175 protein-coding genes, 3 tRNA genes, 4 rRNA genes and 1 pseudogene (2 of these 183 only partly in view) are annotated in these 230686 nt (G+C 60.3%); 107 read left to right on the top strand and 76 right to left on the bottom strand.

Features of this window, described 5'->3' with window-relative positions; genetic code table 11:
- Positions 1–1016 carry the 3' portion of a SulP family inorganic anion transporter gene (locus tag C4J91_RS00275; protein ID WP_124360621.1) on the top strand. The gene continues 532 nt to the left of window position 1, outside the view, so only the last 1016 of its 1548 coding nucleotides appear in the window; the start codon falls outside the window, past its left edge; it ends in the stop codon at positions 1014–1016.
- A gap of 129 nt (positions 1017–1145) precedes the next feature.
- Here the strand turns inward: C4J91_RS00275 and C4J91_RS00280 are convergent, their stop codons facing one another.
- Positions 1146–1793, bottom strand: a complete 648-nt coding sequence (locus C4J91_RS00280; protein WP_124360622.1) for a hypothetical protein — start codon at positions 1791–1793, stop codon at positions 1146–1148.
- Between the two features lie 365 nt (positions 1794–2158).
- Here C4J91_RS00280 and coxB point away from each other — a divergent pair, with 365 nt between their 5' ends.
- From coxB to C4J91_RS00300, 4 genes are all read left to right on the top strand, one after another.
- Positions 2159–3286, top strand: a complete 1128-nt coding sequence (coxB, locus tag C4J91_RS00285) for a cytochrome c oxidase subunit II (RefSeq protein WP_124360623.1) — start codon at positions 2159–2161, stop codon at positions 3284–3286.
- Between the two features lie 58 nt (positions 3287–3344).
- Positions 3345–4931, top strand: coding sequence for a cytochrome c oxidase subunit I (gene ctaD, locus C4J91_RS00290; RefSeq protein ID WP_124360624.1), 1587 nt, complete (start codon positions 3345–3347; stop codon positions 4929–4931).
- A 138-nt stretch (positions 4932–5069) separates the two neighbouring features.
- On the top strand, positions 5070–5621 hold the full coding sequence (locus C4J91_RS00295; protein ID WP_124360625.1) for a cytochrome c oxidase assembly protein: 552 nt from the start codon (positions 5070–5072) through the stop codon (positions 5619–5621).
- Between the two features lie 35 nt (positions 5622–5656).
- On the top strand, positions 5657–6544 hold the full coding sequence (locus C4J91_RS00300) for a cytochrome c oxidase subunit 3 (protein WP_124360626.1): 888 nt from the start codon (positions 5657–5659) through the stop codon (positions 6542–6544).
- Positions 6545–6550: 6 nt separating this feature from the next.
- Here C4J91_RS00300 and C4J91_RS00305 read toward each other — a convergent pair whose 3' ends face one another.
- Positions 6551–6754 (bottom strand): twin transmembrane helix small protein, encoded by a 204-nt coding sequence (locus tag C4J91_RS00305; RefSeq protein ID WP_124360627.1) that lies wholly within the window; start codon positions 6752–6754, stop codon positions 6551–6553.
- A gap of 32 nt (positions 6755–6786) precedes the next feature.
- On the opposite strand from C4J91_RS00305, the gene C4J91_RS00310 reads away from it, so the two are divergent.
- From C4J91_RS00310 to C4J91_RS00330, 5 genes are read left to right on the top strand one after another with little or no spacing between them, the layout of a single operon-like run.
- The gene (locus C4J91_RS00310) at positions 6787–7551 is read left to right on the top strand and encodes an SURF1 family protein (protein ID WP_124360628.1); all 765 of its coding nucleotides are present in this window, start codon (positions 6787–6789) and stop codon (positions 7549–7551) included.
- Complete coding sequence (locus tag C4J91_RS00315; protein ID WP_124360629.1) at positions 7517–8101, top strand: hypothetical protein; 585 nt, start codon at positions 7517–7519, stop codon at positions 8099–8101. The genes C4J91_RS00310 and C4J91_RS00315 overlap by 35 nt, the downstream gene beginning before the upstream one ends.
- Positions 8102–8111: 10 nt before the next feature.
- The gene (locus tag C4J91_RS00320) at positions 8112–9191 is read left to right on the top strand and encodes a heme A synthase (protein ID WP_124360630.1); all 1080 of its coding nucleotides are present in this window, start codon (positions 8112–8114) and stop codon (positions 9189–9191) included.
- A complete protein-coding gene (gene cyoE, locus C4J91_RS00325) occupies positions 9179–10078 on the top strand; it encodes a heme o synthase (RefSeq protein ID WP_124360631.1) in 900 nt (299 codons plus the stop codon). The genes C4J91_RS00320 and cyoE overlap by 13 nt, the downstream gene beginning before the upstream one ends.
- Positions 10075–10710 (top strand): SCO family protein, encoded by a 636-nt coding sequence (locus C4J91_RS00330; protein WP_124360632.1) that lies wholly within the window; start codon positions 10075–10077, stop codon positions 10708–10710. Before cyoE ends, C4J91_RS00330 begins: the two co-directional genes overlap by 4 nt.
- 131 nt (positions 10711–10841) lie before the next feature.
- Here the strand turns inward: C4J91_RS00330 and C4J91_RS00335 are convergent, their stop codons facing one another.
- From C4J91_RS00335 to C4J91_RS00345, 3 genes are read right to left on the bottom strand one after another with little or no spacing between them, the layout of a single operon-like run.
- Entirely contained in the window at positions 10842–11612 is a 771-nt protein-coding gene (locus tag C4J91_RS00335; protein ID WP_124360633.1) for a MetQ/NlpA family ABC transporter substrate-binding protein, read from the bottom strand.
- A 51-nt stretch (positions 11613–11663) separates the two neighbouring features.
- Positions 11664–12356, bottom strand: a complete 693-nt coding sequence (locus C4J91_RS00340; protein ID WP_124360634.1) for a methionine ABC transporter permease — start codon at positions 12354–12356, stop codon at positions 11664–11666.
- Positions 12356–13363 carry a methionine ABC transporter ATP-binding protein gene (locus C4J91_RS00345; RefSeq protein WP_124360635.1) on the bottom strand — a complete coding sequence of 336 codons (1008 nt, stop codon included), beginning with the start codon at positions 13361–13363 and terminating at the stop codon, positions 12356–12358. Before C4J91_RS00345 ends, C4J91_RS00340 begins: the two co-directional genes overlap by 1 nt.
- A gap of 265 nt (positions 13364–13628) precedes the next feature.
- Here C4J91_RS00345 and katE point away from each other — a divergent pair, with 265 nt between their 5' ends.
- A complete protein-coding gene (gene katE, locus C4J91_RS00350) occupies positions 13629–15770 on the top strand; it encodes a catalase HPII (protein ID WP_124360636.1) in 2142 nt (713 codons plus the stop codon).
- Positions 15771–15875: 105 nt separating this feature from the next.
- Here the strand turns inward: katE and C4J91_RS00355 are convergent, their stop codons facing one another.
- Genes C4J91_RS00355 through zur form a run of 4 tightly spaced genes read right to left on the bottom strand, consistent with a single transcriptional unit; the run spans position 15876 to position 18681 of the window.
- On the bottom strand, positions 15876–16595 hold the full coding sequence (locus tag C4J91_RS00355; RefSeq protein WP_124360637.1) for a PA5502 family lipoprotein: 720 nt from the start codon (positions 16593–16595) through the stop codon (positions 15876–15878).
- A gap of 37 nt (positions 16596–16632) precedes the next feature.
- The gene (znuB, locus tag C4J91_RS00360; RefSeq protein WP_124360638.1) at positions 16633–17421 is read right to left on the bottom strand and encodes a zinc ABC transporter permease subunit ZnuB; all 789 of its coding nucleotides are present in this window, start codon (positions 17419–17421) and stop codon (positions 16633–16635) included.
- On the bottom strand, positions 17414–18199 hold the full coding sequence (gene znuC, locus C4J91_RS00365; protein ID WP_124360639.1) for a zinc ABC transporter ATP-binding protein ZnuC: 786 nt from the start codon (positions 18197–18199) through the stop codon (positions 17414–17416). Before znuC ends, znuB begins: the two co-directional genes overlap by 8 nt.
- Positions 18199–18681 (bottom strand): zinc uptake transcriptional repressor Zur, encoded by a 483-nt coding sequence (gene zur / locus C4J91_RS00370; RefSeq protein ID WP_124360640.1) that lies wholly within the window; start codon positions 18679–18681, stop codon positions 18199–18201. Before zur ends, znuC begins: the two co-directional genes overlap by 1 nt.
- A 58-nt stretch (positions 18682–18739) precedes the next feature.
- On the opposite strand from zur, the gene C4J91_RS00375 reads away from it, so the two are divergent.
- A complete protein-coding gene (locus tag C4J91_RS00375) occupies positions 18740–19669 on the top strand; it encodes a zinc ABC transporter substrate-binding protein (RefSeq protein WP_124360641.1) in 930 nt (309 codons plus the stop codon).
- Between the two features lie 65 nt (positions 19670–19734).
- Here C4J91_RS00375 and C4J91_RS00380 read toward each other — a convergent pair whose 3' ends face one another.
- Positions 19735–20688 (bottom strand): homoserine kinase, encoded by a 954-nt coding sequence (locus C4J91_RS00380; protein ID WP_124360642.1) that lies wholly within the window; start codon positions 20686–20688, stop codon positions 19735–19737.
- 56 nt (positions 20689–20744) lie between these two features.
- Positions 20745–21035, bottom strand: coding sequence for a DUF2782 domain-containing protein (locus C4J91_RS00385; protein WP_124360643.1), 291 nt, complete (start codon positions 21033–21035; stop codon positions 20745–20747).
- Between the two features lie 74 nt (positions 21036–21109).
- On the opposite strand from C4J91_RS00385, the gene polA reads away from it, so the two are divergent.
- A complete protein-coding gene (gene polA, locus C4J91_RS00390; RefSeq protein WP_124360644.1) occupies positions 21110–23905 on the top strand; it encodes a DNA polymerase I in 2796 nt (931 codons plus the stop codon).
- A 268-nt stretch (positions 23906–24173) separates the two neighbouring features.
- On the opposite strand, the gene yihA is transcribed toward polA, so the two are convergent.
- Entirely contained in the window at positions 24174–24815 is a 642-nt protein-coding gene (yihA, locus tag C4J91_RS00395) for a ribosome biogenesis GTP-binding protein YihA/YsxC (protein ID WP_124360645.1), read from the bottom strand.
- Between the two features lie 266 nt (positions 24816–25081).
- Between yihA and C4J91_RS27675 the strand changes: the two genes are divergently transcribed.
- From C4J91_RS27675 to C4J91_RS00425, 6 genes are all read left to right on the top strand, one after another.
- Positions 25082–25228, top strand: coding sequence for a cytochrome C (locus tag C4J91_RS27675; protein ID WP_372237514.1), 147 nt, complete (start codon positions 25082–25084; stop codon positions 25226–25228).
- Positions 25229–25261: 33 nt separating this feature from the next.
- Positions 25262–25873, top strand: coding sequence for a cytochrome c (locus C4J91_RS00405; RefSeq protein ID WP_124360646.1), 612 nt, complete (start codon positions 25262–25264; stop codon positions 25871–25873).
- Between the two features lie 168 nt (positions 25874–26041).
- Positions 26042–26677 (top strand): thiol:disulfide interchange protein DsbA, encoded by a 636-nt coding sequence (dsbA, locus tag C4J91_RS00410; RefSeq protein ID WP_124360647.1) that lies wholly within the window; start codon positions 26042–26044, stop codon positions 26675–26677.
- A gap of 10 nt (positions 26678–26687) precedes the next feature.
- A complete protein-coding gene (locus C4J91_RS00415; protein ID WP_124360648.1) occupies positions 26688–27566 on the top strand; it encodes an endonuclease/exonuclease/phosphatase family protein in 879 nt (292 codons plus the stop codon).
- A complete protein-coding gene (locus C4J91_RS00420; protein ID WP_124360649.1) occupies positions 27563–29617 on the top strand; it encodes a GGDEF domain-containing protein in 2055 nt (684 codons plus the stop codon). Before C4J91_RS00415 ends, C4J91_RS00420 begins: the two co-directional genes overlap by 4 nt.
- Positions 29618–29704: 87 nt before the next feature.
- The gene (locus C4J91_RS00425) at positions 29705–30481 is read left to right on the top strand and encodes an N-acetylmuramoyl-L-alanine amidase (protein ID WP_124360650.1); all 777 of its coding nucleotides are present in this window, start codon (positions 29705–29707) and stop codon (positions 30479–30481) included.
- A gap of 58 nt (positions 30482–30539) precedes the next feature.
- On the opposite strand, the gene C4J91_RS00430 is transcribed toward C4J91_RS00425, so the two are convergent.
- Both C4J91_RS00430 and algB read right to left on the bottom strand, forming a co-directional pair.
- Positions 30540–32327, bottom strand: a complete 1788-nt coding sequence (locus C4J91_RS00430; protein ID WP_124360651.1) for a KinB sensor domain-containing domain — start codon at positions 32325–32327, stop codon at positions 30540–30542.
- 10 nt (positions 32328–32337) lie between these two features.
- Positions 32338–33684 (bottom strand): sigma-54-dependent response regulator transcription factor AlgB, encoded by a 1347-nt coding sequence (gene algB / locus C4J91_RS00435; RefSeq protein ID WP_124360652.1) that lies wholly within the window; start codon positions 33682–33684, stop codon positions 32338–32340.
- A gap of 400 nt (positions 33685–34084) precedes the next feature.
- Here algB and C4J91_RS00440 point away from each other — a divergent pair, with 400 nt between their 5' ends.
- The 5 genes from C4J91_RS00440 to C4J91_RS00460 all read left to right on the top strand — a co-directional run bounded on the left by C4J91_RS00440 (position 34085) and on the right by C4J91_RS00460 (position 38457).
- Positions 34085–34369 (top strand): hypothetical protein, encoded by a 285-nt coding sequence (locus C4J91_RS00440; RefSeq protein WP_124360653.1) that lies wholly within the window; start codon positions 34085–34087, stop codon positions 34367–34369.
- Positions 34370–34447: 78 nt separating this feature from the next.
- Positions 34448–34612 (top strand): DUF1328 domain-containing protein, encoded by a 165-nt coding sequence (locus C4J91_RS00445; RefSeq protein ID WP_003170804.1) that lies wholly within the window; start codon positions 34448–34450, stop codon positions 34610–34612.
- A gap of 2 nt (positions 34613–34614) precedes the next feature.
- Positions 34615–35082: an inhibitor of vertebrate lysozyme family protein gene (locus tag C4J91_RS00450; RefSeq protein ID WP_124360654.1), complete on the top strand. Its 468-nt coding sequence runs from the start codon at positions 34615–34617 to the stop codon at positions 35080–35082.
- Positions 35083–35797: 715 nt separating this feature from the next.
- A complete protein-coding gene (gene gltP / locus C4J91_RS00455; RefSeq protein WP_124360655.1) occupies positions 35798–37129 on the top strand; it encodes a glutamate/aspartate:proton symporter GltP in 1332 nt (443 codons plus the stop codon).
- A 98-nt stretch (positions 37130–37227) separates the two neighbouring features.
- A complete protein-coding gene (locus tag C4J91_RS00460; RefSeq protein WP_048721443.1) occupies positions 37228–38457 on the top strand; it encodes a nucleoside recognition domain-containing protein in 1230 nt (409 codons plus the stop codon).
- Between the two features lie 93 nt (positions 38458–38550).
- Here C4J91_RS00460 and C4J91_RS00465 read toward each other — a convergent pair whose 3' ends face one another.
- The 19 genes from C4J91_RS00465 to C4J91_RS00555 all read right to left on the bottom strand — a co-directional run bounded on the left by C4J91_RS00465 (position 38551) and on the right by C4J91_RS00555 (position 58933).
- Entirely contained in the window at positions 38551–39162 is a 612-nt protein-coding gene (locus C4J91_RS00465; RefSeq protein WP_124360656.1) for an ABC-type transport auxiliary lipoprotein family protein, read from the bottom strand.
- Positions 39159–40097 carry an MlaD family protein gene (locus tag C4J91_RS00470; protein WP_124360657.1) on the bottom strand — a complete coding sequence of 313 codons (939 nt, stop codon included), beginning with the start codon at positions 40095–40097 and terminating at the stop codon, positions 39159–39161. Before C4J91_RS00470 ends, C4J91_RS00465 begins: the two co-directional genes overlap by 4 nt.
- Before the next feature lies 1 nt (position 40098).
- On the bottom strand, positions 40099–40902 hold the full coding sequence (locus C4J91_RS00475; protein WP_124360658.1) for an ABC transporter ATP-binding protein: 804 nt from the start codon (positions 40900–40902) through the stop codon (positions 40099–40101).
- The gene (locus tag C4J91_RS00480) at positions 40899–42047 is read right to left on the bottom strand and encodes an ABC transporter permease (RefSeq protein ID WP_124360659.1); all 1149 of its coding nucleotides are present in this window, start codon (positions 42045–42047) and stop codon (positions 40899–40901) included. Before C4J91_RS00480 ends, C4J91_RS00475 begins: the two co-directional genes overlap by 4 nt.
- Positions 42048–42101: 54 nt before the next feature.
- Positions 42102–43133, bottom strand: a complete 1032-nt coding sequence (locus tag C4J91_RS00485; RefSeq protein ID WP_124360660.1) for a DUF5924 family protein — start codon at positions 43131–43133, stop codon at positions 42102–42104.
- Positions 43134–43203: 70 nt separating this feature from the next.
- Entirely contained in the window at positions 43204–44586 is a 1383-nt protein-coding gene (locus tag C4J91_RS00490; RefSeq protein WP_124360661.1) for a pitrilysin family protein, read from the bottom strand.
- A gap of 58 nt (positions 44587–44644) precedes the next feature.
- Complete coding sequence (locus C4J91_RS00495) at positions 44645–46303, bottom strand: Na/Pi cotransporter family protein (protein ID WP_124360662.1); 1659 nt, start codon at positions 46301–46303, stop codon at positions 44645–44647.
- Between the two features lie 251 nt (positions 46304–46554).
- Positions 46555–47322 (bottom strand): TerC family protein, encoded by a 768-nt coding sequence (locus C4J91_RS00500; protein WP_124360663.1) that lies wholly within the window; start codon positions 47320–47322, stop codon positions 46555–46557.
- Between the two features lie 68 nt (positions 47323–47390).
- Positions 47391–48698 (bottom strand): CitMHS family transporter, encoded by a 1308-nt coding sequence (locus C4J91_RS00505; RefSeq protein WP_049710719.1) that lies wholly within the window; start codon positions 48696–48698, stop codon positions 47391–47393.
- A 369-nt stretch (positions 48699–49067) separates the two neighbouring features.
- Positions 49068–51029 carry a DUF4105 domain-containing protein gene (locus C4J91_RS00510; protein ID WP_124360664.1) on the bottom strand — a complete coding sequence of 654 codons (1962 nt, stop codon included), beginning with the start codon at positions 51027–51029 and terminating at the stop codon, positions 49068–49070.
- Positions 51026–51346, bottom strand: a complete 321-nt coding sequence (locus C4J91_RS00515; protein ID WP_124360665.1) for a DUF2388 domain-containing protein — start codon at positions 51344–51346, stop codon at positions 51026–51028. The genes C4J91_RS00510 and C4J91_RS00515 overlap by 4 nt, the downstream gene beginning before the upstream one ends.
- Before the next feature lie 38 nt (positions 51347–51384).
- Entirely contained in the window at positions 51385–51693 is a 309-nt protein-coding gene (locus tag C4J91_RS00520) for a DUF2388 domain-containing protein (RefSeq protein WP_124360666.1), read from the bottom strand.
- Between the two features lie 81 nt (positions 51694–51774).
- Complete coding sequence (locus C4J91_RS00525) at positions 51775–52095, bottom strand: DUF2388 domain-containing protein (RefSeq protein ID WP_124360667.1); 321 nt, start codon at positions 52093–52095, stop codon at positions 51775–51777.
- Between the two features lie 330 nt (positions 52096–52425).
- Positions 52426–52641: a DUF1127 domain-containing protein gene (locus tag C4J91_RS00530; RefSeq protein WP_003187413.1), complete on the bottom strand. Its 216-nt coding sequence runs from the start codon at positions 52639–52641 to the stop codon at positions 52426–52428.
- Positions 52642–52960: 319 nt separating this feature from the next.
- A complete protein-coding gene (locus tag C4J91_RS00535) occupies positions 52961–54454 on the bottom strand; it encodes an acetyl-CoA hydrolase/transferase family protein (protein ID WP_124360668.1) in 1494 nt (497 codons plus the stop codon).
- Positions 54455–54688: 234 nt separating this feature from the next.
- Positions 54689–56125: an NAD(P)(+) transhydrogenase (Re/Si-specific) subunit beta gene (locus tag C4J91_RS00540; protein ID WP_124360669.1), complete on the bottom strand. Its 1437-nt coding sequence runs from the start codon at positions 56123–56125 to the stop codon at positions 54689–54691.
- The gene (locus C4J91_RS00545; RefSeq protein WP_003187417.1) at positions 56125–56445 is read right to left on the bottom strand and encodes an NAD(P) transhydrogenase subunit alpha; all 321 of its coding nucleotides are present in this window, start codon (positions 56443–56445) and stop codon (positions 56125–56127) included. Before C4J91_RS00545 ends, C4J91_RS00540 begins: the two co-directional genes overlap by 1 nt.
- A gap of 15 nt (positions 56446–56460) precedes the next feature.
- Positions 56461–57582, bottom strand: a complete 1122-nt coding sequence (locus C4J91_RS00550) for a Re/Si-specific NAD(P)(+) transhydrogenase subunit alpha (protein WP_124360670.1) — start codon at positions 57580–57582, stop codon at positions 56461–56463.
- Between the two features lie 451 nt (positions 57583–58033).
- Positions 58034–58933, bottom strand: a complete 900-nt coding sequence (locus C4J91_RS00555; RefSeq protein ID WP_124360671.1) for a LysR family transcriptional regulator — start codon at positions 58931–58933, stop codon at positions 58034–58036.
- A 157-nt stretch (positions 58934–59090) separates the two neighbouring features.
- Here C4J91_RS00555 and C4J91_RS00560 point away from each other — a divergent pair, with 157 nt between their 5' ends.
- The 9 genes from C4J91_RS00560 (at position 59091) to C4J91_RS00605 (ending at position 69698) form a co-directional block, all read left to right on the top strand.
- Complete coding sequence (locus C4J91_RS00560) at positions 59091–60272, top strand: acyl-CoA dehydrogenase (RefSeq protein ID WP_124360672.1); 1182 nt, start codon at positions 59091–59093, stop codon at positions 60270–60272.
- 13 nt (positions 60273–60285) lie between these two features.
- A complete protein-coding gene (locus C4J91_RS00565; RefSeq protein WP_124360673.1) occupies positions 60286–61506 on the top strand; it encodes a CaiB/BaiF CoA-transferase family protein in 1221 nt (406 codons plus the stop codon).
- Between the two features lie 573 nt (positions 61507–62079).
- A 16S ribosomal RNA gene (locus C4J91_RS00575) occupies positions 62080–63616 on the top strand.
- A gap of 122 nt (positions 63617–63738) precedes the next feature.
- Positions 63739–63815, top strand: a tRNA-Ile gene (locus C4J91_RS00580).
- Between the two features lie 10 nt (positions 63816–63825).
- Positions 63826–63901: transfer RNA gene (locus tag C4J91_RS00585), tRNA-Ala, on the top strand.
- Between the two features lie 239 nt (positions 63902–64140).
- Positions 64141–67031 (top strand): 23S ribosomal RNA (locus C4J91_RS00590).
- A gap of 171 nt (positions 67032–67202) precedes the next feature.
- Positions 67203–67318 (top strand): 5S ribosomal RNA (gene rrf / locus C4J91_RS00595).
- A 109-nt stretch (positions 67319–67427) separates the two neighbouring features.
- Positions 67428–67543 (top strand): 5S ribosomal RNA (gene rrf / locus C4J91_RS00600).
- Together the 16S, 23S and 5S rRNA genes with 2 tRNA genes alongside form the textbook arrangement of a ribosomal RNA operon.
- 274 nt (positions 67544–67817) lie before the next feature.
- Complete coding sequence (locus C4J91_RS00605; RefSeq protein ID WP_124360674.1) at positions 67818–69698, top strand: methyl-accepting chemotaxis protein; 1881 nt, start codon at positions 67818–67820, stop codon at positions 69696–69698.
- Positions 69699–69766: 68 nt separating this feature from the next.
- Here the strand turns inward: C4J91_RS00605 and C4J91_RS00610 are convergent, their stop codons facing one another.
- The 4 genes from C4J91_RS00610 to C4J91_RS00625 all read right to left on the bottom strand — a co-directional run bounded on the left by C4J91_RS00610 (position 69767) and on the right by C4J91_RS00625 (position 75928).
- On the bottom strand, positions 69767–73144 hold the full coding sequence (locus C4J91_RS00610) for an amino acid adenylation domain-containing protein (protein WP_124360675.1): 3378 nt from the start codon (positions 73142–73144) through the stop codon (positions 69767–69769).
- Positions 73141–74088: a diiron oxygenase gene (locus C4J91_RS00615; protein WP_124360676.1), complete on the bottom strand. Its 948-nt coding sequence runs from the start codon at positions 74086–74088 to the stop codon at positions 73141–73143. The genes C4J91_RS00610 and C4J91_RS00615 overlap by 4 nt, the downstream gene beginning before the upstream one ends.
- Positions 74085–74843: a DUF3050 domain-containing protein gene (locus tag C4J91_RS00620; RefSeq protein ID WP_124360677.1), complete on the bottom strand. Its 759-nt coding sequence runs from the start codon at positions 74841–74843 to the stop codon at positions 74085–74087. Before C4J91_RS00620 ends, C4J91_RS00615 begins: the two co-directional genes overlap by 4 nt.
- A gap of 374 nt (positions 74844–75217) precedes the next feature.
- Positions 75218–75928 (bottom strand): GntR family transcriptional regulator, encoded by a 711-nt coding sequence (locus C4J91_RS00625; RefSeq protein ID WP_124360678.1) that lies wholly within the window; start codon positions 75926–75928, stop codon positions 75218–75220.
- A gap of 252 nt (positions 75929–76180) precedes the next feature.
- On the opposite strand from C4J91_RS00625, the gene lapG reads away from it, so the two are divergent.
- Positions 76181–76873 carry a cysteine protease LapG gene (gene lapG, locus C4J91_RS00630; RefSeq protein WP_124360679.1) on the top strand — a complete coding sequence of 231 codons (693 nt, stop codon included), beginning with the start codon at positions 76181–76183 and terminating at the stop codon, positions 76871–76873.
- A 14-nt stretch (positions 76874–76887) separates the two neighbouring features.
- Positions 76888–78834, top strand: a complete 1947-nt coding sequence (gene lapD / locus C4J91_RS00635) for a cyclic di-GMP receptor LapD (RefSeq protein WP_124360680.1) — start codon at positions 76888–76890, stop codon at positions 78832–78834.
- Positions 78835–78954: 120 nt separating this feature from the next.
- Here lapD and C4J91_RS00640 read toward each other — a convergent pair whose 3' ends face one another.
- Positions 78955–79293 (bottom strand): hypothetical protein, encoded by a 339-nt coding sequence (locus tag C4J91_RS00640; protein ID WP_057725300.1) that lies wholly within the window; start codon positions 79291–79293, stop codon positions 78955–78957.
- 151 nt (positions 79294–79444) lie between these two features.
- The gene (locus tag C4J91_RS00645; protein ID WP_124360681.1) at positions 79445–93961 is read right to left on the bottom strand and encodes a retention module-containing protein; all 14517 of its coding nucleotides are present in this window, start codon (positions 93959–93961) and stop codon (positions 79445–79447) included.
- 338 nt (positions 93962–94299) lie between these two features.
- On the opposite strand from C4J91_RS00645, the gene C4J91_RS00650 reads away from it, so the two are divergent.
- The 8 genes from C4J91_RS00650 to C4J91_RS00685 all read left to right on the top strand — a co-directional run bounded on the left by C4J91_RS00650 (position 94300) and on the right by C4J91_RS00685 (position 105564).
- Positions 94300–95658, top strand: a complete 1359-nt coding sequence (locus C4J91_RS00650; RefSeq protein ID WP_124360682.1) for a TolC family outer membrane protein — start codon at positions 94300–94302, stop codon at positions 95656–95658.
- Positions 95659–95698: 40 nt separating this feature from the next.
- On the top strand, positions 95699–97855 hold the full coding sequence (locus C4J91_RS00655; RefSeq protein ID WP_124360683.1) for a type I secretion system permease/ATPase: 2157 nt from the start codon (positions 95699–95701) through the stop codon (positions 97853–97855).
- A complete protein-coding gene (locus C4J91_RS00660) occupies positions 97845–99209 on the top strand; it encodes an HlyD family type I secretion periplasmic adaptor subunit (protein WP_124360684.1) in 1365 nt (454 codons plus the stop codon). Before C4J91_RS00655 ends, C4J91_RS00660 begins: the two co-directional genes overlap by 11 nt.
- 214 nt (positions 99210–99423) lie before the next feature.
- Positions 99424–100290 carry a TauD/TfdA family dioxygenase gene (locus C4J91_RS00665; RefSeq protein ID WP_124360685.1) on the top strand — a complete coding sequence of 289 codons (867 nt, stop codon included), beginning with the start codon at positions 99424–99426 and terminating at the stop codon, positions 100288–100290.
- A gap of 60 nt (positions 100291–100350) precedes the next feature.
- A complete protein-coding gene (locus C4J91_RS00670) occupies positions 100351–101271 on the top strand; it encodes a LysR family transcriptional regulator (protein ID WP_124360686.1) in 921 nt (306 codons plus the stop codon).
- A 238-nt stretch (positions 101272–101509) separates the two neighbouring features.
- Entirely contained in the window at positions 101510–103045 is a 1536-nt protein-coding gene (locus tag C4J91_RS00675) for an MFS transporter (RefSeq protein ID WP_124360687.1), read from the top strand.
- Positions 103046–103060: 15 nt separating this feature from the next.
- Positions 103061–104119: an HlyD family secretion protein gene (locus tag C4J91_RS00680; protein WP_124360688.1), complete on the top strand. Its 1059-nt coding sequence runs from the start codon at positions 103061–103063 to the stop codon at positions 104117–104119.
- Positions 104116–105564 (top strand): efflux transporter outer membrane subunit, encoded by a 1449-nt coding sequence (locus C4J91_RS00685; RefSeq protein ID WP_124360689.1) that lies wholly within the window; start codon positions 104116–104118, stop codon positions 105562–105564. The genes C4J91_RS00680 and C4J91_RS00685 overlap by 4 nt, the downstream gene beginning before the upstream one ends.
- A gap of 36 nt (positions 105565–105600) precedes the next feature.
- Here C4J91_RS00685 and C4J91_RS00690 read toward each other — a convergent pair whose 3' ends face one another.
- The 4 genes from C4J91_RS00690 to C4J91_RS00705 all read right to left on the bottom strand — a co-directional run bounded on the left by C4J91_RS00690 (position 105601) and on the right by C4J91_RS00705 (position 110129).
- Complete coding sequence (locus C4J91_RS00690) at positions 105601–106824, bottom strand: type II toxin-antitoxin system HipA family toxin (protein ID WP_124360690.1); 1224 nt, start codon at positions 106822–106824, stop codon at positions 105601–105603.
- A complete protein-coding gene (locus C4J91_RS00695) occupies positions 106802–107161 on the bottom strand; it encodes a helix-turn-helix transcriptional regulator (protein ID WP_124360691.1) in 360 nt (119 codons plus the stop codon). The genes C4J91_RS00690 and C4J91_RS00695 overlap by 23 nt, the downstream gene beginning before the upstream one ends.
- Before the next feature lie 104 nt (positions 107162–107265).
- Positions 107266–107970, bottom strand: coding sequence for a DUF3142 domain-containing protein (locus tag C4J91_RS00700; protein ID WP_124360692.1), 705 nt, complete (start codon positions 107968–107970; stop codon positions 107266–107268).
- Positions 107967–110129: an outer membrane assembly lipoprotein YfiO gene (locus C4J91_RS00705; RefSeq protein ID WP_124360693.1), complete on the bottom strand. Its 2163-nt coding sequence runs from the start codon at positions 110127–110129 to the stop codon at positions 107967–107969. Before C4J91_RS00705 ends, C4J91_RS00700 begins: the two co-directional genes overlap by 4 nt.
- A gap of 159 nt (positions 110130–110288) precedes the next feature.
- Between C4J91_RS00705 and C4J91_RS00710 the strand changes: the two genes are divergently transcribed.
- From C4J91_RS00710 to C4J91_RS00725, 4 genes are read left to right on the top strand one after another with little or no spacing between them, the layout of a single operon-like run.
- Positions 110289–111059 (top strand): efflux RND transporter periplasmic adaptor subunit, encoded by a 771-nt coding sequence (locus C4J91_RS00710; protein WP_124360694.1) that lies wholly within the window; start codon positions 110289–110291, stop codon positions 111057–111059.
- The gene (locus C4J91_RS00715) at positions 111056–112375 is read left to right on the top strand and encodes an efflux RND transporter periplasmic adaptor subunit (RefSeq protein ID WP_124360695.1); all 1320 of its coding nucleotides are present in this window, start codon (positions 111056–111058) and stop codon (positions 112373–112375) included. Before C4J91_RS00710 ends, C4J91_RS00715 begins: the two co-directional genes overlap by 4 nt.
- Entirely contained in the window at positions 112375–114471 is a 2097-nt protein-coding gene (locus C4J91_RS00720; protein ID WP_124360696.1) for an HlyD family efflux transporter periplasmic adaptor subunit, read from the top strand. Before C4J91_RS00715 ends, C4J91_RS00720 begins: the two co-directional genes overlap by 1 nt.
- A 12-nt stretch (positions 114472–114483) precedes the next feature.
- Positions 114484–114999, top strand: a complete 516-nt coding sequence (locus C4J91_RS00725; protein ID WP_124360697.1) for a GNAT family N-acetyltransferase — start codon at positions 114484–114486, stop codon at positions 114997–114999.
- Here C4J91_RS00725 and C4J91_RS00730 read toward each other — a convergent pair.
- Entirely contained in the window at positions 114975–115283 is a 309-nt protein-coding gene (locus tag C4J91_RS00730) for a hypothetical protein (RefSeq protein WP_124360698.1), read from the bottom strand. The genes C4J91_RS00725 and C4J91_RS00730 overlap by 25 nt on opposite strands.
- A 49-nt stretch (positions 115284–115332) precedes the next feature.
- Positions 115333–115923: a phage tail protein gene (locus C4J91_RS00735; protein ID WP_124360699.1), complete on the bottom strand. Its 591-nt coding sequence runs from the start codon at positions 115921–115923 to the stop codon at positions 115333–115335.
- A gap of 201 nt (positions 115924–116124) precedes the next feature.
- On the opposite strand from C4J91_RS00735, the gene C4J91_RS00740 reads away from it, so the two are divergent.
- The 23 genes from C4J91_RS00740 (at position 116125) to C4J91_RS00850 (ending at position 156339) form a co-directional block, all read left to right on the top strand.
- Positions 116125–117738 carry a glycosyltransferase family 39 protein gene (locus C4J91_RS00740; protein ID WP_124360700.1) on the top strand — a complete coding sequence of 538 codons (1614 nt, stop codon included), beginning with the start codon at positions 116125–116127 and terminating at the stop codon, positions 117736–117738.
- Between the two features lie 110 nt (positions 117739–117848).
- On the top strand, positions 117849–118691 hold the full coding sequence (locus C4J91_RS00745; RefSeq protein ID WP_124365084.1) for a sulfotransferase: 843 nt from the start codon (positions 117849–117851) through the stop codon (positions 118689–118691).
- Between the two features lie 109 nt (positions 118692–118800).
- The gene (locus C4J91_RS00750) at positions 118801–126618 is read left to right on the top strand and encodes an Ig-like domain-containing protein (RefSeq protein WP_372238305.1); all 7818 of its coding nucleotides are present in this window, start codon (positions 118801–118803) and stop codon (positions 126616–126618) included.
- Positions 126619–126659: 41 nt separating this feature from the next.
- A complete protein-coding gene (locus C4J91_RS00755; RefSeq protein WP_124360702.1) occupies positions 126660–128174 on the top strand; it encodes a TolC family protein in 1515 nt (504 codons plus the stop codon).
- Entirely contained in the window at positions 128158–128769 is a 612-nt protein-coding gene (gene cysC / locus C4J91_RS00760; RefSeq protein ID WP_124360703.1) for an adenylyl-sulfate kinase, read from the top strand. Before C4J91_RS00755 ends, cysC begins: the two co-directional genes overlap by 17 nt.
- A gap of 9 nt (positions 128770–128778) precedes the next feature.
- The gene (locus C4J91_RS00765; protein WP_124360704.1) at positions 128779–129036 is read left to right on the top strand and encodes a DUF2789 domain-containing protein; all 258 of its coding nucleotides are present in this window, start codon (positions 128779–128781) and stop codon (positions 129034–129036) included.
- 256 nt (positions 129037–129292) lie between these two features.
- Entirely contained in the window at positions 129293–129703 is a 411-nt protein-coding gene (locus C4J91_RS00770) for a MarR family winged helix-turn-helix transcriptional regulator (protein WP_124360705.1), read from the top strand.
- On the top strand, positions 129700–131778 hold the full coding sequence (locus tag C4J91_RS00775) for an FUSC family protein (RefSeq protein ID WP_124360706.1): 2079 nt from the start codon (positions 129700–129702) through the stop codon (positions 131776–131778). The genes C4J91_RS00770 and C4J91_RS00775 overlap by 4 nt, the downstream gene beginning before the upstream one ends.
- Entirely contained in the window at positions 131775–131984 is a 210-nt protein-coding gene (locus tag C4J91_RS00780) for a DUF1656 domain-containing protein (protein ID WP_003187469.1), read from the top strand. The genes C4J91_RS00775 and C4J91_RS00780 overlap by 4 nt, the downstream gene beginning before the upstream one ends.
- The gene (locus C4J91_RS00785; RefSeq protein ID WP_124360707.1) at positions 131981–132871 is read left to right on the top strand and encodes an HlyD family secretion protein; all 891 of its coding nucleotides are present in this window, start codon (positions 131981–131983) and stop codon (positions 132869–132871) included. Before C4J91_RS00780 ends, C4J91_RS00785 begins: the two co-directional genes overlap by 4 nt.
- The gene (locus C4J91_RS00790; protein WP_124360708.1) at positions 132868–134310 is read left to right on the top strand and encodes an efflux transporter outer membrane subunit; all 1443 of its coding nucleotides are present in this window, start codon (positions 132868–132870) and stop codon (positions 134308–134310) included. The genes C4J91_RS00785 and C4J91_RS00790 overlap by 4 nt, the downstream gene beginning before the upstream one ends.
- A gap of 77 nt (positions 134311–134387) precedes the next feature.
- Entirely contained in the window at positions 134388–135020 is a 633-nt protein-coding gene (locus C4J91_RS00795) for an NADH:ubiquinone oxidoreductase subunit N (RefSeq protein WP_124360709.1), read from the top strand.
- A 239-nt stretch (positions 135021–135259) separates the two neighbouring features.
- On the top strand, positions 135260–136756 hold the full coding sequence (locus C4J91_RS00800; protein WP_124360710.1) for a YdgA family protein: 1497 nt from the start codon (positions 135260–135262) through the stop codon (positions 136754–136756).
- A 301-nt stretch (positions 136757–137057) separates the two neighbouring features.
- Positions 137058–139538, top strand: coding sequence for a poly-beta-1,6 N-acetyl-D-glucosamine export porin PgaA (gene pgaA, locus C4J91_RS00805; protein ID WP_124360711.1), 2481 nt, complete (start codon positions 137058–137060; stop codon positions 139536–139538).
- Positions 139539–139550: 12 nt separating this feature from the next.
- Complete coding sequence (pgaB, locus tag C4J91_RS00810; RefSeq protein WP_124360712.1) at positions 139551–141548, top strand: poly-beta-1,6-N-acetyl-D-glucosamine N-deacetylase PgaB; 1998 nt, start codon at positions 139551–139553, stop codon at positions 141546–141548.
- A gap of 2 nt (positions 141549–141550) precedes the next feature.
- Positions 141551–142891, top strand: a complete 1341-nt coding sequence (pgaC, locus tag C4J91_RS00815; protein WP_124360713.1) for a poly-beta-1,6-N-acetyl-D-glucosamine synthase — start codon at positions 141551–141553, stop codon at positions 142889–142891.
- A gap of 2 nt (positions 142892–142893) precedes the next feature.
- Positions 142894–143376, top strand: a complete 483-nt coding sequence (gene pgaD / locus C4J91_RS00820) for a poly-beta-1,6-N-acetyl-D-glucosamine biosynthesis protein PgaD (protein ID WP_124360714.1) — start codon at positions 142894–142896, stop codon at positions 143374–143376.
- A 527-nt stretch (positions 143377–143903) separates the two neighbouring features.
- A complete protein-coding gene (locus C4J91_RS00825) occupies positions 143904–145625 on the top strand; it encodes a ShlB/FhaC/HecB family hemolysin secretion/activation protein (RefSeq protein ID WP_124360715.1) in 1722 nt (573 codons plus the stop codon).
- 31 nt (positions 145626–145656) lie between these two features.
- Positions 145657–153699 carry a DUF637 domain-containing protein gene (locus C4J91_RS00830; RefSeq protein ID WP_256681639.1) on the top strand — a complete coding sequence of 2681 codons (8043 nt, stop codon included), beginning with the start codon at positions 145657–145659 and terminating at the stop codon, positions 153697–153699.
- Between the two features lie 28 nt (positions 153700–153727).
- Entirely contained in the window at positions 153728–154120 is a 393-nt protein-coding gene (locus C4J91_RS00835) for a hypothetical protein (RefSeq protein ID WP_124360716.1), read from the top strand.
- 200 nt (positions 154121–154320) lie between these two features.
- Positions 154321–154794 (top strand): competence protein ComJ, encoded by a 474-nt coding sequence (gene comJ, locus C4J91_RS00840; RefSeq protein ID WP_124360717.1) that lies wholly within the window; start codon positions 154321–154323, stop codon positions 154792–154794.
- 201 nt (positions 154795–154995) lie between these two features.
- Positions 154996–155421 carry a hypothetical protein gene (locus tag C4J91_RS00845; RefSeq protein ID WP_124360718.1) on the top strand — a complete coding sequence of 142 codons (426 nt, stop codon included), beginning with the start codon at positions 154996–154998 and terminating at the stop codon, positions 155419–155421.
- Between the two features lie 228 nt (positions 155422–155649).
- Positions 155650–156339 carry a transposase gene (locus tag C4J91_RS00850; protein ID WP_124360719.1) on the top strand — a complete coding sequence of 230 codons (690 nt, stop codon included), beginning with the start codon at positions 155650–155652 and terminating at the stop codon, positions 156337–156339.
- Between the two features lie 37 nt (positions 156340–156376).
- Here the strand turns inward: C4J91_RS00850 and C4J91_RS00855 are convergent, their stop codons facing one another.
- Positions 156377–157570 carry an IS4 family transposase gene (locus tag C4J91_RS00855; protein ID WP_124360720.1) on the bottom strand — a complete coding sequence of 398 codons (1194 nt, stop codon included), beginning with the start codon at positions 157568–157570 and terminating at the stop codon, positions 156377–156379.
- Positions 157571–157772: 202 nt separating this feature from the next.
- Between C4J91_RS00855 and C4J91_RS00860 the strand changes: the two genes are divergently transcribed.
- Complete coding sequence (locus tag C4J91_RS00860; RefSeq protein ID WP_124360721.1) at positions 157773–158315, top strand: hypothetical protein; 543 nt, start codon at positions 157773–157775, stop codon at positions 158313–158315.
- Positions 158316–158527: 212 nt separating this feature from the next.
- Here C4J91_RS00860 and C4J91_RS00865 read toward each other — a convergent pair whose 3' ends face one another.
- Complete coding sequence (locus tag C4J91_RS00865; RefSeq protein ID WP_124365085.1) at positions 158528–158785, bottom strand: hypothetical protein; 258 nt, start codon at positions 158783–158785, stop codon at positions 158528–158530.
- Positions 158786–159294: 509 nt separating this feature from the next.
- Between C4J91_RS00865 and C4J91_RS00870 the strand changes: the two genes are divergently transcribed.
- The 3 genes from C4J91_RS00870 (at position 159295) to C4J91_RS00880 (ending at position 163430) form a co-directional block, all read left to right on the top strand.
- Entirely contained in the window at positions 159295–159687 is a 393-nt protein-coding gene (locus tag C4J91_RS00870; RefSeq protein ID WP_177412840.1) for a DUF2846 domain-containing protein, read from the top strand.
- Positions 159688–159761: 74 nt separating this feature from the next.
- A complete protein-coding gene (locus tag C4J91_RS00875; RefSeq protein ID WP_124360723.1) occupies positions 159762–160454 on the top strand; it encodes a hypothetical protein in 693 nt (230 codons plus the stop codon).
- 387 nt (positions 160455–160841) lie between these two features.
- Complete coding sequence (locus tag C4J91_RS00880) at positions 160842–163430, top strand: autotransporter outer membrane beta-barrel domain-containing protein (RefSeq protein ID WP_124360724.1); 2589 nt, start codon at positions 160842–160844, stop codon at positions 163428–163430.
- Between the two features lie 460 nt (positions 163431–163890).
- Here C4J91_RS00880 and C4J91_RS00885 read toward each other — a convergent pair whose 3' ends face one another.
- Together C4J91_RS00885 and C4J91_RS00890 are read right to left on the bottom strand one after the other, a co-directional pair.
- Positions 163891–164478, bottom strand: a complete 588-nt coding sequence (locus tag C4J91_RS00885) for a hypothetical protein (RefSeq protein ID WP_124360725.1) — start codon at positions 164476–164478, stop codon at positions 163891–163893.
- A 16-nt stretch (positions 164479–164494) separates the two neighbouring features.
- The gene (locus tag C4J91_RS00890; RefSeq protein ID WP_124360726.1) at positions 164495–165106 is read right to left on the bottom strand and encodes a hypothetical protein; all 612 of its coding nucleotides are present in this window, start codon (positions 165104–165106) and stop codon (positions 164495–164497) included.
- Positions 165107–165376: 270 nt separating this feature from the next.
- Here C4J91_RS00890 and C4J91_RS00895 point away from each other — a divergent pair, with 270 nt between their 5' ends.
- The 6 genes from C4J91_RS00895 (at position 165377) to C4J91_RS00920 (ending at position 170253) form a co-directional block, all read left to right on the top strand.
- Positions 165377–166057, top strand: a complete 681-nt coding sequence (locus C4J91_RS00895) for a CsgG/HfaB family protein (protein ID WP_124360727.1) — start codon at positions 165377–165379, stop codon at positions 166055–166057.
- Between the two features lie 29 nt (positions 166058–166086).
- The gene (locus C4J91_RS00900; RefSeq protein ID WP_124360728.1) at positions 166087–166449 is read left to right on the top strand and encodes a DUF4810 domain-containing protein; all 363 of its coding nucleotides are present in this window, start codon (positions 166087–166089) and stop codon (positions 166447–166449) included.
- Positions 166446–167096, top strand: a complete 651-nt coding sequence (locus C4J91_RS00905) for a DUF799 domain-containing protein (RefSeq protein WP_124360729.1) — start codon at positions 166446–166448, stop codon at positions 167094–167096. Before C4J91_RS00900 ends, C4J91_RS00905 begins: the two co-directional genes overlap by 4 nt.
- 208 nt (positions 167097–167304) lie before the next feature.
- Positions 167305–168927 carry a VWA domain-containing protein gene (locus tag C4J91_RS00910; RefSeq protein ID WP_124360730.1) on the top strand — a complete coding sequence of 541 codons (1623 nt, stop codon included), beginning with the start codon at positions 167305–167307 and terminating at the stop codon, positions 168925–168927.
- A 154-nt stretch (positions 168928–169081) separates the two neighbouring features.
- Positions 169082–169654, top strand: a complete 573-nt coding sequence (locus C4J91_RS00915; RefSeq protein ID WP_124360731.1) for an RNA polymerase sigma factor — start codon at positions 169082–169084, stop codon at positions 169652–169654.
- Positions 169651–170253 (top strand): hypothetical protein, encoded by a 603-nt coding sequence (locus C4J91_RS00920; RefSeq protein ID WP_124360732.1) that lies wholly within the window; start codon positions 169651–169653, stop codon positions 170251–170253. Before C4J91_RS00915 ends, C4J91_RS00920 begins: the two co-directional genes overlap by 4 nt.
- A 175-nt stretch (positions 170254–170428) precedes the next feature.
- On the opposite strand, the gene C4J91_RS00925 is transcribed toward C4J91_RS00920, so the two are convergent.
- The 6 genes and pseudogenes from C4J91_RS00925 to C4J91_RS00950 form a co-directional block, all read right to left on the bottom strand.
- Positions 170429–172153 (bottom strand): DUF2326 domain-containing protein, encoded by a 1725-nt coding sequence (locus C4J91_RS00925; RefSeq protein ID WP_124360733.1) that lies wholly within the window; start codon positions 172151–172153, stop codon positions 170429–170431.
- Positions 172144–172371 carry an ABC-three component system middle component 6 gene (locus tag C4J91_RS28015; protein ID WP_124360734.1) on the bottom strand — a complete coding sequence of 76 codons (228 nt, stop codon included), beginning with the start codon at positions 172369–172371 and terminating at the stop codon, positions 172144–172146. Before C4J91_RS28015 ends, C4J91_RS00925 begins: the two co-directional genes overlap by 10 nt.
- Positions 172355–173326, bottom strand: coding sequence for an ABC-three component system protein (locus C4J91_RS00935; protein ID WP_124360735.1), 972 nt, complete (start codon positions 173324–173326; stop codon positions 172355–172357). Before C4J91_RS00935 ends, C4J91_RS28015 begins: the two co-directional genes overlap by 17 nt.
- 928 nt (positions 173327–174254) lie before the next feature.
- A complete protein-coding gene (locus C4J91_RS00940) occupies positions 174255–175343 on the bottom strand; it encodes a hypothetical protein (protein ID WP_124360736.1) in 1089 nt (362 codons plus the stop codon).
- Positions 175344–175548: 205 nt separating this feature from the next.
- Positions 175549–175947: pseudogene (locus C4J91_RS00945) on the bottom strand (DUF927 domain-containing protein); the annotation flags it as partial.
- Between the two features lie 88 nt (positions 175948–176035).
- Positions 176036–176112, bottom strand: a tRNA-Arg gene (locus tag C4J91_RS00950).
- Positions 176113–176483: 371 nt separating this feature from the next.
- On the opposite strand from C4J91_RS00950, the gene gabD reads away from it, so the two are divergent.
- Positions 176484–177926, top strand: a complete 1443-nt coding sequence (gene gabD / locus C4J91_RS00955; protein ID WP_124360737.1) for an NADP-dependent succinate-semialdehyde dehydrogenase — start codon at positions 176484–176486, stop codon at positions 177924–177926.
- Positions 177927–178105: 179 nt separating this feature from the next.
- Complete coding sequence (gabT, locus tag C4J91_RS00960) at positions 178106–179383, top strand: 4-aminobutyrate--2-oxoglutarate transaminase (protein WP_124360738.1); 1278 nt, start codon at positions 178106–178108, stop codon at positions 179381–179383.
- A gap of 204 nt (positions 179384–179587) precedes the next feature.
- Here the strand turns inward: gabT and C4J91_RS00970 are convergent, their stop codons facing one another.
- On the bottom strand, positions 179588–180589 hold the full coding sequence (locus C4J91_RS00970; protein WP_124360740.1) for a sensor domain-containing diguanylate cyclase: 1002 nt from the start codon (positions 180587–180589) through the stop codon (positions 179588–179590).
- Between the two features lie 188 nt (positions 180590–180777).
- Positions 180778–181962 (bottom strand): delta-9 fatty acid desaturase DesA, encoded by a 1185-nt coding sequence (gene desA / locus C4J91_RS00975; protein WP_124360741.1) that lies wholly within the window; start codon positions 181960–181962, stop codon positions 180778–180780.
- Between the two features lie 166 nt (positions 181963–182128).
- On the opposite strand from desA, the gene dibA reads away from it, so the two are divergent.
- The 6 genes from dibA (at position 182129) to C4J91_RS01005 (ending at position 188549) form a co-directional block, all read left to right on the top strand.
- Positions 182129–184042 carry a phosphodiesterase DibA gene (gene dibA, locus C4J91_RS00980; protein WP_124360742.1) on the top strand — a complete coding sequence of 638 codons (1914 nt, stop codon included), beginning with the start codon at positions 182129–182131 and terminating at the stop codon, positions 184040–184042.
- Positions 184043–184342: 300 nt separating this feature from the next.
- The gene (gene oscA, locus C4J91_RS00985) at positions 184343–184525 is read left to right on the top strand and encodes a sulfur starvation response protein OscA (protein WP_010565387.1); all 183 of its coding nucleotides are present in this window, start codon (positions 184343–184345) and stop codon (positions 184523–184525) included.
- A gap of 146 nt (positions 184526–184671) precedes the next feature.
- Positions 184672–185682 (top strand): sulfate ABC transporter substrate-binding protein, encoded by a 1011-nt coding sequence (locus C4J91_RS00990; protein WP_124360743.1) that lies wholly within the window; start codon positions 184672–184674, stop codon positions 185680–185682.
- A 178-nt stretch (positions 185683–185860) separates the two neighbouring features.
- The gene (gene cysT / locus C4J91_RS00995) at positions 185861–186679 is read left to right on the top strand and encodes a sulfate ABC transporter permease subunit CysT (protein WP_065949976.1); all 819 of its coding nucleotides are present in this window, start codon (positions 185861–185863) and stop codon (positions 186677–186679) included.
- 13 nt (positions 186680–186692) lie between these two features.
- The gene (gene cysW, locus C4J91_RS01000) at positions 186693–187565 is read left to right on the top strand and encodes a sulfate ABC transporter permease subunit CysW (protein ID WP_122686303.1); all 873 of its coding nucleotides are present in this window, start codon (positions 186693–186695) and stop codon (positions 187563–187565) included.
- Positions 187566–187568: 3 nt separating this feature from the next.
- Complete coding sequence (locus tag C4J91_RS01005; RefSeq protein ID WP_124360744.1) at positions 187569–188549, top strand: sulfate/molybdate ABC transporter ATP-binding protein; 981 nt, start codon at positions 187569–187571, stop codon at positions 188547–188549.
- Positions 188550–188676: 127 nt separating this feature from the next.
- On the opposite strand, the gene C4J91_RS01010 is transcribed toward C4J91_RS01005, so the two are convergent.
- The 3 genes from C4J91_RS01010 to C4J91_RS01020 form a co-directional block, all read right to left on the bottom strand.
- Entirely contained in the window at positions 188677–189204 is a 528-nt protein-coding gene (locus tag C4J91_RS01010) for a DUF962 domain-containing protein (RefSeq protein ID WP_124360745.1), read from the bottom strand.
- Positions 189205–189306: 102 nt separating this feature from the next.
- Positions 189307–189717, bottom strand: a complete 411-nt coding sequence (uraH, locus tag C4J91_RS01015; RefSeq protein WP_124360746.1) for a hydroxyisourate hydrolase — start codon at positions 189715–189717, stop codon at positions 189307–189309.
- A 28-nt stretch (positions 189718–189745) separates the two neighbouring features.
- Positions 189746–190219, bottom strand: a complete 474-nt coding sequence (locus tag C4J91_RS01020; protein WP_124360747.1) for a heme-binding protein — start codon at positions 190217–190219, stop codon at positions 189746–189748.
- A gap of 100 nt (positions 190220–190319) precedes the next feature.
- On the opposite strand from C4J91_RS01020, the gene C4J91_RS01025 reads away from it, so the two are divergent.
- Positions 190320–190685, top strand: a complete 366-nt coding sequence (locus tag C4J91_RS01025; RefSeq protein WP_124360748.1) for a response regulator — start codon at positions 190320–190322, stop codon at positions 190683–190685.
- A gap of 117 nt (positions 190686–190802) precedes the next feature.
- On the opposite strand, the gene C4J91_RS01030 is transcribed toward C4J91_RS01025, so the two are convergent.
- Positions 190803–191807 carry an AraC family transcriptional regulator gene (locus C4J91_RS01030; protein ID WP_124360749.1) on the bottom strand — a complete coding sequence of 335 codons (1005 nt, stop codon included), beginning with the start codon at positions 191805–191807 and terminating at the stop codon, positions 190803–190805.
- Positions 191808–191908: 101 nt separating this feature from the next.
- Between C4J91_RS01030 and C4J91_RS01035 the strand changes: the two genes are divergently transcribed.
- A complete protein-coding gene (locus tag C4J91_RS01035; RefSeq protein WP_124360750.1) occupies positions 191909–192979 on the top strand; it encodes a fatty acid desaturase in 1071 nt (356 codons plus the stop codon).
- Here C4J91_RS01035 and C4J91_RS01040 read toward each other — a convergent pair.
- Together C4J91_RS01040 and C4J91_RS01045 are read right to left on the bottom strand one after the other, a co-directional pair.
- The gene (locus C4J91_RS01040; protein WP_124360751.1) at positions 192966–193781 is read right to left on the bottom strand and encodes an ABC transporter ATP-binding protein; all 816 of its coding nucleotides are present in this window, start codon (positions 193779–193781) and stop codon (positions 192966–192968) included. The two genes, C4J91_RS01035 and C4J91_RS01040, sit on opposite strands and share 14 nt — an antisense overlap.
- Positions 193778–195352 carry an ABC transporter permease gene (locus C4J91_RS01045; protein WP_124360752.1) on the bottom strand — a complete coding sequence of 525 codons (1575 nt, stop codon included), beginning with the start codon at positions 195350–195352 and terminating at the stop codon, positions 193778–193780. The genes C4J91_RS01040 and C4J91_RS01045 overlap by 4 nt, the downstream gene beginning before the upstream one ends.
- Before the next feature lie 277 nt (positions 195353–195629).
- Between C4J91_RS01045 and C4J91_RS01050 the strand changes: the two genes are divergently transcribed.
- Complete coding sequence (locus C4J91_RS01050) at positions 195630–196631, top strand: ABC transporter substrate-binding protein (RefSeq protein WP_124360753.1); 1002 nt, start codon at positions 195630–195632, stop codon at positions 196629–196631.
- A 103-nt stretch (positions 196632–196734) separates the two neighbouring features.
- Here the strand turns inward: C4J91_RS01050 and C4J91_RS01055 are convergent, their stop codons facing one another.
- Positions 196735–197655 (bottom strand): LysR family transcriptional regulator, encoded by a 921-nt coding sequence (locus C4J91_RS01055; protein ID WP_124360754.1) that lies wholly within the window; start codon positions 197653–197655, stop codon positions 196735–196737.
- 181 nt (positions 197656–197836) lie between these two features.
- Here C4J91_RS01055 and C4J91_RS01060 point away from each other — a divergent pair, with 181 nt between their 5' ends.
- Positions 197837–198742, top strand: coding sequence for a TauD/TfdA family dioxygenase (locus C4J91_RS01060; protein ID WP_124360755.1), 906 nt, complete (start codon positions 197837–197839; stop codon positions 198740–198742).
- A gap of 135 nt (positions 198743–198877) precedes the next feature.
- Here the strand turns inward: C4J91_RS01060 and C4J91_RS01070 are convergent, their stop codons facing one another.
- Positions 198878–200485 (bottom strand): alkaline phosphatase family protein, encoded by a 1608-nt coding sequence (locus tag C4J91_RS01070; protein ID WP_124360756.1) that lies wholly within the window; start codon positions 200483–200485, stop codon positions 198878–198880.
- A gap of 121 nt (positions 200486–200606) precedes the next feature.
- A complete protein-coding gene (locus tag C4J91_RS01075) occupies positions 200607–201551 on the bottom strand; it encodes a LysR family transcriptional regulator (protein ID WP_124360757.1) in 945 nt (314 codons plus the stop codon).
- Between the two features lie 155 nt (positions 201552–201706).
- Between C4J91_RS01075 and C4J91_RS01080 the strand changes: the two genes are divergently transcribed.
- Positions 201707–204046: a TonB-dependent receptor gene (locus C4J91_RS01080; RefSeq protein ID WP_124360758.1), complete on the top strand. Its 2340-nt coding sequence runs from the start codon at positions 201707–201709 to the stop codon at positions 204044–204046.
- On the opposite strand, the gene C4J91_RS01085 is transcribed toward C4J91_RS01080, so the two are convergent.
- Positions 204017–205216 carry a CynX/NimT family MFS transporter gene (locus C4J91_RS01085; RefSeq protein ID WP_124360759.1) on the bottom strand — a complete coding sequence of 400 codons (1200 nt, stop codon included), beginning with the start codon at positions 205214–205216 and terminating at the stop codon, positions 204017–204019. The genes C4J91_RS01080 and C4J91_RS01085 overlap by 30 nt on opposite strands.
- A gap of 356 nt (positions 205217–205572) precedes the next feature.
- Here C4J91_RS01085 and C4J91_RS01090 point away from each other — a divergent pair, with 356 nt between their 5' ends.
- The 10 genes from C4J91_RS01090 (at position 205573) to C4J91_RS01135 (ending at position 213576) form a co-directional block, all read left to right on the top strand.
- On the top strand, positions 205573–206391 hold the full coding sequence (locus C4J91_RS01090; RefSeq protein WP_124360760.1) for an energy transducer TonB: 819 nt from the start codon (positions 205573–205575) through the stop codon (positions 206389–206391).
- 25 nt (positions 206392–206416) lie between these two features.
- Positions 206417–207139, top strand: a complete 723-nt coding sequence (locus C4J91_RS01095; RefSeq protein WP_124365087.1) for a MotA/TolQ/ExbB proton channel family protein — start codon at positions 206417–206419, stop codon at positions 207137–207139.
- Position 207140: 1 nt separating this feature from the next.
- Positions 207141–207542, top strand: a complete 402-nt coding sequence (locus C4J91_RS01100) for a biopolymer transporter ExbD (protein ID WP_124360761.1) — start codon at positions 207141–207143, stop codon at positions 207540–207542.
- A 288-nt stretch (positions 207543–207830) separates the two neighbouring features.
- Positions 207831–208412 carry an alpha/beta hydrolase gene (locus C4J91_RS01105; protein WP_124360762.1) on the top strand — a complete coding sequence of 194 codons (582 nt, stop codon included), beginning with the start codon at positions 207831–207833 and terminating at the stop codon, positions 208410–208412.
- 47 nt (positions 208413–208459) lie between these two features.
- Positions 208460–209386 (top strand): sigma 54-interacting transcriptional regulator, encoded by a 927-nt coding sequence (locus C4J91_RS01110; RefSeq protein ID WP_124360763.1) that lies wholly within the window; start codon positions 208460–208462, stop codon positions 209384–209386.
- Positions 209387–209492: 106 nt separating this feature from the next.
- A complete protein-coding gene (locus C4J91_RS01115; RefSeq protein ID WP_124360764.1) occupies positions 209493–210275 on the top strand; it encodes a MetQ/NlpA family ABC transporter substrate-binding protein in 783 nt (260 codons plus the stop codon).
- Positions 210276–210646: 371 nt separating this feature from the next.
- On the top strand, positions 210647–211312 hold the full coding sequence (locus C4J91_RS01120) for an amino acid ABC transporter permease (RefSeq protein ID WP_124360765.1): 666 nt from the start codon (positions 210647–210649) through the stop codon (positions 211310–211312).
- Entirely contained in the window at positions 211293–211952 is a 660-nt protein-coding gene (locus tag C4J91_RS01125; protein WP_124360766.1) for an amino acid ABC transporter permease, read from the top strand. Before C4J91_RS01120 ends, C4J91_RS01125 begins: the two co-directional genes overlap by 20 nt.
- Entirely contained in the window at positions 211949–212725 is a 777-nt protein-coding gene (locus tag C4J91_RS01130; RefSeq protein ID WP_124360767.1) for an amino acid ABC transporter ATP-binding protein, read from the top strand. The genes C4J91_RS01125 and C4J91_RS01130 overlap by 4 nt, the downstream gene beginning before the upstream one ends.
- Positions 212722–213576 carry a transporter substrate-binding domain-containing protein gene (locus C4J91_RS01135; RefSeq protein WP_124360768.1) on the top strand — a complete coding sequence of 285 codons (855 nt, stop codon included), beginning with the start codon at positions 212722–212724 and terminating at the stop codon, positions 213574–213576. The genes C4J91_RS01130 and C4J91_RS01135 overlap by 4 nt, the downstream gene beginning before the upstream one ends.
- A 117-nt stretch (positions 213577–213693) precedes the next feature.
- Here the strand turns inward: C4J91_RS01135 and C4J91_RS01140 are convergent, their stop codons facing one another.
- Positions 213694–214857: an AAA family ATPase gene (locus tag C4J91_RS01140; protein WP_124360769.1), complete on the bottom strand. Its 1164-nt coding sequence runs from the start codon at positions 214855–214857 to the stop codon at positions 213694–213696.
- A 121-nt stretch (positions 214858–214978) separates the two neighbouring features.
- On the opposite strand from C4J91_RS01140, the gene C4J91_RS01145 reads away from it, so the two are divergent.
- The 4 genes from C4J91_RS01145 (at position 214979) to C4J91_RS01160 (ending at position 222621) form a co-directional block, all read left to right on the top strand.
- Positions 214979–216061 (top strand): efflux RND transporter periplasmic adaptor subunit, encoded by a 1083-nt coding sequence (locus C4J91_RS01145; protein ID WP_124360770.1) that lies wholly within the window; start codon positions 214979–214981, stop codon positions 216059–216061.
- Positions 216058–217128, top strand: a complete 1071-nt coding sequence (locus C4J91_RS01150) for an efflux RND transporter periplasmic adaptor subunit (RefSeq protein ID WP_124360771.1) — start codon at positions 216058–216060, stop codon at positions 217126–217128. Before C4J91_RS01145 ends, C4J91_RS01150 begins: the two co-directional genes overlap by 4 nt.
- Positions 217125–220181, top strand: coding sequence for an efflux RND transporter permease subunit (locus tag C4J91_RS01155; protein ID WP_124360772.1), 3057 nt, complete (start codon positions 217125–217127; stop codon positions 220179–220181). Before C4J91_RS01150 ends, C4J91_RS01155 begins: the two co-directional genes overlap by 4 nt.
- A 250-nt stretch (positions 220182–220431) precedes the next feature.
- On the top strand, positions 220432–222621 hold the full coding sequence (locus C4J91_RS01160; RefSeq protein ID WP_124360773.1) for a glycoside hydrolase: 2190 nt from the start codon (positions 220432–220434) through the stop codon (positions 222619–222621).
- A 94-nt stretch (positions 222622–222715) separates the two neighbouring features.
- Here C4J91_RS01160 and C4J91_RS01165 read toward each other — a convergent pair whose 3' ends face one another.
- From C4J91_RS01165 to C4J91_RS01200, 8 genes are all read right to left on the bottom strand, one after another.
- Positions 222716–223342, bottom strand: a complete 627-nt coding sequence (locus C4J91_RS01165; RefSeq protein ID WP_124360774.1) for a bifunctional 2-polyprenyl-6-hydroxyphenol methylase/3-demethylubiquinol 3-O-methyltransferase UbiG — start codon at positions 223340–223342, stop codon at positions 222716–222718.
- A 39-nt stretch (positions 223343–223381) separates the two neighbouring features.
- Complete coding sequence (locus C4J91_RS01170; protein WP_056858169.1) at positions 223382–224026, bottom strand: methionine ABC transporter permease; 645 nt, start codon at positions 224024–224026, stop codon at positions 223382–223384.
- A complete protein-coding gene (locus C4J91_RS01175) occupies positions 224016–225131 on the bottom strand; it encodes a methionine ABC transporter ATP-binding protein (RefSeq protein WP_124360775.1) in 1116 nt (371 codons plus the stop codon). The genes C4J91_RS01170 and C4J91_RS01175 overlap by 11 nt, the downstream gene beginning before the upstream one ends.
- Positions 225128–225943, bottom strand: coding sequence for a MetQ/NlpA family ABC transporter substrate-binding protein (locus C4J91_RS01180; protein ID WP_124360776.1), 816 nt, complete (start codon positions 225941–225943; stop codon positions 225128–225130). Before C4J91_RS01180 ends, C4J91_RS01175 begins: the two co-directional genes overlap by 4 nt.
- Positions 225944–226087: 144 nt before the next feature.
- A complete protein-coding gene (locus C4J91_RS01185; protein ID WP_124360777.1) occupies positions 226088–227440 on the bottom strand; it encodes an LLM class flavin-dependent oxidoreductase in 1353 nt (450 codons plus the stop codon).
- The gene (locus tag C4J91_RS01190) at positions 227440–228633 is read right to left on the bottom strand and encodes an SfnB family sulfur acquisition oxidoreductase (RefSeq protein WP_124360778.1); all 1194 of its coding nucleotides are present in this window, start codon (positions 228631–228633) and stop codon (positions 227440–227442) included. The genes C4J91_RS01185 and C4J91_RS01190 overlap by 1 nt, the downstream gene beginning before the upstream one ends.
- Before the next feature lie 24 nt (positions 228634–228657).
- The gene (locus tag C4J91_RS01195) at positions 228658–229899 is read right to left on the bottom strand and encodes an SfnB family sulfur acquisition oxidoreductase (RefSeq protein WP_124360779.1); all 1242 of its coding nucleotides are present in this window, start codon (positions 229897–229899) and stop codon (positions 228658–228660) included.
- Between the two features lie 187 nt (positions 229900–230086).
- Positions 230087–230686, bottom strand: the 3' portion of a protein-coding gene (locus C4J91_RS01200; protein WP_124360780.1) for a hypothetical protein. It continues 177 nt past the right edge of the window; the window shows 600 of its 777 coding nt (coding positions 178–777); its start codon lies beyond the right edge, outside the window; its stop codon occupies positions 230087–230089.

A 230686-nucleotide genomic window follows, 5' to 3' on the forward strand; every position in this document is an offset into this window, starting at 1 on the left:
CGATGCTGGTGATGTACCTGTGGGACAAATTCCGTCCACAACAACTACGCTTCGTGCCAGGGGCTCTGCTGGGCGTAGGCCTGGCAACGGTGACGAGCCTGGTGCTGGCCTTGCAGGTCAAACGTGTGGAAGTGCCGGAAAACCTGGCCGACGCCATCGATTGGCTGCGCCCCAGCGACCTGCTCAACCTGGCTGACCCGCAGCTGCTGATCGCCGCATTTGCCGTCGCCTTTATCGCCAGTGCCGAAACGCTGCTGTCCGCCGCAGCGGTCGACCGCATGCACAGCGGCCAGCGTTCGGATTTCGATAAGGAATTGTCCGCTCAAGGCGTAGGCAACATGCTGTGCGGATTGGTCGGCGCCTTGCCGATGACCGGCGTGATTGTCCGCAGCTCGGCCAACGTCCAGGCAGGCGCCACCACGCGCTTGTCAGCGATGTTCCACGGCCTGTGGCTGCTGGGCTTCGTATTGTTGCTGTCGAGTGTGCTGCAGAGTATCCCGGTGGCGAGCCTGGCGGGCGTGCTGGTGTATACCGGGATCAAGCTGGTGGACGTGAAGGCGTTCAAGGCATTGGGGCGTTATGGCCGCATGCCGATGTTTACCTACGCGGCCACGGCGCTGGCGATCATCTTCACCGACCTGCTGACCGGTGTACTGGTGGGCTTCGGGCTGACGCTGGTCAAGCTGGCCTTCAAGGCCTCACGGCTGAAAATCAGCCTGATCGACTTGCCTCAGGACGGCGAGATGGAGTTGCGACTGATCGGTGCCGCGACGTTCCTGAAAGTGCCGGCGTTGACCCAGGTGCTGTCGACGGTGCCGATGGGAACCACCGTGCATGTGCCGCTCAATAACCTGAGTTATATCGACCATTCCTGCCTGGAGCTGCTGGAGGAATGGGGCCGGGCCAATGCGGCCAAGGGCTCGAAACTGGTGATCGAGGCGCGCGGGTTGAAGCGCCGGTTGGAAGGTCGGATAAGGACCACCACGGGGATAGGCTCGGCGCCCTCAATCGGCTGACGGAGCCGGTTCAAAATGTGGGAGGGGGCTTGCTCCCGATTGGGGTGTGTCAGCCAAATAGATTTTGACTGGTCCACCGCTATCGGGGGCAAGCCCCCTCCCACATTTGTGTTGTGTCCAATTTGAGATTCAGGTCGGCTGATCCAGCGCCAACTCCACCCCAAGCTGGCGCGACAGGCACGGCCAGCGCTTCCATGCCGCTTCCGTGTCCGGGCTTTTCAACTGTTCGCGGTATGTCTCGACCGACTCCAGCGCAAAGCTCTCTTCGTTAAGCATCTCATCCACAGCCATGTGCACCGCTTCATCCAGCTGGTTGGCGAAGTCTTCACCGATCAATTGGTGGGCGATCAGGTTGGCGACCGTGGTGTCCGCCGGGATCAGCGGCTGGCCGAAATGCTTGATATACAGGTCGTTGACCTCCTCTACCAGGCGATGGGCCAGGTAGGCTTCGTCCAGCAGACTGTCCAGGCCTTCGTGGCCCGCCAGAATCGCCGGCGGCTGCAGGAAGAAATGCTCGGCAATCTTCAGCACAGGCTTGATCTGGCTTTCGATCCCGGCTTCGCGCGCTACGTCGTTGGCGGCTTCGAGCAAATCCGGGACGAGGTCGATGTACGCGGTGACAAAGCGGGTCATGACAATGTTGCGATCACCGTCAACCAGGGAAATGGCCGAATGCAGGTGCGGCAATTGCTTTTCCAATTGCAGGGCAAGCTGGCCCGTGGTTGCTTCGTGTTGATGGGCACGGGAAATCTGCTCGCGCAATGCGGCGGTGTTCATGAAGGCTCCGGTCAGGCGTAGGAAAAGAGAGAGGATAAGGTAGCTCGGTTATACGAGCACCTAAGACGCATTTGTCATAATTATTTCATGGTTATACGCACACGTTATATCGAATTGCCATCGCTCGTCGGATAAACGATTCCGCCGCCCGTTTTATTGGGCCCGTCTGTCTGTTTTCACTCATTTGCCCCTACACATTGCGGGGTCGCTGCGGCTGTCTATACTCGGATTTGTAGGCAATTGGCTGATGACGCCCGACTGCATGACGCAGCAAGGCTTGGCGGTGGTAAGCAGTTTGGAAGCCGCTCCCTTCGCCGCAGGTGCAAACCGGCGGGATAACAAGAAACATAAAAGGGGAACCCGCAATGACGCGACATCCACACGTTTGGATGGGCTTAGTGTTGTCGTCGGTATTCGGCCAGGCCCACGCCGCCTGGACAACGAATATGGCGCCAGGTGCTACTGAAGTCAGTCACGCTGTGTTTGACCTGCACATGACCATTTTCTGGATTTGTGTAGTGATCGGCATCGTCGTGTTTGGCGCGATGTTCTGGTCGATGATCCTGCACCGCAGGTCCACCGGCCAGGTAGCGGCCAAGTTCCACGAAAGCACCACGGTGGAAATTCTCTGGACCGTGGTGCCGTTGCTGATCCTGGTGGCCATGGCCATTCCCGCGACCAAGACGCTGATCAACATCTACGACAGCAGTGAATCGGATATCGATATCCAGGTCACCGGCTATCAGTGGAAGTGGCACTACAAATACCTGGGCCAGGACGTGGAGTTCTTCAGCAACCTGGCCACACCGGCCGAGCAAATCCATAACCAGGCCGCCAAGGGCGAGCACTACCTTCTCGAAGTCGACCAGCCGCTGGTGTTGCCGGTGGGGGCGAAAGTGCGCTTTCTGGTGACCGCCGCCGACGTGATCCACTCCTGGTGGGTGCCGGCCTTTGCGGTCAAGCGTGACGCCATTCCAGGCTTCGTCAATGAAGCCTGGACCCGAGTCGAGAAACCCGGCATCTATCGCGGCCAGTGCGCCGAGCTATGCGGCAAGGACCACGGGTTCATGCCCATCGTGGTCGAGGTCAAGTCCAGGGCCGACTACGACACCTGGCTCGGCGAACGCAAGCAAGAGGCGGCCAAGCTCAAGGAACTGACCTCCAAGGAATGGACACTCGACGAACTGGTGGCCCGCGGCGACAAGGTCTACCACACCACCTGCGTGGCCTGTCACCAGGCTGAAGGCCAGGGCCTGCCGCCCATGTTCCCGGCGCTCAAGGGCTCGAAAATCGCCACCGGGCCTGCCGCCGATCACCTGAACCTGGTGTTTCACGGCAAGCCAGGTACCGCGATGGCCGCGTTCGGCAAACAACTCTCGGAAGTCGATATCGCTGCGGTCGTGACCTACGAACGCAATGCCTGGGGCAATAACAAAGGCGACATGGTCACGCCAAAAGACGTGCTGGCCATCAAACAGGCGGAAAGTAAATGACAGCCTCCCTTGCCACCGTCCAGACCCGCCCCGCCCACTCGCCTGCAGGAGAACGGTCATGAGCACTGTGATCGATGACCATGGTCACGCCGACCACGCCCACGGCCCCGCGAAGGGGTTGATGCGCTGGGTGTTGACCACCAACCATAAAGACATCGGCACGATGTACCTGTGGTTTGCCTTCACCATGTTCCTGCTGGGCGGTTCATTCGCCATGGTGATTCGCGCCGAACTGTTCCAGCCCGGCCTGCAGATCGTGCAGCCGGCGTTCTTCAACCAGATGACCACCATGCATGGCCTGATCATGGTGTTCGGTGCGGTGATGCCGGCCTTTGTCGGCCTGGCGAACTGGATGATCCCGTTGATGATCGGCGCACCGGACATGGCCCTGCCGCGCATGAACAACTTCAGTTTCTGGCTGCTGCCGGCGGCGTTCCTGTTGCTGGTCTCGACCCTGTTCAGCCCGGGCGGCGGGCCGAATTTCGGCTGGACGTTCTATGCCCCGCTCTCGACCACCTATGCGCCGGAAAGCGTGACCTTCTTCATCTTTGCCATCCACCTGATGGGCATCAGTTCGATCATGGGCGCGATCAACGTGGTGGCGACCATCCTCAACTTGCGCGCGCCGGGCATGACCCTGATGAAAATGCCGCTGTTCGTGTGGACCTGGCTGATCACCGCGTTCCTGCTGATTGCGGTGATGCCGGTGCTGGCCGGTTGCGTGACCATGATGCTGATGGATATCCACTTCGGCACCAGCTTTTTCAGCGCGGCGGGCGGTGGTGATCCGGTGCTGTTCCAGCACGTGTTCTGGTTTTTTGGCCACCCTGAGGTGTACATCATGATCCTGCCGGCGTTCGGGGCCGTCAGTTCGATCATCCCGACCTTCTCGCGCAAGCCGTTGTTTGGCTACACCTCGATGGTCTACGCCACGGCCAGCATTGCGTTCCTGTCGTTCATCGTGTGGGCGCACCATATGTTCGTGGTCGGTATACCGCTGGTGGGCGAACTGTTCTTCATGTACGCCACCCTGCTGATTGCGGTGCCCACCGGGGTCAAGGTGTTCAACTGGGTCAGCACCATGTGGCAAGGCTCGCTGACCTTCGAGACGCCGATGCTGTTCGCGGTGGCCTTCGTGATCCTGTTTACCATCGGCGGTTTTTCCGGGCTGATGCTGGCGATCGCGCCGGCGGACTTCCAGTACCACGACACCTACTTCGTGGTGGCGCATTTCCATTACGTGCTGGTGCCCGGCGCGATCTTCGGCATCTTCGCCTCGGCCTACTACTGGCTGCCGAAATGGACCGGCCACATGTACGACGAAACCCTGGGCAAGCTGCATTTCTGGCTGTCCTTCGTGGGCATGAACATGGCGTTCTTCCCGATGCACTTCGTGGGCCTGGCCGGCATGCCGCGCCGGGTGCCGGACTACAACCTGCAATTCGCCGACTTCAACATGGTGTCGTCCATTGGCGCGTTCATGTTCGGCGCCACGCAGATTTTCTTCCTGTTTATCGTGATCAAGTGCATCCGCGGCGGCCCGCCCGCGCCGGCTAAACCGTGGGATGGCGCCGAAGGCCTGGAGTGGAGCGTGCCCTCGCCTGCGCCGTACCACACCTTCACCACGCCGCCGGAGGTGAAATGAATAAGTCACCCTCGATCCCTTGTGGGAGGGGGCTTGCCCCCGATTGCTATCTCACAGCCAAAGGTAGTGTCGACTGGTACACCGCCATCGGGGGCAAGCCCCCTCCCACATTGATTGTGTCCGCTTTGGGTGGGCGTTATGGCTGACTCCATACCGATCAAACGCCTGGTCACGCGCCTGCTTATCCTGGTGCTGGCGATGTTCGCCTTCGGTTTTGCCCTGGTGCCGATCTATGACGTGATGTGCAAGGCATTTGGCATCAACGGCAAGACCGGCGGGCAGTACGAAGGCGAGCAGGTCGTCGACCCGTCGCGCCAGGTGCGGGTGCAGTTCCTGTCCACCAACGCCATCGATATGGTCTGGGATTTCTATGCCAAGGCCGACGAGGTAGTGGTCAACCCGGGTGCTGTGACCGAGATGCTGTTCGTCGCGTACAACCCGACTGACAAACCGATGACCGCCCAGGCGGTGCCGAGCATTTCCCCGGCCGAAGCGGCGATGTACTTCCACAAGACCGAGTGTTTTTGCTTCACCCAGCAAGTGTTGCAGCCAGGCGAACGTATCGAGATGCCAGTGCGTTTCATCGTCGATCGCGCCATGCCCAAGGATGTGAAGCATTTGACCTTGGCCTACACGCTGTTCGATATCACTGCGCGCCAGCCGCCCGTGGCGGCCCACAGCGGCGGCTAGCTACTGTTTGCCCGCTCAATCAGGAGAGCGAATACATGTCGACTCATGATACGTACTACGTACCAGCGCAAAGCAAATGGCCGATCATTGCCACGATTGGCCTGTTGGTCACCGTGTATGGGCTGGCCGTGTGGTTCAACGATCTCAAGGCGTTGCGCCCGGAATCCCACGGCCCGTGGATCTTCTTCGTCGGTGGCCTGTTGCTGGCCTACATGCTGTTCGGCTGGTTCGGTGCGGTGATCAAGGAAAGCCGCGCCGGCTTGTACAGTGCGCAAATGGACCGTTCGTTTCGCTGGGGCATGACCTGGTTCATCTTTTCCGAAGTGATGTTTTTCATCGCGTTTTTCGGCGCTTTGTTTTATGTGCGTGTCTGGGCAGGACCCTGGCTGGCAGGTGAGGGCCCCAAGGGTATCGCGCATATGTTGTGGCCGAATTTCGAATTCGCCTGGCCATTGCTGAACAACCCGGACCCCACGTTGTACCCGGCACCCAAAGGCACGATCAGCCCCTGGGGCCTGCCGTTGGTAAACACTATCCTGCTGGTGAGTTCCAGCGTGACCATCACCATCGCCCACCATGCCTTGCGCAAAGGGCATCGCGGCGCGCTGAAGATCTGGCTGGCGCTCACCGTGCTACTGGGCCTGGCGTTTCTCGGGTTCCAGGCCGAGGAGTACATCCACGCCTATAAAGAGCTGGGCCTGACGCTGGGTTCGGGCGTATACGGCGCGACGTTCTTCATGCTCACCGGGTTTCACGGTGCCCACGTGACCATCGGCACGATCATTCTGTTTGTGATGCTGATGCGCATCCTGAAGGGGCATTTCAATGCCGAACACCAGTTCGGTTTCGAGGCGGCCAGTTGGTATTGGCACTTCGTGGACGTGGTGTGGATCGGGCTGTTTTTCTTTGTGTATGTGCTGTGAACCGTTCTACCACGGCGCATGCGAGACCAACTGGCCACTGAAAAAGCCCCAGGCGATCAGCCCGACGGTGATGGCGGCGAACACGACACGCACGGTCAGGGCAGTGACGAGGCGGTTGGAACGGCCCTCGTCCTTGACCAGGAAGAACAAGCCACTGAACAGGCTCGCGACGGTCGCGATCAGCATCAGGGCAATGGCGGCTTTGAGCATGGTCTGGCTCCGGGCTTCAGGGGGAGGGGGCAATGAGATTCAGTATAGCCAGTGCCAGGCAGCGCCTGCGGCCCGGCATCGCGCCGACCTTGGTGGTGCTGTTGTTGCTGCCGTTGATGGTCGGCCTGGGGTTCTGGCAACTGTCGCGCGGTCAGGAAAAACAGCGCTTGGTCGACACTTACGCAGAGCGGCGTGCGGCCGCGCCCATGGGCAGCGAGCAGTTTGAAGCCAGTGCTGACCCAGCCTTTCGCCGGGTTCATCTGCGCGGCAACTTCGATGCCGACCACAGTGTGCTGCTCGACAACCGTATGCGCGACGGCAGGGCCGGGGTTGAGCTGTTACAACCCTTCCATGATCAGGCCAGCGGCCTGTGGGTTTTGCTCAATCGCGGTTGGCTGCCCTGGCCGGACCGGCGCACGCCCCCGCTTTTCACCACCCCGGATCAACCGGTGAGTCTTGTCGCCTGGGTGTACGTCGCTCCCGGCGAAACCTTCCAATTGCGCGTCGACCCCACAACCGCGCAGTGGCCGCGCCTGTTGACCGCGTTGCATCCCGTCGCGCTGTGGGCTGAATTGCGCCGCAGCGGGTTCGCCTACGAGCTGCGCGCCGAAGCCGGCCCCGGTACCTACGACACCACCTGGCCGGTGGTCGCCATGGGCCCGGAAAAACACCTGGGGTATGCCGTGCAGTGGTTCGCCATGTCACTGGCGCTGCTGGCGCTTTACCTCTACCTCGGATGGCACAACGCAAAGGAGAAGCACCATGGGAGCCGCCATGAATCCACTCAACATGTCTGAGGCGCCGGACCGGCGTAAAGGCCGCTTTCAGCTGATCCTGATCCTGCTGATGGTGGTGGGCCCGATGGTGCTGGCGACCTTTATGTACAAGCTGCAGTTCTGGGTGCCGGACAATCGCAGTTATCACGGTGAAATGATCGGTAACGGCCAGACCCGCGCCGACATCGGCGTGCAGGCCGATGAGCAGCGCTGGCAACTGCTGGTCACCGCCCCCACCGACTGCGCCGCCGAGTGCCAGCAACTCGTGTACCTCGCGCGCCAACTGCAGATCGGCCTCGGTCGCGATGCGTCCCGCGCCAGCCACGCGCTGGCCAGTGCGCAGCCGGTCGCTACCGACTACGACGCCAGGCTCAAGGCCGAGTACCCGCAACTGCAACGCTACTCACTGGACCTGTCGACCTTCAACCGCAATGCCGCCGCGCCGGGGGATGCGCACCTGTGGATCGTCGACCCCCACGGTAATCTGGTGCTGCGCTACGACGCCAAGGTCAACGGCAAGGATTTGCTCAACGACCTGCGCTTGCTGTTGAAACTGTCGAACATCGGATAAGGGCATCGTCATGGCCAAGCCTGGATTTCGCCTCGCGTTGTTTGCCACCTTGCTGGCGCTGATCGTCGTGTTGCTGGGCGCCTATACCCGCCTGACCCATGCCGGCCTTGGGTGCCCGGACTGGCCGGGTTGCTACGGCTTTATCAGCGTGCCGCAAAGTGCAGCCCAGTTGGCCCATGCCGAGCTGCATTATCCGGATACGCCGGTGGAGGCCGACAAAGGCTGGGCCGAGATGACTCACCGCTACTTTGCCGGCACCCTCGCCCTGCTGATCGCGCTGCTGGCGGCGCGTGCGTGGAGCCACCGCCGCGACCCCGGCCAGCCGGTGAAATTGCCGCTGTTCGTGTTGATGGTGGTGATCGCCCAGGCGGCGTTCGGCATGTGGACGGTGACGCTCAAGCTGTGGCCGCAAGTCGTGACGGGGCACCTGTTGGGCGGTTTTGCCACCTTGAGCCTGCTGTTCCTGTTGACCCTGCGCTTGTCCGGTGTGTTGCCCGCATTGATCGTGCCCAGGCGCCTGCAATATTGGGCAACGGCGGGGTTGGTGCTGGTGATCGGGCAGATTGCGTTGGGTGGTTGGGTCAGCTCCAACTATGCGGCGGTGGCCTGTGTGGACTTGCCGACGTGTCACGGGCAATGGTGGCCGGCAGCGGACTTTGCCAACGGCTTTCACCTGACCCAGCATATCGGCCCTAACTACCTCGGTGGTCAGCTGGACAGCGATGCGCGCACGGCCATTCACCTCACCCATCGCGTCGGGGCGGTGCTGGTCACGCTGGTGCTGCTGGGCCTGGCCTGGCAACTGCGCGCGGTGGGCATGACGCGCCTGGCGGGCTTGCTGTTGATCGCCCTGGCGGCGCAAATCAGCCTGGGCCTGAGCAATGTGGCGTTCGGCTTGCCGCTGCCGGTGGCGGTGGCTCACAACGCCGGGGGCGCAGCGCTATTGCTGAGCCTGGTACTGGTCAATTATCACGCGCGTACCAGCCTGGTCCGGGTGCGCGTTCCACGTCCGATTGCCTGGCGGTTTATTCCGCGCAAACAGGTATCGGGCCTGATAACCCTTAAAGGAGAGATGCCATGGCGTCCTTGATCGGCGCGGGTCACGGCCAGGCTATCTGGCGCGACTATCTGGAGCTGACCAAGCCGAAGGTGGTGGTGCTGATGCTGATCACCTCGCTGGTGGGCATGTTCCTCGCCACCCGCGCTGGAGTGCCGTGGACGGTGCTGGTTTTCGGCAACCTGGGCATCGCCTTGTGTGCGGGCGCGGCGGCTGCGGTCAACCATGTGGTGGACCGGCGCATTGATGCACTGATGGCGCGTACGCACAAACGACCATTGGCCGAGGGCCGCGTCTCGCCGGCTGCGGCACTGGCCTTTGCGTTGTTGCTGGCGGTGGCGGGCCTGGCGCTGTTGCTGGCCTTTACCAACCCACTGGCGGCATGGCTGACGTTGGCTTCGTTGCTGGGCTATGCGGTGATCTACACCGGTTTTCTAAAACGTGCGACGCCGCAGAACATCGTCATCGGTGGCCTGGCCGGCGCCGCGCCGCCGCTGTTGGGCTGGGTCGCGGTAACCGGGCATATCAGTGCCGAACCCCTGCTGCTGGTGCTGATCATCTTTGCCTGGACGCCGCCGCACTTTTGGGCGCTGGCCATTCACCGCAAGGAGGAGTACGCCAAGGCTGACATCCCGATGCTGCCGGTCACTCACGGCGAGCATTACACCAAGGTGCATATCCTGCTCTACACCTTTGCCCTGCTGGCGGTGAGCCTGATGCCCTATGTGATCCATATGAGCGGGTTGCTGTACCTGGCCTGTGCGCTGGTATTGGGCGGGCGCTTTCTGCAATGGGCCTGGGTGCTGTACCGTGGCAGCCAGCCGCACGCGGCGATCAACACCTTCAAGTACTCCATCTGGTACCTGCTGCTACTGTTTATCGCCCTGCTCGTCGACCACTACCTACTGTTGAACCTATGACTCGAACTCAGAAAACTGTCTTCATTCTCGTGGCCCTGGTGGCGTTGATCATGGGCCTGACCGTCAATAAGGTGCTATCGGGCAAAGGCCAGGGCGATCCCACCGCGCTGATCGACGCCGGCATTATCCTGCTGCCGCAAAGTCGCCAGCTGCCTGCGGTGAGCATGACCAACCAGGACGGCCAGCCGGTGCTGGTCGATGAGCTGAAAGGCAAGTGGAGCCTGCTGTTCTTCGGCTACACCTTCTGCCCGGATATCTGCCCGACCACCCTCGCCCAACTGCGCCAGATCAAGAGCGAACTGCCCAAGGACGCGGTGGATAAGTTGCAAGTGATCCTGGTCAGCGTCGACCCGAACCGCGACACCCCGGCCCAGCTCAAGCAGTATCTGGGCTATTTCGATCCGCAGTTCCAGGGGCTGACCGGTGCGAATGTGCAGGAGGTGCAGACGGTCTCGAATGCGGTGAGCATCCCGTTCATCCCGGCGGACACCAGCAAGCCCAACTACACCGTCGATCACAGCGGCAACCTGGCGCTGATCGGGCCGGACGGTACCCAGCGTGGGTTCATTCGCGCGCCGTTGAATAACCAGAAGCTGGTGGCGCAGTTGCCGGGGCTGTTGCAGCGTAAATAGCTCACGACACAAAACAAATGTGGGAGGGGGCTTGCCCCCGATAGCAGAGTGTCAGTCGATGAAGAGGTTGACTGACCTGGCGCTATCGGGGGCAAGCCCCCTCCCACATTTTTGATCTCCAGTGTGCTGGATCAGAACGCTGGCTTGATCGCGCCTTTGTACTTCTCTTCGATAAATTGCTTCACTTCAGGTGTGTGCAGGGCGGCTACCAGCTTCTTCACCGCGTCCGAATCCTTGTTGTCTTCACGAGTCACCAGGATGTTCACGTAAGGCGAGTCGCTGCCTTCGATCACCAGGGCGTCCTTGGACGGGTCCAGCTTGGCTTCCAGCGCGTAGTTGGTATTGATCAGCGCCAGGTCGACCTGGGTCAGTACGCGCGGCAGGGTGGCGGCTTCCAGCTCACGGAACTTGAGGTTTTTCGGGTTGGCGGTGATGTCCTTGATGGTCGACAGGATGTTGGTCGGGTCCTTCAGGGTAATCAGGCCGTTGTTGGCCAGCAGCAACAGGGCGCGGCCACCGTTGGTGGCGTCGTTCGGGATCACCACATTGGCGCCGTCCGGCAGCTCGTCCAGCTTCTTGTATTTGCTCGAGTACGCGCCCAGCGGTTCCAGGTGCACGCCGCCGACGCTCACCAGGTGAGTGCCCTTGGCCTTGTTGAATTCATCCAGGTACGGCTGGTGCTGGAAGAAGTTGGCGTCCAGGCGCTTTTCAGCCACCTGTACGTTCGGCTGCACATAGTCGGTGAAGACTTTGATCTGCAGGTCCACGCCTTCTTTGGCCAGCGCAGGTTTCACGAATTCCAGAATTTGCGCATGCGGCACTGGCGAGGCAGCGACCTTGAGGGTCTCGGCATGGGCGGAAAACGCGGCAACGGCGGCGAAGGCAACCAGTAGTTTTTTCATCCAGCAAGCTCCATGTTCGGGCATCTGCCGGCACCAGGCCGGCCATGGCCGTTATTTTCGAGAAAAGTGCACCACCAGCTTGTCGCCGACGGTTTGCAGAATTTGCACCAGGATCACCAGCATCACCACGGTGACCACCATCACATTGTCCTGGAAACGCTGGTAACCGAAACGGATCGCCAGGTCGCCCAGGCCACCGGCACCGACCACGCCGGCCATCGCCGTGTAGGACACCAGTGTAATCGCCGTTACGGTAATTGCCGCGAAAATGCCGGGGCGTGCTTCGGGCAGTAAGGCGTTGGTGATGATCTGGCGCGTGCTGGCACCCATCGACTGCGTGGCCTCGATGATGCCGCGGTCCACTTCACGCAGGGCGGTTTCCACCAGGCGTGCAAAGAACGGTGTGGCGCCGATAACCAGCGGCGGAATCGCGCCCGCGACGCCCAGCGAGGTGGGCTCGTCCATATAGATGCCAGTGATCAGCTTGGTTAATGGAATCATCACGATCAGCAGGATGATGAACGGCAGCGAACGCAGGATGTTCACGATCAGCGACATAAAGGCGTACAAGCCTTTCTGCTCGAACAGCTGACGTGGGCTGGTCAAGAACAGCAGCACACCCACGGGCAGGCCCAGTACGACCGTGAAGAACAGCGAACCGAACAGCATGGTCATGGTATCGCCGGTGGCGAGCCAGATTTCGGACCAGTCGATGTCGGCGAAGAAATTCAGGAACAGATCCATTAGCGCAGCACCTCCATATGAACGTCAGCGGCGGTGAAGCGCGCAAACGCGGCTTCCATGTCACCGCCAGTGACGGCGAGGGTCAATTGCCCGTAGGGGATGTCTTTGATGCGGTCGATACGACCGGCCAGGATGCTGTAGTCCACCCCCGTTTCACGGGCGACGGTACCCAGCAATGGCGCGTAGGTCGCGTCCCCTTGGAACGTCAGGCGCACGATACGGCCCGGTACGTGGGCGAAGTCATCGTGCTGTTCGCCTTCATCGACCTGTTCGGCTTCCTGGACGAAGCGCTTGGTGGTCGGATGCTTGGGATGCAGGAACACATCAGCCACCGAGCCTTGCTCGACGATCACGCCAGCGTCCATCACGGCCACCTGGTCGCACACGCGGCGAATCACATCCATTTCATGGGTGATCAACACGATGGTCAGCTTCAGCTCACGGTTGATTTCAGCCAGTAATTGCAGGACCGACGCGGTGGTTTGCGGGTCGAGGGCGCTGGTGGCTTCATCGCACAGCAGAATCTTGGGTTTGGTCGCCAGGGCGCGGGCAATGCCGACGCGCTGTTTCTGGCCGCCGGACAATTGCGCCGGATACTTGCGGGCGTGGTCCGACAGGCCAACGCGGGCGAGCAGCTCGGCCACGCGCAGCTCGATTTCCTTGCGGGACAATTCGCCGGCCAGTGTCAGCGGCAGCGCCACGTTGTCTGCAACGGTCTTGGACGCCAGCAGGTTGAAGTGCTGGAAGATCATGCCGACCTGCTGGCGGAAACGGCGCAGGCCGTTGGCGTCCAGTGCGGTGACTTCTTCGCCGTCGACACTGATCTGCCCGCCACTGGGCTCTTCAAGGCGATTGATCAGGCGCAGCAGGGTACTTTTTCCCGCACCCGAGTGGCCAATCAGGCCAAACACCTGGCCGTTTTCGACGCGCAGGCTGGTGGGGTGCAGGGCGGGAATATCCTTACCGGCGACGCGGTAGGTTTTATGGACGTTTTGAAACTCGATCACGTAGCGAACCTTGTGGGGCGCATGGAAAAGGGATCAGCGGTTAGCCGGGCGCGCATTTTAGCCTGTCCATCCAGTGATTCTTAGCATTTATTTCGTATCCATCCTGCGATTTGGCAATAACGAGACCGAAGGTCATAAAAAGGGAACGGCTCATAACGCTGTCAGTCACTACTTAAGCAATGCGATGTTCCGGGTGCCGTACCCGGGGCTTCATTCAAACGAGCCGGGGACCGCTCTGGCCACTTTGACTAAGGAGTTTTTACTGATGAGTACCAAGAAGCCAGGCACCCCGCCGAAGAGTGAGCTCGCGGGTACCGATACCCTGGACCGAGGCAATACCAACACCAAATTGCAGGCGTTGGAAGAATTCCGTTCCGATGCGACCGGCCAAGCCCTGCGCACTAACCAGGGCGTGAAGATCTCCGACAACCAGAACACCTTGAAGGTCGGTGCCCGTGGCCCTTCGCTGCTGGAAGACTTCATCATGCGTGAAAAAATCACGCACTTTGACCATGAACGCATCCCGGAGCGCATCGTGCATGCCCGCGGTACCGGCGCCCATGGTTATTTCCAGAGCTACGGCGACCATTCGGCGCTGACCAAGGCTGGTTTCCTACGTACTCCGGAGCATAAAACGCCGGTGTTCGCGCGTTTTTCCACGGTGCAAGGGCCACGCGGTTCCGGTGACACCGTACGTGACGTGCGCGGTTTTGCCGTGAAGTTTTTCACCGACGAAGGCAACTTCGACCTGGTGGGCAACAACATGCCGGTGTTCTTCATTCAGGATGCGATCAAGTTTCCTGATTTCGTGCACGCCGTTAAGCCTGAACCGCACAACGAGATTCCTACAGGCGGCTCGGCCCACGATACGTTCTGGGACTTTGTCTCGCTGGTACCGGAGTCGGCGCATATGGTGGTGTGGGCGATGTCTGACCGCGCCATTCCGAAAAGCCTGCGTGCAATGCAGGGTTTCGGCGTGCATACCTTCCGTTTGATCAACACCGAAGGCAAATCGAGCTTTGTGAAGTTTCACTGGCGGCCAAAGGTCGGTACCTGCTCGCTTGTGTGGGACGAAGCGCAAAAGCTGGCCGGTAAAGATACCGATTACCACCGACGCGACCTATGGGAATCGATTGAAAGCGGCGACTACCCCGAGTGGGAACTGGGCGTTCAGATCGTTGCAGAAGAAGACGAGCATAAGTTCGACTTCGACCTGCTCGACCCGACCAAGATCATCCCAGAGGAACTGGTACCGATCACCCCGCTGGGCAAGATGGTGCTTAACCGCAACCCGGACAATTTCTTTGCCGAGGTCGAGCAGGTTGCGTTCTGCCCAGGCCATATCGTGCCGGGCATCGATTTCACCAACGACCCGCTGTTGCAAGGTCGTCTGTTTTCCTACACAGACACCCAGATCAGCCGTCTTGGCGGGCCGAACTTCCATGAGATCCCGATCAATCGCCCGGTCGCACCGAACCACAACAACCAGCGCGATGCGCTGCATCGCAGCGTGATCGATAAGGGCCGCGCAGCCTATGAGCCGAACTCCATCGACGGCGGGTGGCCGAAGGAAACGCCGGCAGGTCCGACCGACGGCGGTTTTGAGACCTACTACGAGCGCATCGATGCGAACAAGGTCCGCGAGCGCAGTGAGTCGTTTGGCGACCATTTCTCCCAGGCCACGCTGTTTTTCAACAGCATGAGCCACCACGAGAAAGAGCACATCATCGCCGCCTACAGCTTCGAGTTGGGCAAGGTCGAGCGCGAACACATTCGTGCCCGCCAAGTGAATGAGATTCTGGCCAACATCGACCTGGAACTGGCCAAGCGCGTGGCGCAGAACCTGGGCCTGCCAGCGCCGACCAAAGGCACGGTGCCTGTACGTGAAACATCGTTGAAGCAATCGCCGGCATTGAGCCAGGTGAATTTGCTGTCCGGCGACATCAAGACGCGCAAAGTGGCGATTCTGGCGGCTAACGGCGTGGACGGTGCAGCGATTGATGCACTCAAAGCCGCACTTGAGGCTGAAGGTGCGCACGCCAAGTTGCTGGGGCCGACTTCGGCGCCTGTGACCACCGCCGATGGCAAGTCGCTGCCGGTGGATGCGTCGATGGAAGGCATGCCGTCCATTGCGTTTGACGCAGTGTTTATCCCTGGCGGTAAAGAGTCGGTCAAGGCGCTGAGCGGCGACGGTGTGGCGCTGCACTACGTGCTGGAAGCGTACAAGCACCTGAAGGCTATCGCGGTGGCCAGTGATGTGAAGCCTTTGTTGGATCTGCTGAAGCTGGAGGCGGATGCGGGGTTGATCGTGGGTGCGGATGCCAAGGCGTTCAAGGCGTTCTTTGCCGCGATTGCCCAGCATCGGGTCTGGGATCGGGAGCCTAAGGCCAAGGCGATTCCGGCTTAATTATTGGGTTGTTTGTTAGATCGTCATCGGGGGCAAGCCCCCTCCCACACTTGAACGTATTCACAGTTCAAAATGTGGGAGGGGGCTTGCCCCCGATGCTTTTTGTCAGTCTGCCTTACGCGGTATCAACACAACCTGCGCCGGAATGTGTTTCAAAATTTGCCGGTGAATCTTCAGCTCATACCCTGCATCAATGCGCTTCACCCGTTTGGTCAGCAACGTGGCCAACCACGGGTAATCCTCGGTGCGTGGCACCTGAATGCTGACGTCGCACTGGTAATTCACCACGTCGGTGGCGATGGCATCCAGCTGATGGCGCATGGCTTCGACATCCGCCAGGTTCAACGCCACGGTGGTGCTCGGCGCCGCCGGGTCGATGACCTTGGCGGCGGGCTTGGCTTCGGCGGCTTTCAAGGCGGCCTCGGCCTGATCCAGCTCGGCTTTGCGCGCATGGCTGATGGCGCTGTTGACGCCACCGGTCAGGGCCGGGGCCTTGGGCATCAGCGCGCGGGCACGGCTCAGGGCTGTGGCGGCGGCGTTGACGTCGCCCTTTTGCAGCACGATCTGGCTGCGCTGCAGGTAGGCTTCGGCCAATTGCCGCTGGTAAGCCTCCAGCGCCGGATCGTTGGGCGATTGGGCCTGCAACGTGGCGAGCTGGTCTTCGGCGGTGGCCAATTCGCTGCTGGCCAGGTTTTGCTCCAGTTGCGCGATGGCCGCAGCACGCGGATCCAGCGCTTCGGGGGCGGCGGGCGGTGTGCTTTGACAGGCGCCCAGCAGCAGGGAAAATGCGGCAAGGAGCAGATAACGGAAGGTGAACGGCTTCATTCCTGCGACTCTCTATTTGCGCAAAAAGCGAGCAAGTCTACACCCCTCGACGGGGCAGGACAAAACTCAGCAGAAACAGGGCGGCCGCCGATACTACGATCGACGGCCCGGCCGGTGTGTCCTTGAACCATGACAACGCCAGGCCTCCACACACTGCCAGCATGCCCAACAGGCTTGCGCCGATTGCCATTTGCTCCGGCGAACGAGCATGGCGCTGAGCGGCGGCTGCGGGAATGATCAACAGCGAGGTGATCAACAATACGCCGACAATCTTCATCGCGACAGCAATCACCACCGCGATCAATAACATCAGCGCCAGGCGCAGGGCCGGCACGGGCAAACCTTCCACCGTGGCGAGTTCCTCGTGCACGGTGATCGCCAGCAGCGGGCGCCACAGGCTCACCAGCAGCACCAGCACCGCCGCGCTGCCGCCTAGGATCCACATAAGATCGACAGGGCTGATCGCCAGCAGATCGCCAAACAGGTAGGCCATCAGGTCGATGCGCACTTCATGCATGAAGCTCAGCACCACCAGGCCCAGAGACAAGGTACTCGGCGCCAGGATGCCCAGCAGCGTATCGGAGGCCAGTGGCTGGCGCTGTTGCAGCGTCACCAACAACACCGCCAGCAGCAGGCAGCCGACAGTGACGGCGATGGTCGGGCTCACATCCAGCAGGAAGCCCATGGCCACGCCGAGCAGCGCGGCATGGGACAGCGTGTCGCCAAAGTACGCCATGCGCCGCCAGACCACGAACGAGCCCAACGGGCCCGCCACCAGCGCCAAAGCCAAGCCTGCCAGCAGGGCGTAGAGCAGAAAATCAGCCATGCTTGCAGCTATCTCCATGAACATGAGGGTGGGGTGCGGCGGGGTCGTCAACCACGGCGCCGTGCAGATCATGGGCGTGGTCATGGTGGTGATGGTAGATCGCCAGGCTTTGCGCGTTCTTACCGAACAGCTCGACGAACGCCGGATCGCCGCTGACCTGCTCCGGGTGGCCGGAACAGCACACGTGACGGTTGAGGCAGACCACCTGGTCGGTGGTGCTCATCACCAGGTGCAAATCGTGAGACACCATCAGCACACCGCAGCCGTGACGGTCGCGCAAGCGGGTGATCAGGCTGTATAGCTCGGCTTGCCCGGCGACGTCGACGCCTTGCACGGGCTCATCGAGCACCAGCAGCTCTGGCTCGCGCAACAGCGCGCGGGCCAGCAGCACGCGCTGCATTTCACCGCCGGAGATGCTCTGCACCGGGCTGTCGATCACCTGTTCGGCGCCGACTTCCTTGAGCGCCGCCTGCGCGCGGGCACGGTCAACTCCCGGTACCAGGCGCAGGAAGCGCAGTACGGAAAGCGGGAGTGTCGGGTCTACGTGCAGCTTCTGCGGCATATAGCCCACGCGCAGTTTGGGCCTGCGCCATACGCTGCCACGGTCGGGCTTGAGCAGGCCCAGCACGGCGCGCACCAGGGTGGTCTTGCCGGCGCCATTGGGGCCGATCAGGGTAACGATCTGCCCCGGCTCTACGCTTAATGCGATGTCATCCAGCACGTTTTGCCCGGCGAACGTGACCCCAACCTGCTCCAGGCGGATTAACGCGTTGCTCATCAAGCCCCCTGACAGCCTGAGCACAGGCCGACCACTTCGACCGTTTGCCCTTCGACGCTGAAGCCGACTTCAGCGGCGCTTTTGATGATGGCGTCACTGATGCTCTTTTGTTCAAGCTCGATGGCGGCGTGGCACTCGCGGCAAATCAGGAACTGGCCCTGATGCGCGTGTTCCGGGTGGTTGCAGCCGACAAAGGCATTGAGCGAAGCGATGCGGTGCACCAGGCCGTTTTCCAGCAGGAAATCCAGCGCGCGGTAAACCGTGGGCGGCGCAGCGCGTCGGCCGTCCTGCTCGCTGAGTACGCCGAGGATGTCGTACGCGCCGAGCGGCTTGTGGCTTTGCCACACCAGCTCAAGCACGCGACGACGCAGCGCGGTCAGGCGCAAACCCTTCTGCGCACACAGGGTGTCGGCCTCCGACAGCGCGGTGTGAACGCAGTGAGAGTGGTCGTGGGGACGGCTGGCAAGCGGTGTTATAGGCATGAGCGGCGACAGATATTTGATAGAGACGTTATTATGTTACCCGTTCCTACGCCATTGAGTGGTCATCGTGTCCCGACTTTTTCCCGTTTTTGTCGTATTTGTCACCAGTTTGTTCATGGCTGGCGCCGCTCAGGCCGAGGTCAAGGTGCTGACCAGCATTAAACCGCTGCAGCTGATTGCCGCTGCTGTGCAGGACGGTGTAGCGGTTCCGGAGGTGTTGCTGCCACCGGGCGCATCGCCGCATAACTTCGCGTTGCGCCCATCCGACGTACGGCGCGTGCAGTCGGTAGACCTGCTTTATTGGATCGGTCCGGACATGGAAACATTTTTGCCGCGCGTGCTGAAAGGCCGTACGGCGACAACGGTGGCCGTGCAGGACCTGCCGGGCATGAAACTGCGCCGGTTCGGCGAAGATAGCCACTCCCACGCCGATGAAGCCGACGAACATGATCACGATCATCGCCCCGGCAGTGTGGATGCACATCTGTGGCTGTCGACGGTGAATGCGCGGGTGATCGCGGCGCGTATGGCGGCTGACCTCAGTGCCGCCGACCCGGCCAATGCCGCGCGTTACCAGAGCAACGCAAAGGCCTTCGAGGCTCGCCTGGATGCGCTGGATGTGCGCCTGAAGCAGCGTTTGGCCGGCGTTGAGGGCAAACCTTACTTTGTATTTCACGAAGCCTTTGATTACTTCGAAGACGCTTACGGCTTGAAGCACGCCGGCGTGTTTGCCGTTGCAGCCGAAGTGCAGCCAGGCGCCCAGCATGTGGCGGCGATGCGCACGCGGTTACAGGAAGTGGGCAAGACCTGTGTGTTCAGCGAGCCACCGTTGCGACCTAGGCTGGCGGAGACGCTGGTGGCAGGTTTGCCGGTGAAGCTCGCGGAATTGGACGCGCTGGGTGGCTACACCCCGGCCACGGCCCAGGGTTACGAGCAGGTGCTGGAAAAACTGGGCAATGATCTGGCCGGATGCCTGGAATCGCTCTGACTGCCACTGCAGATCAAATGTGGGAGGGGGCAAGCCCCCTCCCACATTTTTGACCGAGCAGGTCTTTAGAGCGCAAACGGCAGGTGGACGCTGACTTGCTGGCGTTGCGCCAAGCGCTGCTCGAACTCCGCCGGGTCATGAATCAACACATCCTGCCCCGCAAACGACTCGGCTGCGATCAGCCGCGACAGCCAGAACCGCACGCACGCCACGCGCAGCATGGTCGGCCACAGCTCGGCTTCCTTCGCAGTAAACGGCCGCAGCCCCGCGTAAGCCCCAAGCAATGCACGGGCGCGCTGCCCATCGATCACGCCGTCGGCATCCGAACACCAGTCATTCAAGGCGATGGCGACGTCGTACAGCATCGGCCCCGAGCAGGCGTTGTAGAAGTCGATCAGGCCGGTCAGGTGCGTGCCTTCGAACATCGCGTTGTCGCGAAACAGGTCGGCGTGAACGTTGGCGCGCGGCAGGGCAAGGATATGCGCCTTGTGGGCCTGGATCTCGCCCAAGGCGTCCTGCAGAAGCCGCTGTTGCGCGTCGTTCAGGTGCGAAATCAACTGCGCGCCTTCAGTGAGCATCCAATCCAGCCCGCGATCGGTCTTGCGTTCCAGCACTTTGTCGCCCTGGGTCGCCAGATGCAGGTGACCGAGCAAGTCGCCGACCTGGGCGCAATGCTGGGCGTTGGCGTCCTTGATGTGTTTGCCGGCCAGGCGCGGTTGCAACAGCGCCGGCTTGCCGGCCAGCGTGCGCAGGGCGACGCCGTCGGTGGTGCGCAGGGCGTAAGGCACGGGCAGGTCGGCGTCGTGGAGCACGTCGAGCAGCTCGATGAAGAATGGCATTTCCGCAACGGGGCCACGTTCAACCAGGGTCAGGACGTACTCGCCCTGTTCCAGGCTGATAAAGAAATTGGTGTTTTCACTACCGGCGGCAATCCCCTGGAAATCAAGCAGGCGGCCGAGCCCGTAAGGGGCAAGAAAGGTTTCCAGCTCGGGCCGAGCCAGGGGGGTGAACACAGACATGGTTAAAACTGCCGTTACGGGCGCCGCTCAGGGCGGCGCCGGTTGAAGTTAGGGAATCATTTCCATTCGAAGATCTTCCATGACGGGATCAGCATATCCGGCTGGTCAGAACGGATGAAGTTCGCGTCGGTTCCGTCAGCGCGTACCAGAAAATATGGTGGAGCACCTTTTGGCGTGACCTTGATGGCGTACAGGAAGCCGTTTTGGCGGTACTCCTGGATAGTCTTGTCGCCTTCCGTGCGAATGGTCACTTCCGGATCGGCCGAAGGCGCATCGTCTGCCGCCATGGCAGCCATCGGAGCGAGTGCAATCAAGCCAGTGAACAGCAGGCGATTGAATGTACGCATGATAACCTTGTCCCTTTGTTTTCATTGGTCCGGCTATTCTAGCGCCTGACCCGCCGAAAAGGTTGATCCTGCTCATGAGCCAAGCGCCCCTCGTCCTGGTGGACGGTTCTTCTTATCTGTACCGCGCCTTCCACGCGCTGCCACCGCTGACCACCTCCAAAGGCCTGCCCACCGGCGCGGTCAAGGGCGTGTTGAACATGCTCAAGAGCCTGCGCAGGCAATACCCGAACAGCCCGTTCGCCGTGGTGTTCGACGCCAAGGGCGGGACCTTTCGCGATGAAATGTTCGCCGAATACAAGGCCAATCGCCCGAGCATGCCCGATGACATGCGCCTGCAGATCGAGCCCCTGCACCAGAGCGTGATCGCCCTGGGCTTCCCGTTGCTGTGCGTCGAAGGCGTCGAGGCCGACGACGTGATCGGCACCCTGGCCCGCAGCAGTGCGGCCGCTGACCGTCCCGTGGTGATCTCCACCGGCGACAAGGACATGGCGCAACTGGTGGACGGGCACATTACCCTGGTCAACACCATGACCGGTAGTTCGATGGACATCGAGGGCGTAAAGGAGAAATTCGGCGTCGCTCCCGAGCAGATCATCGATTACCTGGCGTTGATGGGCGATTCGTCCGACAACATCCCTGGCGTTCCCGGAATTGGCCCGAAGACCGCCTCCGGTTTGCTGGTGGGTGTGAATGGCGGCCTGAAAGAGCTGTATGAACAGCTGGATATTGTGCCAACCCTGCCGATTCGTGGCGCCAAGACGCTGCCAGCGAAGTTGGAAGAGCATAAGGAGATGGCGTTCCTGTCCTATCAGTTGGCGACGATCAAGATCGACGTGCCCCTGGATATCGGCCTGGACGACCTGCACCTGATCGAGCCGGATCGCGAAAAGCTGCTTGAGTTGTACACGCTGCTTGAATTCAAGAGCTGGTACGAAGAGATCCAGCGCGATACCAAGCGTGTCGAGCTCAAGACGGCAAACGAGGTCGCGCCCGTCGCTGAAGCGTCGGTTGAGGCGGTGATAGCGGTGCCGGTGGAGTCGGTTTACACCACCATCCTGGACCAGGCCACATTCGATCTGTGGCTGAAGAAGCTCAACGACGCGCCATTGTTTGCCTTCGATACCGAAACCACCGGGATCGACGCCCAGCAGGCCCAGTTGGTTGGGCTTTCGTTCGCGGTGCAGCCCCATGAAGCAGCCTATATTCCGCTGACGCATTCCTATACCGGCGCGCCGGATCAATTGGACCGTGACACTGTGCTGCTGGCCTTGAAGCCGTTGCTGGAAGATCCGACCAAGCTCAAGGTCGGCCAGCACGCCAAGTTCGACATGAATATCCTGGCCAACTGCGCTATCGGCGGTGACCCTGCGCAGGGCATCACCGTGCGGGGCATCGCCTTCGATACCATGCTCGAATCCTACGTACTGAACTCCACTGCGACCCGCCATGACATGGACAGCCTGGCGAAAAAATACCTGGACCACGACACCGTCAGCTTCCAGGACATCGCCGGCAGGGGCGCCAAGCAGCTGACATTCGACCAGATCGCCCTCGAGCAAGCTGGCCCGTATGCGGCCGAAGATGCCGATGTGACGTTGCGCCTGCACCAGAAGCTGCACGCGCAGCTGGCAGCGATCCCGAGCCTGGCCAGTGTGCTGACGGATATCGAGATGCCGTTGGTGCCGGTGCTGGCGCGTATCGAGCGCCAGGGCGCGCTGGTGGACAAGGCACTGCTGGGCATCCAGAGCATCGAGCTGGGCAACAAGATGGTCGAGCTGGAGCGCCAGGCATTCGAGATCGCCGGCGAGGCGTTCAACCTGGGTTCGCCCAAGCAGCTCGGGGCGATCCTCTACGAGAAACTCGGAATGCCGGTGTTGAAAAAGACCGGCAAGGGCCAGGCATCCACGGCTGAAGAAGTGCTGGCCAAGCTGGCCGAGGATGATTTTCCGCTGCCCAAGGTGCTTATGCAGTACCGCAGCATGAGCAAGCTGAAAAGCACCTATACCGACCGCCTGCCGGAACAGATCAACCCGCGTACCGGGCGTATTCATACGTCTTACCATCAGGCGGTGGCGGCGACCGGGCGTTTGTCCTCCAGCGATCCGAACCTGCAGAACATCCCGGTGCGCACCGCCGAAGGGCGGCGCATTCGCCAGGCGTTTATCGCACCCAAAGGCTACAAGCTGCTGGCAGCGGACTATTCGCAGATCGAGCTGCGGATCATGGCGCACCTGTCGAAGGACGAAGGGTTGATGAACGCCTTTCGCAACGACCTTGACGTGCACACCGCCACGGCCGCCGAGGTATTCAAGGTTGAATTGACCGAGGTCACCTCCAACCAGCGCCGCAATGCCAAGGCGATCAATTTCGGCCTGATCTACGGCATGGGCGCCCAGAAGCTCGGCAAGGACATTGGCGTCGATACCAAGACCGCCAAGGCTTATATCGATGTGTACTTCGCCCGCTATCCCGGCGTGCGCGAATACATGGAGCGCACCCGCGCCCAGGCGGCGGACCAGGGTTTTGTGGAAACCTTCTTCGGGCGGCGCCTGTACGTGCCGGATATCAACTCCAACAAGCCTCAGGAGCGCGCGGCGGCAGAGCGCACCGCGATCAACGCGCCCATGCAGGGCACGGCGGCAGACATCATCAAGAAAGCCATGGTGAAGGTGGACAACTGGCTGACCGAGTCGGGCCTGGACGCCAAGGTCATCCTCCAGGTGCATGACGAACTGGTACTGGAGGTGCGTGAGGACCTGATCCCGGAGGTCAGCCAGAGAATCCGCGAACACATGAGCGCTGCCGTGCAGTTGGACGTGCCCCTGGTGGTGGACGTGGGCGTTGGCGATAACTGGGACGAGGCCCATTGATTCTGCGGTTGCGCCACCACCGCGTGTGATGGCACGGCGCTTTAGATCGGAAACTGCCGTCAGTTATTTCCAAGAGTTTTTTGAACCCGCCGGAACTTAACCTGTGAACTGTCACTCAGAGTTACTGAATGGGTGGTGAAGCCCTTCAATGCTCCTATGTTGTGTTAAGTGTTGGCAGATATCTGGACCCCGCCCTAGCGGTCCGGAACTTGGACCCCGAACTTCCCTCCCCATACGAAGTCCGGGGTTTTTTTTGCCCGCGCAAAAGTTACTCGGCGATCTCAGCGCCTTTGTCCGCCAATTCCATCCAGCCGGCCAGTACAGTGTAGGCGTCTTCGAGGCCCATGCGCTTTGGCGCGGAGAACAGTTGGATGCTGATTGCGTCGCCCCAACCCTTACGGATCTCGGTCTGCACTTTGAGCAGGGTGTTCTTGGCTGCGCCGTAGGTCAGCTTGTCGGCCTTGGTCAGCAGGATATGCATCGGCATGCCGCTGGCGACCGCCCAGTCGAGCATCAACAGGTCGAAATCGGTCATTGGATGACGGATGTCCATCATCAGGATCAACCCCTTCAGACTCTCCCGGCCACCCAGGTAAGCCTCCAGGTGACGCTGCCAGTGCAGCTTCAACGGGATAGGGACTTTTGCATAACCGTAGCCCGGCAGGTCGACCAGACGCCGATCATCGTCTAGCTTGAAGAAGTTGAGCAGCTGCGTGCGACCTGGGGTTTTCGAGGTGCGTGCCAGGCTGGCGTGGGTCAGGGTGTTCAGTGCGCTGGACTTACCGGCGTTGGAGCGGCCGGCGAAGGCGACTTCAAAGCCTTCGTCATCGGGGCATTGGTCCACTTTGGCGGCGCTGAGCATGAAGGTGGACTGTTGGCACAGGCCGAGGATGGGATTCTTGAGTTGCATGAGATTTCCGATGTGGGCGGTGCCGAAAAAGGGTGCGGCAAGCGGTGTCGTTTCCGTTTCAGTAGCGCCAGTATATAATGCCGCAGATTTTGTGTGTGCTTTGTCCCAGCGAAGGACGAAGTTCACGGGAGCGAAAGACCTTCATTGCGCATTAGAACGCAAAACGCTCTCAAACCCTGAACAGGTCGATGTATGACCTGATGGTGACTCGCTTCGGTGTCCTGATCGCACGTTAAAGCGCCCAGGCTACACAGGAACCGCAAGCGCTGTACAACCGAGTTTGCGTGGTCATGCCAGTGCAGCGCGTGACCCGGGGTTTCAAGGCAATGCCGCCGCGTGGTTTGTGCAAGGACTGCAGTACTGAGGATTACCAGGCCATCATTGAGTTGATGGTGAGTAAACCCGGTAGATAACTCTTAAACCCTTAGCCGTAGTTGGATTAGCTGATGAACAAACTGATCGTGAGTCTGCTGTTGACCTTGGGCATCACCGGTGCTGCCCATGCTGCAGGCGACGCTGCCGCGGGGCAGGCGAAAGCCGCCGTGTGTGGTGCTTGCCATGGACCGGACGGTAACAGCCCGGCACCGAACTTCCCCAAACTCGCCGGCCAGGGTGAACGTTACCTGACCAAGCAGATGCACGACATCAAGGATGGCAAGCGCGTGGTGTTGGAAATGACCGGCTTGCTGGCCAACTCCAGCGATCAGGACATGGCTGATATCGCGGCGTATTTTGCCAGTCAGAAAGGCAGTGTGGGAGCTGCCGATCCGAAACTGGTCGCCCGTGGCGAGAAGCTGTTTCGTGGCGGCGACCTGGACAAGGGCCTGCCCGCCTGTACCGGCTGCCATTCGCCCAATGGCGCAGGCAATGCCGCCGCAGGCTTCCCGCACCTGAGTGGTCAGCACGCCACTTACATCGCCAAGCAGTTGACCGACTTCCGCAAAGAAGAAACCGGCCGCGCCAACGATGGCGACGCAATGACCATGCGCACCATCGCCCGTAAACTGAGTGATGAAGACATTGCGGCAATCTCCAGTTACATCCAAGGCTTGCACTGACAGCCTGCAACGTTAACGCTCGATTAATCCATCGATGCAAGCATAAAAAGGGTGGCTACGGCCGCCCTTTTTTGTGGCGGCTGCCGTTACACTAACGAACTCATGTCCGCGTAGACCTGTCACACCTAAAGGTCGCGTGAGGCGACCGTATTTGTCCAGGAGTAAAGCATGCGTAATCTGATCCTCAGCGCCGCCCTCGTCACTGCCAGTCTCTTCGGCATGACCGCACAAGCTGCCGACGTGCCGCTTGAAGCCGGTAAAACCTACGTTGAATTGGCTAACCCGGTGCCGGTTTCGGTACCCGGCAAGATCGAAGTGGTGGAGCTGTTCTGGTACGGTTGCCCGCATTGCTACGCCTTTGAGCCGACCATAAATCCTTGGGCCGAAAAGCTGCCCAAGGACGTGAACTTCAAGCGCATTCCGGCCATGTTCGGTGGCCCATGGGATGCCCACGGCCAACTGTTCCTGACCCTGGAAGCCATGGGTGTGGAGCATAAGGTCCATAACGCGGTATTCAACGCGATCCAGAAAGAAGGCAAGCGCCTGACCAAGCCAGACGAAATGGCTGACTTCGTTGCCACCCAAGGCGTTGATAAAGACAAGTTCCTGGCCACCTTCAACTCCTTTGCCATCCAAGGCCAGATCAAACAGGCCAAGGAGCTCGCGCAGAAGTATGGCGTGCAAGGCGTACCGACCCTGATCGTCAACGGCAAGTACCGCTTTGACCTGGGCAGTACCGGTGGCCCTGAAGAGACGCTCAATGTCGCTGACCAGCTGATCGCCAAAGAGCGCGCAGCCAAGTAAGGGGCTCGCCATGCGCCGCTGGGGTACCGAACGCGTTGTAGGCCTGCATGATCCGCGGGTCAACGAACATCATCTGGAATCCACAGGCCTGCCGGCAGACAGCCGCCTGCGCCTGCTCAGTTTCAATATCCAGGTGGGTAACAGTACCGAGAAATATCGGCACTACCTCACGCGTGGCTGGCAGCACTTGCTGCCGCACAAGGGGCGCACCGGCAATCTGCAAAAAATCGGCGACCTGCTCAGCGACTTCGACCTGGTCGCTCTACAGGAAGCCGACGGCGGGAGCCTGCGCTCCGGCTACATCAACCAGGTGGAACACCTTGCCCAGCTCGGCGCCTTCCCCTACTGGTACCAGCAACTCAATCGCAACCTCGGGCGCCTGGCACAGCACAGCAATGGCGTGCTCAGCCGCTTGAAGCCGACCGTCATCGAGGATCACCCGTTGCCGGGCCCCAAAGGGCGAGGCGCGATCCTTGTGCGTTTTGGCGAAGGTCCGGAAGCGTTGGTGGTGGTGATGATGCATCTGGCCCTCGGCGGGCGTACGCGCAATCTTCAGTTGGCCTACGTGCGCGACTTGATCGGCAACTACAAGCACCAAGTGCTGATGGGTGACATGAATACCCATGCCAACGACCTGCTGCAGAATTCCCCGCTGCGCGACCTCGGCCTGCTGGCGCCGCAAGTCGAGGCCACGTTTCCCAGCTGGCGGCCGCAGCGCTGTCTGGACCATATCCTGCTCAGCCCGAGCCTCACACTGGAAAGTGTGCAGGTGCTGGCACAGCCCATTTCCGATCACCTGCCGGTCGCGGTAGAGATTCGTCTGCCGGGTTCGCTTACGGCTGATGCATTACCCGCGTTGAGCCCAGGCCCTCGCGGACCTCTTGCATGAGCGACGACGCCCAGCGCTGGAAAGAAAAATACCTTAAAAGCATCGAGCAACAAGACAAGCTCGAACGCCGCTGGGCCGCCCGCCTCGACCTGCTACGCCGAGGGCTGGTGCGCAGCACGCTGGCGGCCGAAGGCACTGACCGCGCTGTCGATCAATGCATGAAGGAAATGCGCGATGTGGTGCGCACCGACGACATGGACGCTGCCCTCGCCGCCCTATTGCCGCGTCTGGAAAAGGCCGTGCTGGATTCCGAGCAGCGCCGCGAAACGCGGGTTGACCAGATCAGTTCCGCCCTCACCGCCCTGGTCGCGCAGTTGCAGAAACTGCCGCTGCCCCGTGAGGTGGCGCGCCCGCTGAAGACCTTCGCCAAACAGCTCGAAGCTCGGGTGGGGCAGGCGCGGGAAATTCCGCTGCTGCTCAGCGAGTTGAGCAACCTGCAAGAGCAGGCGCTGCAAAACCTGGAGCCAGAGGGTGAAACCTCACGCTCCGGGCCCGGTTTGTTGCAACGCTTGTTTGGTGCCAAAGAGGTCTCCAACGACACCTCTGCGCCTGAGCCCGAGGTGCTCCCTGCGGCAAAATCCGTTGCGCCCAAACCTGCCCCAGAGCCTGCGGAACCGGCCCAGTCCGAAGAACTGACACAAGCCTTGCGCGCGTTTGCACCGTTGGCGCAAACAGTGACGGCCGCCGAGCCTGAGGCCGTTGCACCGGTCAAAGAGACAGGGCCTGCCGGCGCAACGTTTGAGTTCGAGGCGCCTGCTCAAACATCAATTGCGGTCACGCCTGACAAAACCCCTGAACCGGTGGCGCCTGAAGCGCCGGCTGAGGAGGCCGCTCCCGAAAGCGCACTTGCTGCCTTTATCGAAGAGCCCCAAGACTCAGTCGACACGCCTGAAGAAACCCTCATCGGCAGCCTTTCCCTCCCGCCCGTATTGGATACCGCAGAGCCTGATCCCGATGCAATGCAATCGGATAGCCTCTACGCCCTGCCCGATTCGCCCGAGCCTTCCTACAGCTCGGTTGCCCAGCACATTGAAAACACCTTGCTCGGCCTGCTGGAAGACCTCTCCCTGCCCGAGCGCCACCGGCCCCAGGCCGAAGCCATGCGCGAGCGCCTTGCCCACGGCTTGAACTGGTACGAACTGCTGCCGATTCTCGATGACCTGGCGGTGCTGATGTTGGCCGTCACCGACAGCGGCCAGCATGAGTTCGAGGCTTACCTTAAACAGCTCAACGAGCGCCTTGAGGCATTCCAGGGCCATCTGCAGGTTGCCAGCGAGGGTCACGCCGACAGCCGCTCTGCTGCGCGCCAGTTGGACACGCAGATTCGCGAGCAAGTGGACGGCCTGCAAAGCAGCGTGCAGGAAGCTGCCGATCTGGACAGCCTCAAGCAACTGCTGGAGAGCCACCTTGAAGGCTTGCTCGGCACCATGGACGAACACCGCCAGCAGCGCGACCAACGCGAACAGGAAGTGGCCGCGCGCCTTCAGGGCCTGGCGGAGCGGGTGGCGAACATGGAGCAGGAAGCCCAGGGCTATCGTGAGCATTTGGAAATACAGCGCCAGAAGGCGCTGATCGATCCACTCACCGGCCTGCCCAACCGCGCAGCCTGGAGTGAGCGCCTGGATCAGGAGGTCAATGCCTGGCACCAGCGTGGCAACAGCCTGTCACTGGCCATGCTGGACCTGGACCACTTCAAGCGCATCAACGACGGCTACGGCCACTTGGCCGGCGATAGAGTGCTGAAGATCATTGCCAGTGTGCTGCGCAAGCGCCTGCGGCCGACCGATTTTATCGCGCGCTTCGGCGGCGAAGAATTTGTGTTGTTGATGCCCGACTCAGCCTTGGCGGATGCCCTGGCCGTGGGTGAAGGGCTGCGGGCGGCCATTGAGGCTTGCCCGTTTCACTTCAAGGGCGTGCCGGTAACCATCACGGTATCCATGGGGGTTGCGCAGTTTCAACCAGGCGAGCGCAGTGACCTGGCGCTCAAGCGCGCAGATGAGGCGCTTTACAGGGCGAAGGCGGCGGGACGTAACCAGGTGCAGGCGGCGTAAAACTGTTTCCTTTTTGTGATTTGGCCGCCCGGGATCTGGCGTTACGTTACACTGTTGCATTATCGTCCTCTACGTATGCCTTCTCCCATGAAATCTCTTCTTATTGCCTCTGTCGTTCTTCTGCTCGCTGGCTGCTCCAGCGGCCCGCGCTTGAACACCAGCCATCCTTCGGTCAACCACGACAACCGTGTGCAGTTCGTTGTGGTGCATTACACCTCGGCCAACCTTGAGCGCTCCCTGGCGTTGTTGACCCATGGTCAGGTCAGCAGCCATTACCTGATTGGCGATGACGCTTCAGGCACCCTCTACAAGCTGGTTGATGAAAGCCAGCGCGCCTGGCACGCGGGGGAAAGTGAATGGATGGGGCGCACCTGGCTCAATTCCAGCTCCATCGGCATCGAGATCGTCAACCCGGGCTATAGCGACACCCCGACCGGTCGGGTGTGGTACCCGTACTCCGAAGCGCAGGTGAAATCACTGGTGGTGTTGCTCAAGGACATCAGCAAACGTAACGGGATCGCCCCCAAGAACATCATTGGGCACAGCGACATCGCCCCGCTGCGCAAGTTGGACCCTGGCCCGTTGTTCCCTTGGAAGCGTCTGGCCGATGAAGGCCTGGGGATTTGGCCGGATGCCCAGGCGGTGGCTCGATTCCAGGCGCAGTACGCCACGCAACTGCCAAGCATCAGTTGGTTCCAGCAAGAACTGGCCCGTCTGGGTTACCAGACACCGCAAACCGGCGAGTTGGATGTGGCCACGCGTCATGTAATCGCCGCGTTCCAGATGCATTTCCGTCCATCGCTGTTCGACGGAACGCCGGATGCGGAAAGTGCGGCGATCCTGCATGCCTTGAACCAGCGCTGAAATGGCTGGCAAGTTTTTGTGGCAAGGCAGCAAGCACCCTCGCCACAAAAGCGCGCGCCTACAGAGGCAAGGCCATATAGAACTGGGTGCCCTGCCCGGGCCGTGAGTACACACCCATGCGGCCGCCGTGCAATTGCACGATCTCCTTGCACAGCGCCAACCCCAGGCCGGCGCCGCCTTTTTTGCGCCCCACCTGCACGAAAGGTTCGAAGATGCGTCCTTGCTGGCCGTACGCAATGCCTTCGCCGTTGTCCTCGACGCTGATGATTACCCGCTCACCATGACGCCGAGCCTGCAAGCGAATCTGCCCTCTCTCGGCCGTGTGTCGCATGGCGTTACCCAGCAGGTTGTCGAGCACGCGCTCCAGTTGTGCCTGGTCGGCATACAGGCGCGGCAGGTCAGATTGCACCTCCACCATCAGTTCAATACCTTGCGCGTTTGCCGGCTCGGCGAATCGCGCGCGGGCATGTTCGAGCAGGTCGGTGACATCGCATGGCCCGAGTGTGAGTTTCTGCAGGCCGTTCTGGTAGCGCGAGAAGTTGAGCAAATCGTTGATCAACTGCATCAACCGCTGCATTTCTTCATTAACCGTATCCAGCAGGTCCGCTTCACGTGACTCCGCCGGGAACTTGGCCCGCTCGCGGAACAGTCCGAAGGCCATATGCATGCCGGTCACCGGTGTCCGCAGCTCGTGGGAGGCGCGCAACACGAACTCGCTGCGCACCCGTTCAAAAGCCCGCTGCTCGGTGACGTCATGCAGCACCATCACCGCCCCCAGAATGTGCCCCTGTGTATGGCTGACCGGGGTCAGGCTGTACGTCAGCAGGCGCAGCTCGCCTTCGACTTCAACTTCCAGATCCTCCGGCGCCCGCTCCAGGTTGCCGCCGCGCAGCACCAAGTGCAGCTGTTCATCCATTTCCGGGCGGCCCAGCGCTTCGCCCAGGCCCTGGCCGAGGCGTTCTTCGTCCCAACCCAGCTGGCGTTGCGCCACAGGGTTGAGGTGCTCGAGATGGCCCTGGCGATCAATCATCAGCAAGCCGTCGTCAATGCTGTCGAGTACTGCCTGCAAGCGCTGCTGGCCGGCGAGCAACTCATCGACATTGGTGGCCTGATGTTGGCGCAACGCCTCGGCCATGATGCCGAAGCGACGGGTCAGCTGGTTCATTTCCGCCGCCGACGATATCGGCAATGTCACTTCGAAATCGCCTTGCCCGATTTTGTCGGCAGCCTTGGCCAGTGCTTCGATTGGCCCGCCGAATCGCCGGGCAATGCCATGCGCGGTCACAAAACCGATGATCAGCACCGCAAGGCCTACCAGCCCCAGTAAGCTGGCAATCAACAGCGCCCGTTCACGGGATCTGTGCTCGCTCGTGCTGATATTTTCCAGCGCCTGTTTGTGGTGAACGATTAGCCCATTGCGCAGAGTATTGAAGGTTTCAGTGAGCTTTTCCTTGCTGCCCGGTACATGTGGGTTCTGCTGGAATTCGTCAAATGCCTGCAGCAGGTGCTGGTAGTCGTCGCGTGCCTGACTGAAACCGTGGGTCAGTCCGTCACGTTGTTCATGGGCGATGCCCTGGTCCAGCAGGTCGAAGTATTGCTGCTTGGAAGCTTGCAGGGCAGCCGGATCAGGGCGCTTTTCGAGCATCATCATCAGTTGATCGCCCAGGCTCTGGCGCAACTTGAGACCCAGCTCCAGAGTGACGAAGTTGCTGCGAATCAACGATTCCTGGGTCTTGGCCATCTGCATCACGCTGACCAGGCCCAGGACCAGCCCCAGCAGGGCCACGGTGATCAGCGCTGAGATGCTCAGAAATAGCCGAGTACGCAGTTTCATCGCGAGCTTCATGAGGTACAGCTCATAGGTTGTACTGTTTACGTTTGCGATACAGCGTCGACGCATCGATGCCAAGGGTGCGCGCGGCCTGGTCCAGCGTATCGCTGGTGGCGAGGACGGCGCCGATATGGGCTTTCTCCAGCTCGTCCAGGCTCAGTGCCGCACCAATGCGCGGCGCGTTGTTGGTCGGTTGCTCGGCCATGCCAAGGTGGCTGATCTCGACCTTTTCCTGAGGGCAGATGATGCTGGCGCGTTCCACCACGTTGCGCAGTTCCCGGATGTTACCGGGCCAACGGTAGTTGAGCAGCGCTTCGCGTGCCTGATCGCTGAAGCCACGAGCCGGGCGGGCATACTCCTTGACGAAGCGCGCCAGGAACCGGTCGGCCAGGGCGAGGATGTCTTCACTGCGTTCGCGTAGCGGCGGCAGGTGCAGGGTGATGACGTTGAGGCGATACAGCAGGTCTTCACGGAAGCGGCCGTCGCGCACCATGTCTTCCAGGTTCAGGTTGGTGGCGGCGAGGATGCGCACGTCAGCGCGACGGGTAACCGGGTCGCCGACACGCTCGTATTCCTTGTCCTGAATGAAACGCAGCAGTTTTGGCTGCAAGGTGAGCGGAAAATCGCCGATCTCGTCAAGAAACAAGGTGCCGCCGTCCGCCTGGTTAACGCGGCCCAATGTGCTTTCGCTGGCACCGGTAAAGGCGCCGCGGCTGTGGCCGAACAATTCGCTTTCCATCAGTTCTGCGGTCAACGAGGGGCAGTTGATGGTCACGCAGGATTTCTTCGAGCGTTTGCTCCAGCCATGAATGGCCCGCGCCAACTCGCCTTTACCGGTGCCCGACTCGCCGAGAATCAAAATATTGGCATCGGTCCCGGCCACCTGGCGTGCGGTTTCCAATACCACCATCATGGCCGGGCTGTGGGAGTCGAGACCGTCCTTGGATTGGCGTACCGCGCCTTCCAGGGCTTCCAGGCGTGCCGAGAGCTGGCGTACTTCCAGTTGCTTGGCGGTGGCCAGGCGCAACTGGTCCGGGCTGCAGGGTTTGACCAGGTAATCGGCGGCGCCGGCTTGAATGGCGTCTACCGCAGTGTCCACGGCGGAGTGGGCCGTCACGATCACGACCCGCATCCATGGCGCCTGGACACGCATCTGGGCCAATACATCCAGGCCATTGTCCTCGCCCAGGCGCAAGTCGAGGAAGCACAGGTCGAACACTTGGCGTTGCATCAAGGCATCGGCTTGGGCCGCGCTGTTGGCGGTGGCAACGGTGTAGCCTTCATCTTCCAGGCAATAACGGAAGGTACGGAGGATCGCGGACTCGTCATCCACTAAAAGAATGCGGCCTTGAAGTTCCTTGGCTGATTCCATCTGTCCCGCGCTCCTTAAATATGAATGTTGGTATTTAGTCCCGGAATAATCGGGCAAGTTGCATGGTTTATTCTGATCGATAAAAGGCAACGTCGCGCAGCTATCTGCATACCTTCCTACACGCCCTGCTAAAGCCCCGCGCTAGTGGCGTTTTCATATCTTCTCGCCGCTTCGGCAATCCTGCAGCTACTTTCGCTCCGTCGACCCGACCACTGGCCATCGTGCATTTCGCACGGCCCTAGGGAGGGCATCGTGCAGGATGCTGGGCGGCGTGCTTTTAAATAATCTATATCTTATTGATTTTAAAGAGTTTTATTTTGTAATAAACCTGGCATGCGCTCTGCAATAGGTAATGCATAGAGCATCATGAACGAATAATCAGAATGCGGGAGAAAGCAGTATGACTCGCCAAAGCCTCAGCCAATTGCGTGTATCGCCTCTGCATCTGCAGCAAGGCCTGTTCGCCAGCCTGGCGTTGATGGTCACGCTGATTGCCGGCCAGCAGATGCAGCATTGGCAGCAGAGTCAGCAGCCGACTGCGCAGTTCGAACGTCCCGTCATGACCCAGACCCACTTTCGTTCCGTCGCCAGCACGGCTGTCGATGTAACCGCCCCGCAACTGAGAGTGGCAGACCAGGATTCCACCCTGAGCGAACTGCCGGTCCAGGAACGCTGGGTGTTCTAAGCAACAAAACGTCGCTCATGCCGAGCGGTCGCATGGCATCACTGCTGTTACCTCTATGAAAGCTTAAGGAGAATCACCATGTTGAGTTGGGCAATCACATTTCTGATCATCGCCATTGTGGCTGCAGTCCTGGGCTTCGGTGGTATCGCGGGCACCGCCACGGGTATCGCCAAGATTCTGTTCGTGGTGTTCCTGGTGATGTTCATCGCTTCGTTCTTCTTTGGTCGTCGCGGCCGAGGCTGAATATGACCACTTTGTCCCTCAAAGCCATCGCCGCTGCCGTGCTGTTGAGCGGCAGTGGCTTGGTGATGGCTGCCAATGACGGCCAATCCCGGGCCAACGAATTGCTCAGCACGGATGCGCAGTACCGTAAAACCTGGCAAGGCGTGGTGAAGAAAGAAGAGCGCCTGCCGGAATGGGTGATGAACCTGTCGGGTACGGCTGAGCAGATGAACGCGGTCGAAGAGGATGGCGACAAGTATCTGGTGGGGCCGCTGTGTGAAACGGCAGATACCTGCCTGAACAAGCGCCTGATTGTCGCCTTCAGCCTCGATAAGGAAGATGCCTACGCGATGTTGGTGGAAGTCCCGGCCGGCCTGCCGGCGGACAAGTCCCCAACACGCCACGCCGATTACCGTTTTCTCGGTAAGCCGGACGAAGGCATGAAGAAGCTGCTGATGGAGCAGCTGAAGAAAGATCCGAATTGGTACTAGGTTCCGTCTCACGGAGCCGGCGTCCATAGAAAGAAGCCAGTTCGCTTCTTTCTGTTTGTATCGCTCGCCAAGGGCGATGCATGACCAGGGGGCCGGGTTGTTCTGATCGATCAGGATCGGCGCGACCTACGGGTACAGGGAGTGCCTGCGCAAGGGCCGGGTCAGGTGAAAAGCTGCGACGCAAGTTCACAAGTCCTCAAGCTTGCTGAACTTGCGGCGGGCTTATGCTGTTCATCGCTAGTCCTTCATGCCACCCATAGCTGACATTCATCGTTTTTCCTCCTGCCAATCATTACCTTGTGTGTCGGCGCGACCATCTATCGAGAAAACTTTGCTGACGCTATAGGCTGTTTCTTACGCCAGGCTGCGGATTTTCCAAGCATTTTCAGCAAACCCCTCTAGCCATGCGGTATCTCTGTGCATACCGGAATTGGCAGCTTCACGGCAGGTTCACCCGCTTTAATGGCGCATTCGAACTGACCGTTCAGACAATTATTTTCAATAATGTCCATGCCGATTCGGCATAGGGTAGGCGTTTACGGCATTAGACGTCGCTCCCTTGCATGGGAATAGTTGCGGCTTTTTTCGCCTGCCAGTAAGCCATTTCGGCCACGCTGCGGTGACCTTCCATGGAGGCAGATGCACACACTTTTTCGCTTTCGAGCGGTCCAGCTGGCGCATTTGCCTTAAGTTCACTTGAAGTAAGGGTAATGACATGAAGAAGGCAAAGCTAAGCCTCGCCTGGCAGATCCTCATCGGTTTGGTACTGGGGATCGCGATCGGCGCAGTGCTCAACCATTTCAGTGCTGAAAAGGCCTGGTGGATCAGCAACGTGCTGCAGCCGGCGGGCGATATCTTTATCCGCCTGATCAAGATGATTGTCATCCCAATCGTGATTTCCTCGCTGATCGTGGGCATTGCTGGCGTTGGTGACGCGAAAAAGCTCGGTCGCATCGGCGTCAAAACCATCCTCTACTTTGAAGTCGTCACCACCATCGCCATTGTGGTCGGCCTGTTGCTCGCCAACCTGTTCCATCCGGGCGCGGGCATCGACATGAGTACCCTGGGTACCGTCGACATCTCCAAGTACCAGGCGACCGCCGCCGAGGTGCAGCATGAGCATGCGTTCATCGAGACCATTCTCAACCTGATCCCGTCGAACATCTTCGCTGCCGTTGCGCGCGGCGAGATGCTGCCGATCATTTTCTTCTCCGTGCTGTTCGGCCTGGGCTTGTCGAGCCTCAAGCCGGAACTGCGCGAGCCCTTGGTGACCATGTTCCAAGGCGTGTCCGAGAGCATGTTCAAAGTCACTCACATGATCATGAAGTACGCCCCTATCGGTGTATTTGCCCTGATCGCGGTAACGGTCGCCAACTTCGGCTTCGCCTCGCTGCTGCCGTTGGCCAAGCTGGTCATTCTGGTGTACGTCGCGATTCTGTTCTTCGCGTTTGCGGTGCTGGGCATGATCGCCCGCCTGTTTGGTTTTTCGATCCTCAAGCTGATGCGCATCTTCAAGGATGAGCTGGTGCTGGCCTACTCCACCGCCAGCTCTGAAACCGTGCTGCCGCGCGTGATCGAGAAGATGGAAGCCTACGGCGCGCCGAAGGCGATCTGCAGCTTCGTGGTGCCGACGGGTTACTCGTTCAACCTCGACGGTTCGACCTTGTATCAGAGCATTGCCGCGATCTTCATCGCGCAGCTGTACGGCATCGACCTGTCGATCGGCCAGCAACTGATGCTGGTCCTGACCCTGATGGTCACCTCCAAAGGTATTGCCGGTGTGCCGGGTGTGTCCTTCGTTGTGTTGCTGGCGACCCTGGGCAGTGTGGGCATCCCATTGGAAGGCCTGGCGTTTATCGCGGGCGTCGACCGTGTGATGGACATGGCGCGTACCGCGCTGAACGTGATCGGCAACGCTTTGGCCGTGCTGGTTATCTCGCGCTGGGAAGGCATGTACGACGATGCCAAGGGCGAGCGCTACTGGAATTCGCTGCCGCACTGGCGCAGCAAAGAGGCCCTGCCGGCCGGCGAGATCACGCGCGGCTGATCGCGCGAATGCGCTGACACAAACCCCGGATAATTCCGGGGTTTGTCGTTTCTGCCAGCCCCGCTATCATTCGCCCCAACTTTCGGGGGATTTAACTGATGCTCAATGGCCTGTGGCTTGGCTTCTTTGTCGTGGCAATGGTGTCAGCACTTGCGCAATGGCTGGTGGGCGGTAACGCCGGGATTTTCGCGGCGATGGTGGAAAGTATTTTCGCCATGGCCAAATTGTCGGTAGAGGTCATGGTGCTGCTGTTCGGCACCCTGACGCTGTGGCTGGGCTTTCTGCGTATCGCCGAAAAAGCCGGGATCGTCGATTGGCTGGCCAAGGCCCTGGGCCCGCTGTTTCGCCGCCTGATGCCGGAAGTGCCCGCCGGCCACCCGGCCATCGGCCTGATCACCCTCAACTTCGCCGCCAACGGCCTGGGCCTGGACAACGCCGCCACACCCATCGGCCTGAAAGCCATGAAGGCGCTGCAGGAACTCAACCCTATCCCCAACACGGCAAGCAATGCACAGATCCTGTTTCTGGTGCTCAATGCGTCCTCGCTGACCCTGTTGCCGGTGACCATCTTCATGTACCGCGCCCAGCAAGGCGCTGCCGACCCGACGCTGGTGTTCCTGCCAATCCTGCTGGCCACCAGCGCGTCGACCCTGGTCGGCCTGCTGTCGGTAGCGGTGATGCAGCGCCTGCGCTTGTGGGACCCGGTCGTGCTGGCCTATCTGATTCCCGGCGCGTTGGTCTTGGGTGGCTTCATGGCGCTGCTGGCGACCTTGTCCGCTACCGCACTGGCCGGCTTGTCGTCGATCCTTGGCAACCTCACGCTGTTTGGCCTGATCATGCTGTTCCTGGTGATCGGCGCGTTACGCAAGGTCAAGGTGTATGAGGCCTTCGTCGAAGGCGCCAAGGAAGGCTTCGACGTCGCCAAGAACCTGTTGCCCTATCTGGTGGCGATGCTCTGTGCGGTGGGTGTGTTACGTGCGTCCGGCGCGCTGGACTTCGGCCTGGAAGGGATTCGCCACCTGGTGGCCTGGACCGGCATGGACACCCGCTTTGTCGACGCGCTGCCGACCGCGATGGTCAAGCCGTTCTCCGGCAGCGCGGCGCGGGCGATGCTGATCGAGACCATGCAGACCCAGGGTGTAGACAGCTTCCCGGCGTTGGTGGCCGCGACGATCCAGGGCAGTACCGAGACCACGTTTTATGTGTTGGCGGTGTACTTTGGTTCGGTGGGCATCCAGCGTGCACGGCATGCGGTGGGGTGTGCGTTGTTGGCGGAGTTTGCCGGGGTGGTGGCAGCTATTGCGGTGTGCTACTGGTTCTTTGGTTGAGGCTCGGATTGCTTTCGGGAGCAAGCCCCCTCCCACACTTTAACTGCATTCACAGGTCAAAATGTGGGAGGGGGCTTGCCCCCGATGAGGCCTTCAGCGTTTCACAGCACCGTTGCCCTGCTGCACAACCCAATCCACTACCTGCTTATTCAGTTGATCCCCGGCTTGCCCAAAAGCAGCCACCACCGCCGGGACCTTGGTATCCCCTACCTTCTGCCTCACCTCAAACCGGCGACTGGCAATGATGCGCTGATCACTGCCGCGCACCAGTCGAGCATCCAGGCGAATCACCACCTCCACGGCCTTGCCGTGATATTCACTCTGAAACGCCTGTAACTGCCCGCCCAGCTCATAGTCCGCCTGCAGGTTGGTCTCGTCGGTACTCAACAGCGTCACCCGGCCGTCACGCTGGAAGCCATCCAGCAGGCGATTACGCAACAGCACCGGCGCCGGATCGCTCCAGCGTGAGTTGGCATAGCTGCTGATCAAATCGCCATTGGGCACCACCGCAATGCGCGGGCTGTCGAGAAATTCGCTGGTTTGTGGCTTGGTCACGCGCAATGACCAGCTTACTGGCGCGCCTTGGCTGACGGGCTGGGCCGAAGCCAGGCGGTACACGTCGGACGGGTCCGGCTTGGGCAGGATCGAGCACGCGCTCATCAGCGCGAAGGCTGCCAGGGTGATCATTCGGTAAGCAGGCTTCATGGCGTGAACTCCTTGTTCTTGTCACTGCCCAGCAGGTAACCGCTGGGGTTGGCTTCGAGGCGGCGCGAGATGGCGCGCAGCGAACCAAGGGTTTCGCGCAGTTCGCGCACGGCCGGTGCCAGCTCATTGAGGCCCTGCAGGCCGCTGTTCACCGAGTCCTTGTTGTTGGCCAGCAACGTGTTGAGGGTGGCAGTGCTTTGCTCAAGAGACTTCATCGCCTGCTCCGCGCTGCCAAAGGCTTGCTTGCCTTGGTCATTGAGCAAGCCGTTGGCGTTGCGCATCAATACGGTGGTCTGCTCCAACGCACCGCCGGCCTGTTTGCTCACTTGCAGCAATTGCTGCATCACCACTTTGATGTCGCCGCGCTGGTCGGCGATGGCGCCGGTGGTTTGTTGCAGATTGTCCAGGGTTGCGCTCAAGCGTTCGACGTTTTCCCGGGAGAACAGCTGGTTGGCGTTATGCAGCAGCAGGTTGATGCTGGTCATCAGGTCGTTGCTATTATTGAGCAGGCGTGCGATGGGCGATGGCGACGCGATGATTTCCGGCAGGTTGCCATCCTTGCCCTTGAGTTCCGGGCTTTGCGGGGTGCCGCCGCTGAGCTGGATGATCGAGGTGCCGGTGATGCCGGTCAGGGCCAGCTTGGCTTGGGTGTCTTCCTTGATCGGCGTTTGCCCGGCCAGGCGGATGCGCGCCAGCACTCGGCGTGGGTCCTTGGGGTCCAGGCGCAGGCTGGTGACATCGCCCACCTTGATCCCGCTGTACTGCACCGAACTGCCTTGGGACAGGCCGCTGACCGCTTCGTTGAACACCACCTCGTAATCGCGAAAGGCACTGTCGACGCTGGATTTGGCCAGCCACAGGCCGAACAGCATCGCGCCGACCACCACAATTACGCTGAACAATCCGATCATCACATGATGGGCTCGGGTTTCCATGTCATACCTCGTTGAGCGATTGAGCGGCATCCAATGCCGCGCGGCCTCGGGGGCCGTGGAAATATTCGTGAATCCAGGCGTCGTCGGTTTCCGAGACAACATCGATGGCATCGGCCACCAGCACTTTCTTCTGCGCCAGCACCGCCACGCGGTCGGTGATGGTGTACAGCGTGTCGAGGTCGTGGGTCACCAGGAACACACTCAAGCCCAGCGCATCGCGCAGGGTCAGGATCAGTTGGTCGAATTGCGCCGCGCCAATCGGGTCGAGGCCGGCGGTGGGTTCGTCGAGAAACAGGATGTCCGGATCCAGGGCCAGCGCGCGCGCCAGGGCGGCGCGCTTGATCATGCCGCCGGACAGCGACGCCGGGTATTTGTCGGCCGCCGACAACGGCAGCCCGGCCAGGGCCAGCTTGACCGCCGCCAAATGCTCGGCATCCGCACGGCTGAGCCCGGCGTGCTCGATCAACGGCAAGGCAACGTTCTCAGTGACGGTCAGCGAGGAAAACAACGCGCCCTTCTGGAACAGCACGCCGAAGCGCCGTTCCACCAATGAGCGTTCACGCTCGGGCAAGCTCGGCAGGTTCTTGCCGAACACCCGCACTTGCCCCTCGCTGGGCCGGCGCAGGCCGACGATGCTGCGCAGCAACACCGACTTGCCGCTGCCGGAGCCGCCGACCACCGCCAGGATTTCACCCTTGTACAAATCCAGGTCGAGGTCTTCGTGCACGCTCTGGCTGCCAAAGCGATTGCACAGGCCGCGTACCTCAATCACCGCCTCAGTGGGCGCTCGATGTAGACGACTCACCAGCCCATCTCCATGAAAAACATGGCAGCGACCGCGTCCAGCACGATCACCACGAAAATCGATTGCACCACGCTGGAGGTGGTATGCGCGCCGACTGACTCGGCACTGCCGCTGACCTTGAACCCTTCCAGGCAACCAATCGCGGCGATCAGGAACGCGAAAATCGGCGCTTTCACCATGCCCACCAGGAAATGCTGCACGCCGATGTCCGATTGCAGCAGCGACAGAAACATCGCTGGCGAAATATCCAGGGCCACCGCACACACCACGCCGCCGCCGATGATCCCTGAAAGCATCGCCAGGAACGTCAGCATCGGCAGCGCCACCAGCAGCGCCAACACCCGTGGCAGCACCAGCAGCTCCATGGGGTCCAGGCCCAGGGTGCGGATCGCGTCGATCTCTTCGTTGGCCTTCATCGAGCCGATCTGTGCGGTAAAGGCACTGGCCGTGCGGCCGGCGATCAGGATGGCGGTGAGCAATACACCGAATTCGCGTAGGAAAGAGAACGCCACCAGGTCCACGGTGAATACCGTCGCGCCAAAGCTCTTGAGCACGGTGGCGCCGAGGAAGGCCACGACGGCGCCGACCAAGAAGGTCAGCAGCGCGACGATCGGCGCGGCGTCGAGACCGGTCTGTTCGATATGCGCCACCATCGGCGTCAGGCGCCAGCGCTTGGGCCGCAAGATGCCGCGCACGAAGGTTTCGAGGATCAGGCCGATGAAGCCCAACAGCTTCATCCCGTCTTGCCACACGGTGTCCACGGCGCGGCCGATGCGCGCCAGCACTTGGATGCCAGTGCTCTCTTCCGGCTCTTTGAGCGGGACGCAAAAATCATTCAGCGAGCGGTAGACGGTCTTGAGCAGTGCGCGGTCGGCGGCGGACAGGCTGCAATCAGTCTGCTCGGCGGAGTGTTCGATGCGGTCGGGGCCCAGCAGCTCCACCAGCAGCGAAGCACCGGCGGTATCCAGGGCGCCGAGGCCGTTAAGGTCGATGCGCGCGCCAGCGTCGTATCGGCCGTCGAGGGTGGCCGATAGCTTCTTCAGGTTTGCGTAGTGGGCAAGCGTCCAGTCGCCGGTAATCCGCAGCAGCGGCGGTGTGCTGGACGTATCGAGTTGGGCCGCGCCGGCTGTCGTGCGAGTGGTCATAAGCTCCGAGCTTGTTTGGCTATCCACAATTCCTACGTAATAGCATGATCGGGCCTACTCTGGGTTGTCCGTTTGTGCTGAGTCGGTGACGTTGAAGCGCAGCACGCCAATGACTTGGCCGTCTTCGGTCAGCACCCGCACCTGCCAGCGGCCTACGGAATCAGGCGGGAAGTTCTGCTTGTGGGTCCAGGCGCGGTAGCCCTCCTTGCGGCCGCCATGGATATCCAGGGCAATACGGTCGACTTCCTTGCCGTTAAGTTTCCACACATGGTAGATCCGCTCATCCAGGCCGCGCGGGGCGTTGATGGCGGTGTAGGCGTACAGCCCGCCGCTGCGCAGTTGGGCGGCGCTGACCTGCTTGAGGTCGTCGCCCGGTGTGCGGTCCTGGAGCTGGGTGCTGATGGCCACTTCGGTCATCCACAGGGTGGCAGGTGGCACCCAGCTTCGCAGCAGCCAGCCGGCGCAGCCGATCGCGGCCGTGACCCCCAGCAGCATCGCCCAGCCCTTGATGCTGCGCAGCGGCAGGCTGACGGCCAGGCTCGGAATCGACAGGGCCATGGCGACGCCCAAGGCCAGCTTGTAACTCTCGGCGGTGGTCAGGTGCAGGATGATCGGCAGTGCGGTCAGCAGTGCGGCGAATAACGTCAGCGTATGCAAGGCGAGGAACAGCGAACGCTTGGGCGCCAGCCACTTGTAGTACAGCGGGTCGATGATCGACACCAGCGCCGCCGCGCCGAGCAGGCCGGTGAACACCGACTGGCCGCTGTTCCAGGCCGTGGTGACGAAAAAGAACGGCAGCACGAAAAACAGACTTTCCTGGTGGATCATCTGGGTGGCATAGCGCAGCAGCGGTTCGGGTATTTCTCGGTTGAACAGCTTGGTGAACAGTTGCGTGAAGCTGTTTTCCAGCATCAGCCACAACCAGCTCACCAGCATGATCACGGCGATCCAGCTGGCCATGCCTTGCTGGCGGTCCACCAGGATGAAGCTGCCCACACCCGATATGAAACCGCCGAGTGCGATCACCCCAGGGTAGCGTTTGATCAGTTCTATAACGCGCTGGATAAGGGGCGGTAAGTTCGGCATGGACGATTCACAATGTGTGTGGGAAAAATCCGAGACAGAATAACGTCTTAGTCCGTTGTTCGGTGCCTCATTACGTGATCCGTTTGCGATAAAACCGTAGCGCCGCCCCAGCCAGGATGATCACTCCCAGCACACCCGCGCTGATCCAGCTCAGGGCGTTATAGCTCAACAGCGGCTTTTCGACGCGCCAGTAGCCCGGCTGCTCCAACACCTGGCGCATGGCCTGATTGGTCTGCGCCAGGGTCACGGCCTTGATGCGTTTGGCCGGGTCGCCGAAGCGGCCATCGGCATATTCGCCGGCCGCGCTCCAATAATAGTCGGCCAACGCGCTGTTGCCCTGCACTGCCCAGGCCTGGCGGGCGATGGCGGCTTGCTGCAGGCGAGCGAACACCGCCGGGTCGAGACCGTCCTTGAGCAGCTGCGCCTTGAGGTCTTGCAATACCTGTTCGGCTTGCTCGAGGTTGTCCCGTTCGAGGTCGGCGTTCAGGCTGAGGAAACCGACGCCGCCGAGCACTTCGCGTTCGGTCCACGGGCCGTAGGACAAGCCGTGCCTGAGCCGCAGCTGGCGGTACAACGCCCAGTCGAGGTAGTCCTTGAGCAGGTCGTAGGTTTCATCATGCTGGTCGTCCAGCACCGGTTCCGGGAACAGCCAGTGCAGCTTGGCGTTGTCGCCGACCCAGCCGTGGATCAGGTCACGCTGGCTGGCAGCGGCATGCTGGATTTGCGGCAGCGGCCGGTGTTCGCTCGGCTCTACCGGGTCGAGTTGGCCATAGGTGCGTTCCAGGTAGGCCGGCAGCAGTTTGTCCAGATCGCCGACGACGATCAGGGTCATATTGTTCGGCGCGTACCAATTTTTGCGCAGCGCCTCCAACTGATCACGCGTGAGGTGGCTGACCTCGGCGCGTTCGGCGCACTTGAGGCCCAGCTCGACGGCTAACTGGTTGCTGGCGTTGTGGCCGAGGTCCTGGCGGTCGAGCAAGCGTTGCAAGTGTGAGTAATGACCGCCGTCCTCGCGCTCGACTACCTGCTTGGCAGCGTTGATATGGGCGTCGGTCAGTTGAGTGCGGGTGATGATTGCCAGCAGCAGGTCCAGCACCTTGCGCTGATTCTGCGCGGGCGCCTCGATGACGAACGTGGTGTCGGCGTTGCTGGTGTAGGCGTTCCATTCGCCGCCCAGGGCTTGCATGCGGTCTTCGAGGTTGCCTTCGCCACCGCCATCGATGCCGCTGAACAACAGGTGTTCGAACAGATGCGGCAGTTCTTTCTGGTCGCAACTGAAATCGTCCAGGCCTACGCCAACCACCAGGCGGATGGCCACATGCCCGCGTTCGGTGCCCGGTTTGAGCAGCAGTTGCAGGCCGTTGGGCAAGGTGTAGCCCTCGACTTGCAGGCGGTCAAAGGCAAAGGTGTGTGCCGAGCCCAGCAGCAGGCAGGCGAGTAACAGGCGACGCATAACAAGCTTCCTGGCGAACGAGGTCCATTGTTAACTGACTTCGCTCGCTGGCGTACGTTCAGGGCGAATGGGTGATGTCGGCAATATCTTCAGCAGAGAGTGCGCCGGTGTCGGACGTTTCCAACACGACATAGGCGCTGCTGCAGAACAACGAGTTCAAGCGCTTCATGTCGGCAATCAGCTCCAGGTGCAGGGAACTGGTTTCCAGGCTCTGCACGATTTTACGCTGCAGGCGGCTGACGTGGGCGTGGGCCAGGCGACGTTCCTGGGCGCGAAAGCGGCGTTTCTCACGCAGTAATTGACGGGCGCTTTCCGGATCGCCGCTGAGGAAGACCGACAGGCCCAGGCGCAGGTTGGCGATCAACTGGCTGTGCAGGCCGCTGAGTTCTTCCAGGCCGACCTCGGAAAATTGCCGACGTTGCGAAGTCTTCTGCTGCTGGACTTTGCGCAGCATGCGCTCGATCAAGTCGCCCGCCAGCTTCAGGTTGATGGACAGCTCAATGATTTCTGCCCAGCGTCGGTTGTCCTGTTCACTCAGGTCTTCACGGGGCATTTGCGCCAGGTAAAGTTTGATCGCGCTGTAAAGCGCCTCGACGTCATCGCTGAGACGGCGCATTTCCTGGGTGATGGCGGTTTGATTGCCGCGCAGCACTTCCTGCATCGAGGTGAGCATGTTGTCGATCAGGTCGCCGAGCCGCAGGGTTTCGCGGGCGGCGTTGGCCAGCGCCAGGCTCGGCGTATTCAGTGAGGCCAGGTCCAGATGGCGCGGCTTGGCTTTGCCATCGGTCTCGGGACGCTCCGGCAGCAGCCATTCGCACAGCCGTGCCATCGGGCCGATGGTGGGCAATAGAATCAGGCAGCGGCTGACGTTATAGAGCAGGTGGAACGTGATGACCATGGCCTGAGTGCTGTAGTCCAGGCCGTCCATCCAGCGTACGAGTGGGTCGAGTACCGGAATGATCAACAGCAGGCCGATCAACTTGTACAACAGGCTGCCCAGGGCGACTTGCCGCCCGGCGGTGTTCTGCATGCTGGTGCTGAGAAAGGCCAGGATGCCGCTGCCGATGTTGGCGCCGATCACCAGGCCGATGGCCACGTGCAAACCGATCACGCCGGCACCGGCCAGGGTTGCCGTCAGCAGCACGGCGGCGAGGCTGGAGTAGGAAATCATCGCGAACAGCGCACCGACCAAGGCATCGAGCAGGATGTCACCGGTCAGCGAAGCGAAGATGACTTTGACACCTTGGGCATGGGTAATCGGCCCGGCGGCTTCGACGATCAGTTGCAAGGCGAGAATGATCAGCCCGAGGCCGATCCCGACCCGGCCGAGTTGCCCGGCCCGCGTCTGTTTGCGCGACAGGAAAAAAATCACCCCGAGAAAGATCAGCAGCGGCGACAACCAGGACAGATCCAGGGTGAGTACCCGCGCCATCAACGCGGTACCGACGTCGGCGCCGAGCATGGTGGCCAAGGCGGGCGTCAGGCTCATCAAGCCTTGGCCGACAAAGGACGTCACCAGCATCGCCGTGGCATTGCTGCTCTGCACCATGGCCGTTACCAGGATACCGGCGACAAACGCCAGCCAGCGCTTGGACATGTTCTGCCCGATGACTTGGCGCAGGTTGGAGCCGTAGACCCGCAGGATGCCGGTACGGACGATGTGCGTGCCCCAGATAAGCAGGGTCACGGCGGAAAGCAGATTGAGCAGGGTCAGCATGCTCGGCCCCCCGTGTGGGTGCGCTCCAACAGGAGCGAAGGAAAGTTGCCGCGTGCCGTTCTACGTCTTGTACTTAAGCTGTAGTTGGCGAATGGGCTCTGCGCCAGCATCGCATAGCTAAACTCCGGATTGAAACAAAACTGTCATATGTAGGAGCGAGCTTGCTCGCGAAGAACGTCAACGATTACGCGTACTGCCTGGTTTAACGCGTTGTCCTTGGGTTCTTCGCGAGCAAGCTCGCTCCTACAGGTTTATTGACCCGGAACGTCCTTGCGCAGTTTCACCGGGTCCTGCTGTTTCTTCTTTTTCGCGATGGCAGTGCGCATCTTGATGTTCACGGCTTCCACTGCCAGCGAGAACGCCATGGCGAAGTAGACGTAGCCTTTTGGCACGTGCACGTCGAAGGATTCAGCGATCAGCACGGTACCCACTACCAGCAGGAACGACAGCGCCAGCATCTTCAGCGACGGGTGCTTGTCGATGAATTCGCTGATGGTGCCAGCGGCCAGCATCATCACCAGTACGGCAACCACGATAGCGGCAATCATTACCGGCACATGGGAAACCATGCCGACGGCGGTGATGACCGAATCCAGGGAGAACACAATGTCGATGATCGCAATCTGGATGATGGTGTAGATGAATTTGCCGCCGGCGCCTTTAGGCTCGTCGTTGGTTTCATCTTCACCTTCCAAGGCGTGGTACATCTCCTGGGAGCTTTTCCACAACAGGAACAGGCCACCGAAGAACAGGATCAGGTCGCGACCGGAAATGCCCTCGCCGAACACTACGAACAGGTCGGCGGTCAGTTGCATGACCCAGGTGATCGACAGCAGCAACAGGATGCGCGTGACCATCGCCAGGGCGAGGCCGAAGATCCGGGTGCGCGCCTGCATGTGCTTGGGCATGCGGCTGACCAGGATCGAAATCATGATGATGTTATCGATGCCCAGGACGATCTCGAGGGCCGTCAGGGTGAAGAAGGCAATCCAGATTTCCGGATTGGTCAGCCATTCCATGTGTATTCCTTTGAGCAAGTGTTAGACCGCGCAAGCTGTAGCGCCGCGCGGTAGGTGAGTCGGTACGATTATAGAGTGCTGAACAGCGGAAAAATCCCCATCAGCAACGCGGCGAACATTATGCACAGGCATACCAGTACTGCCCACTTGAGGGTGAAGCGCTGGTGATCGCCAAACTCGATACCCGCCAGGGCGACCAGCAGGTAGGTCGAGGGTACCAGTGGGCTCAGCAGATGCACCGGTTGCCCGACGATCGAGGCGCGGGCCATTTCCACGGCGGTTATGCCGTAGTGGCTGGCGGCTTCGGCCAGTACCGGCAGCACGCCATAGTAGAACGCATCGTTGGACATGAAGAAGGTAAACGGCATGCTCACCAGCGCCGTGATCACCGCCAGGTACGGGCCCATGGCTTCAGGGATGACCGCCAGCAGGCTCTTGGACATGGCGTCGACCATGCCAGTGCCCGACAGGATGCCGGTGAAGATGCCGGCGGCGAAGATCAACCCGACCACTGCCAATACGCTGCCGGCGTGGGCCGCGACGCGGTCTTTCTGTTGTTGCAGGCACGGGTAGTTGACGATCATCGCGATACTGAACGCCACCATGAACAGCACCGGCAGCGGCAACAGGCCGGCGATCAGCGTGCACATCAGGGCAAGGGTCAGCGCGCCGTTGAACCAGATCAGCTTCGGACGGCGGGCATCGGGGAATTGCGACACGCTGATGTCGCTGTGGTCGATCTCGTCGCCCTGCAGGTGCAGTTCACCCAGGCGGGCGCGCTCGCGCTTGCCGTACATATAGGCAATCACCAGGATCGCCACCACGCCTGCGGCCATGGCGGGGATCATCGGCACGAAGATGTCCGAAGGGTCCACATGCAGCGCACTGGCGGCGCGGGCCGTCGGGCCACCCCAGGGGGTCATGTTCATTACGCCACCGGCAAGAATGATCAGGCCGGCCATGATCCGCGGGCTCATGCCGATGCGCTGGTACAGCGGCAACATGGCGGCGACGCAGATCATGTAAGTGGTGGCGCCGTCACCGTCGAGGGACACCACCAGGGCCAGCACGGCGGTGCCGACCGAGACTTTCAACGGGTCGCCCTTGACCATCTTGAGGATCTTGCGCACGGCCGGGTCGAACAGGCCGGAGTCGATCATCAGGGCAAAGTAGAGGATGGCGAACATCAGCATCACGCCGGTCGGCGCGAGCTTGGTGATGCCTTCGAGCATCATCGGGCCGATCTTCGGCGCGAAGCCGCCGAACAGCGCGAACAGGATAGGCACGATGATCAAGGCGATCAGCGCAGACAGGCGCTTGGTCATGATCAGGAACATGAACGTGATGACCATGGCGAAGCCAAGGAAAGTCAGCATAGGAATACTCCAGGCGTAGCGCGGCTAGGGAATGGCGAACCGGATGGGGTCAGCGCAGAACGAAAGACACGTGGCGTACGGGGGGAGTTGGGGCAAACAGGCGGGTACGGGCGGACATCGGGAATCACCATTGTTGTTGTTAACAGTCGGTCTGTTGCCGACAGTGGGGGTGATCCTAGACGGGTAAGCTTTCAGCCAGCTTTCGCTGAGAAAACAGGAGATATACGGTCGTGAGGCTTATTCAGATAAAAAGTGTGGGAGGGGGCTTGCTCCCGATTGCGGTGGATCAGCCGGCACATGTATCAGCTGACCCAATGCCATCGGGAGCAAGCCCCCTCCCACAATTGGGTTTTGCGTACCGCTGAATCTTCAGGGCAGTTCGAGGCCACCGGCCGCCTTGTGCAACGCCCGCAGATGTTCGCCCATCTGCTTGAGATTGGCTTCGCAAGCGGCAATCTCGGCAGCACGGGCAGGCTCGAGCAGCGCCCTTACCTCTTTATCCAGTTCGCCGGTCAGCGATTGCAATTGCTTCTGGCGCTCGGCACTTTCCGATTCCAGCCGCTTGGCTTCTGAAGGTTGCGGCAGGCCGTAGCCGCCACTGTCGAGCAGTTCGGCCGGACGGCTGAGGAAGCCGCTGTTGGCGAGAATTTGCTGCAGCGTGTTATTGGCTTTCTCCATGCCGCCGTTTTTCAGCTCCCGGGCATTGAGGTAGCGTTGTTTGACTTCGTCCTGGGCGAGCATCAGTTGTTTGCGATAGCTGGCTTGTTCCAGCAACAGCAACGCGGCGCTGGTGCGCAAGTCGGCCTGGCTGAACCATTGGCGGCGCTCTTGCGCATTCAGCGACAGCCACTCCTCGACTTGGGTCTGCTTGATCGGCAGACGCTTGCGCAGTACATCGAACATCGCCTGGTAGCGCTCGCGGAACGAGTCGAAGTGGTAACCCAGGCGCAACGCCTCGCGCTTGTCGTTCAGCACGCTGGTATCGGCCAACCCACGGGCGCTGAGGACTTCCAGCAAACCGTTGGGGGTGATGTTGTCCAGGCCGGTCAATTGCGGGTTGGCGCTGCCGCTGCGCAACAGCTTCAGGCTTTCTACCGCGCAGTTGTTGGAAATAAAGAAGTAGTTGCCGTCGTAGCTCCAGTGCATCTCGGCGGCATGTTCGACCGTGTCGTTGATTTCCTGGCGGTTGAGCTTCAGCGGCACGGATGCCAAGCCGCGCAGCTCGGTCTTGGTGTATTCGTCGATGACTTGGGCCAACGGCAGCACAAACAGGCGCGACGGGTATTTGCCCACCAGGCCGTCCCAGCTCGACAGCTGTACGTCACCGACGAAGGCGCGGTAGGACAACACCAGATGCTGATCCAGGTCCAGCCGGCAATCCGGCCCGCGCGGACGGCCCGGCGCGCAGATCACCAGGCGTAGCATGCTGTGGCCCCAGCGGCTTACCAGATTCTGGTTGGCTTCGGCGAGCAGGTAGTCGATTTCGTACACGCGCTCCGGGTCGATATGGCCCAGCGGGGTCTTGGCGAAGTCATTGCCGGCGTTCAAAAACGCGTAGGTATTGCCACAGGTGTCCTGCCCCGGCGGTGCCCAGCCGAAGTGTTCCTTGTAATAGCGCGCCAGCGCGGGACGGCGGCAGGCGTAGCTGGGGTCGAGGAGGAAGTACTCCATGTTGACCGCGACGAACTCCAGCGGGCTGGTGGTTTCGTAGATGTCCGGGCTGCGCACCACCTGGTTATTGTGCTGTTCACGTTCGCCGCGACGGCCGACGTATTGCGGCCAACCGGCGAGGTCCAGCAAGCGTGGGTCGTCACTGAGCGTGAAGCGCCGGTCGTTCTGGCCACGGCATTGATCGGGCAGGCCAATCAAACCGGTGATGCTGTTCTGGCGGCTGCAGCGCTGGATCAGGGCGCGCTCGTCTTTGGACCACAGGCGCGCACGGTCATAGATGTGGGTAAGTTCATGCAGCACGGTGGCGAGCATTTCCTTGCGCACGGTGCCGTGGGGGCGGTTGGTTTTCTGCGTGGCGGCGCTGCCGTCAGTCAGGCTGGCAAGCAGGTTCTGGTTGAGGTCCAGTTCGGACACCAGGGAGGCCTGGCCATAAGCGTTTTCAGGCATCTTATCGGTCCAGCCGACGTCGATACGGCGGTCCAACTGCTCGATGAAACGCGGCGGCAAGGCGCCCATCGCTTCATCGAGCAGCGCCTGGCTGGCCTGCTGTTCCGCCGGGCTCAAGCCATCGGTCTTGAGCCGCAGCTGCAGGCTGGCCTGGGCTGTACCGGCACACAGCAGCACGGCCCCGGCCAGGAGCCAGGCATTGATTCGCCTCACAGAGCGAGAATAGCTTCGGCGAGCGTCTGGTCACTGGCATCACGGGCTTCTGGCACGCGGGTGCGCAAAGTGTCGAAGGCCGCTTCGAGCTGCGCACCACGGATCTCGCCGTTGGTGGCGACGAAACTGGCGGCATCATCGTGGGCTTCACGCACGATCTTGGAGTCGCGGATGGAGGTGGTGGTGTCCGAGGTGAAATCAATAGTGCGCGCCGAAGCACGGACGATGATGTTACTGGTGGCCTTCAGGGTTTGCGCCTGGGCGACATCGGTCAAAAACAGCAGGCCGAGGGCGGCGATGATCAACGGGCTACGCATGGGGTGACTCCAATACAAAGATGGACATACAAAGATGATTATTGGACGAGAATTGCCTGCGCCAGTTCAAGGTCGCTCGCATGAAGTTTTGGCTGGGTACGGCGCAGGTAATCCAGCGCGGACTCCAAGCGTGCGCCCCGCCATTGGCCGTCAGTGGCAATGAAAGCAGCAGCATCATCCTTGGCAACCCGTACCAACTTGTTGTCGAACGGCGCAGAGGTCACCTTGCTGGTGGCGTACGCGCTGACAACGGTGCTCTGGATGGACACGTCAAAGGCCGAAGCCGGCGGTGCCCAGCAGGCGCAGAACATCACAGGAACAATCAATAGGCGGTATGAAAAAGCCATGGGACTCGACAACTGAAAACGAGCGCCAAGGCTAGCGCAATGACCGGATGAGGGCCAGTGCGACTGGCCCTTCCCCTGGCTTTAGATCGCCAGGATGGCCTGGGCCAATTGAGCGTCGGTGGCGGTGCTCAACTGCGGTGCCTGCTGGCGGATCTGGGCCAGGGCGCTTTCCAGTTTCACACCTCGGATGGCGCCTTCGCTGGCGACAAAACTGGCCGCGTCGTCACGGGCGGCTCGCACCACTTTGTTGTCGCGCAGTGAGGATGTGGCATCAGAGGTGGCGTCGGAGGTGGCTTTCAGTGCGCCAACGATCGAATCGGTGGTGACGATAAAGCTGCTCGCGTTGGCATTGGCAGCAACGGCCAACAGGGCGGCGGTGCACAGCAGGCGAAGACGGGACATGGAGTAACTCCTGTAGATGGCAAATAAAGTGGCACAGAACGGCCACAATGAAACGGACGTTGGCAATTGGGCATCTGACGCCCGCTCTACAAGGTTCGCCACGTAGTGATTGGATATTAGGCCACCGCATGTCCATTCGGAAGTCGTCGTTTAACTGTTATGGTTATATTTTAAAATATAAAAACTGTATTGGTTCGGCAGATCGTCGCTGTATCAATTGCATCGCATCAGAAACAGCAAAGCCCGCCTCCGGTTTCCCGGGGCGGGCTTTGCTTTGACAAATCAGAGTGCTGGCAGTGGACCCGACAGGTCAGGGCCAGCGAGCGCCAATCAGCGCCAGAACGGCTTGCTCAGCTCTTCGTAGCGTTGAGCTTCGCTGATACCGGCATCAGCCAGCAGACGCGAATCCAGGCGAGCCAGTTGGTGGCGGCTGGAGATGCGGCGCTGCCACAACATCAGGTTGGCGAGAACGCGCAGAGGCAGGGAAGCCTGGGTGTTAACAGCTTTTTCTTCGAAGAACAGTTCGGAACTGAGTGTACGTTCCATGATGACATCCTTCCGCTTGTGGCGGGATTAGGTAGTGGTTTAACTGATGCCAATCATCCTCCTCCCGCGCAAGACTCTCTAGATACAGTTCACTTGTATTGTGAGGGGCCAGTTAACTGTTTATAGAGGCTGTACGGTACGAAATGAGGGAAACTGTACCTGCTCGCACTGAAACAGTGCGAAATAGGCATTTCAGAGGAGGAGCGTAGGATATTTCGGTAGGAAATGACCGGTACAGCAGTACAGTTTTTTACGTAACCACCGTTTAAGCGACCGGGTCGATGAAACTGTCTAGGCATCAACCCGGTTGTGTACCCCCTCAAGCCTTGAGCATGTGTCCGGTTTCTTCCAGGTTAATGTGCCAACTCAGTGCATCACGCAGGATGTGCGGGGTATGCCCGCCAAGCGCGCAGGCGGCCTCGAAGTAACTGTTCAGCGCATCGCGATACGCCGGGTGCACACAGTTGTCGATGATCACCCGGGCCCGCTCCCGTGGCGCCAGGCCACGCAAGTCGGCCAGGCCCACTTCGGTCACCAGGATGTCTACGTCATGTTCGGTGTGGTCCACGTGGCTCACCATCGGTACCACGCTGGAAATCGCGCCGCCTTTGGCAATCGACTTGGTCACGAAGATCGCCAGGTGCGCATTGCGCGCAAAGTCGCCGGAGCCGCCAATGCCGTTCATCATTCGCGTGCCGCAAACGTGGGTGGAATTGACGTTGCCGTAGATATCGAACTCCAACGCGGTGTTGATACCAATAATGCCCAGGCGACGCACCACTTCAGGATGGTTGGAAATTTCCTGCGGGCGCAGCACCAATTTGTCCTTGTAGTGCTCAAGATTGCCGAACACGTCGGCATTGCGCCGCTCTGACAGGGTAATCGAGCTGCCGGAGGCGAAGCTCAGCTTGCCGGCGTCGATCAAGTCGAACGTCGAGTCCTGCAGCACTTCCGAATACATGGTCAAGTCTTCGAACGGCGAGTCAATCAGGCCACACATCACCGCGTTAGCGATATTGCCGATACCGGCCTGCAGCGGGCCGAGCTTGTTGGTCATGCGGCCGGCGTCTACTTCCTGTTTCAGAAAGTTGATCAGGTGATTGGCGATGCCTTGGGTATCACTGTCGGGTGGCGTTACGGTGGACGCCGAATCGGCCTGGTTGGTGATCACGATGGCGACGATCTTCTCGGGCGGGATAGGAATCGCCGGGCTGCCAATGCGATCGTCGACTTTAACCAGTGGAATCGGCGTGCGGGTGGGCCGGTAGGAGGGGATGTAAATATCGTGCAGCCCTTCCAGGTTCGGGTTATGCGCCAGGTTGATCTCGACGATCACCTGCTTGGCGAAAATCGCGAAGCTGGCCGAGTTGCCTACCGAGGTGGTGGGCACGATATGCCCAAGCTCGGTGATTGCAACGGCTTCGATTACCGCGATGTCCGGCAACTTGAGCTGGTTATTGCGCAACTGCTCGACGGTTTCCGACAGGTGCTGGTCGATAAACATCACCTCACCCGCGTTGATCGCCTTGCGCAGCGTGCTGTCGACTTGAAAAGGCATGCGTCGTGAGAGTACGCCGGCTTCGGTCAATTGCTTGTCCAGGTCGTTGCCCAGGCTGGCGCCGGTCATCAGGGTGATTTTCAGCGGGGAAGTCTTGGCGCGCTCGGCCAGGGCGTGAGGAACGGCCTTGGCTTCACCGGCGCGGGTGAAGCCGCTCATGCCGACGGTCATGCCGTCCTCGATCAGTGCTGCGGCGTCTGCCGCGCTCATGACCTTGTTCAACAACGAAGGCAAGCGGATACGATCACGGTACATGAATGGTCATCTCAGGCTACGGAAGCAAGGTGGGCAGTGTAGTGATTTCAAAAAGTTTCGGCCCGCTACCATGGTCGAATGCCGAGTAGCGATTTAGAGCCTTTGGTCGGGTTTCATATGAGTGTGCAAAGCGGGACGTGCAATGTCCCCGGCTGCATTCCCACGCAGAGCATGGGAACGAAAAAACCCCAGCCTACGTGAGGCCAGGGTTTGGGGTATTGCGCTGGCGCAGTGTTATTCGACGGCCTTGACCATGTCTTCGATGACCTTCTTGGCATCACCGAAGACCATCATGGTCTTGTCCAGGTAGAACAACTCGTTATCCAGGCCCGCGTAGCCGCTGGCCATCGAGCGCTTGTTGACGATGATGGTCTTGGCCTTGAACGCTTCAAGGATCGGCATGCCGGCGATCGGTGAGTTCGGATCGTTCTTGGCAGCCGGGTTGACCACGTCGTTGGCGCCCAGCACCAGTACCACGTCGGCCTGGCCGAACTCGGAGTTGATGTCCTCCATCTCGAACACTTGGTCGTACGGCACTTCGGCTTCGGCGAGCAGTACGTTCATGTGCCCAGGCATACGGCCCGCCACCGGGTGGATCGCATACTTCACTGTCACGCCGCGGTGAGTCAGCTTCTCGGTCAGTTCCTTGAGTGCGTGTTGCGCCCGGGCCACTGCCAGGCCGTAGCCCGGCACGATGATCACGGTGTCGGCGTTGGTCAGCAGGAACGTGGCATCGTCGGCCGAGCCGGATTTCACCGGTCGTGCTTCTTTAGAGCCTGCCGCAGCGGCGGCGTCTGGCGTGTTGCCGAAACCGCCAAGCAGTACATTAAAGAAGGAACGGTTCATCGCCTTGCACATGATGTACGAGAGGATTGCGCCGCTGGAACCCACCAGGGAGCCGGCGATGATCAGCATCGAATTGTTCAGCGAGAAGCCGATGCCTGCCGCTGCCCAGCCGGAGTAGCTGTTGAGCATCGACACGACGACCGGCATGTCGGCGCCGCCGATCGGGATGATGATCAGCACGCCCAGGACAAAGGCCAGGGCCAGCATCACTGCGAAGGCAGTCAGGTTGCCCGTAAACATGAACGCCAGGCCCAGGCCCAGCGTGAGCAGGCCCAGCACCAGGTTGAGCTTGTGCTGGCCACCGAACTGTACCGGTGCGCCCTGGAACAGGCGGAACTTGTACTTGCCCGACAGCTTGCCGAAGGCGATCACCGAACCGGAGAAGGTGATTGCGCCGATGGCGGCGCCGAGGAACAGCTCCAGGCGGTTGCCCGCAGGAATCGCGTCGCCCAGGTGTTTGACGATGCCCAGCGATTGCGGCTCGACGACAGCTGCAATGGCAATAAACACTGCGGCCAGGCCGATCATGCTGTGCATGAAGGCTACCAGCTCCGGCATCTTGGTCATTTCTACGCGCTTGGCCATGATCGAGCCGGCGGTGCCGCCGATCAGCAGGCCGACGATCACGTAGCCGATACCGGCAGTCGCCAGCTCAGCGCCGAGCTTATAGATGAGGCCGACGGTGGTGAGTACCGCCAGCGCCATGCCGAGCATGCCGAACAGGTTGCCGCGCCGCGAAGTGGTCGGGTGCGAGAGGCCTTTGAGGGCTTGGATGAAACAGATCGACGCAATCAGGTAGAGCGTCGTGACGAGGTTCATGCTCATTACTTTGGCGCCTCTTCTTTTACTTTCGGGGCTTTTTTCTTGAACATCTCAAGCATGCGCCGCGTGACCAGAAAGCCACCAAATACGTTGACCGCTGCCAGCGCCACGGCCAGGGTGCCCATTGTTTTGCCCAGCGGCGTCACCGTGAGGGCGGCGGCGAGCATGGCGCCGACGATCACAATGGCCGAAATGGCGTTGGTCACGGCCATCAACGGCGTGTGCAGCGCGGGTGTCACGTTCCAGACCACGTGGTAACCGACATAAATCGCCAGCACAAAGATGATCAGGTTGTAGATACCGGGGGAGATAAGCTCTTCCATCGTCTGAATCCCTGCTTAGGCGTTTTTGCGGATGACTTGGCCGTCGCGGCACATCAGGCACGCGGCGACGATGTCGTCTTCGAGGTTGATTTCAAACTGCCCTTCCTTGGTGAACACCAGCTTCAGGAAGTCCAGCAGGTTGCGTGCATACAGGGCCGATGCATCGGCGGCCACGGCGCCGGCCAGGTTGGTCGGGCCGCAAATGATCACGCCGTTTTCCACCACCACTTGATCTGCGACCGTCAGCGGGCAGTTGCCGCCCTGGGCTGCCGCGAGGTCAATGACGACCGAGCCCGGCTTCATCTGTGCGACGGTTTCGGCGCTGAGCAAGATCGGTGCTTTGCGACCGGGGATCAATGCCGTGGTGATGACGATATCGGCTTGCTTGGCGCGCTCGTGCACAGCCAGGGCCTGGCGCTGCATCCAACTGGTGGGCATCGGGCGTGCGTAACCACCGACGCCGACCGCGCATTCACGTTCCTCATCGGTTTCGTAAGGTACATCGACGAACTTGGCGCCGAGGGATTCAATCTGCTCTTTTACCGCTGGGCGTACATCAGAGGCTTCGATCACTGCGCCCAAGCGTTTCGCCGTGGCGATGGCCTGCAAACCGGCGACGCCGGCGCCAAGGATCAGCACGCGGGCTGCTTTCACGGTGCCTGCGGCGGTCATCAACATCGGCATGAAGCGCGGGTAGTGGTGGGCAGCCAGCAAGACGGCCTTGTAGCCGGCAATGTTGGCTTGTGAAGACAGCACATCCAGGCTCTGGGCCCGCGAGGTGCGTGGCGCCGCTTCGAGAGCGAAGGCCGTGATGCCGCGTTCGGCGAGCTTGGCGATGGTTTCATTGCTGAACGGATTGAGCATGCCCACCAATACGGTGCCGCTTTTGATCAGCGCCAGTTCGCTGTCGCTGGGGGCAACCACCTTGAGGATCAGTTCGGCGCCAAACGCATCGTTGGCGCTGCCAATGGTTGCGCCTGCCGTTTCATAGGCACTGTCGACGATGCTGGCTTTAATGCCTGCGCCGCTTTGTACAGTGACCTTATGGCCCTGGCCGATCAGCTTCTTGATGGTTTCCGGGGTGGCAGCCACCCGCGTTTCACCGGTCTGGGTTTCGAGAGGAACACCAATGTGCACGTCAAATCTCCTGCATGATCTTTTTGCTTTTGATCTTTTTGTAAAAAGGCCAGTGCGCCGTGAGTGGCGCAGCTGGGGCGGCCGATCAGCACGATCCCGCTGAATGACAGCGGGGCGCGGCATTTTGCAGGCGAACTTTACGGCCTTCAAGGGATTATGACGGGTGACGAAAAATTAACTACAAGTCACCCTGTGACTGATTGTCGCAACGCATAGGAATAACCTTATTAAATACAGGCTGTTAAGCACTTTTGTAGTGAAATATACAGTTTCCACATGGTCATGGTGAATAGTCGGTTATTGACCCGTGATGGTCGCTATAGGCCATGAGAATCATGGCTTTGAGCCTCATCTGTGTTCGGCAGGTACAGTCTGTTTAAATGCGACATCTACGTATATCTGTAGGGCTTTTATTTATCTGACTACAAGGTCAATAAATTGCCGTACGCCTTTAAATATTGGGGTTGTAGCGCTGAGATTGGCCGATAAGCCAGTCTCGGAACGCATGCAATGAAGCAGATTCGACCTTTCGTTCTGGAATCATCAAGTAATAGGCCTTATCGCTGCTCAGGGTCTGGTTAGCGGCGATCATCAACTGTTTCTCCTGTAACTCCCGCTGGATCAAGAAGGGCGGGATCAACGCGATGCCCATGTCATGCATAGCCGCCTGGGACAACATTGAGAATAGCTCGTAACGCGGGCCTGTCATGTCGCGGGGAACGCTCAGTTGCTGGGCGTTGAACCACTGGCGCCAGGCATAAGGGCGGGTTGTCTGCTGCAGCAGAGGCAGTTCGGCGATTTCCCGAGGAGTGAAGCGCGCAAGGTCGCCGAGTAAGCGTGGGCTGCAGACGGGCACAGGGTTTTCACCCATGAGCCGATGGGATTCCGTGCCGGACCAGTCGGCATCGCCGAAGTAGATCGCAGCGTCGAACTCGGTGTCGGCAAACAGGAAGGGGCGTGTGCGGTTGGTCAGGTTGACCGTCACTTCCGGATGCTGCTGTTGGAAGTCCTTCAGGCGCGGGATCAGCCACTGGGTGCCAAACGTCGGTACCACCGCCAGTTCGATCACGTTCGCGCCTTGCTGGCCCATGACTGAAAGGGTATCGCGCTCCACTGCATCCAGTTGCTTAGCCACTCTGCGGCTATAGGACAGACCCGCCTCGGTCAGCTTCACCCCGCGCCGCGAACGCCGAAACAGTTCGACACTCAAAAACTCTTCAAGGCTGGCGATCTGTCGGCAGATCGCACCTTGCGTGATGGAAAGCTCCTGCGCCGCCTTGGTGAAGCTCTCGTGGCGGGCTGCTGCTTCAAAGCTGATGAGCGCGGTAGTGCTGGGGATTTTCCTGCGCATGTACATTGTCCTCACATGTAAGGCGCATTTTTGGCCTTATCGAGCATCACGAAGTGAGAAATTAGCACAAGCTCATGCAGAAACCTCGTTTGCCCTCTGCACCTTCCCGACCTAGTCTGCATGCACGACGTTTGATTCTTTTCGTGAGGACTTATTCATGGCTGGCAAGGCAAGCTTCAACTGGATCGATCCACTGCTGCTGGATCAACAGCTCACCGAAGAAGAGCGCATGGTGCGTGACAGTGCCGAGCAATTTGCTCAGGACAAGTTGGCGCCTCGAGTGCTTGAAGCTTTCCGTCATGAAAAGACCGACCCCGCGATTTTCCGCGAGATGGGCGAAACCGGCTTGTTGGGAGCGATGATTCCCGAGCAATACGGTGGCAGTGGCTTGAACTACGTCAGCTATGGGTTGATTGCCCGTGAAGTCGAGCGTGTCGATTCCGGTTATCGCTCGATGATGAGTGTGCAGTCCTCACTGGTGATGGTGCCGATCAATGAATTCGGTACCGAGGCGCAAAAGCAAAAGTACCTGCCGAAATTGGCCTCCGGTGAATGGATCGGCTGCTTCGGTCTCACCGAGCCCAATCATGGTTCTGATCCAGGCGCGATGATCACCCGTGCGCGCAAAGTGGAGGGCGGCTACAGCCTGAGCGGCGCGAAGATGTGGATTACCAACAGCCCGATCGCCGACGTGTTTGTGGTGTGGGGCAAGGACGATGCCGGCGACATACGCGGTTTTGTCCTGGAGAAGGGCTGGAAAGGCCTGAGCGCGCCGGCGATTCACGGCAAGGTCGGCCTGCGGGCGTCCATCACCGGCGAAATCGTGATGGATAACGTATTTGTACCGGAAGAGAACATCTTTCCGGATGTGCGTGGCTTGAAGGGGCCTTTTACTTGCCTGAATTCGGCACGATACGGCATCTCCTGGGGCGCGCTGGGCGCTGCGGAGTTTTGCTGGCATACCGCGCGTCAGTACACCCTTGATCGCCACCAGTTTGGCCGGCCATTGGCCGCGACGCAGTTGATCCAGAAGAAGCTGGCCGACATGCAGACCGAGATCACATTGGCGCTGCAAGGCTGCCTGCGCTTGGGTCGGATGAAGGATGAAGGGACGGCGGCGGTCGAGATCACTTCGATCATGAAGCGCAACTCATGCGGCAAGTCCCTGGATATCGCGCGTATGGCCCGGGACATGTTGGGTGGTAACGGTATCTCCGACGAGTTTGGGGTGGCGCGCCATTTGGTCAACCTGGAGGTGGTCAACACCTATGAAGGTACCCATGACGTGCACGCCTTGATCCTGGGGCGCGCGCAAACCGGTCTTCAGGCGTTCTATTAATAGGAGCATGGGCATGGGCGCGCTTTCGCATCTGCGAGTACTGGATTTATCGCGAGTACTGGCGGGTCCTTGGTCCGGGCAGATACTTGCGGACCTCGGGGCCGAGGTGATCAAGGTCGAAAGGCCGGGCAATGGTGACGACACGCGCGCCTGGGGGCCGCCCTTCCTCAAGGATGCTTATGGTGAGAACACCAGTGAGGCGGCGTACTACCTGTCTGCCAACCGTAATAAAGAATCGGTGACCATCGACTTCACCAAGCCTGAGGGGCAGAGGCTGGTGCGTGACCTGGCTGCCAAGTCGGACATCCTGATCGAGAACTTCAAAGTGGGTGGCCTGGCGGCTTATGGTTTGGATTATGAGTCGCTCAAGGAGATAAATCCGGAGCTGATCTATTGCTCGATCACCGGTTTTGGCCAGACCGGGCCTTATGCCACGCGTGCCGGCTATGACTTCATGATTCAAGGGTTGGGTGGGTTGATGAGCCTGACCGGTCGGCCTGAGGGGGATGATGGCGCGGGGCCGGTGAAGGTTGGGGTGGCATTGACCGATATTCTCACGGGGCTTTATTCAACCGTGGCTATCCTGGCAGCCCTCGCTCACCGGGATCACGACGGCGGCGGGCAACATATCGATATGGCGTTGCTGGATGTGCAGGTGGCTTGCCTGGCTAATCAGGCGATGAATTACCTGACGACGGGGGTCTCGCCAAAACGCCTGGGCAACGCGCATCCGAATATCGTGCCTTATCAGGACTTTCCTACGGCCGATGGTGATTTCATTCTGACGGTGGGAAATGATGGGCAGTTTCGCAAGTTCGCCGAGGTGGCTGGGCAGCCACAGTGGGCGGATGATCCGCGGTTCTCTACTAACAAGATGCGGGTTGCCAATCGTGCGGCGCTGATCCCGTTGATTCGTCAGGCGACGGTCTTCAAGACCACGGCAGAGTGGGTATCGCAACTGGAGAAAGTAGGCGTGCCGTGTGGGCCGATCAATGATCTGGCGCAAATGTTCGCTGATCCGCAGGTCAAGGCGCGGGGGTTGGCCATGGAGCTGCCTCATGCTTTGGCGGGGATGGTGCCTCAGGTCGCCAGCCCGATCCGGCTTTCCAAGACGCCTGTGGAGTATCGCAGTGCGCCGCCGCTGCTGGGTGAGCACACGCTTCAAGTGCTGCAGAGTGTACTGGGGCTGACGCCGTTGAATGTGGCTGCTTTAAGAAAGGCTGGCGTCATCTGAGTGCGCTCTCTATATAGAAGAGGTATCTGTCGGTCGTTTTATGATCAATCCTAACTATTTGATAAGAAAACGAAATTAGAAGTTGACGGCAGATTCTGTGCGCCTATAATTCGCCCCACTTCCGGCGCAGTCGAAACGGAAAAATCCTTGGTAAACAATGAGTTAAGTAGGTTTCGGCAGCAGGTCGCTTCAGTTCATCGAAGCCAAAAGGAAGTTGAAAAAGAGGTGTTGACAGCAGCGTGTAACGCTGTAGAATTCGCCTCCCGCTTACGAGAGATCGCAAGCGCAAATGGTTGAAGTTGTTGAAGAAATCTTCGAAATCTTCGAAAACTTCTGAAAATAACCACTTGACAGCAAATGAGGCTGCTGTAGAATGCGCGCCTCGGTTGAGACGAATAGCTCTTAACCAACCGCTCTTTAACAACTGAATCAAGCAATTCGTGTGGGTGCTTGTGGGGTCGGACTGATAGTCAACAAGATTATCAGCATCACAAGTTACTCCGCGAGAAATCAAAGATGTAACCAACGATTGCTGAGCCAAGTTTAGGGTTTCTTAAAAACCCAAAGATGTTTGAACTGAAGAGTTTGATCATGGCTCAGATTGAACGCTGGCGGCAGGCCTAACACATGCAAGTCGAGCGGTAGAGAGAAGCTTGCTTCTCTTGAGAGCGGCGGACGGGTGAGTAATGCCTAGGAATCTGCCTGGTAGTGGGGGATAACGTTCGGAAACGGACGCTAATACCGCATACGTCCTACGGGAGAAAGCAGGGGACCTTCGGGCCTTGCGCTATCAGATGAGCCTAGGTCGGATTAGCTAGTTGGTGAGGTAATGGCTCACCAAGGCGACGATCCGTAACTGGTCTGAGAGGATGATCAGTCACACTGGAACTGAGACACGGTCCAGACTCCTACGGGAGGCAGCAGTGGGGAATATTGGACAATGGGCGAAAGCCTGATCCAGCCATGCCGCGTGTGTGAAGAAGGTCTTCGGATTGTAAAGCACTTTAAGTTGGGAGGAAGGGCAGTTACCTAATACGTGATTGTTTTGACGTTACCGACAGAATAAGCACCGGCTAACTCTGTGCCAGCAGCCGCGGTAATACAGAGGGTGCAAGCGTTAATCGGAATTACTGGGCGTAAAGCGCGCGTAGGTGGTTTGTTAAGTTGGATGTGAAATCCCCGGGCTCAACCTGGGAACTGCATTCAAAACTGACTGACTAGAGTGTGGTAGAGGGTGGTGGAATTTCCTGTGTAGCGGTGAAATGCGTAGATATAGGAAGGAACACCAGTGGCGAAGGCGACCACCTGGACCAACACTGACACTGAGGTGCGAAAGCGTGGGGAGCAAACAGGATTAGATACCCTGGTAGTCCACGCCGTAAACGATGTCAACTAGCCGTTGGGAGCCTTGAGCTCTTAGTGGCGCAGCTAACGCATTAAGTTGACCGCCTGGGGAGTACGGCCGCAAGGTTAAAACTCAAATGAATTGACGGGGGCCCGCACAAGCGGTGGAGCATGTGGTTTAATTCGAAGCAACGCGAAGAACCTTACCAGGCCTTGACATCCAATGAACTTTCCAGAGATGGATTGGTGCCTTCGGGAACATTGAGACAGGTGCTGCATGGCTGTCGTCAGCTCGTGTCGTGAGATGTTGGGTTAAGTCCCGTAACGAGCGCAACCCTTGTCCTTAGTTACCAGCACGTTATGGTGGGCACTCTAAGGAGACTGCCGGTGACAAACCGGAGGAAGGTGGGGATGACGTCAAGTCATCATGGCCCTTACGGCCTGGGCTACACACGTGCTACAATGGTCGGTACAGAGGGTTGCCAAGCCGCGAGGTGGAGCTAATCCCAGAAAACCGATCGTAGTCCGGATCGCAGTCTGCAACTCGACTGCGTGAAGTCGGAATCGCTAGTAATCGCGAATCAGAATGTCGCGGTGAATACGTTCCCGGGCCTTGTACACACCGCCCGTCACACCATGGGAGTGGGTTGCACCAGAAGTAGCTAGTCTAACCTTCGGGAGGACGGTTACCACGGTGTGATTCATGACTGGGGTGAAGTCGTAACAAGGTAGCCGTAGGGGAACCTGCGGCTGGATCACCTCCTTAATCGACGACATCAGCTGCTTCATGAGCTCCCACACGAATTGCTTGATTCATTGAAGAAGACGATAGAAGCAGCTTTAAGCTCCAAGCTGATAGCTCTTAGCTAATCAGTTGCGCTCGAAATTGGGTCTGTAGCTCAGTTGGTTAGAGCGCACCCCTGATAAGGGTGAGGTCGGCAGTTCGAATCTGCCCAGACCCACCAATTTTGTTATGGGGCCATAGCTCAGCTGGGAGAGCGCCTGCCTTGCACGCAGGAGGTCAACGGTTCGATCCCGTTTGGCTCCACCATTAACTGTTTCTGCTGTTAGAGTTTAGAAATGAGTATTCCGCTGTGAATATTGATTTCTAGTCTTTGATTAGATCGTTCTTTAAAAATTTGGGTATGTGATAGAAAGATAGACTGACCGTTACTTTCACTGGTAACGGCTCAGGCTAAGGTAAAATTTGTGAGTCGCTCTTAATTGAGTATGATCGAATTTTCGGCGAATGTTGTCTTCACAGTATAACCAGATTGCTTGGGGTTATATGGTCAAGTGAAGAAGCGCATACGGTGGATGCCTTGGCAGTCAGAGGCGATGAAAGACGTGGTAGCCTGCGAAAAGCTTCGGGGAGTCGGCAAACAGACTTTGATCCGGAGATGTCTGAATGGGGGAACCCAGCCATCATAAGATGGTTACCTTACACTGAATACATAGGTGTATGGAGCGAACCAGGGGAACTGAAACATCTAAGTACCCTGAGGAAAAGAAATCAACCGAGATTCCCTTAGTAGTGGCGAGCGAACGGGGACTAGCCCTTAAGTGGCTTTGAGATTAGCGGAACGCTCTGGAAAGTGCGGCCATAGTGGGTGATAGCCCTGTACGCGAAAATCTCTTAGTCATGAAATCGAGTAGGACGGAGCACGAGAAACTTTGTCTGAATATGGGGGGACCATCCTCCAAGGCTAAATACTACTGACTGACCGATAGTGAACTAGTACCGTGAGGGAAAGGCGAAAAGAACCCCGGAGAGGGGAGTGAAATAGATCCTGAAACCGTATGCGTACAAGCAGTGGGAGCCTACTTGTTAGGTGACTGCGTACCTTTTGTATAATGGGTCAGCGACTTATTTTCAGTGGCGAGCTTAACCGAATAGGGGAGGCGTAGCGAAAGCGAGTCTTAATAGGGCGTCTAGTCGCTGGGAATAGACCCGAAACCGGGCGATCTATCCATGGGCAGGTTGAAGGTTGGGTAACACTAACTGGAGGACCGAACCGACTACCGTTGAAAAGTTAGCGGATGACCTGTGGATCGGAGTGAAAGGCTAATCAAGCTCGGAGATAGCTGGTTCTCCTCGAAAGCTATTTAGGTAGCGCCTCATGTATCACTGTAGGGGGTAGAGCACTGTTTCGGCTAGGGGGTCATCCCGACTTACCAAACCGATGCAAACTCCGAATACCTACAAGTGCCGAGCATGGGAGACACACGGCGGGTGCTAACGTCCGTCGTGAAAAGGGAAACAACCCAGACCGTCAGCTAAGGTCCCAAAGTTATGGTTAAGTGGGAAACGATGTGGGAAGGCTTAGACAGCTAGGAGGTTGGCTTAGAAGCAGCCACCCTTTAAAGAAAGCGTAATAGCTCACTAGTCGAGTCGGCCTGCGCGGAAGATGTAACGGGGCTCAAACCATACACCGAAGCTACGGGTATCACGTAAGTGATGCGGTAGAGGAGCGTTCTGTAAGCCTGTGAAGGTGAGTTGAGAAGCTTGCTGGAGGTATCAGAAGTGCGAATGCTGACATGAGTAACGACAATGGGTGTGAAAAACACCCACGCCGAAAGACCAAGGTTTCCTGCGCAACGTTAATCGACGCAGGGTTAGTCGGTCCCTAAGGCGAGGCTGAAAAGCGTAGTCGATGGAAAACAGGTTAATATTCCTGTACTTCTGGTTATTGCGATGGAGGGACGGAGAAGGCTAGGCCAGCTTGGCGTTGGTTGTCCAAGTTTAAGGTGGTAGGCTGGAATCTTAGGTAAATCCGGGATTCTAAGGCCGAGAGCTGATGACGAGTTGTCTTTTAGACGACGAAGTGGTTGATGCCATGCTTCCAAGAAAAGCTTCTAAGCTTCAGGTAACCAGGAACCGTACCCCAAACCGACACAGGTGGTTGGGTAGAGAATACCAAGGCGCTTGAGAGAACTCGGGTGAAGGAACTAGGCAAAATGGCACCGTAACTTCGGGAGAAGGTGCGCCGGTGAGGGTGAAGGACTTGCTCCGTAAGCTCATGCCGGTCGAAGATACCAGGCCGCTGCGACTGTTTATTAAAAACACAGCACTCTGCAAACACGAAAGTGGACGTATAGGGTGTGACGCCTGCCCGGTGCCGGAAGGTTAATTGATGGGGTTAGCTAACGCGAAGCTCTTGATCGAAGCCCCGGTAAACGGCGGCCGTAACTATAACGGTCCTAAGGTAGCGAAATTCCTTGTCGGGTAAGTTCCGACCTGCACGAATGGCGTAACGATGGCGGCGCTGTCTCCACCCGAGACTCAGTGAAATTGAAATCGCTGTGAAGATGCAGTGTATCCGCGGCTAGACGGAAAGACCCCGTGAACCTTTACTATAGCTTTGCACTGGACTTTGAATTTGCTTGTGTAGGATAGGTGGGAGGCTTTGAAGCGTGGACGCCAGTTCGCGTGGAGCCAACCTTGAAATACCACCCTGGCAACTTTGAGGTTCTAACTCAGGTCCGTTATCCGGATCGAGGACAGTGTATGGTGGGTAGTTTGACTGGGGCGGTCTCCTCCTAAAGAGTAACGGAGGAGTACGAAGGTGCGCTCAGACCGGTCGGAAATCGGTCGTAGAGTATAAAGGCAAAAGCGCGCTTGACTGCGAGACAGACACGTCGAGCAGGTACGAAAGTAGGTCTTAGTGATCCGGTGGTTCTGTATGGAAGGGCCATCGCTCAACGGATAAAAGGTACTCCGGGGATAACAGGCTGATACCGCCCAAGAGTTCATATCGACGGCGGTGTTTGGCACCTCGATGTCGGCTCATCACATCCTGGGGCTGAAGCCGGTCCCAAGGGTATGGCTGTTCGCCATTTAAAGTGGTACGCGAGCTGGGTTTAGAACGTCGTGAGACAGTTCGGTCCCTATCTGCCGTGGACGTTTGAGATTTGAGAGGGGCTGCTCCTAGTACGAGAGGACCGGAGTGGACGAACCTCTGGTGTTCCGGTTGTCACGCCAGTGGCATTGCCGGGTAGCTATGTTCGGAATAGATAACCGCTGAAAGCATCTAAGCGGGAAACTAGCCTCAAGATGAGATCTCACTGGGACCTTGAGTCCCCTGAAGGGCCGTCGAAGACTACGACGTTGATAGGTTGGGTGTGTAAGCGCTGTGAGGCGTTGAGCTAACCAATACTAATTGCCCGTGAGGCTTGACCATATAACACCCAAGCAATTTGACTACTCCTGACTTTAAAAAAGCAGAAGCATCAGATTGCGGTGTGTGAAGACGCAATGAACCGAAAGTTCGAGGCTCACAAAACACCGAATTCTATTACATACCCAATTTGCTGAAGCGAGGCCATCAGGCCACGACTCAGTACCCGAATTTCTTGACGACCATAGAGCATTGGAACCACCTGATCCCATCCCGAACTCAGTAGTGAAACGATGCATCGCCGATGGTAGTGTGGGGTTTCCCCATGTGAGAGTAGGTCATCGTCAAGATTAAATTCCAGAACCCCTGTTTGCGTACGCAAACAGGGGTTTTGTTTATGTAGAAGTCCATGAATTTCACCGGTACGTAGCTAGCGCAACGATCTGGTACACAGAATTTCTTGACGACCATAGAGCATTGGAACCACCTGATCCCATCCCGAACTCAGCAGTGAAACGATGCATCGCCGATGGTAGTGTGGGGTTTCCCCATGTGAGAGTAGGTCATCGTCAAGATTGAATTCCGAAACCCCTGTCTGCTTACGCAGACAGGGGTTTTGTCGTTTAGGGCTCTAAGTGGCTGATAGTCGACTGTGCTCATACCGCCTGTCGTTCTCTTACGCTAAAAGCGGAAGATTCACACAAATCTCTAAGTTTTATCGATTTCTGGCCGAAAGCCTGACGAGCCATGCGTGCACCGAAATAGAGCGGTCGCAGAGTCCGCCTATCGCGATACATGGAATGTTCCACTCGGCACGCTCACCCCCCTTTGGCAAAAGAAGTCGATGAAATGAATCTCAAGTTCAGTCATAAAATTCTGTTGGCTGCGTCAGGCGTCGTGGTTCTGGCCTTCGCGCTATTCACGTTCTACAACGATTACCTGCAGCGCAACACGATCAGGCAGAACCTGGCGTCCTCCATCCAGCAATCCGGAGAGCTTACCGCCAGCAGTGTGCAGAACTGGCTCAGCGGCCGTATCCTGGTTCTCGAGAGCCTGGCACAAAACGTTGCCCATCAAGGCAGCGCCGCCGACCTTCCCGGCTTGGTCGATCAACCGGCGCTCACCTCCAACTTCCAGTTCACCTACGTTGGCCAAATCAATGGAGTGTTCACCCAGCGCCCCGACGCGAAGATGCCCGAAGGCTATGACCCACGTCAGCGCCCTTGGTACAAGCAAGCCGTAGCAGCCGACAAAACCATGCTTACCCCGCCTTATATGGCGGCTGTAGGCGGCCAGATCGTGACGATCGCCATGCCGGTCAAGAAGAACGGAGAGTTGTTGGGCGTTGTGGGTGGCGACTTGAGCCTGCAAACCTTGGTGAAGATCATCAACTCGGTGGATTTTGGCGGTATTGGTCATGCATTCCTGGTCAGTGGTGATGGCCAGGTCATCGTCAGTCCTGACCAGGACCAGGTGATGAAAAACCTCAAGGATATCTACCCGGGCACCCAGGTGCGCATCGAGAAGGTTAACCAGGAGGTTGTCCTCAATGGACAAGACCGAATCCTGTCCTTTACACCAATCAACGGGTTGCCGGGGGCTGACTGGTACATCGGTCTGTCTATCGACAAAGATAAAGCCTATGCAGCACTGGGTAAATTTCGCACTTCAGCGTTGATCGCAATGCTCATCGCCGTGGTGGCGATTGCCGTACTGTTGAGTGTGCTGATTCAGGTGTTGTTGCGTCCGCTGACCACCATGGGCGTTGCCATGCAGGACATTGCTCAAGGCGAAGGTGATCTGACCCGCCGCCTCGACGTGACCAGCAAAGACGAGTTTGGCGAAGTCGGTAGCGCATTCAATCAGTTTGTCGAGCGGATCCACGCCTCGATTTCCGAAGTGTCCTCGGCCACCCGCCAGGTGCATGACCTGTCCCAGCGCGTAATGGCGTCGTCCAACGCGTCGATCATCGGCTCCGATGAACAAAGTGCGCGTACCAACAGCGTGGCTGCCGCTATCAACGAGCTGGGTGCCGCTACCCAGGAAATCGCACGTAACGCCGCTGATGCCTCGCAGCATGCCAGCGGTGCCAGTGAGCAAGCTGATGATGGGCGCAAAGTGGTCGAGCAAACCATCCAGGCGATGTCGGAACTGTCGCAGAAAATCAGCCTGTCCTGTACCCAGATCGAAACCCTTAACGCCAGCACCGACAACATCGGACACATTCTCGATGTGATCAAGGGCATCTCCCAGCAGACCAACTTACTTGCGCTTAACGCGGCAATCGAAGCTGCCCGTGCCGGCGAAGCAGGGCGTGGGTTTGCCGTGGTGGCGGATGAAGTGCGTAACCTGGCTCACCGTACCCAGGAATCGGCAGAAGAGATCCACAAAATGATCACTTCGCTGCAAGTGGGTTCGCGTGAAGCCGTGACCACCATGAACGCCAGCCAAGTCTCCAGCGAGGAAAGCGTTGAAGTGGCTAACCAGGCCGGCGAGCGTCTGGTCAGCGTGACACAGCGAATCGTTGAGATCGACGGCATGAACCAATCGGTCGCCGCTGCCACCGAGGAGCAAACGGCGGTGGTTGAAACCCTCAATGTCGACATCAACCAGATCAACCTGCTGAACCAGCAAGGCGTGGCCAATCTCAACGAGACGCTCAAGGACTGCGACGCGCTGTCCCAGCAGGCCAGTCGATTGAAGCAATTGGTCGACAGCTTCAAGATCTGATCCTCGCTGTATCGGAGCGAGGCCTCGCTCCGATACAGCCGAGCAACTTCAATGCGGGCCAAAGCCGCTCAGAGAAAGCCGATGGCCCTGAGGTAGTCACAGCCCTTGCGTAACAGTGCGGGGCTCTTTGGCGGATACTGTGTGCCCATTTGTTCCAGGCCCCACTGCGCGTTGCTGTAATGGATCATCGACGTGTCGCCGATGTCTTCACCCAACCCATCAAGGTAAAAGCCCAGTACGCCGAACAACGCATTGTCGTGGCGCACTGTGCGCAACGCCCGTTGCCAATGTTGAAGGCTTACCCGTTCGAAGGTGTGTCCGGCCTGGCTGAACGCATTAAGGTACTGGTCCCAGCTCAAAGGTTGAGGATTGTGCAGGTTGAAGACGTTTCGCCCAGGGACAAAACGCGCGCTGTGAAACGCGATGAAGCGCGCCAGGAAGTCCACCGGCATCAGGTCGAAATTGCCCTCCATTCGAGGAACCCTGCCCAACTGCAGTGACCCTTTGAGCATCAACATCAACCGATTTTTATGGGGTTGGCAGACACCGTTCCGGCTGTTGAAACTGATATTCCCCGGCCGATGAATATTCACCCATGCCCCTTGCTCGACTGCACGTCCCAACAACCGCTCGGCCACCCACTTCGAGAGGTTGTAGCCGTTTTTTACATAGAGCGGCAACGCGCGGCTTGCGGGTGCTTCGAGCACATACCCATCAGTGTCGAGGTGACTGCAGGCTGACAGCGTTGAAATGAAATTGAAAACTTTCTTACAGTGGGTTTCGCAAAGGCGCAGGCATTCAAACACCGGTTCGACGTTGTCGTTGGCCAGTGCTATGTAGTCCATCACATGGTTGACCTGCGCCGCATTGTGCACCAGCACACCATGATTTCGGGCGAGGTGGTCGTACGCCTCTGCAGACAGACCCAGGCGGGGTTGGCGCAGGTCGGCGGCATACACCTGCACTCGGCTCAGGTCCAGCTGTTCCAGGCGGTATTCGCGCAACGCCTGAGAGAATCGGTCCGCCGCCGACTGGCCTGGGAGCGCCCGGACCAGGCACGCTACCTCCTGCGCCCCACCCGCCAGCAAGGCCTGGACGATGTGCACGCCGACAAAGCTGTTCGCCCCTGTGACAATCGCCTTGCGTGGATCCCCGGCGCGGGCCTCGGGCAGCACCTCAAGCGTCATGGCTCGGGATGCATCTTTTTCCATCTGGCTGAACGATGTATTCGGCAGCGCTGCGCCCTGCATCTGCAAGGCCAGCGTACGAATCGTCGGCGCTTCAAAAAATTGGCTCAAGGAGAGGCTGCGGCCAAACTGCTCGCGCAGGCGCAGCAACAAAGTGGACAGCAGGATCGAATGGCCGCCCAGGTTGAAAAAGCTGTCGTCGATCGACACGTCACCGGCAGGCAACCCTAACAACTCCCCCCACAGGTCCACCAACTGCGCCTGGACTGGCGTGAGCGTGCTGCAACGCGTCATCTCCTGGGCGCGGGTAATTGGCGTCTCCCGCAACGCCTTGCGATCGATCTTGCCGTTGCTCGAAGCGGGGAGGCTCGGCAGCTCGCTCCAGGCGACAGGTTGCATATGTTCAGGCAGCCACTGCCGTGCGTGCTCCTTCAGGCTGGCCAGCGTGGCGCCGGGTTCGGGCTGGGCCGCAAAGCCGATGATTCTGTGCGTCTGATCAATCACCACTGCCACTTGGCGAAACAACCGACTGCTGCGCAGGCAGTGCTCGATCTCCTGAGGTTCGACCCGAAAACCGCGGATCTTGACCTGGTCATCCCGTCGGCCGCCCAACTCGATACCGTCTTGCGTCCATTTCGCCAGATCGCCGCTGCGGTAAGCCTGCAGCCATTGCCCGTCGGGCAACGTCAGCTTGATGAACGGGGAGTCGGCCTGCGGTGGTCCGTTCATATAGCCCAGGCTCACGCCCGGTCCTGCGAGGTACAGATCGCCCATCACCTGCTCGTCCACCGGTTGCAGGTGCTTGTCCAGGATCAAGACCTGGCTGTTGGCGATGGGCAGGCCGATATTGCGATTGCTATCACCGAGCCGAAACGTTCGATGGGTTGCCAGTACCGTGGCTTCGGTGGGGCCATAGAGGTTGTGAAACTGGCATTGGCCGGCCATTCGCTCGATCACGTAGGGTTCGCAAAAGTCGCCGCCGGTGAGCAGGTGTGCGAGGCCCAGCGGCTGGTCCAGCGGCAAGATGCCGAGCAGTGCCGGTGGCAAGAAAGCATGAGTGACGCGTTGCAGGCGAATCAGCTCGACCAATTGCCGGGGATCGTGACGTTGTTCTGCGCTGGGGACAATCAACGCTGCGCCCGCGACCAAGGCGGGGAAAATATCGATCAGTGACGAGTCAAAGCTCAGCGGCGAAAATTGCAGGACGCGGCTTTTATCGTCCAGCGCCACACAGGTACCGAGCCAGGCCGTGAAATGCGCCAGATTATGTTGGCTGAGCAGCACACCCTTGGGTTGCCCCGTGGTGCCAGAGGTGAAAAGCGCCATGCACGGCGCATCGGCGTGGGGACGATGGCGCATCAGCGGCTGTGTGGAGTCGATGCCGTGTGGGGTGAGCGTACTGACATCAAGTGAAACGAATTTATCCCGCAACGGGTGCAGGCCATTTTCCAGTAATACGCCTGCACCTGCGCTTGTCAGCATGCTGTGCTGGCGTTTTACCGGATGGTCCGGAGACAGCGGCAAATACACCGCGCCACAGCCCAGCACCGCCAGAATGCTTGCGTAAAGCTCGGTAGATTTTTCCAGGCACACACCCACCACCGGTGGTGTTTCAATGCCCGCCAACAGGGGCAGCAAGTGTTGCTGAATCGCCACGGCTTTTTCCTGAAGCTGGCGATAAGTCACCCTGCGCCCCGCAATATTCAGCGCTGTACGATCGGCGAAGGCATTCAGGCTGGCCTGTAACCGTTCGATCATGGGCGCCTGTGCCGCCCGCAGCAGTGCCGGATCGGCTGTACGGTTGAATCGATGCATGAACGCCAGTGACTCCAGTCCTCGCAATCCCTGTTCGGGCAAGGTGCCCGGGTTGGTCGTTGCACAGAAATAACCAGGGTCTCTCGAGAATCCGCTGACCAATGACGCTACCCACTCCACCAGAGCGTGCGCCGCACGACGACGCAGGCGCTGGCCGTTGCCGCTGGGCTCCTCGGCGACGTCGTGCAAGGCCAACAGGCGCCGATCACGGTCATAGCAGCGAAACTGAAGTGCGGGTAACCCAGTTTCGGACACGGGGCCGATGCACAGGCGCAGGCTCATCCACGGCGCATCGGTGGATAAGGCTGACGGTGACTGGCTGCCGTCCTCAATCACCAGGTCGACCGACCCCGCCCCCGCGATATGCCCGTATTGTTCCAGAACCTGCTTGAGGGCCCCCAGTGCTTCACTGGCACCGCCCCATTCAATCGTCAAGCGCCTCATGCCAGCCTCCCCGCCGCGGGCAGGTAGTCGTCCAGTGCGCGTGCCACGCTTGGGGTGTGCAGCACGCCGCTGTGGTGCAGGAAGCTCATGATGTTGCCGATCAACGGGTGCTGGCGGGTGATAGGAAAATCCAACGCAATGATTTCATCCTGCAGCGCCAAACGAATATCGGTACTGACATCCAGGTGTTCGATCAACTGCAAGTCGAAGCCTTTCTGTATGTCGTTGGTCAGGTAATGGGCCAGAAAAGTCGGGAGCACGCCGGCAATGCTGTCGCGGTCTTGCGCGCTTGCCGACTGCCAGTAGATACGCACCAACTGTGTCCAGAACTGTGCGTGGCGCCCTTCATCGAACAGGTGATCGGCCATCAGGCCGCGTACGGACGACTTGATACTGTCGTCCTTGGAAAAGGCCGCCACATCATGGGTGACGGTGTTTTCGGCGATGGCCACGACAATCAACTCGACGGCATCGTGCAGGTGCTCCGGTGCCTGCGCCTGCGCGGCCGGCAAGGCGCGGCTCAGTTCGATCTGCCCCGGCAGGTCCAGGGGCTCGATACCGGTCAACGCCACGGCTTGCTGCAGGAAGTCCAGTGCCACCAATGCGTGGTAATCCTCATCCACCACGACGGTCATTGCATCGTAGCGGCAGGCGAGGGGGAGGGGCAGCGAGAAGCGATTCTTGGCAATACGGCGGGCAAGCTTATCGACGATCTCGGTTTCGAAAACCACGATGTCATGGATGAATCGATAAAAGCTTTGCACCAGCACAAAGTCGCGGCATTGCGAGCAGCGCTCGAGAAAGGTTGCACTCAGTACAAGGGGTTGGCGGCTCAGGGGATAGATCAGTTTGCCGTCGTTTTCCAACATGCGGCGCGGGCGTGTGCGGATGGTTGCGCGCCGCTCCCAGTCTTCGGCAAAGGAGTGATAGCCGGTGGCGCTCATGGGTGTACCTCATGCATTGAGGCGTGTACGTCGTCCCAGAAGGTCATGCGGCTTTCCAGGGCACCGAAGGCAGCGCTATCGGCTTGTCGCTGGCGAGTCGGGTCTGCGCCGATCAAATGCTGGAGCACCTGCTCTGCCGCCGGGCCGTGCTCCTGGCTATCCAACTCGATATGACGGTTGAGGTAGTGACACAAGATGGGTGCCTGATGAGCAATCAAGGGGCTGCTGCACAGAAGGCGCTCGAACATGGATGCAATGACGCCTTCACGACCATGCAGGAAGGCCGCCGCGACGCAGTGGGTGGGGGCGCTGAGTGCGATCTGCCATGTGCTGTCGACAAAGCGCGGCACGCCGGGGGGCGCACCGATCATTCGCAGCGCTGCGCTGACCTCTACACCCTGGTGTTGCAGGTCAATGAAACGTGCGATGACACGGGTATTGGCGCCCACCTCCGCCATGGCTTCCAGGTACAGCTCAAAGTGACTGCAATGGCCCCGCGTCGGATGTTCGTCCGACTCCTCGCCCAGCACGATTTCATTGATCAGGCGTGCGGCCTGCGGATTGGCTGGCGGGAGCCAGGGTATTTGGGTGCACGTAAGGTCCTGTTGCAGGCGTTTGGTCAGGGTCATGAAGTCCCAAACCGCAAATACATGGCTTTCCATAAAGTGTTGTAATTTGCTAAGAGAAGTTATTTCAGCAAATAACGGGTGACGGTACAGTTTAAGTTTCTTTTGTTCGAGCGAATGATGATGCATGGTTGACGCCTATGAAGTTGTTGCGACTGCTCTAGTTGCAGTGATGGATTTTGTAGTTGTTAGTTGGAAGATTAGCGTTACGGCGCGCCCACGCGAGGAGCGCTGGCTCAATACGCGGGCAGCGATTGCAAGGTTTTTGGGTGAGTCGCTGATACTAAGCTGATTAAACGTTTGGATGAGCTTATAAGTGTATTAAATGTTTTTTCGAACAAAAACTTCCCGGAGAAATAGTTGTTTGAGGTGTGAGAAGTTTCCTTATATAACGCCGATTTGATTAAGGCTTGCCGGTTTGTTCACAGTGTTATCAACGCGGGACGCTTCCTGATAAGGGATGGTACCCCGCGATGCTCAGGCTCAAGAGAGGTACGAGCGCCTTATGACGTGGCTGTTCTATTCGCAGTTTCGAGGCTATTGAGGTATCTATTGATGACCTCCATGCCTCGCATCAAGTGATTACGCAGTGTCAGGATGCTTTCATCGATTTTCTTCTGCACCACCAGGTTGAGCAGTTCGCGGTGATCCTCCTGTGACGTCTCGCCCAGTCCCATCGCCTCGAGGTTGAAGCGCAGAAACCGCTCCTCTTCATTCAGCCCATGTTCCACCAATTTGAGCAGGCGATGGTTAGGCGCCTTGCCATACAGGATCATGTGAAACAGGCGATTGAGGCGACCGATCTCGCTGTAGTCTTTCTCGCATTCCAGCGCAGTGATACAGGCCTCTGCCTTGGCAATGTCCGACTCCGTGAGCAATGGGATCGACAAGCGCAAGGCTTCGGACTCCAACAGCATGCGCAGGGCATAGGTCTCAGCCGAATTGTCCTCGATCAAGGGCGCAACCACAGCGCCTTTGTGAGTCACCACATGCAGCAGGGATTGTGCCTCCAACTGGCGCAAAGCTTCGCGCACCGGCATACGGCTGACGCCGAACAGGCTGGCGAGTTCTTGCTGGCGCATAGCAGTGCCACAAGGCAATCGACCATCGAGAATGGCGTTACGCAACGTTTCTTCAATAACGGCGCGGGCAAGATGAGCGGGAATAGGTCCGCTGACCTTGATACTGCTTAAAGGGTTCGGCTTCTGTGTCACGGTTACGCTACCCTCCTTTCTTGAGTAATAAAGTGTGTTTATTGGATCCAATGAACACTAGAGATGGGCCATGCACTTGTCAAACAGCCAGAGTTTCCGTTTGTAAGGGCCCACAGCGTGTATTTTGTACGTCCCACAGGAGGCGGTTATAAACTCGCTCCACCGATGAATGATCGCACTGTGCCATTGTTTTTTGTGAGACGAAGCTTCACCATCCCTTGAAATTCCGTCTCTCTTCATGGACTGAACGCCTTGGCGGTAAGTTTTATTCCCTATCGAGTTTTTTGCTGGCTCTTATCAGCGATCTTATTGGCCGGCCTGATGCTTGGCGGGCTGCATGCCGATTGGGATTTCTCGCAGATCAGCCGCAAGGCCAGCGCCTTGTACGGGCCGTTGGGCGAGGGCCAGCAACGTATTGACGCGTGGCAGCGGCTGCTGAGCACCGAAAAACAGGTCAGCGAGCAAGACCAGCTCAAGGTCGTCAACGTGTTCTTCAACAAACAAATGACCTACGTGGAAGACATCGATCTCTGGCGCGCGGTCGACTATTGGGAGACACCCATCGAAGCACTCTGGAAGGGCGCCGGTGACTGTGAAGACTACGCCATCGCCAAGTATTTCAGTTTGCGTCATCTGGGCGTGTCCAGCGATAAATTGCGCATTACCTACGTCAAGGCCTTGCGTCAGAATCGTGCGCACATGGTCCTGACCTACTATTCGACCCCCGACGCGATCCCGTTGGTGCTCGACAGCCTGATGGACGACATTCTGCCGGCAACCCGCCGTACCGATTTGATCCCGGTGTATTCATTCAACGCCGAGGGGCTGTACCTGCCCGGCGCCAAGGGCAACAAGAAAGTCGGCGATACCAAACGCTTGTCGCGCTGGCAGGATGTGTTGAGAAAAATGCGTGCGGAAGGCTTCCCAGCCGAGCCTGCCAACTAGGAGTAACTGATCGGATGTCTTTGTTCAAACAGCTGTTGATCGCAATCTGTCTGTTCCTGGTGGTCGCCTTCAGCGGCAGCTTCATGGTCAGCCTGGAAAGTTCGCGCACGCAATACGTCAACCAATTGCGCTCCCATGCGCAGGATGCCGCGACGGCACTGGCGTTGTCGCTGACTCCCAATATCGACGATCCGGCCATGGTCGAGTTGCTGGTCAGCTCGATCTTCGACAGCGGTTATTACGCCAGCATCCGTGTGGTGGACCTGGCCACGGACCAAACCATCGTCGAGCGCAGCGGCATACCCGACAACAATGGCGTGCCCCATTGGTTTGTAAAGTTGATCGGCCTGGAGCCGGCCGGTGGTGATGCGCTGGTGAACCGTGGTTGGGAGCAGGCGGCGCGAGTCGAGGTGGTCAGCCATCCGATGTTCGCCCTGGCCAAACTCTGGCAGAGCGCCCTGGGCAGCCTTGGCTGGTTGCTGCTGTGCGGTGCGGTCAGCGTGGTGCTCGGCGGGATGTTGCTGCGCCGGCAACTGAAGCCGTTGGACTATATGGTCAAGCAGTCCCACGCGATCGCCCGTCGGGAATTCCTCAGCCTGCCTGACCTGCCGCGTACGCCGGAGTTGCGCCGGGTGGTGCAGGCCATGAACCAAATGGTGGAAAAGCTCAAAGCGCTGTTCCAGGAGCAGGCCGAGCGCAGCGAAAAGTTGCGCACTGAATCCTATCAGGACAACCTCACCGGCCTGGCCAACCGCCGCTATTTCGAGATGCAGCTCAACGCCCGCGTCAGCAACCCCGAAGAAACCAACTCCGGCTACTTGCTGGTGTTGCGCGTCAAGGACCTGGCCGGCCTGAACCAGCGCCTGGGCGGCCAGCGTACCGACCAGCTGCTGCAAGCGGTCGGCGAACAACTGCTGCGCCAGTGCGAGCCGTACCCGGAAACCCATAACCTCGTGACCCGTATTCGTGGCGGCGAATTCGCCGTGCTGGCGCCTGGGCTCACCCGTGAAGAAGCGCTGCAATTGGCGCAGAACCTTGAAAGCACGTTGCTCAGCCTGCAGGCCACCGGCGCCAGCGATGTTACGCCCGTGGCCTACATCGGCCTGGCACCGTTCAACCATGGCGATGCGCCGCAGGCGCTGCTGACCCTCGCCGACCAAGCTTTGGCTCAAGCCGAAGGGCAGGGTGACAGCACCTGGGCGTGCCTCGACCACAGTGCCGCCGCCAGCGTCGGTGACGATCACCATGCCTGGCACACACTGTTGGACCAGGCGCTGACCCAACAGCGTTTCGAGTTGTACTTCCAGCCGGTGGTGGCCAGCCAGGACCCGCAATTGGTCTTGCACTACAAAGTGCTGTCGCGCTTGCAGGACTTTGACGGCCATACCCTACCCGCCGGGCGTTTCCTGCCGTGGCTTGAGCGTTTCGGCTGGTCAGCCCGCCTGGACCGCATGATGCTGGAGCAGGTGCTCAAACAGATGAGCGGCCACAGCCACAACCTGGCGCTGAACCTCTCAGCCGCAACCTTGCAGGATCCTCAGGCACTGCAACGCATTTATGACCTGCTGCGCCAGCACAGCAACCTGGGCTCGCGCCTCACCCTGGAGATCGGTGAAGAGCAACTGCCGGAACAGCTTGTGTTGGAACAGATGACCCAGCGCCTGCGCGAGTTGGGCTTTTCCCTGAGCCTTCAGCGTTTCGGTGGGCGATTCAGCATGATCGGCAACCTGGCCCGCCTGGGCCTGGCCTACTTGAAAATCGACGGCAGCTACATCCGCGACATCGACCAGGAAAGCGACAAGCGCCTGTTTATCGAAGCCATCCAGCGCGCGGCCCACAGCATCGATCTGCCGTTGATTGCCGAACGTGTGGAGACCGAAGGTGAGCTGAAGGTGATTCGTGAAATGGGGATTTTTGGCGTGCAGGGCCAGCTGTTCGGCGAGCCCGCGCCCTGGAAATAACGCAGATCCAATGTGGGAGGGGGCTTGCTCCCGATAGCGGTGTATCAGTCGCCTAAATATCGACTGGTCTACTGCTATCGGGAGCAAGCCCCCTCCCACATTTCGGTGCGGCTTCAGGGCTCAGATAAGCCCTTTCTCATCATCATTGATCAACTGGCTCAACCCACCCAACGCTTCCCGCGCCTGGTTACGGTCCATCAATTTGGCCTGGGCCGCAGGCGGCAGGTCGGTCACGCTGATGACGCCCTTGCGGGTGAGCACCTGGATCAAGTCGTCCAGTACCCGGATCATTTCCAGGTCACTCTGTTTGAGCTGGGCCAGGCTGGTTTCCACCACTTCGTTGGCGTACCAGGCCTGGATCTCATGGTGATCGGCCGGCAGCGTTTCGGTGGATTCGGCAAAGGCGGCGGCCTCTACGCGACTCAACGCGCCCTGCGCATCACGTTGCACGTAAAACATAAGAACCCCCTCGAAAAAAGCCACACATCGTCTGCCGCATAGGGCGGTCGTGTGTTGATAAGCGCGAGTATGCGATGCAACCGGCCGCCAGGGCCAGCAACGTATCGCCCAAATAAATCGGCCGCCTCGAGGGCGGCCGATAAACCCAAGCTTAGGCGGTGTGATCGATCTTGATGGTCGGGTCGGCACCGCTGATCAGCGAGTTGATGTTGGTGTGGGACCAATCATTGCCTTCCAGCTTGATGGTCACATCCGCATTGGCCAGGCCACCGGCGGCGTTGAGCTTGCCTTCGCTGCTCACCTGCAGGGTCGACACGCCTTCTACCGTGGTGATCTTGAGGTAGTTATCGATGGTGCTGTCCGTCTCGCCCTTCAACAGATCACGCAGGTCAATTCGGTCACCTTCCGACGCCTTGAAGTCCTTGATCACATCGTTGCCGATGTCACCGGCCTTCCACACGAAGGTGTCGGCACCCGCACCGCCGATCAGGATGTCGTTGCCCTGACCGCCCATCAACGTGTCGTTGCCGGTACCGCCCAGCAAGATGTCATTGCCCTTGCCGCCGTCCAGCACGTCGTTGCCGCCTTGGCCGAACAGAATGTCATCGCCATTGCCGCCGAGCAGCGTGTCGTTGCCGTCCTTGGCGCCGGACACGTCGAAGTCCGCGTAATGCTCGATGACGTACTGGTGCACATTCGAGGTGGTAACTGCCGAGACAGCCACACCGGCTTTCTGTGCCACGAAAGCCTGCAGGGCGTTGTAACCCTCGCCGGTCACCCCGCTGAAGCTCACCAGGTCGCCAAAGAGGATGTCATTGCCGTCGCCACCGCTGATGCTGTCCGCACCCGGCAGAGTCGCCTCGGTATGGCCGAGGATGGCGTTGGCCAGGTCTTTCGGATCGATATTGGCCTGTGGCTTGCCATCGCTGTCGTAAGGCTTCAGGTCGCTTAAGCTGATGTCGCTGTTGATCCCGATCGCTTCCACCTGCGACAGCCCGCCCAGCAGCGCAAAGGCGCTCTTGGAATTAGCCAATGTTGCCGCGTCAGTGCTGTTGCCTCGGCCGTCAAGATTGGACAGCTCAAAGGTGCCGTCGCCCTGAGCGCGGACCAGGCCCAGATTGGCGGCCGTCCACCAGAAGCCGTTCCAGGTTTGCAATTGAGCGGCACCCGAGGTGTCGATGCTGAAGTAATGGGTGTTATCCAGATACTTGCCGACCGAGGTTCCGGGGGTGTAGTTGGCCGTCGTTACCACGTCATCGAACTTGACGTTGCCGTACAGCGTCACGTTGGTCTGCTCGCCGCTCTGGTAGAACGTCGGCTGACCGTCGGTGATGAAGTACGTCAGGTTGGTTGCGCCGGTGTTTTTGCTCGCCAGGTCGCTCTGGAAGAAGTTGGCGGTGGTCTTGAACACGTCTTCGTAGTTGGTGCCGCCTTCCGACACCATCGAGTCGAGCACCACTTTGAGCTGGGCCAGCGCATTGGGGGCATTGAGGTTGATGGCAATCGACTTGTTCACCTGGCTATCGAAGTCGGCCAGGAAGATATTCACCGTGCCCGACGTGTTGGCGCCCAGGCTGTTTTTCAGCGAGTTGAACACCGTGGTCAATGAAGCCTTCGCCGCGTCGATCGATGCGGTGCTCATGCTGCCGGAACTGTCCACCATGAACGCGATGTTGTAGTTCTTGCCCTGCACCACGTTCAGGCCGCCGATGTCGGCTACCACGATGTCGTTGCCATCGCTGCCGATAATCGAGTCGCTGCCCGACGTGCCGGTTACCGAGTTATACGCCGCCGGGAAGACCGTCACGGGCAATTGCGCGGTGGTGCTTGCCGAGCCGCCGATGCTTTCGGTCGACGTCGAGGTCACGGTCAGGTTGAACTGGCCGCTGTAATAGGTCGGCGGCTTGATGGTCAGGGTGCCCAGGTCCCAGCCGCTGACGTTGACTTCGCCCACGGTTTTCGTCGCGGTGAAGGTGTGTCCCGACGCGTCGGTAAGCACCGAGCCTGCCGGAATGCCGCCGATCTTCACCGCCAGGGTTTCCGAACCATCGGTGTCGGTCAGCGCGGTGGTGATCTTGGACAGTTTGACGCTGCCGTTTTCCAGGCCTTCGTTGAGCTTATAACCCACGTAGTAACCGTCACCGTTGCTGCCATGCAGGTCGGACACGGTCACGCCGGCGTTGGTCAGGTCGGCGATGCCGGTGTACAGCGGGACGTTGCTGGTGCTCAAGTTCTGCGTCGCGCCGCCATTGATCGACAGGTTGACGTCAAAGCTACCGGGGCCCGCCTGGTTGGCCTGATAGATCTCAAGGCTGTAGTAACCGCTGACCGCCGGCGTGAACGTGCCGCTGAACTTGCCGCTGTTAGTGCCCCACAGGCCGCTGGCCACGTCTTTACCGCCGACGTTGATCAGCAGGCTGTCATCGGCGACGCCGCTGAAGGTGTAGTTCTTACCGGCTTCCATATACATCAGGCCGGAGATTTTTCCGCCTGAACCTGGGGTGACGTCGGTGGTGGACTCGACATTGGTCACCACCGCCGTGCTGTTCGGCGTGCCGGCGCCATCGATGGCTTTTTTCAGCACGTCCGGTGCGGCGCCGTTGCCGTTGGTGCCAAGGCCGGGAAGGCTGTTCCAGCTCTGCTTGATCAGGCCGACCGAGTTGACGTTGTTGTCAGCCACACCCAGGGTTGGCGCGTCGGCCACTGGGGTGATATCGACTTTCACCGTGGCGCTGGTGCCCAGGTCCTTGCCGTCGGTGGGCTGGAACTTGAACTGTGCGTAATCGGCCTGCTTGTTACCGATGCCCGTGCCGCCATAACCGTCGGCGCCGGACTCGTTGGCGTTTGGCGTAAAGCGTAACTGGCCGCCATCGATCTGGGCTTTGGTAAAGGTCTGGCCGCTGGTCACGTTGGTCCAGGTGGTGCCGTCGGTTGCCAGGTATTGCAGTTTGCCGGCCACCGGCAGGTCGGTGATTTTCACGCCGAGGCTGGCTGATGGCGAGTCCACGTCGCTCACGCCGAAGTTTGCCCAGGTCAAAGCCAGCGCAGTGTCTTCCGTACCGGTCACGGCCCCGCCCGTTGCCACTGGCGCATCGTTGACCGCCACCACGTTGACTGTGGTGGTGGCGACGTTGGAGTAATTGCCGCCGTCGGTCACCGCCACGGTAATGGTGCGCGGCGTGGTGCTTGGGTCGTGGCTGGTGTTGGTGAACGTGATGTTCTGGATACGCTGCATGTAGTCAGCCAGCGTCGCGCTGCCCGACAACGTCAGAGTGATCGTACCCGTCTGATTGTTGGTGCTGACGCTGATGCCATTCACGCTGTTGCCCAGGTTCAAGGCATCACCGGCTTGTGCGTTGGTCAGGGTGACCGTTGCGCCAGTCAGCAGGGTGCTGTCCGGGTCGGTGATCTTGATATCGGTGTCGGCAATCGACACACCCGGCCCGGCGGTGCCTTCGGTGAAGGTAGTCTTGAAGTCGTTGCCGCTGGCACCGCTGGAGTTGTTGGCGTCCAGGTCGATAACCGGCGGCGCATCGTTGTCGAGGATGTCAGTGCTGACAGTACCCTTGTCGATCACCAGGTTCTCGAAGTTACCGCCTGTGGCCTTGTCGATGGTGATGACGATTTTTTCGGTCGGCTCGGTGATTCGGTCATCAAGCGTGCGGATATCAAACGGCACGCTGCTGGCGCCGGCTGGGATCTTCACGGTGTACACACCATTGAAATCCGAACCATCGGTGGCCGTGCCGCTGTACTTGAGGGTGACGGTTACATCGGTTTGCGCCGGGTTGCTCAAGGCCAGGGTGTAGTGCGCCGTACCGCCCTCGGTCACCGAAGCGTCGCCGCTGATGCTGAGGGTGGTGTTGGTGACCACATCCGTGACTTTGGTGACCACGGTGCTGCCGTCGACCATCAAGTGCTCGTATTTGTCGCCGCCACTGACTACGGCACTGATTTTGGCAGTGACATCATTGGCGCCGACATACGCATCGTTCGGCGCGGTGGCGGTGGTGAAGCTGCTGGACTTGCCGTTGCCGATGGTAATGGTCGAGCCGTTATCCAGCTTCACCACCAGGTCGGAACCGACGTTGGCCACTGCCGCACCATTTTTGTCGACCAGCGACGCGGTGTAGACGATCTGCCCGCCCTCGCTGACTGAACCCGTGGCCTTGAGCACCACGGTTACATCGTCGATGGTGTCGTTGATCGTGGTGGTTGCGCCGTTGCCTGCGACTGCCAGTTTTTCGAAGTTGCCGCCAGTTGCGTCGGTGATCTTGACCGTTTGAGTGCTCTTGTCGATGAACACGTCATCGCTTGGCGCGGGCACAGTTACGGTGCCGACGGTCTCGCCAGCCTTGATCGTGATGCTCGAACCGTTGTCCAACTTCAGGGTGACGTCGCTGCCGGCCTTGTTGCTCAAGGTGGCGGTGTAGGTGATCTGGCCACCCTCGTTGACGGCGCTTGGCGCGGTCAGCGTGACGCTGGTGAGGTCGGTACTGCCTGGGGTATCCGTGACGGTCGTGTTAACCGCTGTGGTACCCGGCACCAGGTTTTCAAAGTGCTCGCCACCGGTCACGCCTTTAATGGCGGTGGTGACGGTTTGATCGCCTTTGTAGACATCGTTCGGTGCCACGCTGGTAACCGTACCGCTGGATTGGTTCACGCCGATGGTGATGGTTTTGCCGTTATCCAGAGTGATAGTCAGCGGATTGGTGATGTTATTCACCGGCGCGCCGTTTTTATCCACAAGGCTGGCGGTATAAACAATGTTACCGCCTTCACCAACGGTGGTGTTGGCAGTCAGAACCACATCAACCTTGTCGATGGTGTCGTTGATCGTGGTGGTTGCACCGTTACCTGCAACTGCCAGTTTTTCGAAGTTGCCGCCAGTTGCGTCGGTGATCTTGACCGTTTGAGTGCTCTTGTCGATGAACACGTCATCGGTCGGAGCAGGCACAGTTACAGTGCCGACGGTATCGCCAGCCTTGATGGTGATGCTCGAGCCGTTATCCAACTTCAGGATGACGTCGCTGCCTGCTTTGTTGGAAAGCGTGGCGGTGTAGGTGATCTGGCCACCTTCGTTGACTGCGGTTGGCGCTGTCAGGGTGACGGTAGTGGTATCAGCAGTGCCCGGAGTATCCGTGACGGTGGTATTCACTGCGGTGGTGCCTGGCACCAGATTTTCGAAATGTTCGCCACCGGTCACGCCTTTGATAGCTGCGGTGACGGTTTGATCGCCTTTGTAGACATCGTTCGGTGCCACGCTGGTAGCCGTACCGCTGGATTGGTTCACGCCGATGGTGATGGTTTTGCCGTTGTCCAGAGTGACAGTCAGCGGATTGGTGGTGTTGTTCACCAGCGCGCCGTTTTTATCCACAAGGGTAGCGGTGTAGACGATATTGCCGCCCTCGCCAACGGTAGGAGTGGCGGTCAGGACGACGTCAACTTTGTCGATGGTGTCGTTGATCGTGGTGGTTGCGCCGTTGCCTGCGACTTCAAGTTTCTCAAAGTTGCCGCCGGAAGCGTCGGTGATCTTGACGGTCTGGGTGCTCTTATCGATAAACACATCATCGGTCGGAGCAGGCACAGTCACGGTGCCGACAGTGTCGCCAGCCTTAACAGTGATCGACGAGCCGTTATCCAACTTCAGGGTGACGTCGCTGCCGGCCTTGTTGCTCAAGGTGGCGGTGTAGGTGATCTGCCCACCTTCGTTAACTGCACTAGGCGCAGTCAGGGTGACGGTAGTGGTATCAGCTGTGCCCGGAGCGTCCGTGACAGTAGTGTTAACCGCTGTAGCACCCGGCACCAGATTTTCAAAGTGCTCGCCACCGGTCACGCCTTTAATGGCGGTGGTGACGGTTTGATCGCCTTTGTAGACGTCGTTCGGTGCCACGCTGGTAACCGTGCCGCTGGATTGGTTCACGCCGATGGTGATGGTTTTACCGTTATCCAGAGTGACAGTCAGCGGATTGGTGGTGTTGTTCACCAGCGCGCCGTTTTTATCCACAAGGCTGGCGGTGTAGACGATATTGCCGCCTTCACCAACAGTGGTGTTGGCAGTCAGAACCACATCAACCTTGTCGATGGTGTCGTTGATCGTGGTGGTTGCACCGTTACCTGCAACTGCCAGTTTTTCGAAGTTGCCGCCCGTGGCGTCACTGATCTTGACGGTCTGAGTGCTCTTGTCGATGAACACGTCATCGCTTGGCGCGGGCACAGTTACGGTGCCAACGGTCTCGCCAGCCTTGATCGTGATGCTCGAACCGTTATCCAACTTCAGCGTGACGTCGCTGCCTGCCTTGTTGCTCAAGGTGGCGGTGTAGGTGATCTGACCACCTTCGTTGACGGTGCTTGGCGCGGTCAGCGTGACAGTAGTGGTATCAGCAGTGCCTGGGGTGTCCGTGACGGTCGTGTTGACCGGAGCAGTGCCTGGCACCAAATTCTCGAAATGCTCGCCACCGGTCACGCCTTTGATGGCGGTGGTGACGGTTTGGTCGCCTTTGTAGACGTCGTTTGGCGCCACCGTGGTAACCGTGCCGCTGGATTGGTTCACACCGATGGTGATGGTTTTGCCGTTGTCCAGAGTGACAGTCAGTGGATTGGTGATGTTGGTAACCGCATTCCCTGACTTGTCGACGAGCGACGCGGTGTAAACGATGTTGCCACCTTCACCAACAGTGGTGTTGGCAGTCAGAACCACATCGACCTTGTCGATGGTGTCGTTGATCGTGGTGGTTGCACCGTTACCTGCAACTTCCAGTTTTTCGAAGTTGCCGCCCGTGGCGTCAGTGATCTTGACCGTTTGAGTGCTCTTATCGATGAACATATCATCGGTTGGCGCAGGGACGGTCACGGTGCCAACGGTATCGCCGGCTTTAATGGTGATGCTCGAACCGTTATCGAGTTTCAGTGTGACGTCGCTACCCGCTTTGTTTGAGAGCGTGGCGGTGTAGGTGATTTGACCACCTTCACTAACGGCGCTTGGTGCAGTCAGCGTAACGGTCGTGGTGTTATCGGTACCCGGCGTATCGGTAACGGTCGTGTTGACCGGAGCAGTACCTGGCACCAAATTCTCGAAGTGCTCGCCTCCGGTCACGCTCTTGATGGCGGTGGTGACGGTTTGATCGCCTTTGTAGACGTCATCCGGCGCAACAACCGAAACGCTGCCGCTCGATTGGTTTACACCAATGGTGATGCTCTGGCCGTTATCCAGGGTGACAGTCAGCGGGTTGGTGATGTTAGTCACCGGTGCGCCGTTTTTATCCACAAGACTGGCGGTATAAACAATGTTGCCGCCCTCGCCAACGGAGTTTGTGGCGGTCAGAACCACGTCGACCTTGTCGATAGTGTCGTTGATTGTCGTCGTCGCACCGTTACCCGCAACTTCCATTTTTTCGAAGTTGCCGCCAGTCGTGTCGATGATCTTGACGGTCTGAGTGCTCTTGTCGATGAACACGTCATCAGTCGGTGCTGGCACGGTCACGGTGCCGACGGTGTCGCCAGCCTTAACAGTGATCGACGAGCCGTTATCCAACTTCAGGGTGACGTCACTGCCGGCCTTGTTGCTCAAGGTCGCGGTATACGTAATCTGCCCACCTTCGTTAACCGCACTTGGCGCGGTCAGCGTAACGGTGGTGGTGTTATCGGTGCCAGGGGTATCAGTCACAGTTGTGGTGACTTTATCGGTACCCGGCTCCAAGTTTTCGAAATGCTCGCCACCGGTCACGCCTTTGATGGCGGTAATGACGGTTTGATCGCCTTTGTAGACATCATCCGGAGCAACAACCGAAACGCTACCGCTCGATTGGTTCACACCGATAGTAATGCTCTGGCCATTATCCAAGGTCACGGTCAGTGGATTGGTGATGTTAGTCACCGGCGCACCGTTCTTATCCACAAGGCTGGCGGTGTAGACGATATTGCCGCCTTCGCCGACGGTAGTGGTGGCGGTCAGAACAACATCGACCTTGTCGATGGTGTCGTTGATTGAGGTGGTTGCACCGTTACCCGCAACTTCGAGTTTTTCGAAGTTGCCGCCAGAAGCGTCGGTGATTTTGACGGTCTGGGTGCTCTTGTCGATGAACACGTCATCAGTCGGTGCTGGCACGGTCACGGTGCCGACGGTGTCGCCAGCCTTAACAGTGATCGACGAGCCGTTATCCAACTTCAGGGTGACGTCACTGCCGGCCTTGTTGCTCAAGGTCGCGGTATACGTAATCTGCCCACCTTCGTTAACCGCACTTGGCGCGGTCAGCGTAACGGTGGTGGTGTTATCGGTGCCAGGGGTATCAGTCACAGTCGTATTGACCGGTGTGGTACCAGGAACCAAATTCTCGAAGTGCTCGCCACCAGTGACAGTTTGAATAGCAGTGGTGACGGTCTGGTCGCCCTTGTACACGTCATCGGGAGCTACAACCGAAACGCTACCGCTCGATTGGTTCACACCGATAGTAATGCTCTGGCCATTATCCAAGGTCACGGTCAGTGGATTGGTGATGTTAGTCACCGGCGCGCCGTTCTTATCCACAAGGCTGGCGGTGTAGACTATATTGCCGCCTTCGCCGACGGTGGTGGTGGCGGTCAGAACAACATCGACCTTGTCGATGGTGTCGTTGATTGAGGTGGTTGCACCGTTACCCGCAACTTCCAGTTTTTCGAAATTGCCGCCAGTGGCGTCGGTGATCTGAACGGTCTGAGTGCTCTTGTCGATAAACACATCATCGGTAGGCGCAGGTACGGTCACGGTGCCGACGGTATCGCCCGCTTTGATCGTGATTGATGAACCGTTATCCAGCTTCAGAGTGACGTCAGTACCGGCCTTGTTGCTCAACGTCGCGGTGTAGGTGATTTGACCACCTTCACTAACGGCGCTTGGTGCAGTCAGCGTAACGGTCGTGGTGTTATCGGTACCCGGCGTATCGGTAACGGTCGTGTTGACCGGAGCAGTACCTGGCACCAAATTCTCGAAGTGCTCGCCACCAGTCACGCCCTTAATAGCAGTGGTGACGGTCTGGTCCCCCTTGTATACATCATCGGGAGCAACAACCGAAACGCTACCGCTCGTTTGGTTTACACCGATGGTAATGCTCTGGCCGTTATCCAACGTCACGGTCAGCGGGTTGGTGATGTTAGTCACCGGCGCGCCATTCTTATCCACAAGGCTGGCGGTGTAGACGATGCTGCCGCCTTCGCCAACGGTAGGAGTGGCGGTCAGAACAATATCGACCTTGTCGATGGTGTCGTTGATTGTGGTGGTTGCACCATTACCTGCAACTTCCAGTTTTTCGAAGTTGCCGCCAGAAGCGTCGGTGATTTTGACGGTCTGGGTGCTCTTGTCGACGAACACGTCATCGCTTGGCGCTGGCACAGTCACGGTGCCGACGGTGTCGCCAGCCTTAACAATGATCGAGGAGCCGTTATCCAACTTCAGGGTGACGTCACTGCCCGCTTTATTAGAGAGCGTCGCGGTGTACGTAATTTGGCCACCTTCGTTCGCTTCAGCCGGAGCCGTCAGCGTCACTGTGGTGGCGTTGTCAGTGCCGGGAGTATCAGTAACGGTGGTATTGACCGGCGTGGTGCCCGGCACTAGGTTTTCGAAGTGCTCACCGCCAGTGACAGTCTGAATGGCAGTGGTGACGGTCTGGTCGCCTTTGTAAACATCATCCGGTGCCACGGCGGTGACCGTGCCGCTCGATTGGTTTACCCCGATGGTGATGCTCTGGCCATTATCCAAAGTGACGGTCAGCGGGTTGGTGATGTTGGTCACCGGCGTGCCGTTTTTATCCACAAGGCTGGCGGTGTAGACGATGTTGCCACCTTCGCCAACGGTAGGAGTGGCGGTCAGAACTACATCGACCTTGTCGATGGTGTCGTTGATTGTGGTGGTCGCACCATTACCCGCAACTTCCAGTTTTTCGAAGTTGCCACCAGTAGTCTCGGTGATCTGAACAGTCTGGGTGCTCTTATCGATAAACACGTCATCGGTCGGAGCAGGAACAGTCACGGTGCCAACGGTATCGCCGGCTTTGATGGTGATCGAAGAGCCGTTGTCCAGCTTCAGAGTGACGTCACTGCCGGCCTTGTTGCTCAAGGTCGCGGTGTAGGTGATCTGTCCACCTTCGTTAGCTGCACTTGGCGCAGTCAGGGTTACGGTGGTGGCGTTATCAGTGCCTGGGGTGTCAGTCACAGTTGTAGTGACTTTGTCGGTGTCCGGCACTAGGTTTTCGAAATGCTCGCCACCGGTCACGCCATTGATAGCGGCGGTGACGGTCTGGTCGCCCTTGTACACATCATCCGGCGCAACAACCGAAACAGAACCGCTCGATTGGTTTACCCCAATGGTGATGCTCTGACCGTTATCCAGGGTGACGGTCAGCGGGTTGGTGATGTTGGTCACCGGCGTACCGTTCTTATCCACAAGGCTGGCGGTGTAGACGATGTTGCCGCCTTCGCCAACGGTAGGAGTGGCGGTCAGAACTACATCGACCTTGTCGATGGTGTCGTTGATTGTGGTGGTCGCACCATTACCCGCAACTTCCAGTTTCTCGAAGTTGCCGCCAGAAGCGTCGGTGATTTTGACGGTCTGAGTGCTCTTATCGATAAACACGTCATCAGTCGGAGCAGGCACAGTTACAGTGCCGACGGTATCGCCGGCCTTGATGGTAATGCTCGAACCGTTATCCAACTTCAGGGTGACGTCGCTGCCTGCTTTATTTGAAAGCGTGGCGGTATACGTAATCTGCCCACCTTCGTTGACTGCGGTTGGCGCAGTCAGGGTGACGGTAGTGGTGTTGTCAGTACCAGGGGTGTCAGTCACAGTTGTGGTGACTTTATCGCTACCCGGAACTAGGTTTTCGAAATGCTCGCCACCGGTCACGCCTTTGATGGCGGTCGTGACGGTCTGGTCGCCCTTGTAAACGTCATCTGGTGCAACAACTGAAACGCTGCCGCTTGATTGGTTCACGCCGATGATGATGCTCTGGCCGTTATCCAGGGTCACGGTCAGCGGGTTGGTGATGTTGCTCACCGGCGCGCCGTTCTTATCCACAAGGCTGGCGGTGTAGACGATGCTGCCGCCTTCGCCAACGGTGGTGGTGGCGGTCAGGACGACGTCAACTTTGTCGATGGTGTCGTTGATCGTGGTGGTCGCACCGTTGCCTGCAACTTCCAGCTTCTCGAAATTACCGCCAGTGGTCTCGGTGATCTGAACGGTCTGGGTGCTCTTGTCGATGAACACGTCATCGGTCGGAGCAGGCACGGTCACCGTGCCAACGGTGTCGCCAGCCTTGATGGTGATGCTCGAACCGTTGTCCAGCTTCAGCGTGACGTCACTTCCCGCTTTATTGGAAAGTGTCGCGGTGTATGTAATCTGACCACCTTCGTTAACTGCACTTGGCGCGGTCAGCGTAACGGTGGTGGTGTTATCGGTACCCGGCGTATCGGTTACGGTCGTGTTGACCGGAGCGGTACCCGGCACCAAGTTTTCGAAATGCTCGCCACCGGTCACGTCCTTGATAGCGGCCGTGACGGTTTGGTCGCCCTTATACACGTCGTCTGGAGCTACAACCGAAACAGAACCGCTCGATTGGTTCACACCAATGGTGATGCTCTGCCCGTTATTCAGGGTGACGGTCAGCGGATTGGTGATGTTAGTCACCAGCGCGCCGTTCTTATCCACAAGGCTGGCGGTGTAAACGATGTTGCCGCCTTCGCCAACGGTAGTCGTAGCGGTCAGAACTACATCGACCTTGTCGATGGTGTCGTTGATTGTCGCCGTCGCACCGTTACCCGCAACTTCCAATTTTTCGAAGTTGCCACCAGTAGTCTCGGTGATCTGAACAGTCTGGGTGCTCTTATCGATAAAGACGTCATCGGTAGGTGCAGGCACCGTCACGGTGCCAACGGTATCGCCGGCTTTAATGGTGATGCTCGAACCGTTGTCCAACTTCAGCGTGACGTCGCTGCCGGCTTTATTAGAAAGCGTAGCGGTGTAGGTGATCTGACCACCTTCGTTCGCCTCGGCCGGAGTTGTCAGCGTAACGGTCGTGGTGTCGATGGAGTCGGTAATGGTGGTAACCGCTGGCGTCGTACTAGGCACCAGGTTTTCAAAGTTGCCGCCGGTTGCGCCAGTAATGGTGGTGCTGATGGTGCTGCCGTTGACGTAGACATCGTTCGGCGGCGTGTCGACGACCACGCTGCCTACCGACTCGCCCGCCTTGATGGTGATCACCGAGCCATTGCTCAAGGTGACGTTCACCGGCGTCTGTGCCGGGTTAGTCAGGGTGGCGGTGTAAGTGATCTGCCCGCCTTCGGTCACGCTCGTGTCGGCAGTCAGCGTGACGGCGGTGGCATCGACCGAATCAGTGATGGTCGTAACGGCAGGCGTTGTGCTTGGCACCAGGTTTTCAAAATTACCGCCGGTGGCACCGGTGATCGTGGTGCTGACGGTCGAACCGTTAACGTAGACATCGTTGGCGGGGGTATCGACCACCACGGTGCCCACAGACTCGCCGGCCTTGATAGTAATCACCGAGCCATTGCTCAAAGTGACAGTCACCGGCGTCTGCGCCGGGTTGGTCAGGGTCGCGGTGTAAGTGATCTGGCCCCCTTCGGTCACGTTCGTGTCGGCTGTCAGCGTAACTGCAGTGGCATCGACCGAATCAGTGATGGTCGTAACGGCAGGCGTCGTACTCGGCACCAGGTTTTCAAAGTTGCCGCCGGTGGCACCCGTGATGGTGGTGCTGACGGTCGAACCGTTAACGTAGACATCGTTTGCCGGGGTATCGACTACAACGGTGCCCGTCGATTCACCGGCTTTAATGGTAATCACCGAGCCATTGCTCAAGGTGACGTTCACCGGCGTCTGCGCAGGGTTGGTCAGGGTAGCGGTGTAGGTGATTTGGCCACCTTCGGTTACAGTCGAACCGGCCGTCAGCGTGACAGTGGTGCTATCAACCGAGTCAGTAATCGTAGTGACCGCAGGCGTCGTACTCGGCACCAGGTTTTCAAAGTTGCCGCCCGTAGCACCGGTAATCGTGGTGCTGACAGTCGACCCATTAACGTAGACATCGTTGGCCGGGGTATCGACTACAACGGTGCCCACGGACTCGCCGGCCTTGATGGTGATCACCGAGCCATTGCTCAGGGTTACGTTCACCGGCGTCTGCGCAGGGTTGGTCAAGATCGCGGTGTAAGTGATCTGGCCGCCTTCGGTCACAGTCGAACCGGCCGTCAGCGTGACAGTGGTGCTATCAACCGAGTCAGTAATCGTAGTGACCGCAGGCGTGGTGCTCGGCACCAAGTTTTCAAAGTTGCCGCCGGTTGCACCCGTGATGGTGGTGCTGACGGTCGAACCGTTAACGTAGACATCGTTTGCCGGGGTATCGACTACAACGGTGCCCGTCGATTCACCGGCTTTAATGGTAATCACCGAGCCATTGCTCAAGGTGACGTTCACCGGCGTCTGCGCAGGGTTTGTCAGGGTAGCGGTGTAGGTGATCTGGCCACCTTCGGTCACAGTCGAACCGGCCGTCAGCGTGACAGTGGTGCTATCAACCGAATCGGTAATCGTAGTGACCGCAGGCGTGGTGCTCGGCACCAGGTTTTCAAAGTTGCCGCCGGTTGCGCCGGTAATAGTGGTGCTGACAGTCGACCCATTAACGTAGACGTCGTTGGCCGGAGTATCGACCACGACCGTACCCGTCGACTCGCCGGCTTTGATAGTGATCACCGAGCCATTGCTCAAAGTGACAGTCACCGGCGTCTGTGCCGGGTTGGTCAAGGTCGCGGTGTAAGTGATCTGCCCGCCTTCGGTCACGCTAGAACCGGCCGTCAAGGTCACGGTGGTGGTGTCGAGGGTGTCCGTAATCTGCGTCACGGCCGGGTTAGGGTCGAGGGTCAGCACCAGGTTGTTACCGCCGGTGGTGCCGGTGACGTTGACGCTGATCTGGCTGGCGTCGATGTACGGGCTGTCGTTAGGTGCCAGGGGCACGTTGACGGTGCCGGTCAGTTGGCCGGACGGGATGGTAATCACCGCGCCGTTGGACAGGGTGACAGTCAGGTCGCTGGTGCCGGGCTGGGTCACGGTGGCGGTGTAGGTCAGCACGCCTCCGGCTTCGGTGATGCTGGGCGTGGCGCTCAGGCTCAGGGTCGCAGGCTGCAGCGCCAGGCTGCCGTTGCCGGTAGAAGCCTGGGCACCCGTAAAGGTGTTCAGGGTTGACGTGCCCTGGCCGATAGGGGCGGTGGGAAAACCGATGGTCGGATCGACACGGCCGGCGGTCGCTTCCAGCACCACAAAGCTGTGGCCCCCGCCTGCGGCGCCGTTACCGGCAGCGGTTGCGCCTGCTGCCGTGGCTTCGAGGTCGGTGGTCGGGTCGGCGCCGGCGGCGATGGCTTGTTGCAGTTCGGCTACTGATGGCGCGGCCTGTTCGGTGGCGGCGGCCAAGTCGGCAGTGGAGTCCGGCATGTCGGCGCTCCACTGGGTATCGCGGCCCAGGTCCAGTGTGCGCCCATCAGCCAGTTCCAGGCTCACCGCGCCCGACAGGCCCGTGTCAATCTGGTCGCCCGCGAACAGGCGATCACCCTCAACCAGAACACGGCGCGTTCCTTCCGGAGAAATAACGAACACTTGACCAACAATGCTTTTGACGATGGCAACAACATTGCTCATTAAATATTTCTCCGGCGATCCGTTTCTGATGATTTCCATGTGGCCACTAAAGAGTAGGGCCAAACTGGAGGGGGCGTAGTCTAGATAGTTACTGGCGTCAAATATTTGGCTGGAATTTTTAGTTATCTAGTTTATGCCAAACTATTGACCTTATGGCCGCCATCCTAAACAATCGCCTCCGTAATGTCACATTGATATTTATGCGGCGAACCGTCCTACATGTGTGAAGCAGTTCCGCTTTTTGAACTTTCCGACGTACGGTCATTACGGTAGCCATTATCCGACGCGGCGGCGCCAATCGCTGTGATTTGAGACAAGAAGTCCTGGGGAATTTTTTAATGCGTCTGCACCTGCTTAAGGCAATACCGTTCGTTCTCGCCGCCAGTTTTGTACAAGCCCAAACACTGCCCCAAGCCATGCAACAGGCACTGGATGTGCACCCAGAGATTCAGGCCGGTGTGAATAGCCGTATCGCCGCCGATTACCAGCTGCGTGCGGCGCAGGGTGGGTATCTGCCGCGTGTTGATTTGAATGCCGGCTATGGCCGTGCAGGCACCGATAACGCGTCCACCCGCCTCGCCAATGGCACGGGCGGCAACCACTGGGAAACCCTCAATCGCGGCGAGTCCAGCCTGCGCCTGCAACAAATGATTTTTGACGGTTTCGCTACCTCCAGCGAAGTCGGGCGTCAACAAGCCAACGTCAACGCCCGTGCCTACTCCCTGCTCGGTACATCCGAGCGCACCGCGTTGACCGTTGCCCAGGTTTACCTGGAAGTGTTGACCCGTCGCGAGTTCGTGCGCCTGGCCGAAGACAACCTGCGCAACCACGAACGCATCTACGATCAGATCAAGCTGCGCACCCAGCGCGGCGTCGGTAACGGTGCCGACCAGGACCAGGCCGAAGCGCGTCTGGCCCAGGCCCGCAACAACCTGATCACCGAGCAGACCAACCTGGCGGATGCGCAAACCAACTACCTCAGCGCCGTTGGCCAGATGCCCGACCAGCTCGAGCGCCCGGCACCGTTCATGGCCATGCTCCCGGCCGACCTGAATGAAGCGCGTCGCCAGATGCTCGACAACAGCCCGGTCCTGCGCTCGGCCGAGTCGGACATCTCTGCCGCCGAGAAGCAGTACGCCGCCGCCAAGTCCAGCTTCTACCCGCGCTTTGATGCTGAGCTTGGCACCAATGCCGACAACAACGTCGGCGGCGACGCCAACCACAGCAACGGCTGGGAAGCCATGGTGCGCATGCGCTTCAACCTGTTTGCCGGTGGCAGCAACAAAGCCGACCTGCAATCGAAGTCGTACCAGGCCAACCAGGCCCTGGACATCCGCAACAACGCCCTGCGCCAGCTCAATGAAGAACTGGGCCTGGCCTGGAACGCCTTGAACAATGCCAACGCGCAACTGCCGGTGGCCCAGCAGTATGTGGACCACAGCACGCGCGTGCGCACCTCCTACCAGCAACAGTTCAGCCTGGGCCAACGTACCCTGCTGGACTTGCTCGACAGCGAGAACGAATTGTTCACCGCTTCGCGTCGCCTGGAAGAGATCAAGAACATTCAGTTATTTACTCAGTACCGAATCAAGGCGACCATGGGCCAATTGCTCAAAAGCCAAGGCGTAGTCGCTCCAATGGCCTCCATCGTGCAAAACGATGTGAAGCCCAAAGTCCAGCTGCCTGGGATGAACTGAGTCACCCCATAGCCCCATCTGTTAGTCGAGAGTGCACCGCGTGGAATCCGAAGTCAGTCGAGTTCATCTCAGTCATGATCCACGCACGCTGCACGACGACCCGTTACTCGACGGGTTGTTGGCACTCTGCGCCCTGCACCAGAAACCGGCCAGTGCGGCCATGCTCACCACCGGCCTGCCGCTGCCTTCGCAGCGCCTGAGTGCCGAACTGCTGGCGCGTGCCGCCGCGCGTGCCGGGCTGCAGGGCCGGCTGTTGCAACGCAAGCTCGAACAGATCCCGGCCATCGCGTTGCCGGCGCTGCTGCTGCTCAAGGATGGGCGCAGTACTGTGCTGGTCGGCTGGCAGGGCGACGATGAAGCGCGGGTGCTGCTCAGCGAAAGCGACGGCGGGGAAGTGCTGATCAAGCGCGAACTGCTGGCCGCCGACTACATCGGCAAAGTCTTCTTCGCCCAACCGCAGCACAAATTCGACGTCAACCATGGCACCCTGATCCCGCGAGCGCGGTCCTGGTTTCGTGACACCCTCAAGCGCTCGCGCTGGCTGTACACCGACGCCATCGCCGCCAGTTTTTTGATCAATATCATCGCCATGGCCGCGCCGCTGTTCGTGATGAACGTGTACGACCGCGTGGTGCCGAACCAGGCCACCGCCACCCTGTGGGTGCTGGCCGTGGGCATCTGTGGCGCGTACCTGTTCGACCTGGTGCTCAAAAGCCTGCGCAGCCTGTGCCTGGACCTGGCCGGTAAAAAAACCGACCTGATCATCTCCGCCACCTTGTTCGAGCGCATCGTCGGCATGTCGATGAAATACCGCCCGGCGCGGGTCGGCAGCTTTGCGCAGAACATCCATGAGTTTCAGAGCCTGCGCGACTTTCTCGCCTCGCTAACCCTTACCAGCCTGATCGACCTGCCGTTCACGCTGCTGATTTTCCTGGTGATCGCCCTGCTCGGCGGCCATCTGGTATGGATTCCGGTGCTGGCGTTCCCGATTGCCCTGGGTATCGGCTACGCCCTGCAGAAGCCGTTGGTCGCGACCATGGAACGCACCATGGCCCTGGCCGCCGAGCGCCAGTCGAGCCTGATCGAAACCCTCGCCGGGCTGGATGCGGTCAAGGTCAACAACGCCGAGAGCGAACGCCAGTACGGTTGGGAACAGACCATCGGCACCTTGAGCCGGCTCGAACTGCGGGTGAAGTTGCTGTCGGGCCTGTCGATGAACATGACCCTGCTGATCCAGCAACTGGCCGGCGTGATCATGATCGTCTTCGGCGTGTACCAGATTATCGACGGCAACCTGAGCATGGGCGGCCTGATTGCCTGCTACATGCTCAGTGGCCGCGCGTTGAGCCCGCTGGCCTCGCTGTCGGGCCTGCTCACGCGCTACCAGCAAGCCAAGGTCACCATGACCTCGGTGGACCAGATGATGGAGCTGCCCCAGGAGCGCAACTTCGAAGAGCGCCCCATGAGCCGCCGCACCCTGCAAGGCGCCATCGAGTGCCGGGGCCTGAACTTCACGTATCCGAACCAACAGAACGCTGCGCTGAAAAACATCAACCTGGTGATCAAGCCAGGGGAAAAAATCGGCATCATCGGCCGCAGCGGTTCGGGCAAAAGCTCCCTGGCCAAATTGATCGTCGGCCTTTACCAGCCTGACTCCGGCGCGTTGCTGGTGGACGGCGTGGATGTGCGCCAGATCGATGTCAGTGAACTGCGCCACAACATCGGCTACGTCGCCCAGGATATCCAACTGCTGGCCGGCACCCTGCGTGACAACCTGGTCAGCGGCGCACGCTACGTCGAAGACGAAATGGTCCTGCAAGCGGCGGAACTGGCCGGCGTGCACGAGTTCGCGCGCCTGCACCCGCAAGGCTACGAACTGCAAGTCGGCGAGCGTGGGCAGAACCTGTCCGGCGGCCAGCGCCAGAACGTCGCCCTGGCTCGTGCGCTGCTGCTCAACCCACCCATCCTGCTGCTGGACGAACCCACCAGCGCCATGGACAACACCGGTGAAGAACGCTTGAAACAACGCCTGCACGCCGTGGTGCAAAACAAGACCGTGGTGTTGGTGACGCACCGTGCCTCGCTGCTCTCCCTGGTAGACCGCCTGCTGGTGGTCGACCGTGGGCAGATTCTCGCGGACGGCCCGAAAGCCGTGGTCATGGAAGCGTTGAAGAAGGGGCAGATCAGTGTTGCTTAACTCCATCAAAAACGCGGTCGGCCGCTACTTCAAAGGTTCCGACTCGCTGCACGGCCAGCCGCTGCCCGAGGTCAACAAAGCGTTGATCGAAGATGCGCCGCGGGTCATCCGCCTGACCATCTGGGCCATCATCGCCTTCTTCCTGTTCCTGGTGGTGTGGGCGGGTTTCTCCGAAATCGACGAAGTGACCCGTGGCGACGGCAAGGCGATTCCGTCGTCCAAATTGCAGAAAATCCAGAACCTGGAAGGCGGTATCGTCGCCGAGCTGTACGTCAAGGAAGGCCAGATCGTCGAGGCCGGTGCGCCGCTGATTCGCCTGGATGACACGCGGTTCGTGTCCAACGCCGGGGAAACCGAAGCCCTGCGCCTGGCCATGCAATTGCGCGTCGAACGCCTGAGTGCGCAGGTGGATGATCGCCCACTGAACATTCCCGACGAGGTACTCAAGGCCGCGCCCAGCCAGGCCGCCAACGAACGCTCGCTGTATGAAAGCCGTCGCCAGCAGTTGAAAGACGAAGTCGGCGGCTTGCAGGAGCAACTGGTGCAGCGCCAGCAGGAATTGCGCGAGTTCACCTCCAAGCAAGGCCAGTACCGCAGCCAGCTGTCCCTGCAACGCCAGGAAATCAACATGTCCGAGCCGCTGGTGGCCCAGGGCGCGGTGTCGCCGGTGGAAGTGCTACGCCTCAAGCGCGCCGAAATGGAGACCCGCGGCCAGCTGGACGCCACCACCCTGGCAATCCCCCGCGCCGAATCGGCGATCAAGGAAGTGCAGCGCAAGATCGACGAAACCCGTGGCAAATTCCGCAGCGAAGCCCTGACCCAACTCAACGAGGCCCGCACCGAACTGAACAAGGCCGAATCCACCGGTCGAGCCCTGGAAGACCGCGTCAGCCGTACCCTGGTCACCTCGCCGGTGCGCGGCATCGTCAAGCAGCTGCTGGTCAACACCGTCGGCGGCGTGATCCAGCCGGGCAGTGACATGGTGGAAATCGTGCCGCTGAACGACACCCTGCTGGTGGAAGCCAAGATCCGCCCGCAAGACATCGCGTTTCTGCACCCTGGGCAAGAAGCGGTGGTCAAATTCACCGCTTATGACTACACCATCTACGGTGGCCTGAAGGCCAAGCTCGAACGCATCGGCGCTGACACCATCACCGATGAAGACAAGAAAACCACCTACTACATGATCACCCTGCGCACCGACCGCAGCCACCTGGGCACCGATGAGAAGCCGCTGCTGATCATCCCCGGCATGGTCGCCTCGGTGGACATCATCACCGGCAAGAAAAGCATCCTCAGCTACCTGCTCAAGCCGATCATCAAGGCGCGGGCCGAGGCGTTGCACGAGCGGTAATCTCTATCGCCTGCTCCGGCCTAATCGGGGGCAAGTCGAATCGTCGCACCGCCCCTCCCACACTTGATCTGTGAACGCATTCAAATGTGGGAGGGGGCTTGCCCCCGATGAGGCCATTAGCATCACCCAAAGCATATAGATATGCCCTAACAGTATTTAAACTTCCATTCTTAGACCTATAAATTCACTCCCCTGTCTGCCGGAAGTGAATCCAATGTCCACCATCAACCAAACCTTCGACATCCGCCCCTTCCCCGGCAGTGTCGGCGCCGAAATCATCGGCCTGGATCTATCCCAACCCGTCAACGACCAGGACTTCGCCCGCATCCATCGCGCACACCTGGACCACCACGTCATCGTGTTCCGCGACCAACGCATCACCCCCGAACAACAGATCGCCTTCAGCCGCCGCTTCGGTGTGCTGCAAATCCATGTGCTCAAACAGTTCCTGCTGGCCAACCACCCGGAGCTCCTGATCGTCTCCAACATCATCGAAAACGGCCAGTCCGTCGGCCTGGGCGATGCAGGCAAATTCTGGCACTCGGACCTGTCGTACAAAGAGCTGCCCAGCCTGGGCTCGATGCTGCATGCCCAGGAACTGCCGTCCGAAGGCGGCGACACGCTGTTTGCTGACATGCACAAAGCCTGGGAGCAACTGCCCGAGCACCTGCGCAACGCCGTCGAAGGGCGCCGCGCCGCGCATTCCTACACCGCGCGTTACAGCGAAAGCAAATTCGAGGGCAACTGGCGTCCCACCCTGACCCCTGAGCAACTCGCCCAAGTGGCCGAAGTGGAGCACCCCATCGTGCGCACTCACCCTGAAAACGGCCGCAAGGCACTGTTCGTCAGCGAAGGCTTCACCACCCGCATCGTCGGCCTGCCAGAGGACGAAAGCCGCGACCTGCTGGCCCAGCTCTACGCCCACAGCGTGCTGCCGGCAAACATCTACCGGCACCAGTGGCAGCCTCACGACCTGGTGTTCTGGGACAACCGCTCGCTGATCCACCTGGCGGCCGGCTGCCCGAGCCATCTGCGCCGCAAGTTGTTCCGCACCACCATCCAGGGCGACGCGCCGTTCTGAACCGCTAAAGCCTGCTAGGATTGCGTCCAGTTCACTCCCGACCGAACACGAGTGCTTGGCATGCAACTACCCGACATGAACCTGCTGGTCGCCCTCGACGCCTTGCTCGATGAAGGCAGCGTGGTGGGCGCCGCGCGACGGATGAACCTGAGCCCGGCGGCCATGAGCCGTACCCTCACACGTATCCGCGAGGCGGTGGGTGATCCGATCCTGGTGCGTGCCGGCCGCGGCCTGGTGCCGACGCCCAAGGCGCTAGAGCTGCAAGCCCAGGTGCGCAACGTGGTGGAGCAGGCGGCGTTGTTGTTTCGCTCGGCGGACCAGGTCGATTTGAGCACCTTGCGCCGCCGCTTCAGCGTGCGCGCCAATGACTTTTTCATCGGCGTGTATGGCGGTCGGCTGTTCGACACCCTGCAACGCGCGGCGCCGTTCTGCGAACTGCGCTTCGTGCCCGAGGGCGACACCGACGACGAAGCGCTGCGCGAAGGGCGGTTGGACCTGCGGGTGAGCAATACCATGCCGGCTGGTCCCGAAGTGAAGGTGCAGAACCTGTTCTCGACCACGTTTGTCGGCCTGGCGCGGGAAGATCACCCGCTGTTCGACGAAGAGATCACCGCCGCTCGGTTTGCCAGCTATTCCCACATCAGCATCTCGCGACGCGGCATCGCCCGTGGGCCTATCGATACCGCCTTGAATGCCCAGGGCCTGGAGCGTCACGTGGCAATGATCGCTCCCGGCTTTCACGGCGCGATGTTCATGCTGCCTGACTCCGACCTGCTGCTGCCGGTGCCCAAGGAAGCCCTCCTGAGCGCCCGGCGCCTGAAGCTGCCGCTGCGCTCGTTCGCCTTGCCGATTTCGCTGCCGACCCTGGTATTGGCGCAATCCTGGCACCCGCGCTTCGATAAAGACCCCGCGCACAAATGGCTGCGCGAAACCATGCGCGAGAGCTGCCACGCCACCTGGCTGGAAGCCCAGCCGGGCTGATTCTGAAGCCACACACAGTCAAATGTGGGAGGGGGCTTGCCCCCGATAGCGGTGTTTCAGTTTCACATCAGGTGACTGTCACTCCGCAATCGGGGGTAAGCCCCCTCCCACATTAAAAGCCCCCTGCAACACCAGGTGGATTGCGTCTGACGCACTTACAACCTTCCAACAAGTCACTTTTTGTCATGCATTTGCCTGATTAAACTACTCGGGTATTCCCATTCCGAGTTACCTGTCCATGACTTCCCTCGCTGCCCCCGCCTTCGAGGCCGCAGCCAAACCCACTGCGCCCAGCCCACCGGTGTTCGGCCCGCGCATCATCATCGGCCTGGTCGGCGTGTTGCTGGCGGTGCTGGTGTCTGGCCTCAACGAAATGGTGACCAAGGTCGCCCTCGCCGATATCCGTGGTGCGCTATACATCGGCTTTGACGAAGGCACCTGGCTGGTCGCGGCGTACACCGCCACTTCCGTCGCAGCCATGGCATTCGCGCCGTGGTGCGCGGTGACGCTCTCCCTGCGCCGTTTCACCCTGGGTGCCATTGGCGTGTTTACGCTGCTCGGCATCCTGTGCCCGTTTGCACCGAACTACGAAAGCCTGTTGCTGCTGCGCACCGTGCAAGGCCTGGCCGGTGGCGCGTTGCCGCCGATGTTGATGACCGTGGCGCTGCGCTTTCTGCCGGCCAACGTCAAGTTGTACGGGTTGGCCGGCTATGCACTGACCGCCACTTTCGGCCCGAGCCTGGGCACGCCATTGGCGGCGCTGTGGACCGAATACGTCGGCTGGCAATGGGCGTTCTGGCAGATCGTCGGGCCGTGCCTGTTGGCGATGGCCGCCGTGGCCTACGGCTTGCCGCAGGATCCGCTGCGCCTGGAACGCTTCAAACAGTTCAACTGGCGTGGTCTGCTGTTGGGCTTCCCGGCGATCTGCATGCTGGTGATCGGCCTGTTGCAAGGCAATCGCCTGGACTGGTTCGAGTCGGGCCTGATCACCTTTTTGCTCAGTGGCGGCGCGCTGCTGCTGGTGCTGTTCATGCTCAACGAATGGTCGCAGCCGCTGCCATTCTTCAAGCTGCAGATGCTCGGCCTGCGCAACCTGTCGTTCGCCTTGATCGTACTGGCCGGGGTGTTGATGGTACTGACCTCGGTGATCATCATCCCCTCGAGTTTTCTCGCCCAGGTCCAGGGCTACCGGCCGCTGCAAACCGCGCCGGTGATGCTGCTGATGGCGCTGCCGCAGTTGATCGCGCTGCCGCTGGTGGCGGCGCTGTGCAATCTGCGCTGGGTCGATTGCCGCTGGGTGCTGGGCATGGGGCTGGGCATGTTGGCGTTGTGCTGTATCGGCAGTTCGCACCTGACCTCGGCGTGGATTCGCGATGATTTTTATGGCTGGTACCTGCTGCAGATTTTCGGTCAACCGATGGCCGTTCTGCCCTTGCTGATGCTGTCCACCGGCAGTATTCAACCCATCGAAGGGCCGTTCGCCTCGGCGTGGTTCAACACCGTCAAGGGTCTGTCCGCCGTGATCGCCACGGCGGTGCTGGATACGCTGACCACCCAGCGCGGGCATTTCCACTCGACCATGCTGGTGGACCACCTGGGCAACTCGCCCCTGGCCGACGGCGACGCGTCGAGCCTGGCGCACCGCCTGCACGAGCAGACTGTGGTGCTCACCTCTTCGGATCTTTATGTCGTCATGGCCGGTGTCGCGGTGGCGTTGATCCTGCTGATTTTCTGGATGCCCACGCGGATTTTCCCGCCTCGCGCACCGACCTGACCCCAAGGATTTTTCATGAAACGCAAAGACAAAATTGCCGTCTCCGTCATCGCCGTATTTGCCGTGGGCGTGCTGGTGTATCTGGTTGCGCCGGGCATCCTGGGCAGCCAGCGCCAGACCACCAACGACGCCTTCGTCGCCGCCGACTTCACCCTGGTTGCACCCCGCGTTGCCGGGTTCATCAAGGAGGTGCTGGTGGAAGACAACCAGCGCGTCAAGGCCGGCCAACTGTTGGCGCTGATCGACGACCGTGATTTTCGCGCCGCCGCCCAGGCCGCCGACGCCGACACCCTGGTCGCCCAGGCCCAACTGAAAAACGCCACCGCGACCCTTGAACGCCAAAGCTCGGTAATCGCCCAGGCCCAGGCCACCGTAGCGGCCGATCGCGCCGAAGTGGCGTTTGCCGAACACGAACTGAACCGCTACAACCACCTCGCCGGCGTCGGCGCGGGCACCGTGCAGAACGCCCAGCAAGCCAAGACCCGCATCGACCAGGCCACCGCGCGCCTGGCCAAATCCACGGCGGTGCTGGCGGCCGAACGCAAGCAAGTGGAAATTCTCACCGCCCAGCGTGACGCTGCCGAAGGCGGTCTCAAGCGCGCACAGGCCGCGCTGGAAATGGCCAGTTATCAGCTGTCCTACACCCGCATCGTCGCGCCGTTGGACGGCATGGTCGGTGAGCGTGCGGTACGGGTTGGCGCCTATGTCACGCCGGGCAGCAAGATCCTCGCCGTGGTGCCGCTGGCCGAAGCCTATGTCGTGGCCAATTTTCAGGAGACCCAACTGTCTCACATGCAGGCCGGCCAAGCTGTGCAGGTGCGGGTCGACAGCCTCGATGGCGAGTTGCTCAACGGCCACCTGCAAAGCCTGGCGCCTGCCACGGGGGTGACCTTTGCCTCGGTCAAGCCGGACAACGCCACCGGTAACTTCACCAAGGTGGTGCAGCGTATTCCGGTGAAGATTGTGCTTGAGCCAAACCAACCGCTGACCGAACGCTTGCGCGTAGGGATGTCGGTGGAAGCCAGCGTCGACACCCACGCCGCCGCGCAACAACATGAGGTGGCCCAGCAATGAGACATCTCGCCTGGCTCACCCTGAGCCTGATCAGTTTGAGCGCTTGCACCGTCGGCCCGGATTTCCAGCGGCCGCAGGGTCCGTTTGTGGCCCAATGGACTGAGCCCCAGGGGCGTCAGGCGGCCAGTCGCGCCACCAGTGACCCGTTGCAGGAGCGCTGGTGGGACGTATTCCACGACGAGCAACTGTCGGCCCTCACACGCCGCGCCCTCAGCGATAACCTCGACCTGAAACTGGCCAGCAGCCGCCTGCAACAAAGTCGCGCCGTGCGCCAGGTAACCACCGCCGAGCGTTACCCCAACGTCGACGGGAGCGGCGCTTACCAGCGCAAGCGCAACAGTGGCAGAGGCTTGAACGACCCCTCCGGCGAAAACGGCCGCTCGGCGTTCAACCAGTGGGACATGGGCTTTTCCGCCGCTTGGGAATTGGACTTCTGGGGCCGGGTCAAGCGCGAGACCGAAGCCGCCGACGCCACCCTGGAAGTCGCGGAAAACGACCGCCGCGCCGTGTTGCTGTCGGTGCTGGCCGAGACCGCCCAGGACTACATCCAACTGCGCGGCGTACAAAACACCCGCGCCGTCACCGAGCAGAACCTCGACGTCGCCCGCCACAGCCTCAAGCTTTCGCAACTGCGCCTGGCCGATGGCGTGGCAACCGACCTGGACGTGGCCGAAGCCGCCGCCCAAGTCGCCGCCATCGAAGCGCGCCTGCCGGATTTGCAGCAGCGCCAGGACCAGTTGATCAACGCCCTGAGCCTGCTGATGGGCGAGCCTCCGCAAGCCCTGCACGCGCAACTGTCCAAGGACGCTGCCGTACCGCAGACCCAGCGCCAGGTCGCTATCGGCCTGCCGTCGGAACTGGCCGAGCGCCGCCCGGACATCCGCCAGGCCGAAGCCCGCTTGCACGCTGCCACCGCCAGCATCGGCGTGGCCAAGGGCGATTTCTACCCGCGCATCACCTTGTCCGGCAGCCTTGGCTCCCAGGCCATGCAGCTCTCGGATCTCGGCTCCTGGGGCTCGCGCGCCTTTGCCTTCGGCCCGCAGTTCAGCCTGCCGCTGTTCAACGGCGGGCGCTTGCAAGGTATGGTGAACCTGCGCGAAGCCCAGCAACAGGAAGCGGCGCTGGCCTACCAGCAAACCGTGCTGCGCGCCTGGCATGAAATCGACGACCAGTTGACCCGCTACAACGCCAGCCAACTGCGCCGCGACAGCCTCGCCGAAGCCGTGCGCCAGAACCAGATCGCCTTGACCACCGCGCAACACCAGTACGTCGAAGGCGTGGCGGATTTCGTCAACGTGCTCACCGTGCAAAGCGCGCTGCTGGCGACTCAGGAACAGTGGGTGGAAAGTTCTACGAGTGTGTCGCTGGCGATGGTGGGCTTGTACAAAGCGTTGGGTGGCGGCTGGGAATCGGTGTATCCGCTGGCGCGTTCAGATGCGCAATAGGACGGACGTGAGGTCGTCTTCGGTTGCGCACCCGGGTCATGGGATCAGCTGCGTTTCAAACCGGGTGCATACCGTGGAAAGCATGCTGGCATCGGCACTGCTACAGCCTGCCGCCTCAAAAAAACCGGAGGCTTCTCGCACGACGGTATATACGTCAGTGACGATGGATCTTGCTTCATCAACCCCCAACCCAAAGCGCTCGGGCGTACTCAGCAAATTGCTGACAGACGATACCCTTCCTTCATTCCCAATGATGAGCGCCTGCAAGCCTAGTTGCGTCGGATGGGGCAGCACGTCAAATACTGGCGCAAGGGAGTAGCCCGACGAGCTGGTCAACAGCAGTCCGGTTTGTTTCAGGTGGTCGTCGCTATTTCCGATGAGCACATTGAATGCCATACGCCGGTAAAGCTCACGCATGTCGAGCGTTGCATCGTCGCTGACTTTCTTCAAAACGTCGGCGATTCTGGAATAGGAAACGTCACTATCAACCGCGCCAACGCGCATTCTCGGCTTCTCGGCGCTTACCAAAGAGTTGCAGCTGACATAGTGCTCGCGCCCCGTTCCTTCATGCCGGTCAAAACGCTCGACCATTAACACCGGCCTGCCTGCTACCTCGACCAACTTGTGCCCCGCTGCCGGTAGACCCGCCGCGTTCGCCATTTGCAGGCTGGCAAATTCAGCACGGGGCTGATCGAAAACATCGTCGCTGCGGCCGAACTTGGCAATCCATTCCTTACCTTCAAAAGTCACGGTGACCTTGGGTCTGGCGCCGCCCATAGAGCTTCCGAACTCGAATAGCCGTGCGATTTCCGCAGGGAGGTCCACATCGCCTTTCTCGACTTGATCGAGGCCAACCATGATTTTTTCGAGATCTTCAAATTGTGGCGGCTGGTGCAGGGTAGGTAACAGATGGCGCGAAGCACTGAAAAGCAGGCAACCGACCCCGGCACCCCGCGAGGCAAGCAGCCATTCGATGTCGTTTTGTGGATGCTGTTTGTGGGTGGCCAGCAGAACACGCCGGCCCCAATTGTCCGGAGTGGCGTCGTCAAGCACCCCAAACATGCGTGTGGAGGAATACTGGTTGGGGGTCAGTGGCAAATTCAGCGGGTCAATCGCGAATGCGTTGGGTCGTGCGAGCCAGCTGTTCGCGTAGCGAAAAACGAATCCGCCCCCGTGCATCGCCACTTCACCGACGGGGACCGGATCACCGATTGAGTGAGCCGAAAAAACGAATGCATTACCAATCGGCTTCCAGGACATGGGGGTCTCCTTCTGTGCGAATTCGGTCAGGCTCACGGGCGAGGCTCAGGGTAATCCCGACCTGGTCAAGGTCTGGCGATGCGATGCTCGCCATCCCTTCCTCCAGGTCCATCGCGCTGAGCACATTCATCAGTACACCGAGGGATACGCCGGCTTCTCCGTGTCTCAGTCGTTGATACGTTTGCCGGGTTATGCCCGCGCGGCTGCATATGGTGGAAATTTTCAGCCGACGACGAATACGGGCTATTTCGATACCGTTTCCAATACCTTTCATCAGCTCATCGCTTCGCTCTGAGATGTACCCTTTGTGAGGGTTTGGCTTGCCCGTAGTTTGCATGATATATCACCCTTTAACGCGGTAAGAGTAACTTATATCATCGACTCTATTTAAGCCAGTCTGCACAAACTCCAGCTCGATGCGGATTTTCCCTGTCGGCGGACTCACCGGTTCTGCAAAAACACCACATACCCCCGAAACCACTCACTCCCCTGTAAATACTCCGGCGCTTGCCAGTCCCCGCCCTGAATCAGGCCGACCTTGAACGGCACGCCCAGCCGGTTCATGCGGGGCAAATACGCGGCGTAGTCGGGGATGCTGTGCCGCCCTTGATAGGTCTGTACCACCACTTCATCCACCACGCCCTTGAGCTGGGCGATGGCGGCGGGGTCGGCGTTGCTGCTCCAGTCCATCAGGCCGGTGATGCTCAAGCGCAGGTCGGCCGGCAGGCGTTGGCGCAGGTCGCGCAGGAAGGCCGCGTATTCGTGCAGGTACTGGGTACGGGCGTCGAAGTCGATCTGGATGCCGACCACCGGGTTGCCCGCGTCGCGCCAGCGTTGCACCTGGCCAAGCAGTTGGGTGTAGACCTGTTCCGGCCATCGCAGAGTATGGGCGCGGTAGACCACCCAGATGTCGCCCTGGGTAATGCGCGGCACGTTCATGCCCTGGGCGATCAGTTGCACACCGCGTTGCGGCGCGCGGCGGGTGGAGTTGATCTGGCCCTGCAGGATGTAGAGGGTCTTGGCCTGCTTGAGCACCGGCTGGGGCGCGACGCCGCTCCACAGCCAGAAGGCGTCGTAGCCACGGGCGTCAACAGCACCGAAGGCCGGGCCTGCCAGCAACAGCAGGCCCAGCCACAGCATTTTCACCAGTAGTACTGCAGCGATTTGCTCCACTGGGTGTCGGCGAAACCGCTCTTGAGCTGGCGGAACCAGCCTTTGCGCACGCCCGGCGCCACGTCTTCGCCGCCGCAGCTGTTGTAGCCGGCCGGCGCGTAGCAATTGATCGCGCGAAACAGTGCGTAGGCCCGGTCGGTTTTGGGCGCCTTGGCATTGGCGATCACCTGCTGGTAGCCGTCCAGGCGCGAGAAGGTTTCACCTTTGAACTCCGAGGCGGTGCTGCCAAGGCTGCCGGTGGCGCGGGCTTGCTCCAGCGGCATGCCGTCCAGGCCATTGCGCAGGATGAATTCCCCCAGGCAGTTGAGGGCTTGCGGGTTTTTTGCGTCGCTTTGCAAGGTCGCGGCGGTTTGCGCGACGCTCGGGCAGGCATAGCCGGATTCGGCCTTGTCACCGTTCCACTGGAACAGCTTCAGGCTTTGCCCGCCGCTGTAGGTGTAACCCAGGCTGGTGCCGAGTTTGTCGTCAGACAGCGAGGCCTGCTTGAGGTCGTCGGCGAAGGTCGCGAACTGGCGGTGCAGCAGGTCTTTGTAGAGCAGCACGAATTGGGCGGTCTGGCGTTCAGTCGGGTCGTTGGCCTTGGCGACCTGCTGGCGCAACAGGTCGGGACCGGCCACGTTGCGCAGCAGGATGTAGCGCACCTGCCTGGCACTGATGGGCGAGTCGGCGGCGAACACCTTGGCCAGTTGGCCGCTGCGCTCGTAATTCATCGCCAGCGCCAGCTCCAATTGGTCGCGTTGCAGCGGTTGCTTGGCCAGCGGCAGCAGTTGCAGCCACAGCGCTTCGGCGCCTTTCCAGTCTTGCTTGGCTTCCAGGGCCAGGGCGCGCAGGGTCTGCTGGCTGAAGGCGAAGTAATCCAGGTTTGGCGGCAGGTCCGTCGGCAGGTGCTTCAGGGCCGTGTCGGGTTGGTGCTCGACGTACAGGGCATACGCCGCTTGCAGGTAGTCGAACAAGGCCGGCTCGTTGGCGAAGGTGCTCTTTTGCTTGTCGAGGTCTTCGCGGCTCAACAGCGGCGGGGTGTGAGCGCGCATGGCCATCAGGTCGTTGACCAGTTGCAGCATCGGGCTGTTCGCCGCTGGATTGCGGGCCATCAGCAACTTGAGGTCGGCTTCTTCCACCAACGCGTCCACGTCGACATTGCGCTGGGCGTCGGTGGCCTCGGTGAACTGCCAGGTGAAGTCCTCGGCGAGCTTGGTCTGGTCATTCGCCAACCAATGCACGCGGCGCAGCAGGCCACGGGCGGAGGCGACGTAAGCGCCCTGCGGGTAGGTTTTCAGGTAGCCGAGAAAGCCTTCTTCGGCGTCGCTCAACGCGGCCTTGTCCACATGCTCGCGCTGGGGCACACCGTATTCGTCGAAGGCTTCGGCCTGGGCTTGGTTCAGCGAGGTGCGCGCGGTCATGTACAGCGCGGTTTCCTTCAGCCAGGGCACATCGCTGGTAGCGGCGGCGGCGAAACCGCGTTCGGCGTTACCGAAGCGGCCGCTGTAGAAGTCAGCGGCGGCCTGCAGATAAGTGCGAAATAGTTGGGCGCTGGCCGAAGGGGTCAGCTGCGCATCCACCACCTGGCCGTCCCAGTCACAGGTGGTCAGCAGCTGCAAACGTGCTTTCACCAGCAGGTCGCGCTCGGCGGGCGGCATATCGGCCTTGATCACCTGGCTGATAAACGCGGTGGCGCTGTCATCAGCGTTGCTGCGGCAGCGGCTGCCTTCGCCATCGAGAAACGCTTCGCCTGCGGTCTTGTACTCCTCACGCTTGATGCCCAGCGGCGCGAGCAGGGTGTCGAGCTCGGCGGTGCGCGAATCGTCCGCTTGGTTATCGGGTTCGTCCTCTGCGGCCGGGACCGGCACCAGGCGATACACCGGAAACGGCACCGGGCCGAAACCCTGGGCCAGGTCGTCTTCGCTCAGGGCATTCGGCGCCAGGGGTGCGGCCTTTTTGTCGGCCAGCAACAGGCGCAGGTTTACTCGGCTATCGTTGCCTGGGCTGAGAAAGGGTTGGTTGCTGCAGGGTTCGAGACTGTCACGCGACACCCGCCAGTCGGGGTAGCACGAGTCGTCGGAACTGGCCTGGGCCGTCAGGGGAATGCCGGCCAGCAGAGCCAGTGCCAGAGGTGACAATAAACCGATGCGCATGACGTGTCCTTGATCCTGGGTCCTTGGAGGACGGCAATCATAGCGTGATCCGACGCCAGCTTCGGTGAACGCTCACACAAATCACGGATTTGTCCGATTGAGGGTAGTGGCGTTTTAACCTTGCTGACATAGACTGCGTTCTTCATCAGGGAGGATCGTATGAAGCTATTGCGGCTATGGCTGTTGAGTGTTGCCTGCGTGATCGGCGTGGCGCCTGTCGCCATGGCGGACGACCCCTTGCTGGATCACCCGCCGGCGGCTGCGGCCGGCACCGATGAGGCGCGCGGCGTGTTACGGGCCCGCGACCAGGCGGTGCTGGCCAGCGAGTTGTCGGGGCGCATCGTCGAACTGCCGTTCAGTGAGGGCGAGTCGTTCAAGAAGGGCGACACCCTGGCGCGTTTCGATTGCTCGGCCTACCAGGCGCAATTGAATGCCGCCCAGGCTGCCAGCCGTGGCGCCGGTGAAGAGCTGGCCCACAACAAACAGCTGGCGGCGCTCAATTCAGTCGGGCGCTTTGAAGTGGCCCGCGCCGAAGCCAAACTCAGCGAAACCCAGGCCCAGTCCCAGGTCTATCAGGTGCAGGTCAAGCGTTGCAGCGTGCTGGCGCCGTATGACGGCCAGGTGGTGCAACGCAAGGTGCAACGCTATGAAAGCGTGTCGGCCGGGGCGCCGCTGCTGGAAATCGTCGACAACCGCAGCCTGGAAATCCACCTGCTGGTGCCGTCACGCTGGATGGACAAGCTCAAGCCCGGCCAGACCTTCACTTTTACCCCCGATGAAACCGGCCAGGCGTTCAGCGCCACGGTCAAACGACTCGGCGCGCGCATTGACGAGGGCAGCCAGACGCTGCTGCTGGTCGCCACTTTACCCAACGCCGCCGGGTTGATGGCAGGCATGAGTGGCACCGCACAGTTTGCGCAATTGCAATGAACGCCCCGATGCCGGGCAGCAGCGAGCGGGTGTTTGCGCAGTTTCTGGACCTGGAACGCCAGACCCGTGCCGCGCGCACCACCGAGCAACTGGCCTACAGCCTGGTCAATGACAGCCAGCCGCTGTTCGGCTATCGGCATGCCGCACTGTTGATCGCCGGCAAGGTGCAGGCGGTGACAGCCGTGAGTAACGTCGACCCGAATGCGCCGTTCGTGGCCTTTGTCGAGCAGGCGGTGGCGCAGTTGCACAAGCAGGCGCTGGCCCAGACCGCACGCGTAGTGCCGGCGGAGCAGTTGAGCGAGGCGGTGCGGGCGGACTGGCAAAGCCTGTCTGCCGGCCAGGTGTTCTGGTTGCCGTTGATCGACCCCCAGGGCCGAGTGTTCGGTGGCCTGTGGCTGGCGCGAGATACCCCGTGGAATCCGGCCGAGCAAGTGTTGCTGGCGCAATTGGGCGACACCTGCAGCCATGCCTGGCATGCACTGCAGCCGCAGCGGCCGTGGCGGTTGCGCCTGACTCGCAAGCGCCGGCTGATGGTGGTGGTCGCCTTGCTGCTGTTGCTGCTGATTCCGGTGCGCCAATCCGTGCTGGCGCCCGCCGAAGTGGTGCCGCTGGCCGGGCAGGTGGTGGCGGCGCCGCTGGATGGGGTGATTGCACAGTTTTTGGTCAAGCCCAACCAGGCGGTAAAAACCGGTGACCTGTTGCTGCGTTTCGAAAGCACCACCCTCACGGCCCAGGCCGACGTGTCGGCGCGTGCCCTGGGCGTAGCCGAGGCCGAGTTGAAGGCCAGCGCGCAGCGAGCTTTTGCCGATGCCGAATCGAATTCGCGTATCGACCTGCTGGCGGCCCGGGTCGAGCAAAAACGCGCCGAACGCGATTACGCCCGCGAACTGCTCAAGCGCAGCGAAGTGCGCGCCGAGCGCGACGGTATCGCCGTCTTCGCCGACGCCGAGCGCTGGACCGGCAAGCCCGTGCAAACCGGCGAGCGCCTGTTGCAGATTGCCGACCCCGACCAGGCCGAGTTGCGCATTGAGCTGGCGGTAGGCGATGCGATCGCCCTGGAACCGAACGCCCAGGTAGCGCTGTTCCTCGACAGCGACCCTTTGCATCGCCACCTGGCGACCTTGCAACGGGCAGCCTATGAAGCGCAGCCCACACCGGGTGGCCAACTGGCCTATCGCCTGGATGCGCAATTCGACGAAGCACCGCCGCGTATCGGCCTGCGCGGCACGGCCAAGCTGTTTGGCGAGCGCGCGCCGCTGGCGCTGTACCTGTTGCGGCGGCCGCTGGCAGGCCTGCGCCAGAGCGTGGGCCTCTGATGGACTTGCCCAAACTGCGTGAAGACCTGCAACTGTCCAGCGCCGGCGCGGCCCTGGACGGTTCGCCGCGCTGGACCCTGGCCGACCCGGTGCGCGGGCGTTATTTCAAACTGGGCGCCACCGCCATTCGCTTGCTGCGCCACTGGTCTTTGGGTGACCCGGAAAAAGTCCTGCAGGCCGCCAACCGCGAGCCGGGCCTGGCGTTGGGCGGCAGTGAAGTGGATGAGCTGCTGGGTTTTCTGCGCGCCCACGACCTGATCGCCGCCCTCGACCCGCAGCAGCGCGCCAGTTACCTCTACAAATCTGCCGCGCGTAAACAAAGCCTGTGGCAGGTGCTGCTGCATCAATACCTGTTTTTCCGGATTCCGCTGTGGCGACCGGATGCGTTTCTCAACCGTGCCTGGCCGCTGCTGGCGCGCTTTGGCCCTGGGTTGTTGCGCTACGGCTTGCCGATCATTTTGGCGCTTGGGGTGTTTCTGGTCGCGCGCGACTGGCAGCGCTTTGTGGCGACGTTTCCGCATCTGTTCAGCCTGGGCGGCGCCCTGGCGTTTGGCGTGGCGCTGTTCTTTGCCAAGCTATGCCATGAATTCGGCCATGCCTTTATGGCCAAGCGCGCCGGGTGCAGGGTGCAGAGCATGGGCGTAGCGTTCATGGTGCTGCTGCCGATGTTCTACACCGACGTAAGCGATGCCTGGCGGGTTAATGATCGTCGTGCGCGCTTGATGATCGGGGCCGGTGGGGTCATGGCCGAGTTGTTGCTGGCGTGCATCGCCCTGCTGGCCTGGTCGCTGCTGCCGGACGGCCCGGCGCGCACGGCAGCGTTCATGCTGGCAAGCGCCACCTGGCTGACCACCCTGGCGATCAACCTCAACCCGTTCATGCGCTTCGATGGTTACTTTCTGATCAGCGATTGGTGGGAAGTGGATAACCTGCAAGGTCGCGCCTTTGCGCTGTGTCGCTGGCGCTTGCGCGAGCTGCTGTTCGGGTATGGCGAACCGGCACCGGAGCCGTGGTCGCCGAATATGCAACGCCGGCTATTGTGGTGGGGCTACCTGGCGTGGCTGTGGCGCGCGGCGCTGTTTTTAGGGATCGCCCTGGCGGTGTATCACCTGTTTTTCAAGCTGCTGGGGATCGTCCTGATGGGCGTGGAACTGGTGTGGTTTATCGGCCTGCCGATCTTCAAGGAGTGGCGCCAATGGTGGAGCCGACGCAGCCAGGCCCATGCGCCGCGAGTCATGCTCAGCAGCCTGGGCCTGGTGCTGGTGGTGCTCGCGCTGGTGGTGCCCTGGCGCAGCGCGGTGGAGCTGCCGACCATGCTCGAAGCCGGGCGCGCCAGTGCGCTGCATGCGCCGGTGGCGGCGCGGGTCAAGCACTTGCGGGTGGTGGACGGGCAAGTGGTGACCCAGGGCCAGGTGCTGATCGAGCTGGAATCACCGGACCTGGACGCCCGGCAAAGTATCGTGCGTCGCGAAGTGGAGATTTTGCAGTTGCAGATGCGCCGCCAGGCCGGGCGCAGTGAAACGGCAGTGGACGCTGGCATCAATGATCAGCGCCTGTCCCAGGCCCTCGCCGAATACCGTGGCCTGGCCGCCCAGCGCGAACGCCTGCTGCTGCGCGCGCCTCACGCCGGCACGGTGCGCGATGTGCTGCCGCAATTGAGCGTGGGGCGCTGGCTGTCGCCCAAGGATTCGCTGGCGCGGGTGGTGGAAGAAGGCGCCCGCCTGCGCGGTTACATCGCCGAGGCCGAGCTGTGGCGGGTGGCGCCGGGGGCAACCGGACGGTTTATCGCCGATGACCCGATGCACGCGGCCATCCCGGTGGAATTGACCGATATCGACGCCAACGGTGTGGCCTACCTGGACCAGGAGGCGCTGACCTCAGACCACCACGGGCCGATTGCCGTGCGCCGCGATGAAAACCAGCGCCCGGAGCCGGTGCAGGCGCAATACGGCGCACGCTTGAAAAGTCTGCAAGCGATTGCAACGCCCCGTCAGCCGTTGCGCGGCGTGGTGGTGCTGCAGGGGCGCAGTGAGTCGGTGCTGGGCGTGGCCTGGCGACGGGCGGCGGCGTTGGGTGTACGGGAAAGCGGGTTCTAGGAGTTGAACGCAATGTCGAACAAGCAAGGTGCCCTGGCGCAGGGCCTGGTGATGCGTCCCTCACGCAGTACCGACGGGCCGTTTTTGCAGCGCCTTTACCGCTCGGCACGTGCGGATCTGCAGTGGATTGATGGCGAGCAGGCGCTGGTCGAGGAGGTGATCGCCCAGCAATTCCAGGTCCAGGAAAAGGGCCTGGACGAGCATTTCCCCGGTGCGCTGCACTATGTCATCGAAAAGTTGGACACGCCCATCGGCGCCTTGAGTGCCGACTTCGGGCCCCATGAAATCCGGGTGTTGTACCTGGCATTCATTCCCACCGCGCGTGGCCAGGGTTTTGGCCGCGCGGTTTTGCAAGGGGTGCAGCAGGCGGCCACGCAGGTGGCGTGCCCGGTGAGCACGGTGGTGTGGGCGAGCAACCCCCATGCGTGCCGGCATTACCTGGCGCTGGGGTTTCGGGTGGAAGAACAGACGCCCGCCGCGCAGCGGTTGGTGTGGTACCCGTCTCAGTTGAACACAATGCAGAAATAACCCCGCTCGCTGTCGCGGCCCATGGCGGGCTCGCGAGACACAAACACCTGTTCGAGGCAGGCGTCCGCCAGCGGTAAACGGCATAAGCCGTCGACGAAATCCGTGGGTACAAGGCTTTCGAGCAGCACCCTGAAGGCCCCGCGCGGGCTGCCTGGCAAGGTGGCTTTGGGGGTTTCGGTGAGGCTTTGGACTTGGATCGGCAGCGCCGAACCGTCGGGCAGGTAAAGCACGGCGGTGCCATCAAGCAACGGTCGAAAGTGTTCCGGGGTGACCAGGTTCAACATGTGAGGCTCCATTTCAGAGATGCCGGGGCCTGCGAGCCCCGGCCAGGGGTTAATCGCGCGACGGAAAAAGCCCGTTCAAGGCAATGCTGAAATTGATCGCAAGGTAAGGGTTCATGGTGGCCAAGGCCTGGCCCTGGCCGGCGACACTGATCGTGCCTCCGGCCACAGCGGTGCTCACGCCCTGCAGAGGGACCGGCGTGGCGCCCTGCTGGTCTGAATAGATTGCAGCGCTGCCCGGCCCACCGCCGGAAGCGCCGATAAACGCGTTGGTAGCGCTGGGTACTGTCAGCGGGTTGCTGGAGGTGTTCGCCAGTTGCACCGAAGTGGTGGCGGTGAGTGGTGTCATGGCGTGGGTGTGGGCAGGCAGGTTGAGCAGGGTGGCGGTGACGGATTCCGTGCCGGAGATTTCGCCAATGACGCGCGCCGACAACCCCGCGCCGCTGCCTTGACCAATGGGCATTCGACCTTGCAGGTTAGGCAGCATGAAGCTGACGCTGCCATTTCCGCCGTAAACGACACCGAGCAGGGCGTACAGCGCCTGGTACTGGTTGACGGCAAGGGTTTGCCCGGCGCACAGGGCCCAGTCTCTGGGGGCGAAATCAAACGCAAAGGGTTGGATGGTGCCGATGAAAACTTCCATGGATCGTTCATCCTTGTGATGGCGTGACAGGGGGGAAGACGCCAATCGGTCCGGCGCCATCGCAGAGCGTAGTCGCCGTTGTTGCTTGCTGCCTGGCGGTTGCGAAACAGCGAGCGAAACCGGGGCTTTTGTCCTAGAGTGGCGCGTGTTTGCGCATGTGCGGAGTTTGCTCGGTAAACGGGCTGTGTCAGGGGAGTTGAGGTGCGACGGTCTGTGGTAGAACAAGACGAAAAAGTGGCGGCACTTTCCGTAGTCAATCGCCTTGCGAGCGCCTGGGAAGGCGCCGGTTGGCTCAGCCGTTTGTGGTGGGTGCCGATCCTGGCGCTGGCCATGGCCGTGCGGTTTTATGGCCTGATGGCTGCGGCGATCTGGGGCGATGAGGGCTCAAGCCTGCTGCTCAGTGAATACGCCCTGGACGACCTGTGGTTTCACGCCGCCCATGATGTGCACCCGCCGCTGTACTTTTTCATGCTGCGCGGCTGGATCGAACTGTTCGGCGACGGCATCTGGTCGATTCGCGGCATGAGTGCGATCCCCGGCGTGCTGGCGGTGGGCCTGGGCGTCTGGCTCACACGGCAACTGTCTACCCGTCGCGCTGCGGTGCTGGCGGGGGTGCTGCTGGCGCTGTTTCCCTCCGCCGTGCGCTACAGCCAGGAAGTGCGCATGTACTCGCTGCTGGCCGTGTGGTTACTGGGGGCCACGCTGGCGCTGGTGTACTGGGTGCGCCAACCCGCGCGCACGCGTTACCTGGTCGTTTATGCGCTGTTGATGGCCGCCGGTTTCTATACCCATTACTTCACTGCACTGTGCGTGCTGGTGCACTGGGCTTACCTGGGGCTGCTGTGCCCGTCCCAGGCGCCCGGCCAGCGCCTGATCCTGCGTCCGTCGTGGTGGTGCGCCAATGCGCTGGTTGTGGCGTTGTACCTGCCCTGGCTGCCGAATCTGCTTGACCTCGTGCAACACGTCGAACAGCTCAAGGTCGGCGGTGACATTGGCTGGGAAGACCCGGTCACGTTGACCTCCGTGCCGTCGATGATCTGGCAGTTCACGCTTCAGGATGAAGGCGTGGACTTCTGGCGACCGCTGTTCTGGCTGTTCCCGCTGTTGTTGATCGCCGTCGTGATAGCCACCGCCTGGCAGGATCGCGAGCGCCATCGCCCGGCCCGCCTGCTGGCGCTGTTCTTCCTGTTGCCGCTACTGCTGGTGTATGCGGTGTCGTTTATCTCGCCGGTGTTTATCGAGCGCTACCTCACGGTGTACGCCCTGGGCTTGCCGATCCTTGTGGCCCTGGCCATCGACCGCCTGCCCACGCGCCTGGCATGGCTGGGCGCGGCGTTGTGCGTGGTGTTTGTCGGAGTGGAGCTGCTGGGGCTGAAAAACAATGCCACGGTGGATGTGCATGATCAGTTCAACGTGCCGGTGGAGTTCGTCAACCGCAACTATCAGGAAGGCGACCGCATCGTTCTCAGCGACATGATGTGGTACCTCAGCTACGTGTATTACGACCAGACCGACGCCCAACTGCAGCTTTACACCCCGCCCAGGCCCGACGGTACGCCGACTCGGCCGAATGCCTATGGCTTCGGCACTCTGGTGGATCAGGACGGCGGGCGCATCTACCTTGACCGTCTGTCTGCCTTAGCGCCCGACACACGACGTGTCTGGCTCATCAGCAGCAACGAGCTGCCGGATGAATTCGCGCCGATTCCGCCAGGCTGGCAAGAACTTTTGCAGCAGGACGGCGGCGGCGCGCGGGCGCGGCTGTTCGTGCTGTGTGGCGGGCCAGAGCCTTCGCGGCCCGCCGGTTGCCGCTAATCACGAATTGGTATTAGGGGCATGCCAAAATAGTGGCAAATGATCGCTAGTCGGCACTGTGTTTCTCAACTACGCTCCGGCCCACAAATGGATTTTTGTCCTACAAAGTGGTGAACGGATTGCAGTATCACTTTATCTCGGGCTTGCCGCGCTCCGGCTCGACCCTGCTCTCTGCGATTTTATTGCAGAACCCGCGTTTTCACGCCGGCATGAGCAGCCCTTTAGGCACTTTGTTCAATGGTGTGCTGGCGCAGTGCAGCGCCGGCAGCGAGTTTGGCTCGGTCATCGATGCCAACACCCGTCGTCGCCTGTTGCGCGGCCTGTTTGATTCCTACTACGCCGACAAAGCCTCCATCCCGGTGGTATTCGACACCAACCGCCAGTGGTGCGCGCGTATGCCTGCGCTGCACGACCTGTTTCCCCAGGCCAAGGTCGTCGCCTGTGTGCGCAACGTCGCCTGGATCATGGACAGCCTGGAACGCCTGTATCGCGCCAATCCTTTCGAAAACACCAAGCTGTTTGGCGATGACGTCGAGCGCAACACGGTCTACAGCCGCTGCGAAACCCTGGCCCAGCGCAACCGTCTGGTCGGGTTTGCCTGGGCTGCGCTCAAGGAAGCCTATTACGGTGAACATGCCGATTCTTTGCTGATCGTCGATTACGACCTGCTCAGCCAGGCCCCGGAGCGGGTCATGCGGTTGGTCTACGATTTTATCGGCGAGCCGTGGTTTGAGCATGACTTCGACAACCTCGCCTACGACGCGCCGGCATTCGACGAGGCGCTGGGCGTTTCCGGCTTGCACAAGGTCCAGCCCAAGGTGCGCTTGCAGTCGCGGCGCACCATCCTGCCGCCGGACTTGTTCCAGCAATACACCGAGTTGTCGTTTTGGCAGGACGGCTCAGCCAGCGCCGCCAATGTGATTCGTATGAAGGCCAACGCCGCGATCAGTTGATCGCGGCGTTTTCATTTTTCTCAAGAACGTTTGACGCCGGGTGAGCAGCATGTGGTGGAGCAATCGCAAGTCGCGGGAAACCGAAGCAGTACGGGCACGGGTCTCGCCGATGATCATGCACCTGGAGCCGCGCATGCTGTTCGACGGCGCAGTCGCCGCCACCGTGGCTGAAGCGGCGCAACCCGACAGCCATCCCACCGCTGACGCCGCCAAGCCGCCGACGGCTGACCACCCGAGCGTGAGCAAAGACACCCACGGCCAGGCCGACGCGCCAGCCGTTTCCCCCGTAGCCGTGCCCGGTCAAACCGTGGTGTTCGTGGATGCCCGGGTCAAGGACTCCGCCAGCTTGTTGCAAGGCGTGGCCCCGGGCGCCCAAGTCATCCAGCTGGATGCGAGCAAGGACGGCCTGCAGCAGATTGCCGACTACCTCGACACTCACCAGGGCGTCAGCTCGGTGCAGATCGTTGCCCACGGCAACGCGGGCGATCTGTGGCTCGGTACTACCTACCTGTCGGCCGACAATGTCGCGGCCCGCAGCGCGGTGCTGGGGCAAATCGGCAAGGACATGAACGTTGGCGGCGACATCCTGATTTACGGCTGCTACACCGCCGAGGGCGAACGCGGCCTGAATTTTGTCGATTCCCTGGCGCAGTTGACCGGCCGCGACGTGGCGGCGTCGATCAACCGCACGGGCGTGGGCGGCGACTGGGACCTGGAGATCGCCACCGGCTCCATCGAAAGCGCCAACGTGCTGTCGACCAAAGCCATGAGCGATTACCAGTGGGGCCTGGCGACCTGGACCGCTACCAACAACCTCAACACTGGGGTCGGTTCGCTGCGCGCGGCCATCGCCTCGGCGCAGAACGGCGATATCGTCACGTTCAATGCGGGCCTCTCCGGCTCGACCGTGGCGCTCACTTCCGAGTTGCTGATCAATAAAAACATCACCGTCGATGGTGACCTGGACAACAACGGCACCGCAGATATCACCCTTGATGGCCAGTACCGGTCGCGCGTCGTGGAAATCGCGTCCGGCAGCACGGTAACCCTCGATGGCCTGGTCATCACCAAAGGGCTGGTGGCGGGCAACGGCGGCAACGGCGGCGCGGCAGCGGCGGGCGCGATGGGCGGCGGGATTTTCAACGCTGGCACCCTTACGCTCAACAACGTGACGGTCACCGCCAACGCCGCGTCCGGTGGCGGTGGCGGCGGTGGCGTGACGCCTGCCTATTCCGGCGGCGGTGGTGGCGGCGGCGGGGGTATCGGTGGGGGAAGCGGCGGCCATGGCGGTTCGACCGGCCCAGGCAACCTCACGTATGCAGGGGGCGCCGGCAGCGCCGGCGCTGGCGGCTACGGGGGTGGCTACTCAGTCAACGACATGGGCGGACGCGGCGGCACCAGCACTGGCGGCCTGGGTGGCAATGGCGCGTCCGGCTACAGCCACGGCGGTGACGGCGGATCGGCGACCAACGGCACGCTTTCGATTGGCGGTGGCGGTGGCGGCTCCGGCTGGGACAAGGTCGGCGGCGTCGGCGGCAATGCGTCGGGTGGTATCTACAACGCTTCAAGCGGCACCCTGAAAGTGATCGGTGCTTCGGTGATCAGCAACAACATCGCGGCCGGCGGCGGCGGTGGGGGCGGCGGCAGCGGCGGCAAGATCTTCGACGGCGGCGCCGGTGGTCGCGGTGTGGGAGCCATCTGGAACAACGGCGGGACCGTGTTGATCACCGCCGCCAACTTTGCCGCGCTGAGCGGTAACGCCGCGGCCAGCGGGGTAGGCGGCCCCACGAGCGGGGGCACCGCGGGTACCACGCCGAGCGCGCAGCCCTCGATTTACAGCAGTGGCGGCGTCCTCAATACCGCCTATGTCGAGCCCCCGACCGCGACCATCGTGCTGGCTGATAGCGCCCTGAAAATCGGCGATACCTCACTGGTAACCATCACCTTCAGCCGGGCCGTGAGTGGTTTCACCAATGCCGACCTGGCCGTCGCCAATGGCACGTTGACGGCGGTTTCCAGCGCCGACGGCGGCATTACCTGGACGGCGACGTTTACGCCCACCAATGCCATCTCGGACACCACCAACGTTATCTCCCTGGACAACACCGGCGTGGCGGCCATCTCCGACGGCGCAGTCGGCGTCGGCACCACCAATTCCGCCAACTACGTGGTCGACACGCTTCGTCCGACGGCCACGATCGCTATCACCGACACGGCACTCAAAGCCGGCGAAACCACGGCAGTGACCTTTACGTTCAGTGAAGCCGTAAGCGGTTTCACCAACGCTGACCTGACCATCGCCAACGGTACGCTGAGCGCTGTGAGCAGCAGCGACGGCGGTATCACCTGGACGGCGACCTTTACCCCGACCACTGCTATCACCGACGCCACCAACCTGATCACCCTGGACAACACCGGCATTGCCGACCAGGCCGGCAACGCCGGCAGCGGCACCACCGATTCGGCCAACTACGCCATTGATACGGCTCGGCCGACCGCGACCATCGTGGTCGCCGACAATAGCCTGAGCATCGGTGAAACCTCGCTGGTGACCATCACCTTCAGTGAAGCCGTGAGCGGTTTCACCAACGCCGACCTAACCCTCGCCAACGGGACGCTGTCGGCCGTCACCAGCGGCGACGGCGGCATCACCTGGACGGCCACGTTCACGCCCACCAACAGCGTCACTGACACCACCAACGTGATTACCCTGAATAACGCCGGGGTAGCAGACGCCGCCGGAAACACCGGGCAGGGCACCACCGATTCGAACAACTTCGTGGTCGACACCACGCGTCCGACCGCTACCCTTGTCGTGGCCGACACCGCGCTGGCCATCGGTGAAACCTCAACGGTCACCATCACGTTCAACAAGGCCGTCAGCGGCTTTACCAACGCGGACCTGGCTGTCGCCAACGGTACGTTGTCAGCCGTCAGCAGCAGCGACGGCGGCCTCACCTGGACCGCGACGCTCACCCCGACGGCCAGCATCACCGACACCACCAACCTCATCACCCTGGATAACACCGGGGTCAGTGATGTGAATGGCAACCAGGGCCTCGGCACCACCAGCTCCAACAACTACACCATCGACACCCAGCGCCCGGCCGCGTCCATCGTAATGGCCGACACCGCCCTGAAAGTCGGCGACACCTCGCTGGTGACCATCACCTTCAGTGAAGCCGTGTCGGGTTTCACCAATGCCGACCTGACGATTGCCAACGGCACATTGACGGCCGTCAGCAGCAGCGACGGGGGGATTACCTGGACAGCGACGTTTACCCCTGCCGCCAGCACCAGCGACACCACCAACCTGATCACCCTGAACAACACCGGCATCGCCGACCAGGCCGGCAACGCCGGCAGCGGCACCACCGATTCGGCCAATTACGCCGTCGATACCGTCCGGCCAACCGCGACCATCGTGGTCGCCGACCCGGTGTTGAGCGCCGGTGAGACCTCGCTGGTCACCGTCACCTTCAGTGAGGCCGTCAGCGGTTTCACCAATGCCGACCTGGCGATTGCCAACGGTACGTTGACGGCCGTCAGCAGCAGCGATGGCGGTATCACCTGGACCGCCACCTTCACGCCGACGCTTGGCGTCAATGACGCCACCAACCTGATTACCCTGGCCAATACCGGCGTCGCCGACCTCGCCGGCAACGCCGGGTCCGGCACCACCAACTCGGCCAACTACACGATCGACACCGTACAGCCGACAGCGACCATCGTGGTCGCGGACACCGCGTTGAGCATCGGCGAAACCTCACTGGTCACCATCACTTTCAGCGAAGCGGTCAGCGGTTTCAGCAACGCCGACCTGGCCATCGCCAACGGTACGCTGAGCGCGGTGAGCAGCAGCGACGGCGGTATCACCTGGACGGCGACGTTCACGCCCGCCAGCGCCATTACCGACGCCAGCAACCTGATCACCCTGGATAACAGCGGTGTACAGAACGGCTCGGGCAACGTCGGCAGCGGTACCACTGACTCTAACAACTACGCCATCGACACACAGGCCCCGACCGCCAGCATTGTGCTTGCCAATACCACCCTCGGCGTCGGCCAGACTTCGCTGGTAACGGTCACCTTTTCCGAGGCGGTCACAGGCTTTACCAACGCCGACCTCGCGATTGCCAACGGTACCCTGAGCGCCTTGAGCAGCAACGACGGCGGCATTACCTGGACCGCAACCTTCACGCCGACGGCCGGAGTCACCGACACCAGCAACCTGATCACGCTGAGCAACACCGGCATCGCCGACCAGGCCGGCAACGTCGGCAGCGGCACCACCGATTCGAACAACTACACCATCGACAGCCAGCGCCCAACGGCCACGATCGTGATCGCCGACCCAGTGTTGAGCGCCGGTGAAACCTCGCTGGTGACCATCACCTTCAACGAGGCGGTTTCAGGTTTCGACAACAGCGACCTGAGCGTGCCCAACGGCACGCTCTCGGCGGTGAGCAGCGCCGACGGTGGCATCACTTGGACGGCAACCTTCACCCCGAACTCCAGCGTGCGCGACACCACCAATCTGGTCACCCTGAACAACGCCGGGGTCGCCGACCTGGCCGGTAATGCCGGTACCGGCATCACCAACTCGGGCAACTTCACCATCGATACGGTGCAACCGACGGCAACCATCGTGGTCGCGAACACCGCGTTAAGCGTCGGCGAAACCTCACTGGTCACCATCACTTTCAGCGAAGCGGTCAGCGGTTTCAGCAACGCCGACCTGGCCATCGCCAACGGTACGCTGAGCGCGGTGAGCAGCAGCGACGGCGGTATCACCTGGACGGCGACGTTCACGCCCGCCAGCGCCATTACCGACGCCAGCAACCTGATCACCCTGGATAACAGCGGTGTACAGAACGGCTCGGGCAACGTCGGCAGTGGCACCACCAGCTCCAACAACTACGCCATCGACACACAGGCCCCAACCGCCAGCATTGTGCTTGCCAATACCGCCCTCGGCGTCGGCCAGACGTCGCTGGTAACGGTCACCTTCTCCGAGGCGGTCACGGGCTTCACCAATGCCGACCTCGCAGTTGCCAACGGTACCCTGAGCGCCTTGAGCAGCAGCGATGGCGGCATTACCTGGACCGCAACCTTCACGCCGACGGCCGGAATCACCGACACCAGCAACCTGATCACGCTGAGCAACACCGGCATCGCCGACCAGGCCGGCAACGTTGGCAGCGGCACCACCGATTCGAACAACTACACCATCGACAGCCAGCGCCCAACGGCCACGATCGTGGTCGCCGACCCGACCCTGGCCGCCGGGGAAACCTCGCTGGTCACCATCACTTTCAGCGAGGCGGTTTCAGGTTTCGACAACAGCGACCTGAGCGTGCCCAACGGCACGCTCTCGGCGGTGAGCAGCACCGACGGCGGCATCACCTGGACGGCAACCTTCACCCCGAACGCCAGCGTGCGCGACACCACCAATCTGGTCACCCTGAACAACGCCGGGGTCGCCGACCTGGCTGGTAATGCCGGCACCGGCATCACCAACTCGGGCAACTTCACCATTGATACGGTGCAACCGACGGCAACCATCGTGGTCGCGGACACCGCGTTAAGTGTCGGCGAAACCTCACTGGTCACCATCACTTTCAGCGAAGCGGTCAGCGGTTTCAGCAACGCCGACCTGGCCATCGCCAACGGTACGCTGAGCGCGGTGAGCAGCAGCGACGGCGGTATCACCTGGACGGCGACGTTTACGCCGATCAGCAATGTCACCGACACCAGCAATCTGATCACCCTCGACAACAGTGGCGTGCAAAATGGTGCGGGCAACGTCGGCAGTGGCACCACCGACTCCAATAACTACGCCATCGACACACAGGCCCCGACCGCCAGCATTGTGCTTGCCAATACCACCCTCGGCGTCGGCCAGACTTCGCTGGTAACGGTCACCTTCTCCGAGGCGGTCACGGGCTTTACCAACGCCGACCTCGCGGTTGCCAACGGTACCTTGAGCGCCTTGAGCAGCAGCGATGGCGGTATTACCTGGACCGCAACCTTCACGCCGACGGCCGGAATCACCGACACCAGCAACCTGATCACGCTGAACAATACCGGCATCGCTGACCAGGCCGGCAACGCAGGCAGCGGCACCACCGATTCGAACAACTACACCATCGACAGCCAGCGCCCAACGGCCACGATCGTGGTCGCCGACCCGACCCTGGCCGCCGGGGAAACTTCGCTGGTGACCATCACCTTCAGCGAGGCGGTATCAGGTTTCGACAACAGCGACCTGAGCGTGCCCAACGGCACGCTCTCGGCGGTGAGCAGCACGGACGGCGGCATCACCTGGACGGCGACGTTTACGCCGATCAGCGACATTCACGACACCACCAACCTGATCACGCTGGATAACGCCGGTGTCAGCGACCTGGCAGGCAATGTCGGCAGTGGCGTGACGGGCTCCGATAACTTCAGCATCGACACGCTGCGGCCGACCGCGACGGTTGTGGTCGACCACGGCGCATTGAAGGTGGGTGAGACTGCCCAAGTCACCATTACCTTCTCCGAGGCAGTCAGTGGCTTGAGCACCGGCGACCTGAGCGTGGCCAATGGCACTCTGGGCAACCTGGCCTCCAGCGATGGCGGCGTGACCTGGACCGCGACCCTGACGCCGACGGCCAACATCACCGATACCAGCAATCTGGTCACGCTGAACAACAGCGGCGTGCAGGACGCGGCCGGCAACGCAGGCAGCGGCACCACCGATTCCAACAACTATGCCGTCGACACCCAACGCCCCACCGCGAGTATTTCCGTGGCCAACGGCACCTTGGGCATCGGGCAGACCACCACCGTTACCATCGCCTTCAGCGAAGCAGTGAGCGGCTTCGACCTGTCGGACCTGAGTGTGGCCAATGGTGTGCTGTCCAACCTGGCAAGCCAGGATGGCGGTAAAACCTGGACCGCCCTCCTGACCCCGACCGCGGTGATCAGCGATGCGACCAACCTGATCGTGCTGGATGCGGGTCAGGTCAATGACGCGGCGGGTAATGCCGGCAGCGGCATTGCGATCTCCAACAATTATGCGATCGATGGCGAACGTCCCACCGCGACGATCAGCATCGCCAACCCGAACCTGACGGTGGGCCAGACCACCACCGTGACCTTCACCTTCAGCGAGAAAGTCAGTGGCTTCGACCTTGATGACCTGAGCGTGGCCAACGGCAGCTTGTCCAACCTGGCAACCAGCGATGGCGGCCAGACCTGGACGGCCACTTTGACCCCGGCAGCCAACCTCAACGACCCGAGCAACTTCATCACCCTCGATACCGGGCTGGTGAATGACCTGTCGGGCAATACGGGCAGCGGTTTTGCCAACTCCAACAACTTCTCGATCAATACCGTTACGTTGACTGGCGACCCGCTGTTTCGCGTCACCGAGCCGGCACCGTCGCAGGTGGCGACGAACGTGCCATTGCAGCCCGTTATCTTCGGCCAGCCGACCGGCAATCTCGGCTCACTCATCGGCTTCTCGCCGTTGTTTGCACCGCGCGAAATAGGCGCGGGCTTGCCGCCCCTGGGCAGTATCTTCATTCAGAACGGTGCGTCGGCGCCGAGCTTTATCGCCCAGGTGTTCAGCAACAACGACGCCGGTGATGGCAGCGGCAAGGGCTTTCTCGGCTTTGGCGGCGGCGATGGCGGAGTGTTTGGTTCAAGCTCCTTGTCGAGCCTGTTCAACCGTGACAGCGGCGGCGACGACAGCGGCCTCAAGGCGTTCGACGGCAAGTCGATCAAGGGCCAGTCCGACCCGGCCCACGGGTTGCGTGGCGTATTTGGCGCGCCGACCCTCGGCCAGCAATTGCAGCAACTCAAGGACACCGAACAACGCCAGGTGATTGACCTGGCCCGTGCACTGCAACAGGTCGGCATCAGCGAAATGCAGGCTTGAACATACTTAACTCAAGACGCAGGAACAGGGGCGCTCCAAGGATGAAAACAGGTCATAAGTTATTCGGCGCCAGCTTGCTGGCGCTGGCGATCGGCGGTTGTGCGGTCACCAGCGAGCCGATTGAACGCAGTGTCAGTGAGCAGCGAGCCCGCAGTGATCTGCAAGGCATGTACAAGGACCAGGAGCCGCTGAGCGGCCCGCTCACGCTGCACCAGGCCATGGCCCGTGCGGTGAAGTACAACCTCGAAGGCCGCTTGAAGATCATGGAAGAAGCCCTGGCCATGCGTCAGTCCGACCTTTCCAGCTTCGACATGCTGCCGCGCATGGCCCTGTCCGCGGGCTACGCCGGGCGCAACAACACCAACGCCTCCAGCAGCCAGAGCGTGCTCAGTGGCAACCAGTCGCTGGAACCGTCCACCTCCCAGGACCGCGACCGCCGCGTGGCGGACCTGACCATGGTGTGGAACGTTCTCGACTTTGGTGTGAGCTACATCAGCGCCAAGCAGCAGGGCGACCAGCGTCTGATCATTCAGGAACGTCGGCGCAAGGTGATCAACACCATCGTGCAGGACGTGCGCTCGGCCTATTGGCGCGCCGTGGCGGCTGAACGCTTGCTGACCCAGATCGACAGCCTGATGGCGCGGGTCAACCAGGCCCAGACCAACAGCCAGAGCATGAGCGAGCAGCGCATCGGCGACCCGGTGCAGGCCCTCGGTTACCAGCGCTCGCTGATCGAAGCCACGCGCCAGTTGCAGGAACAGCGCCGCGCGCTGTCCCTGGCCAAGACCGAACTGGCTACCCTGATCAACCTGCCCATGGGCACCGACCTCAAGCTGGTAACGCCGGATGACTACAGCGTGCCGCAACTGAAGGTCAAGCTGGCCAGCCTGGAGCAGGAAGCCCTGGCCAACCGCCCTGAACTGCGCGAGCAGGACTACCAGACCCGCATCAGCGCCGCCGAAACCCGCAAAGCCATGCTGCGCCTGCTGCCGGGCCTGGAGTTTTCGGCCGGAGGCCATTACGACAGCAACTCGTTTTTGGTCGACAACCGTTGGGCCGACTACGGCGCCAAGATCACCTGGAACCTGTTCAACGTGATCTCCGCGCCGGCCGCCATCGACGTCGCCAAGGCCGGTGAAAACGTCGCGACAGCCCGGCGCCAGGCGATGTCCATCGCGGTGCTGGCCCAGGTCTACGTGGCCAACGCCAATTACCAGGAAGCCGTGCGCCAGTTCAAGACCAGCGAACAACTGGCCAGCATCGACGGGCAAATCCTCACTCAGTTGCGCAACCGCCATGAGGCCGCCGGGTTAGGTGAGCTCGACCTGATCCAGGGCGAACTCAACACCCTGCAAGCCGACCTGCGCCGCGACCTGGCCTACGCCGACCTGCGCAACGCCTATGGCCAGATCTTCGCCAGCGCCGGGCTCGACCCGTTGCCCGAAGAGCTGGACTCGGACCGCGTGCAGTCCATCGCCACGGCGTTGGCTGGCCGCGAATCAGCGTGGGCTGCCGGCAATATCACCACGCCGGTGCCACGTGCCGTCGCCAAATAACCTGGTGGCGCCGACGGCGAGCGTCACTCGCCGTCAACGCGAAGCACGCAATGGGCATCGCGGCGTGGCGATCCTGCTCACCGGTTTGCCCGCCTCGGGCAAATCCACCCTGGCCCAGGGGCTGCACGTGGCGCTGTTCGAACAGGGCCGACAGAGCCTGGTCCTCGACGGCGACGCTTTGCGCGGTGGCCTCAACAAAGACCTGGGGTTTGCCGACAGCGATCGCCTGGAGAACATCCGCCGCGCCAGCGAACTCGCGGCACTGCTGGTAGAAAACGGGCACATCGTGATCCTGGCGTTGATCGCGCCGCTGGTTGAGCTGCGCGCGGTGTTTGCCGAGCGCCTGGGCGCGGATTATCGCGAAGTGTGGTGCAGCGCCTCACTCGCGGTGTGCGAAGGCCGCGACCCCAAGGGGCACTATGCCCGGGCGCGAAGGGGAGAACTGCCGGGGTTCACCGGCATCGGCTCGCCTTACGAGCCACCGCCCCATGCGTCGCTGGTGTTGGATACCGGCGTGCTGCCGGCACAGCAGTGCGTCGAGCGGTTGCTGGCGTGGCTGGCGCCTGGGCTAGACTCTGGGAAATCGTCTTCTTAGGAGCCCGCCATGGAATCGCCTGTGCATAGCTTGTCGTCACTGTTCAAACAGCTTGGATTAGCGGATGACCCGGTGAGCATTGAGCAATTTGTGGCGGTTCATTCACCGCTCAAGCCGGAGCTGAAACTGGCGGATGCGTTTTTCTGGACCGATAGCCAAAGAGCGTTTTTGCGTGAGGAGATTCTGGAAGATGCGGATTGGGCGGTGGTGGTGGATGAGTTGAATGTGATGTTGCGGGGCGGGCGAGATGTGCAAAAAAATGTGTGAAAAGGCCAAAACTTGAAAAAAAATGGTGAGGGTTGAAAAAAACCGAGCTTTAGTCGGCTAGGTGAATTTTTTTTGAGAATGTGGGAGGGGGCTTGCCCCCTCCCACATTTGCCCTGCGGTGTTGCCGCCAAGTCGCTCCACTCATCCGCGAAATTGTTTCCAAACTTGACGGGCGCGCATCGATCCACCATATTGATAGTTAGCAAACTAACTGTATGCGAACTATCCAGTGCCTCAATCTCTCGAACAACTCCAGATGAACCTCAGCAGCAGCATGGTGGTGGGCGCCCGTCACTGGCGCAAAATCTGCCAGACCACGCTGGTGAGCTATGGCATCTCTGAAGCCTGCGCCGTGCCGCTGTTGATGATCGGTCGCCTGGGGGACGGGGTGCATCAGGTCAAAGTGGCCCAGGCGTCGGGGATGGAAAGCCCGTCGCTGGTGCGCCTGCTCGACCGGCTGTGCCACGACGGCTATGTGTGCCGTACCGAAGACATCCACGACCGCCGCGCCAAGGCCCTGAGCCTGACCGCGCGTGGCCGCGAGTTGGTGCAGGCGGTCGAGGCGCAACTGGTGCGCCTGCGCCTCGAAGTGCTGGCGGACATTACGACCACCGATATGGAAGCCGCGCTGCGCGTACTGCGGGCCTTTGAGGCGGCGACGCCTTGAACGGATTCTTTACCGGCTTTCCGCCCGCTCGCGACTGGTTCTACGGGGTGCGCACGTTCGCCGCCTCGATGATCGCGCTGTACATCGCCATGCTCATGCAAATGCCGCGTCCCTATTGGGCGATGGCCACGGTGTATATCGTCTCCAGCCCCTTTGTCGGCCCCACCAGTTCCAAGGCGTTGTACCGCGCCATCGGCACCTTGATGGGCGCGGCGGCGGCGGTGTTTTTTGTGCCGATGTTCGTGCAGTCACCCTACATCCTGGTGGTGGTGATCGCGTTGTGGACCGGGACCTTGCTGTTTCTCTCCCTGCACCTGCGCACCGCCAACAACTACGCGCTAATGCTGGCCGGCTACACCTTGCCGCTGATTGCCCTGCCGGTAGTGGACAACCCGCTGGCGGTGTGGGATGTGGCTGAGGCGCGCACTGAGGAAATCTTCCTCGGCATCGCCGTAGCGGCGGTGGTGGGCGCAATGTTCTGGCCACGTCGCCTGATGCCTGTGTTCGATGGCTCCGTGGCCAAGTGGTTTACCGACGCCCAGGTCTACAGCCAACGTTTTCTCACCCGCGATGTAGACCCGGAAGCCGTCAGCAGCCTGCGCGGTGGCATGGTCGCGACCTTCAACACCCTCGAATTGATGATCGGCCAGTTGCCCCACGAAGGCGCGCGGCCGCAGACGGTGCGCAACACCAAGGAACTGCGCGGGCGCATGATTCACCTGTTGCCGGTGATCGATGCCCTGGACGATGCGGTGTACGCCATCGAACATCGCGCCCCCGAGTTTCTCGCTCAGCTCACGCCGTTGCTCCAGGAGGCCGACGCCTGGCTGCAAAGCACCACCCAAACAGCCTCGCTTGAACGTTGGCGCGTGCTGCGCGACCAGATCGACGCCGCGCAACCCCAAGGCGAAGCGCTGGACGACCGCCACACGTTGCTGTTCTCCAACGCCCTGTACCGCCTCGGCGAATGGGTCGACCTGTGGCAAGACTGCCGCAGCCTGCAAGCCGCCATCCAGTGCGAAAGCCAGGACACCTGGCGCGCCGTATACCGTCACTGGCGCCTGGGCCGGCTCACGCCGTTCCTCGACCGGGGCCTGATGTTCTACTCGGCGTTTTCCACCGTCAGCGCGATCATCGTCGCCTCGGTGCTGTGGATTCTGCTGGGTTGGACCGACGGTGGCAGCGCAGTGATCCTGGCCGCCGTCGCCTGCAGCTTTTTCGCCTCGATGGACGACCCCGCACCGCAGATCTACCGCTTCTTTTTCTGGACCGCCATGTCGGTGCTGCTCGCCAGCCTGTACCTGTTCCTGGTGCTGCCCAACCTGCACGATTTCCCGATGCTGGTGCTGGCGTTCGCCGTGCCGTTCATCTGCATCGGCACCCTCACCGTGCAGCCACGCTTTTACCTGGGCATGCTGCTGACGCTGGTCAACACCTCATCGTTCATCAGCATCCAGGGCGCCTATGACGCGGACTTTCTCAACTTCGCCAACGTCAACCTGGCCGGTCCCGTAGGCCTGCTGTTTGCCTTTATCTGGACCCTGATCGCGCGGCCCTTCGGCGCGGAACTGGCGGCCAAGCGCCTGACCCGTTTCAGCTGGCGCGACATCGTCAGCCTCACCGAACCTGCGACCCTGGCCGAACACCGGCATATGGCTGCGCAAATGCTCGACCGCCTGATGCAGCACCTGCCGCGCCTGGGCCTCACCGGCCAGGACACCGGCACCGCGCTGCGCGACCTGCGCGTGGCGCTGAACCTGCTCGACCTGCTCGCTTACTCCCCGCGCATCCTCGGCGTGCCTCGCGTGCTGCTCAACCAGGTGGTGGAAGGCGTGGGCGGTTATTTCAAGGCGTGCCTCAAGGCCGGTGAACGCTTGCCCGCGCCCAGCGGTCTGCTGATGACCCTGGACCGCACGCGCCGCGCCCTTAACGGCCAGGGCCTGCAAGACGACGGTGACACGCGCCTGCACCTGCTGCATGCCCTGGCCGGCCTGCGCCTGGCGCTGTTGCCTGGCGTGGAGTTCATTGGCGGCACGGAAATGGAAGCGCCGCTACCCGATGGAGCGCCTTTATGATCGGTGACCTGGATATCAGCGGCGTATTCCTGCCCACGCTGCTGGTGCTGATGGGCATTACCTATGTGTTGTTTCTGGTGGTGCACGGGCTGTTGACGCGCATGCACTTCTATCGCCTGGTCTGGCACCGGGCATTGTTCAATGTGGGGCTCTACGCGCTGTTGCTGGGCGCGGTGGACTCACTCAGTCGATATTTGATGACATGAAAAAACCTTTTTTGACCATCGGCCGTGTAGTCCTGACGCTGTTGATCGTGAGTTTCGCGGTCGTCGTGGTGTGGCGCATGGTCATGTACTACATGTTTGCGCCCTGGACCCGCGACGGGCACATCCGCGCCGACATCGTGCAGATCGCCCCGGACGTGTCCGGGCTGATCCAGCGGGTGGACGTGCGCGACAACCAACTGGTGACCAAGGGCCAGGTGCTGTTTGCCGTCGACCAAGACCGCTTCAAGCTGGCCCTGCGCCAGGCCCAGGCCGCCGTGGCCGATCGCCAGGAAACCCTGGCCCAGGCCCAGCGCGAGTACAAGCGTAACCGTGGCCTGGGCAACCTGGTGCCCAGCGAGCAACTGGAAGAAAGCCAGTCCCGCGTGGCCCGTGCCCAGTCGGCGTTGGCCGAGGCGCAAGTGACGGTGGATTCCGCCCAGCTCAACCTCGACCGTTCGGTGATCCGCAGCCCCGTGGACGGCTATGTCAACGACCGCGCGCCGCGCACCCAGGAGTTCGTCACCGCCGGGCGGCCGGTGCTGTCGGTGGTGGACAGCAATTCCTTCCATATCGACGGCTACTTCGAAGAGACCAAGCTCGACGGCATCCACGTCGGCATGGGCGTGGATATCCGCGTGATCGGTGACAACGCCCGCCTGCATGGGCATGTGCAGAGCATCGTCGCCGGTATCGAAGACCGTGACCGCAGCAGCGGCTCCAACCTGCTGCCCAACGTCAACCCGGCGTTCAGCTGGGTGCGCCTGGCCCAGCGGATTCCCGTGCGCATTGCCTTCGATGACGTGCCGCCGGACTTTCGCATGATCGCCGGGCGTACGGCGACGGTGTCGATCATCGATGACAAGGCCAAAGCCGGAGACCAGCCATGAAGCAACTGCTGGCCACCGCTGCGCTGGGGGTGTTGCTGTCGGCCTGCCAGGCGGTAGGCCCGGACTACAAATTGCCGAACGCCGCTGCCGTCAACCGTGGCGACCTGCAAGGCGCTATCGCGGGGGAGGGCAATAACGTGGTGTCGGCGCCGGTGCCGACGGACTGGTGGAAACTCTACAAAGATCCGCGCCTGGATGAGCTGGTGCGCCAGGCCATGGCCTCCAACACCGACTTGCGCGTGGCGGCCGCCAATTTGCAACGCGCGCGCTATCAGACCCAGCAGGCCGAGTCCGCAGGCGGCTGGAGCGCCGGTGCCAAGGCCGAAGCCCAGCGGTTGCAGGAGTCCGGCGAAGCCTTCTTGTTGGAAGACAAAGTCCCGGTGGGCAACATCGGCAGTGTCGGCATCACCACCTCGTATCAATTCGACCTGTTCGGCACCCTGCAGCGTGGCATCGAAAGCGCCCAGGCCAGCGCCGATGCGGCCCAGGCGGCCGCCGATATCGCGCGCATTACCCTGGTGGCCGACGTGGTGCGTTCCTACACCCAGGTCTGCGCCGCCAACGAAGAGCTGGCGATTGCCAACGAATCCCTCGACCTGCAAGCGCAAAGCACCCGACTCACCCAACGCCTGCGCGACGCCGGGCGTGGCGATGAAACCCAAGTGACGCGCTCGCAAACCCAGTACAAATCCCTGCGCGCCGATATGCCGCGCTACGAAGCCGCGCGCCAGGCGGGGCTGTTCCGGCTGTCGATGCTGCTCGCCAAACCGCTCGATCAACTGCCGGCCGGCACCGCCAGTTGCGCCGAGCTGCCGCACATTGCGCAGTTGTTGCCGGTGGGCGACGGCGCGGCCCTGCTCAAGCGCCGCCCGGATGTACGCCAGGCCGAACGTCAACTGGCCGCTGCCACCGCACGCATCGGCGTGGCCACCGGCGCCTTGTACCCGGACATCGCCATCGGCGCCACGGTGGGCACAGTGGGCCTGCTCGACAACCTCGGCCAGCCGGCGACCAATCGCTGGGGCTTTGGCCCGATGATCAGCTGGACAGTGCCGACCAACGGCGCCCGTGCCCGTATCCACGAAGCCGAAGCCGCGACCCAGGGCGCCCTGGCGCATTTCGACGGGGTGGTACTCAACGCGATCCGCGAAACCCAGACCGGCCTGGCGCAGTACACCGCCATGTTGCAGCGCCGTGAGGCGCTGGCCGATGCCGAACGCTCGGCACGTGAAGCGGCAGACCAGACCCACCGCTTCTTCCAGGCCGGGCGCGAGTCGTTCCTCGCCGACCTGCAAGCGACCCGCACCTACACCACCATGCGCGCGCAATTGGCGGCGGCCAACACCCAGGTTGCGATGAGCCAGATCGACCTGTTCCTGGCCCTGGGCGGCGGCTGGGAAAGCGGACGAACGCAAGGGGTAAAACCCGGCAATCCGTGAGGTGATGGCTATGCTGTGTCTAAGGGGCGTAACGCCTCGCCTGACACTGCTCGCGTTTGCTCATGGGGATTCCAATAATGAAAAACCCTTATGCTCCCGCTTTCTGGTGCGTGCTCTTCGCACTGGTACTGTTATCGGCCGCGTATTTCTACGGGGTGATGCTCGCCCACCAACTCGACAAGGCCATGGTGTTTCTCGACAGCGCCTGCCTGGTCATCGGCACCTTGTCCATCGGCGTGGTGGCCTGGGCGTCGTATCAAAACCAGCGGGTGAAGCGAAAGCTGCTCGAGCAAGGCAAGACCCGCGTAACGATCTGGGACACCAAGGTTGCCCTGCGCCGTGTCGAAACCGTGTTCGACCGCTATTTCTGGGGCAGCTACTGGCAACCCGGGCGCACCTTCCAGGAAGTCATGGGCGACCTCACCGGCACGCCCCTGGAAAAAAGCCTCGAAGTCCTGAAGAAGCAGTGCGTGGTACTCGACCGGCAGGTCGCGGACGGCAGGCACTGGCTCAATAATGCGCGGGAATTGTCCGATGTCGCCACGCAGATGGCCCGTGAACGCTACCAGCTGGACTTCTGTGACCCCAAGAGCGACACCCCCGGCAATGCGGTAATACACCGCGAGTTTGAGGTGTTGGTCTACACCTGGACGGCGCGCTTGAAGAGTTTCGATCACCAACTGGACGAAATTGAGCTGGAGTACTCCTGAACTCCTGCTGAACTGATCCCTCTGAAAGGCTGGGCCGTTTATGCCCGCCAGTGCTAATCTTCCACAGCCTTTCGGCCATACGGGCCAGTACTGTAGGAGCGAGCTTGCTCGCGAAAGACGTCAACGATAACGCGTGCATTCTGAATGAACGCGGTGCCTATGCGTTCTTCGCGAGCAAGCTCGCTCCTACAGTTCAAGGAAGACAGCCCACTTCTCACAGGATTTGATCAGGTCACTTCATGAATAAGCCAGCAGTCGTTCTTTTGGGTTTCGTTGTCGCCGTTGGCGTCGTCAGTGCAGGCGGCGCCTGGTACACCGGTAAACAACTGGAGCCGGTCCTGCAAACCGCGATCCAGAACGCCAACAAGGAACTGCAGACCTCCATGGCCGGCGTCGACGGCAGCGTCTCCCTGGAACTGGTATCCCTGGACCGCGGCGTGTTCAGCAGCACCGCCCATTACCGCCTCAAGGGCCAGGGCAGTGTGTTCGGCGAGCAAAACCCGAACCCCGAGCTGCTGTTCGTCGACCATATCGAACACGGCCCGCTGCCGTTCTCGCGCCTGGTCAGCCTGAAGTGGCTGCCAGTGATGGCCACCAGTCACTACGCACTGGAAAAGAACGCCACCACCGAACAATGGTTCGCCGCCAGCAAAGACGTGTCGCCGCTTAAAGGCGTGGCCAATATCGGTTACAGCCGTTCGGTCAGCGGCAATGTCGAACTGCTGCCCCTGGAATTCAAGGACGATAAGTCCTCGGTGAGCTTCTCCGGCGCCAACCTCGACTTCGACAGCAGCGCCGAAGGCCAGAAGGTCAAGGCCGACGGCTACATGAACAGCCTCAAGGTCGCGGCGGTCGATGCCAACGGCGACGCGTTCGAAGCCGAACTGGCCGGCCTGACCGTCGCCAGCAACCTGGCCAAATCCACCTTCGGTTTCTACACCGGCCAGAACACCATCGAACTGACCGACACCAAGGTTACCTTCGGCCCGCAGAAAGCCGTGCTGACCCTCAAGGGCTTCGAGCAGAAAGACTCCAGCGAAACCAAGGACAATAACCTGGCCGGCCGCGTCGACTACAAGATCGACGAGATCGGTTACCAGGGTAAGCCGGTGGGCTCGGCTGCCATGGCCGTCAGCATGAAGAACGTCGATATCCCGGCGATGCTGGTGTTGACCAAGCTCTACCAGGACAAGATGCAGCCGGTGCAAGCCGCTGCCGCTGCCGGCCAACCCGCGCCGGAGCTGCAACTGACCGAAGCCGAGCAGACCCTGGCCGAAGCCAACGTCAACCAGGTGCTGGCCGCCAAGCCGCAACTGGCCGTGGAAAACCTGTCGCTGAAAACCACCCATGGCGAAAGCAAGTTCAGTCTGGTGCTGGACCTGGCCAAGCCGGCCTCCATGGAACTGCCGCCGGTTGAACTGGGCAAGCAGATGATCTCCCTGCTGGACGCCAACCTGACCCTGTCCAAGCCGATGATCGGCGACGTGGCCGCGTTGCAGGCGCAGGTCGGCGGCGTGACCGACCCGAAAGCCATCGAACAGCAATCGCAGATGGCGGCCGATATGGTCAGCGGCATGGCCGTGGGTACTCAACTGGCAACCGTGGAAGGTACCGATGTGGTGTCCAAGCTGCACTACGCCAATAACGAAGTGACCTTCAACGGCCAGAAGATGACGGTTGAGCAGTTCATCAGCTTTGTGATGTCCAAGGCCGGCGCAATGAGCGGCGCGCAATAACCCTGAAATGCAGTTAAAAATGTGGGAGGGGGCTTGCTCCCGATAGCGGAGTGTCAGTCAGAACATTCATAACTGACCCACCGCCATCGGGAGCAAGCCCCCTCCCACATTTTGTTTTGTGCTTGGCAAAAAACCTCGTTCAGCCAATTCTGAACAATTGTTCTGAATTGCCCTTGGCCTCGCCTGGCTGAGGGATAGTTCCCATAGGAAAGCTAGGTCGGGTCCCGAGACGCCGACACCCTGATGCACATCGCTCAGGATCACCCATCGTTGCAGCTTTCCTTGTAAGGAAGCTGACGCCATGTTGCCAATCCATTCACTCAGTGCATCAGGCCGGTTGCGGTTGCTCATCGGAGCAGCGCTGTGCAGCCAATTGCTGATGCCCGCCTACGCCGTGGCCGACCCTGCCTATGACGCGCTGATCATCCAGGCCCGCAACGGCCACTTCACGCCGGCCCTGACTCAACTGCGCCAACTGTCCGCCGAACGTCAGACACCAGGGCAGGTCAGCGATCACCTGGTGATTGCCGGTTGGGCCGGGCAGGACGCCGAAGTGCTGAAGGTGTATGAAGCCCAGGGCAAAAATCGCAACCTGACCAGCCCGGCGCTGGCCACGGTGGCGCGCACCTACCGCAATCAAAAACAGTGGGCCCAGGCCGAGGCGGTCTATCGCCAGGCGCTGCTGCGTGAACCGAACAATATCGACCTGCAACTGGGCCTGGCACTCACCCAGGCCGATGGCGGCAAAGCCACCGAGGCGGTGCAACGTTTGCGTGCGCTGGTGGCCGCGCAGCCGAATGACCCCAACCGCCGCATGGCCCTGGGCTACGCGCTGAGCCGCGCCGGCTTGAACTACGACGCACTGTTTGAATTCGACCAGGCGTTTATCCGCGCCGGCGACAAACCCGACGTGGCCCGTGAATACATCGTCGCCCTGCAAAAGGCCCGCCTGCCGGAAGCCGCGCTGCGCCTGTCGGCCAAGCGCCCAGGGCTGGTGGACGCGGTGACCCAGCGCCGGCTGGAAGGCGACCTTGCTGCCGAGCGCGTGCGCATCGCCGAGTTCGCCACGCGCACCGAAAAAGAACGCTACGTGGTGGCCGACCGCGCGCTCAATGACTACGACCGGCTGATCGCCCGCTGGGCCCCGGACGCCAGCGCCCATGACGACGTGGTGCGCTGGCGCATCGACCGCCTGGGCGCGCTGAAGGCCAGGGCGCGTACCGCGGAAGTGATCCGCGAATACCAGACCCTCACTGGCGAAGGCGTGCAGTTGCCCACTTACGCGTTGCGTTGGGTTGCCGCGTCGTACCTCGATCAGCGCCAGCCGGAGAAAGCCGAACCGCTGTACCGCCAGGTGTTGACCGCACCGGATGCCGACGCCAGTTACCGCGTCGACGACAGCACCGCGTTGTTCTACGCGTTGCTCGAAAGCGACAAGGTCGAGGACGCCCGCCAGGTCGCCAACACCCTGGCCAAGGAACAGAACCCCCGCGTCGAACTCAAGGGCCTGCCGATTGGCAACCCCAACGATAACTGGATGGACGCGCAACAACTGGCCGCCCAGGCCGGCACCTTCGGCGGCGACCTGCCGGGCAGCGAAGCCAGCCTGGAAGCCCTGGTGGCCAAGGCACCGGGCAACGTCGGCCTGCGCATCGCCCAGGCCGACATGTACCGCGCCCGTGACTGGCCGCGCCGCGCCGAAGGCACCCTCAAGGAAACCGAAGCCCAGGCCCCACGCGACATCGGCCTGGAAGTGTCCCAGGCCTATACCGCCATGGACCTGCAGGAGTGGCGCCAGATGGACGCCCTCACCGACGACGTGGTTGCGCGCAACCCGGACAACCGCCAAGTGCAACGCCTGCGCCGCCTGCGCGATGTACATGACATGGCCGAACTGCGTGTCGAGGCCTACACCGGCAAAAGCTATGGTGGTGGCAATGACAACGACGCGGGTGCCGTGGCCGGCAGCCGTGACTGGGGCATTGAAAGCGTGATCTACACGCCGCCCATCGACGAAGACTGGCGCCTGTTCGCCGGTGCCGGCTACGCCACCGCCGACTTCAGCGAAGGCACCGGCCAGCACCGTTGGCAGCGCGTGGGCGTGGAGCGGCGTACCCGCGACATGACCATTGAGGCCGAAGTGTCCAACCATTCCTACGGTGATGGCTCCAAGCAAGGCGCGGCAGTGTCGATTGCCCGCGACATCAATGACCACTGGCAGTACGGCGGCAGCGTCGGCTACCTGCTCACCACCACGCCATTGCGCGCCTTGAACGACGGCGTCACCGCCAACGGCGGCAGTGGGTTTATCCGCTGGCGCGCCAATGAAAGCCGCGAATGGAAACTGACCCTCAGCCCGTCGCACTTCAGTGACGGCAACGACCGCTTCGAAGCGCTGCTCAGTGGCCGCGAAGGCCTCTACAGCTCGCCCCATGTGCAAGTCGACCTGGGCCTGGAAGTGGGCGCCAGCCGCAACAGCAAGGAAGACACCGCGTACTTCAACCCGAAGTCGGACTTCACGGTGTTACCGATGATCAACGTCAATCACGTGCTCTATCACCGCTACGAGACCCAGTGGAGCCAGCAGTTCCAGATTGGTGCGGGCACCTACAGCCAGCGCGACTACTCCACCGGCGGCATCGGCCTTATCGGTTACGGCCAACGCTTTCGCTGGAACGACGTACTGGAAATGGGCGCCAACCTCAGCCTGATCAGCCGACCTTATGACGGTGATCGCGAACGCGATCTGCGCCTGCTCGTCGACCTCACTTACCGTTTCTAGAAGAGCCTGACCATGACCGTCCTCAGCCGTTGCTTGTTGGTCCTGGGTGTAATGCTGGCCGCCGCCTGCGCCCAGCAACCCGCGCCCTATACCCCACCCGCGCAGCGGCCAACCGCGCCAAACGAAGCGCCTTGGCCGAAAAACCATTTCCTGGGCATTGCCTACCACGACGTCAATGATCGCGACCCCGACCAGACGGTGGTGGCGGTGCGCACCGAACGCTTGATCGAGCAACTGTCGTGGCTGCGGGAGAACGGCTACCAGGCGGTCAGCGTCGACCAGATCCTGGCGGCGCGCAACGGTGGCCCTGAACTGCCGCCCAAGGCCGTGATGCTCAGCTTCGACGACGGTTATACGAGCTTCTACACCCGCGTGATGCCGATTCTGCGCGCCTACCACTGGCCGGCCGTGCTGGCGCCGGTGGGCTACTGGATCGATACGCCACTGAACAAGCCGGTGGACTTCGCCGGCTCACCGCGACCGCGTGGCGAATTCCTCACCTGGCAGCAGATTCGCGAAGTGTCCCAGTCGGGCCTGGTGGAAATCGCCGCGCACACCGACGCCAGCCACACCGGGATTCTGGCCAACCCCCAGGGCAACCTGGAGCCGGCGGCGACCTCATTGCGCTACGACCCGGCGACCCAGCGCTATGAAACCCAAGCGCAGTTCCAGGCGCGGATGCGGGCCGATGTGGCGGCCATCACGCAGAAAATCCGCAGCGTGACCGGCAAGGCGCCCCGGGTTTGGGTATGGCCGTACGGCGCGGCCAAAGGCACGTCCCTGGCGGTGGTCAGCGAGCAGGGCTACCAGATGGCCCTGACCCTGGAAGACGGCCTCGACAGCCCCGGCAACCTGATGAACAGCCCACGCTTCCTGGTGGCCTCCGACCCGGACGGCGAGCACTTCGCCAACAGCATTGTCGCGGCGCAGACCCCGGCGCCGCTGCGCGTATTGCACGTTGACCTGGACAACGTCTACGACCCCGACCCGGCCCAGCAGGCGCGCAATCTCGACGTACTGGTCCAGCGGGTAGTGGACATGGGCGCCGGCACGGTATTCCTGCAGGCCTTCGCCGACCCCAAGGGTGACGGCCTGGTGCATTCGCTGTATTTCCCCAATCGTCATCTGCCGGTGCGCGCCGACTTGTTCAACCGCGTCGCCTGGCAATTGCACACCCGCGCCCATGCTGCGGTGTATGCGTGGATGCCGGTGCTCAGTTTCGCCCTCGACCCCAAGCTGCCCCGCGTGACCCGCTGGGACCCGCAAAGCGGCAAGCTGGGCGCCGATCCTGATCAGTACAAACGCCTGTCGCCGTTCGACCCGCAGGTGCGCAAAATCATCGGCGAGATCTACGAAGACCTCGCCCGCAACAGCGCCATCGACGGTGTGCTGTACCACGACGACGCCGTGCTCTCGGACTTCGAAGACGCCAGCCCCGCCGCGCTCAAGGCTTATGCGGCCAATGGCTTGCCGGGCAGCATCGCGGCCTTGCGCGCAGATCCGGCAACGCTGCAGCGCTGGACCCGCTTCAAGAGCCGCTACCTGATCGACTTCACCCAGGAATTAACCACCAAAGTCCGCGCCATCGCCGGGCCGCAGGTGCTGACCGCGCGCAACATCTTCGCCGAGCCGATGCTCAACCCGGCCAGCGAAGCCTGGTTCGCGCAGAACCTCGATGACTTCCTGCAGGCCTATGACTGGACCGCGCCGATGGCCATGCCGCTGATGGAAGGCCAGTCGCTGGAGAACTCCAACGCCTGGCTGGAAAAACTGGTCGCTACCGTCAAGGCCCGCCCCGGCGCGCTGGAGCGCACCGTATTCGAACTGCAAGCCAAGGACTGGCGCACCCAGCAAGCCCCAGATATCAACGCTGTGCAAATGGCCGAATGGATGGGTGTGCTCAAACGCCAGGGGGTCAAGAGCTTTGGCTACTACCCGGACAACTTCCTGGAAAACTCGCCGGACCTGAAGACCGTACGCCCGGCCCTTTCCAACCAGTGGAACCCTTGATCATGTTCGACAGAATCCTGGCTTTATTCGTGCTGGCGTTGGTATTGGGTGTGCCCTTGGGCCTGATCTTCCTGGTCACCGGGCAGTTCCTGATGGACTTCGTGTTTTTCTACCCGTTGTTCATGTCTGCGCTGTGGATCGCCGGCGGCCTGTACTTCTGGCTGCACTGGGAGCGCCACTGGCCGTGGAAGGAGGACACCCCGGCGCCGACCCTGGCCGGCAACCCGCTGATCTCGATCATCATCCCTTGCTACAACGAAGGCGATAACGTCGCCGACACCATGGCCGCCGCATTGGCCCAGGTGTATCCGAACATCGAAGTGATCGCGGTCAACGACGGTTCCAGCGACAACACCGCCGCCGTACTCGACGCGCTCGCGCTGCAACACCCACGCCTGCGCGTGCTGCACCTGGCGCAGAACCAGGGCAAGGCCGTGGCTCTGCGCATGGGGGCGGTGGCCGCGCGCAGCGAATACCTGGTGTGCATCGATGGCGATGCGTTGCTCGACAAAAACGCGGCGGCCTATATGGTTGCGCCGATGCTCGACAACCCGCGCCTGGGCGCCGTGACCGGCAACCCGCGTGTACGCACACGCTCAACCCTGATCGGCCGGGTACAAGTGGGCGAGTTCTCCTCGATCATCGGCCTGATCAAGCGTACCCAGCGCGTGTTCGGGCGGATCTTCACCGTGTCGGGGGTGGTGGTGGCGTTCCGTAAGAAGGCGCTGAACCGCATCGACTACTGGAGCACCGACATGATCACCGAGGACATCGATGTCAGTTGGAAGCTGCAGCTCGATCACTGGGCGATCTTCTACGAGCCGCGCGCGCTGTGCTGGATCCTCATGCCCGAAACCGTCGGCGGCCTGTGGAAACAGCGCCTGCGCTGGGCCCAGGGCGGCGCTGAAGTGCTGTTCAAAAATATCCGCGGCATCTGGCAATGGCGCCATCGCTACCTGTGGCCGCTGCTGTTCGAGTACTGCCTGTCCACCGGCTGGGCGTTCACCTTCCTGCTCTCGGTGTTTTTCTGGGGGCTGGGTAAATTCATGGTGTTGCCGCAGGCGATTACCGTCGTCTCCCTTGTGCCGCCGGCGTTTACCGGACTGGTCCTGGCAATGGTGTGCCTGCTGCAGTTCGCGGTGAGCATCCTGATCGACCGGCGCTACGAAAAAGACCTGTGGAAAACCCTGTTCTGGACCGTGTGGTACCCGATGGTGTTCTGGCTGGTGAGCCTGTTCACCACGCTGGTCAGCTTTCCCAAGGTGTTGTTCAACCAGCACCAGAAACGCGCCCGCTGGGTCAGCCCGGACCGTGGTATCAAACCTGCCCAAGAGGAGGCGTGACGATGAAACTGGTCAGAACCCGCCAGCACCTGGTGATGTGGATCATCGATGTGTTGCTCACCCTGCTGGCCTGGGGCGGCCTGGTCTGGCTGCTGGCCCGGGGCATGAGCGCCATGCTCGAAACCCACGGCGGCCCGCGCCTGGAAGCGCCGATTTTCGCCGCGCTCAATACCTTGCAGATCTATCTGTGGATCGCCCTGTTCAACGCCGTGATCCTGATCGCCTGGGCGCGCTACCAGCAACGCAAAGGCCGCAAATTCGCCCAGCGGCGCGCCGAGGCGAATGCGCTCAGCGACCAGCACTTGAGTGAAAGTTTCAACCTCGGCGCGGGCGACCTGGAGCAACTGCGCCGGCCTGGCGTGCTGGTGATTCACAACGATGAAGAGGGTGGGGTGGGAGAAGTGAAGTCCCACGTGTCCCGCGACGTCGAACGCCCCGGCCTGGCCCTGGTGCCCGGCTCGGAAAAAGACAAGGGCATTGGCTAGCCTCTTCAATGCTGTGAATCCCCAATGTGGGAGGGGGCTTGCCCCCGATAGCGGTCTAAAGATCATTCCCACGCTCCCGCGTGGGAATGCCTCCTCGGACGCTTCGCGTCCCGCCAACCGCTCACACAGGTGACGCGGAGCGTCACGGGCTGCATTCCCACGCGGAGCATGGGAACCATCACCTAGGCGCAGCAGTTCAATCCCTGTTGTGGGAATTCCGATAAATGGGATCGGATTCACAAAACCCCCGCGAACTTTCCTCCAATCCCCGGTACTAACCTAGCGACGACACCTGATGGCTAAATAATGGCGATCAATGGCTGCTCAGTCGAATTCTCATCGAAACAGCTGCCGCCGGTCGGATTAAACGTTTCCGCGATCAGCCTGAAAGCTGTTAGATGATTAAATTTTGTTACTAATCAATACATTAACGGCCAGGCCCGCTCGAACACCCAACAGCCCCAGCGTCTTGGACTGCTGGAAGTTCGATGTTAGTTTGCCGGCCCTTGATTTTCGACGGATCGAACATGCCTCTGTTAATGCCACGGACTCGGTTTCTTCTATGCACTGTGTTGCTCACTTGCCTGGGCCTGAACACTGCATTCGCCGCCCCCACCCCCGGCGACCAGGACCTGATCCGCGACCGTCAAAACCGCCTGCTCGAAGAGCAACAGCGGCGTCTGCAGGAACTCCAGGACCTGCCCGGCAAAGCGGCCAAGCCCGAAGCCCCGGCCACCCCCGCCGATTCGCGCTGCTTCCCGATCAACGACATCGAACTCAAAGGCGCCGACAGCCTGCCGGCCGCCGACCGTGAGCGCCTGCTCAAACCGTATATCGGCCAGTGCCTGGGCGTGTCCCAGCTCAACGAATTGCTCAAGGCCATCACCGACTACTACCTCGGCAAAGGCCGCGTCACCAGCCGTGCCTACCTGCCGCAGCAGGACCTTTCCAGCGGCCACCTGCAAGTGCTGGTGGTGGAAGGCAAGCTCGAAGCCCTGAAAAGCGCCGAGGGCAGCACGGTGACCGAGCGCGAATTGGCCATGGCCTTTCCCGGCAAGGTCGGCGAGGCGCTGAACCTGCGCGAGATCGAGCAACTGGTGGACCAGCTCAACCGCCTGCCGTCCAAACAGGCGCAGATGGAGCTGACCCCCGGCAGCCAGGTCGGCGGCAGCGACGTGGTGGTCAAGAACACCGCACAAAAGCCCTGGCGCGCCAGCCTGTCGCGCAATAACGACGGCCAGAAAAGCACCGGCGAACAGCAATGGGGCGCCGGCCTTGAGTGGGACAGCCCGCTCGGCCTGGGCGACCAGTTGATGCTGCGCGGCGGCCATGACGCCATCAGCGACCATCAGAAAACCTCGAAAAACACCCTGCTCTACTACAACGTGCCATGGGGCTGGTGGAACTTCAGCTACAGCTACAACGAGAGCGACTACCGCACCTACATCGTGGCCGATAACGCCAAGTACAAGCAGGACGGCGACAACCAGAACCACCAGCTGCGCGCCGAGCGGGTGATTCACCGCGATGACGTGAGCAAGACCTCGGTCAACGTCGGCCTGGCGCACCTGCGCACCAACAACTACCTCCTCGACGTGCGCACCGCGCCCAGCAGCAACCGCCTGAGCGAACTGCAACTGGGCATCAACCACGGCCGCCGTATTGGCAGCGCGTTCGTCAACCTCGACCTGGGCATGCAGAGCGGCATCGGCCTGCTCGACGCCCAGTCGCAGGAAGAGCGCGACCCGCTCGGCCGCCGCCAGCCGAATTCGCGCTACCGCAAATACACCGCCACCGTCAGCTACCTGCAACCGTTCAGCCTGTGGGGCGAGTCGTTCAGCTTCAGCAGCTTGGCCACCGGCCAACGCAGCGAAGACATCCTGTTTTCGCCGCAACGCATGAGCCTCGGCGGTTCGGCCTCGGTGCGCGGCTTCAAGGACCAATTATTGACCGGCGACAGCGGCGGCTACTGGCGCAACGAAGTGCGCTGGGCACGCCCGGTGACCCTCGACTGGATGCGCCCGGCCTTCTTCGAATACGGCGCCAGCGTCGGCTACGACCAGGGCGTGATCAGCAACGACCGCTACAACGACAACCTGCATGGGCGGGTCTCCAGCAACTCCCTGGAACTGTTCGCCCGCGGCAAAAACGTCAGCACCAGCGTGACCTTTGCCCATTCGTTAGAAAGACCTGGGGTCGTGACCGAGCGCGAAGCGCCGATCTACTTCCGCATGGATTTCTTCCTGTAATTCAACGCCCCGCTGCAATGAGAACCTGACAATGGACGTTCGCCAATTCGCCTTCCTGGCCCGCCAACCTTCTGCCGCCCTGAAGCCGCGCAACGCGTTCTTCGGCCTGCCCAAGCGCGGGCTGGCGTTGATCCTCGCCAATGCGCTGTTCTGGCAGCCGCTGCTGGCCCAGGCCGAGGGCATTGTGGTCAGCGCGCCAGGCACCACGGTAGGTGCGGCGGGCAATGGCGTACCGGTGGTGAACATCGCCACGCCCAACGGCGCGGGTTTGTCCCATAACCAGTTCCAGCAGTACAACGTCGGCCCCAACGGCGTGATCCTCAATAACGCCACCGGCACCCTGGTCAACACCCAGCTGGGCGGTTACATCGTCGGCAACCCCAACCTCAAGGGCGGCGCGGCCAGCGTCATCCTCAACGAAGTCAACGGCGGCAGCGCCAGCCAGTTGCGCGGCTACACCGAAGTGGCGGGGCAGTCGGCCAAGGTCATCGTCGCCAACCCGTACGGGATTACCTGCAGCGGCTGCGGCTTTATCAACACGCCGAACGTGACCCTGACCACCGGCAAACCGGTGCTCGACCCGACCGGCCAGCTGAAAAGCTACCAAGTCGACGGCGGCGCCGTGACTATCGACGGTGAAGGCCTCAACGCCAGCAACGTCGACCGCTTCGACATCATCACCCGCTCGGCCAAGATCAACGCGAAAATCAACGCCCGCGAACTCAACGTGATCGCCGGGCGCAACGACGTCGATGCGCAAAGCCTGAACGCCACGCCACGCGCTGACGACGGCAGTGCCAAGCCGGAACTGGCGATTGACTCGTCGGCCCTGGGCGGCATGTATGCCGGCGCGATCAAGCTGGTGGGCACCGAGGCCGGTGTGGGCGTGAAGCTCGACGGCACGTTGGCGGCCAGTGGTGGGGATATTCAGCTCGATGCCAATGGGCGCTTGAGCATGGCGCAGGCGGCGGCCACCGGCAACGTCAAGGTCACGGCGCAGAATGTCGACCTCACCGACAAGGTCTACGCCAACGGCAACGTGCAGGTCACCAGCGCTCAGAACCTGGTCAACCAGAAAAGCATCGCCGCCGGCCAGCGCATCGAACTCAACGCGGCCAACGTGAACAACCCCGGCATCATCGAAGCCGGCGTCGCCGCCGATAACACCCGCAACACCACCGGCGATCTGGTGGTCAACGCGCAAACCGTCACCACCTCCGGCAACCTGCTGGCCGGCCGCGCCCTGGCGATCACCGCCGCGCAGGCGCTGACCAACCAGGGCGCGATCATCCAGGCCAAGACCGTCGACCTCAGCAGCGCCAAACTGACCAACCAGGGCGCCAGCGCACGCCTGTTCGGCGAGCAAAGCCTGGCGATCAACTCACCGGCCATCGTCAACCTCGGCGGCCTGATTCGCTTCGGCGAAGGCCAGGCCGCCACGCTCAACAGCGCCTCCCTGGACAACCGCCAGGGCCGTATCGAAATGGCCGGTGGAAGCCTCGCGCTGACCAGCGCCGACCTGAACAACAGCAGTGGGCAAATCATCGCCAACGACCTCACCGTCAACGCCGGCAACCTGAACAACCAGAACGGCGTGCTGGTGGGCAAAACCGCGACCGTCAATGCCAGCGACCTCGACAACAGCCTCAAGGGCCTGATCCAGGCGGACGGCGGCGCGCTCAACCTCACCGTTGCCAACACCTTCAACAACAACCAGGGTTTCGCCCAGGCCAGTACCGACCTCAACGTGACTGCCGGCAACCTCAGCAGTAATGCCAACGGCGTGCTGAGCGCCGACACCGGCAAGCTGACCCTCGCCGCCGCGCAACAGCTCAACAATGCCCAGGGCCGCCTGCAGGCCGGGCAGGGCGATATCGCACTGCGCGCCGCGAACCTGGATAACCAGAACGGCGTGATCGTCGGCAAGCAACTGCTGCTCGACGTTGCCGGCGGTGACATCGACAACCGTGCCGGGCGCGTATTGGGTGACCAACTCGACGTGCGCGCTTCCGGCCTCGACAACCGCAGCGCCGGCCTGCTGGCCGGTGGCGCCCAGGGCGTCAGCCTGCTGCTCAAAGGCCCGGGCCAGTTGCTCAACGCCCAGGGCCGCATCCAGAGCGAAGGCCTCCTGCAATTGCAGGGCGAGCGTTTCGACAACAGCGCCGGCATCCTGCTGGGCCAGACCGTCGACGTGACCGCGCAGACCTTCAACAACAGCAACAAAGGCGCGCTGGTCAGCGATGGCGGCGACGTGGTGCTCAAGGTCAGCGACCTGCTCACTAACGTTGGCGGCCAGATCGATGCGGGCGAGCGCAGCGTATTGGTCAAGCAGCTCACCACCCTCAACAACGACGGCGGCACCCTGCGCGGCAAGCGTCTGGACATCGCCGCCCAGCACCTGAACAACGACAACGGCCAGCTGCTGGCCGGCGCCGGAGGCTTGAGCTACAGCGGCCAGGACCTGAGCAACCGCAAGGGCCTGATCCTCAGCGGCGGCGCACTTACCGAATTGACCACCGCCAGCCTGGATAACCAGGACGGCACCGTGCAGGGCGACAGCCTGAGCGTCTCCGCCGACAGCGTGAACAACGGCAGCGACGGCCTGATGGCGAGCTTGGTGGGCAATCTGCAACTCACCGTGCAAGCCCTGGCCAACCGTGGCGGCAAACTGTTCGGCAAAGAACAAGTGACCGTCAGCGGCGCCACCCTCGACAACAGCGCGGGCGGCCAGATCAGCGGCAACCAGCTCAACCTCACCTCTCGCGACACCCTCACCAACCAGGGCGGCCTGATCGAAGCCAACCAGGGCCTGACCCTCACCGGCGGCAACCTGGATAACAGCGCCAACGGCCAACTGCGCGGCCTGGGCGGCGCCAGCAGCAGCCTCAATCTCAGCGGGGCGGTAAACAACCAGAACGGCATCCTCGAATTCGGCAGCCAGGCCTTCAGCCTCGACGCCGCCAGCCTCAACAACCAGAACGGCATGCTGCAACACGCCGGCACCGGCCTGTTCCACCTCAACACCGCCAGCCTGTCCGGCAGCCAGGGCAATATCCAGGGCATGGGCAGCGCCGACTGGGCGTTCGGCAAAGTCGACGGCCTGGGTCGCGTGCAACTCAACGACGTGCTCACCTACAAGAGCGACCAAGCGCTGGCCCTCAAGGCCGGTGACCGTATGGCCAGCGCCAAGGGTTTGGTCCTCAATGTGGCCAGCCTGGACAACGGCGGCGAACTGCTCAGCGATGGCGACCTGAGCATCACCACCGGCGACATGAGCAACAGCGGCCGCGTCTCGGCTCTGCAAACCCTCACCGTCGCTGCGAACAGTCTCAACCAGAACGGCGGCCGCCTGGCGGCCACCAATGCTCGCCTGACCCTGAGCGGCACCCTGGACAACCTCGGTTTCCTCACCGCCCGGCAGCAGTTGGATATCGCCGCTGCGCAAATCGACAACCGTGGCACCCTCGGTGCCCAGGGCGCGGTGAACCTGACCGCCGTCAACGGCATCACCAATGCGGCCGATTCGCTGTTGTTCAGCGGCGGCGACATGACGTTGCGCAGCAATGGCTTCAGCAATAGCTATGGCGATGTCTACAGCAAAGGCAACTTGAGCTTCGCCGCACGGGATGGTGGGCGTGCCGTGCTGTTCAGCAACCGCTCCGGCACCGTGGAAAGCGAAGGCTCCATCGGCATCAATGCGGGCTTCATCGAAAACGCCAAAGACGAATTCGAACTCGGGCAAACGCTGACTACCGGCAGCTTGTATTGGGTTTGTTCGCAACACTGCGACGAGAGCGACAACTGGGAACGTGGCGAGATCACCATCTACGAAACGTACCTTGAGGCGGCGACCAAGGATTCGGCAGCGGCGCGCCTGGTGGCGGGCAAAAACATGCTGCTGCAAGGCGACAATGTGCAGAACCGCTACAGCCTGATGGCCGCCAATGGCGACCTGAGCATCACCGCCGGTGACCTGCTCAATCAGGGCGCCGCTACGCGTACGGGGCAGCGCAAGATTGTCGTCAACACGCCAGGGCACGTTCCCGACGATTTGTTTGAACGCATGCGATACGTCGACGTTCCCGCGTTCAATGCGGCCACGGCGGCTGGGCATTTCGATAAGGCGCGCTTCGAAGAACTGAAAAGCCGCTCGCCCAATAGCCGGCCTTTCGTCCACTCAAGCGACGTCACCACCTGGACCGACAACGGCGGCCCTGGCTACGGCGCCACCCTGCAAGCCGGCGGCACGGTCAACCTCAACGTCGCCCGCACCCTGCAAAACGGCACGCTGCACAACAACACCCTGGCCCAGTTGACCGGCACCCTCGGCGACGACCAGACCGGCATCCCCGTCGGTGGCATCAACATCAACCTGAGCAAACACGCCAACGACCCCAGCGCCCAGGCACCGGGCAGCGTATTGCCAGTAGTGGGCGTGGCCCCCGGCGGCGGCTTCGTGCCTGTGGACTACACCGGCACCGCCTTCGCCCCGGTCGACCCCACCACCTCGCCCACCTTCCAACTGCCCAAGGGCGAGTACGGCCTGTTCGTCAAGAACGCCGACCCCACCAGCCACTACCTGATCGAGACCAACCCCGAGTTCACCTCGATATCGGGCTTCTTCAGCTCCGACTACATGCTCGGCAAACTCGGTTTCAATTCCGACAACGCCTGGCGCCGCCTCGGCGACGGCCAGTACGAAACCCGCCTGATCCGCGACGCGGTGCTCGCCCAAACCGGCCAACGCTTCCTCGCCGGCGGCCTGTACAGCGACGCCGACCAGTTCCGCTACCTGATGGACAACGCGTTGGCCAGCAAAGACGCCCTGCGCCTGAGCCTCGGCGTGTCCCTAACCGGCCAGCAAGTCGGCGCCCTGACCCACGACATCGTGTGGATGGAAAATCGCGTCATCGACGGCCAGACCGTCCTCGTGCCCGTGCTGTACCTGGCCCAGGCCGAGTCGCGCAACGTGCGCGGCAACAGCCTGATCCAAGGCCGCGACCTCAACCTGGTCACCGGCGGCGACCTGATCAACGTCGGTACCCTGCGCGCCAGCAACAACCTCTCCGCCATCAGCAGCGGCAGTATCTACACCGGCGGCCTGGTCGAAGCCGGCAACAACCTGAACCTGCTGGCCCAGAACAGCATCCGCAACGCCATGGCCGGCGAAATCCGCGGCAAGCAAGTCAGCCTCACCGCGCTCAAAGGCGATGTCACCAACGACAACACCGCCATTCAGGTGCGTGACGGCGTCGGCATGCGCACCCTCACCGACACCAGCGCTGGCACCATCGTCGCCCGCGAAAACCTCGCCATCGACGCCGGCCGCGACCTCACCAACCGAGGCGCTTTGGTAGCGGGCAACGACGCCAACCTCACCGCCGGCCGCGACCTCAACCTCATCGCCGCCAGCGACACCAGCGTCAAGCACGAGACCCGTGACAGCGGCGAAAAATCCAGCATCACCACCGACGTCAAAAACCTCGCCGCCAGCGTCACGGCGGGCGGCAGCATCAATATGCAAGCCGGGCAAGACGTCAACATCATCGGCAGCACCGCCACCGCCGGCAAAGACCTTACCATCGCCGCCGGCCGCGACCTCAACGTCGCCTCCGTCAGCGACATGCACAACGTTGAAGGCAAGGAAAAACACGGCAAGAAACGCATCAAAACCTCGGACGACCAGACCACCCAAGTGGCCAGCGTACTGACGGCGGGTGGGGATTTTGTCAGCCAGGCTGGGCGTGATACCACGATCGTGGCGAGCAAGATCAGTGCGGGGAATGAGGCTTATCTGTATAGCGGGGATAAGTTGAGTTTGTTGGCGGCTGAGAACAGTACGCATACGTTGTATGACATGAAGGAGAAAGGAAGCTGGGGCGCTAAAAAGGCGCAGATGGATGAAGTTACCCGTACCACTCAAGTAGGGACCGAGATCAAGACGGGGGGCAACCTGGTCCTGAAAAGCGATGGCGATCAGGTGTATCAAGTCGCGAAGCTTAATAGCGGCAAAGACATCATCCTTGATAGCAACGGTGCAATTGTCTTTGAAGGGGTCAAGGACCTGCACGATGAGAGCCACACCAAGAGCAAAAGTGATCTCTCGTGGTTCAGCGCTAAAGGCAAAGGCAACACGGACGAAACCCTGCGTCAGAGCGAGTTGGTTGCGCAAGGGCAGCTTGTCATTAAGGCCGCCGAAGGCATTCGTATCGATGTCAAACAGGTCGATCAGCAGACCGTAAGCCAGACCGTTGATGCGATGGTCAAGGCTGATCCTAATCTGGCCTGGCTGAAACAAGCTGAGGCGCGTGGCGACATTGATTGGCGCCAGGTGAAAGAGATTCACGAGAGCTTCAAGTACGACAACTCAGGGTTGGGCGCCGGTGCCAAGATTGCGATTGCGATCCTGATGGCGGCGATTATGGGGCCGGTAGGTTTTGGGCTGCAGGGCGCCACCCTTGCGGTGAGCACCAGCTTGAGTACGACCGCAGTCACCAGCACCATCAACAACAAGGGCAATTTGGGTGCAGCGCTTAAAGAAACGGTCAGCGCAAATAGCCTGAAAAGCGCAGCGGTCGCTGGTTTTACGGCGGGTGCCCTGGAGTATGCCGATACTAATTGGTTCGCTGGTGCGGACAGTGCAGGTGCAAGCACAAGTACCGTCCAAGGTGTTACCCCAAGTACGGGCTCAACCTTGGCGGTTACTAACTCTTCCAAAGATATTTTCACTTGGACGTCAGCAGGCGATATCGCGCTGCGTACTGGTGGTCGGGCGGTAATCTCCAGCGGGATATCGACGGCCGTTCAAGGGGGGAGCTTCGGCGACAACTTCAATGCGGCGTTGCTGGGAGAGGCCGGCAACGTTGCAATGGCTACCGGCTTTAATTGGGTGGGCGATTACGTCACGTTCCCGAATGGAAGCCCTCAAAAGATTATTGCGCATGCCTTGATGGGAGGGTTGCTGGCTGAAGCCACCGGTAGCGATTTCAAAACCGGGGCTGCCGCTGCCGGGCTGAATGAGGCACTCATCAATCAGTTGGTGTGGGCTGCTCAAGGCAATGACGACATCACGCTGATGCTTTCACAACTGACAGGCTTGTTAGCAGCTGCGGCGGTCGATGGAGATTTGGAAAAAGGCTCTCAGATTGCTCAGAAAGCAACAACGTTTAACTATCTTTACCACGAAGAAGTCGAGGAGATGCTTCGGGAGGTAGATAGCAAGACTACTGAGCAAGAGAAGCGTGAGGTCAGGCAGCGTTATGCGGAACTTGATCAGCAGAGAAATAACGAGTTGGATGCCCTTTGCGCACGCGATCCGCAACGCTGCCGAGGTATTGCCACATCCTTGGCGAACGATGATCAGAAACTCGTTGATCTGGTAGGTAGACTGAGGTCCCAGGGGCAGGGCGGGGCGGCTTCTGCGGTTGGTTTTGTGATAGGGAACAACCTAGACGCGTCCAGCCAAATTGCAGCAGATATCAGCTCTGCGGGCGGTGGGCCATTAGTTAAGCTCGGCGCGGAGGCAATTAAGGCAGGAATTGGGATTACATTACCCTCACGTTCTGGCGCGGGGAAAGGGAAAAGCGGTCAGAGTGATATAACAACGGCAGGGGGAAAAAACTCCTCTGGTGGAATTACAACTGTCTCCGATGAAATGAGAGCCAATCCTTATCATCCGGATTGGCAGCAGTACGTTGGCGGCGAACCACGCGGAGTAGGCGCGGATACTGTAAAAGGTACGGAGGTACCCAAAGGCAAAGCGAAGACTCCAAAAACCGTAGAGGAAATATCAAATCCACCACAGGCCCCGATAATCCCGTCTGGCTGGGTGAGTCGACCGGGTAAAAACGGCGGTGAAGTTTACTATCCGCAAGGGACAGATCCCGCGAAAGGAGAGCACATACGGGTTATGCCTCCTGGATCGTCATCTGTTTCAGGTTATGAGAATGGCTACTGGCGCTGGCAAAATTCAGGGAAGCAGCCGATGAATCCTGCGACTGGGAAGCCGGGGATCGGTCAAGGAGACACACATATTCCGCTTCCTCCTGATTCTTTACCCCCCGTTCGTCGCTGAACGCTTATAGATTAATTTAGAGGTACATATGGGCACTTTGCCAGATGATTTTAATGTTTCTCTGCTTTCTGGCTGTTATCTGGAAATGGTTTGTTTTGGAGTGCGTGTCACGAGGTTTGATTTTTCGAGACCGCAGACATTCGCTGGTGCGTCGCCTTATAAAGTTTCACTCTGTGTAGAAGCCGGGTTGAAATATCAAATTGACGACATTGTGGGTCAGCGCGAATTTAATGACTCGTCTACCAGTGCACCTTTGTTAGATTTTTTATTAATGGACGTTGAGTCTGTTGAGAAAGTCGAAACTGACGCACTACAAATAAAATTTAGCACGGGAGCGAAAATTACCATCGAGTCGGATGTTTCAGATGGTTATGAGTCTTACTCGATTTATTTGGATTCCGGTGACATCATCGTCGTCTGAATGGGTAAGAACGGAGAAAAGGGACAGATTTATTCGGGTTCAAGGTGGCAGTAAAAGTGCCAAATAAATAAATCTTTTCTCTTTATTTTAAGAAGGTGGGGCCGGAGCGAGTGTTAGATCCGTAGTTCCAAAGGCTAATAGGGACTGGCGCATGTATAGGTAGTGCATTGGGAGAAAGCCAGAATCAAAGTGGTAGGCTGATGGCTACGTTTAAAGAAAGTATATATTTGTCTTGTTCGCAATTTTGCGTATTTTTGAGTTCGCTTGATCAGCCGTATAATGATTGGAGTGATCGTAGTTATGCGCAAGGATTTGCGTGGAGGTTAGGGAGTGTCTCTTTTCGAGCATTGGTTGACGAAGGGGACCATATAATTAGTTTTTTCATTAACGAACAAGTGCCAGATGTAAGCGCAGACGTGGTTCGGGCCTTTAAAGTTCCCTTCACGGTGAGGGATAGAAATATTGAGGTTGGTAGTATTTCGAGTACGGTTCCTCTAGAACTATCTGAAGGAGATTATTCTCTTCAGGTCGAATTTATAAGACCCTCTTCAAGTGGAGTGTATGCAATAAATGTCCATTTGAATTTAGGGAGTTGCGGTTTTGAGGTGTTGAGAGCAGACGCCGAAATTGACGAGCAAGGTGAGTTTGATATCGATGCGGTTCCTGCGGGATAAACATTAGGAAAAAAGGGGGCGGATTTATTTTAATTCGAGATAGCAGTAAAAAGCCTATTAAATAAATCTATCCACTTTTGTTTGCTATAGATACTTGGTTGCCTGTCTGGAAGAACGAAGGCTGGTCGATTAGTAAAATTGACAATGCGCGAAATTACATTCAAGAATTAAAAAAATTATTTGAATGAAAGGGGCTCCAATATGAATCCAAATGAATACTTGAATATGTCATTAATTGGTGCTCTTGCGGGATTTGGAAGAGATAAGTCAATAGTCGAGTATGTAAAAGTTGAGGATGATGAATTTCTGAAACTGCCGGAGTGTGGGGTCTATTTTCAGGCGGGTAGTGATGGTGTTATTGTTGCATACCGCGTTTATTATCAAGCCTCTGGTGAGTATTTCCCAGCTGATGCTGAAACTAAAACTGCTTGTGCGGATGTTGAAACAATTGAAGAGTCAATTGCTAAATATGGTACGCCTTTGCGTAATGTGCCCTCCATTCGAATTCCCGGTAGGGCTCCCACGAGTCCGGGGTGCGAGTTTTTAGTGAAAGGGAATGCGGTAACTGTGCATTATGATTTTGATAGTAAGTTGGTTGATTATGTTCATGTTAGGAGGAAGTTTTGAACTGGCGGAAAATGTCTGAGGGGTGGAAATCGAGATGAGAGGACTGGTTTTTTAATTAGAAAAAAGGAATAGGGGTCAAAAGGAATAGGGGTCAGACCACGCTTTGCGTTTTTTAGAGTTCAGCAGCGTTGCTCTTTAAAAATATGGTTTATTTTTTGTAATTATTCTATTTGGTTGGCCTGTTGATGGACGGCTAAGCTGTAAACTCTTATCCAGTTAGGGGTTTATATGGCTCGCCGTCCCAGGGTTTTACTGCCGGGTATCCCATTGCATATTATACAACGGGGAAACAATCGGTCTGCGTGTTTTTATTCAGATGAAGACTACATTTTTTACATTGATACATTAGCCGTGCTTGCTCAACTGTATGGCTGTAAAGTTCACGCATTTTGCTTGATGACAAATCACGTTCATCTGTTGTTGACGCCCACCTGCTGCGCAGGGGCTGGCCTACTTATGAAGGGGGTGGGGCAGCGATATGTCCAATATGTCAATCGAACATATCAACGAACGGGCACGTTGTGGGAAGGCCGTTTCCGCTCCTGTTTGGTTCAGCAAGACAACTATGTTTTAGCTTGCTATCGATATATCGAAATGAACCCAGTCAGAGCGGGTATGGTTGCTCATCCGGGCGACTATCGCTGGAACAGCTATAGGGCAAACGCACAAGGCGAGCTATCAGGCTTTATAAGCCCGCATGCGGTTTATAGTGAGTTAGGTAGCGGCACCGCGCAACGAGCCGAAGCTTACCGATCTATATTCAAGGATCGGCTTTCACTCGGACTGATAGAACAAATTCGATCTTCTACAAACGGTAATTACGTTTTGGGCGATCAGAAGTTTGCGTCCGAGATTGCGCAGATATTAGGTAAAAGAGTTTCACCGGGTGTGTCAGGACGCCCTAAAAGTGTGAGTTAGAAGAATAGTGGTCTGACCCTGAGGGATCCCCACAAATTTACTCCAAGCTCTGCGCCTGATGGTGCACCTCATCACGCAGAGCTTTCTCCAATATCTCCAGGTGTTTTTGACCACCGAACTCGGTGCAACTGCGCCAGTACTCCAAACCTAATCGCCACAATGAAAGCACTCGTTTCTCTTTGAGGCTATTGCTTTGATAGCACCGTTCCAAACCATTTTCTCGCGCCTGCAGCCCTGTTAAAAATATGAGGTAGTTGGCCAATGCCGCAATCAACAACAGCACCTCAATGCGCTTTGGGCAGTGGCTTCGATGCAAATTCAGACCGAATCCCAGGTGCTCACTTTTGACATCTCGGAAACCTTCCTCGATCTGCATACGCCGCTTATAAATCGCCACAATCTGTGCCGGGTTCCACTCACTTTGCGCAAGATTGCTGGCAAGCAACCACGGCTCACGCTCACGTTTGGCGGACTGTCGGCTGAGCTTGCTTCTGGCGATTGAACCCGTGACTCGTTGGTGTTTTCGGCCCTTGGCTGAATGCCGAACGCAGTACAAATCGACGAAGTGAGGGGCGCTACGCGTCATCTCAACGCGCCCCAGCGATTTAGGTGATGAAGTGGCCAGAGCGTACAAATTCTTCACGGGTTGCCAGTCGTTTGCTTCTCGACGATAAAGTTCACGGTTGCGTATGCGAGCCACGTAATACCAGCCCTTCGCTACCACAGCCTTCATCCACGGACGCCGAAAACCCGCATCCGTGACCAAGACTGGAACGCATCCGTCAGGCAGTAACTCAGCTAACATTTTGAGCAGGCGGCTTTGATATTTGGGACAGCTCTCACGCTCATGAACGCTTTCATAAATAGGAAACGAGCGTCCCGCAAACGGGACCGCGGCTCTCAACAAAAACGCATCGCCAGGAGCATCAATTCGCGACCAGTCCACCAAGATTAAAGGGTGCTTCAGGGAGCCTAACAACGCCCGCAGCATCACCCAGTAGAACAGCGGGCGCTCTGCTCTGAGGTGTTGATTACCCAGTAATCGGTCCACTCGTTTGATCGCATGCTTGGGGTACGCCTGACCTGGCATAAAACGTCCCAGCGCTGTTAGCGTCAGGCGACGGCCTTGCAGTAACGAACTGACACAACTCATCAGCGTCGTTAGGCGGCGAGAATGGATCGAGGGCAGTGCTTGAGCGAGCGCTCTGTGTAAAAATCGGATGGCCTGCATGGGTTCGGGTTCTTAGTTTTGTGTGGTGCAAACCAAGTTGCCGGCTCATGCAGGTCTCTTCAATATTCCAACTTCTTGATTTTAAGTAAGAAAATTCGGGGATCCCTCAGGGTCTGACCCCTATTTTTGCTAGGGTTGCCTGCGACAACTGACCTATACTCTTCGTATGTTTTTTTTCAGAAAAGAACTAGGTGTCTAAATCATGAGTTTCCAGCATAAAGCATTCATTTTTGACTTTGATAGTTTTGATAGTGAGCTTAGGCCGTTATTGGAAGCTTCCTTGCGCTCTGGAAATATTGAGCCGCTACGTTGCTTTATTCTTTCTAACAAAGAGCTTTTGGTCGATCCCTATGAGGGAGATGCGCTGGATGACGACTGGGAGGACATGATCGAAGACAGGGATGCTCATCAATATGGGGACTTTGCGCTGACAAAATATTATTCCCCGAAGGATGATCATGGATTAGGGGTGAAATGGGTAGATTTTCAAGAGAAAATTTCCAATCGAGGTAAGCTAAATATTTCTCCTTTTTTGGGCGCGCCAGTAGGTGTAGATGGCGAGTTTTTTGATCCTGGTAAAATGGGGTCGTACTTTCAAACTACCCATGAAGTGGGTGAAAGTCTAAAAAAGATTGAGGGGGTGAAGGGGGAGATGAAAGATGATTTGATCGAAGAGTTGGAAAGGTACGAAGGTTTTCTCAATCAAGCTAATTCAGTAAAAAGAGGGATCTATGTAACGTTTTGATTGAGAGAATGAAGTGAAGATGGAAAGTGAACTGGTGTTAGACCTAAAGAATGTCGAGCAGTCACATTTTAATTCTCAGAGCGACATTAGTGTTTTCTTTTTATTTTTTCTGGGTTTCTTGCGCTATTTCAATCACAGCTCTTTAAAAAATAGTTTTATTTTCTGCTTAAATTTCTAAGCGAGGCGGTTACCAGATAACCGCCCTTTTTTATTTACGAAACTTGCGAGTTCAACTTCCGTCCAACCACATCCAGCAGATCGCACCCATCCCTCAGCGGGATAGCCAGCAACAGCGCGAAATCATGCAGCACAACGGCATCACTGCTGATTTCCTCCCGAAACGCTAGGTTCTCCAAAAACTGCGTCACCGCGCGAATACGATACGCGGCGGCGTCATAGAGAACATCAAAGGGCGCTTGCGTGTCGATCACCAGCGCGGGAATGGTTGCGTCGTGACCTGTTAACGGCATGTATCGGTTCATATTTAAGCTCTCTACTTAAGTGATAAATGCCATCACTCAAACGTCGCCAAACGCATGGGTGACAGCTGTACGCAGGTTGGCGAACCGGCAGTAGAGAAAACCGGCAGACCCGAAGGTCTCCCGCGCACAGCCGCCATAGACGACTTTGCAGGCGCGCAAGTGACTGCAAAAAAGCCACCAGCTTGCGCATTCTCTACCGTCAGGTCGCCAAACCTGAATCGCCATGAGGGCGACCGGCGGACTATAAGTCCTTCGCATAAAAACGCGCAAGGCATCACAGCAGTGGCACCAGCCCTCATGCCATGCCAACCCTTGCCGACACATTGGCGATGACCCAACGCATCAAAAACTGAGACCCCGCCATCATCGGCGCTCTCGCAACTGCTCCACCGTTAACCACAAGGAAGAAATACATGATCAAGTTGTTCTGCAAAGCCGCTGTCGTTCTGTCCCTGGCCACTCTGTTTGGTTGTTCCTCCACGCCGTCGGTAGAGAAGATGCAGGCCGACGTGGCGAACTACTCGTTGCCCAAGGCTGCCGTGGCCGATAAAGGCCTGGTCTACGTCGTGCGCCCTAGCAACGTTGGGATGATGGTGCGGTTCAACGTGTTCCTGGATGACAAGGAAGCCAACTCGGAGATGGGTTACAACCGTGGTAACCAGTACATCTATTTTTTCGTGACGCCGGGCAAACACGTAATCAGCTCCAAGGCTGAGAACTGGGCGGACATGCCGATCGACGTCAAGGCGGGTGAGGTGGTTTACCTCAAGCAGCAAGTCGAAATGGGCTTCGCTGTGGCGCGTAACAGCCTTAAAACGCTGAGCGAAGTCGAAGGCCGTTATCTGGTCAAAGATGCTTCCTTGGGCACCATTGCCAAAGAAAGCAAATAAGTTGAGGCCGGTCTGTCGGCAGGGCCAGGTCCTGCCGACAGCTACTCATTCACTGCAAACATTAAGGGACTGATGTGAAAAACCTACTCTTCATTCTCCTCACCACCCTGATCCTCGGCGGTTGCGTCAGCCACCCCCTCACCCCCGAAAACCGCGCGCAGATCAAGACGGTAAAAGTCCTGCCCGTGAAGTGGGAAAAGAACATGGTGTACTTCGGCCGCGAACAAGCCTGGGGCGCGGCACTCGGGGCCGGGGTTGGCGCGGGTGCCGGCATGGCCAGCGGGGCGTCCAAGGTGGGCACTGCGGCGTTGAGCGGCGCCGGGTTTGCGGCCGGGATGAAGCTCGGGCAGTTGGCCGAGATGCCGACGCCGGTGGCTATTCTGACGGTGATGGAGGCGGAAAAACTCGACGTGGGTATGTTGCTCAAGCAGGGCTTTGTCGATGCACTGGGCAAGACCTCGACGCTCAAGGTAGTCGGTGACGATGAGCCGGCCGATGCGCAGATCCAGCTGACCGTGTCCGAGTGGGGCTTTCGCCTGACCCAGGGGTTCAGCAGCGTGATTTATCCCACCCTTAGCGTGGTGGCGCAGATGAATCGCGGCGATGAAATGATCTGGCGCACCTTTGAAACGGTGACGCCATTCAATGGCCAGAACGTTTATGGCTATACGCCGCTGACTTATCGCACCGATCCTGAGGCCTTGCGCCGGGCGCTGACCGGGATTACGCAGATATCGGCGCAGTATCTGGTGAAGGAGCTCAAGTAAGTCTGACGGTGATGTAACAACGGCTAGGCGGCGTTTTTCTGGTTGCTCGCGTTATCGTTGACGATTTTCGCGAGCAAGCTCGCTCCTACAGTGGTAGCGGCGTGCTGTTTATGGCTTTGAACATTTTGTTTATCTGAGTGTCTTTACCCCGCCCACCCGCAATCGGTCGGGCTGCATGGACTGCAGCGTTTTCAAATGACATTAAGGATTGATGTGAACCTCTTCCTCTTACGGCCCCTTTCTGCCACCGCCTGCGGTGCACCGGCTCGCGCCTGCGATTCCCAGGGACGTTGGAGGCATCATTCGGATCGATTGATCCTTTCCCACAGCACACCTACTGCCGCCGGGCCTCTTGGTGGTTTTGACCTGTAGTTCATGGAGTTAGAAATGAAGCGCAAGCAGTTCCAGAAAAGTCTGTTGGCAATCATGGTCGGCGCGATCAGCACCCAAGTGCTGGCCGTGGAGTTCGACCTGGGTCAGGGCAAGAATATTTGGGCCAATGAGACGTTCAACGAGCCCGTGACCATCACCGGCCAGTTTTCCCGAGTGGTCGATTCCAACACCACCGACCCCGCCGGCCTGGGATTTGCAAACACCCGCATTCAAGGCTCGCTGATCAACCGCGCAGACATCACGCTGGAGTCGCAAGGCGGCACCATTCGTGCGATTGCCATCGACCCGATGTTCTGGACTGGCCCGACCGGTTTGGCCCCGAGCACTGTCACCGGGGATGTGGTTCAGGCAGGCAACGTGCTGATGCGCAACGGCGCGTATGAAGGGCTTGAGATCGGCCCCACCACCATTGGCGGCAGCGTTATCAACTCCGGCACCATCCGCTCCACGCCACCCGTGGGTACGGTGACGACGCCCGGCTACCTGGGCGGCGGCGAAGGCATTTACCTGCATGGCACCACCATTGCGGGTGACGTTTCCAACACGGGTGTGATCGATATGGCCGGCGAGGGTGCGATTGGCTTGATCCTTGACATCGACGGCGACACGCCGACCACCATCGGCGGCAAAATCCTGAACTCGGGCTCGATTACCGCCACAGGCGAGGGCGCTTGGGGTGTGGAAGTGGAAACCGACACCAGCCCTCTGCGTATTGAAAACAGCGGCCTGATTTCCGCCAATGGCAATGAGGCGAAAGGGCTGTTTCTGTACGGCGGCACCTTTGATTACATCCTCAACACCGGCACCATCGAAGCCAAGGGCGCGTCGGCCAATGCCTTCGACCTGTCCGGCGCCAGCTTTGCGCAGAACAGTGCTGCCGGTGCGCGCGGTATCGTCAACCGTGGCCTCATCACCGCCGACGGCACTGCGATCCAGGTGAGTGCGGCTGAGCAGTCCTCGCCGTTCGAAATCAACCAGCAAGCCGGCGAAATCCGCAGTAACGCTGGCACCGCCGTCGACGCCGCCAACCTGGCGACGCTGAACTGGACCGGCGGCAAAATCACCGGCGACTTGCTCAACCTCAACGCCGTCAACGTCGACGGCCAGGCGGATTTCACCGGCAGCCGTATCATCGCGCCGGTGTCGGTCAATTCAGGCTCGCTGAACCTCTCCGCGCCCGGCACCGCCATCACCGGCAACCTCAATGTGGCTAGCGGCGCAGGTGTTGATATGCACCTGTCCGACAGCGTGGTGCCGACCACGCCGTACCTCACGGTCAACGGCACGGCCAATCTGGCCCAGGCCTCCAAGCTGACCGTCAGCGCCAACCCGGGCGACTTCGCCGCGCCTAAAGCCGGCACGCAATACACCTTGCTGCAAGCCACCAACGTGCAGAACAACGGCGTGGCCGTGGCCAGTGCGTCGTCGTTGCTGAACGTGCTCAGCTACTCGGCCGATGCGCAGACGGTCAAGGCCGTGGTGGCGGTGAAAAGCGATCAGCAGGTGCAGCAGGAGCTGGCGGGTGCCAGCGCGGGTGCGTCGGCCGCAACCGCCGTTAACGTGTTGAAAAACGATGTGCTCGGCCAGCTCAACCAAAACGACCCGGTGTTCCAGAGCCTGGCCAACGCCGGGACGGCACAGCAACTGGCGCAACTCGCCGACCAACTCACGCCGGACGTCAACCGTGGCGCCCTCGACGTGGCGTTGTCGGGGCAAACTGTGGTCAACGGCGCGATCTTCAATCGCCTCACCGACCAGCGCGAAAGCCATCAGGTCGGCGGTGTTTGGGTGCAGGGCCTGAGCAGCAACATGGACCAGGACGGCCGTGGCGGCAACAACGGTTACTCGGCCAACAGCAGCGGCATGGCGGTGGGTGTGGACGGTCGTGTGAACGACACCACCACCTTGGGCGTGGCGTACAGCTATCTCAATTCCAATATCCATTCGGACCTGGGCAACAAGACCGACGTCGAGGGCCACGCGCTGTCGCTGTACGGCAACTGGGCGCTGCAGAACTGGTTCGTGGATGGCAGCCTCAGCTACGGCCATAACGAGAACGACAGCAAGCGCCACGTCGCGGGCACCACGGCCAAGGGCAGCTACGACAGCAATGTGTTGGCGGCCAGCGTGATCGGCGGCTACAGCTTCAAGCCGTCCCAGGCGGTGGTGATCGAGCCACGTGTAGCGGCGCGCTATGCCAACGTACGCATGGATGGTTTTACCGAGAAAGGTTCGTCGGCGGCGTTGAGCACGGCTTCGCAGCGTTATGAAGTGGGCGAGTTGGGTGCTGGTGTGCGTTTGGCGGCCAACCTGCCGATGGGCGCTGGCAGCTTGCAACCGGAAGCGACCTTGATGGCCTATCACGACCTGATGGGTGATCGCGTCGCGCAAACCTCCAGCTTCGTGGCGGGTGGTTCGCCGTTTACCGTGACCGGCGCATCGGTGGCGCGTGACAGCTATGAAGCCAGTGTGGGCGTGAATTACCAAGTGTCGGACTTCACCGTCGGCGCCAGCTACACCCGCCAGGCACGCAGCGGTTTCGATGCTGACGGCGTCATGCTTAAGGCACGCTACGCGTTCTAAGCAACACCTCAACATAAATGCGGGAGGGGGCTTGCTCCCGATAGCGGTGGTCCAGTCAATGTTGTGTTGACTGACTCACCGCCATCGGGAGCAAGCCCCCTCCCACATTTGGATTTGTGTGAATCCGTCAGAACAACTTTCGCTGTACGGCCTCAACCCGCGTACGTAGAGCCTGCCGCTAATCCCCTGTGGGAGGGGGCTTGCCCTAATGCCAGTCAGTTAAGCGAAAGGGCTTCACTGTAGGAGCGAGCTTGCTCGCGAAAAACGCCAGACAACGCGTTCATTTTGGATGAACGAGGGGGCCTTGAGTTCTTCGCGAGCAAGCTCGCTCCTACAAAAAGCCTTAACTGACTGGCATTAGGGCTTGCTCCCGATAGCGGTGGTCCAGCCAATGATGTGTTGACTGACTCGCCGCCATCGGGAGCAAGCCCCCTCCCACATTTGGATTTGTGTGAATCCGTCAGAACAACTTGCGCTGTACCGCCTCATCCAGCGTGCTGCGCGTCAACGCCTCTACCACTTCCCGGGTGTCTGCCTGGAACGGGATGCCCACGATCAGCACCAGGTGCATCCAGGTGCGTACCGACTCGCTCTTCTTGACGCGGCCCAACTCCTTTCCGTCTTTGTCCTTGAACACGGTTTCCAGGGTGAAGGTGTTCTTGGCCGTGGACGGGATGATGAAGAACGTCACGCCGGTGATAATCGCCGAGGCCATGCTGAACTGTTCGTTGTTGTACAGGGTGGCGTCAGCGTAGATGTCCGAGTCAACCTTGTCGGTGCTCACCCGTGCGAAGCGGTTGGACTGGCGGAACCCATCCGCCACGGCTTTTTCCCACAGGGCGGCGGGTGCGCCGGCAGCGGCGTTGGCGGGGCCGCCGTTGACCTGGTTCAGCCCGGTGGTGCGCACGTACGCCGTAGGTTTCTGCGCTGGCGCGTTGGCGGTCGGTGGCCAGGTCTGTACCGGTGGCAGTTCGTGTTGCGAGTAGGACACGCAGCCCGTCAGCAAGACGGCCGCGAGTACCAGGCCGTGCTTGATCAATCCTTTCATGTGATGCTCCTTGAGTTTACGGTTTGGCCAGTTTGGCGGTGGCGGTGTCGAGCAGTTGCGCGACGAGTTCATTCAGTTGTTTGGCGCCCATGGTCGGGGCCCAGTATTCGCGGCCGTAAAGGCCCACGTTGCGCTCGAACTTGACCTCTTGTTTGCTGCTGGCCAGTTCCTTGCCGTCGCGGTCGACGATCACCAGGTCGCCGGCCAGATCGAACGTGTCGACGTAGATCGGGCCGTTGACCCAGATCCAGATCGTCAAGGTCAGCAAGGCGCCGGGTACATAACCCGGGTGCACGCCGCGATGGCCCTTGAGCGACGTCATGTTGAACTTGAGCGAAACATCCTGCTCACCCAGGCGCACCGGGTACTCGGTAACCTGCTTGAAGTAACCGGCCGCGCGCACGTACTGGTTAAGCTGCAACGTCAATGAACGGCTGATAGCGGTTTTGTTGGCGTCGTTGATGTCAGCGGCATTCACCGTCACATCAGCGATTTGCGCGCTGCGCGGGCTGCTGACAGAAGCCGGGTGTAACGGGGCGCCGATAGGGCCGGTGACGGTGTAGGACACACAGCCGGTCATCGACAGTGCGGCAACGAGGGCCGCTGCCCGCAAGAGGATTTTCAACACGCAATATCCCTATTAATGAATGAACCAGGTCAGGGTCTCGGCACGTCGGCTCAGAACTTTAGGCCGATCCGGTTTCCCTCCCTCAGCAGCCCCACTCATCACTTAACCCTGCGTTTATTCAAAACACCTTGAGAACCGCTCTCAACCCCGTAAAATGCCGCAGCCGTTGCGGCACGACAGGTTCAGGGACGAATACAGACGCACGTGTTTCCCTCCCCGAAAATGGCCGCAGCCCTGCGCTCTGCCGATTTCTCACTTTAGGAGCAACACGTGAAGACACTGTCCAAAATCCTGCTGTCGGGCCTCACCGCCGTGGCGCTGTTGACCGTGGCCGGTTGCGCCACCGAGAGCAACCGCGCAATGCCGGTGGAGCAAGTCGCCAGCGCCAGCGTGGCCTATTCCGGCGTGCGCGTGCCGATTGCCGTGGGCAAGTTCGACAACCGCTCCAGCTACATGCGCGGTATCTTTTCCGATGGCGTCGACCGCCTCGGTGGCCAGGCCAAGACCATCCTCATCACCCACTTGCAGCAGACCAACCGCTTCAGCGTGCTGGACCGCGACAACATGGGCGAAATCTCCCAGGAAGCCAAAATCAAAGGCACCGTGCAGAAGCTCAAGGGCGCTGATTACGTGGTGACCGGCGATGTGACCGAGTTCGGCCGCAAGGAAACCGGCGACCGCCAGCTGTTCGGTATCCTCGGCCGTGGCAAGACCCAAGTGGCCTACGCCAAAGTCGCGTTGAATATCGTCAACATCAACACCTCCGAAGTGGTGTACTCCACCCAGGGCGCCGGTGAGTACGCGCTCTCCAACCGTGAAGTGATCGGCTTCGGCGGCACCGCCAGCTACGACTCCACCCTCAATGGCAAGGTGCTTGACCTGGCCATGCGCGAAGCGATCAACCGCCTGGTGGACGGCATCAACGCCGGCGCCTGGAACCCACGTAACTGATCAGCAACACCTCAAGGAGCAGTACACGGATGAGCAAGGCAGTGAAGTTGGCGCTGACGCTGGCAGCAATCGTGACGGTAACCGGGTGCCAAACGGCGCCCCAGCCCCTGTATCAATGGGAAAGCTACCAGCCGCAGGTTTACGAATACTTCAAGGGTGAGCCCAAGGAAGCGCAGGTCGAGGCACTGGAGCGCGACCTGCAAAAAATCAACGCCACCGGCCGCAAGGCGCCGCCGGGTTACCACGCGCACCTGGGCATGCTGTACATGAACATGGGCAAGGACGACCAGATGGTGCAGGAATTTCGTACCGAGAAGGCGCTGTTCCCTGAGTCCGCCGCCTACATGGACTTTCTGCTGAAAAACGCCAAGACCGGAGTCGCCACTAAATGAGCCTGTTAAAACTCACCGGCGCCCTGCTGGCCCTGGCTTTTCTCGGCGGTTGCGCGGCGCCCAAGACGTTTGATTACTCAGCCTACAAACAGGCGCGGCCCAAGTCGATCCTGGTACTGCCGCCGATCAACGAATCGCCGGAAGTGCAGGCGTCCTACAGCCTGGTGTCGCAAGTCACCTACCCGTTGGCCGAAGCCGGCTACTACGTGCTGCCGATCGCCCTGGTGGACGAAACCTTCCGCCAGAACGGCCTGACCACCGCCAACGATATCCAGGCCGTACTGCCGGCCAAGCTGCATGACATCTTTGGTGCAGACGCCGCGCTGTACATCACCGTCAGCGAGTACGGCACCAAGTACATGCTGATCTCCAGCGACACCTCCGTGACCGCCTCGGCCAAACTGGTGGACCTGCGCACCGGCACCACCCTGTGGACCGGCACGGCGCGTGCGTCGAGCGAGGAGGGCAACAATAACAGCGGTGGCCTGGTGGGTATGTTGATTACAGCGGCGGTCAAGCAAGTGATCAACAGCTCCACCGACGCAGCGCACCCGATTGCGGGCATCACCAGCGCACGGTTGCTGTCAGCCGGGCAGCGCACCGGCATCCTCTACGGCCCGCGCAACCCGAAATACGGCACGGACTGATAGGCTCTGCAGAACAAAATGTGGGAGGGGGCTTGCCCCCGATAGCTTAGTGTCAGCCACTGCATCTGGTGGCTGACCCACCGCCATCGGGAGTAAGCCCCCTCCCACACTGATTTCCGCTGTTGTCAAAATTGCACGCGTTAACCCGAACCCCACATTCCCCGCGTCTGACCTTGTGAACGGACTATTCACTCACGAGGTTCAGCCCATGTCCCGCCCTCTGCTCTTCCTGCGTCCTGCTGCCCAAGGCTTCACCCTTACCCTGCTGGTGGCGTTGGCCGGTTGCGGGCTATCTTCCTCGCCTGACCTGGCGAAACCGGCTGAGCCCGTCGCAGAGCTTCAACGCGCGCCGGCCCAGGGCGCATTGGTCAAGCGCATGGCCATGCCTGCACCGATGCAAATGCGCGAGACAGCGGCCATGGACTACCGCAGCGAACCCCGCGAGCAATACGCCAACCTGCCCGACAACCCGGTGTACCGCGTTGCCGAAACCCCGGTCTCCACCTTCAGCGTAGATGTCGACACCGGCAGCTACGCCAACGTCAGACGCTTCCTCAACCAAGGTAGCCTGCCGCCCGAAGGCGCGGTGCGCCTGGAGGAAATGGTCAATTACTTCCCCTATGACTACGCATTGCCTACCGATGGCTCACCCTTCGGCGTCACGACCGAAGTCGCCGCCACACCGTGGAACCCGCGTACGAAACTTCTGCGCATCGGCATCAAAGCGTCCGACCGCGCCGTGGCGGACCTGCCGCCGGCCAACCTGGTGTTTCTGGTGGATGTGTCCGGCTCCATGGACCGTCGCGAAGGTTTACCACTGGTCAAAAGCACCCTGAAATTGCTGGTGGAACAATTGCGTGATCAGGACCGCGTGTCATTGGTGGTCTACGCCGGCGAATCCCGCGTGGTGCTCAAGCCGACTTCGGGCCGCGACAAAACCAAAATCCGCAACGCTATCGACCAACTCACCGCCGGTGGATCCACCGCTGGCGCGTCCGGTATCGAACTGGCCTACCAGATGGCCCGCGAAGGCTTTATCGACAAGGGCATCAACCGCATCCTGCTCGCCACCGACGGTGACTTCAACGTGGGCATCAGCGACTTCGACAGCCTCAAGCAAATGGCCGCCCGGCAGCGCAAAAGCGGCGTGTCCCTCACCACCTTGGGTTTCGGTGTGAATAACTACAACGAACACCTGATGGAGCAACTGGCCGATGCCGGTGATGGCAACTACGCCTACATCGACAACCTGCGCGAAGCCCGCAAGGTGTTGGTAGACCAGCTCAGCTCAACGCTGGCGGTGGTGGCACGGGACGTGAAACTGCAAGTGGAATTCAACTCGGCACACGTCAGCGAGTACCGCCTGCTCGGCTATGAAAACCGCGCCTTGAAGCGTGAGGATTTCAACAACGACAAGGTCGATGCCGGCGAAATCGGCGCAGGGCACACGCTGACCGCGCTGTACGAAATCGTACCCAAGGGCGAGAAGGGCTGGTTGGAGCCTTTGCGATACGCCAGAGCGCCTGCGGCTGAAAACACCTCGGCAGAACTGGCGACGGTGCGCGTACGCTACAAACCTGCGGCGGGCGGTGATAGCCAATTGATCGAACGGGCCGTCGGTAAAACATCCACCGCGCCCAGCGACGACCTGCGCTTCAGCGCCGCCGTGGCTGCCTTCGCCCAACAGCTCAAGGGCGATGGCCGCTACACTGGCAGCATGAGTTTGCAGGACACCGCCAACCTAGCCCGCTCTGCACGCAGCGACGACCCGTTCGGCCTGCGCAACGAGTTCGTACAACTGGTCGAACTGGCCCAAAGCCTAAAACGCTGATCTCAAATCCTACACTGTCCAAATGTGGGAGGGGGCTTGCCCCCGATAGCGGTACATCAGCACCAAATGTGCTATCTGACCCACCGCATCGGGAGCAAGCCCCCTCCCACAGTCAATCCTGCTTCGGCTGACAAAAAGGAGTTCACCCCAGCACATGGCCGTCCCAGATGATCCACCCAGCGACGAATCGCTGCTGGCCCGCTACCGCACCGGCGACGCCGCTGCTTTCGAAGCCTTGTACGCCCGGCACCGCCAAAGCCTGTACCGCTTCCTCATTTCCCTGTGCAACAAACCCGAGCTGGCCGAAGAAATCTACCAGGACACCTGGCTCAGCCTGATCCGCAGCACCACCCAGCCACAGGGCCGGGCGAGTTTTCGTACGTGGCTGTTCCAGATTGCGCGCAACCGCCTGATCGACCACTGGCGCAAGCACGGCATCCACAACCCGTTGCACGACAGCTACGACGAGCAGCTGCACGCCCAGGCCGACCACAGCGCCGGCCCCGAGCAACACCTGAGCCTGAGCCGCGACCAGGCGCGCCTCGACGCCGCCGTGCAAGACCTGCCCGAAGACCAGCGCGAAGTCTTCCTGCTGCGCCTGCACGGCGAACTTGAAGTCCCCCAAATCGCCGCCCTCACCGGCGCCCCGCTGGAAACCGTAAAAAGCCGCCTGCGCTACGCCCTGCAGAAATTGCGGCGCCTGCTGGCCGACGAGGTAACCGTATGACTGACACTCGACCCACCCCAGGCGACGAACTGCTCCAGCACTACCGTCAACACAGCACCGGCGAACCCCCCGCGTCCCTCGACGCCTTCATCCTCAACACCGCCCGCCGCGAAGTCCCTGCGCCACAACCCAACCTGTGGCAACGCTGGCTGCACGCCTGCCAACGCCCACGCTGGCAGATGGCATTTGCCACCGTCGCAGGTTTAGCGCTGATGATCGGCGTGCTCACACGCTCCCCCGTGCTGCAGCCCGAAATCTCCACCGCGACATTCTCCGCCCTGCACCACCAAGAAGCCGCCCAGCCAACGCCGCAAGCCTTCTCCGCCCCCGCGCCAATGGCCCGAATGGCAGCGGCGCCCCGGCTTGAAAGTGCGCCAGCTCAGGCTGAAACCGCAGATGCATTGGCGGCTCCGCCAGCGGTAAAACTCAGCAAGGCCTCGCCGGCTGCATTGCCGTCTTTGGAGCAGGAGTTGCAGGCGATCTTGAAGTTGCGTGAGGCGGGAGAGAGCAAGGCGGCTGATGAGAAGCTGCTGGCGCTGTATAAGCGCTTTCCGGAGGAGGATTTACCGGGGAGGTTGGAGGCGTTGCGGAAGCGTTGAATTGGCATATACGGAAAAGCCTCAGGTCTTTCGACTTGGGGCTTTTTCATTCGTATCTGGTGCCCCGGCGAGCCTCTAACTGGACTTTTATCGTACTGATTTAAAACAGGTTTAACGAGTTTTTTTCTGCTGGGATACACACTGGGATACACAGGCCTCGTGATCTGTAGTGATCTCACGCATCGGGTTGTTCGATTCTGAAAAGCTTATCCGACTGAGATAGCTTGACGACGAATAATTCTTCCTTATTCAACTCCTCAGGTAATTTGTCCCTAAGTATTGACGCAACAAATTGAATGCCAGTTTTATTTACTAACTCTGCGATCTTAAGTAACTGGTTGTCGTGCATCAGTTCCTTTTTGTCGTTGAGCAGAAAGTGGAAGCAAGGGATGTTATTGGCATCTGCAAATAGCGTGTAGGCTATGTCAAAGCAAGATATTTCGCCTTGCTTTTTCCCAGAGCTAAAATTTGTATTGAATGCGCTAAATTTGTAAATGTGTTTGCCTTTATAGTTGTCTTGATCAACTTTAAGGGCGTACTTCTCTCCATACAGCTCTTCTGATACAGCGGAGAAGAAAGTGTTAAATGTGTCAATTTTGTTTTTTATGGTTTTTTCAAATTCTTGAGAGAATAATAGTTCGTCAATTTCTGAAAGCTCTTTGCGTAAACTGATAAGTTCTTGATCTACGCTTTCAAGCTGTTGTATGACATTTTCATACTCGCCTTTCTTCTGATGTTTTTCATTTAAGTCGGAAATTATATTTTCAAGCTCTTCAAATGACACACTTTGAGATATAGATTTTGCGATCTCTTCTTCTTTTACAAGTAGGCGCCTTAAAAGCTCTGACTTGGATTTGATGTCATTTTCAAGCTTGGGAATATCCTTAGATATGTATTGAGCCCGCTCGGCTACCATCTGGTTGTGGAAACCGCAAAGCTCTGTAAATGTTTTCTGGATGTTTGGTATAAGTGCTGCAGCCTGATTATATAGCGCTGCTAATTCGTCCGTATCAATCTCTGTTTTAGTCTCAAGGATATCTCTCTCCGCCTCTTTGATTAAAGAGTACCTAATGTCGAGCCTAGTAATTTCCGAGCTTACTGTATTTATTTCATATTTAATGTTGTTTAAAAGGTCTAGATCTTTTTCGAAGTTTTCATTTAAGTTTAATGTTCTTTTTTTATGGTTCAGCTTGGTGATTTCACTGTCGATTATGCTAAGAGCGACCTCGTAGGCAGATTTTGTTTGGCTTTTTTCAAGCTTTGCCTTAAATGATTGCTCTATCCTGATTTTGTTTAAAAGATCCTGTTTGTTGTTTCCTTCTACAAAGTTGCAGTCAAGAAGGAATAGATAAAGGGTTTCGTACTCTTCGTCTCTAGTAAATTTGTCGAGATTGTAAAGAGTGTTCGTAAGGCTTAAGTCTCGATAACGAATGTTGTGCGATATTATTTGCCGGAATGTTGGTTTTTGGCCGTAATGTCCCTTGAAAAGTATCTCGGTAAGGGCTTCCTCAAACTCGTCATCGGTCCTGTTTAAACCATTAACCTTTTGAATTTTACGCTTTCTTGCCAAAAAGTTTCTTTCAATTTTTATTTCTTCGGATGAGTTATCGTCTAAGTCACGTTTTAATGTGAGTGTAATAACTATCTCATTTTCAATTAAGAAGGCTTTTACTAGTTTGTGTTCTTCTTTTTTGTTTTCAGGGTCGGTATATATGTTTTTAGCACTAGAGCCTAAACAGAAATCGATGAGCATCAGGACTGTTGTTTTTCCAACATTGTTTCCTGTTTCTTTTCCATCAGTGGATGGGGTTTCATCAACAATTAAGTTGATCCCTTTATGAAAATTTATTTCACGTATGATGTGGGTTGGCGAGGCTATTTTCAGTTGTTTTAGATACATAGCTCAATTCTTCCCTGGTCACCAATTTTTATTGCGTTCAAGATAAAAAGCCAATCTAAGCAAAGTATAAAAAGGGACATGCTGATTTCACGAGTTTTCTTTGTCTCTATGTAGAGTTCCAAAGGCTCGATGGGGCTTGATTTTTGGATGGTATTTAGCACGTGCGCACCGTTATAATAAACAGTCTGGTCAGGGTGTATATTATCGGGCAGCAACATTTGCTTCGTATCCCTCAGGGTTCTCAAATATTTTACAGCGGATAAAGGCGTCTACAACTAGAATATTCACACATAGGCAGAGCTCATCTTTTGGAATGCTAGTGTAGTTGGCGCTTTCCTGAATTGCTAGCTCCACTTCTTCTGTGATCTTGTAAAAAAGCTCGTCTCCGGAGAGCGTGCCTCTATTTTTATGGTATATAGCTCTAATTGAGTGGAGCACAGATCTGCTCTTGTTTGCTCCCTGTCGATCAAACTCTGTATATATCTTGTCAAGTCGGCTGTTATGTATTTTGTAATCGCTAACGATCCACTGTGCCGTATCTAGGTCATTATGTTTGATTTTGTCTTCTATTTTATAAGGGATTACTTCAACTTGGAGGTCTGATTCGCTCCATTCCAGTTGTGCTAGTACATTAATTATCTGCGCAAGGTTCGTTTCAGTTTTTCTAGAAGGAATCTCTGTCTCAAGCTCACTTCGAATTTGCTCATAAATTTCTCTTTGCGTTGCTATGTCTAAGTTAAGAAATGAACTGAGTAGCGAACGTATGTCTAGAGTGTCTTCCTGCGGGTTAAATGTTGCTTTGCTTGGATTTTTGTAACTCAATGTTCTTAGATTGCCTGCATCTTTTGAAATTGAAAGAAACTTGAATTTGTAGTTTTCATATTTATCATTTATTTTACTTAGTGATGACTCTATTTTTGCCTTCGTAGAAGTTGATGATATCTGTAATATTATTCTTCGCACATGGTCCGCGAGATCTATTGCTTCGGTGTTTGATACTGTGGTGTTCAGGCTCTCTAAGCTCCACGTCATAATTTTATTTATTAAGTGAAGATAGAAAGACTCTGAGTGAATGTTAAGGTCTAAAAGATTCAATTTAGCCCTAGTATCAATCCGAACGGCTAGTTCGTTGAGCTTTCGCTCAACGTAGTTGAAGTATTCTTGTCGGTTCATCCTTTTACCTTAAAAGCTGGGATTTCTACATTTCGACCTTGCGTAGAGACCCCCAGGGGTCACCGTCTGATATAGATCCACGAATGGTTCGAGGTCATTACGCTATCAAGACTGCCTAAGCCTTGTATAGCTGTGTGAAGAGCCAGTTTTCCGATGGCGCGTATCTCCACACATCCTACTTTGGGCTAGAACGTGTTCGTTCACCTACTGACGTGCAGGGAAATGCAGGGAAATTTTCCTCGATGTCAGCGACTATTAGCCCCGCCCTGCATGGTTTTTATCCGACTGCGGGGGTGCAGAAAAAGCGACCCGTTTAGCCCCCAGGTGTGGTGGGGGGACAACGGCGCGCGCTGGGTGGAGCGCGAGTAACCCAGTGCTGATTTGTCTGATCAGTGGGATCAGTTGCGCCATTTTTTCTCACATGACTGCCTAATCGCGTCACCATCGACCAATCATTTGCATTCGCGCTGACAGCCGGCACTCGTCATACGGGGAGGTTGGCTAATAGCTCGAGGGCTGCACCGACACGAAGCGAACGTTCATGAATAAATGCTGTTCGTCATTGGTTGCCTCTCGCGAAATAATATTTGGGTCGAGGGATACCCTTCAACATAGCTTTCATAGGTAACGCGCCCTTTCCCCTGCCCCTGTACTTCGGTCTTTGGGAGTTTCAGGCTCACTTCGCCTTAACGCAGCTACTGCCCTTAAGTAAGTCGTCAGTGCGCATTGCCTAGCCATTTCATGATGGGTATTGCCCTCGGCCAAACGACGGTCGGCGAGCAGCTCCACGACAACAGCGCTTCCTAATTAAGCACTTTCATTAAAACTGGTGCCAATCATTATTGCTGCATTTCTGCTCGCTAAGGCTCGACGTACAACGTGCGTAATGTATCCCACTGATTAAAATACTGTATTCTCTACAATCAGGTTATGTGGCTAACTGTAGGTACACCATTTTAGGTTTTGGCCGCAAAGCATTTGATGAGTATGTTTTTATCAGTCTCAGCCTTAAGTCATCGTAAAATATGCCATCTACTAGGCAATGCGTAGCTACCTGTGGATTTTTACGATGAAGTTCGACATAGAATTTCTTTATCCAACCAACTACAATTTTTTTAATTATCTCTTCATGTTTGCCGGTAGCTTTATTGGGTAGAAATCCAAATACATTGAGGAAAAAACCTGCGAATTTCGCTCCTTTGAAATTTGGAAATTCTTCCATTCTTTTGAACTCTTCATAGACAAGGCGTCTAAACTTAAACATAATAATCTTAGCCGCCGGTCCTTTAGAAGAGAATGCGCCGAATATTTCTCCCCATAATGTGTTGTGGTGTATCCACCATGCCAGCGCCCAAGGCTCCTTGATTGCAGCAGCCCTTTGAATAATTTCGAAAATTAAATTTGCAATTTGATCGTAGTGATTTCCAACTACGCCGTCTTTCTTAAGTGTCAAATGCTTAGGAGCACCAAGAGTTTCTAATGCGGCTATAATGCTCTTTATAAAGCTCACTGCAACGCGCAATTTTTTTATTGAATCATCATTTATTGAATAATCGACAACTCCGTTAAGTCTATATAAGTCGCTAACCATGCTCTCAATATTATCAAAGGCATGCCAAAGAGATCTTGAACTACCCCAGAAGTCGCTGTTAACCTTGTCCTTGTACGTCATCAGCACAATCCTACAGTAGGCTTCCCATTGAGACGCATCAAGGGAATTGCCCCCCCACAGGTCCAACTCGAACATTGAACCGATTTCCTCCACCATCTCATGCTGCGAAAACATTGCGTGACTTAAAGGTTTAAAATGACCTATTAATCCTGAATTATAGTCTCCGGCCTCTTGATATAAAAAAGATTCTTTATTCATTATTGCGCAATTGATAATATTTTTCGAAAAAACATCAATGTTGATTGAGTGTTTTTCCGCATCCTTAACTGCAAGATATATTTCCAATGCTGTTCCAAGTGACGACTCAACGATGGCCTTACAAAATTTCTTTTCAGAAACGAGCATCAGAATATCTTCAGCATACGATGAGGTTGCGGGACTGCCAAAAATAGCCCTGATAGGAGCACTGCTGCCGGCCCTCTCAGGACCATTAGCTGAATACTTAACAATGTTTTTAGCGGACCTGCGCAACTCTTCAGCAATAATAGCTAGTTCTGCAGGTGCCCCCTTTAATACAAAGTGATAGATGGCGTTGGCATGGTTGCCAACACGCGCCGATTTTCTGCTGCCATTGCTCCAGAGAGCCCGCCTCGCTGATCGGTGGCAACTGCGCACCGGCTTCATAAAAATGCAGGTGTTCGGCGTGCGAGCCGATCTGTTGTTCGGGCAATAGGAACGCATTGTCGTGCCAGCCCAAGCGCGTCACCAAACGTGCTCGCTGGGCGCTATCGAAGCCGCCGAGATAACTCTGCGGATCATTGCGGGCATTGCGCCCTGATCGGGTTCCCGCGAGGCGCAGGCCCATGTCGACCGGTGGACCGAGTACGTCCTTTCCGAAGTCGCCAGCCATGGTTCGGGCCGGAATGTTTCAGGGCTTTTTGGCGCCGTCCGGGTAATCGAATTCGACCAACAAGCCCCAGTTGTGGCCCTTGTCGTCGCGATTACAGGCGCCGGATAGCCAGAAACAAGAAAGCCCGCACAGGGCGGGCTTCTTGGGGTGTTTCGTAGACTGTCTGAGACAGCCAGAGACTGCTATATGGTGCACCCGGCGGGATTCGAACCCACGACCCCTGCCTTCGGAGGGCAGTACTCTATCCAGCTGAGCTACGGATGCTTGTGCGGGCGACATCATACCCATGTCGACCTTGGGCGTCCATGCCGGTCTTTGGGCCTTTAAGTGTAGGAATTCGCCGCGTGCAGGCTCTGGGCCGGGGGCCATCGATCAGTGCGGTGAAACCAATTGCAACTACGCTGATCAGAAAGGTCTGACGGATATGCCGTTTTTGTTCTTTTTTTCGAACATCCTATTGCCCTGTACCCCCATTGATCCTAGGATTCGTTTGAGATTTCAAACGCTCTGTCTCCCGTGCGCACTTTATTGGTTCTTGCGCACCGAGGCTGATTTCCCTGACGGCAGCCCACCAGGCGCCTTTCAACAACTCTAATTCGCTCCGCGTGCGCGCGGTGCTGTTAAGGAAAGCCGACATGCAGCTTAAAGACACCCAGTTGTTCCGCCAGCAAGCGTTCATCGATGGCGCTTGGGTCGATGCGGACAATGGTCAAACCATCAAGGTCAACAACCCGGCCACGGGCGAGATTCTCGGCACCGTGCCGAAGATGGGCGCCGCCGAAACCCGCCGCGCCATCGAAGCCGCCGACAAGGCCCTGCCGGCCTGGCGTGCACTCACCGCCAAGGAGCGCGCCAACAAGCTGCGCCGTTGGTTCGAACTGTTGATCGAAAACCAGGACGACCTTGGCCGCCTGATGACCCTCGAACAAGGCAAGCCGCTGGCCGAAGCCAAGGGCGAAATCGTCTACGCCGCTTCCTTTATCGAGTGGTTCGCCGAAGAAGCCAAGCGCATCTACGGTGACGTGATTCCCGGCCACCAGCCCGACAAGCGCCTGATCGTGATCAAGCAGCCGATCGGCGTGACCGCTGCCATTACCCCGTGGAACTTCCCTGCGGCGATGATCACCCGCAAAGCCGGCCCAGCCCTGGCCGCCGGTTGCACCATGGTGATCAAGCCTGCCTCGCAAACCCCGTTCTCGGCCCTGGCCCTGGTTGAACTGGCGCACCGTGCCGGTATCCCGAAAGGCGTGCTGAGCGTGGTCACCGGCAGCGCCGGCGACATCGGCGGCGAGCTGACCAGCAACCCGATCGTGCGTAAATTGTCCTTCACCGGCTCCACCGAAATCGGTCGCCAGCTGATGGCCGAATGCGCCAAGGACATCAAGAAAGTCTCCCTGGAGCTGGGCGGCAACGCGCCGTTCATCGTGTTCGACGACGCCGACCTGGATAAGGCCGTCGAAGGCGCGATCATCTCCAAGTACCGCAACAACGGCCAGACGTGCGTCTGCGCCAACCGCCTGTACATCCAGGATTCGGTCTACGACGCGTTTGCCGAAAAGCTCAAAGTGGCCGTGGCCAAGCTCAAGATCGGCAACGGTCTGGAAGAGGGCACCACCACTGGCCCGCTGATCGACGAAAAGGCCGTGGCCAAGGTCCAGGAACACATCGCCGACGCCCTGAGCAAAGGTGCCAAACTGTTGGCCGGTGGCAAGGCGATGGAAGGCAACTTCTTCGAGCCGACCATCCTCACCGACGTGCCGAAAAACGCCGCCGTGGCCAAGGAAGAAACCTTCGGCCCGCTGGCGCCGCTGTTCCGCTTCAAAGACGAAGCCGAAGTGATCGCGATGGCCAACGACACCGAGTTCGGCCTGGCGTCGTACTTCTATGCACGCGACCTGGGCCGTGTGTTCCGTGTGGCTGAAGCCTTGGAATACGGCATGGTCGGCGTCAACACCGGGTTGATCTCCAACGAAGTGGCGCCGTTCGGCGGCATCAAGGCTTCGGGCCTGGGCCGTGAAGGTTCCAAGTACGGGATCGAGGATTACCTGGAAATCAAATACCTCTGCCTGGGCATCTGACCGGTAAGGGATTGCAGTAAACGCAGAGGGCACGAGAGCGCTGTCCCTTTGCGTGTTTCACAGCGTTATTCGTAGTGGCCGGGAAAGCTGTGGCAGTCGATCATCGCATGCTGCCGTAGTTGCCTCCCCGCCACCTATCCTTGAGCCACGCCGCCCGATGAGCGGCGAATGAGGACTTTATGAGCAAGACCAACGCTTCCCTGATGAAACGCCGCGAAGCCGCTGTACCGCGCGGTGTTGGCCAGATTCACCCGATCTTCGCCGAATCCGCGAAGAACGCCACCGTGACCGACGTTGAAGGTCGCGAGTTCATCGACTTCGCCGGCGGTATCGCCGTGCTGAACACCGGTCACGTGCACCCGAAAATCATTGCGGCGGTGACCGAACAGCTGAACAAGCTGACGCACACCTGCTTCCAGGTTCTGGCCTACGAGCCTTACGTGGAGCTGTGCGAAACAATCAATGCCAAGGTGCCGGGTGATTTCGCCAAGAAAACCCTGCTGGTCACCACCGGTTCCGAAGCGGTCGAGAACGCCGTGAAAATCGCCCGCGCCGCCACCGGCCGTGCCGGTGTGATCGCCTTCACCGGCGCGTACCACGGCCGCACCATGATGACCTTGGGTCTGACCGGTAAGGTCGTGCCGTACTCGGCCGGCATGGGCTTGATGCCGGGCGGCGTGTTCCGTGCGCTGTTCCCCAATGAACTGCACGGCGTGAGCGACGACGACGCCATCGCCAGCATCGAGCGTATTTTCAAGAACGATGCCGAGCCGCGTGATATCGCTGCGATCATCATTGAGCCGGTGCAGGGCGAAGGCGGTTTCTACGTCGCGCCGAAAACCTTCATGAAGCGCCTGCGCGAACTGTGCGACAAGCACGGCATCCTGCTGATCGCCGACGAAGTGCAAACCGGTGCCGGCCGCACCGGCACCTTCTTCGCCATGGAGCAGATGGGCGTCGCCGCCGACCTGACCACCTTCGCCAAATCCATCGCCGGTGGTTTCCCGCTGGCCGGTGTGTGCGGCAAAGCCGAATACATGGACGCCATCGCCCCAGGCGGCCTGGGCGGTACCTACGCCGGTAGCCCGATCGCCTGCGCGGCCGCGCTGGCGGTAATGGAAGTGTTCGAAGAAGAGCACCTGCTGGACCGCTGCAAGGCCGTCGGCGAACGCCTGGTAACCGGCCTCAAGGCCATCCAGGCCAAATACCCGGTAATCGGCGAAGTGCGTGCACTGGGCGCGATGATTGCCGTGGAGTTGTTCGAAGATGGCGATAGCCACAAACCGAACGCCGCTGCCGTTGCATCCGTGGTGGCCAAGGCGCGTGACAAGGGCCTGATCCTGCTGTCCTGCGGTACCTACGGCAACGTCTTGCGCGTACTGGTGCCACTGACCTCGCCGGACGAGCAGCTGGACAAAGGCTTGGCAATTATTGAAGAGTGCTTCTCTGAGCTCTAAGCCCAGCGCTTTTCTCGATAGAAGAACCCCGCCTCGGCGGGGTTTTTTGTGCCTGATGAATCACCTTCAGGTGAAGATCGTTCCCACGCTCCCGCGTGGTAACGCCGCCCGTGACGCTCTGCGTCACTGTGTGGCGGGACGCGGAGCGTCCCAGGAGGCATTCCCACGCGGAGCGTGGGAGCGATCAGTCATATTTGATCAGCACTAACCCGCGATCACCCGATTTTTACCCTGACGTTTTGCCTCATACATCGCCGCATCGGCGCGGCCGAACAGGCTGTCCAGGGTCGAGTCGTCTTCGCGCAGGCTGGTCAGGCCCTGGCTGACGGTCACTGTAAACGCGTGGCCTTCAACGCTGAAGCTCAGCGCCTGGATTTCCTTGCCCAGCCGCTCGGCTACCTGTAGGGCCATGTCCGGGGCGCAGCCGGGCAGTACGGCGGCGAATTCTTCGCCGCCGATGCGGCCGAACAGGTCGCCACGGCGCAACACGCCTCGGCCACTTTCGGCGATGCGCCGCAGCACCTGGTCACCTTCGAGGTGGCCATAACTGTCGTTGATGTCTTTGAAGTCGTCGATGTCCAGCAACAGGAACGCCAGCGGCGTGCCCTGCATACAGGCGTTGTCAAAGGCTTGGTTGGCGAGTTCGAAGAAGTGCCGGCGATTGCTGCTCTGGGTCAGCACATCGGTGGTGGCCAGGCGATGCAGTTCCAGCTCCAACTGCTTCTTTTCGGTGATGTCCTCGGCCATGCCCACGACGATCATCGGCTTGCCCGGCTCGGCCTGCTGATTGATATAGCATTTGTCGCTGAGCCAGCGGATCTGCCCGTCGAGCGTGACGATGCGGTATTCGCGGTCTTCCACGGCGCCCTGTTCCAGCACGCGGGCCAGGCTGTGTTCGGCGTAGTCGAGGTCTTCGGGGTGGATGCTGTTGCGCCATTCCCGGTGATCGGCCAACAGCAAACCGGCGCTGCGGCCGAATATCCGTTCGTAGGCCGGGCTGACGTAGAGCACGCGACGCGTTTCCCAATCGATGGCCCACAGCACCGCATTCACACTCACCAGCAGCGAGCTGAGCAGCTGCTCACGCTCACTTAGCCGCTCGACCTCACCCTGGGCATGCATCAGCGCCAGCAGGGTCGACGCCGCCGCCGGACGCGGTGGCTGGGCGGTGGACAGGTCAGTCGGGCAGGGCTTTTCGTGAACCATCGGAACAACTCTCTCTGGGCGCGCCGCAGGATGGAACAGCGGTCACTACAAGGGGTCACCATGATGGCGAAGTGTTCTTTGAGAGAGGGGAATTGCAGTGAAGTTCCGTGATCGTGGTGGATTGGCGGTGCCCGGAAAATGGCGCCAAAAAGCCAGTGTGCGGGAGGGAGAGCCCTCCCGCGGTACCGTCAGACCGCTGCGGGACGCAGTGAATAGGTCTTCAATTGGTGAGCGAAATCGCGCAGAGATTGAATGCCGCTGGCCTCGGCTTCGTGCACCCATTCCTTGATCGCAGCCAGCATGTCGTGGCCGTTGGAACTGGTTTTGAGCCAGATTTGCTGCAGCGCCAGGCGCTTCTCGTAGATCACGCTCAGCGCATGGCTGTGTTCCAGCATGCTCTGGATGCGCACGTGGTGGCGATCGCTCAGCAGGCTGGTTTCCCGCGACAGCAGGCGCTTGGCGCGGTGAAACTGGTGGCGCACCGAATGATCGACTTTCTCGAGCTCCTGCTTGACCAGCGGGCCGATCACCAATTTGCGGTATTGGGCCATGATCTGGAAGCGGTTGTTGAGGATCGCCATCGCGGTGTCCATGTCCAGATGGCCCTTGCCTTCGACACGGTGGGCGATCGGCGCGACGCGCTGCACCTTGGCCAGGCGCAGGAAGCTGAACACCTTGATCCAGGCCCAGCCCAGGTCGAATTCCCACTTCTTCACCGACAACTTGGCCGAATTGGGGTAGGTGTGATGGTTGTTGTGCAGCTCTTCGCCACCGACGATGATGCCCCACGGCACCAGGTTGGTCGCCGCGTCGCGGCATTCGAAGTTGCGATAGCCCACGGCGTGGCCCAGGCCGTTGATGACGCCGGCGGCCCAGAACGGAATCCACATCATCTGGATCGCCCAGATGGTGATGCCGATGGTGCCGAACAACAGCACGTCGAGGACACCCATGATCGCCACGCCCAGCAGCGGGTAGCGCGTGTAGAGGTTGCGTTCGATCCAGTCGTCCGGGCAGTTCTTGCCGTAGATGCGCAGGGTCTCGGGGTTTTCCGCCTCGGCGCGGTACAGCTCGGCACCTTTGCGCAGCACGGTGGACAGGCCCTTGATCACCGGGCTGTGCGGGTCATCGACGGTTTCGCATTTGGCGTGGTGTTTGCGGTGGATGGCGGTCCACTCGCGGGTGTTCTGCGCCGTGGTCAACCACAGCCAGAAGCGGAAGAAGTGTTTCAGGCCAGCATTGAGCTCGAGCGAGCGATGGGCCGAATAACGGTGCAGATAGACGGTGACCCCGATAATGGTCACATGGGTCATCAACAACGTGACTGCCACCAGTTGCCAGGCTGACAGGTCAAGAAAACCGTTGTACCACATAGGCTGTATGGCCCTCAGATAAAGTAAAGAACAGCTCACGCATTATCACTAAGCCTACAGAGAAAACCAGCCGCCCTTTCAGATAGAAGTGACTGGATGTTTCTTATTCTATAATCCTCAGCCTTCGTAGGGCGATTGTGTTTTTTTGGTAAGGATTACTGAGCATATGTTGTTTTCATACCGAGGAGCCCTACGTGCGGGGCTGGTATACCTGCTGATTTCCATTCTATGGCTCCAGCTTAGCCACCAACTATTAATCAGCTTTATCGATGATCCACGGGCCTTGGCGCATTGGCTGCAACTGCGCGGCTATGTCTGGGTAGGCCTGAGCGCGCTGGCTATTTACCTGATGGGCGGGCGGTTTGCTCGTGCCCACGCGTTGCAACAACCCCTGAAAGAAAACCGTGAGCGCCTGCAACAGGCCGCTGCGGTGTTTGATTGCACCCGCGAAGGCGTGCTGGTCACCGACGCTCAGGGCCTGATCGTGCACGTCAATCGGGCGTTCATCGAGATCACCGGATACCGCCGCGAAGACGTCATGGGCCGGCCACCCAGCCTGTTCAAGTCCGGGCGCCATTCGTCGAATTTTTATCAACAGATGTTCCAGGCCCTCGAGCGCAGCGGCGAATGGAGCGGCGAAATCTGGAATCGACGCAAAAGCGGAGAAATTTACCCCCAGTGGCAAACCATCCGCGTCATCCGTGATGACCAGGGCCACATCAGCCACTACGTCGCGGTGTTCTCGGATATCAGCGCCATCAAGGACTCTGAACACGAGCTGGCGCACCTGGCCCACCACGACCCGCTGACCGGCCTGCCCAACCGCCTGCTGTTCACCGACCGCGCCGAGCAGGCGCTGGCCTCGGCACGCGTGCACAAGCGCGGGTGTGCGTTGCTGTTGATGGACCTTGATCACTTCAAGATCATCAATGACAGCCTCGGCCACAACGTTGGCGATCAACTGCTCAAGCTGGTGGCCGACCGTCTCAAGGGGCTGTTCGGGCCTGGGGTGACCCTGGCGCGCCTGGGGGGCGACGAGTTCGCCGTGCTGGCGGAAAGTTGTCCCCAGGTGATGCAGGCTGCGGCCATGGCCCAGCGCATGCTCGAGGCCATGAAGGAACCGTTCATTTTTGACGGCAACCAGCTGTTTATCAGCGCCAGCATCGGTATCAGCCTGTTCCCCAGCGATGCGCTGAGCGCCGAGCAATTGTTGCGCAACGCTGACTCGGCCTTGTTCAAGGCCAAGAACGCGGGCCGTGAAAGCTACGCCTTGTACACCGAGGAACTGACGGCTCACGCGCAGAGTCGTGTGGAAGTCGCCAGCGAATTGCGCCGCGCCCTCGACCAGCAGGAACTGCGCGTCTATTACCAGCCCGTGCACGACCTGCAGGACAGCCGTTTGATTGGCGTGGAAGCGCTGGTGCGCTGGCAGCACCCGGAGCGCGGCCTGGTGCCGCCGGCTGAATTTATCCCCATCGCCGAGCGCACCGGGTTGATTGCCGACATCGATGCCTGGGTGATGAACCAGGCCTGCCGCCAGATGTGCCAATGGTTGGCGGACGGCGCGCCGTTGGGGTTTATCGCGATCAACGTCTCCAGCCGTCTGTTTGCCCGGCGGGAACTCTATGAACAGGTGGGCCAGGTGCTCCACGACACCGGCCTGGACCCGGCCTTCCTGGAGCTGGAAGTCACCGAAAGCGCGGTGATGGACGACCCGGAAGTCGCCCTTGAACAACTGCACCGCCTGCGCGAGCTGGGTTTGCGCCTGGCCATCGACGACTTCGGCACCGGCTATTCCTCGCTGTTGCGCCTCAAGCACCTGCCAGTGCAGAAGCTCAAGATCGACCAAGGCTTCGTCGCCGGCTTGCCCTGGGATGAAGACGACGCCGCCATCGTGCGCGTGGTCATCGCCCTGGCCAAAAGCATGGGCATGCAGGTGCATGCCGAAGGCATCGAGCAAGTGGAGCAGGCGCGCTTCCTGTTGGACCAGGAGTGCGACATGGGCCAGGGGTATTGGTTTGGCAAGCCGATGCCGGCCCAGGAGATAGATTGGACCCGGACACCCCCCATCCACATTTGAAATGCATTCAACTGTGGGAGGGGGCTTGCTCCCGATAGCGGTCTATCAGGTTAAAAAATCTTGTCTGACCCACCGCCATCGGGAGCAAGCCCCCTCCCACATTTGCATTGCATCAGGCCTTAATTTCAGTGGTTGAACGCAAAACCTGCGCGCAACCCCACGCCCTGTCAGAAAATTCTTTTTGGTTATATAAACATTCTTAAATAGTATTTTTAAGAATATCCGCGCTTATCTACTATCGCCCTCACGCCGCAAGCAGTGCCGCCACTGCCAGGCACTATTCATTTCAGGAGCGAGACCATGAGCGCATCTCTACGTAGCGTCGACGGCCAGGACGAAGCAGCCATTTTGCGTGAGATCCAGAGCGCCTTGCGCGATCTGCGGTTTGGCGCGGTGGAAATCACCGTACACAACGCTCAAGTGGTACAGATCGAACGCAAGGAAAAATTCCGTCTGCAGAACCCGGGTAACAAACCCGCCTAAGAATAAGCCACCAGTAGGAGCGAGCTTGCTCGCGAAAAACGCCAACGATAACGCAGCGCATCAGGTTTAACGCGGTGCTCCTGGGTTTTTCGCGAGCAAGCTCGCTCCTACAGGGTTGCGCCAACATAAGAATTTCAGGAGCTTCTATGTCGTCGATTCGCCGTTACGCCCTGGCCGCATTGGCCAGTGCCGTGTTTGCCGGTTCCGCCGTTGCCAAGGACTACGAGTTGCTCAACGTCTCGTACGACCCGACCCGTGAGCTGTACCAGGACTACAACGCTGAGTTCACCAGCTTCTGGAAACAGTCCCACCCTGGCGACAACGTGAAGATCCAGCAATCCCACGGTGGTTCGGGCAAGCAGGGCCGCGCGGTGATCGACGGCCTGCGCGCCGACGTGGTGACCCTGGCCCTGGCGGGCGACATCGACGAAATCGCCAAGCTGGGCAAGACCCTGCCGGAAAACTGGCAGACCCGCCTGCCGGATGCCAGCACCCCGTACACCTCGACCATCGTGTTCCTGGTACGCAAGGGCAACCCCAAGGGCATCAAGGACTGGGGCGACCTGGTCAAGAAAGACGTTTCGGTGATCACGCCCAACCCGAAAACCTCCGGCGGTGCGCGCTGGAACTTCCTCGCGGCCTGGGCCTACGGCCTGAAGACCGGCGGCAGCGAAGCCAAGGCTCAGGAATACGTCAAGGAGCTGTTCAAGCATGTGCCGATCCTCGACACCGGCGCACGCGGTTCCACCATCACTTTCGTCAACAACGGCCAGGGCGACGTGCTGCTGGCCTGGGAAAACGAGGCGTTCCTGGCGCTGAAAGAAGACGGCGGCGCCGACAAGTTCGACATCGTCGTGCCGTCGCTGTCGATCCTCGCCGAGCCGCCAGTGGCCGTGGTCGACAAGAACGCCGAGAAAAAGGGCAATACCGAGATCGCCACCGAATACCTCAAGCACCTGTACAGCCCGGCTGGCCAGGAGATTGCGGCGAAGAACTTCTACCGCCCACGCGATGAGAAAGTCGCCGCCAAATACGCCCAACAGTTCCCGAAACTGGACCTGGTGACTATCGACAAAGACTTCGGCGGCTGGAAAACTGCCCAACCGAAATTCTTCAACGACGGTGGCGTGTTCGACCAGATCTACACGGCGCAGTAACAACACCGATCCCTGTAGGAGCGAGCTTGCTCGCGAAAAACTTCAAGGCACCGCGTGCAAACAGACCGCCCGCGTTATCGTTGACGATCTTCGCGAGCAAGCTCGCTCCTACAGGGGTCAGGAGAGCCCGCATTCATTTGCGGGTTTTGCATATCCGTTCCGCTAACCAAGGACTCTTATGTCGCGTCGTATCTCCCCCGTCATACCCGGCTTCGGGCTGACGCTGGGCTACACCGTCGTGTACCTCAGCCTGATCGTGCTCATCCCGCTGGCGGCGATGTTTGTACACGCCGCCCAACTCACCTGGGATCAGTTCTGGAACATCATCTCCGCACCCCGCGTGCTGGCGGCGTTGAAACTGAGCTTCAGCACTGCGTTGTACGCCGCGCTGATCAACGGCGTGATCGGCACCCTGCTGGCCTGGGTGCTGGTGCGCTACACCTTCCCCGGGCGCAAGATCATCGATGCGATGATCGACCTGCCGTTCGCCCTGCCTACCGCTGTGGCCGGTATCGCGTTGACCGCGCTGTATGCGCCTAACGGCCTGGTTGGCCAGTTCGCCGCCGACCTGGGCTTCAAGATCGCCTACACCCCGCTGGGCATCACCCTGGCGCTGACCTTCGTCACCTTGCCCTTCGTGGTGCGCACCGTGCAGCCGGTACTCGCCGATATCCCCCGGGAAGTCGAAGAAGCCGCCGCCTGCCTGGGCGCCAAGCCGCTGCAAGTGTTCCGTCACATCCTCGTACCGGCGCTGTTGCCGGCCTGGCTGACCGGTTTTGCGTTGGCCTTCGCCCGTGGCGTCGGCGAGTACGGTTCGGTGATTTTCATCGCCGGCAACATGCCGATGAAAACCGAGATTCTGCCGCTGCTGATCATGGTCAAGCTTGACCAGTACGACTACCGCGGCGCCACCTCGATCGGTGTGCTGATGCTGGTGGTTTCCTTTGTCTTGCTGCTGCTGATCAACTTGTTGCAGCGGCGCATCGAACGTCCATAAGGAGGCGCGGAACATGTCCCAATCGTCTATTTCCGCCGCGTCCTCGGCCAACGCCGCCCGGCGCGGCAGCGCCACCTCGCGACGCATCCTGATCGGCCTCGGCTGGCTGGTGTTCGCGCTGTTTTTGCTGCTGCCGCTGTTGATCGTGGTGTCCCAGGGCTTGAAGAATGGCCTCGGCGCGTTCTTCACTGCGATCCTCGAACCGGACGCGCTGTCGGCGCTGAAGCTCACGGTGATCGCCGTGGTGATTTCGGTGCCGCTCAACCTGGTGTTTGGTGTCAGCGCCGCGTGGTGCGTGAGCAAGTATTCTTTCCGTGGCAAAAGCATATTGGTAACGCTGATCGACCTGCCGTTCTCGGTCTCGCCCGTGATCGCAGGCCTGGTGTACGTGCTGATGTTCGGCGCCCAGGGCTTCTTCGGACCGTGGTTGCAGGACCATGACATCCAGATCGTGTTCGCCTTGCCCGGCATCGTGCTGGCGACCATCTTCGTCACCGTGCCGTTCGTGGCCCGCGAGCTGATCCCGTTGATGCAGGAGCAGGGCACCCAGGAAGAAGAAGCCGCGCGCCTGCTCGGTGCCAACGGCTGGCAGATGTTCTGGCATGTCACCGTGCCGAACATCAAGTGGGGCCTGATCTACGGCGTGGTGCTGTGTACCGCGCGGGCCATGGGTGAGTTCGGCGCGGTGTCGGTGGTGTCCGGCCATATTCGTGGCGTAACCAACACGCTGCCGCTGCACGTCGAGATTCTCTACAACGAATACAACCACGTCGCCGCCTTCGCGGTGGCCAGCCTGTTGCTGATCCTGGCGCTCTTCATCCTGCTGCTCAAGCAGTGGAGCGAGAACCGAATCAACCGCCTGCGCAACAGCGCCGGTGAGGAATAAGTCATGTCGATCGAAGTCCGTAATGTCAGCAAGAACTTCAATGCCTTCAAGGCCCTGGACAGCATCAACCTGGATATCCAGAGTGGCGAGCTGGTGGCCTTGCTGGGCCCGTCCGGCTGCGGCAAGACCACCTTGCTGCGTATCATCGCCGGCCTGGAAACCCCGGATGATGGCAGCATCGTGTTCCACGGCGAGGACGTCTCGGGCCACGATGTGCGTGATCGCAACGTGGGCTTTGTGTTCCAGCACTATGCGTTGTTCCGCCACATGACTGTGTTCGACAACGTCGCGTTCGGCCTGCGCATGAAGCCGAAAAACCAGCGCCCGAGCGAAAGCCAGATCGCGACCAAGGTTCACGACCTGCTGAACATGGTGCAGCTCGATTGGCTGTCGGATCGCTATCCGGAACAACTCTCCGGCGGCCAGCGCCAACGTATCGCCCTGGCCCGCGCCCTGGCGGTAGAGCCTAAAGTGCTGCTGCTGGACGAACCCTTCGGCGCCCTCGATGCCAAGGTGCGCAAGGAGCTGCGCCGCTGGCTGGCGCGCTTGCACGAGGATATCAACTTGACCTCGGTGTTCGTGACCCATGACCAGGAAGAGGCCATGGAAGTTGCCGACCGTATCGTGGTGATGAACAAGGGCGTGATCGAGCAGATCGGCTCACCGGGCGAGGTGTACGAAAACCCGGCCAGCGATTTTGTGTACCACTTCCTGGGTGACTCGAACCGCCTGCACCTGGGCGAGGATAAACACCTGCTGTTCCGCCCCCATGAGGTGTCGCTGTCGCGGCATGAGCTGGAGGATCACCATGCGGCTGAGGTGCGCGATATTCGGCCGCTGGGCGCGACCACGCGGGTGACGTTGAAAGTCGAAGGCCAACCCGAGCTGATCGAAGCCGAAGTGGTCAAAGACCACGACAGCCTCACCGGCCTGGCCCGTGGCGAGACCCTGTTCTTCAAACCCAAGGTCTGGCAAAAAGCCTAAGCTCACCGCAAAACCAAATCTGAAACTAGGACCAAATGTGGGAGGGGGCTTGCTCCCGATAGCGGAGTGTCAGCTGGCCTATGAATCAGCTGACACACCGCCATCGGGAGCAAGCCCCCTCCCACATTCAGACCTCGCTTGGCTTAAGGTCGCGGCGCGCCACCGGCCCCGAGCGCGCTTCAATCTGTTGTTTCAGGTCCTGCCGCAAGCCCACCAGAAACGCCAACTCCGCCACCACAAACAACGGCCCCACGATCAGCCCCGACACGTCGTCCACAAACGCTGGCTTGCGGCCTTCGTAGTAATGCCCGACAAACTGGATCACCCAGCCCACCACAAACAGGCCCACGCCGCTGCCCAGCCACACCGTCGTGCTCTGCGCCGCCAGTACGTGCCCGGCCCACACCGACAAACCCATCAGCACCGTCATCAACCCACCCAGCGCCAGCTCCAGGCGCAGGTAGAACCACGCCGAAAACAGCGCCAGCAACACCGCCGGCGATAGCCACAGCCCGCCCACCGGCCATTCGGGGCGTGACAGCAGCACGGCGACCGCCACCACGATCAACGGAATGCCGATGAAATGACTGGTGATATTGCGCGGGTCGCGGTGGTAGGCGGCGTATTGACTGAGGTGGTCGACGAGGCTTTTCATTGTTATTCCTCTTGTAGGATGTTTGATCATGCCCTGTCAGTCGGCTGCCAGCGGCTGCTGATGATGATCGCGCAAGGCCAGGGTGAAGTCGAGCAGGCGCGCCTATGAACCGCGATAGGTGGAGAAGCCATAAGGGCTGAGCAACAGCGGGATGTGGTAGTGCTGGTCAGCCTGCTTGACCTGGAAAATCACCGGCACTTCGGGGAAGAAGGTTTCGCGGTTGGCTTTCTTGTAATAGTCGCCGGTCTTGAACACCACGCGGTACTCGCCCGGCTTCATTTTGCGATCAGCCGGGAACAGTTCGGCGATGCGCCCTTGCTGGTTGGTCACGCCTTGGGACAGCGCCTGCCATTGGTCGCCCACGTGTTCTTCCAGGGTGACGTTGACGCCGGCGCTCGGCAGGCCATTTTCCAGGTTGAGCACATGCACGCTCAGCGGGTTGCCGTCGGCCAGGGCCAGATTGCACAGGCCGCTCAGGCTGAGGGCGGCGAGGGTCATGCTTAGGGTTTTCATCGAGAAGTCCTTGTTGGCAGGAGTGGAATCAAGGGGTGATTTTCAAGCCCAGTTGCTCGGCCGCCTGTACGGCGCAGGCTTCATCCTGCGGCGCGCCGCCGGCACCGGCGATGCCCAGCGCGCCGACCAGTTCGGCCTCGGCAAACAGCGGCACGCCACCGCCAAGCAACAGCAACTCGGGCAAGCTGTTAAGGTTGGCGGCCTCGGGGTTGTTGCGCGCACGCTCGGCGAACAGCCGGGTTGGGGTTTTGGTCGACAACGCCGTGTACGCCTTGCGCTGGCTGGCGAGGCTGTTGTGCGGGCCGACGCCGTCGGCGCGCAGGCTCAGCAGCAGGTTGCCGCCACGGTCGAGCACGGTCAGCGCGGCGGTGCAGTGAGCCAGGCTGGCATCGGCCAATTGGCGTGCGGTGTGTAAATCAAGCGTGGCATGGCGTGGCAGTTGTGGCGTCGCCTGGGCGGCAGTCGCCACGGCGAGGCTCAGGCATAAAGCAGTGCGATACATGGTGAACGCTCCAGAAGGCAGGCCGTCACGGTAGCCAGTGGAGGTGGACAAAAGCCGCACAATTTGATGACAGGTTTGTAATCAAACCCAGAGGTAAGGCATGCACGTGTTGTTAGTGGAAGACCAGCCGCAATTGGCGCAACGGATGGCCCAGGCCTTGAGCGAGGCCGGTTTTACCGTGGAAGTCGCGGCCAACGGCATGGCCGCGCAACGGTTTGTGGAAAGCACCGTGTACGACCTGGTGATTCTGGATGTGATGCTGCCGGGGCTGAATGCCTGGAAGTTGCAGCAGGCGATTCGCCAGCGCGGCGAAACGCCCGTGCTGTTTCTGACCACGCCCGATGGCATCGAAGATCGTTTGCGTGGGTTGGAGTTGCATGAAGACGATTACTTGCTCAAGCCGTTTGATGCCAAGGCATTGGTGGTGCGGGTGAGGAGGGTGTTGCGGCGTGACCGAGGGCGGTGATGGCCTCCACCACCGCTATCGGGGGCAAGCCCCCTCCCACAGTTGATTTGTGAATACAGTTCAAATGTGGGAGGGGGCTTGCCCCCGATGAGGCCCTCAAAGCCACCACACATCCCGCTACCGCAACCCATCCCTGAACTGCCCCGGCGTCATCCCCGTCCAGCGCTTGAACGCCCGATTGAAGCTGCTGGTATCGGCAAACCCCAACAAATGGCTGATCTCGGCCAATGAACACTGCGGATCGCGCAGGTGCAACAGCGCCAGGTTCTGCCGACACTCATTGAGCAGCGCATCAAACCGGCAGCCTTCATCCGCCAGGTGCCGCTGCAGGCTGCGCAGGCTCAAATGCAGCGCCTGGGCGATCCGCTCCGCGCTGGGTTCGCCGTCTGGCAGTTGCGCCTCGATGGCGGCGCGCACCTTGCGTTCCCAGGTCAGCGGTTGCAGTTGGGCCAGGGTGCGCTTGAGCACGGTTTCATTGTGTTCGGCCAACTCTGGGTTGGCGTCGTCCAGGTGGCTGTCGAAGTCGCGGGCGGCGAACTCCAGGCGGTCTTCCTCGGCGCCGAAGAACACCGGTGAGCGAAACACCGTGTGCCAGGGCGCTGGGTCGGCCGGTTCCGGGCGCCGCAGGTATACCGCCAGCGGTGCGTAGTCACGCCCGAGGCGATTGCGGCAGGTGCGCACATAGATCGCCGCAAACGCATCGATAGCTTCCAGCGCCGGCGCCGGGCTGCCTTCGTGCCGCAGCAGGCGGAAACGGTAGCCGTCACCGTGACGGCTCAGCTCCAGGCTCAGGGCATCACTGACCACCTGGTGATAGCGCACGATACGCTCGAACACTTCGCGCAGGCTGCCGCTGGCCACTAGCGCATACCCCAACGCATGAAAGGTGGTGGGGCTGACAAACCTCGACACCCGCAAGCCAATCGCCGGATCGCCACTGGCCTGCACCGCCAGTTCCCACAGGCGCGTGGTGGCCGACAACGGGTAGCGCGCATTCGGGTCGTCCATCAACAGCGGGTCGAGCCCGGCCTCGCGGCAGAGCGCGGCGCTGTCGAGGCCCAGGGCGTCGAGTTGCTTGCGCAGGGCGCGGGTCCAACTGGCGAGGGAGGTGGGTTCGGTCATGGCGATTGGCGCTTGCGGTCAACAGGTTGGCGTGCGGAGCTAGCGCCCTGCGCCAGGGTAGGGTGCAGGATGCAGGCATCACTCCACTAGAGAATGGAAGCATGGACGGTACTTGTGCAAGTCCCCTGCAGATGAACGCCCAACAGCGTTCGGCGCATATCCGTGAGGTGGTGCTGGCCGAGGGGGTGCGATTGCGCCAGCGCCACCCCTGGCTGCTGCATCAGGACGCCCTGGGCGCGGGCATCCTGGCGTTTGCGCTGGTCGGCATGCTGGGTTCGGCGGAGCTCTATATCAGCGGCCAGATGGCCTGGTGGGTGTGCCTGCTGCTCAATGCCTTCTTCGCCTCACTCACCCATGAGCTGGAACATGACCTGATCCACAGCATGTACTTTCGCAAGCAGCGCGTGCCGCACAACCTGATGATGGGCCTGGTCTGGCTGGCGCGACCGAGCACCATCAACCCATGGATTCGCCGGCACCTGCACCTCAATCATCACAAGGTTTCCGGCACCGAGGCCGATATGGAAGAGCGCGCGATCACCAACGGCGAGCCCTGGGGCATCGCGCGCTTGCTGATGGTCGGCGACAACATGATGTCGGCATTCATCCGTCTGCTGCGCGCCAAGACCTGGCGGCACCGGTTCAGCATCCTCAAGCGCGTGGTGCTGGTGTACGCACCGCTGGCGCTACTGCATTGGGGCGCGTGGTACGTGTTCCTGGGTTTTCATGCCGCCAATGGCATCGCCAGCCTGATGGGCGCGCCCATCGAGTGGTCAGCCGGGACGCTGCAGATGATGCAGGTGATCGACATCGCCGCCGTGGTGATCATCGGCCCAAACGTGCTGCGCACCTTCTGCCTGCACTTTGTCAGCTCCAACATGCATTACTACGGCGATGTGGAGCTGGGCAATGTGATCCAGCAGACCCAGGTGCTCAACCCCTGGTGGATGTGGCCGTTGCAGGCGTTCTGTTTCAATTTCGGCAGCACCCACGGCATCCACCATTTTGTGGTGAAGGAGCCGTTCTATATCCGCCAGATGAGCGCCAAGGTGGCGCACAAGGTCATGGCCGAGATGGGGGTGCGCTTCAATGATTTGGGCACCTTTGCGCGGGCCAATCGGCTTGAGCGCCAGGAGCAGCCGCGCAGCGAACTGTCGTTCAGCAAGCGATGAATGCCAACGGCAGGTCGCGGATCTGTTCGCGCGCCGGCGGCTGGTAGTGATCGTCGCTGGTCAATTCATGCAGCAGCTCTTCGCGCAACTGGTGGAATTCAAAGCTGCTGCGCTGGCGTGGATGGGGCAGGGCAATCTCGACCACCTGCTTGATCCGTCCCGGTCGGGGCTCCATCACCACCACCCGGTCGGCCAGGAAAATCGCTTCCTCCACGTCGTGCGTCACCAGCACCGTGGTGATACTGGCGCGGGCGCGGATCGCCAGCAGTTCGTCCTGCATCTGCTGGCGGGTCAGCGCGTCCAGTGCGCCGAACGGCTCGTCCAGCAGCAGAATTCGTGGGCTGGCAACCAAGCCGCGAGCGATCGCCACCCGTTGCGCCATGCCGCCGGACAACTGGTGAGGATAGGCGCGGGTGAAGTCAGTCAGGCCCACCAGTTCGATAAAGTCGCTGATGCGCCGGCTGCGCTCGGCCTCGCTCAAGGGCTCGTTGACCAGACCAAGGCCAATGTTCTGCGCCACCGTCAGCCACGGAAACAAGCGGTGTTCCTGGAACACAATGCCGCGTTCGCCACCGATGCCGTTCACCGGCTTACCGTCCACCTGAATCTCGCCGCGAAACTGCGTATCCAGCCCCACCAGCAAGCGCAGCAGCGTGGATTTTCCGCAACCGCTGGAGCCGACAATCGCAACGAATTCGCCCTCGGCAATCTGCAGGTTGAACTCACGGATGGCCTCCAATTCGAAGCCCTCCACATCGAAAGACTTGCCCACATGGTTGAAGCTGACAATCGGTGCGTTCATGCGTGTCTCCAGCGGGTGGCGCGAGTTTCAAGGCGTTGGCCGACAAGGTTGAGGGTGGCGCCGGTAAGGCCGACCAGCAGCATGCCGCTCATGATCAAGTCCATGCGCAGCAGCTGTTGGGCGCCGATCATCAGGCTGCCGATACCGCCGTTGGACGGCATGAAGTATTCCGCGCCGATGGTGCCCAGCCAGGCGTAGATCAGGCTCAGGCGCAGGCCGGCGAAAATTCCCGCTGCCGCGCCGGGCAAGATCAGGCGTCGCAGCCGTTGGGGCAGGTCCAGGCGCAGCACTTGGGCGGCTTCGCTCAGTTGCGGTGACAGGTTCAACACGCTGCGCTGGGTGGCGACAAACAAGGGGAAAAACGCCGCCAGGCCGATAAACACCCACTTGGCCAGCTCCCCCAGACCAAACCAGGCCGTGAGCAGCGGCACCCAGGCGAAGATAGCGATCTGGCGCAACGCGGCGAGGGTAGGGCCGAGTACCCGTTCACTGCGCGGTGACAAGCCCAGCCACAAGCCCACGGCAAACCCCAGGCTGCCGCCCAGCACCAAGCCGCCCAAGGTGCGCCCCAGGCTTTTGCCCAGCGCCCCCGACAGCGTGCCATCCGCGACACCCGAGGCGGTGGTGTGCAGCACCGTCCAGGGGCTCACCAGGATATTCGCGTCGACCCAGCCCTGTTGCGTCGCCACCTGCCACAGCGCGAGCAACAACAGCGGCAGCAGCCACGGCTGCAGGCGTTGCCAGCCGTGGTAACGCGGGCCGCGACGGATCTGCGCCGTGGCCGGATGCGGCCAGTGCACCCAGCGCCGATCCAGCCAGCCGATGCCACGGTCCATCGCCACGCCCAGCACGCCGATGACCACGATGCACACAAAGACGATATCGAGCATGAATAACTGGCGCGCCCACACCATCAGGTAGCCGATGCCTTCGCTGGAGGCGAGCAATTCCACCGCCAGCAGCGACGTCCAACCGGCCGCCAGGGCCAGGCGCACGCCAGCCATGAACGCCGGCAGGGCGGCGGGCAGGATCAGCCGGCGGATCAGCAGAGGGGTGGGCAGGCGCAGCACCCGCGCAGCCTCACGCAACTGCGGTTGGGCGTCGCGCACGCCGACCAGGGTATGCAGGGTGACCGGCACCACGATGGCCTTGACCAGCACCACCAGTTTCAGCGTCTCGCCAATGCCGAAAAACACCATGAACAGTGGAATCCACGCCAGGGTCGGCACCTGCGACAGCGCGCTGAATGTCGGAAATACCAGGCGCTCGGCACGCGCGCTGAAGCCCAGCCAGGCGCCGAGCAAGGCCCCGGCGCTGATGCCCGCCAGCAAGCCCCAGCACAAGCGTTGCAGGCTGATCGCCAAATGGCTCCACAACTCGCCGCCCGCCAGTTCCACCGCGCTGCGCCAGACCAGTGAAGGCGGCGGCAGGATCTGTTCGCTCATCCACTGCTGACTGCTGGCCAGCCACCACAGGGCAAACAGCGACAGCGGCAGCAGCCAGTGGCTGAACGACGGCCAGCGCAGGATGGGCGTTGTAAGAGGCGGGCTCAACCGTGCGCTCCGGGACATTGAGGACTTCCCTTTCGTTATGTGATTTCGATCTTATAAAAACGTAATCAAGATGATTGTGGGATAAGAGAAGTCATTTAAAGCCTGCGCTCGACACGCATCCAATGCATTCGAAGAATATTTTCGATGCTGTTTATGCATAGGTCGCTGGAGGCTGCGGTTTGGCTCGCATAGTGCTAAAAGCTATAAAATAGTGAATTTATAGTATTTAAAGTTTTCATCGGCCTGTGCCTACTTTCAGCTCCCAGGCGACCGTCGCCCACCAGGAGCTGCGCTTATGAAACTACCCTTCAAACGTCTGATCACGCTGTTCGCGGGCACCGCACTGGCGGGGCTGGTGCATGCCGCCGAACTCAAGGAAATCCGCATTGCCGTGCCCGACCTCAGCGCCGGCACCCAACACAGCGGTGGCGGCATCACCGATGTGTTGCGCGAACAGCAGATCTTCGAAAAGGCCTTCGCCGACCAAGGCATCACGATTCAGTGGAATTACTTCAAGGGCGCGGGCCCGGTGATCAACGAAGCCTTTGCCAACGGCCAGGTGGACCTCGCCTACCTGGGCGACCTGGCGGCCATCATCGGCCGCTCCAACGGCCTGCAGACCCGCTTGCTCAGTGCAACGGCACGAGACATCAAGCAGTACCTCGGCGTGGTGCCGGGCTCGGGCATCAAGACCCTGCAAGACCTCAAGGGCAAGCGCGTCGCGGTGTTTCGCGGCACGGCCAGCCAGTTGTCGTTCGACAGCGCATTGGCCAGCCAGGGCTTGAACGAGAAAGACCTGAAAGTCATCAACCTGGATTTCAACGCAGCCGGTGCGGCGCTGGCCGCCAAGCAGATCGACGCGACCTGGGGCGGCTCGAACCTGACCGCGCTGCAAGCCAAGGGGCTGGCCGAAATCGCCCTGACCACCAAGGACCTCGGCGGTGCCGGCAGCATCCAGGCGGTGCTGGTGGGCAGCAAACAGTTTGTCGATGAGCATCCCGACGCCGTGGCCAAGCTGCTCAAGGCCCAGCAGCAGGCGGTGCAATGGTTGACCGATGACAACAACAAGCAGGCTTACATCGAACTGGTGTCGGGGCTGGCCAGTTATCCGCCGGTGATCCTGACCAATGATTTGAAAGACCAGCAGCTCAGTGCGATTTTCCCGGCAACGCTTGATCCGGTGTTCCTTGGCAAATTGCAGGATGCAGTGGATTTGGCGTCCAGGGAAAAGCTGATTCGCCGGTCGTTTCAGGTGAGTGACTGGGTGGCGCCCGGGTTGGTGGCGGCGGGGCTTTGAGTATTGTGGTGTCTGGGGTATCGCATCGGGGGCAAGCCCCTCCCACACTTTGAATGTGTTCGCAGTTCAAATGTGGGAGGGGGCTTGCCCCCGATGAGGCCCTTCAAACCGCCACACTCACCTCCTGCCGATCAACTTCCACCAACGTCTCGATCATCGCCTTGGCCGCCGGCGACAAGCGCGACCCGGTACGGCTGACAATCCCGCACCGCGCACTCAGGGTCTCCAGGTTCTGCGGCAGGTTGCGCCAGTGCAGCAGCACCAGCGCACCTCGGGCGATATCCTCGGCGAACGCTTCTTCGGTGCCCACGCCGATGGCATTGGACTGCAGCACAATCTTTACCAGCGCCGGGAAGTGTTCGGTCTGGATGCTCGGTGAAAAGTCCATGCGCCCGCTCAGGTTTGCCAGCAGTTTGCGAATGCCCTGGGAGATCAGCGGCGCGGCCAGCGGGTAGTCGAACATGTCGTTGGTCGACAGGCTGTCCTTGGCCAGCAGCGGGTGCCCCGGGCGGCAGAAAAACACGCCGCGCTTGGGGGTCAGCGCACGGGTCTGGAAGTTCGGGTCGGCTTCGAACTGGCGGATGTCGGCAATGAAGAATTCGATCTCTTCACGGCTCAGTGCACGGCTGAGCTTTTCCCAGTTATCCACTTGGAAACTGGTGCGGATTTTCGGGTGCGCGCCGATAAAACGCGCCACCGCATCCGGCACCAACTTCACCGCCGGCGCCGGGCCGCAGCCGAAGCGCAGGTCGCCGGCATCGAGCTTGGTCATGCGCGTGACTTCACTGCTCAGCAAGGCGGCGCCGTGCACCAGGGTCAGGGCGTGTTGCAATACCACCTGGCCTTCCGGTGTCGGGCGCAGGTCCTTGTGGCCACGGTCCACCAGCACGCAGCCAAACTCCTGTTCCAGCCCCTGGATACTGCGGCTGAACGCCGGTTGCGTGATGCCCATGGCGTCCGCCGCACGCACAAAACTGCGGTGTTCGTTGAGGGCGATGAAGTAGCGCAGCTGACGAAGATCCATATGCATTCCCGGCATTTGAAAAATAGGTCGAAGGCATTTGCGAGCGACGCAGCTGAGGTTTTAAATGCAAGCTCTTATTCCGTCAACGAAGCATTGGTTCAATTGCTAGATCTAAAAGGCATATGAATAGAGCGTTGTCGGCGAGCGTTCCACCATCCGCAGGCACATGAGGGTCATCACAATGAGCAACGCCGCATTAGCTGTTCAACCCATCGCCCAGGCACTGGAGATTCGTCCGGTCGCCGGCCGCATTGGCGCCGAGATCCGTGGCATCAAACTGTCCGGTCACCTCGATGCCGCGACGGTCGAAGCCATCCAGCAAGCGCTGGTGCAGTACAAGGTGATCTTCTTTCGCGAGCAAACGCACCTCGATGACCAGAGCCAGGAAGCCTTCGCCCATCTGCTCGGCGAGCCGATTGCGCACCCGACTGTGCCGGTACGCGACGGCACGCGCTTTCTGATGGAGCTGGACGGCACCCGCGGCCAGCGCGCCAATTCCTGGCACACCGACGTGACCTTCGTCGACGCCTACCCGAAAGCCTCGATCCTGCGTTCAGTGCTGGCGCCAGCCTCCGGCGGCGACACCGTCTGGGCCAACACGGCGGCCGCCTACAACGACCTCAGCGTCGAACTGCGCGCCCTGGCGGATAACCTGTGGGCCATCCACAGCAACGAATACGACTACGCCGCGCGCAAGCCGGATGTGGCGGTGGAGAAGCTTGAGGAGTACCGCAAGGTGTTCACCTCGACGGTGTATGAAACCGAGCACCCGGTGGTGCGCGTGCATCCGGTCAGTGGTGAGAAAACCCTGTTGTTGGGGCATTTCGTCAAACGCCTGAAAGGCTACTCCCAGGCCGACTCGACGCAACTGTTCAACCTGCTGCAAAGCCACGTCACCCGCCTGGAAAACACCGTGCGCTGGCGCTGGAACAGCGGTGACGTGGCCATCTGGGATAACCGCGCCACCCAGCATTACGCGGTGGATGACTACGGCACCCAGGAACGCATCGTGCGCCGGGTGACACTCAAGGGCGATGTGCCGGTGGGTGTGCAGGGCCAACGCAGCCAGACCACCAAAGGCCTCTAAATTCACAGAGATGATCGTTCCCACGCTCCGCGTGGGAATGCCTCCTGGGACGCTCCGCGTCCCGCTACCGCGCACAGGTGACGCAGAGCGTCACGGGCTGCATTCCCACGCAGAGCGTGGGAACGATCATAGGCCTTACCAGACCCCGATCTGCACGACCTTCTCCGCCTCCGGCTCCCCATAGCGAAACCATTGGCCACGCACTTCAATCTCCGTGTGGCTGATGGTGGTGCGCCGCTTCAGCCCACGCAGCCACTCGAACAGATAACCCGCGTGTGTCTCGCGCACCTGCGCATAGGCCGGATCGGCGCCCAGGTCGTGCACTTCCTGCGGGTCGTTTTCCAGGTCGAACAGCTGCGCGCGAAAGCCGTCGTACGCCAGGTATTTCCAGCGCTCGCTGCGCACCATGGTCATGCGGCAACGGTCGATCGGCTGGCCCAAGCGCTCGCGGGCCGGAGCCTGGAAGGCGTAGTCGTATTCGGCAATCGCATACTGGCGCCAAGGGGTCGGCTGACCATGCAGCAGCGGGATCAGCGAGCGGCCTTCCAGGCGGTGATCGGCGGCGGGCAGGCCCAGGGCGTCGAGGAAGGTCGGCAGGGCATCGATGGTCTCCACCAGACGCGCGTCCACCGAGCCGCGGCTGCTATCGGCACTGGCACGAGGGTCGCGCACAATCAAGGGAATGCCCACGGCAGGCTCCAGCAGAAATTCCTTTTCACCGAGGAAGTGGTCGCCGAGGAAGTCGCCGTGGTCGCTGGTGAACACGATCAGTGTGTCATCCCAGCGCCCGTTGCTTTGCAGGAAATCGAACAGCCGCCCGAGCTGGTCGTCGATCTGTTTGATCAACCCCATGTAGGTCGGAACCACCCTGAGCCGCACCTCGTCGCGGGAGAAATTCACGCTCTCCTGGTGCTGGCGGAACGCCTGGTACACCGGGTGATCGCTGGTCTGCTCCGGTTGAATCGGCGCCTGCACATGCTCGGCGGCGTACAACGCGTGGTACGGCGCCGGTGCGATATAGGGCCAGTGCGGCTTGATGTAGGACAGGTGCAGGCACCAGGGTTGCTCGGCCTGCTCCTGGATGAAGTCGATTGCGCGGTCGGTGGTGTAGACGGTTTCCGAATGCTGCTCGGCGACCCGTGCCGGCAAACCGGCGTTGCGCATATGCCAGCCGCTGAGCACTTCGCCGTTTTCACCCTGTGCGGCATTGGCCCATTCATGCCAAGGGTTGCTGCCGCCGTAGCCTTGTTCGCGCAGGTAATGCGTGTAGGGCGCGGACTCGCGTTTATCCTCGAACAACGGGCTGTCGGGGTAGATGCCGTCATGACGAAAGTAGGTGTCGAAGCCCACTTCATTCAGCGGCTCGGCCTGGGCGCTTTCAGGGTCGATGTTCACGCGTTGCAGCGCATCCAGATTCGGCGTGGCGTGGGTCTTGCCCACCAGCGCAGTACGGATGCCGTGGGGGCGCAGATAGTCGCCGATGGTCAGCTCGTCCAGGGGCAGCGGCACGGCATTCCACGCCACCTGGTGGCTGCTGACATAACGCCCGGTGTAGGCCGACATCCGCGACGGGCCACAAATGGTGCCTTGGGTGTAGGCCCGGCTGAAACGCACGCCGGCAGCGGCGAGGCGGTCGATATTGGGGGTGTGCAAATGCGCGTGGCCATAGCACGACAGGTAATCGCGGCGTAGTTGGTCGCACATGATATAGAGCACATTGCGCACGGGTTGGGGTTTGGACATGAGGCTTCACCGAACGGAGGACAGGTGACGGTTTTCGCCGTTCGGATGGGCGCTGGCAAGTGCATTTGGGGTCTGGGTTTCATGCAGTGAATGCATGGAGCTTGCCCCCGACGGCGTCGGTTCACACAGCGACATTTTCCAGCGTACAAATATCTTCATCCAACTCATCTATTTGCTTGATCTGCTCAATCATCGCCTCCGCCAGCGGCGACAAGCGATACCCCGCGCGGCTGACGATGCCGTAGCGGGTGTAACGCTCCTCCAGGTTTTCATCCAGGCCGTCGATCGTCAGGCACACCAATTCGCCGCGAGCCATCTGCAGCACGTCGCTGTTGGCGCTGACGATGCCGATGGCGTCCGAGCGCAGCACCACCCCCAGCAGGCTGTAGCCGTTTTCGCATTCGACATTGGGCAGGTAATCCGGTCGGCCGCTGAGGTCGACGATGACTTTGCGCAGGTTCGGTGGGCGGATGGTGACGGCCAGCGGATAGCTCATCAGTTCGGCGGCGCTGACGCTGTCGCGGGCGGCGAGGGGGTGGCCGACGCGGCAGCAGAAATACCAGCGGCGCGCGCGCAGGCGATGGGTGTGATAGTCGGGGTTGGCTTCGAAATGTCGGGTGTCGGCGACGAAGAATTCGAACTCTTCGCTGAGCAGGCGTTTGCTCAGACTTTCCCAGTCGTCCACCTGGAACTGCACGCGGGCCTTGGGATAGCGCCCGATAAAACTGCCGATGGCGCGGGGGATCAAGCCGCCCGCCGGGGCCGGGCCGCAACCGAAGCGCAGTTCGCCCGCCTCGAGGCCATTGAATTGGCTGATTTCGTTAGCCAGTTGCTGCGCGCCGCTGACCAGGCGCCGGGCGTGTTCGAGCAGCACCTGGCCTTGTTTGGTCGGCGCCAGGTCTTTGCGGCCGCGGTCCACCAACTGGCAGCCGGCACTGTGTTCCAGGGCCTGGATGCTGCGGCTGAAGGCCGATTGCGACAGGTTCACCGTCAACGCCGCCGCGACAAAACTGCGTTGTTCGGCGAGGGCGATGAAGTGGCGAAGCTGGCGCAGGTCGATATGCATTTTTCACATCAAAAATATCCGGGAAATGCATTGGCTATGCATTAGGTCGACTCCTTATAAAGGCTATCTCTTATGCAGTAAATGTTCGTAAAAACATAAATAAATAACCTAAAGGAATATCAGAGATTGAATATTCCTGGGTTCCGGAGCCGCTCATGAGTCTGTTCACGCCCGCTGTACCTTGCTCTCCCTGGACGCTCAAGCGCCTGCCCCTGGCCCTGTTGTTTGCGGGCAGTGCCGGTTGGTCGTCCAGCTACGCGGCCGAGCCTGCGCCTGCGGGCGAAAGCGCCAGTGGTCAACTGGAAACCGTCACGGTCACGGCCCGCCGGCGCACCGAAAGCGCCCAGGCGGTACCGACACCCATGAGCGTGATCGGCGGCCAGGCGCTGGAGAGCCAGCGGGTGTACCGGATTCAGGATTTGCAGCAACTGGTGCCCAGCGTCAACGTCGCCTATATGCATGCGCGCCAGTCCAGCGTGTCGATTCGCGGTCTGGGCAACAACCCGGCCAGTGACGGCCTGGAAGGCAGCGTGGGGTTGTATATCGATAACGTGTACCTCGGCCGCCCCGGCATGGCGGTGTTCGACCTCATGGACATCGAGCAGCTCGAGGTGCTGCGCGGCCCGCAAGGTACGTTGTTCGGCAAGAACACCACGGCGGGGGTGATCAATATCAGCACCCGCGCGCCGAGTTTCACCCCGGAGCGCAGCATTGAAACCTCGTTGGGCGAGGACGGTTATTTCCAGACTAAGGGCACGATTTCCGGGCCGCTGACCGATGAGTTGGCAGGGCGTTTTTCAGCCTATCGCACGCGCAGCGACGGCGACATCAAGAACGAGCATGACGGGCACGACCTCAATGGCGGTTCACGCCAGGGCTTTCGCGGGCAACTGCTGTACAAGCCCAATGAGGCGTTCAACCTGCGCTGGATCGGTGACTACAACGAGGAGGATTCCAGCGCCGGTACCCGTGTGCTCTACAGCACCGGGCCGACCATCAACGGTACCAACCTCTACCAGTCCAGGGCCAACGCAGCGGGCGCCACGCTGGTCGACGGCACCCACCGTAAGGTCAATCTGGACAATGACCAGCACGTCACGGTGTTTCAGGGCGGAACGTCGCTGGAGGCCAACTGGACCTTGCCGAGCGATTTCACCCTGACGTCGGTCAGCGCCTACCGCTGGTGGAATTTCACCCCGCGCAATGATGACGGGCTTAACGTGCCGGCCTCGTATAACGCCGGCGTATCGGTGGAAGACAAACAGTGGTCCCAGGAATTTCGCCTGGCTTCACCCCAGGGCGGGTTCTTCGATTACGTGCTCGGCGCCTATTACTTCGGCTCAGACCTGGATAACCAAGCCTTCGCCTACTACGGCCCCAAGGCGGACATCTGGAACGGTACGCCGACCGGCGCGTTGAATAATGTGAGCAGCGTCGGCAACGGGCACATCCGCACCGACAGCTTTGCGCTGTTCGCCCAAGGCACCTGGCACCTGACTGAACGCCTGGATTTCACCGCCGGCCTGCGCGGCACCTACGAAGAAAAAAGTGCCTGGGTGACACGCAATGCCCCGCTCGGCGGCGCAGCGGTCAGCGGCGCGGCTGCCACGGCGCGGCGCGGGCGTACCGGGGCGTATGACTCGGGTGACCTGACGCAATACAGCGCCACGCCGTCGGGGCTGCTCAACCTCAGTTATCACTTCAACGACAACCTGCTGGGCTACGCGACGCTGTCCCACGGCGAGAAGTCCGGTGGCGTCAACCTGGCGGTGGGCTCGGCGCCGACGGCCGGGGCCGACTCGCTGCTGATCGGCACCGAGCGGGCCAACAATGCCGAGTTGGGTTTCAAGAGCACGTTGTGGGATCGGCGCCTGCAGCTCAATGCCAACCTGTTCTGGACCCAGGTCAATGGCTACCAGACCAACGCTTACGATCAGGACAACCGGGTGCAATACCTCACCAACGCCGGCTCCGTGCGCTCGCGGGGCGTTGAAGTGGAAAGCACCCTGGTGCCGATCAAGGGCCTGACACTGAATATCAACGGCTCGTTCAACGACGTGAGTTACCTGTCTTACAAGGACGCGCCGTGCCCGCCGGAAGTCAGCCTGCGCCCCGGTGCAGCGGCGTCCTGCGACTTGACCGGGCACCAGGTGGTGGGCGCGTCGAAATGGATTGCCAATGCCAACGGCGAGTACAAGTGGAACCTGGATAACGGCTTTGAACCCTACGTCACCGCCAGCTACGCATTTCGCTCCAAGGCGGTGGGCACGGTGGAAGACTCCGACTACGGGCAGATCCCCGCCTATGCGCTGGTCAACCTCTCCACTGGCCTGCGCGGCAACTACGAGCAAGGCCAGTGGGATGTGTCGTTGTGGCTGAAAAACGCCTTCGACAAAACCTACTACACCACCCTGTGGACCGGCGGCAACGGCGGTTACGAAGGCCTGCTGGGCACGCCGCGTACCCTAGGCGTGACCGGGCGCTACGACTTCTAGCCCGGTGCGATAGGTGGCCGGGCTGAACACCCGCGTCACCAGCAGCATCGCCACCGCCGTTACCGTGAGCACGACCCAGGCGCTGATGAAGTTGCCGGTGAGTTCGCGCAGCCAGCCGGTCAACCACGGCGAAATCGCGTTGATCAAAAAGCCCACGCCTTGTACGAAAGCTGCCAGTTGCCCGGCCTGGCGTGGGTCGCGGTGATGGTCGAGGGTCAGCAGCAGGCTCAGGGCGAAGCACGCACCCAGGCCGAACCCGCACAAGGCCACCCACAGGTGGGGGAACGCGGTGGGCGCGATGATCAGGCCGAGGTAGCCGAGGGTTTGCGCCAACAGGCTGATGGCGAGCAGCGGGCGACGGTCGATCCCACGTTGCGCCAGTACCGGCATCAGCAGCGCGGCGATGACTTGAAAAATGGTCATGAACGCCAGCAACGAGCCGCTGGGCAGCACGCCCCAACCCAGTTGCTGATAGTAGGCGGGCAGCCAGGCCACCATGCTCATGTAGCCGCAATTGACCAGGCCGAAATACAGCGCCAGCAACCAGGCGCGGCGGTTGCGCAGGCCTTTGAAGGCCGGGGCAACCTGTGTATTTCGGGCGGCGCCCAGTGGCAACCCTGCCCATAGCAACAACGCCCCCAACGCTGGCAACAGCCACACGCCCAGGCCCGCCTGCCATTGCTGGAAATACGTGGCCACCACCGGGCTGAGCAGCGCCGCCAGCCCGCCACCGGCCATCAGCGACGCCGAATACACACCCATCGCCACCGGCACGCGGTGCTGAAATTCGCGCTTGATCATCGCCGGCACCAACGCCTGGATCAGCGCTACGCCCGCGCCGCCGAGCAATGCCGTGACCAACAGCGCCGAGGCCTGGCCCATCAGCCAGCGCGCCAGGCACGCCAGCAGAATCATCACCAGTCCCAGCGCAATACCGCGCCGTTCACCCAATCGCGCTTCGACCCTCACGCCCACCAGCGCCACCAACCCCATGCACACCACCGGCAAGCTGGTGAGCAAGGCACTGCTTTGAAAGCTCAGGCCGGTGGCTTGGCGAATTTCACCGAGCAGCGGGCTGATGGAGCTGAGGATGGGCCGCAGGTTCAGTCCCAGGACCACCAGGAGGCCCCAGCCTGCGAGCTTGCTGGCGATCGAATGGTTAAGCGTCATGCAGGACCTGCCGGAGAGCAAAAGAGGCAGCGAGTATGCCAGCCGTTGTGCTGGGTCGACAGCCTGAGCACGCCCGTGGTGAGTTGCTTGCCTGATGCGATGCAAATCCCGCTTGAACCATGCCTTCGCTGAATATTTTGTATGCCGTAAACGCATGCAAAAACAAGCGCTTCGCGCAAAGCCACGGGAGCCGCGGGCTTGACGCAGGGGACTTATTTTTATATTCGCTTTGGATATATTCATAACTTTAAAGATTACTTTAAGAGATAAGCGCTCAACCCCGATGATTCAGCCCTCGACGGCCTTTCAAGCAGGCCTGTCGGTTTTTTGGTCTTAAAGCCGTAGGGAGTGAATCAATGGGCAATGTCCAGACCGCCGCCAGTGCACAAGAGGCGCAATGGCGCCTGGCACCGGGTGGTGAGTTGGTCGACCTTGGCCGGCCGCACCGTGCGCCGTTGGGTCAGTTACGCCTGCAACAGACCCCCAAGCGGTTTTCCAGCCGACGCGAAGGCGTTCTGCTGGGCTTGTTGGTGCTGGCCTTGCACGGCGCGGTGATCTATTGGGTGAGCCAGAAGCCCACCCCGGTGCTGCCAGTGGTGCCACCGGAAATTCCGCCGATGACCATCGAATTTTCCCGGCCGGCGCCACCCGTGGTCGAGCCGCCACCGCCCGTGCCGCCACCACCTGCAGTGGTCGAGCCGCCGCCGCCGGTGGTGGATGAGTTGGCCGCCAAGCCGGCGCCGCCCAAACCGATTCCTAAACCCAAACCCAAGCCCGTGCCCAAACCTGAGCCCAAGCCTGAGCCCAAGCCGGTACCCAAGGCGATCGAACAGCCGCCAGCGCCGCCTGTACCCGCGCCGCCGGCACCTGTTGCACCGCCCGCGCCGGCCCCGGTAACGCCCGCTTCGGCCAACGCCGCGTACCTGAAGAACCCGGCGCCGGAATACCCGTCGCTGGCCCAGCGTCGCGGATGGGAGGGCACCGTGTTGTTGCGGGTGCACGTACTGGCCAGCGGCAAACCGGGTGAGATCCAACTGCAGAAAAGCAGCGGTCGCCAGCAACTCGATGACGCCGCATTGGCCGCCGTGAAGCGTTGGAGCTTTGTGCCGGCCAAGCAGGGTGACGTGGCCCAGGACGGCTGGGTCAGCGTGCCGATCGATTTCAAGATCCATTAATTATTCAGCTGCACAGAGGGAACACATCATGGCTTTGGCATCTCCACTTGAATCCATTGAAAGCGCGGTGATCTGGCTGTTGGTGGTCTTTTCGGTCGCCACCTGGGGCTTGGCGTTGTTGAAGGGCGTGCAATTCGGGCGCCTCAAGGCCCAGGATCGCCGGTTTCATAAAAAATTCTGGGCTGCCTCAAGCCTGGACGCCGCCGCCGAATTGACCGAAACCCAACCGGGCGCGGCGGCCCGAGTAGCCCATGCCGGTTACGCCGCGATCCAGGTCGGCGATACCCAGCACGCGGCTGACCTGAGCCAGGCCATCAATCACCAAGACCGCCTTGAACGTGCCTTGCGCCAGCAGATCGTGCGTGAACGCCGTTCCCTGGAAACCGGTCTGGCCGTGGTCGCCAGCATCGGCAGCACCTCGCCGTTTATCGGCTTGTTCGGCACGGTGTGGGGCATCATGGAGGCGCTCAAGGGGATCAGCGCCGCCGGCTCGGCCAGCTTGGAAACCGTGGCGGGGCCCATCGGTGCAGCGTTGGTTGCGACGGGCGTGGGGATTGCCGTCGCGGTGCCAGCGGTGCTGGTCTACAACTATTTCCTGCGTCGCCTGAAGCTGACGGCTGCCGACCTGGACGACTTTGCCCATGACTTCTACAGCCTTGCGCAGAAAAACGCCTTCCGCGTGCTGTTGCACCCGGCGCTGACCAAGACCAGCGCCGCCCACCCGCAAAAAGTAAAGGAGGCCTCCTGACATGGCCTTCTCCACCCAAGACAGCGACGAGGTGCTGAGCGAGATCAACGTCACGCCGCTGGTGGACGTGATGCTGGTGCTGCTGGTGGTGTTTATCGTCACCGCGCCGCTGCTCACCAATGCGATTCCGATCAATTTGCCCAAGACCGAGGCCGTGGCCCCGGTCGAGCAGAAAGACCCGCTGGTGGTAAGCATCGACGGTGCCGGCAAGCTGTTTATCAACAAGGACGAAATCCAGCCGGACCTGCTGGAGTTCAAGCTGCAGGCGGCCAAGGCCAAGGACCCCGATGTGCGGGTGCAACTGCAGGCTGACGATGGTGTGAACTACGGCGAAGTGGCGCGAGCCATGGCGTCTATCGAGCGCGCGGGAATAACCAAGCTGTCGGTGATTACCGCACGTTAATCGCAACAAAGCCTCGACGATTTTTGGGCCGTTTCCTTGGCAGGGTGCGGCCTTTTTTTTGGATCGCCGATGAGATAAATGTGGGAGGGGGCTTGCCCCCGATAGCGGTGTATCAGTATCAGATGTGCTGACTGACGGAATGCTATCGGGGGCAAGCCCCCTCCCACATTTTGACCGGATGCGGGGTTGAGATTTTGGTTATTAATAAATAGCTTCTTATTCCTTAACGAATATAAACCGCGTCCCTATACTGGTCTGCAATGTTAAACGCTGCAGGAGGGCACACCCATGCACAGCGAATCGATTCGTTACCTGATCGTGCCGGGCTGGCAAGGATCGCCAGAAGATCATTGGCAAAGTCACTGGCAGAACAGCCTGCCCAACAGTGCGCGCGTGGAGCAGGATGACTGGCTGACCCCGCGCCGCGAAGACTGGGTGGCGGCGTTGGCCGAGGCCATCGCCGCCGACAGCACGCCGGTGATCCTGATCGCCCATAGCCTGGGTTGCATCACCGTGGCGCATTGGGCGGCCACCGCGCCTGTGAATTTCCTGCGCCAGGTGCGCGGTGCCTTGCTGGTGGCCCCGGCGGACGTCGAACGTCCGGCCTGCGCCCCCGCCCTGCGCAACTTTGCGCCGATTCCTACCGACCTGTTGCCGTTTCCCAGCCAAGTGGTCAGTTCCGACAACGACAGTGCCGTCAGCGCGCCACGGGCGTTGGAGCTGGCGCGTCACTGGGGCGCCGAAGCCGGCATCCTGTCGGGGGCCGGGCATATCAATGTGAAGTCCGGCCACCAACGTTGGGAGCAGGGTTTCGCGTACCTCTATCGCCTGCAAAATCGCCTCGAGCATCACGCTCGGCGCCGTGCATAACCTATTTCAACGCCCTGTCCCTGAGTGGATGGGGGCGGGAGCCTGCCATGAGTCTGCATGAAACCTACGGCCAGCCATTGCTGACCTTCCCCGATGCCGAAAAAAGCCCGCTGAGCATCCGCGCCAAGGCGCTGGTGTTCGTCGACCCACGTTCGCGGCAACTGCGCGAAGAGCTGGAAAATCTCGCACCGCGTGCGCTGCCCGTGTTGATTCGCGGCGAGACCGGTAGCGGCAAAGAGCTGCTGGCGCGGCATATTCACCGTGGCAGTGATCGCTCGGGCTTGTTTGTGTCGGTCAATTGCGGCGCGATCAGCCCGACTTACGCCGACGCGGAGCTGTTCGGCTATGCCGCCGGCAGCCACAGCGGCGCGGCGAGCAGCCGGGCGGGGTGGTTCGGTTCGGCCAACGGCGGCACGTTGTACCTGGACGAAATCGGCGACTTACCTTTACCGATCCAGGTCAAATTACTCGCCGCCCTGGAAAACCACGAAGTCACCCGCGTTGGCGCACACCAACCCAGCCCGGTGGACGTGCGCCTGGTGGCCGCCACCAGCATCGACCTGGCCCAGGCGGTGGCCGCGGGCAAGTTCCATGAGCGCCTGTTCCATTATCTGAGCGAAGGTCAATTGGACCTGCCGGCATTGCGCGAGCGGGTCGGCGACATCCTGTCCCTGGCCGAATACTTCCTGGGCATCTACAGCCAGCGCCTGGAACTGCCGGTGCCGCTGATCAGCGACGCCGCCCAGCGCGTGCTGGAACGTCATAGCTGGCCGGGCAATACCCGCGAGCTGGAAAACGTTATCCACTTTGCCCTGTTGGTGAGCAGCGGCGATGAGATTCTGCCCGAGCATCTGAACCTGCCCGCCGCCGGCTCGCCGTTGGAGCAGGTGCAGCGGATTTTCGCGAACGCCAGTCCCACCGAACGGGAGACGCTGCGTACCTTCCTGTATGAGCAAAATGGAATATCAACGTGAATAAAAGATATTGTTCGGGAATAAAAAATCTAGGTATTGTCCACTCCACGCCGCGATAGCACTTCGCTGGCACTCCACATAAAAACGGTCGTTAGAAGGACATTGCATGAAAAAGGTTCTGTTGTTTACCGCACTGGCGGCTGCCCTGACTGCCAGCTTCGCCCAGGCCAACGAGAAACTGGTGGTGGCCGCCACCCCGATCCCGCACGCCGAAATCCTTGAGCTGGTCAAGCCAACCCTGGCCAAGGAAGGCGTAGACCTGCAGATCAAAGTCTTCACCGACTACGTACAACCGAACGTGCAAGTGGCCGAGAAGCGTCTGGACGCCAACTACTTCCAGACCCTGCCGTACCTGGATAACTTCAACAAAGGCAAGGGCACCAACCTGGTGACCGTAGTCGGTGTGCACGTTGAACCGTTCGGCGGTTACTCGAAAAAGATCAAAAATATTTCCGAGCTCAAGGATGGCGCCACCGTGGCTATCCCGAACGAAGGCTCCAACAGCGGCCGCGCCCTGTTGCTGCTGCAGAAAGCGGGTGTGATCACCCTCAAAGACCCGACCAATGCCTTGGCCACGCCGAAAGACATCGCCAGCAACCCAAAAAACCTGAAATTCAAGGAGTTGGAATCAGCCCTGCTGCCACGCGTGCTGGACCAGGTTGACCTGGATCTGATCAACACCAATTACGCGCTGGAAGCCGGCCTGAACCCAGCCAAAGACGCGCTGATCATCGAAGACGCCAAGTCGCCCTACGTGAACTTCCTGGTCGCTCGCCCGGACAACAAGGACAGTGACGCTATCCAGAAACTGGCCAAGGCCCTGACCAGCCCGGAAGTCAAAGCCTTCATCGAGAAGAAGTACAACGGTGCGGTGGTGCCGGCGTTCTGATGTAACTCAAAACCCCCTTCAAGGTTTCAACGCCGGTGGCTGGTACAGCACCGGCGTTTTTTATTGCTGAAAATTTGGAATGCAATCGAAAGGTGGGAGGGGGCTTGCTCCCGATGGCGGCAGGTCAGCTACACATGAGCTGACTGACAGACTGCTATCGGGGGCAAGCCCCCTCCCACATTTGATCTTGATTCCACCGTAAATCTTCAGTGGGCCCCCTCCCGGCGACCTTAGCTTTTTGGGTGATATCAATATGCTATTTCGGTATTTAAAGTTTGCTTTTTATACCTTTAAAGTTCGCGCTACCCGACGTTACCCACGCCGGAACGGACAGCGCTCGCCGCATTATCCTGCGGCGTCATGGACTCAAGATGACCTTCGATTTTGCTTTTATCCTCAGCACCTTGCCGGCATTTCTGAAAGCGGTCGGAGTGACGCTGCAAGTGGGTCTGATCGCCATTGCCACCTCCTTGCTGGTGGCACTGATCAACGCAGCGCTGTTGGTGTTTCGCACCCCCTACCTGTCGCGGCTGGTGGCGCTGTATGTGGAGCTGGCGCGTAACACGCCGCTGCTGATTCAATTGTTCTTCGTGTATTTCGCGCTGCCGGCCCTGGGCTTGAATATTTCCGGGTTCTGGGCGGCAATTATCACCATGACCTTCCTCGGCGGCGCCTACCTCACCGAAGTGCTGCGCGCCGGTGTGGATGCGGTGCCACTGGCGCAGATCGAGTCGGGCAAGTCCATCGGCCTGTCCGACTGGCAACTGCTGCGCCATGTGATTCTGCCCCAGGCCGGCATCCTCAGCCTGCCGGCGCTGTTCGCCAATTTCATCTTTCTGCTCAAGGAGACCACGGTGGTTTCCGCTGTGGCGGTGCCCGAGATTCTCTACACCACCAAGAGCTACATCGCGCTCTACTACAAGACCTACGAAATGCTCGCCGTATTGACGCTGATCTGCGTGCTGCTGTTCTTGCCGTTGTCGCTGTTGCTCAGCCGTTTGGAAAGGAGGCTCCAGCATGGCCAGTTCGGGTCTTGAATTGTTATGGGTGTCGTTGCCGCAACTGGGCAAGGGCGCTGCGCAAACCCTGTCGATTTCATTCTTGAGCATCGCCTTCAGCACGGTCGGCGGCGTGTTGTATGGCGTATTGCGCACCTTGGACAACCGCTTGATCAATGCGCTGCTGCGGGTTTACCTGGAGCTGTTTCGCGCCATCCCGGTGCTGGTCTGGCTGTACCTGTTGTTTTTCGGCCTGCCGATCTTCTTCGGCCTGAGCATCCCCAGTTTCTGGTGTGCGGTGCTGGTGTTGTCGTTGTGGGGCGCCAGTGAAGTCGGCGAAGTGGTGCGCGGCGCCTTGCATTCGCTGCCCCGTGGCCAGCGCGAAGCCGGCTTGTCGATCGGGCTGTCCGACCCGCAGCTGTACGGCTACGTGCTGCTGCCCCAGGCCCTGAAACGCATGACGCCGCCGACCATCAATGTCTACACGCGGATCATCAAGACCAGCTCCCTGGCGGTGCTGATCGGCGTGGTGGATGTGATCAAGGTCGGCCAGCAAATCATCGAGCGTACCTATGAGTCGGTGTTGATCTACGGCGCGCTGTTCCTGTTTTTCTTCTTTATCTGCTACCCGTTGTCGGCCGCCTCCAAGGTGCTGGAACGGCGCTGGGCCCAAGCATGAGCGCATTGATCGAGTTTCAGGGTTTCAACAAATTCTTCGGCGAACAGCAGGTGCTCAAGGGCATCGACCTGAGCGTGCACAGCGGCGAAGTGGTGGTGATCCTCGGCCCCAGCGGTTGCGGCAAAAGCACCTTGCTGCGCTGCCTCAATGGCTTGGAAGTGGCTCACAGCGGGCACTTGCGGTTCGCCGGCAACGAGCTGTTGGCAAAACATACCGACTGGCGCCAGGTGCGCCAGGACATCGGCATGGTGTTCCAGAGCTACCACCTGTTCCCGCACATGAGCGTGCTCGACAACATTCTGCTCGGTCCCTTGAAGGTGCAAAAGCGCGACCCGCGTGAAGCGCGTGAGCAGGCGGAAAAACTGCTGGCGCGCGTGGGCCTGGCCGACAAGCGCGACGCCTTCCCACGCCAGCTTTCCGGCGGCCAGCAGCAACGCATCGCCATCGTCCGTTCGCTGTGCATGAACCCGCAGGTCATGCTGTTTGACGAAGTCACCGCCGCCCTCGACCCGGAAATGGTCAAGGAAGTGCTGGAAGTCATCCAGGACCTGGCCCGCGACGGCATGACCCTGCTGATTGTCACCCACGAAATGGCCTTCGCCCGCGCCGTCGCCGACCGCGTGGTGTTTATGGAGGCCGGTCGCATCCTCGAACACAACACCCCCGAGGCATTCTTTACGAACCCGCAAACCGCACGCGCGCAGCAGTTCCTGGAGAAGTTCTCCTTTGTTTCAACACTGCCCAGAAAGATCAAGGAACCGGAGCTGCTATGAAAAAGTTACTGCTGCCACTGTTTGCCGTCGCGTTACTGGCCGGCTGCGACAAGAAGGCCGAAGAGCCTGCCAAACCTGCCGCCAGCGCGGTGAGTGCGATCGACAAGATCAAGGCCCGCGACAAGCTGATCGTCGGTGTCTTCACCGACAAGCCGCCGTTCGGCTTCGTCAACGAAGCCGGCCGCTACGTCGGCTTCGATACCGACATCGGCCGCCAATTCGCCAAGGACCTGTTGGGCGATGAAAACAAAGTCGAGTTCGTCGCCGTGGAGCCGGCCAGCCGTATCCCATTCCTGCAAAGCGATAAGGTCGATCTGATCCTCGCCAACATGACCGTGACCCCTGAGCGCAAGGAAGCGGTGGACTTCACCAACCCCAACCTGAAAGTCGCGGTACAGGCCCTGGTGCCGAACGACAGCCCGGTCAAGAACCTGGATGACCTGGCCACCCGCACCACCATCGTCACCACCGGCACCACCGCCGACATCTGGTTGACCAAGCACCACCCGGACTGGAAGCTGCTCAAGTTCGAGAAAAACTCCGAGTCGCTGCAAGCGCTGTCGGCCGGCCGTGGCGATGCCTACGCCCAGGACAACCTGGTGCTGTTCAGCTGGGCCAAGCAGAACCCCGGCTACCGCGTGCTGGAGCAGAAGCTCGGTGACGAAGCACCGATTGCCCCGGCGGTTAAGAAGGGCAATATCGAACTGCGCGACTGGGTGAACGCAGAGCTGGCGAAGTTGGGTGAAGAGAAGTTCTTGCTCAAGCTCTATGACCAATATGTGCGTAAAGAGCTGAGCGATGACACCAAGCCTGAGAGTGTGATTGTTGAAGGGGGCAAGTGGCAGGGCTGATAAAGCTATCGGGGGCAAGCCCCCTCCCACATTTGAATACATTCACACATCAGAACCTGTGAACCCAATCCAGTGTGGGAGGGGGCTTGCCCCCGATGAGGCCTGTGCAGTCACCCTCTATTCCGGCCATTGCCACGCCGGCGCATCCAGCATCCCTTGCCCCACAATCCGCGTCTCCCCCAGCACCTTCTCCAGCACAATCGAATTGCACTCCTCATCCTGCTGCAACGCCTCAATCAAGCGGCTGGCATGGGACACCACCCACACCTGGCACTGCGCCGACGCCTGGATGATCAAGCGCGCCAACGCCGGCAACAGGTCCGGATGCAAGCTGGTTTCAGGCTCGTTCAGCACCATCATGGTCGGCGGCCGTGGCGTCAGCAGCGCGGCGATCAGCAGCAGGTAGCGCAAGGTGCCGTCCGACAGCTCTGCCGCCGACAACGGGCGCAGCAGGCCTTCCTGATAAAACTCGATGGCAAAGCGCCCGCCCTGTAACGGTTGGATACTCAGGCGTGCGCCCGGGAATGCATCACTGACGGCGTGCTGCAACGCCTCGGCGTCGCCCACTTCCCGAATCGTCTGCAACGCGGCCGCCAGATCCCGACCGTCGTGATGCAAGACCGGCGTGCGCGTACCCAATTGCGGTTGGCGTACCGGCGCATCCCCATCGCTGCGAAAGTGGTCATAAAAGCGCCAGCCACGAATGCTCTCGCGCAGCAGCAACACTTCCGGCGAGCCGCGCAGGTTACCCACCTGATCGAACAGGCTGTGGTAGTTGGGCGTGTGCTGGGCCAGCACATCCCAGGCGCGGCCTTCACGCGCCCGCACCATCGGCCCGGAACGTTGCACCAGCAGGCTGGCCGGGCGGTAGAGGGGGCCGGCCCAGATACATTCCTTCTTGATTTCCGGGTCCAGTTTGAACTCGCTGCCGGGAACCGGAATGGGCATTCCCAGGGAGATGGCATAGCTGAAGTCCTCCCCGGCAAAGCCCAGGCGCAAGCGTTTGACGCCTTGGGCCACGACGGCCTCCACCGGCACTTCGCCGCTGTGCATGCGCCGGCTGATGGTTTCCGGTCCGGCCCAGAACGTCGAGTCCAGCCCGCCCTCCCGGGCCAGGGCATTGATCACCCCGCCCTGGGCGGTTTCGGCCAGCAGGCGCAGGGCGCGATACAGGTTGGACTTGCCGCTGCCGTTGGGGCCTGTGACCAGATTCAAGCGGCCCAGGGGCACCACCAATTTATTGATCGAGCGGTAATTGGCCACCGCGAGGGTCTTGAGCATGGCAATTGAGTCGGTAGGGGAACCATTGAAGTATGGGATCCTCCATGCAGATAAGGAACCCTGATCTAAGCTCACAGTCGCATACACACTGGCACGTCGGCATCACGCAAAAGGAGCCTGCATGGGCGGTCGCATTTCCACATTTTTATTCGGGCTTGGCTTACTGACGCTGCTGGGCGGTTGTGGCCAGGAAAAGACCGAGCCCAAGGCCCATTCACGGGTGTTCGTACAAACCGTGCAGCCGGCAGATTTTGCCGCAGCGGTCACGCTGACCGGGGATGTCCAGGCACGGGTACAAACCGATTTGTCCTTTCGGGTGGGTGGCAAGATCATCCAGCGCCTGGTCGACGTCGGTGATCGGGTGACAGCCAAGCAAGTGCTGGCCAAGCTCGACCCCAAGGACCTGCAGACCAACGTCGATTCCGCCCAGGCCCAGGTCGTGGCCGAGCAGGCGCGGGTCAAGCAAACCGCCGCCGCCTTCGTGCGTCAGGAAAAGCTCTTGCCCAAGGGCTACACCAGCCGCAGCGAATACGACGCCGCCCAGGCCGCGTTGCGCAGCAGCCAAAGCGCCTTGGCCGCCGCCCAGGCGCAGTTGGCCAACGCCCGTGAACAACTGGGCTATACCGCGCTGATCGCCGATGCGCCGGGCATCATCACGGCGCGCCAGGCTGAAGTCGGCCAGGTCGTCCAAGCCACCGTGCCGATCTTCAGCCTGGCCCGCGATGGCGAACGCGATGCGGTGTTCAACGTTTACGAATCGCTGCTGGTGGAGCCGCCGCCGGACGCGCCGATCACCGTCAGCCTGCTGGATAACCCGAGCATCAAGACAGTGGGCAGAGTTCGCGAAGTTACCCCTGCCGTGGCTGCCAATACCGGCACCGTGCAAGTGAAGATCGCCCTGCAAAGCCTGCCCAAAGGCATGGAGCTGGGCTCGGTGGTGAGCGCCACCGCCAATGGCCCGGCCAAGGCCAGCATCGAGTTGCCGTGGTCGGCCTTGACCAAGGACCTCAGCGAACCCGCCGTGTGGCTGGTAGACGGCGACGGCAAGGCACAACTGCACAAGGTCACGGTGGCGCGGTACCTCACCGGCAAAATGATCATCGGCGACGGCCTTAAAGGCGGCGAAAAAGTCGTGGTGGCCGGTGGGCAATTGCTGCACCCCGGCATGCTCGTCGAAATCGCCCAGCAAGGAGCCCAGCCATGAAGCACCTGACGGTTATCCTCGCCGCCAGCCTGTTGCTGGTGGCCTGCTCCAAGGAAGACGCGCCGCCCGAACCGGTGCGCCCGGTGTTGTCCATGGAGGTGAAGGCCGAAGACCAGGCACAGCTCGGCCGCTTTGCCGGCACCATTCAGGCCCGCTACGAGAGTAACCTGGGCTTCCGTGTGCCGGGCCGTATCGCCCGCCGCGCGGTGGACGTGGGCGCCGAGGTGGAGAAGGGCGCCTTGCTCGCCGTTCTCGACCCCACCGACCAGCAGAACCAATTGCGCGCCGCCCAGGGTGACCTGGCCCGCGTGCAGGCACAGTTCATCAATGCCCAGGCCAATGCCCGCCGCCAGCAGGAGCTGTTCGACCGTGGCGTCGGCGCCCAGGCGCAGTTGGACGTGGCCCAGACTGACCTGAAGACCACCCAGGCCACCCTCGACCAGGCCCGCGCCTCGGTCAATCAAGCCAAGGACCAGCTCAACTATGCCGAACTGCGCACCGACCACGCCGGCATCGTCACCGCCTGGAACGCCGAGGCCGGCCAGGTGGTCAGCGCCGGCCAGCAAGTGGTGACCCTGGCCCGCCCGGACATCAAGGAAGCGGTGATCGACCTGCCTGCCGGCCTGGCCGAGCGCTTGCCGGCGGATGTGGTGTTTCTGGTGGCCGGGCAACTGGACCCCAGCGTGCATACCACCGCCATCGTGCGCGAGATCGAGCCCCAGGCCCAAAGCGCCACGCGTACCCGTCGCGCACGCTTGAGCCTGACTGACACCCCCGCCGCGTTTCGCCTGGGCACCGCCATCAGCGTGACCTTGAGCAGCGCCATCGCGCCGCGTATCGAGCTGCCGTTGAGCGCGTTGCAGGAAGTCGATGGCAAGACCCGCATCTGGTTGCTCGACACCCAGAGCCAGACGGTGCAACCGCGTGATGTCACGGTTGTCAGCCGTGACGTCGACAGCGCAGTGCTCAATGGTGGCATCAAGCCCGGCGAGCGCGTCGTCACCGCCGGTGTGAACAGCCTGAAACCCGGGCAGAAAGTCAAAATCGACGAGGACAGCCCGCGATGAAAGGCAGCTTCAACTTATCCGACTGGGCCATCAAGCATCAGTCCTTCGTCTGGTACCTGATGTTCGTCGCGCTGCTGATGGGCGTGTTTTCGTACATGAACCTGGGCCGCGAGGAAGACCCCTCGTTCACCATCAAGACCATGGTCATCCAGACCCGCTGGCCGGGTGCGACCCAGGAAGAAACCCTCAAGCAGGTCACCGACCGCATCGAGAAAAAACTCGAGGAACTCGACTCCCTCGATTATGTGAAGAGCTACACCCGGCCGGGCGAATCCACGGTGTTCGTGTTCCTCAAGGACACCACCAGCGCCAAGGCCATCCCGGAGATCTGGTACCAGGTTCGCAAGAAGATCGACGATATTCGCGGCACCTTCCCCCAGGGCTTGCAGGGGCCGTCGTTCAACGATGAATTCGGTGATGTGTTCGGCTCGGTGTACGCCTTTACCGGCGATGGCCTGTCGATGCGCCAGTTGCGCGACTACGTGGAGCAGGTGCGCGCTGAAATTCGCTCGGTGCCGGGGCTGGGCAAGGTCGAGATGATCGGCCAGCAGGACGAAGTGATTTACCTGAATTTTTCCACACGCAAACTGGCGGCCCTGGGCATCGATCAGCGCCAGGTCGTGCAAAGCCTGCAGTCGCAAAATGCCGTGACCCCCGCCGGCGTGATCGAGGCCGGGCCGGAGCGGATTTCGGTGCGCACCTCGGGGCAGTTCGCCTCGGAGAAGGACCTCGCCAACGTCAACCTGCGCCTGAATGACCGCTTCTATCGCCTGGCCGACATTGCCGACATCAGCCGGGGCTACGTCGACCCGGCGCGGCCGATGTTCCGTTTCAACGGCAAGCCGGCGATTGGCTTGGCGATTGCGATGCAAAAGGGCGGCAATATCCAGTCGTTCGGCAAGGCGCTGCACGGGCGCATGGATGAGCTGACCGCCGACCTGCCGGTGGGCGTTGGCGTGCACAAGGTTTCGGACCAGGCCGAAGTGGTGGAAGAGGCGGTCGGTGGCTTTACCAGTGCGCTGTTCGAAGCGGTGATCATCGTGCTGGTGGTGAGTTTTATCAGCCTGGGCATGCGTGCCGGGCTGGTGGTGGCGTGCTCGATTCCATTGGTGCTGGCCCTGGTGTTCGTGTTCATGGAATACAGCGGCATCACTATGCAGCGGGTGTCGTTGGGCGCCTTGATCATCGCCCTCGGCCTGTTGGTGGACGATGCGATGATCACCGTGGAAATGATGATCACACGCCTGGAAAAAGGCGAAACCAAGGAGCAGGCCGCGACCTACGCTTACACCTCCACAGCCTTCCCGATGCTCACCGGCACGCTGGTGACCGTCGCCGGTTTCGTGCCGATTGGCCTCAACGCCAGTTCGGCGGGTGAGTACACCTTCACCTTGTTCGCGGTCATCGCCGTGGCGATGCTGGTGTCGTGGGTGGTGGCGGTGCTGTTCGCGCCAGTGATCGGCGTGCATATCCTCAGCGCCAACGTGAAGCCCCATAGCGCCGAGCCGGGGCGCATCGGCCGCGCGTTCAATGGCGGCATGTTGTGGGCGATGCGCAACCGCTGGTGGGCCATCGGCATCACCGTGGGCCTGTTTGTGGCGTCGGTGTTCTCCATGCAATTTGTGCAGAACCAGTTCTTTCCGTCGTCGGATCGACCGGAAATTCTCGTCGACCTTAACCTGCCGCAAAACGCCTCGATCAACGAGACGCGCAAGGCGGTCGACCGTCTGGAAGCGATCATCAAGGACGACCCGGACATTACGCGCTGGAGCACCTATATCGGCCAGGGCGCGATCCGATTCTACCTGCCCCTGGACCAGCAACTGGAAAACCCCTACTACGCGCAGTTGGTGATCGTCAGCAAGGGCCTGGAAGAGCGCGGCGCTTTGATTGCGCGCCTGCAAAAGCGCCTGCGCGATGACTTCGTCGGCATCGGCAGTTTCGTGCAACCGCTGGAAATGGGCCCGCCGGTGGGACGACCGATCCAGTATCGCGTGTCCGGCAAAGACACCGACCAGGTGCGCAAGCACGCCATCGAACTGGCGACCCTGCTCGACCAGAACACCCACCTGGGCGAGATCATCTACGACTGGAACGAGCCGGGCAAAGTGCTGCGCGTCGACATCGCCCAGGACAAGGCGCGGCAACTGGGGCTGTCGTCCGAAGACGTGGCGCAGCTGATGAACAGCGTGGTCAGCGGCGCCTCGGTGACCCAGGTGCACGACGACATTTACCTGATCAACGTGGTCGGCCGCGCCGAAGACGCCGAACGCGGTACGCCGGAAACCTTGCAGAACCTGCAGATCGTCACGCCCAACGGCACCTCGATTCCGCTGCTGGCCTTCGCCACCGTGCGTTACGAGCTGGAGCAGCCGCTGGTGTGGCGTCGCGACCGCAAGCCGACCATCACCATCAAGGCCGCAGTGCGCGACGAGATGCAGCCGACCGACCTGGTCAAGCAGCTGGCGCCGACCATCCAGCAGTTCAGCGACGGCCTGCCGGTGGGTTACAAAGTCGCCACCGGCGGCACCGTGGAAGAAAGCGGCAAGGCCCAGGGCCCGATTGCCAGCGTGGTGCCGCTGATGCTGTTCCTCATGGCCACGTTCCTGATGATCCAACTGCACAGCGTGCAGAAGATGTTCCTGGTGGCGAGTGTCGCGCCGCTGGGGCTGATTGGCGTGGTGCTGGCGCTGATTCCCACGGGCACGCCCATGGGCTTTGTGGCGATCCTCGGTATCCTCGCGCTGATTGGCATCATCATCCGCAACTCGGTGATCCTGGTGACACAGATTCATGAGTATGAGGTGGCGGGGTATTCGCCATGGGATGCGGTGGTGGAAGCCACCGAGCATCGGCGCCGGCCGATCCTGCTCACGGCGGCGGCGGCGAGCCTGGGGATGATCCCGATTGCGCGGGAAGTATTCTGGGGGCCGATGGCCTACGCGATGATTGGCGGGATCATCATCGCCACCTTGCTGACGCTGTTGTTCCTGCCGGCGCTGTATGTGGCCTGGTACAAGATCCGCGAGCCAAAGCAGGAAGAACGCGGTTAAAAATGTGGGAGGGGCTGATCGTTCCCACGCTCCGCGTGGTAACGCCTCCTGGGACGCTCCGCGTCCCGCCAAGCGCTGCAAATTTCGGCTACTGCGCACAGGTGACGCGGAGCGCCACGGGCCGCATTCCCACGCGGGAGCGTGGGAACGATCTTTGAGATGTGGGAAGCTTCTGAAAGTGACGCCTGTTGCCCTGGTCACCCGTTGAGTGTTTTACCCTCCGGCCTCCACTTCTCAACGGTCGCCTGCCATGAACCGTCTGCGTCATACCTTGCTGATCTGCTGCTGCTTCCTGTCGCCCCTGGCCTTTGCCAGCACCGTATTGGAAAACCCGTTGTGGCGAGTCGAACTCGACCCGGCCACCCTCGCCATCCGTGTGGCACCCAGCGGCCAACCCGAGGTTCAAGCCTCCAAAGGCGTATCGGCCCGCGCCGTCAGTCAACTCGCACAAAACGATCAACAGGTCAGTTGGCAATGGGACGACGGTGCCTATCGCGTGACTGCCAGCCTTGAGCAGCGCGACCTGCTGCTGTCGATCAGGGCGCGGGAAGACGGTGAACTGCCGATCCTTGTGCAGCCGGCGAGCGCCCTGGGCAAGGGGTTGATGTGGCCGTTGGCCGAAGGGCATTACGTGCCGGCCGGCAATGCCCTGTGGAGCGATTTCCTGGTGGCGCAGGGCGATATCAACACCACCCAGGACCTCAGCCTGCCGCTGTGGGGTGTCGATCACGGCGCCTTCACCTTGAACTGGCTGCTGACCAATCCCTACAACAACCGTCTGCGCTGGCAAGGCCAGGCGTTGTCGTTGGCCCATGAGTTCACGTCGCTCGCACCTGCCGCGCCCATGACCCTGTTGTTGCACCTGGGCGAAAGCGACCCGCTGGCCGGCGCCAAGCGCTATCGCCAATGGCTGGTCGAACAGGACCGTTACGAACCCTTGGAGGCCAAGCTGCGGCAAACGCCGGGTGCGCAAAAACTGCTGGGCGCCAGCCATGCCTACCTGTGGGGCAATGACCTGCTGGCGCTGGAGGATGTGCGTGATTGGCCGCTGTTGCTCAAGCGCTTGCGCGATCATGCGCTCAAGGGCCTGTTGGACAAGGACTCCGCAGCGCTGCTGGCGCAGCCGCGCAGGTTGAATCGCTACGAGCAAACCATGCTGTTGCGCGGCCTCAACGCGGCGATCAACCAGAAGGCCCGGCAGAGCTGGCAGGTGGACGAGCCCGATATGACCCGTCTTGCCGCCCGCTACGGTGAGTTGCGTCGCGAACTGGCCGTGGATTTTGCCGGTGCCCTCGGCGGTAGCCCCGACACCTGGGGCAGCAAGGTAGTACAAACACTGCGCGACGCCGGGCTGCCACGCTTGATGCTGACCCTGGGCGAAGGCTGGGAAGGCGGCCTGTGGCACCCCGAAACCATCCGCGCCGGTGTCGACGCGGGCTACCTGATGGCGCCTTACGACTCCTATCAAACCGCGTTGTCCGCCACCGAAAATCCCGACTGGACCACCGCCCACCTGGGCAGCAAGGCCTACCGCGACTGCGCCATTGTATTGAAGGACGGCCAGCTCAAGACTGGCTTCCAGCGGTCCGGCCACTACACCGATCCGCGCTGTGTGCGGCCGTTATTGGAAGCGCGGGTGAAAGCCGTACAGGCCAGGGCCGGCTTCAACGCCTGGTTTCTCGATGCGTACGCTACCAGCATGCTGCTCGACAGCTATCGCGACAGCGCACCGATGACCCAGGCGCAAAACGCTGAAGGCAATATCGATGCGTCCCGTTGGCTGAACACCACGCTGCAATTGCCGACAGGCTCCGAAGACGGCAACGCCATCACCGCCCAGGGCATCCTGTTCGCCCATGGCATGCAAACCCCGGTGCTGGGCTGGGGGGATCGCGACATGACTCAGGACAAACAGTCGCCCTACTACGTGGGCAACTGGTATCCGCTGGAGCAACCGGCGGTGTTCTTCAAGTCGGTGCCGCTGAACGAGCCGTTTCGCACGCTCTACTTCGATCCGACGCTGCGCCTGCCGCTGTACCAGGCGGTGTTCCATGGCTCGGTGATCACCACCCATCACTGGCTGTTCGATAGCCTCAAACTGAGCAATGTGCGGGCTGAGAATGAGCTGACGCAGTTGCTCTACAACGTACCGCCGCTGTATCACCTGAGTGCTGCGACGCTCAAGGAACGGCTGCCGTTGATTCAGCGCCAGGACCGATTTTTCCGCCCACTGCATGAGCGATTGGCGACTCAGGCGATGACTGGGTTTCGCTGGCTGACGGCGGATCGGCAGGTGCAGGAAACCACGTTTGCCGATGGCACGCGGCTGGTGGCGAATTTTTCGGCGGGAGAAAAACAAGGCTATGCCGGGCGCAGTGTGACGGCGCTGGTGGAGGGTGAAAGCCCGGTGGTGTATCAGGTGGATCAGCGGGGCCATTGAGACCATCGGGGGCAAGCCCCCTCCCACATTTGGAATGCGTTCCCCTGTGGGAGGGGGCTTGCTCCCGATAGCGTCAGCCCAGGCAATACATCACTTAAACCCGACGCCACACACTGGCCAACCAAGGCTGCTGTTCCCGAGGCAATCCCGCCGGCCGGTAATAGTGCTCCAACTCCACAAACCCCGCCGTCGTCAGCAATGCCTGCCAGGCCTCCAGATCGTGATAAGACCCATACCGTGGCCCATTCCAGCCTTCCTGGTTGTCACCGCGAGGGTTGGAGCTGAACAGCACGCCCCCAGGCTTCAACGTGCCATGCAGTTGCTTGAGGACCCGGGGCAATTCCTGCTTGGGAATATGAAACAGCACCGCATTGGCAAACACCCCATCGAAGCGCCCGTCGGGCAGGTCCAGCTTGAGGAAGTCCTGCTGCAACACCTCACAGCCACTGTCGTCCCGCGCCATCTGTGCAAACCGTTCGGAACCATCGAGCCCCACGGCGATATGCCCCAGGCGTGTAAAGGTCTGCAGATCCCGCCCCGGCCCGCAGCCAAAATCCAGCACGGTAAACGGCGGCGTGCCCTGGATGTGCCGCAGCAACGCGTCGATGTTCTGGCTCACATCGTGATCGCGGGTGCCCTCGCGGAAGTCTTCGGCCACTTTGTTGTAATGGCCGAGGGTGGTGGCGGTGATCTGGTTAAGGTCGTCGGGCTTGAGGGTCATGACAGGCAATACCGGGCGCTGGGATGCGCCGACTATACCTCACCTCTTGTTCAGCACCCGCGCCAGTCGATCGCCGCCGAGTTGGATCACCGCCACCAACACCACCAACAGCACAATCACCGTCAGCATGATCTGCGTATCGAAGCGCTGGTAGCCATAGCGGTACGCAATGTCGCCCAAGCCACCGGCGCCAATCGCCCCGGCCATGGCCGACGAGTTGATCATGGTCACCAGGGTAATGGTGAACCCGCCGACGATCCCCGGCAGCGCTTCGGGCAACAGCACGTGCCAGATGATGTGCCAGCGGCGGCACCCCATGGCCTGCGCCGCTTCGATCAAGCCATGGTCGACCTCGCGCAGGCTGACTTCGGCGATGCGTGCAAAGAACGGCGTGGCCGCGATGGTCAGCGGCACGACTGCCGCCCATACACCGTAGGTGGTGCCGACGATCAGGCGCGTGAACGGGATCAACGCCACCATCAGGATCAGAAATGGAATCGAGCGGAACAGATTGACGAAGGCGCCCAGCACGCGGTTAAGCGCCGGCGCCTGGTAGATGCCACCTTTGTCGCTGGTGACCAGAAACACTGCCAGCGGAATCCCCACCAGCAAGGCGATCAACGACGACACGCCGACCATCAACAAGGTGTCGATGGCGCCCTGCAGCAAACGATCAAACCACATAGCCCAGTACCTCCACCTGTTGCGCCCAGTTCGCGGCGCGTTTGCGCAGTTCTTCGGTGCTATGGGGCGAGCCATTCACCGCCAGCAGCAGTTGCCCCAAGGCATGGCCCTGAATCCGTTCGACACTGCCCTGCAGCAGACGCACACGCCCGCCGAGGGCACTGAACAGCGCGGCCAGGTCGGGTTCATCGCTGGCACTGCCGGTGAACTGCAAGCGCAGCACCACGGCGGCTTCCGGCGATTCAGGCTGGGTATGCAACCGGTTTTGCAGTTCTTCCGGCAGCCCATGTTGCAGCGGCGCCAGCAGGGTCTTGCTGACCTCGTGTTGCGGGTTACCGAACACTTGCCACACCGGGCCTTGCTCGACGATGCGCCCATGCTCCAGCACCACCACGCGGTCACAGATGTCGCGGATCACCGCCATCTCATGGGTAATCAACACGATGGTCAGGCCCAGGCGCCGGTTGATCTCGCGCAGCAGGCCGAGGATCGATTGGGTGGTTTCCGGGTCGAGGGCCGAGGTGGCCTCGTCGCATAGCAAAATCTGCGGGTCGTGCACCAGCGAACGGGCGATGCCCACGCGCTGTTTCTGCCCGCCCGAGAGCTGCGCTGGATAGGCCTGGTGCTTGTCTTGCAAACCCACCAGTTCCAGCAGCTCACGCACCTTTTGCTCACGCTGCGGCTTGGGCACCCCGGCGACCTTGAGTGGCAGTTCGACGTTCTGCCAGACGGTCTTGGCCGACATCAGGTTGAAGTGCTGGAAGATCATGCCGATGCGCCGGCGCAGCGCGACCAGGCGGTCTTCATCGAAGCTGCCGATATCCACCTGATCGATCAGCACGCGCCCGCTGCTGGGTTGTTCCAGGCGATTGATGGTGCGGATCAGCGAGGACTTGCCGGCGCCGCTGCGGCCGATGATGCCGAACACTTCGCCGCGCGCAATCGCCAGGTCAATGCCTTGCAGGGCATGCACCGTGCCGTCATAGGTTTTGCCCAGGTTGATGAAACGCACATGGGCGCTGTTCAAGTCCGGATGCAGTTCGGTCTGCTCGGCGTCCCTGGGCAATGTGCCCAGATCGCGCAGTTGGGCGTTGGCAGCGGTCATTTTTTATCGTCCCAGCCGACCTGGTAGAGCTTGCCGAGGGATTTATCCAGGGCGGCGCGCACCGTCGGCGAGTGCTGGTAAATGTCGACGAACTTGATCACCCTCGGGTCGGTTTTGCTCTTGGGCTGGATCACGAACTGGATCACGTATTCCGGGTGGTCTAAGCCATCGAACAGCAGCGCCGACTCGGCATCGAAGGTCTTGGACAGGCGGATGTACGCCGGGTAGCCCTGCACCAGATCGGCGTCGTCATAGGCGCGCACCAGTTGCACGGCTTCCACCTGCAGAATCTTGATCTTTTTCGGGTTGCTGACGATGTCGTCTTCGGTGGCCTTGTAGCCCACCCCCGGCTTGAGCGTGATCAGCCCGGCCTTGGCCAGCAGTTGCAGGCCACGCCCGCTGTTGATCGGGTCGTTGGCGATGGCCACGTTGGCGCCTTCGGGCAGGTCATTGAAGCTTTTGTACTTCTTCGAATACAGACCGACGTTGTTGATGATGCCCGGCGCATAGGGCGCCAGGTCAAAGCCGGCGGCGGCCTTGGCGTTTTCCAGGAAGGGGATGTGCTGGAAGTAGTTCACGTCGATATCGCCGGCGGCGAGGCTGACGTTCGGCGCGATCCAGTCGGTGAATTCCACCAGTTCGACCTTCAGGCCCTGTTTGCCGGCTTCTTCTACAGCGGCTTCCAGGGGAATCGCGAAGGCGGCGGTGGTGCCGACTTTCAACGGCGCATCGGCGGCGAATACGGCCGAGCTGAACAAGCCAAATGCCAGGGCCAGTGCTTTGACTGGGTGGGTGAGCAGGATTTTTTTCATAAATTTTTCCAGTCATAAGGTATTGGTACAAACAATGAAGATCCAATGTGGGAGGGGGCTTGCTCCCGATGAGGGAGTGTCAGTGAATGCCGCTGTGTCTGACCCACTGCTATCGGGAGCAAGCCCCCTCCCACATTTTTTGGTTCAGTGTCGATAGGTAGACCCGGTGTGTTGTTCGGGTAAGCGAGCGGCGCCGTGGAAGACTTTTTCGCGTAGCGTTCCCTGGTCATAGGCGGTCTTGTACGAGCCACGCTTTTGCAGCTCCGGCACCACCAGGTCGATAAAGTCCACATAGCTTTCCGGCGTCACAATGCGCGTGAGGTTGAAGCCATCCAGGCCGGTTTCGCTGATCCACGATTCCAGTTCGTCGGCGACCTGCTCGGGCGACCCCACCAGCGTGATGTAGCGCCCACCGAGGGCGTGCTGTTCGAGCAATTTGCGCCGGGTCCAGTCGTTGTTCTGCAGGTTCTTGGTCGCCGACTGGATGGCGTTGCTCTTCACGTACTGGATCGGTTCATCCAGTTCGTACTCGGAAAAGTCGATCGCCGTGGACGCCGAAAAGTGCGCCACGCCGGCCTCCGCGCTGGCATAGCTGAGATACTCGGCGTGCTTGGCCCAGGCCAGTTCCTCGGTCGCGCCGACGATCACGTTCAGGCCCATGAACACCTTGATGTCATCCGGATTGCGCCCGGCCTCCACCGCGCTGGCGCGCACCTTGTCCACCTGGATTCGGGTCGCGGCCTTGTTCTGCCCGCTGATGAACACGCACTCGGCATGGCGCCCGGCGAACTGCAGGCCACGGTCCGAACTGCCGGCCTGGAACAGCACCGGCGTACGCTGCGGCGATGGCTCGCACAGGTGATAGCCCTCCACCTGGTAGAACTCGCCATGGTGTTCGACCTTGTGCACCTTGCCCGGCTGCGCATACACCCGTGCCTGGGGATCGTTGACCACCGCGTCATCCTCCCAGCTGCCTTCCCAGAGTTTGTACAGCACCTCCAGGTATTCATCGGCCTGGTCATAGCGGCGGTCATGCTCGACCTGTTCGGTCAGCCCCATGGCTTTGGCGGCGCTGTCGAGGTAGCCGGTGACGATGTTCCAACCCACCCGGCCCCGGCTCAGGTGGTCGAGGGTGGACATGCGCCGGGCGAACAGATACGGCGGCTCGTAGGTCAGGTTGGCGGTGAGGCCGAAGCCGAGGTTCCGGGTGACGGCCGCCATGGCCGAGACCAGCAGGAGCGGGTCGTTGACCGGCAACTGGATTGCTTCCTTGAGCGGCACGTCGATGGACTGCTGGTACACGTCATACACGCCGACGATATCGGCGATAAACAAACCGTCGAACAGCCCGCGCTCGAGGATTTTTGCCAGGTCAGTCCAGTACTCGAGGGTCTTGTACTGGGTGGACGTGTCCCGTGGATGGGTCCACAAACCGTGGTTGATATGCCCGATGCAGTTCATGTTGAAGGCATTGAGCAGGATTTTTTTCTTGCTCATCAGATAGTCCCCCGCAGCGGCGGGTTTTCATCGTTAAGGTAGTAATTGCCCACCGCGTGGTATTTCCAGCGCACCGGGTCATGCAGGGTGTGCACCCGTGCGTTGCGCCAGTGGCGATCCAGGCCGTGCTCGGCCAAAGTGGCCTGGCTGCCGGCCAGTTCGAACAGCGTACTGCCGGCGGCCAGGGAGATTTCGGTGCTCAAGGCGCGCACTTCGGCAACGGCGATGGAGGCGGCCGCGACGGTCTGGGCATTGCTGTCGGCCTGGGCGCGGTCGAGAAATTCGCCCGAGCGCTCCAGCAGCGCTTCGGCGGCGTGCAGGCGAATGCTCAAGTGGCCGAAGCTCTTCAAGGTCAGCGGGTCATCGGTGGCCTTGTCGCTGCCCGAGTCGATCCAGGGGCGGGTCTTGGTGCGCACAAAATGCAGCGCGTCTTCGAAGGCGGCGCGGGCGATACCGGTGTCGATGGCGGCATGAAGAATCTGCGCCAAGGGGCCGACGGTGGTTGGGCGTTCGAAGGCGCTCTGGAACGGGATCACGTCCTGCGTCGCCACCCACACGTTGTCGAATACCACTGAGCCGCTGCCGGTGGTGCGCTGGCCGAAGCCGCTCCAGTCGTCGATCACGCTCAGGCCTTCGCTGTCGCGCGGCACAAAGGCCAGTTGCTGCACGCCGTGTTCATCCACCACCGAGGTGGGGATACGCTGGGCGTAGATCGCGCCAGTGGAATAGAACTTGCGGCCGCTGATGCGAAAACCCTCGCCATCACGCGTGAGCCTGGTCACACGGTCGTGGGCGGTCTTGGTGCCCAGCTCGGCCAGGGCGTTGCCAAAGCGCTGGCCGGCCAGGACCTCGGCGTACAGGCGCTGCTGCTGCTCGGCGTTGCCGTTGACCCGCAGCACTTCAAGGGCATAGAAGTGGTTCTGCGGGATCTGGCCCAGGGACGCATCCGCCTGGGCGATCAAGGCGATGACCTTGGCCAGGGTGACGTTGGATACGCCAGCACCGCCGTATTCCTTGGGCACGCTGATGCCCCACAGGCCGGAGCGCGAAAAGGCGTCAAGCTCGGCCAGCGGCAGACGGCGCTCGCGGTCGCGCTGGGCGCTGTCGCGGCGCAAGTCTTCAGCCAGGTCGCTGGCGACAACAAGGGCTTGTTCGTCGCTGGTGATGACCGCGACGGGGTGAGAGAAAGTCATGATGTTCTCCAGATGTCTGGTCGGTCAGATCCAGGAATGGCGAGCCGGCAAAGTGCCGTTCAGGCGATAGGCGCCCACTGCGTGATACTTCCAGCGCACCGGGTCATGCAGCGTGTGGACCCGCGCATTGCGCCAGTGCCGGTCAAGGTTGAATTCGGCGAGGGTGGCGCGGCTGCCGGCCAGCTCGAAGAGTTTTTCACTGACCAGCAATGACACCTCGGTCGTGAGTACCTTGGCTTCAGCGACGGCGATCGACGCGCGTGCGGCGGACTGCGCGGTGATCGGCGCAGCGCTGACCTGGTCCAGCACCTGGCCGGCCTTGCGCAACAGCGCCTCGGCGGCGTGCAGTTCGATTTTCAGCTTGCCGATGTCCGCGATCACATACAGGTCGTCGCTGGCCCGTTCGACCTTGGCGTCGATCCACGGGCGCGAGCGTTCACGTACAAAGGCGATGGTGTCGTCCAGGGCGCCACGGGCAATACCGGCGTCGATGGCCGCCTGGATCAATTGCGAGACGGCACCCTGAATATTCGGGCTTTCGCCCAGGCGCCAGTTGTCTACCACCAGTTCTGCGTCCACCGGTACCCGGTCGAGCAGCACGGTGCCGCTGGCGGTGGTGCGTTGGCCAAAGCCCGACCAGTCATCCACGATGCGCAGCCCTTCGCTGCCACGGCGCACGAACGCCATGACTTGCTTGCCGTCGTCGTTGAGCGCTTTGATGGCCACCCAGTGCGCAAACAACGCGCCGGTGGAGTAGAACTTCTGGCCGCTGACCACGTAGCCGTCACCCTCGGCGGTGATACGCGCCTTGAGCTCCAGGGTATTTTTGGTGCCGCGTTCCGGGCCGCCATTGCCGATGCGCCAACCGTCGAGCACGCTCTGGAACAACTGCTTTTTCTGGCGCTCGCTGGCGGTGCTCTGCAACAGGTGCAGGATGCCGAAATGGTTCTGCGGGATCTGCCCCAGGGCCGGGTCGGCCGCGCTGATGATCGCGAAGACCTCGGCCAGGGTGACGAATGAAACCTGCGGGCCGCCGTATTCACGGGGAATGGAAATGCTGCCCAAGCCGCTGCGGGTGAACTGTTCGACCTGCGCCCAGGGCAATTGGCGTTGCTGGTCGCGCTTGGCGGCTTGCAGGCGCGCGGCGTCGGCCAGCTCATGGGCGGCGCTCAGCGCCTGGGCGTCGTTGCGCAGCACCGTGGCCGGCAACAACAGTGGGGCTACGTCCAGATCACTCTGGAGGGGTGTTAGAGCCAAGTTAGACATCAGCGCCGCTCCTTGGCTGCACGTAATGCCCTGGCGTTATGCACCGGGGTAATTCTGACCATACCGACCTCGCATTCAATGAAATAAAAACAAAACAATCAGGAATGTCCGGTGGTCCGGTGCATATACCCTAAGCGTGTTTATTTTTTAAATAAACTAACTTTTAGGAATATGCATAGAAGGCGCGTCACCCCGGTTCGCAGGGGGAGCCGAAAGGGCGGGGTTGATACACGTCCTTGGCTGCGCCAGGACAAGTGGGAACCCAGGCGGCGATGCGCAAGGTGCGGGCTGGCGCCCAGCGTGAATTGTTGCCGACGCGGTCCAGGATGCAGTACGTCACCTCAAGGCGGCAGTCGTCACCGCCTTCGATAATGACTGTCGAAGGCACCCAGACCTGCACCGCCAGGCCGACGTCCCTGGCCTGGATGTTCGGCAGGTCCATGCGCACGTCACCCCAGCGCAGCGTGATGGCATCGCCACTGGCCATGTTCGCGTACGGCTCGATGCTCAGCGGAATTCCGCGTTGCACCTGGCGAGTGTTGACGCCCTGGCGGCGGATGGTCTCGGGCAGGCTGACCGGCGCGAGGTTCTGGTTTTCGTCGCTGTACAGGGCCGACGGCGCGCCGCCCGGGTAGTTGGTTTTGACCCGGACCTGGGTGGTGGCCGAGCGCGCCGGGCCGTGGCCGATCTGCATGATCTGGTAATGCACCCGCGCCGGGCCATCCTGTACAAAACTTTCCGGCACTCGCAGGTGGGTAGGCGTGCCGATTTTGCCGGCGGTCACCCG

This window comes from Pseudomonas sp. R3-52-08 (genome assembly GCF_003851745.1).
Lineage (GTDB): Bacteria > Pseudomonadota > Gammaproteobacteria > Pseudomonadales > Pseudomonadaceae > Aquipseudomonas.

Excerpts from the sequence above, each read along its gene's own strand:
- C4J91_RS01170 (WP_056858169.1), bottom strand. The coding sequence starts at position 224,026 with ATGTGGTTTGATCGTTTGCTGCAGGGCGCCATCGACACCTTGTTGATG.
- C4J91_RS28015 (WP_124360734.1), bottom strand. The coding sequence starts at position 172,371 with ATGTTGCTGCCCGATAATATACACCCTGACCAGACTGTTTATTATAAC.
- C4J91_RS00675 (WP_124360687.1), top strand. The coding sequence starts at position 101,510 with ATGACTTCCCTCGCTGCCCCCGCCTTCGAGGCCGCAGCCAAACCCACT.
- C4J91_RS00490 (WP_124360661.1), bottom strand. The coding sequence starts at position 44,586 with ATGCGTCGCCTGTTACTCGCCTGCCTGCTGCTGGGCTCGGCACACACC.
- C4J91_RS00935 (WP_124360735.1), bottom strand. The coding sequence starts at position 173,326 with ATGAACCGACAAGAATACTTCAACTACGTTGAGCGAAAGCTCAACGAA.
- C4J91_RS00505 (WP_049710719.1), bottom strand. The coding sequence starts at position 48,698 with ATGCTGACTTTCCTTGGCTTCGCCATGGTCATCACGTTCATGTTCCTG.
- C4J91_RS01180 (WP_124360776.1), bottom strand. The coding sequence starts at position 225,943 with ATGAAAAAAATCCTGCTCACCCACCCAGTCAAAGCACTGGCCCTGGCA.
- C4J91_RS00920 (WP_124360732.1), top strand. The coding sequence starts at position 169,651 with ATGACTGACACTCGACCCACCCCAGGCGACGAACTGCTCCAGCACTAC.
- C4J91_RS01130 (WP_124360767.1), top strand. The coding sequence starts at position 211,949 with ATGAGCGCATTGATCGAGTTTCAGGGTTTCAACAAATTCTTCGGCGAA.
- C4J91_RS01165 (WP_124360774.1), bottom strand. The coding sequence starts at position 223,342 with ATGACCCTCAAGCCCGACGACCTTAACCAGATCACCGCCACCACCCTC.
- C4J91_RS00650 (WP_124360682.1), top strand. The coding sequence starts at position 94,300 with ATGCGTCTGCACCTGCTTAAGGCAATACCGTTCGTTCTCGCCGCCAGT.
- C4J91_RS00540 (WP_124360669.1), bottom strand. The coding sequence starts at position 56,125 with ATGAGCATGAACCTCGTCACGACGCTCTACCTGATTGCGTCGATCTGT.
- C4J91_RS00910 (WP_124360730.1), top strand. The coding sequence starts at position 167,305 with ATGTCCCGCCCTCTGCTCTTCCTGCGTCCTGCTGCCCAAGGCTTCACC.
- C4J91_RS00305 (WP_124360627.1), bottom strand. The coding sequence starts at position 6,754 with ATGCTCAAAGCCGCCATTGCCCTGATGCTGATCGCGACCGTCGCGAGC.
- C4J91_RS00880 (WP_124360724.1), top strand. The coding sequence starts at position 160,842 with ATGAAGCGCAAGCAGTTCCAGAAAAGTCTGTTGGCAATCATGGTCGGC.
- cysW (WP_122686303.1), top strand. The coding sequence starts at position 186,693 with ATGTCCCAATCGTCTATTTCCGCCGCGTCCTCGGCCAACGCCGCCCGG.
- coxB (WP_124360623.1), top strand. The coding sequence starts at position 2,159 with ATGACGCGACATCCACACGTTTGGATGGGCTTAGTGTTGTCGTCGGTA.
- C4J91_RS01115 (WP_124360764.1), top strand. The coding sequence starts at position 209,493 with ATGAAAAAGGTTCTGTTGTTTACCGCACTGGCGGCTGCCCTGACTGCC.
- C4J91_RS00520 (WP_124360666.1), bottom strand. The coding sequence starts at position 51,693 with ATGGCTTTTTCATACCGCCTATTGATTGTTCCTGTGATGTTCTGCGCC.
- C4J91_RS00990 (WP_124360743.1), top strand. The coding sequence starts at position 184,672 with ATGTCGTCGATTCGCCGTTACGCCCTGGCCGCATTGGCCAGTGCCGTG.
- C4J91_RS01085 (WP_124360759.1), bottom strand. The coding sequence starts at position 205,216 with ATGACGCTTAACCATTCGATCGCCAGCAAGCTCGCAGGCTGGGGCCTC.
- C4J91_RS00865 (WP_124365085.1), bottom strand. The coding sequence starts at position 158,785 with ATGCCGTTAACAGGTCACGACGCAACCATTCCCGCGCTGGTGATCGAC.
- C4J91_RS00320 (WP_124360630.1), top strand. The coding sequence starts at position 8,112 with ATGGCCAAGCCTGGATTTCGCCTCGCGTTGTTTGCCACCTTGCTGGCG.
- katE (WP_124360636.1), top strand. The coding sequence starts at position 13,629 with ATGAGTACCAAGAAGCCAGGCACCCCGCCGAAGAGTGAGCTCGCGGGT.
- C4J91_RS01020 (WP_124360747.1), bottom strand. The coding sequence starts at position 190,219 with ATGTATCGCACTGCTTTATGCCTGAGCCTCGCCGTGGCGACTGCCGCC.
- C4J91_RS00645 (WP_124360681.1), bottom strand. The coding sequence starts at position 93,961 with ATGAGCAATGTTGTTGCCATCGTCAAAAGCATTGTTGGTCAAGTGTTC.
- C4J91_RS00500 (WP_124360663.1), bottom strand. The coding sequence starts at position 47,322 with ATGGAATGGCTGACCAATCCGGAAATCTGGATTGCCTTCTTCACCCTG.
- C4J91_RS01055 (WP_124360754.1), bottom strand. The coding sequence starts at position 197,655 with ATGGATCTTCGTCAGCTGCGCTACTTCATCGCCCTCAACGAACACCGC.
- pgaA (WP_124360711.1), top strand. The coding sequence starts at position 137,058 with ATGTTGCCAATCCATTCACTCAGTGCATCAGGCCGGTTGCGGTTGCTC.
- C4J91_RS01185 (WP_124360777.1), bottom strand. The coding sequence starts at position 227,440 with ATGAGCAAGAAAAAAATCCTGCTCAATGCCTTCAACATGAACTGCATC.
- C4J91_RS00770 (WP_124360705.1), top strand. The coding sequence starts at position 129,293 with ATGAACCTCAGCAGCAGCATGGTGGTGGGCGCCCGTCACTGGCGCAAA.
- C4J91_RS00335 (WP_124360633.1), bottom strand. The coding sequence starts at position 11,612 with ATGAAAAAACTACTGGTTGCCTTCGCCGCCGTTGCCGCGTTTTCCGCC.
- C4J91_RS01125 (WP_124360766.1), top strand. The coding sequence starts at position 211,293 with ATGGCCAGTTCGGGTCTTGAATTGTTATGGGTGTCGTTGCCGCAACTG.
- C4J91_RS01140 (WP_124360769.1), bottom strand. The coding sequence starts at position 214,857 with ATGCTCAAGACCCTCGCGGTGGCCAATTACCGCTCGATCAATAAATTG.
- C4J91_RS01120 (WP_124360765.1), top strand. The coding sequence starts at position 210,647 with ATGACCTTCGATTTTGCTTTTATCCTCAGCACCTTGCCGGCATTTCTG.
- C4J91_RS01030 (WP_124360749.1), bottom strand. The coding sequence starts at position 191,807 with ATGACCGAACCCACCTCCCTCGCCAGTTGGACCCGCGCCCTGCGCAAG.
- uraH (WP_124360746.1), bottom strand. The coding sequence starts at position 189,717 with ATGAAAACCCTAAGCATGACCCTCGCCGCCCTCAGCCTGAGCGGCCTG.
- comJ (WP_124360717.1), top strand. The coding sequence starts at position 154,321 with ATGGCTACGTTTAAAGAAAGTATATATTTGTCTTGTTCGCAATTTTGC.
- C4J91_RS01155 (WP_124360772.1), top strand. The coding sequence starts at position 217,125 with ATGAAAGGCAGCTTCAACTTATCCGACTGGGCCATCAAGCATCAGTCC.
- C4J91_RS00765 (WP_124360704.1), top strand. The coding sequence starts at position 128,779 with ATGGAATCGCCTGTGCATAGCTTGTCGTCACTGTTCAAACAGCTTGGA.
- C4J91_RS01045 (WP_124360752.1), bottom strand. The coding sequence starts at position 195,352 with ATGTCCCGGAGCGCACGGTTGAGCCCGCCTCTTACAACGCCCATCCTG.
- C4J91_RS00885 (WP_124360725.1), bottom strand. The coding sequence starts at position 164,478 with ATGAAAGGATTGATCAAGCACGGCCTGGTACTCGCGGCCGTCTTGCTG.
- C4J91_RS00380 (WP_124360642.1), bottom strand. The coding sequence starts at position 20,688 with ATGTCTGTGTTCACCCCCCTGGCTCGGCCCGAGCTGGAAACCTTTCTT.
- C4J91_RS01110 (WP_124360763.1), top strand. The coding sequence starts at position 208,460 with ATGAGTCTGCATGAAACCTACGGCCAGCCATTGCTGACCTTCCCCGAT.
- C4J91_RS00445 (WP_003170804.1), top strand. The coding sequence starts at position 34,448 with ATGTTGAGTTGGGCAATCACATTTCTGATCATCGCCATTGTGGCTGCA.
- C4J91_RS00525 (WP_124360667.1), bottom strand. The coding sequence starts at position 52,095 with ATGTCCCGTCTTCGCCTGCTGTGCACCGCCGCCCTGTTGGCCGTTGCT.
- C4J91_RS00385 (WP_124360643.1), bottom strand. The coding sequence starts at position 21,035 with ATGCGTACATTCAATCGCCTGCTGTTCACTGGCTTGATTGCACTCGCT.
- C4J91_RS00450 (WP_124360654.1), top strand. The coding sequence starts at position 34,615 with ATGACCACTTTGTCCCTCAAAGCCATCGCCGCTGCCGTGCTGTTGAGC.
- C4J91_RS01040 (WP_124360751.1), bottom strand. The coding sequence starts at position 193,781 with ATGAACGCACCGATTGTCAGCTTCAACCATGTGGGCAAGTCTTTCGAT.
- C4J91_RS00785 (WP_124360707.1), top strand. The coding sequence starts at position 131,981 with ATGAAAAAACCTTTTTTGACCATCGGCCGTGTAGTCCTGACGCTGTTG.
- ctaD (WP_124360624.1), top strand. The coding sequence starts at position 3,345 with ATGAGCACTGTGATCGATGACCATGGTCACGCCGACCACGCCCACGGC.
- C4J91_RS00915 (WP_124360731.1), top strand. The coding sequence starts at position 169,082 with ATGGCCGTCCCAGATGATCCACCCAGCGACGAATCGCTGCTGGCCCGC.
- C4J91_RS00720 (WP_124360696.1), top strand. The coding sequence starts at position 112,375 with ATGGACTTGCCCAAACTGCGTGAAGACCTGCAACTGTCCAGCGCCGGC.
- cyoE (WP_124360631.1), top strand. The coding sequence starts at position 9,179 with ATGGCGTCCTTGATCGGCGCGGGTCACGGCCAGGCTATCTGGCGCGAC.
- C4J91_RS00535 (WP_124360668.1), bottom strand. The coding sequence starts at position 54,454 with ATGTACCGTGATCGTATCCGCTTGCCTTCGTTGTTGAACAAGGTCATG.
- C4J91_RS00750 (WP_372238305.1), top strand. The coding sequence starts at position 118,801 with ATGATCATGCACCTGGAGCCGCGCATGCTGTTCGACGGCGCAGTCGCC.
- C4J91_RS00795 (WP_124360709.1), top strand. The coding sequence starts at position 134,388 with ATGAAAAACCCTTATGCTCCCGCTTTCTGGTGCGTGCTCTTCGCACTG.
- C4J91_RS00850 (WP_124360719.1), top strand. The coding sequence starts at position 155,650 with ATGGCTCGCCGTCCCAGGGTTTTACTGCCGGGTATCCCATTGCATATT.
- C4J91_RS00680 (WP_124360688.1), top strand. The coding sequence starts at position 103,061 with ATGAAACGCAAAGACAAAATTGCCGTCTCCGTCATCGCCGTATTTGCC.
- C4J91_RS00830 (WP_256681639.1), top strand. The coding sequence starts at position 145,657 with ATGGACGTTCGCCAATTCGCCTTCCTGGCCCGCCAACCTTCTGCCGCC.
- C4J91_RS01090 (WP_124360760.1), top strand. The coding sequence starts at position 205,573 with ATGGGCAATGTCCAGACCGCCGCCAGTGCACAAGAGGCGCAATGGCGC.
- C4J91_RS01175 (WP_124360775.1), bottom strand. The coding sequence starts at position 225,131 with ATGACCGCTGCCAACGCCCAACTGCGCGATCTGGGCACATTGCCCAGG.
- C4J91_RS00605 (WP_124360674.1), top strand. The coding sequence starts at position 67,818 with ATGAATCTCAAGTTCAGTCATAAAATTCTGTTGGCTGCGTCAGGCGTC.
- C4J91_RS00825 (WP_124360715.1), top strand. The coding sequence starts at position 143,904 with ATGCCTCTGTTAATGCCACGGACTCGGTTTCTTCTATGCACTGTGTTG.
- C4J91_RS00470 (WP_124360657.1), bottom strand. The coding sequence starts at position 40,097 with ATGGAAACCCGAGCCCATCATGTGATGATCGGATTGTTCAGCGTAATT.
- zur (WP_124360640.1), bottom strand. The coding sequence starts at position 18,681 with ATGCCTATAACACCGCTTGCCAGCCGTCCCCACGACCACTCTCACTGC.
- gltP (WP_124360655.1), top strand. The coding sequence starts at position 35,798 with ATGAAGAAGGCAAAGCTAAGCCTCGCCTGGCAGATCCTCATCGGTTTG.
- lapD (WP_124360680.1), top strand. The coding sequence starts at position 76,888 with ATGTCTTTGTTCAAACAGCTGTTGATCGCAATCTGTCTGTTCCTGGTG.
- C4J91_RS00310 (WP_124360628.1), top strand. The coding sequence starts at position 6,787 with ATGAGATTCAGTATAGCCAGTGCCAGGCAGCGCCTGCGGCCCGGCATC.
- C4J91_RS00640 (WP_057725300.1), bottom strand. The coding sequence starts at position 79,293 with ATGTTTTACGTGCAACGTGATGCGCAGGGCGCGTTGAGTCGCGTAGAG.
- yihA (WP_124360645.1), bottom strand. The coding sequence starts at position 24,815 with ATGCAACTCAAGAATCCCATCCTCGGCCTGTGCCAACAGTCCACCTTC.
- C4J91_RS01135 (WP_124360768.1), top strand. The coding sequence starts at position 212,722 with ATGAAAAAGTTACTGCTGCCACTGTTTGCCGTCGCGTTACTGGCCGGC.
- C4J91_RS00695 (WP_124360691.1), bottom strand. The coding sequence starts at position 107,161 with ATGCAAACTACGGGCAAGCCAAACCCTCACAAAGGGTACATCTCAGAG.
- C4J91_RS00940 (WP_124360736.1), bottom strand. The coding sequence starts at position 175,343 with ATGCTCGTTTCTGAAAAGAAATTTTGTAAGGCCATCGTTGAGTCGTCA.
- oscA (WP_010565387.1), top strand. The coding sequence starts at position 184,343 with ATGAGCGCATCTCTACGTAGCGTCGACGGCCAGGACGAAGCAGCCATT.
- C4J91_RS00725 (WP_124360697.1), top strand. The coding sequence starts at position 114,484 with ATGTCGAACAAGCAAGGTGCCCTGGCGCAGGGCCTGGTGATGCGTCCC.
- C4J91_RS00530 (WP_003187413.1), bottom strand. The coding sequence starts at position 52,641 with ATGGAACGTACACTCAGTTCCGAACTGTTCTTCGAAGAAAAAGCTGTT.
- C4J91_RS00545 (WP_003187417.1), bottom strand. The coding sequence starts at position 56,445 with ATGGAAGAGCTTATCTCCCCCGGTATCTACAACCTGATCATCTTTGTG.
- C4J91_RS01145 (WP_124360770.1), top strand. The coding sequence starts at position 214,979 with ATGGGCGGTCGCATTTCCACATTTTTATTCGGGCTTGGCTTACTGACG.
- C4J91_RS00565 (WP_124360673.1), top strand. The coding sequence starts at position 60,286 with ATGGGCGCGCTTTCGCATCTGCGAGTACTGGATTTATCGCGAGTACTG.
- C4J91_RS00405 (WP_124360646.1), top strand. The coding sequence starts at position 25,262 with ATGAACAAACTGATCGTGAGTCTGCTGTTGACCTTGGGCATCACCGGT.
- dibA (WP_124360742.1), top strand. The coding sequence starts at position 182,129 with ATGTTGTTTTCATACCGAGGAGCCCTACGTGCGGGGCTGGTATACCTG.
- C4J91_RS00430 (WP_124360651.1), bottom strand. The coding sequence starts at position 32,327 with ATGAAGCTCGCGATGAAACTGCGTACTCGGCTATTTCTGAGCATCTCA.
- C4J91_RS00515 (WP_124360665.1), bottom strand. The coding sequence starts at position 51,346 with ATGCGTAGCCCGTTGATCATCGCCGCCCTCGGCCTGCTGTTTTTGACC.
- C4J91_RS00415 (WP_124360648.1), top strand. The coding sequence starts at position 26,688 with ATGCGCCGCTGGGGTACCGAACGCGTTGTAGGCCTGCATGATCCGCGG.
- C4J91_RS00800 (WP_124360710.1), top strand. The coding sequence starts at position 135,260 with ATGAATAAGCCAGCAGTCGTTCTTTTGGGTTTCGTTGTCGCCGTTGGC.
- C4J91_RS00465 (WP_124360656.1), bottom strand. The coding sequence starts at position 39,162 with ATGAAGCCTGCTTACCGAATGATCACCCTGGCAGCCTTCGCGCTGATG.
- C4J91_RS00295 (WP_124360625.1), top strand. The coding sequence starts at position 5,070 with ATGGCTGACTCCATACCGATCAAACGCCTGGTCACGCGCCTGCTTATC.
- pgaD (WP_124360714.1), top strand. The coding sequence starts at position 142,894 with ATGAAACTGGTCAGAACCCGCCAGCACCTGGTGATGTGGATCATCGAT.
- C4J91_RS00355 (WP_124360637.1), bottom strand. The coding sequence starts at position 16,595 with ATGAAGCCGTTCACCTTCCGTTATCTGCTCCTTGCCGCATTTTCCCTG.
- C4J91_RS01070 (WP_124360756.1), bottom strand. The coding sequence starts at position 200,485 with ATGTCCAAACCCCAACCCGTGCGCAATGTGCTCTATATCATGTGCGAC.
- C4J91_RS00690 (WP_124360690.1), bottom strand. The coding sequence starts at position 106,824 with ATGTCCTGGAAGCCGATTGGTAATGCATTCGTTTTTTCGGCTCACTCA.
- C4J91_RS00495 (WP_124360662.1), bottom strand. The coding sequence starts at position 46,303 with ATGCTGACCCTGCTCAATCTGCTTTCCGCCGTGACCCTGCTTATCTGG.
- C4J91_RS00425 (WP_124360650.1), top strand. The coding sequence starts at position 29,705 with ATGAAATCTCTTCTTATTGCCTCTGTCGTTCTTCTGCTCGCTGGCTGC.
- C4J91_RS00420 (WP_124360649.1), top strand. The coding sequence starts at position 27,563 with ATGAGCGACGACGCCCAGCGCTGGAAAGAAAAATACCTTAAAAGCATC.
- polA (WP_124360644.1), top strand. The coding sequence starts at position 21,110 with ATGAGCCAAGCGCCCCTCGTCCTGGTGGACGGTTCTTCTTATCTGTAC.
- C4J91_RS00970 (WP_124360740.1), bottom strand. The coding sequence starts at position 180,589 with ATGGTTCACGAAAAGCCCTGCCCGACTGACCTGTCCACCGCCCAGCCA.
- C4J91_RS00790 (WP_124360708.1), top strand. The coding sequence starts at position 132,868 with ATGAAGCAACTGCTGGCCACCGCTGCGCTGGGGGTGTTGCTGTCGGCC.
- C4J91_RS00300 (WP_124360626.1), top strand. The coding sequence starts at position 5,657 with ATGTCGACTCATGATACGTACTACGTACCAGCGCAAAGCAAATGGCCG.
- C4J91_RS00835 (WP_124360716.1), top strand. The coding sequence starts at position 153,728 with ATGGGCACTTTGCCAGATGATTTTAATGTTTCTCTGCTTTCTGGCTGT.
- C4J91_RS01060 (WP_124360755.1), top strand. The coding sequence starts at position 197,837 with ATGAGCAACGCCGCATTAGCTGTTCAACCCATCGCCCAGGCACTGGAG.
- C4J91_RS01195 (WP_124360779.1), bottom strand. The coding sequence starts at position 229,899 with ATGTCTAACTTGGCTCTAACACCCCTCCAGAGTGATCTGGACGTAGCC.
- algB (WP_124360652.1), bottom strand. The coding sequence starts at position 33,684 with ATGGAATCAGCCAAGGAACTTCAAGGCCGCATTCTTTTAGTGGATGAC.
- C4J91_RS01050 (WP_124360753.1), top strand. The coding sequence starts at position 195,630 with ATGAAACTACCCTTCAAACGTCTGATCACGCTGTTCGCGGGCACCGCA.
- C4J91_RS01080 (WP_124360758.1), top strand. The coding sequence starts at position 201,707 with ATGAGTCTGTTCACGCCCGCTGTACCTTGCTCTCCCTGGACGCTCAAG.
- C4J91_RS01190 (WP_124360778.1), bottom strand. The coding sequence starts at position 228,633 with ATGACTTTCTCTCACCCCGTCGCGGTCATCACCAGCGACGAACAAGCC.
- C4J91_RS00620 (WP_124360677.1), bottom strand. The coding sequence starts at position 74,843 with ATGCATCATCATTCGCTCGAACAAAAGAAACTTAAACTGTACCGTCAC.
- C4J91_RS00705 (WP_124360693.1), bottom strand. The coding sequence starts at position 110,129 with ATGCGCATCGGTTTATTGTCACCTCTGGCACTGGCTCTGCTGGCCGGC.
- pgaC (WP_124360713.1), top strand. The coding sequence starts at position 141,551 with ATGTTCGACAGAATCCTGGCTTTATTCGTGCTGGCGTTGGTATTGGGT.
- C4J91_RS00730 (WP_124360698.1), bottom strand. The coding sequence starts at position 115,283 with ATGTTGAACCTGGTCACCCCGGAACACTTTCGACCGTTGCTTGATGGC.
- C4J91_RS00330 (WP_124360632.1), top strand. The coding sequence starts at position 10,075 with ATGACTCGAACTCAGAAAACTGTCTTCATTCTCGTGGCCCTGGTGGCG.
- C4J91_RS00440 (WP_124360653.1), top strand. The coding sequence starts at position 34,085 with ATGACTCGCCAAAGCCTCAGCCAATTGCGTGTATCGCCTCTGCATCTG.
- C4J91_RS00925 (WP_124360733.1), bottom strand. The coding sequence starts at position 172,153 with ATGTATCTAAAACAACTGAAAATAGCCTCGCCAACCCACATCATACGT.
- C4J91_RS01160 (WP_124360773.1), top strand. The coding sequence starts at position 220,432 with ATGAACCGTCTGCGTCATACCTTGCTGATCTGCTGCTGCTTCCTGTCG.
- C4J91_RS00480 (WP_124360659.1), bottom strand. The coding sequence starts at position 42,047 with ATGACCACTCGCACGACAGCCGGCGCGGCCCAACTCGATACGTCCAGC.
- C4J91_RS00905 (WP_124360729.1), top strand. The coding sequence starts at position 166,446 with ATGAGCCTGTTAAAACTCACCGGCGCCCTGCTGGCCCTGGCTTTTCTC.
- C4J91_RS00735 (WP_124360699.1), bottom strand. The coding sequence starts at position 115,923 with ATGGAAGTTTTCATCGGCACCATCCAACCCTTTGCGTTTGATTTCGCC.
- C4J91_RS01075 (WP_124360757.1), bottom strand. The coding sequence starts at position 201,551 with ATGCATATCGACCTGCGCCAGCTTCGCCACTTCATCGCCCTCGCCGAA.
- C4J91_RS00560 (WP_124360672.1), top strand. The coding sequence starts at position 59,091 with ATGGCTGGCAAGGCAAGCTTCAACTGGATCGATCCACTGCTGCTGGAT.
- C4J91_RS01005 (WP_124360744.1), top strand. The coding sequence starts at position 187,569 with ATGTCGATCGAAGTCCGTAATGTCAGCAAGAACTTCAATGCCTTCAAG.
- C4J91_RS01025 (WP_124360748.1), top strand. The coding sequence starts at position 190,320 with ATGCACGTGTTGTTAGTGGAAGACCAGCCGCAATTGGCGCAACGGATG.
- C4J91_RS00845 (WP_124360718.1), top strand. The coding sequence starts at position 154,996 with ATGAATCCAAATGAATACTTGAATATGTCATTAATTGGTGCTCTTGCG.
- C4J91_RS00280 (WP_124360622.1), bottom strand. The coding sequence starts at position 1,793 with ATGAACACCGCCGCATTGCGCGAGCAGATTTCCCGTGCCCATCAACAC.
- C4J91_RS00870 (WP_177412840.1), top strand. The coding sequence starts at position 159,295 with ATGCAGGCCGACGTGGCGAACTACTCGTTGCCCAAGGCTGCCGTGGCC.
- C4J91_RS00485 (WP_124360660.1), bottom strand. The coding sequence starts at position 43,133 with ATGCCGAACTTACCGCCCCTTATCCAGCGCGTTATAGAACTGATCAAA.
- C4J91_RS01150 (WP_124360771.1), top strand. The coding sequence starts at position 216,058 with ATGAAGCACCTGACGGTTATCCTCGCCGCCAGCCTGTTGCTGGTGGCC.
- dsbA (WP_124360647.1), top strand. The coding sequence starts at position 26,042 with ATGCGTAATCTGATCCTCAGCGCCGCCCTCGTCACTGCCAGTCTCTTC.
- C4J91_RS01100 (WP_124360761.1), top strand. The coding sequence starts at position 207,141 with ATGGCCTTCTCCACCCAAGACAGCGACGAGGTGCTGAGCGAGATCAAC.
- C4J91_RS00340 (WP_124360634.1), bottom strand. The coding sequence starts at position 12,356 with ATGGATCTGTTCCTGAATTTCTTCGCCGACATCGACTGGTCCGAAATC.
- C4J91_RS01010 (WP_124360745.1), bottom strand. The coding sequence starts at position 189,204 with ATGAAAAGCCTCGTCGACCACCTCAGTCAATACGCCGCCTACCACCGC.
- desA (WP_124360741.1), bottom strand. The coding sequence starts at position 181,962 with ATGTGGTACAACGGTTTTCTTGACCTGTCAGCCTGGCAACTGGTGGCA.
- gabT (WP_124360738.1), top strand. The coding sequence starts at position 178,106 with ATGAGCAAGACCAACGCTTCCCTGATGAAACGCCGCGAAGCCGCTGTA.
- pgaB (WP_124360712.1), top strand. The coding sequence starts at position 139,551 with ATGACCGTCCTCAGCCGTTGCTTGTTGGTCCTGGGTGTAATGCTGGCC.
- C4J91_RS01105 (WP_124360762.1), top strand. The coding sequence starts at position 207,831 with ATGCACAGCGAATCGATTCGTTACCTGATCGTGCCGGGCTGGCAAGGA.
- znuC (WP_124360639.1), bottom strand. The coding sequence starts at position 18,199 with ATGAGCAACGCGTTAATCCGCCTGGAGCAGGTTGGGGTCACGTTCGCC.
- C4J91_RS00715 (WP_124360695.1), top strand. The coding sequence starts at position 111,056 with ATGAACGCCCCGATGCCGGGCAGCAGCGAGCGGGTGTTTGCGCAGTTT.
- cysT (WP_065949976.1), top strand. The coding sequence starts at position 185,861 with ATGTCGCGTCGTATCTCCCCCGTCATACCCGGCTTCGGGCTGACGCTG.
- C4J91_RS00315 (WP_124360629.1), top strand. The coding sequence starts at position 7,517 with ATGGGAGCCGCCATGAATCCACTCAACATGTCTGAGGCGCCGGACCGG.
- C4J91_RS00685 (WP_124360689.1), top strand. The coding sequence starts at position 104,116 with ATGAGACATCTCGCCTGGCTCACCCTGAGCCTGATCAGTTTGAGCGCT.
- C4J91_RS00710 (WP_124360694.1), top strand. The coding sequence starts at position 110,289 with ATGAAGCTATTGCGGCTATGGCTGTTGAGTGTTGCCTGCGTGATCGGC.
- C4J91_RS00780 (WP_003187469.1), top strand. The coding sequence starts at position 131,775 with ATGATCGGTGACCTGGATATCAGCGGCGTATTCCTGCCCACGCTGCTG.
- znuB (WP_124360638.1), bottom strand. The coding sequence starts at position 17,421 with ATGGCTGATTTTCTGCTCTACGCCCTGCTGGCAGGCTTGGCTTTGGCG.
- C4J91_RS00855 (WP_124360720.1), bottom strand. The coding sequence starts at position 157,570 with ATGCAGGCCATCCGATTTTTACACAGAGCGCTCGCTCAAGCACTGCCC.
- C4J91_RS00615 (WP_124360676.1), bottom strand. The coding sequence starts at position 74,088 with ATGAGCGCCACCGGCTATCACTCCTTTGCCGAAGACTGGGAGCGGCGC.
- C4J91_RS00610 (WP_124360675.1), bottom strand. The coding sequence starts at position 73,144 with ATGAGGCGCTTGACGATTGAATGGGGCGGTGCCAGTGAAGCACTGGGG.
- C4J91_RS00900 (WP_124360728.1), top strand. The coding sequence starts at position 166,087 with ATGAGCAAGGCAGTGAAGTTGGCGCTGACGCTGGCAGCAATCGTGACG.
- C4J91_RS00555 (WP_124360671.1), bottom strand. The coding sequence starts at position 58,933 with ATGCGCAGGAAAATCCCCAGCACTACCGCGCTCATCAGCTTTGAAGCA.
- C4J91_RS00460 (WP_048721443.1), top strand. The coding sequence starts at position 37,228 with ATGCTCAATGGCCTGTGGCTTGGCTTCTTTGTCGTGGCAATGGTGTCA.
- C4J91_RS00670 (WP_124360686.1), top strand. The coding sequence starts at position 100,351 with ATGCAACTACCCGACATGAACCTGCTGGTCGCCCTCGACGCCTTGCTC.
- C4J91_RS01035 (WP_124360750.1), top strand. The coding sequence starts at position 191,909 with ATGGACGGTACTTGTGCAAGTCCCCTGCAGATGAACGCCCAACAGCGT.
- C4J91_RS00755 (WP_124360702.1), top strand. The coding sequence starts at position 126,660 with ATGAAAACAGGTCATAAGTTATTCGGCGCCAGCTTGCTGGCGCTGGCG.
- C4J91_RS00860 (WP_124360721.1), top strand. The coding sequence starts at position 157,773 with ATGAGTTTCCAGCATAAAGCATTCATTTTTGACTTTGATAGTTTTGAT.
- C4J91_RS00665 (WP_124360685.1), top strand. The coding sequence starts at position 99,424 with ATGTCCACCATCAACCAAACCTTCGACATCCGCCCCTTCCCCGGCAGT.
- gabD (WP_124360737.1), top strand. The coding sequence starts at position 176,484 with ATGCAGCTTAAAGACACCCAGTTGTTCCGCCAGCAAGCGTTCATCGAT.